At 73.3% G+C, this 223,208-nt stretch carries 210 protein-coding genes, 7 pseudogenes and 1 riboswitch (1 of these 218 running past the window's edge); of the genes and pseudogenes, 108 read left to right on the top strand and 109 right to left on the bottom strand.

Going from position 1 to position 223,208, the window contains the following annotated elements:
• Positions 1 to 1,302, top strand: partial view of an NlpC/P60 family protein gene (locus VKA29_RS10360; protein ID WP_324785028.1) — the 3' portion only. 300 nt of this gene lie to the left of the window's left edge; only the last 1,302 of its 1,602 coding nucleotides appear in the window; its start codon lies beyond the left edge, outside the window; the stop codon is at positions 1,300 to 1,302.
• 365 nt (positions 1,303 to 1,667) lie between these two features.
• Positions 1,668 to 2,441 (top strand): helix-turn-helix transcriptional regulator, encoded by a 774-nt coding sequence (locus VKA29_RS10355; protein WP_324785071.1) that lies wholly within the window; start codon positions 1,668 to 1,670, stop codon positions 2,439 to 2,441.
• A gap of 55 nt (positions 2,442 to 2,496) precedes the next feature.
• Here the strand turns inward: VKA29_RS10355 and VKA29_RS10350 are convergent, their stop codons facing one another.
• From VKA29_RS10350 to VKA29_RS10335, 4 genes are all read right to left on the bottom strand, one after another.
• Positions 2,497 to 3,672 (bottom strand): GDSL-type esterase/lipase family protein, encoded by a 1,176-nt coding sequence (locus VKA29_RS10350; protein ID WP_324785027.1) that lies wholly within the window; start codon positions 3,670 to 3,672, stop codon positions 2,497 to 2,499.
• Between the two features lie 58 nt (positions 3,673 to 3,730).
• Entirely contained in the window at positions 3,731 to 4,303 is a 573-nt protein-coding gene (locus tag VKA29_RS10345) for a TetR/AcrR family transcriptional regulator (protein ID WP_324785026.1), read from the bottom strand.
• Between the two features lie 188 nt (positions 4,304 to 4,491).
• On the bottom strand, positions 4,492 to 5,421 hold the full coding sequence (locus VKA29_RS10340; protein WP_324785025.1) for a carbohydrate kinase family protein: 930 nt from the start codon (positions 5,419 to 5,421) through the stop codon (positions 4,492 to 4,494).
• Complete coding sequence (locus VKA29_RS10335) at positions 5,418 to 6,104, bottom strand: class II aldolase/adducin family protein (RefSeq protein WP_324785024.1); 687 nt, start codon at positions 6,102 to 6,104, stop codon at positions 5,418 to 5,420. Before VKA29_RS10335 ends, VKA29_RS10340 begins: the two co-directional genes overlap by 4 nt.
• 59 nt (positions 6,105 to 6,163) lie before the next feature.
• Between VKA29_RS10335 and VKA29_RS10330 the strand changes: the two genes are divergently transcribed.
• Positions 6,164 to 6,820, top strand: coding sequence for a TetR family transcriptional regulator (locus VKA29_RS10330; protein WP_324785023.1), 657 nt, complete (start codon positions 6,164 to 6,166; stop codon positions 6,818 to 6,820).
• Between the two features lie 190 nt (positions 6,821 to 7,010).
• Positions 7,011 to 7,631, top strand: coding sequence for a helix-turn-helix domain-containing protein (locus VKA29_RS10325; protein WP_324785022.1), 621 nt, complete (start codon positions 7,011 to 7,013; stop codon positions 7,629 to 7,631).
• A gap of 44 nt (positions 7,632 to 7,675) precedes the next feature.
• Here the strand turns inward: VKA29_RS10325 and VKA29_RS10320 are convergent, their stop codons facing one another.
• From VKA29_RS10320 to VKA29_RS10300, 5 genes and pseudogenes are all read right to left on the bottom strand, one after another.
• The gene (locus tag VKA29_RS10320; protein ID WP_324785021.1) at positions 7,676 to 8,293 is read right to left on the bottom strand and encodes a DUF6629 family protein; all 618 of its coding nucleotides are present in this window, start codon (positions 8,291 to 8,293) and stop codon (positions 7,676 to 7,678) included.
• Between the two features lie 225 nt (positions 8,294 to 8,518).
• Positions 8,519 to 8,836, bottom strand: a pseudogene (locus tag VKA29_RS10315) (aldo/keto reductase); the annotation flags it as partial.
• A complete protein-coding gene (locus VKA29_RS10310) occupies positions 8,833 to 9,591 on the bottom strand; it encodes an SDR family oxidoreductase (protein ID WP_324785019.1) in 759 nt (252 codons plus the stop codon). The gene VKA29_RS10310 and the pseudogene VKA29_RS10315, both read right to left, overlap by 4 nt.
• The gene (locus VKA29_RS10305; protein WP_324785018.1) at positions 9,588 to 10,925 is read right to left on the bottom strand and encodes an enolase C-terminal domain-like protein; all 1,338 of its coding nucleotides are present in this window, start codon (positions 10,923 to 10,925) and stop codon (positions 9,588 to 9,590) included. The genes VKA29_RS10310 and VKA29_RS10305 overlap by 4 nt, the downstream gene beginning before the upstream one ends.
• Positions 10,926 to 11,416: 491 nt before the next feature.
• Positions 11,417 to 12,533 (bottom strand): annotated as a pseudogene (locus VKA29_RS10300) (carbohydrate-binding module family 20 domain-containing protein); the annotation flags it as partial.
• Between the two features lie 12 nt (positions 12,534 to 12,545).
• On the opposite strand from VKA29_RS10300, the gene VKA29_RS10295 reads away from it, so the two are divergent.
• Positions 12,546 to 12,755, top strand: a complete 210-nt coding sequence (locus tag VKA29_RS10295; protein WP_324785076.1) for a hypothetical protein — start codon at positions 12,546 to 12,548, stop codon at positions 12,753 to 12,755.
• Between the two features lie 274 nt (positions 12,756 to 13,029).
• Here VKA29_RS10295 and VKA29_RS10290 read toward each other — a convergent pair whose 3' ends face one another.
• Complete coding sequence (locus VKA29_RS10290) at positions 13,030 to 14,919, bottom strand: propionyl-CoA synthetase (RefSeq protein ID WP_324785017.1); 1,890 nt, start codon at positions 14,917 to 14,919, stop codon at positions 13,030 to 13,032.
• 95 nt (positions 14,920 to 15,014) lie between these two features.
• Complete coding sequence (locus VKA29_RS10285) at positions 15,015 to 15,437, bottom strand: YjbQ family protein (protein ID WP_324785016.1); 423 nt, start codon at positions 15,435 to 15,437, stop codon at positions 15,015 to 15,017.
• Between the two features lie 198 nt (positions 15,438 to 15,635).
• Here VKA29_RS10285 and VKA29_RS10280 point away from each other — a divergent pair, with 198 nt between their 5' ends.
• Positions 15,636 to 16,718, top strand: coding sequence for an NAD(P)-binding domain-containing protein (locus VKA29_RS10280; RefSeq protein WP_324785014.1), 1,083 nt, complete (start codon positions 15,636 to 15,638; stop codon positions 16,716 to 16,718).
• Between the two features lie 40 nt (positions 16,719 to 16,758).
• Here the strand turns inward: VKA29_RS10280 and mltG are convergent, their stop codons facing one another.
• On the bottom strand, positions 16,759 to 17,598 hold the full coding sequence (gene mltG, locus VKA29_RS10275; RefSeq protein WP_324785013.1) for an endolytic transglycosylase MltG: 840 nt from the start codon (positions 17,596 to 17,598) through the stop codon (positions 16,759 to 16,761).
• 43 nt (positions 17,599 to 17,641) lie between these two features.
• Positions 17,642 to 19,453, bottom strand: a complete 1,812-nt coding sequence (locus tag VKA29_RS10270; protein WP_324785012.1) for an ABC transporter ATP-binding protein — start codon at positions 19,451 to 19,453, stop codon at positions 17,642 to 17,644.
• 94 nt (positions 19,454 to 19,547) lie between these two features.
• On the opposite strand from VKA29_RS10270, the gene VKA29_RS10265 reads away from it, so the two are divergent.
• Entirely contained in the window at positions 19,548 to 20,003 is a 456-nt protein-coding gene (locus tag VKA29_RS10265; RefSeq protein WP_324785011.1) for a MarR family transcriptional regulator, read from the top strand.
• 231 nt (positions 20,004 to 20,234) lie between these two features.
• Here the strand turns inward: VKA29_RS10265 and VKA29_RS10260 are convergent, their stop codons facing one another.
• On the bottom strand, positions 20,235 to 20,975 hold the full coding sequence (locus VKA29_RS10260) for a L,D-transpeptidase family protein (RefSeq protein ID WP_324785010.1): 741 nt from the start codon (positions 20,973 to 20,975) through the stop codon (positions 20,235 to 20,237).
• 313 nt (positions 20,976 to 21,288) lie between these two features.
• On the opposite strand from VKA29_RS10260, the gene VKA29_RS10255 reads away from it, so the two are divergent.
• From VKA29_RS10255 to VKA29_RS10245, 3 genes are all read left to right on the top strand, one after another.
• A complete protein-coding gene (locus tag VKA29_RS10255) occupies positions 21,289 to 23,166 on the top strand; it encodes an ABC transporter ATP-binding protein (RefSeq protein WP_324785009.1) in 1,878 nt (625 codons plus the stop codon).
• The gene (locus tag VKA29_RS10250; RefSeq protein WP_324785008.1) at positions 23,163 to 24,944 is read left to right on the top strand and encodes an ABC transporter ATP-binding protein; all 1,782 of its coding nucleotides are present in this window, start codon (positions 23,163 to 23,165) and stop codon (positions 24,942 to 24,944) included. Before VKA29_RS10255 ends, VKA29_RS10250 begins: the two co-directional genes overlap by 4 nt.
• A gap of 267 nt (positions 24,945 to 25,211) precedes the next feature.
• Entirely contained in the window at positions 25,212 to 25,682 is a 471-nt protein-coding gene (locus tag VKA29_RS10245; protein ID WP_324785007.1) for a DUF5709 domain-containing protein, read from the top strand.
• Positions 25,683 to 25,786: 104 nt separating this feature from the next.
• Here VKA29_RS10245 and VKA29_RS10240 read toward each other — a convergent pair whose 3' ends face one another.
• Positions 25,787 to 26,581: a metal-dependent hydrolase gene (locus tag VKA29_RS10240; protein ID WP_324785006.1), complete on the bottom strand. Its 795-nt coding sequence runs from the start codon at positions 26,579 to 26,581 to the stop codon at positions 25,787 to 25,789.
• 145 nt (positions 26,582 to 26,726) lie between these two features.
• Here VKA29_RS10240 and VKA29_RS10235 point away from each other — a divergent pair, with 145 nt between their 5' ends.
• Both VKA29_RS10235 and VKA29_RS10230 read left to right on the top strand, forming a co-directional pair.
• Positions 26,727 to 29,240 carry a DEAD/DEAH box helicase gene (locus tag VKA29_RS10235; RefSeq protein ID WP_324785005.1) on the top strand — a complete coding sequence of 838 codons (2,514 nt, stop codon included), beginning with the start codon at positions 26,727 to 26,729 and terminating at the stop codon, positions 29,238 to 29,240.
• Positions 29,241 to 29,259: 19 nt separating this feature from the next.
• Complete coding sequence (locus VKA29_RS10230; protein ID WP_324785004.1) at positions 29,260 to 30,126, top strand: acyl-CoA thioesterase II; 867 nt, start codon at positions 29,260 to 29,262, stop codon at positions 30,124 to 30,126.
• Positions 30,127 to 30,308: 182 nt separating this feature from the next.
• On the opposite strand, the pseudogene VKA29_RS10225 reads toward VKA29_RS10230, so the two are convergent.
• From VKA29_RS10225 to VKA29_RS10215, 3 genes and pseudogenes are all read right to left on the bottom strand, one after another.
• Positions 30,309 to 30,701 (bottom strand): annotated as a pseudogene (locus tag VKA29_RS10225) (ATP-binding cassette domain-containing protein); the annotation flags it as partial.
• Positions 30,702 to 30,863: 162 nt separating this feature from the next.
• Positions 30,864 to 31,517, bottom strand: coding sequence for an ABC transporter substrate-binding protein (locus VKA29_RS10220; RefSeq protein ID WP_324785003.1), 654 nt, complete (start codon positions 31,515 to 31,517; stop codon positions 30,864 to 30,866).
• A gap of 173 nt (positions 31,518 to 31,690) precedes the next feature.
• The gene (locus tag VKA29_RS10215) at positions 31,691 to 32,104 is read right to left on the bottom strand and encodes a roadblock/LC7 domain-containing protein (protein ID WP_324785002.1); all 414 of its coding nucleotides are present in this window, start codon (positions 32,102 to 32,104) and stop codon (positions 31,691 to 31,693) included.
• A 93-nt stretch (positions 32,105 to 32,197) separates the two neighbouring features.
• On the opposite strand from VKA29_RS10215, the gene VKA29_RS10210 reads away from it, so the two are divergent.
• Together VKA29_RS10210 and VKA29_RS10205 are read left to right on the top strand one after the other, a co-directional pair.
• A complete protein-coding gene (locus tag VKA29_RS10210) occupies positions 32,198 to 32,626 on the top strand; it encodes a PPOX class F420-dependent oxidoreductase (protein ID WP_324785000.1) in 429 nt (142 codons plus the stop codon).
• A gap of 110 nt (positions 32,627 to 32,736) precedes the next feature.
• On the top strand, positions 32,737 to 33,336 hold the full coding sequence (locus tag VKA29_RS10205) for a class I SAM-dependent methyltransferase (protein ID WP_324784998.1): 600 nt from the start codon (positions 32,737 to 32,739) through the stop codon (positions 33,334 to 33,336).
• A 9-nt stretch (positions 33,337 to 33,345) separates the two neighbouring features.
• Here the strand turns inward: VKA29_RS10205 and VKA29_RS10200 are convergent, their stop codons facing one another.
• Positions 33,346 to 33,546, bottom strand: a complete 201-nt coding sequence (locus VKA29_RS10200) for a hypothetical protein (protein ID WP_324784997.1) — start codon at positions 33,544 to 33,546, stop codon at positions 33,346 to 33,348.
• Positions 33,543 to 34,439 carry an oxygenase MpaB family protein gene (locus tag VKA29_RS10195; RefSeq protein WP_324784995.1) on the bottom strand — a complete coding sequence of 299 codons (897 nt, stop codon included), beginning with the start codon at positions 34,437 to 34,439 and terminating at the stop codon, positions 33,543 to 33,545. Before VKA29_RS10195 ends, VKA29_RS10200 begins: the two co-directional genes overlap by 4 nt.
• Before the next feature lie 553 nt (positions 34,440 to 34,992).
• Here VKA29_RS10195 and VKA29_RS10190 point away from each other — a divergent pair.
• Positions 34,993 to 35,925, top strand: a complete 933-nt coding sequence (locus VKA29_RS10190) for a hypothetical protein (protein WP_324784994.1) — start codon at positions 34,993 to 34,995, stop codon at positions 35,923 to 35,925.
• Between the two features lie 201 nt (positions 35,926 to 36,126).
• Positions 36,127 to 37,521 carry a tannase/feruloyl esterase family alpha/beta hydrolase gene (locus VKA29_RS10185; RefSeq protein WP_324784993.1) on the top strand — a complete coding sequence of 465 codons (1,395 nt, stop codon included), beginning with the start codon at positions 36,127 to 36,129 and terminating at the stop codon, positions 37,519 to 37,521.
• 4 nt (positions 37,522 to 37,525) lie between these two features.
• Here VKA29_RS10185 and VKA29_RS10180 read toward each other — a convergent pair whose 3' ends face one another.
• The 3 genes from VKA29_RS10180 to xylA all read right to left on the bottom strand — a co-directional run bounded on the left by VKA29_RS10180 (position 37,526) and on the right by xylA (position 39,942).
• Entirely contained in the window at positions 37,526 to 37,708 is a 183-nt protein-coding gene (locus VKA29_RS10180; protein WP_324784992.1) for a hypothetical protein, read from the bottom strand.
• Between the two features lie 342 nt (positions 37,709 to 38,050).
• Positions 38,051 to 38,347 carry a hypothetical protein gene (locus VKA29_RS10175; RefSeq protein WP_324784991.1) on the bottom strand — a complete coding sequence of 99 codons (297 nt, stop codon included), beginning with the start codon at positions 38,345 to 38,347 and terminating at the stop codon, positions 38,051 to 38,053.
• A gap of 428 nt (positions 38,348 to 38,775) precedes the next feature.
• Positions 38,776 to 39,942, bottom strand: coding sequence for a xylose isomerase (xylA, locus tag VKA29_RS10170; RefSeq protein ID WP_324784990.1), 1,167 nt, complete (start codon positions 39,940 to 39,942; stop codon positions 38,776 to 38,778).
• A gap of 189 nt (positions 39,943 to 40,131) precedes the next feature.
• Here xylA and xylB point away from each other — a divergent pair, with 189 nt between their 5' ends.
• The 6 genes from xylB to VKA29_RS10140 all read left to right on the top strand — a co-directional run bounded on the left by xylB (position 40,132) and on the right by VKA29_RS10140 (position 49,241).
• A complete protein-coding gene (xylB, locus tag VKA29_RS10165) occupies positions 40,132 to 41,577 on the top strand; it encodes a xylulokinase (protein WP_324784989.1) in 1,446 nt (481 codons plus the stop codon).
• A gap of 12 nt (positions 41,578 to 41,589) precedes the next feature.
• On the top strand, positions 41,590 to 42,798 hold the full coding sequence (locus tag VKA29_RS10160) for an ROK family transcriptional regulator (RefSeq protein WP_324784988.1): 1,209 nt from the start codon (positions 41,590 to 41,592) through the stop codon (positions 42,796 to 42,798).
• 257 nt (positions 42,799 to 43,055) lie between these two features.
• Positions 43,056 to 43,655 carry an N-acetylmuramoyl-L-alanine amidase gene (locus VKA29_RS10155; RefSeq protein WP_324784987.1) on the top strand — a complete coding sequence of 200 codons (600 nt, stop codon included), beginning with the start codon at positions 43,056 to 43,058 and terminating at the stop codon, positions 43,653 to 43,655.
• A 106-nt stretch (positions 43,656 to 43,761) separates the two neighbouring features.
• Positions 43,762 to 45,099: a GAF domain-containing protein gene (locus VKA29_RS10150; RefSeq protein ID WP_324784986.1), complete on the top strand. Its 1,338-nt coding sequence runs from the start codon at positions 43,762 to 43,764 to the stop codon at positions 45,097 to 45,099.
• Positions 45,100 to 45,155: 56 nt separating this feature from the next.
• Complete coding sequence (locus VKA29_RS10145) at positions 45,156 to 46,679, top strand: aldehyde dehydrogenase family protein (RefSeq protein WP_324784985.1); 1,524 nt, start codon at positions 45,156 to 45,158, stop codon at positions 46,677 to 46,679.
• An 876-nt stretch (positions 46,680 to 47,555) separates the two neighbouring features.
• Positions 47,556 to 49,241, top strand: a complete 1,686-nt coding sequence (locus tag VKA29_RS10140; protein ID WP_324784984.1) for a ribonuclease J — start codon at positions 47,556 to 47,558, stop codon at positions 49,239 to 49,241.
• Between the two features lie 335 nt (positions 49,242 to 49,576).
• Here VKA29_RS10140 and VKA29_RS10135 read toward each other — a convergent pair whose 3' ends face one another.
• From VKA29_RS10135 to VKA29_RS10110, 6 genes are all read right to left on the bottom strand, one after another.
• Positions 49,577 to 49,963 (bottom strand): aldehyde dehydrogenase family protein, encoded by a 387-nt coding sequence (locus tag VKA29_RS10135; protein ID WP_324784983.1) that lies wholly within the window; start codon positions 49,961 to 49,963, stop codon positions 49,577 to 49,579.
• A gap of 81 nt (positions 49,964 to 50,044) precedes the next feature.
• The gene (locus VKA29_RS10130; protein WP_324784982.1) at positions 50,045 to 50,533 is read right to left on the bottom strand and encodes a GNAT family N-acetyltransferase; all 489 of its coding nucleotides are present in this window, start codon (positions 50,531 to 50,533) and stop codon (positions 50,045 to 50,047) included.
• A 585-nt stretch (positions 50,534 to 51,118) separates the two neighbouring features.
• Complete coding sequence (locus VKA29_RS10125) at positions 51,119 to 52,543, bottom strand: DEAD/DEAH box helicase (RefSeq protein ID WP_324784981.1); 1,425 nt, start codon at positions 52,541 to 52,543, stop codon at positions 51,119 to 51,121.
• Between the two features lie 648 nt (positions 52,544 to 53,191).
• A complete protein-coding gene (locus VKA29_RS10120) occupies positions 53,192 to 53,380 on the bottom strand; it encodes a hypothetical protein (protein ID WP_324784979.1) in 189 nt (62 codons plus the stop codon).
• 252 nt (positions 53,381 to 53,632) lie between these two features.
• A complete protein-coding gene (locus tag VKA29_RS10115; RefSeq protein WP_324784978.1) occupies positions 53,633 to 54,463 on the bottom strand; it encodes an oxidoreductase in 831 nt (276 codons plus the stop codon).
• On the bottom strand, positions 54,460 to 55,032 hold the full coding sequence (locus VKA29_RS10110; protein ID WP_324784977.1) for a helix-turn-helix domain-containing protein: 573 nt from the start codon (positions 55,030 to 55,032) through the stop codon (positions 54,460 to 54,462). The genes VKA29_RS10115 and VKA29_RS10110 overlap by 4 nt, the downstream gene beginning before the upstream one ends.
• A gap of 624 nt (positions 55,033 to 55,656) precedes the next feature.
• Between VKA29_RS10110 and VKA29_RS10105 the strand changes: the two genes are divergently transcribed.
• The 7 genes from VKA29_RS10105 to VKA29_RS10075 all read left to right on the top strand — a co-directional run bounded on the left by VKA29_RS10105 (position 55,657) and on the right by VKA29_RS10075 (position 65,423).
• Positions 55,657 to 57,021, top strand: coding sequence for an ABC transporter substrate-binding protein (locus VKA29_RS10105; RefSeq protein ID WP_420718467.1), 1,365 nt, complete (start codon positions 55,657 to 55,659; stop codon positions 57,019 to 57,021).
• A gap of 231 nt (positions 57,022 to 57,252) precedes the next feature.
• A complete protein-coding gene (locus tag VKA29_RS10100) occupies positions 57,253 to 58,200 on the top strand; it encodes a sugar ABC transporter permease (RefSeq protein ID WP_324784975.1) in 948 nt (315 codons plus the stop codon).
• Positions 58,197 to 59,108: a carbohydrate ABC transporter permease gene (locus tag VKA29_RS10095; protein WP_324784974.1), complete on the top strand. Its 912-nt coding sequence runs from the start codon at positions 58,197 to 58,199 to the stop codon at positions 59,106 to 59,108. Before VKA29_RS10100 ends, VKA29_RS10095 begins: the two co-directional genes overlap by 4 nt.
• Entirely contained in the window at positions 59,105 to 61,144 is a 2,040-nt protein-coding gene (locus VKA29_RS10090) for a beta-galactosidase (RefSeq protein ID WP_324784973.1), read from the top strand. The genes VKA29_RS10095 and VKA29_RS10090 overlap by 4 nt, the downstream gene beginning before the upstream one ends.
• Positions 61,145 to 61,148: 4 nt before the next feature.
• Entirely contained in the window at positions 61,149 to 61,958 is an 810-nt protein-coding gene (locus VKA29_RS10085; protein WP_324784972.1) for a DeoR/GlpR family DNA-binding transcription regulator, read from the top strand.
• Positions 61,955 to 64,210 (top strand): alpha-galactosidase, encoded by a 2,256-nt coding sequence (locus tag VKA29_RS10080; protein WP_324784971.1) that lies wholly within the window; start codon positions 61,955 to 61,957, stop codon positions 64,208 to 64,210. The genes VKA29_RS10085 and VKA29_RS10080 overlap by 4 nt, the downstream gene beginning before the upstream one ends.
• Positions 64,211 to 64,334: 124 nt before the next feature.
• Positions 64,335 to 65,423, top strand: coding sequence for a MerR family transcriptional regulator (locus tag VKA29_RS10075; RefSeq protein ID WP_324784970.1), 1,089 nt, complete (start codon positions 64,335 to 64,337; stop codon positions 65,421 to 65,423).
• Positions 65,424 to 65,477: 54 nt separating this feature from the next.
• On the opposite strand, the gene VKA29_RS10070 is transcribed toward VKA29_RS10075, so the two are convergent.
• Together VKA29_RS10070 and VKA29_RS10065 are read right to left on the bottom strand one after the other, a co-directional pair.
• Positions 65,478 to 65,816, bottom strand: coding sequence for a deoxyxylulose-5-phosphate synthase (locus tag VKA29_RS10070; RefSeq protein ID WP_324784969.1), 339 nt, complete (start codon positions 65,814 to 65,816; stop codon positions 65,478 to 65,480).
• 79 nt (positions 65,817 to 65,895) lie between these two features.
• On the bottom strand, positions 65,896 to 66,339 hold the full coding sequence (locus VKA29_RS10065) for an ATP-binding protein (protein WP_324784968.1): 444 nt from the start codon (positions 66,337 to 66,339) through the stop codon (positions 65,896 to 65,898).
• Positions 66,340 to 66,542: 203 nt separating this feature from the next.
• On the opposite strand from VKA29_RS10065, the gene VKA29_RS10060 reads away from it, so the two are divergent.
• From VKA29_RS10060 to VKA29_RS10050, 3 genes are all read left to right on the top strand, one after another.
• Positions 66,543 to 67,403, top strand: a complete 861-nt coding sequence (locus VKA29_RS10060; protein ID WP_324784967.1) for a Scr1 family TA system antitoxin-like transcriptional regulator — start codon at positions 66,543 to 66,545, stop codon at positions 67,401 to 67,403.
• Positions 67,400 to 67,606 (top strand): DUF397 domain-containing protein, encoded by a 207-nt coding sequence (locus VKA29_RS10055; RefSeq protein ID WP_324784966.1) that lies wholly within the window; start codon positions 67,400 to 67,402, stop codon positions 67,604 to 67,606. The genes VKA29_RS10060 and VKA29_RS10055 overlap by 4 nt, the downstream gene beginning before the upstream one ends.
• 116 nt (positions 67,607 to 67,722) lie before the next feature.
• Positions 67,723 to 68,943 (top strand): glycoside hydrolase family 3 N-terminal domain-containing protein, encoded by a 1,221-nt coding sequence (locus tag VKA29_RS10050; RefSeq protein ID WP_324784965.1) that lies wholly within the window; start codon positions 67,723 to 67,725, stop codon positions 68,941 to 68,943.
• Between the two features lie 50 nt (positions 68,944 to 68,993).
• Here the strand turns inward: VKA29_RS10050 and VKA29_RS10045 are convergent, their stop codons facing one another.
• From VKA29_RS10045 to VKA29_RS10035, 3 genes are all read right to left on the bottom strand, one after another.
• Positions 68,994 to 71,633, bottom strand: a complete 2,640-nt coding sequence (locus tag VKA29_RS10045; protein ID WP_324784964.1) for a multicopper oxidase domain-containing protein — start codon at positions 71,631 to 71,633, stop codon at positions 68,994 to 68,996.
• 95 nt (positions 71,634 to 71,728) lie between these two features.
• Positions 71,729 to 72,862: a hypothetical protein gene (locus VKA29_RS10040; protein WP_324784963.1), complete on the bottom strand. Its 1,134-nt coding sequence runs from the start codon at positions 72,860 to 72,862 to the stop codon at positions 71,729 to 71,731.
• Positions 72,859 to 73,689, bottom strand: coding sequence for a helix-turn-helix transcriptional regulator (locus tag VKA29_RS10035; RefSeq protein WP_324784962.1), 831 nt, complete (start codon positions 73,687 to 73,689; stop codon positions 72,859 to 72,861). Before VKA29_RS10035 ends, VKA29_RS10040 begins: the two co-directional genes overlap by 4 nt.
• 70 nt (positions 73,690 to 73,759) lie before the next feature.
• Between VKA29_RS10035 and VKA29_RS10030 the strand changes: the two genes are divergently transcribed.
• The 3 genes from VKA29_RS10030 to VKA29_RS10020 all read left to right on the top strand — a co-directional run bounded on the left by VKA29_RS10030 (position 73,760) and on the right by VKA29_RS10020 (position 76,291).
• Positions 73,760 to 74,563 (top strand): DUF2249 domain-containing protein, encoded by an 804-nt coding sequence (locus VKA29_RS10030; protein ID WP_324784961.1) that lies wholly within the window; start codon positions 73,760 to 73,762, stop codon positions 74,561 to 74,563.
• Positions 74,564 to 75,084: 521 nt separating this feature from the next.
• Positions 75,085 to 75,621: a hypothetical protein gene (locus tag VKA29_RS10025; RefSeq protein ID WP_324784960.1), complete on the top strand. Its 537-nt coding sequence runs from the start codon at positions 75,085 to 75,087 to the stop codon at positions 75,619 to 75,621.
• Positions 75,622 to 75,751: 130 nt separating this feature from the next.
• On the top strand, positions 75,752 to 76,291 hold the full coding sequence (locus tag VKA29_RS10020) for a hypothetical protein (RefSeq protein WP_324784959.1): 540 nt from the start codon (positions 75,752 to 75,754) through the stop codon (positions 76,289 to 76,291).
• A gap of 87 nt (positions 76,292 to 76,378) precedes the next feature.
• Here VKA29_RS10020 and VKA29_RS10015 read toward each other — a convergent pair whose 3' ends face one another.
• The 6 genes from VKA29_RS10015 to VKA29_RS09990 all read right to left on the bottom strand — a co-directional run bounded on the left by VKA29_RS10015 (position 76,379) and on the right by VKA29_RS09990 (position 84,354).
• Complete coding sequence (locus tag VKA29_RS10015) at positions 76,379 to 77,626, bottom strand: MFS transporter (RefSeq protein WP_324784958.1); 1,248 nt, start codon at positions 77,624 to 77,626, stop codon at positions 76,379 to 76,381.
• 430 nt (positions 77,627 to 78,056) lie between these two features.
• A complete protein-coding gene (locus VKA29_RS10010) occupies positions 78,057 to 78,623 on the bottom strand; it encodes a hemerythrin domain-containing protein (RefSeq protein ID WP_324784957.1) in 567 nt (188 codons plus the stop codon).
• 262 nt (positions 78,624 to 78,885) lie between these two features.
• Positions 78,886 to 79,380, bottom strand: a complete 495-nt coding sequence (locus VKA29_RS10005) for a DUF1360 domain-containing protein (RefSeq protein ID WP_324784956.1) — start codon at positions 79,378 to 79,380, stop codon at positions 78,886 to 78,888.
• An 85-nt stretch (positions 79,381 to 79,465) separates the two neighbouring features.
• Entirely contained in the window at positions 79,466 to 79,744 is a 279-nt protein-coding gene (locus VKA29_RS10000) for a metal-sensitive transcriptional regulator (RefSeq protein WP_324784955.1), read from the bottom strand.
• Positions 79,745 to 80,000: 256 nt separating this feature from the next.
• Positions 80,001 to 83,375 carry a pyruvate carboxylase gene (locus tag VKA29_RS09995; protein ID WP_324784954.1) on the bottom strand — a complete coding sequence of 1,125 codons (3,375 nt, stop codon included), beginning with the start codon at positions 83,373 to 83,375 and terminating at the stop codon, positions 80,001 to 80,003.
• A 130-nt stretch (positions 83,376 to 83,505) separates the two neighbouring features.
• Positions 83,506 to 84,354, bottom strand: coding sequence for a phosphodiester glycosidase family protein (locus tag VKA29_RS09990; protein WP_324784953.1), 849 nt, complete (start codon positions 84,352 to 84,354; stop codon positions 83,506 to 83,508).
• Positions 84,355 to 84,382: 28 nt separating this feature from the next.
• Between VKA29_RS09990 and VKA29_RS09985 the strand changes: the two are divergent.
• Together VKA29_RS09985 and VKA29_RS09980 are read left to right on the top strand one after the other, a co-directional pair.
• Positions 84,383 to 84,532, top strand: a pseudogene (locus tag VKA29_RS09985) (DUF779 domain-containing protein); the annotation flags it as partial.
• 75 nt (positions 84,533 to 84,607) lie between these two features.
• Complete coding sequence (locus VKA29_RS09980; RefSeq protein ID WP_324784952.1) at positions 84,608 to 85,855, top strand: phosphodiester glycosidase family protein; 1,248 nt, start codon at positions 84,608 to 84,610, stop codon at positions 85,853 to 85,855.
• 3 nt (positions 85,856 to 85,858) lie between these two features.
• Here the strand turns inward: VKA29_RS09980 and VKA29_RS09975 are convergent, their stop codons facing one another.
• From VKA29_RS09975 to VKA29_RS09950, 6 genes are all read right to left on the bottom strand, one after another.
• Positions 85,859 to 86,053 carry a hypothetical protein gene (locus tag VKA29_RS09975; protein ID WP_324784951.1) on the bottom strand — a complete coding sequence of 65 codons (195 nt, stop codon included), beginning with the start codon at positions 86,051 to 86,053 and terminating at the stop codon, positions 85,859 to 85,861.
• Between the two features lie 102 nt (positions 86,054 to 86,155).
• Positions 86,156 to 87,019 carry a phosphatidylinositol-specific phospholipase C/glycerophosphodiester phosphodiesterase family protein gene (locus tag VKA29_RS09970; protein WP_324784950.1) on the bottom strand — a complete coding sequence of 288 codons (864 nt, stop codon included), beginning with the start codon at positions 87,017 to 87,019 and terminating at the stop codon, positions 86,156 to 86,158.
• A 218-nt stretch (positions 87,020 to 87,237) separates the two neighbouring features.
• On the bottom strand, positions 87,238 to 88,311 hold the full coding sequence (locus VKA29_RS09965; protein WP_324784949.1) for an acyl-CoA dehydrogenase family protein: 1,074 nt from the start codon (positions 88,309 to 88,311) through the stop codon (positions 87,238 to 87,240).
• Entirely contained in the window at positions 88,308 to 89,489 is a 1,182-nt protein-coding gene (locus VKA29_RS09960) for an acyl-CoA dehydrogenase family protein (RefSeq protein WP_324784948.1), read from the bottom strand. The genes VKA29_RS09965 and VKA29_RS09960 overlap by 4 nt, the downstream gene beginning before the upstream one ends.
• The gene (locus tag VKA29_RS09955; protein ID WP_324784947.1) at positions 89,486 to 90,451 is read right to left on the bottom strand and encodes an NADPH:quinone oxidoreductase family protein; all 966 of its coding nucleotides are present in this window, start codon (positions 90,449 to 90,451) and stop codon (positions 89,486 to 89,488) included. Before VKA29_RS09955 ends, VKA29_RS09960 begins: the two co-directional genes overlap by 4 nt.
• A 123-nt stretch (positions 90,452 to 90,574) precedes the next feature.
• Complete coding sequence (locus VKA29_RS09950; protein WP_324784946.1) at positions 90,575 to 91,153, bottom strand: helix-turn-helix domain-containing protein; 579 nt, start codon at positions 91,151 to 91,153, stop codon at positions 90,575 to 90,577.
• Between the two features lie 79 nt (positions 91,154 to 91,232).
• Between VKA29_RS09950 and VKA29_RS09945 the strand changes: the two genes are divergently transcribed.
• The 5 genes from VKA29_RS09945 to VKA29_RS09925 all read left to right on the top strand — a co-directional run bounded on the left by VKA29_RS09945 (position 91,233) and on the right by VKA29_RS09925 (position 96,010).
• Complete coding sequence (locus VKA29_RS09945; RefSeq protein WP_324784945.1) at positions 91,233 to 92,258, top strand: NAD(P)/FAD-dependent oxidoreductase; 1,026 nt, start codon at positions 91,233 to 91,235, stop codon at positions 92,256 to 92,258.
• 29 nt (positions 92,259 to 92,287) lie between these two features.
• Positions 92,288 to 93,826, top strand: coding sequence for an ATP-dependent DNA ligase (locus tag VKA29_RS09940; RefSeq protein ID WP_324784944.1), 1,539 nt, complete (start codon positions 92,288 to 92,290; stop codon positions 93,824 to 93,826).
• Positions 93,823 to 94,290 (top strand): NUDIX domain-containing protein, encoded by a 468-nt coding sequence (locus VKA29_RS09935; protein ID WP_324784943.1) that lies wholly within the window; start codon positions 93,823 to 93,825, stop codon positions 94,288 to 94,290. Before VKA29_RS09940 ends, VKA29_RS09935 begins: the two co-directional genes overlap by 4 nt.
• Before the next feature lie 72 nt (positions 94,291 to 94,362).
• Positions 94,363 to 95,748: an NADP-dependent succinic semialdehyde dehydrogenase gene (locus VKA29_RS09930; protein ID WP_324784942.1), complete on the top strand. Its 1,386-nt coding sequence runs from the start codon at positions 94,363 to 94,365 to the stop codon at positions 95,746 to 95,748.
• Positions 95,749 to 95,773: 25 nt separating this feature from the next.
• On the top strand, positions 95,774 to 96,010 hold the full coding sequence (locus tag VKA29_RS09925; RefSeq protein WP_324784941.1) for a DUF6213 family protein: 237 nt from the start codon (positions 95,774 to 95,776) through the stop codon (positions 96,008 to 96,010).
• Positions 96,011 to 96,018: 8 nt separating this feature from the next.
• Here VKA29_RS09925 and VKA29_RS36945 read toward each other — a convergent pair whose 3' ends face one another.
• The 3 genes from VKA29_RS36945 to VKA29_RS09915 all read right to left on the bottom strand — a co-directional run bounded on the left by VKA29_RS36945 (position 96,019) and on the right by VKA29_RS09915 (position 98,691).
• Positions 96,019 to 96,294, bottom strand: coding sequence for a hypothetical protein (locus VKA29_RS36945; RefSeq protein WP_420718466.1), 276 nt, complete (start codon positions 96,292 to 96,294; stop codon positions 96,019 to 96,021).
• 146 nt (positions 96,295 to 96,440) lie between these two features.
• Positions 96,441 to 96,737, bottom strand: coding sequence for a hypothetical protein (locus VKA29_RS36940; protein ID WP_420718465.1), 297 nt, complete (start codon positions 96,735 to 96,737; stop codon positions 96,441 to 96,443).
• 727 nt (positions 96,738 to 97,464) lie between these two features.
• Complete coding sequence (locus VKA29_RS09915) at positions 97,465 to 98,691, bottom strand: acyl-CoA dehydrogenase family protein (RefSeq protein ID WP_324784940.1); 1,227 nt, start codon at positions 98,689 to 98,691, stop codon at positions 97,465 to 97,467.
• Positions 98,692 to 98,860: 169 nt separating this feature from the next.
• On the opposite strand from VKA29_RS09915, the gene VKA29_RS09910 reads away from it, so the two are divergent.
• Positions 98,861 to 99,505, top strand: coding sequence for a TetR family transcriptional regulator (locus VKA29_RS09910; RefSeq protein WP_324784939.1), 645 nt, complete (start codon positions 98,861 to 98,863; stop codon positions 99,503 to 99,505).
• A 69-nt stretch (positions 99,506 to 99,574) separates the two neighbouring features.
• Here the strand turns inward: VKA29_RS09910 and def are convergent, their stop codons facing one another.
• Positions 99,575 to 100,138 (bottom strand): peptide deformylase, encoded by a 564-nt coding sequence (def, locus tag VKA29_RS09905; RefSeq protein ID WP_324784938.1) that lies wholly within the window; start codon positions 100,136 to 100,138, stop codon positions 99,575 to 99,577.
• A gap of 112 nt (positions 100,139 to 100,250) precedes the next feature.
• On the opposite strand from def, the gene VKA29_RS09900 reads away from it, so the two are divergent.
• The 5 genes from VKA29_RS09900 (at position 100,251) to VKA29_RS09880 (ending at position 104,991) form a co-directional block, all read left to right on the top strand.
• A complete protein-coding gene (locus VKA29_RS09900; protein WP_324784937.1) occupies positions 100,251 to 101,489 on the top strand; it encodes a MurT ligase domain-containing protein in 1,239 nt (412 codons plus the stop codon).
• A 24-nt stretch (positions 101,490 to 101,513) separates the two neighbouring features.
• Positions 101,514 to 102,242: a type 1 glutamine amidotransferase gene (locus tag VKA29_RS09895; protein WP_324784936.1), complete on the top strand. Its 729-nt coding sequence runs from the start codon at positions 101,514 to 101,516 to the stop codon at positions 102,240 to 102,242.
• A 295-nt stretch (positions 102,243 to 102,537) separates the two neighbouring features.
• Positions 102,538 to 103,563, top strand: coding sequence for a 6-phosphofructokinase (locus tag VKA29_RS09890; RefSeq protein WP_324784935.1), 1,026 nt, complete (start codon positions 102,538 to 102,540; stop codon positions 103,561 to 103,563).
• A 103-nt stretch (positions 103,564 to 103,666) separates the two neighbouring features.
• The gene (locus VKA29_RS09885) at positions 103,667 to 104,617 is read left to right on the top strand and encodes a cytochrome c oxidase assembly protein (RefSeq protein ID WP_324784934.1); all 951 of its coding nucleotides are present in this window, start codon (positions 103,667 to 103,669) and stop codon (positions 104,615 to 104,617) included.
• A 203-nt stretch (positions 104,618 to 104,820) separates the two neighbouring features.
• Entirely contained in the window at positions 104,821 to 104,991 is a 171-nt protein-coding gene (locus VKA29_RS09880) for a hypothetical protein (protein ID WP_324784933.1), read from the top strand.
• A gap of 3 nt (positions 104,992 to 104,994) precedes the next feature.
• Here the strand turns inward: VKA29_RS09880 and VKA29_RS09875 are convergent, their stop codons facing one another.
• The 4 genes from VKA29_RS09875 to VKA29_RS09860 all read right to left on the bottom strand — a co-directional run bounded on the left by VKA29_RS09875 (position 104,995) and on the right by VKA29_RS09860 (position 109,204).
• Positions 104,995 to 106,209, bottom strand: coding sequence for a sensor histidine kinase (locus VKA29_RS09875; protein WP_324784932.1), 1,215 nt, complete (start codon positions 106,207 to 106,209; stop codon positions 104,995 to 104,997).
• A complete protein-coding gene (locus VKA29_RS09870; protein WP_324784931.1) occupies positions 106,206 to 107,918 on the bottom strand; it encodes a cation acetate symporter in 1,713 nt (570 codons plus the stop codon). The genes VKA29_RS09875 and VKA29_RS09870 overlap by 4 nt, the downstream gene beginning before the upstream one ends.
• 138 nt (positions 107,919 to 108,056) lie before the next feature.
• Positions 108,057 to 108,452: a hypothetical protein gene (locus VKA29_RS09865; protein WP_324784930.1), complete on the bottom strand. Its 396-nt coding sequence runs from the start codon at positions 108,450 to 108,452 to the stop codon at positions 108,057 to 108,059.
• A 2-nt stretch (positions 108,453 to 108,454) separates the two neighbouring features.
• Positions 108,455 to 109,204 carry a LytR/AlgR family response regulator transcription factor gene (locus VKA29_RS09860; RefSeq protein WP_324784929.1) on the bottom strand — a complete coding sequence of 250 codons (750 nt, stop codon included), beginning with the start codon at positions 109,202 to 109,204 and terminating at the stop codon, positions 108,455 to 108,457.
• A 77-nt stretch (positions 109,205 to 109,281) separates the two neighbouring features.
• On the opposite strand from VKA29_RS09860, the gene VKA29_RS09855 reads away from it, so the two are divergent.
• The 6 genes from VKA29_RS09855 (at position 109,282) to VKA29_RS09830 (ending at position 117,123) form a co-directional block, all read left to right on the top strand.
• Complete coding sequence (locus tag VKA29_RS09855; protein ID WP_324784928.1) at positions 109,282 to 109,767, top strand: Lrp/AsnC family transcriptional regulator; 486 nt, start codon at positions 109,282 to 109,284, stop codon at positions 109,765 to 109,767.
• A 244-nt stretch (positions 109,768 to 110,011) separates the two neighbouring features.
• On the top strand, positions 110,012 to 110,824 hold the full coding sequence (ddaH, locus tag VKA29_RS09850) for a dimethylargininase (protein WP_324784927.1): 813 nt from the start codon (positions 110,012 to 110,014) through the stop codon (positions 110,822 to 110,824).
• Positions 110,821 to 112,047 (top strand): ornithine--oxo-acid transaminase, encoded by a 1,227-nt coding sequence (rocD, locus tag VKA29_RS09845; protein ID WP_324784926.1) that lies wholly within the window; start codon positions 110,821 to 110,823, stop codon positions 112,045 to 112,047. Before ddaH ends, rocD begins: the two co-directional genes overlap by 4 nt.
• A 373-nt stretch (positions 112,048 to 112,420) precedes the next feature.
• Entirely contained in the window at positions 112,421 to 114,880 is a 2,460-nt protein-coding gene (locus tag VKA29_RS09840; protein WP_324784925.1) for a SpoIIE family protein phosphatase, read from the top strand.
• 56 nt (positions 114,881 to 114,936) lie between these two features.
• A complete protein-coding gene (locus tag VKA29_RS09835; RefSeq protein ID WP_324784924.1) occupies positions 114,937 to 116,163 on the top strand; it encodes a SpoIIE family protein phosphatase in 1,227 nt (408 codons plus the stop codon).
• 234 nt (positions 116,164 to 116,397) lie between these two features.
• A complete protein-coding gene (locus VKA29_RS09830) occupies positions 116,398 to 117,123 on the top strand; it encodes a lysophospholipid acyltransferase family protein (protein WP_324784923.1) in 726 nt (241 codons plus the stop codon).
• Between the two features lie 58 nt (positions 117,124 to 117,181).
• Here the strand turns inward: VKA29_RS09830 and VKA29_RS09825 are convergent, their stop codons facing one another.
• The 8 genes from VKA29_RS09825 to VKA29_RS09790 form a co-directional block, all read right to left on the bottom strand.
• Complete coding sequence (locus tag VKA29_RS09825; RefSeq protein WP_324784922.1) at positions 117,182 to 118,789, bottom strand: alpha/beta hydrolase; 1,608 nt, start codon at positions 118,787 to 118,789, stop codon at positions 117,182 to 117,184.
• Positions 118,790 to 119,278: 489 nt separating this feature from the next.
• A complete protein-coding gene (locus VKA29_RS09820) occupies positions 119,279 to 120,052 on the bottom strand; it encodes an urease accessory protein UreD (protein ID WP_324784921.1) in 774 nt (257 codons plus the stop codon).
• Positions 120,049 to 120,726, bottom strand: coding sequence for an urease accessory protein UreG (gene ureG / locus VKA29_RS09815; RefSeq protein ID WP_324784920.1), 678 nt, complete (start codon positions 120,724 to 120,726; stop codon positions 120,049 to 120,051). Before ureG ends, VKA29_RS09820 begins: the two co-directional genes overlap by 4 nt.
• Positions 120,727 to 120,788: 62 nt before the next feature.
• A complete protein-coding gene (locus VKA29_RS09810) occupies positions 120,789 to 121,463 on the bottom strand; it encodes an urease accessory protein UreF (protein WP_324784919.1) in 675 nt (224 codons plus the stop codon).
• The gene (locus tag VKA29_RS09805; RefSeq protein ID WP_324784918.1) at positions 121,463 to 123,184 is read right to left on the bottom strand and encodes an urease subunit alpha; all 1,722 of its coding nucleotides are present in this window, start codon (positions 123,182 to 123,184) and stop codon (positions 121,463 to 121,465) included. The genes VKA29_RS09810 and VKA29_RS09805 overlap by 1 nt, the downstream gene beginning before the upstream one ends.
• Positions 123,177 to 123,488, bottom strand: coding sequence for an urease subunit beta (locus VKA29_RS09800; protein ID WP_324784917.1), 312 nt, complete (start codon positions 123,486 to 123,488; stop codon positions 123,177 to 123,179). Before VKA29_RS09800 ends, VKA29_RS09805 begins: the two co-directional genes overlap by 8 nt.
• A gap of 11 nt (positions 123,489 to 123,499) precedes the next feature.
• Positions 123,500 to 123,802: an urease subunit gamma gene (locus tag VKA29_RS09795; protein ID WP_324784916.1), complete on the bottom strand. Its 303-nt coding sequence runs from the start codon at positions 123,800 to 123,802 to the stop codon at positions 123,500 to 123,502.
• Positions 123,803 to 123,974: 172 nt separating this feature from the next.
• The gene (locus tag VKA29_RS09790) at positions 123,975 to 124,253 is read right to left on the bottom strand and encodes a type II toxin-antitoxin system Phd/YefM family antitoxin (protein ID WP_324784915.1); all 279 of its coding nucleotides are present in this window, start codon (positions 124,251 to 124,253) and stop codon (positions 123,975 to 123,977) included.
• Between the two features lie 98 nt (positions 124,254 to 124,351).
• Between VKA29_RS09790 and VKA29_RS09785 the strand changes: the two genes are divergently transcribed.
• The 4 genes from VKA29_RS09785 (at position 124,352) to VKA29_RS09770 (ending at position 126,977) form a co-directional block, all read left to right on the top strand.
• Positions 124,352 to 124,987: an ATP-dependent Clp protease proteolytic subunit gene (locus VKA29_RS09785; protein ID WP_324784914.1), complete on the top strand. Its 636-nt coding sequence runs from the start codon at positions 124,352 to 124,354 to the stop codon at positions 124,985 to 124,987.
• Positions 124,988 to 124,994: 7 nt separating this feature from the next.
• The gene (locus VKA29_RS09780; protein WP_324784912.1) at positions 124,995 to 125,303 is read left to right on the top strand and encodes a hypothetical protein; all 309 of its coding nucleotides are present in this window, start codon (positions 124,995 to 124,997) and stop codon (positions 125,301 to 125,303) included.
• 334 nt (positions 125,304 to 125,637) lie between these two features.
• Positions 125,638 to 125,849: riboswitch (cyclic di-AMP (ydaO/yuaA leader) on the top strand.
• A gap of 3 nt (positions 125,850 to 125,852) precedes the next feature.
• Positions 125,853 to 126,326: a C40 family peptidase gene (locus tag VKA29_RS09775; protein ID WP_324784911.1), complete on the top strand. Its 474-nt coding sequence runs from the start codon at positions 125,853 to 125,855 to the stop codon at positions 126,324 to 126,326.
• Positions 126,327 to 126,407: 81 nt separating this feature from the next.
• Positions 126,408 to 126,977: a DUF6328 family protein gene (locus tag VKA29_RS09770; RefSeq protein ID WP_324784910.1), complete on the top strand. Its 570-nt coding sequence runs from the start codon at positions 126,408 to 126,410 to the stop codon at positions 126,975 to 126,977.
• Between the two features lie 111 nt (positions 126,978 to 127,088).
• Here VKA29_RS09770 and VKA29_RS09765 read toward each other — a convergent pair whose 3' ends face one another.
• Positions 127,089 to 127,547, bottom strand: a complete 459-nt coding sequence (locus VKA29_RS09765) for an ATP-binding protein (protein ID WP_324784909.1) — start codon at positions 127,545 to 127,547, stop codon at positions 127,089 to 127,091.
• A 214-nt stretch (positions 127,548 to 127,761) separates the two neighbouring features.
• Here VKA29_RS09765 and VKA29_RS09760 point away from each other — a divergent pair, with 214 nt between their 5' ends.
• Both VKA29_RS09760 and VKA29_RS09755 read left to right on the top strand, forming a co-directional pair.
• Entirely contained in the window at positions 127,762 to 128,622 is an 861-nt protein-coding gene (locus VKA29_RS09760) for a helix-turn-helix transcriptional regulator (protein ID WP_324784908.1), read from the top strand.
• Between the two features lie 9 nt (positions 128,623 to 128,631).
• A complete protein-coding gene (locus VKA29_RS09755) occupies positions 128,632 to 128,859 on the top strand; it encodes a DUF397 domain-containing protein (protein ID WP_324784907.1) in 228 nt (75 codons plus the stop codon).
• Positions 128,860 to 128,900: 41 nt separating this feature from the next.
• Here VKA29_RS09755 and VKA29_RS09750 read toward each other — a convergent pair whose 3' ends face one another.
• Positions 128,901 to 130,028 carry an 8-amino-7-oxononanoate synthase gene (locus VKA29_RS09750; protein WP_324784906.1) on the bottom strand — a complete coding sequence of 376 codons (1,128 nt, stop codon included), beginning with the start codon at positions 130,026 to 130,028 and terminating at the stop codon, positions 128,901 to 128,903.
• 147 nt (positions 130,029 to 130,175) lie between these two features.
• Between VKA29_RS09750 and bioB the strand changes: the two genes are divergently transcribed.
• The 12 genes from bioB to mug all read left to right on the top strand — a co-directional run bounded on the left by bioB (position 130,176) and on the right by mug (position 144,033).
• Positions 130,176 to 131,396 carry a biotin synthase BioB gene (gene bioB / locus VKA29_RS09745; RefSeq protein ID WP_324784905.1) on the top strand — a complete coding sequence of 407 codons (1,221 nt, stop codon included), beginning with the start codon at positions 130,176 to 130,178 and terminating at the stop codon, positions 131,394 to 131,396.
• Positions 131,389 to 132,669 carry an adenosylmethionine--8-amino-7-oxononanoate transaminase gene (locus VKA29_RS09740; RefSeq protein WP_324784904.1) on the top strand — a complete coding sequence of 427 codons (1,281 nt, stop codon included), beginning with the start codon at positions 131,389 to 131,391 and terminating at the stop codon, positions 132,667 to 132,669. The genes bioB and VKA29_RS09740 overlap by 8 nt, the downstream gene beginning before the upstream one ends.
• Before the next feature lies 1 nt (position 132,670).
• The gene (gene bioD, locus VKA29_RS09735) at positions 132,671 to 133,387 is read left to right on the top strand and encodes a dethiobiotin synthase (RefSeq protein ID WP_324784902.1); all 717 of its coding nucleotides are present in this window, start codon (positions 132,671 to 132,673) and stop codon (positions 133,385 to 133,387) included.
• A 303-nt stretch (positions 133,388 to 133,690) separates the two neighbouring features.
• Entirely contained in the window at positions 133,691 to 134,377 is a 687-nt protein-coding gene (locus VKA29_RS09730; RefSeq protein WP_324784901.1) for a class I SAM-dependent methyltransferase, read from the top strand.
• 213 nt (positions 134,378 to 134,590) lie between these two features.
• A complete protein-coding gene (locus tag VKA29_RS09725; protein ID WP_324784900.1) occupies positions 134,591 to 135,469 on the top strand; it encodes an ABC transporter ATP-binding protein in 879 nt (292 codons plus the stop codon).
• A 4-nt stretch (positions 135,470 to 135,473) separates the two neighbouring features.
• Entirely contained in the window at positions 135,474 to 138,041 is a 2,568-nt protein-coding gene (locus tag VKA29_RS09720) for an ABC transporter permease (protein ID WP_324784898.1), read from the top strand.
• A gap of 86 nt (positions 138,042 to 138,127) precedes the next feature.
• Entirely contained in the window at positions 138,128 to 138,553 is a 426-nt protein-coding gene (locus VKA29_RS09715; protein ID WP_324784897.1) for a GNAT family N-acetyltransferase, read from the top strand.
• Positions 138,554 to 138,751: 198 nt separating this feature from the next.
• Positions 138,752 to 140,086, top strand: coding sequence for a hemolysin family protein (locus VKA29_RS09710; protein WP_324784896.1), 1,335 nt, complete (start codon positions 138,752 to 138,754; stop codon positions 140,084 to 140,086).
• A complete protein-coding gene (locus tag VKA29_RS09705; RefSeq protein WP_324784895.1) occupies positions 140,083 to 141,096 on the top strand; it encodes a hemolysin family protein in 1,014 nt (337 codons plus the stop codon). The genes VKA29_RS09710 and VKA29_RS09705 overlap by 4 nt, the downstream gene beginning before the upstream one ends.
• Positions 141,097 to 141,154: 58 nt before the next feature.
• Positions 141,155 to 141,937 (top strand): SGNH/GDSL hydrolase family protein, encoded by a 783-nt coding sequence (locus VKA29_RS09700; RefSeq protein ID WP_324784894.1) that lies wholly within the window; start codon positions 141,155 to 141,157, stop codon positions 141,935 to 141,937.
• 108 nt (positions 141,938 to 142,045) lie between these two features.
• On the top strand, positions 142,046 to 143,488 hold the full coding sequence (purB, locus tag VKA29_RS09695) for an adenylosuccinate lyase (protein ID WP_324784893.1): 1,443 nt from the start codon (positions 142,046 to 142,048) through the stop codon (positions 143,486 to 143,488).
• Positions 143,489 to 143,532: 44 nt separating this feature from the next.
• Positions 143,533 to 144,033, top strand: a complete 501-nt coding sequence (mug, locus tag VKA29_RS09690; RefSeq protein WP_324785069.1) for a G/U mismatch-specific DNA glycosylase — start codon at positions 143,533 to 143,535, stop codon at positions 144,031 to 144,033.
• A gap of 7 nt (positions 144,034 to 144,040) precedes the next feature.
• On the opposite strand, the gene VKA29_RS09685 is transcribed toward mug, so the two are convergent.
• The 3 genes from VKA29_RS09685 to VKA29_RS09675 form a co-directional block, all read right to left on the bottom strand.
• Entirely contained in the window at positions 144,041 to 144,484 is a 444-nt protein-coding gene (locus tag VKA29_RS09685) for a hypothetical protein (RefSeq protein ID WP_324784892.1), read from the bottom strand.
• 177 nt (positions 144,485 to 144,661) lie between these two features.
• Positions 144,662 to 145,384 (bottom strand): ABC transporter permease subunit, encoded by a 723-nt coding sequence (locus VKA29_RS09680; RefSeq protein WP_324784891.1) that lies wholly within the window; start codon positions 145,382 to 145,384, stop codon positions 144,662 to 144,664.
• A gap of 2 nt (positions 145,385 to 145,386) precedes the next feature.
• The gene (locus VKA29_RS09675; RefSeq protein ID WP_324784890.1) at positions 145,387 to 146,331 is read right to left on the bottom strand and encodes an ABC transporter ATP-binding protein; all 945 of its coding nucleotides are present in this window, start codon (positions 146,329 to 146,331) and stop codon (positions 145,387 to 145,389) included.
• Positions 146,332 to 146,439: 108 nt separating this feature from the next.
• On the opposite strand from VKA29_RS09675, the gene VKA29_RS09670 reads away from it, so the two are divergent.
• The 3 genes from VKA29_RS09670 to VKA29_RS09660 all read left to right on the top strand — a co-directional run bounded on the left by VKA29_RS09670 (position 146,440) and on the right by VKA29_RS09660 (position 149,567).
• Positions 146,440 to 147,609 carry a sensor histidine kinase gene (locus tag VKA29_RS09670; protein WP_324784889.1) on the top strand — a complete coding sequence of 390 codons (1,170 nt, stop codon included), beginning with the start codon at positions 146,440 to 146,442 and terminating at the stop codon, positions 147,607 to 147,609.
• A 14-nt stretch (positions 147,610 to 147,623) separates the two neighbouring features.
• On the top strand, positions 147,624 to 148,286 hold the full coding sequence (locus VKA29_RS09665; protein ID WP_324784888.1) for a response regulator transcription factor: 663 nt from the start codon (positions 147,624 to 147,626) through the stop codon (positions 148,284 to 148,286).
• Between the two features lie 123 nt (positions 148,287 to 148,409).
• Positions 148,410 to 149,567, top strand: coding sequence for an ROK family transcriptional regulator (locus VKA29_RS09660; RefSeq protein ID WP_324784887.1), 1,158 nt, complete (start codon positions 148,410 to 148,412; stop codon positions 149,565 to 149,567).
• Positions 149,568 to 149,618: 51 nt separating this feature from the next.
• Here the strand turns inward: VKA29_RS09660 and VKA29_RS09655 are convergent, their stop codons facing one another.
• On the bottom strand, positions 149,619 to 150,380 hold the full coding sequence (locus tag VKA29_RS09655; RefSeq protein ID WP_324784886.1) for a GntR family transcriptional regulator: 762 nt from the start codon (positions 150,378 to 150,380) through the stop codon (positions 149,619 to 149,621).
• Positions 150,381 to 150,564: 184 nt separating this feature from the next.
• Positions 150,565 to 151,503 carry an RNA polymerase sigma-70 factor gene (locus tag VKA29_RS09650; RefSeq protein WP_324785068.1) on the bottom strand — a complete coding sequence of 313 codons (939 nt, stop codon included), beginning with the start codon at positions 151,501 to 151,503 and terminating at the stop codon, positions 150,565 to 150,567.
• 279 nt (positions 151,504 to 151,782) lie between these two features.
• On the opposite strand from VKA29_RS09650, the gene VKA29_RS09645 reads away from it, so the two are divergent.
• The 5 genes and pseudogenes from VKA29_RS09645 (at position 151,783) to VKA29_RS09620 (ending at position 160,554) form a co-directional block, all read left to right on the top strand.
• A complete protein-coding gene (locus VKA29_RS09645; protein ID WP_324785067.1) occupies positions 151,783 to 152,613 on the top strand; it encodes an alpha/beta fold hydrolase in 831 nt (276 codons plus the stop codon).
• Between the two features lie 601 nt (positions 152,614 to 153,214).
• The gene (locus VKA29_RS09635; RefSeq protein WP_324784885.1) at positions 153,215 to 154,801 is read left to right on the top strand and encodes an alkaline phosphatase D family protein; all 1,587 of its coding nucleotides are present in this window, start codon (positions 153,215 to 153,217) and stop codon (positions 154,799 to 154,801) included.
• Between the two features lie 141 nt (positions 154,802 to 154,942).
• On the top strand, positions 154,943 to 156,331 hold the full coding sequence (locus tag VKA29_RS09630; protein ID WP_324784884.1) for an SWIM zinc finger domain-containing protein: 1,389 nt from the start codon (positions 154,943 to 154,945) through the stop codon (positions 156,329 to 156,331).
• Positions 156,328 to 158,984 (top strand): annotated as a pseudogene (locus tag VKA29_RS09625) (DUF6493 family protein). Before VKA29_RS09630 ends, VKA29_RS09625 begins: the two are co-directional and overlap by 4 nt.
• Positions 158,985 to 159,120: 136 nt before the next feature.
• Entirely contained in the window at positions 159,121 to 160,554 is a 1,434-nt protein-coding gene (locus VKA29_RS09620) for a GNAT family N-acetyltransferase (RefSeq protein WP_324784883.1), read from the top strand.
• Positions 160,555 to 160,683: 129 nt separating this feature from the next.
• Here the strand turns inward: VKA29_RS09620 and VKA29_RS09615 are convergent, their stop codons facing one another.
• Positions 160,684 to 161,919, bottom strand: a complete 1,236-nt coding sequence (locus VKA29_RS09615) for a trans-sulfuration enzyme family protein (RefSeq protein WP_324784882.1) — start codon at positions 161,917 to 161,919, stop codon at positions 160,684 to 160,686.
• A gap of 60 nt (positions 161,920 to 161,979) precedes the next feature.
• On the opposite strand from VKA29_RS09615, the gene VKA29_RS09610 reads away from it, so the two are divergent.
• Together VKA29_RS09610 and VKA29_RS09605 are read left to right on the top strand one after the other, a co-directional pair.
• Positions 161,980 to 162,471 (top strand): Lrp/AsnC family transcriptional regulator, encoded by a 492-nt coding sequence (locus VKA29_RS09610; protein WP_324784881.1) that lies wholly within the window; start codon positions 161,980 to 161,982, stop codon positions 162,469 to 162,471.
• Between the two features lie 33 nt (positions 162,472 to 162,504).
• Positions 162,505 to 164,193, top strand: coding sequence for a DUF885 domain-containing protein (locus VKA29_RS09605; protein WP_324784880.1), 1,689 nt, complete (start codon positions 162,505 to 162,507; stop codon positions 164,191 to 164,193).
• A gap of 252 nt (positions 164,194 to 164,445) precedes the next feature.
• Here VKA29_RS09605 and VKA29_RS09600 read toward each other — a convergent pair whose 3' ends face one another.
• Complete coding sequence (locus VKA29_RS09600; protein ID WP_324784879.1) at positions 164,446 to 164,955, bottom strand: immunity 21 family protein; 510 nt, start codon at positions 164,953 to 164,955, stop codon at positions 164,446 to 164,448.
• A 124-nt stretch (positions 164,956 to 165,079) separates the two neighbouring features.
• On the bottom strand, positions 165,080 to 165,583 hold the full coding sequence (locus VKA29_RS09595; RefSeq protein ID WP_324784878.1) for a rhodanese-like domain-containing protein: 504 nt from the start codon (positions 165,581 to 165,583) through the stop codon (positions 165,080 to 165,082).
• A gap of 94 nt (positions 165,584 to 165,677) precedes the next feature.
• On the opposite strand from VKA29_RS09595, the gene VKA29_RS09590 reads away from it, so the two are divergent.
• Entirely contained in the window at positions 165,678 to 166,124 is a 447-nt protein-coding gene (locus VKA29_RS09590; RefSeq protein WP_324784876.1) for an Lrp/AsnC family transcriptional regulator, read from the top strand.
• On the opposite strand, the gene VKA29_RS09585 is transcribed toward VKA29_RS09590, so the two are convergent.
• The 3 genes from VKA29_RS09585 to VKA29_RS09575 all read right to left on the bottom strand — a co-directional run bounded on the left by VKA29_RS09585 (position 166,118) and on the right by VKA29_RS09575 (position 171,167).
• Positions 166,118 to 169,273 (bottom strand): SMC family ATPase, encoded by a 3,156-nt coding sequence (locus VKA29_RS09585; protein ID WP_324784875.1) that lies wholly within the window; start codon positions 169,271 to 169,273, stop codon positions 166,118 to 166,120. The genes VKA29_RS09590 and VKA29_RS09585 overlap by 7 nt on opposite strands.
• Positions 169,270 to 170,433 (bottom strand): exonuclease SbcCD subunit D, encoded by a 1,164-nt coding sequence (locus VKA29_RS09580; RefSeq protein WP_324784874.1) that lies wholly within the window; start codon positions 170,431 to 170,433, stop codon positions 169,270 to 169,272. Before VKA29_RS09580 ends, VKA29_RS09585 begins: the two co-directional genes overlap by 4 nt.
• A 107-nt stretch (positions 170,434 to 170,540) precedes the next feature.
• Complete coding sequence (locus tag VKA29_RS09575) at positions 170,541 to 171,167, bottom strand: YigZ family protein (protein WP_324784873.1); 627 nt, start codon at positions 171,165 to 171,167, stop codon at positions 170,541 to 170,543.
• A gap of 311 nt (positions 171,168 to 171,478) precedes the next feature.
• Between VKA29_RS09575 and VKA29_RS09570 the strand changes: the two genes are divergently transcribed.
• The gene (locus VKA29_RS09570; RefSeq protein WP_324784872.1) at positions 171,479 to 171,769 is read left to right on the top strand and encodes a hypothetical protein; all 291 of its coding nucleotides are present in this window, start codon (positions 171,479 to 171,481) and stop codon (positions 171,767 to 171,769) included.
• Between the two features lie 133 nt (positions 171,770 to 171,902).
• On the opposite strand, the gene VKA29_RS09565 is transcribed toward VKA29_RS09570, so the two are convergent.
• Both VKA29_RS09565 and VKA29_RS09560 read right to left on the bottom strand, forming a co-directional pair.
• Complete coding sequence (locus tag VKA29_RS09565) at positions 171,903 to 172,496, bottom strand: histidine phosphatase family protein (protein WP_324784871.1); 594 nt, start codon at positions 172,494 to 172,496, stop codon at positions 171,903 to 171,905.
• Complete coding sequence (locus VKA29_RS09560) at positions 172,493 to 173,227, bottom strand: hypothetical protein (RefSeq protein WP_324784870.1); 735 nt, start codon at positions 173,225 to 173,227, stop codon at positions 172,493 to 172,495. The genes VKA29_RS09565 and VKA29_RS09560 overlap by 4 nt, the downstream gene beginning before the upstream one ends.
• A 230-nt stretch (positions 173,228 to 173,457) precedes the next feature.
• Between VKA29_RS09560 and VKA29_RS09555 the strand changes: the two genes are divergently transcribed.
• Entirely contained in the window at positions 173,458 to 173,865 is a 408-nt protein-coding gene (locus VKA29_RS09555; RefSeq protein ID WP_324784868.1) for a CoA-binding protein, read from the top strand.
• 119 nt (positions 173,866 to 173,984) lie between these two features.
• Here the strand turns inward: VKA29_RS09555 and VKA29_RS09550 are convergent, their stop codons facing one another.
• Positions 173,985 to 174,542 carry a YbaK/EbsC family protein gene (locus VKA29_RS09550; RefSeq protein ID WP_324784866.1) on the bottom strand — a complete coding sequence of 186 codons (558 nt, stop codon included), beginning with the start codon at positions 174,540 to 174,542 and terminating at the stop codon, positions 173,985 to 173,987.
• A 31-nt stretch (positions 174,543 to 174,573) separates the two neighbouring features.
• The gene (locus VKA29_RS09545; RefSeq protein WP_324784865.1) at positions 174,574 to 175,146 is read right to left on the bottom strand and encodes an XRE family transcriptional regulator; all 573 of its coding nucleotides are present in this window, start codon (positions 175,144 to 175,146) and stop codon (positions 174,574 to 174,576) included.
• A gap of 131 nt (positions 175,147 to 175,277) precedes the next feature.
• Here VKA29_RS09545 and VKA29_RS09540 point away from each other — a divergent pair, with 131 nt between their 5' ends.
• A complete protein-coding gene (locus VKA29_RS09540) occupies positions 175,278 to 176,132 on the top strand; it encodes a DMT family transporter (RefSeq protein WP_324784864.1) in 855 nt (284 codons plus the stop codon).
• A 9-nt stretch (positions 176,133 to 176,141) separates the two neighbouring features.
• On the opposite strand, the gene VKA29_RS09535 is transcribed toward VKA29_RS09540, so the two are convergent.
• Positions 176,142 to 176,906 carry an acyltransferase gene (locus VKA29_RS09535; RefSeq protein WP_324784863.1) on the bottom strand — a complete coding sequence of 255 codons (765 nt, stop codon included), beginning with the start codon at positions 176,904 to 176,906 and terminating at the stop codon, positions 176,142 to 176,144.
• Positions 176,907 to 177,014: 108 nt separating this feature from the next.
• Between VKA29_RS09535 and VKA29_RS09530 the strand changes: the two genes are divergently transcribed.
• Positions 177,015 to 177,548, top strand: coding sequence for a gamma carbonic anhydrase family protein (locus VKA29_RS09530; protein WP_324784860.1), 534 nt, complete (start codon positions 177,015 to 177,017; stop codon positions 177,546 to 177,548).
• Positions 177,549 to 177,606: 58 nt separating this feature from the next.
• On the opposite strand, the gene VKA29_RS09525 is transcribed toward VKA29_RS09530, so the two are convergent.
• Together VKA29_RS09525 and VKA29_RS09520 are read right to left on the bottom strand one after the other, a co-directional pair.
• A complete protein-coding gene (locus VKA29_RS09525; protein ID WP_324784858.1) occupies positions 177,607 to 178,257 on the bottom strand; it encodes a DedA family protein in 651 nt (216 codons plus the stop codon).
• 464 nt (positions 178,258 to 178,721) lie between these two features.
• Positions 178,722 to 179,159 (bottom strand): DUF4442 domain-containing protein, encoded by a 438-nt coding sequence (locus VKA29_RS09520; protein WP_324785066.1) that lies wholly within the window; start codon positions 179,157 to 179,159, stop codon positions 178,722 to 178,724.
• Between the two features lie 164 nt (positions 179,160 to 179,323).
• On the opposite strand from VKA29_RS09520, the gene VKA29_RS09515 reads away from it, so the two are divergent.
• Positions 179,324 to 180,334 carry a hypothetical protein gene (locus tag VKA29_RS09515; protein WP_324784857.1) on the top strand — a complete coding sequence of 337 codons (1,011 nt, stop codon included), beginning with the start codon at positions 179,324 to 179,326 and terminating at the stop codon, positions 180,332 to 180,334.
• A 26-nt stretch (positions 180,335 to 180,360) separates the two neighbouring features.
• Here VKA29_RS09515 and VKA29_RS09510 read toward each other — a convergent pair whose 3' ends face one another.
• A complete protein-coding gene (locus VKA29_RS09510) occupies positions 180,361 to 181,206 on the bottom strand; it encodes a fused MFS/spermidine synthase (RefSeq protein WP_324784855.1) in 846 nt (281 codons plus the stop codon).
• Between the two features lie 94 nt (positions 181,207 to 181,300).
• Entirely contained in the window at positions 181,301 to 182,482 is a 1,182-nt protein-coding gene (gene tuf, locus VKA29_RS09505; RefSeq protein WP_324784853.1) for an elongation factor Tu, read from the bottom strand.
• A gap of 356 nt (positions 182,483 to 182,838) precedes the next feature.
• Here tuf and VKA29_RS09500 point away from each other — a divergent pair, with 356 nt between their 5' ends.
• Positions 182,839 to 183,612 (top strand): TVP38/TMEM64 family protein, encoded by a 774-nt coding sequence (locus VKA29_RS09500; RefSeq protein WP_324784851.1) that lies wholly within the window; start codon positions 182,839 to 182,841, stop codon positions 183,610 to 183,612.
• 130 nt (positions 183,613 to 183,742) lie between these two features.
• Here the strand turns inward: VKA29_RS09500 and VKA29_RS09495 are convergent, their stop codons facing one another.
• Entirely contained in the window at positions 183,743 to 184,912 is a 1,170-nt protein-coding gene (locus tag VKA29_RS09495; protein WP_324784850.1) for a thiolase family protein, read from the bottom strand.
• A 169-nt stretch (positions 184,913 to 185,081) separates the two neighbouring features.
• Between VKA29_RS09495 and VKA29_RS09490 the strand changes: the two genes are divergently transcribed.
• Complete coding sequence (locus VKA29_RS09490; protein WP_324784849.1) at positions 185,082 to 185,552, top strand: helix-turn-helix domain-containing protein; 471 nt, start codon at positions 185,082 to 185,084, stop codon at positions 185,550 to 185,552.
• A 20-nt stretch (positions 185,553 to 185,572) separates the two neighbouring features.
• On the opposite strand, the pseudogene VKA29_RS09485 reads toward VKA29_RS09490, so the two are convergent.
• Positions 185,573 to 185,740 (bottom strand): annotated as a pseudogene (locus VKA29_RS09485) (DUF6807 family protein); the annotation flags it as partial.
• A 272-nt stretch (positions 185,741 to 186,012) separates the two neighbouring features.
• Here VKA29_RS09485 and VKA29_RS09480 point away from each other — a divergent pair.
• The 3 genes from VKA29_RS09480 to VKA29_RS09470 all read left to right on the top strand — a co-directional run bounded on the left by VKA29_RS09480 (position 186,013) and on the right by VKA29_RS09470 (position 187,976).
• Positions 186,013 to 186,888 (top strand): undecaprenyl-diphosphate phosphatase, encoded by an 876-nt coding sequence (locus VKA29_RS09480; protein ID WP_324784848.1) that lies wholly within the window; start codon positions 186,013 to 186,015, stop codon positions 186,886 to 186,888.
• A 270-nt stretch (positions 186,889 to 187,158) separates the two neighbouring features.
• The gene (locus VKA29_RS09475) at positions 187,159 to 187,338 is read left to right on the top strand and encodes a hypothetical protein (RefSeq protein WP_324784847.1); all 180 of its coding nucleotides are present in this window, start codon (positions 187,159 to 187,161) and stop codon (positions 187,336 to 187,338) included.
• A 38-nt stretch (positions 187,339 to 187,376) separates the two neighbouring features.
• Complete coding sequence (locus VKA29_RS09470; protein WP_324784846.1) at positions 187,377 to 187,976, top strand: chloramphenicol phosphotransferase CPT family protein; 600 nt, start codon at positions 187,377 to 187,379, stop codon at positions 187,974 to 187,976.
• Here VKA29_RS09470 and VKA29_RS09465 read toward each other — a convergent pair.
• Positions 187,970 to 188,197 carry a hypothetical protein gene (locus VKA29_RS09465; RefSeq protein WP_324784845.1) on the bottom strand — a complete coding sequence of 76 codons (228 nt, stop codon included), beginning with the start codon at positions 188,195 to 188,197 and terminating at the stop codon, positions 187,970 to 187,972. The genes VKA29_RS09470 and VKA29_RS09465 overlap by 7 nt on opposite strands.
• A gap of 152 nt (positions 188,198 to 188,349) precedes the next feature.
• On the opposite strand from VKA29_RS09465, the gene VKA29_RS09460 reads away from it, so the two are divergent.
• Positions 188,350 to 188,838, top strand: a complete 489-nt coding sequence (locus tag VKA29_RS09460; protein ID WP_324784844.1) for a nuclear transport factor 2 family protein — start codon at positions 188,350 to 188,352, stop codon at positions 188,836 to 188,838.
• 71 nt (positions 188,839 to 188,909) lie between these two features.
• Positions 188,910 to 190,490: an apolipoprotein N-acyltransferase gene (lnt, locus tag VKA29_RS09455; RefSeq protein ID WP_324784843.1), complete on the top strand. Its 1,581-nt coding sequence runs from the start codon at positions 188,910 to 188,912 to the stop codon at positions 190,488 to 190,490.
• On the opposite strand, the gene VKA29_RS09450 is transcribed toward lnt, so the two are convergent.
• Positions 190,414 to 191,319, bottom strand: a complete 906-nt coding sequence (locus VKA29_RS09450; RefSeq protein WP_324784842.1) for a Gfo/Idh/MocA family oxidoreductase — start codon at positions 191,317 to 191,319, stop codon at positions 190,414 to 190,416. The two genes, lnt and VKA29_RS09450, sit on opposite strands and share 77 nt — an antisense overlap.
• A 142-nt stretch (positions 191,320 to 191,461) precedes the next feature.
• Between VKA29_RS09450 and VKA29_RS09445 the strand changes: the two genes are divergently transcribed.
• Entirely contained in the window at positions 191,462 to 191,983 is a 522-nt protein-coding gene (locus VKA29_RS09445) for a DinB family protein (RefSeq protein ID WP_324784840.1), read from the top strand.
• A 546-nt stretch (positions 191,984 to 192,529) separates the two neighbouring features.
• On the opposite strand, the gene VKA29_RS09440 is transcribed toward VKA29_RS09445, so the two are convergent.
• The 7 genes from VKA29_RS09440 to VKA29_RS09410 form a co-directional block, all read right to left on the bottom strand.
• On the bottom strand, positions 192,530 to 193,024 hold the full coding sequence (locus VKA29_RS09440; protein ID WP_324784839.1) for a hypothetical protein: 495 nt from the start codon (positions 193,022 to 193,024) through the stop codon (positions 192,530 to 192,532).
• A gap of 254 nt (positions 193,025 to 193,278) precedes the next feature.
• Positions 193,279 to 193,962, bottom strand: coding sequence for a uracil-DNA glycosylase (ung, locus tag VKA29_RS09435; protein WP_324784838.1), 684 nt, complete (start codon positions 193,960 to 193,962; stop codon positions 193,279 to 193,281).
• Positions 193,963 to 194,052: 90 nt separating this feature from the next.
• The gene (locus VKA29_RS09430; RefSeq protein ID WP_324784837.1) at positions 194,053 to 195,636 is read right to left on the bottom strand and encodes an ABC transporter substrate-binding protein; all 1,584 of its coding nucleotides are present in this window, start codon (positions 195,634 to 195,636) and stop codon (positions 194,053 to 194,055) included.
• Positions 195,637 to 195,826: 190 nt separating this feature from the next.
• On the bottom strand, positions 195,827 to 196,582 hold the full coding sequence (locus VKA29_RS09425; protein WP_324784836.1) for an SDR family oxidoreductase: 756 nt from the start codon (positions 196,580 to 196,582) through the stop codon (positions 195,827 to 195,829).
• A gap of 12 nt (positions 196,583 to 196,594) precedes the next feature.
• Positions 196,595 to 197,356: a 3-oxoacyl-ACP reductase FabG gene (fabG, locus tag VKA29_RS09420; RefSeq protein WP_324784835.1), complete on the bottom strand. Its 762-nt coding sequence runs from the start codon at positions 197,354 to 197,356 to the stop codon at positions 196,595 to 196,597.
• 126 nt (positions 197,357 to 197,482) lie between these two features.
• A complete protein-coding gene (locus tag VKA29_RS09415) occupies positions 197,483 to 197,932 on the bottom strand; it encodes a DUF3037 domain-containing protein (RefSeq protein ID WP_324784834.1) in 450 nt (149 codons plus the stop codon).
• Entirely contained in the window at positions 197,929 to 198,693 is a 765-nt protein-coding gene (locus VKA29_RS09410; RefSeq protein WP_324784833.1) for a HipA family kinase, read from the bottom strand. The genes VKA29_RS09415 and VKA29_RS09410 overlap by 4 nt, the downstream gene beginning before the upstream one ends.
• A 120-nt stretch (positions 198,694 to 198,813) precedes the next feature.
• On the opposite strand from VKA29_RS09410, the gene VKA29_RS09405 reads away from it, so the two are divergent.
• Complete coding sequence (locus VKA29_RS09405) at positions 198,814 to 199,308, top strand: Rieske (2Fe-2S) protein (protein WP_324784832.1); 495 nt, start codon at positions 198,814 to 198,816, stop codon at positions 199,306 to 199,308.
• Here VKA29_RS09405 and VKA29_RS09400 read toward each other — a convergent pair.
• A complete protein-coding gene (locus VKA29_RS09400; RefSeq protein ID WP_324784831.1) occupies positions 199,295 to 199,951 on the bottom strand; it encodes an isochorismatase family protein in 657 nt (218 codons plus the stop codon). The two genes, VKA29_RS09405 and VKA29_RS09400, sit on opposite strands and share 14 nt — an antisense overlap.
• Before the next feature lie 143 nt (positions 199,952 to 200,094).
• Between VKA29_RS09400 and VKA29_RS09395 the strand changes: the two genes are divergently transcribed.
• Positions 200,095 to 200,562: a pyridoxamine 5'-phosphate oxidase family protein gene (locus VKA29_RS09395; protein WP_324784830.1), complete on the top strand. Its 468-nt coding sequence runs from the start codon at positions 200,095 to 200,097 to the stop codon at positions 200,560 to 200,562.
• A gap of 39 nt (positions 200,563 to 200,601) precedes the next feature.
• Here the strand turns inward: VKA29_RS09395 and VKA29_RS09390 are convergent, their stop codons facing one another.
• A complete protein-coding gene (locus tag VKA29_RS09390; protein ID WP_324784829.1) occupies positions 200,602 to 201,504 on the bottom strand; it encodes a LysR family transcriptional regulator in 903 nt (300 codons plus the stop codon).
• Between the two features lie 74 nt (positions 201,505 to 201,578).
• Here VKA29_RS09390 and VKA29_RS09385 point away from each other — a divergent pair, with 74 nt between their 5' ends.
• Positions 201,579 to 202,583: a DMT family transporter gene (locus tag VKA29_RS09385; protein WP_324784827.1), complete on the top strand. Its 1,005-nt coding sequence runs from the start codon at positions 201,579 to 201,581 to the stop codon at positions 202,581 to 202,583.
• A gap of 23 nt (positions 202,584 to 202,606) precedes the next feature.
• Here the strand turns inward: VKA29_RS09385 and VKA29_RS09380 are convergent, their stop codons facing one another.
• Entirely contained in the window at positions 202,607 to 203,938 is a 1,332-nt protein-coding gene (locus VKA29_RS09380) for an aminotransferase class I/II-fold pyridoxal phosphate-dependent enzyme (RefSeq protein ID WP_324784826.1), read from the bottom strand.
• A gap of 68 nt (positions 203,939 to 204,006) precedes the next feature.
• On the opposite strand from VKA29_RS09380, the gene VKA29_RS09375 reads away from it, so the two are divergent.
• Positions 204,007 to 204,690, top strand: coding sequence for a pyridoxamine 5'-phosphate oxidase family protein (locus VKA29_RS09375; protein WP_324784825.1), 684 nt, complete (start codon positions 204,007 to 204,009; stop codon positions 204,688 to 204,690).
• Positions 204,690 to 205,346 (top strand): FMN-binding negative transcriptional regulator, encoded by a 657-nt coding sequence (locus VKA29_RS09370; protein ID WP_324784824.1) that lies wholly within the window; start codon positions 204,690 to 204,692, stop codon positions 205,344 to 205,346. The genes VKA29_RS09375 and VKA29_RS09370 overlap by 1 nt, the downstream gene beginning before the upstream one ends.
• Positions 205,347 to 205,356: 10 nt before the next feature.
• Here VKA29_RS09370 and VKA29_RS09365 read toward each other — a convergent pair whose 3' ends face one another.
• The 3 genes from VKA29_RS09365 to VKA29_RS09355 all read right to left on the bottom strand — a co-directional run bounded on the left by VKA29_RS09365 (position 205,357) and on the right by VKA29_RS09355 (position 208,065).
• Complete coding sequence (locus VKA29_RS09365; protein ID WP_324784823.1) at positions 205,357 to 206,286, bottom strand: DMT family transporter; 930 nt, start codon at positions 206,284 to 206,286, stop codon at positions 205,357 to 205,359.
• A 182-nt stretch (positions 206,287 to 206,468) separates the two neighbouring features.
• On the bottom strand, positions 206,469 to 207,473 hold the full coding sequence (locus tag VKA29_RS09360) for an EamA family transporter (protein ID WP_324784822.1): 1,005 nt from the start codon (positions 207,471 to 207,473) through the stop codon (positions 206,469 to 206,471).
• Between the two features lie 46 nt (positions 207,474 to 207,519).
• Complete coding sequence (locus tag VKA29_RS09355) at positions 207,520 to 208,065, bottom strand: Clp protease N-terminal domain-containing protein (RefSeq protein WP_324784821.1); 546 nt, start codon at positions 208,063 to 208,065, stop codon at positions 207,520 to 207,522.
• Between the two features lie 214 nt (positions 208,066 to 208,279).
• On the opposite strand from VKA29_RS09355, the gene VKA29_RS09350 reads away from it, so the two are divergent.
• Entirely contained in the window at positions 208,280 to 208,708 is a 429-nt protein-coding gene (locus VKA29_RS09350; RefSeq protein WP_324784820.1) for an SRPBCC family protein, read from the top strand.
• Positions 208,709 to 208,795: 87 nt separating this feature from the next.
• On the opposite strand, the gene VKA29_RS09345 is transcribed toward VKA29_RS09350, so the two are convergent.
• Both VKA29_RS09345 and VKA29_RS09340 read right to left on the bottom strand, forming a co-directional pair.
• Positions 208,796 to 209,428 (bottom strand): PadR family transcriptional regulator, encoded by a 633-nt coding sequence (locus VKA29_RS09345; RefSeq protein ID WP_324784818.1) that lies wholly within the window; start codon positions 209,426 to 209,428, stop codon positions 208,796 to 208,798.
• A gap of 196 nt (positions 209,429 to 209,624) precedes the next feature.
• Positions 209,625 to 210,065, bottom strand: coding sequence for a GNAT family N-acetyltransferase (locus VKA29_RS09340; protein WP_324784816.1), 441 nt, complete (start codon positions 210,063 to 210,065; stop codon positions 209,625 to 209,627).
• An 89-nt stretch (positions 210,066 to 210,154) separates the two neighbouring features.
• On the opposite strand from VKA29_RS09340, the gene VKA29_RS09335 reads away from it, so the two are divergent.
• The 4 genes and pseudogenes from VKA29_RS09335 (at position 210,155) to VKA29_RS09320 (ending at position 213,479) form a co-directional block, all read left to right on the top strand.
• Positions 210,155 to 210,454, top strand: a complete 300-nt coding sequence (locus tag VKA29_RS09335; protein WP_324784815.1) for a metalloregulator ArsR/SmtB family transcription factor — start codon at positions 210,155 to 210,157, stop codon at positions 210,452 to 210,454.
• Positions 210,451 to 210,837: pseudogene (locus tag VKA29_RS09330) on the top strand (VOC family protein); the annotation flags it as partial. The gene VKA29_RS09335 and the pseudogene VKA29_RS09330, both read left to right, overlap by 4 nt.
• A 157-nt stretch (positions 210,838 to 210,994) precedes the next feature.
• Positions 210,995 to 212,440 carry an argininosuccinate synthase gene (gene argG / locus VKA29_RS09325; RefSeq protein ID WP_324784814.1) on the top strand — a complete coding sequence of 482 codons (1,446 nt, stop codon included), beginning with the start codon at positions 210,995 to 210,997 and terminating at the stop codon, positions 212,438 to 212,440.
• Between the two features lie 220 nt (positions 212,441 to 212,660).
• Positions 212,661 to 213,479, top strand: a complete 819-nt coding sequence (locus tag VKA29_RS09320) for a PhzF family phenazine biosynthesis protein (RefSeq protein WP_324784813.1) — start codon at positions 212,661 to 212,663, stop codon at positions 213,477 to 213,479.
• Here VKA29_RS09320 and VKA29_RS09315 read toward each other — a convergent pair.
• Both VKA29_RS09315 and VKA29_RS09310 read right to left on the bottom strand, forming a co-directional pair.
• The gene (locus VKA29_RS09315; protein ID WP_324784812.1) at positions 213,469 to 214,281 is read right to left on the bottom strand and encodes a CPBP family intramembrane glutamic endopeptidase; all 813 of its coding nucleotides are present in this window, start codon (positions 214,279 to 214,281) and stop codon (positions 213,469 to 213,471) included. The two genes, VKA29_RS09320 and VKA29_RS09315, sit on opposite strands and share 11 nt — an antisense overlap.
• A 220-nt stretch (positions 214,282 to 214,501) precedes the next feature.
• Positions 214,502 to 216,019 (bottom strand): glutamate--cysteine ligase, encoded by a 1,518-nt coding sequence (locus VKA29_RS09310; protein ID WP_324784811.1) that lies wholly within the window; start codon positions 216,017 to 216,019, stop codon positions 214,502 to 214,504.
• 546 nt (positions 216,020 to 216,565) lie between these two features.
• Here VKA29_RS09310 and VKA29_RS09305 point away from each other — a divergent pair.
• Positions 216,566 to 217,147, top strand: coding sequence for a hypothetical protein (locus VKA29_RS09305; protein WP_324784810.1), 582 nt, complete (start codon positions 216,566 to 216,568; stop codon positions 217,145 to 217,147).
• Positions 217,148 to 217,566: 419 nt separating this feature from the next.
• Positions 217,567 to 217,755, top strand: a complete 189-nt coding sequence (locus VKA29_RS09300; RefSeq protein WP_324784809.1) for a DUF5999 family protein — start codon at positions 217,567 to 217,569, stop codon at positions 217,753 to 217,755.
• A gap of 593 nt (positions 217,756 to 218,348) precedes the next feature.
• On the opposite strand, the gene VKA29_RS09285 is transcribed toward VKA29_RS09300, so the two are convergent.
• The 4 genes from VKA29_RS09285 to VKA29_RS09270 are packed head-to-tail and all read right to left on the bottom strand — an operon-like array spanning position 218,349 to position 222,579.
• Positions 218,349 to 219,398 (bottom strand): endo-1,4-beta-xylanase, encoded by a 1,050-nt coding sequence (locus tag VKA29_RS09285; protein WP_324784808.1) that lies wholly within the window; start codon positions 219,396 to 219,398, stop codon positions 218,349 to 218,351.
• 56 nt (positions 219,399 to 219,454) lie between these two features.
• Positions 219,455 to 220,219, bottom strand: coding sequence for a carbohydrate ABC transporter permease (locus VKA29_RS09280; protein WP_324785065.1), 765 nt, complete (start codon positions 220,217 to 220,219; stop codon positions 219,455 to 219,457).
• A 59-nt stretch (positions 220,220 to 220,278) separates the two neighbouring features.
• A complete protein-coding gene (locus VKA29_RS09275) occupies positions 220,279 to 221,277 on the bottom strand; it encodes a sugar ABC transporter permease (protein ID WP_324784807.1) in 999 nt (332 codons plus the stop codon).
• Between the two features lie 6 nt (positions 221,278 to 221,283).
• Positions 221,284 to 222,579, bottom strand: coding sequence for an extracellular solute-binding protein (locus VKA29_RS09270; RefSeq protein WP_324785064.1), 1,296 nt, complete (start codon positions 222,577 to 222,579; stop codon positions 221,284 to 221,286).
• Between the last annotated feature and the right edge of the window lie 629 nt (positions 222,580 to 223,208).

Raw genomic sequence — 223,208 nt, 5'->3', positions numbered from 1 at the left:
CTGGGGCCGACGGTGCCGGCCGCGCTGCCGGCCGGCCGGGCACCGGCCCGCCCGGCGCAGTCGAGGCCCGCTCGACCGGCGGAGGCCGCCCTGGAACGCGGGCGTGAGCAGCGGCCCGTCCCGGAACTCCCGGCCGGACCGGCCTCCCGGCCGGCGGCGGAACTGACCGCGGGGCCCGCGGCCGGACGGGAGGCCGCTCCGCCCGTGCCCGAGCCCCGGGCACAGACCGCCCCCGCCCTGCCCGTGGCCCTGCCCTCGACGGGCGGCGCGCAACAGGACTGGCCTGCCCCGCAACAGAACTGGCCGGACCCGACGGCGACCGGACCACTGGGGATCGCGCCGGACCCAACGCCGACCGGACCGCTCCAGACCTGGGCCGACACCACGGCGACCGCACCACTCCAGACCTGGGCCGACACCACGGCGACCGCACCACTCCAGACCTGGGCCGACACCACGGCGCCCGGACCGCAGCAGAGCTGGGCCGGCGTCCTGGCGACCGGCACGCAGCAGAGCCGGCTGGGCGCCACTCCGGCAGGCGCGCAGCGGACCATGGCCGGCACCACGACAACCGGCATGCAGCAGAGTCGGCCGACCACCGCGTCGGCCGCGGCACCGCACGCCGTGGCAGGTGCGGAAGTCGCGGCGGCCGCGGCACCGCACGCCGGGACGGGCGCCGCGTCGGCCGGGGTCAGGCAGGCCGGGCTGGGCGTGGCCAAGGAGCGGAACCGGCGCAAGCTCGCCGCCGCCCGCGAGTCGCTGGCCCGGTACGCGGTCCCGCAGGCCGCGCCCGTCGCGGCGATCACGGCCGAACCCGCCGCGGCCCCGTGGACCGACCCGGCGCAGCAGGCCCGCCGCGCGGAGGAGGAGTGGCGGCTGCTGCAGCCGAGCGTCCTGGACACGGGTGTCCTGCCCGTCCCCGCCACCCCGGACGCCGGTCCTGTCACGAAGGCCGAGCGGGCGGTCGCCTTCGCCCGCGCGCAGATCGGCAGGCCGTGCCTGTGGGGAGCGGCCGGCCCGGGGTCGTACGACGACGCCGGACTCATCCAGGCCGCGTGGAAGGCCGCCGGGGTGGCCCTGCCGCGTACCGCGTCCGAGCAGGCGAACGCGGGCACGGTGGTCCCGCTCGCCGAGGCCCGGCCCGGTGACCTGGTCTTCTTCTACGATCACTTCACCCACGTCGGCCTCTGCACCGGCGGCGGCACGATGATCCACGCGCCGGGTCCGGGCACCTACGTGCGCGAGGAATCGGTCTTCTACGCAGGGGAGTCGGCGATCCGCATCGCCGTGCGCCCGGCGTAGCGCCCTCCCGCGCCGTGCGGGCCGCCGGTCCCCCGTGCCGGCGGCCCGCGCGGGATCCGCGCGGCCGCGCGCGGACGGCGATCGCCCACGCCGCGGCCATGTCCGCGAGGCGTGATGACACGTTCCGGACGTCGCCCACCGGCCGTCGGATCCGGGGGCGGAGGCCGGGCCCCCTCCTGCCCGGCCTCCCCCACCGTGGCCGCCGCAGCGCCGATGTGCTGGAGTTCATCCGAGAACGTCGCTGTTGCTCGGTTGAAGTCTGAGCAATGCTTGACGACGCCGGTATGGGTACAACTGCGTACGCGGCGGACGAGCGGAGAGGGAACGTGGCACAGGGGCTGGGCGAGGCCAGGGCCTACGAGCGCATGCTGTCGGTGGCGGTCGCCGCGCTGCACGAGCGGCAGCCGGAACGGCTGTGGCCGTTGCTGACGGCCGCGCTGCCCGGCCTGTGCGGCGGCGAGACCCTGGTCTACAAGCTGGACGACTGGAGCGAGCGCGCGGGCACGGTCGGCACGTCGCCCGGGGTCGCCGCCGAGTTCGACCGGCTCGGCGAGGAGGACATGGGCATCCTGCGGGCGGGGTTCCCGTTCGCGCACCACTACGCGAGCGGTCCGGACCGGTCACCGCTCACCGCCCGCCGCGCGGCCGGCCGCGCCTGGTCGTCGAGCCGGACCGCGCGTCTCATCGACGACGTCATGGACATGGACCACGTCCTGGCGATCCCGCTGCCCGGAACGTCGAACCCGATCACCGGTTGCATGGTCTACCGCTCCGGCACGGACTTCACCGACGACCACCTGCGCATCGCCGGTCAGATGCAGCCGCTGCTGTCGGCCGTCGAGCAGCAGCGGCAGCTGCTGGAACACTGGCAGCGGTCGGCCCGTCCGGGCGGCGCCGCGGGCTCCGCCCAGGAGGCGGCGGAGTCCTGTGCCCTGACGCCCCGCGAGACGACCGTCCTGCTGCTGCTCGCGGACGCCCTGACCGCCGCCGCGATCGGCCGACGGCTCGGCATCTCGGACCGGACGGTGCACAAGCACGTGGAGAACATCTACCGCAAGCTCGGCACCCGCGACCGCATCAGCACGGTGTTGCGCGCGCAGCGGCTCGGCCTGATCCCGGCGCCGTCGCTGCCCCGCTAGGGCGGCTGCCGCGGAAGGCCGCCCCGGCTGCCGGGCGGCGGGCGGGCGGGCGGGTTCAGGCGTCGGGGGTGCCGAAGGGGCCGTCGGCGGTGAAGGCCAGGGCGGCGAAGCGTTCGCCGATCAGGCGGTGGGTGGCGGCGTCCGGGTGGAGCTGGTCGGGCAGCGGGAGTTCGGCCGCGTCGGCCTCGCCGTAGAGTGCGCGGCCGTCGAGGTGGTGCAGGTGGGGGTCCTCCGCCGTCCGCTGTGCGACGATCCTGGCCAGTTCCTCGCGGATGACGTTCAGGGTCAGCTTCCCGCTCGCGCGCTCCGCCGGGTCGCCCATGGCGACGAACCGCAGCCGGCCGTCGGCGAGGTCGGGCGCGGCGGGACCGGGGGTGTCCTCGTGCATGGGGCACAGGATCGGCGAGACGACCAGCAGCGGGGTGGTGGGGTGTCCCTCCCGGACGGTGTCGAGGAAGCCGTGGACGGCCGGGGCGAAGGCACGCAGGCGCATCAGGTCGAGGTTGACCAGGTTGATCCCCAGCTTGACGCTGATCAGGTCGGCGGGGGTGTCGCGCATGGCGCGGGCGGTGAAGGGGTCGAGCACGGCGCTGCCGCCCAGGCCCAGGTTGACCAGTTCCACACCGGCCAGCCGGGCGGCGTGCGCGGGCCAGATGCCGGTGGGACCGGCGGCGTCGGAGCCGTGGCTGATCGAGCTGCCGTGGTGCAGCCACACCCGACGGCCGCGGTCCGGTACGGGTTCGGCGGGCGCGTCGGTGCGCAGGGCGACGAGTTCGGTGGTCTCGTTGTGCGGCAGCCAGATCTCGACGTCCTTTTCGTGACCGGGCAGGCCGGTGAAGGCCAGGGTGGCCGGCGTCCCGGGCCGGTGCTCGGTGGTGCCGGTCACCATGTCGACGGTGAGGGTGTTGCCGCCCGTCGACTCGGCGCGGCCGGCCGGTCGGCCGTCGACGAGCAGTTCGTACACGCCGTCGGGGCGGGGCGGGGCGCCCACGTAGACGCGTTTGGTGCGCAGGACGTCGAGCTCGACGGCGGTGGCCCGGGTGCGGAAGGCCAGCCGGACGCCGGAGGGCTGGGACTCGGCCATGGCGAGCTGGGCGTCGGTGTTCTGGGCGCGGGCCCGGGCGGGCAGCCGGTGGGGCAGCAGGCCGTGCTCGGTGCGCTCCAGGTCGAGGGCGCCGCGCAGGAGGTCCGCCGTGATGGGCGTGGTGGTCCAGTTGTCAGTGGTGTGCATCGCCATTGCCTCAGCCTGTGGGTCGCGTCGGGAAAGGGGTGCCTGGTCCTGACCCGGGTCAGGTGGCGGGCGGCCAGTCGCGCAGCACGGTGTCGAGGGCGTCCAGGATCCGGGTCCAGGTCTCCTGGGTGTCGGGGGCGCTGTGGCTGAACCCGCCGCCCAGTTCGAGGCTGACGTAGCCGTGGAAGACGCTGCCCAGGAGCCGGACCGCGTGGGTCTGGTCCGGTTCGGCGAGGTCGTAGCCGCGCAGGACGGCCCGCGTCATCTGCGCGTGCCGCACGCCCGCGCTCGCGGCCGCCGTCGACGGGTCGAGCCTGAGCTGGGCCGCCGCGTAGCGGCCCGGGTGTTCCCGGGCGTAGTCGCGGTAGACGTCGGCGAGTGCCGTCAGGGCGTCCTTGCCGGCCCGTCCGGCGAGCGCGTCGGACGCGCGGTCGGCCATCTCCTCCAGCGCGAGCAGGGCGATCCGGGTCCGGAGGTCCTGGGAGTTGCGCACGTGCGAGTACAGGCTGGCGACCTTGACGTCGAACCGGCGGGCGAGCGCCGAGACGGTCACCTGGTCGAACCCGGCCTCGTCGGCCAGTTCGGCACCGGCCTGCGTCAGACGTTCCGCGGACAGCCCCGCGCGGGCCATGGGCATCCCTTCGGTCGACGGCAGCCTGCCTAATATTTTTAGGCAGGCTAGCACCTCCTTTAGGGAAGTCGGCGGTGCGCGGTGAGGGACGGCGGACGCGCCGCCTCCCACCCCGCTTCTGCCCTCGCGGCGTCGGCTCACGCCCGGAGTCGGCTCACGCCCGGAGTCGGCTCACGCGCGGGATCGGCTCACGCGCGGCGCTCATGGGTGGCGGCGAACTCGTCGGCGGCGGCCAGGTCGAAGTCGCCGTGATCGCTGCCGAGTCCCTGCGCGACGAGGGCCGCGGCGGCGCTGCCGAGGACGGCGGCCTCGCTCAGGGGGCGCCCCAGGCTCACCCCGCGCAGGTAGCCCGCCGAGAACGCGTCACCGCAGCCGGTGGTGTCGACGACGTCGATGTCGAAGGCCGGCACGGGCCGCGTGCCCCGCGCCGTCACCAGCAGCGCGCCGTCCGCGCCGCACGTCACCGCGACGGCGCCCGCGCCCGCGTCGAGGAACTTCCTCGCGCCGGTCACGACGTCGGTCTCCCCGCTGAAGCCGAGGACCTGGTCGTCGTTGGGCAGCAGGTGGTCGACGTACGGCAGCACCGCCTCGATCTGGTCGAAGGTGCCGAGTTCGCCGGGCGCGAGGAGGTCGACGGAGGTGACCACGCCGTGCTCCTTGGCGTGCGCCAGAACGCGCGCGGCGACGTCGGCGCCGATCAGCTCGGGTCCGCCCAGGTGGAGGTGGCCGGCTCCGGCGACCGCGTCCCAGGGCACGTCGTCGAGGCCGTAGGTGATGTTGGCGCCGAGGAGGTGCAGGGAGGGGCGGTCGCCGTTGGGGCGGATGGGCAGCACGCTCGCGGAGGTGGAGGTGCCGGCGCGGCGGACCAGGAGGCCGGTGTCCACGCCGGCCCGCTCCAGCAACAGCGACAGCAGGTCGCCGGTGGGATCGGCGCCGATCGCCCCGGCCGTGCGCACCGAGGCGCCCAGCTTGGCGAGGGTGAGCGCGGTCCCGGCGGCCGTCCCGGCGGCGGTCAGCCTGATGTCCTCGACGAGGGTCGCGCCCTGCCCCCGGGGTATCTCCTCCACCGGCCGCACCAGCACGTCCAGTACGTGCACGCCCATCGTGACGACGTTCATCGCTGTCCCTCCTGCGCCGGCGGTACGGGGTGGGTGGTGCCGTAGTCACGGGCGAGCGCGGCCTCGATCACCGCGAGCTGCTGACCTTCGTCGAGGACGCGGGGCCGGCCGAGCGCGGCCGCGCGCTGGTAGACCCCGCACGCCCACTCCAGCAGCAGGGCGTGCTCGACCGCCTTGTCGAGGCTCGGCGCGTGGGTGAGCGCGCCGTGGTTGGCCATGAGGGCGGCGCTGCGGCCCTCCAGGGCGGCGACCACGCACGCGGCCAGCTCCGGGGTGCCGAAGGTGGCGTACGGCGCGACCCGCACGGTGCCGCCGAGGGCGAGCAACTGATAATGGAAACAGGGCAGTTCGTCGAGGACGCAGGACAGGGCGGTGGCCATCGGGGCGTGGGTGTGGACGACCGCACCGGCGCCGTAGCACCGGTAGACACCGAGGTGCAGGTCCAGCTCCGAGGTCGGCTCCAGGGGCCCGGCCACGATCCTGCCGTCCAGGTCGACCACGGTCACCTGGTCCGGGGTGAGGTCGGCCAGCACCGCTCCGGTCGCGCTGACCGCGACCCGCTCCCCCACCCTTACGCTGACATTCCCGGCCGTGCCGATGAGCAGACCTTCGGCCCCGAGGCGGCGGCAGGCGCCCGCCACGGCGGCCCGCTCCCGGTCGGGGGCCGCGCTTGAGTCGGTCATGGGCGCGACCGTAGCCTAAACCTGAAACAAAGTCATGTTCACGTTCGGAGGTTGTTCTCGTGGGAGAGCCGACCGCGGGTCTCGACGGACTCGAGGGGGGCGCTCCGCTGCGCCGCAGACCCCAACAGGCGCGCAGCAGGGCGCGGTTGGCCCGGGTTCTGCAGGCCGCGGAGCGTGTCCTGGTCGAGGAGGGCGTCGAGGCGCTCACCACGACCCGGGTGGCCGCGGAGGCGAAGGTGTCCATCGGGTCGCTGTACCAGTACCTGCCCGACCGTGACGCGATCATCGACGCCCTCGCGGCCGGGTACTTCACCAAGCTGGAGTCGGTCATGGACGGCTTCGCCGAGTCCGCGGCCGCGCAGCGGTGGGAGGACCCGGTGGGGGTGCTGGTGGACGCCTTCGCCGCGCTCTACCGCTCGGAGCACGGGTTCCGGGCGCTGTGGTTCGGCAGCGGCCTGACCGAGCGGACCCGGGCGGCGGACCGCGAGCACAAACGCCGCATGGCCGACGGGCTCCGCCGGGTGCTGCTCGCGCTGGGCGTCGCCGACGGCGAGTCCCTCGCCCGCGCCTGCCACGCCGCGGTGCTCGCCGCCGACGCGCTCTCCCAGGAGGCCTTCCGCCGGGACGCCGAGGGCGACGCGGGCATCCTGGAGGAGGCGAAGGTCATGCTGCGGGGGTACCTCGCCGCGATCGTCGAGCGCGACCGGGGCCGGTAGGACGGCGGCCGGCGGCCGCCCGCCGCACCCCGGAAGCCTTTACGGCACGGCAACGAACCGTTCGATGCGTACGGAGAACGGTCGCGCCGCCAGGTCTCTTGTCCCCCGGGCTAGGATCTGGGTATGACGCACCGACCGGTCCCCTCACGCCCCGCCGTACCGTCCCCGTCCGGGCGGGGGGTGGCCTGAGATGGCCGGTCTGCGTGAGGCCCAGAAGCAGATGACGCGGAAGCTCCTGCTGAGCACGGCGCTGGAGCTGTTCCGTACGAAGGGGTACGCGGCCACCACGGTCGACGACATCGCGGCCGCGGCGGGCACCACACGGGTGACGTTCTACGCGTACTTCCCGTCCCGCAGTGACCTGATGCGGGCGCTGATCGGCGAGCTGAACGAGCTGCTGGAACGCATCGCCTCCCCCACCCACGGCTCCACCGCGCGCGATCTGGTCGCGGTCGTCGCCGACGGCAGCCGTCAGGCGATCACCCGGTGGCTGCTCGACATCTCCAGCCGCTGGGACACGGCCCGCCCCTACCTCAACGCCGCGTTCGAGGCGGCCGCCGCCGACCCGGAGCTGCGCGGGCTGGTGGACGCGTGGATCGAGGAGGCCATCGGCGACGTCGAGGACGGCCTCGACCAGGCCGGGCGCTTCACTCCGGAGAGCCGCCACACGCGGGGCGTCCTCGCGATCGCCCAGCTCGACCACGCGGCACGCAACTGGACGCGGGAGCGCTGGGGCACGGAGCGCGAGCAGCTGATCGAGGTGCTCGCCGAAAGCTGGGTCGGGCTGCTGGGCAGCGGCAGCGAGGGCTGACGGGCACCCGCCGGGTCCTGGCCGCCGCGTCGGCGGACCGCCGGTCAGCGCGCCGGCCGCGGCCCGCCCGCCCATCCCCACAGGACCACCGAGCACAGCGCCGCGAACGCGCACCAGGTCGAGACGAACTCCAGTCGCCACAGCGCCCAGCAGACGGCCGCACCGGCGCCCGCGAGGACGCCGAGGACGCGCAGGCGGCGGTCGCCGGACAGCAGCAGCGCGCCCACGGTCGCCACGAGATACCCCGCGACGAGCAGCTGCGGGTGCGGCAGGCCGAGGGCGTAGCCGACGGTGTGGCCGCGGATCTCGGCCCGGACCGGACGGGTGGCGAGGGCGTACGCCAGGACAGCGGCGGTCACGGCACCGGTCACGGCCGGGAGGATCAGCCGGCGCTTGGCCCGGCGCGGCGCGGCGCACAGCACACCGGCCGGCACCCACACCGCCAGCAGGGGCAGGGCGATCACCGCCCAGGCCACGGTGGCGGGGCCGGTGCCCCCGCCCGCGTGCCAGACCGCCGCCTCGACGAGCTGGTGGGCGCCGAGCAGCAGCGGCAGCGCGGCCAGCGGCAGGTCGCGGGCCCGGTGCGAGCGCGCCGCCGAGGCCACCCCCACGGCGGCGATCCCGGTCCCCGCCACGAGGTCGGCCGTCGCACTCCAGCACATCGCTCCACCCAGGGTCGGACCGTCACGGGCTCTGGCCCCGCATCATGCCCCGTGGGGCGGCCGAGACGGCATGTTTCCGGCCGGACCGCCCGCCGGGACCGCCGCCCCTTGTCCGCCCCGGACCCGAGCGGTCACCGCTGCGAGAACGGGCTCGGCCGCGCCGGCTGATCCGCCGGCGCGGCGTCGCTGTGAGGCGTGGGGTGGTGCGGGGGCTCACGCCCAGGGGTGGGTCGCCGGCACCGCGAAGCCGTTCGCCAGGTCGTCGCCGCCGTCGTCGGGCACCAGCAGGCGTCCGACCTTGGTGGAGACGGTGCAGTCCGCCCGGGGCCGGCCGCGCAGGGCGGCGCCCAGGCGGCGTTCGGACAGGCCGAGCCCGTAGTGGGGTGCGGTGTCGAAGGCCCGGACGCCGGCGTCCCAGGCGGCCTCCGGGGTCGCGGCGGCCGCCTCGTCGGTGGCGGGGCGGTAGAGGTTTCCGATGCCGGCGGCCCCGAACGCCAGCTCGGTCACCCGGACTCCGGATCCGCCCAGCGCCGTCGTCCTCACGAGCCGGCCGCCGGACGCAGCCGGAGACCCTGCATCCCGCCGTCCACCGCGAGGGCCGTGCCGGTGACGGACGCGGCGGCGGGGCTCGCCAGGTAGACGACGGCCGCCGCCACCTCCTCCGCGGTGACCAGGCGTCCCATGGGCTGGCGCGCGTTCAGGGCGGCGCGCTCGGCCTCGGGGTCGTCGGCGACGTCGAGCAGCCGCCCGATCCAGGGGGTGTCGGCGGTGCCGGGGTTGACGCAGTTGACGCGGATGCCCTCGCGGACGTGGTCCGCGGCCATGGCCAGGGTGAGTGCGAGGACCGCGCCCTTGCTGGCGGAGTACAGGGCGCGCTGCGGCAGTCCGGCGGTGGCCGCGATGGAACAGGTGTTGACGATCGCCGCGTTCGACGAGCGCCGCAGGTGCGGCAGGGCGGCCCGGCTGGTGCGCACCATGCCGAGGACGTTCACGTCCAGGACGCGGTGCCACTGCTCGTCGGGGTTGTCCTCGACCGTGCCCTGCGCGCCGATCCCGGCGTTGTTGACGACGATGTCCAGGCCGCCGAGCCGCCCGGCCGCGTCGGCGACGGCGCCGCGCACCGCGGCGTCGTCGGCGACGTCGGCCTTCAGGGCGAGCAACGGCGCGGGCACGCCGGAGGGGTCCAGGTCGAGCACGGCGACCGAGGCGCCCTGGCCGGCGAGCATCCGGGCGGTGGCGAGACCGATGCCGGAGGCGCCGCCCGTGACGATCGCCTTCAGGCCTGTCAGACCCGTCATGCGCGCTCCTCCTGCTCGGCGAGGTCGGCGGCCCAGAACGTGCCGTCCGGGTAACGGTATGCGGTGATGGATCCGGGGCGCATGGTGGCCGAGAAACCAGGGGCGAGCGGGGCGGTGTAATGCCCTTCGCGCATGACGACCGGCGCGGTGAAGTGCTCGTGGAGGTGGTCGACGTACTCGATGGCCCGGTGCTCGGTGGTGCCGGTCAGCGCCAGGTAGTCGAACATGGACAGGTGCTGCACGAGTTCGCACAGGCCCACCCCGCCGGCGTGCGGGCAGACCGGGACCCCGAACTTCGCGGCGAGCAGCAGGACGGCCAGGTTCTCGTTGACACCGCCGACCCGCGCCGCGTCGATCTGGAGCACGTCGACGGCCCCGGCCTGCAGCAACTGCTTGAAGACGATGCGGTTCTGCACGTGCTCGCCGGTGGCGACCCTGACCGGCGCGACCGCCGCCCGGATCGTGGCGTGTCCGAGGACGTCGTCGGGGCTGGTGGGCTCCTCGATCCAGTACGGATCGAACCCGGCGAGCGCGGTGGTCCATTCGACCGCCTCGGCGACGTTCCAGCGCTGGTTCGCGTCGATCGCGATGCGTACGCCGTCGCCGACGGCGGCCCGGGCGGTGCGCAGGCGCCTGATGTCGTCGGCCAGATCGGCGCCGACCTTCAGCTTGATCTGGGTGAAGCCGTCGGCGACCGCCTGCTTGGCCAGCCGGGTGAGCTTCTCGTCCGGGTAGCCGAGCCAGCCCGGTGACGTGGTGTAGCCCGGGTAGCCGCGTTCCAGCAGGACGGATTCCCGGTCCGCCAGTCCGGTGCGGCCCTCGCGCAGCAGGGCGAGGGCCTCTTCGGGGGTGAGGGCGTCGGCGATGTAGCGGAAGTCGACCTGCGAGACCAGCCATTCCGGATCGGCGTGGGCCAGCAGACGCCACAACGGCTGTCCGGCCCGTTTGGCGGCGAGGTCCCAGGCGGCGTTGACGACAGCCCCGATCGCCATGTGCATCACGCCCTTCTCGGGTCCCAGCCACCGCAGTTGGCTGTCCCCGATCAGGTCCCGGCTCAGTGTCCCGGGGTCGGCGCACAGTTCGTCCACCGAACGGCCGACGAGATGGGGACGGAGGGCCGCGATCGCGGCGACCTGCACGTCGTTGCCGCGTCCGATGGTGAAGGTGAAGCCGTGCCCTTCGAGGCCGTCGCCGGCGTCGGTGCGCAGGACCACGTACGCGACCGAGTAGTCGGGGTCCGGGTTCACCGCGTCGGAGCCGTCCAGCTCCCGGGAGGTGGGGAAACGGACGTCGTAGGTGTCGACCGCGGTGATCCGGGCGGAGGTTGCGGTCACATAGGTGCCTTTCGCGCAGGCGTGATGGGCTCACGGGCTGGGGTCCAGAGCGCGCTTGAACGCCTCATCCTGAATTCATCGGAGGAATGACAGCAACATGACTGTAGACGCACTACGGCCGCCTGGCAACGGACCCCTCGGGTGCACGCGCCCTGCGAGCCCGGCCGGGGCATAGTGACGGCTCGTCATAGCTGTTACCCCCAAGGGCGTTGCTCGCTCGGAAGCCCCGGCGTGGACGAACCCCGCCCACCGGCCGGAAATCATCGCGACGCTCCCCTTGCCGGCATCCGCAAGACCGCCGTAACACCCTGGACACCCCGAGATACATCGGAGGAATCAATGCGCCGTCCGCGACGGCGGGCTCGGCAGGCACGCTCCTGTCACTGGCGGACGACGCTGGCGAGACCACGGGGCGGTCCGGTGCGGGTGCCGGGGCGGTCCGGTGCGGGTGCCGGGGCGGTCCGGCGCGGGCGTGCCGGGCGGAGCGGCGGTCAGCTTCGCCAGGTGTCGTTCAGCGTGATTACGCAGCCGGACGGGACCGTGGCCGTGCGGTTGGAGCCGCTCCCCCAGGTGACCGCGCCGTTCGCGTCCTTGCGGATGTACTTGTACTCGAAGGACGTTCCCGCGGGCATCGACACGTCGAGCTTCCAGACGGGGTAGCCCGCCGGGTCCATGCTTGAGGGCGCTGGAGGTGTTCCAGTTGCCGAGCGCCGAGGTGTTGCCGACGACGTAGACGTTCTCGCCCCACTGGGTGGTGGCGTCGACGTTGAAGGAGGCGCCGGCGGTGGGGGCCGGGTCGGGCGGGGTGGTGGTGTCGCAGTTCTTCGCCCCCACGTGCAGCGCGAGCGCGGTGTTGGCGCCCAGCGCCGCGGTGAACTGCCCGGAGGAGTCGACCGTCACCCCCTTGCCGCTCTGCACGTCGCAGTAGCTGCCTGCGGGCAGGGAGGTCTGGAAGGTACGGCTCAGCGTGGCGCCCTCGTGGTTGATGGCGACGTACGCCTCGTCGCCGCGGCCGAAGGCGATCTGGTTGCCGTTGTCCCACCAGTCGGTCACCGCCGTCCCGGCGGCCGTGTTGCGGAACTTGACCATGCTCGCGATCTCGCGCCAGGCGTGCTGGCACTTCCAGCCGTAGGTGTAGCAGGCGTTCACCTGGCCGTTGTTCGGCCCGCCGGCGTCGGTGTCGCTGAACTCGTAGCCGGAGTGCACGTCGGGGCGAGCCGTGGGGCCAGGCCAGCATGAACACGTGGGCGAGGGTGTAGTTGGCGCCGTCCTTGTAGGTGAGGGTGCCGCCGTTGCGTTCGGTGTCGTGGTTGGCGACGAAGACGGACGCCTTGCCGCTGGGGACGTAGCCCCAGGCCTCGCCGAAGTTCTTCAGCTCGGCGAGCTTCTCGTTGTCGAAGACCCGCTTGAGGTCGTAGGCGTAGTGGAACTCCTGGACGTCGCCGGTGTTGTAGTACTCGGACGGCTGGACCGCCTCGCCGGACGCGCCGATGGTCTCCTGCTTCCAGTACACGCCCGGGTTGTCAGACGGGACTTGATGTCGGCGAGGTCGTCCTCGGCGATGTGCTTGGCGGCGTCGATGCGGAAGCCGTCGACACCGCGGGAGAGCCCCCCACCGGGATGCCCGGAGTCACCTTCCTGGACGGCCTGGAGTTCCGCGGCAAGCGGGTGCTCGTCGCCGGCGCCGGCGACTCCGGCGCCGACATCGCCTGCGACGAACTGCGCGGGAGCGGGGTCGCACCGCCCTGGCCCAGGACGCGACGCATGTGCTCGTGCCGCGCTCCCGCCCGGCACCGCGCCCGTCCGCGGCGGGACCCGGCGCCGCGGTGACCGTGCGTCCTCCTTGGGGGCGACGCCCTGCTCACCGCCTACGACCGGTCGGGGCTGCCCGCCGCGGCGCCGCCGGACACGGCGCCGCGGACGGAGCGGACGGAGCGGACGGAGCGAGCGGAGCGGGCGGATCCGGCCGTCCTCTCGGCCCCTCCGGCACTGGACTCACCGCGGGTCGGGCGCCTCACCCGTGACGGAGAGACGCTGACGGGGCCCTCGACGCGGGACGCACGGCTGTCGAACGCCTTCTGGCGTGACAGCCGCGGCGTCCCGCTCAGCCCGGCTGGTCGGTGCGGCGCAGGACCGGGCGGAGCGTCTCGATGACGCTCGGGTCGTCCACCGTGGAGGGGATGGGTTCCTCCTGTCCGTCGGCGATGCCCCGCATCGTCTTGCGCAGGATCTTGCCCGAGCGCGTCTTGGGCAGCGCGGGCACGACGGCGACGTCCTTGAGGGAGGCGACGGCGCCGATCCGCTCGCGCACCAGCTGGACGAGTTCGGCCTCGACCTCCTCGGCGTCCCGCTCGCTGCCCGCCTTCAGCACGACGAAGCCGCGCGGCACCTGTCCCTTGAGGGCGTCGGCGACGCCGATGACGCAGCACTCGGCGACGTCGGGGTGGGAGGCCAGGGCCTCCTCCATGCTGCCGGTGGACAGCCGGTGCCCGGCGACGTTGATGACGTCGTCGGTGCGGCCCATGACGAAGACGTAGCCGTCCTCGTCGATGTGGCCGCTGTCGCCGGTGAGGTAGTAGCCGTCGAAGGCGGAGAGGTAGGAGGCGACGTAGCGCGCGTCGTCGTTCCAGAGGGTGGGCAGGGCGCCGGGCGGCAGGGGCAGCTTCACGACGATCGCGCCGTCGGTGCCCGCCGGGAGCGGCTGCCCCGAGGGCCCGACGACCCGGACGTCCCAGCCCGGCAGCGGGAAGGTGGGCGAGCCGGGTTTGACGGGGGCCGCCTCGATGCCGACCGGGTTGGCGACGATGGGCCAGCCGGTCTCCGTCTGCCACCAGTTGTCGATCACCGGGATGTCCAGCAGTTCGCTCGCCCAGCGGTAGGTCTCGGGGTCGAGGCGCTCACCGGCGAGGAACAGGTAGCGCAGGTGGGAGAGGTCGTACTGGGCGGCGAGGGCGCCCTCCGGGTCCTGCTTGCGGATGGCACGGAAGGCGGTCGGCGCCGTGAACATGGACTTGACGCGGTACTCGGCGGCCACCCGCCAGAACTGGCCGGCGTCCGGCGTGCCGACCGGCTTGCCCTCGTACAGGATCGTGGTGGCGCCCGCCAGCAGCGGCCCGTAGACGATGTACGAGTGCCCGACCACCCAGCCCACGTCGGAGGCGGTGAACATGGTCTCGCCCGGTCCCACGTCGTACACGGCGTCCATCGACCAGCGCAGCGCGACGGTGTAGCCGCCGCAGTCGCGGACGACTCCCTTGGGCTTCCCGGTCGTTCCGGAGGTGTAGAGGATGTAGAGGGGATCCGTCGCGGCCACCGGGACGCAGCCGGCCGGCTCGGCGCCTGCGACCGCCTCGTTCCAGTCGAGATCGTCCGGCCCCAGCTCGGCCTCCGCCTGCGGGCGTTGCAGGACGACGCACTTCTCCGGCTTGTGGGCGGCGAGTTCGATCGCCCGGTCCAGCAGCGGCTTGTAGGGAATGACGCGCTTGCCCTCGATGCCGCAGGAGGCGGAGACGACCACCTTGGGGGTGGCGTCGTCGATGCGGACCGCCAGCTCGGGCGGGGCGAAACCGCCGAAGACGACCGAGTGGACGGCGCCGATGCGGGCGCAGGCCAGCATCGCCACGGCCGCCTCGGGGACCATCGGCATGTAGATCACCACCCGGTCGCCGTGTCCCACGCCGAGCCGGGTGAGCGCTCCGGCGAAGGCCGCCACCTCGTCCCGCAGAGCGGCGTAGGTGTAGGTGCGGCGGGTGCCGGTGACCGGGGAGTCGTGGACGAGCGCGGGCTGCTCGCCCCGGCCGGCCTCGACGTGCCGGTCGAGCGCGTTGAAGCAGACGTTCAGCCGCCCGTCCGGGAACCAGCGGTGGAAGGGGGCGCCCGTGGAGTCCAGGGCCCGCGACGGCGCCACCTCCCAGTCGACGCCCTGCGCCGCCTTCAGCCAGAAGGTCTCCGGGGCTTCGAGGCTGGCGCGGAAGACATCTTCGTACGTTCCCATCGCGCTCTCCTTGGCCGGACTCGTATGGGTCACCTACATGATCTCGCGGTCGGCCGGTGTTCGGGAGGCCGGGTCGCCGGCGGGGGCCGGATTCTTCACGCGAGGAAACTCAGGCGCACCTTTCGATGAGTATTGTCCCTGTTCGTGTCGACCAGGCACACCGATTGCCAGGTGCCCAGTTCCAGTCGGCCGCCCAGCACCGGCAGCGTCGCGTGCGGCGGCACGAACGCCGGCAGGACGTGGTCGCGGCCGTGGCCCGGGCTGCCGTGCCGGTGCTGCCACCGGTCGTCGGCGGGCAGCAGGGTGTGCAGGGCGGCGAGGAGGTCGTCGTCGCTGCCGGCCCCCGTCTCGATGATCGCGATGCCGGCGGTCGCGTGGGGGACGAAGACGTTCAGCAGGCCGTCGCGGCCGGCCGCCGCCTCCCGCAGGAAGGCCTCGCAGTCGCGCGTGAGGTCCACGACCCGCTCGTGGGAGCCGGAGGCCACGTTCAGGACTCGGGTGGTGAAGGCATCTGACATGCCCCCATCCTGACCCATGCTCCGGGTCCTCCACCTGTCCGGCCGTCGCCACCTGCCCGGCCGCTTCCACCTGTCCGGCCGTCGCCACCTGTCCGGCCGCTTCCACCTGTCCGGCCGCTTCCGCCTGTCCGGCCGCCACGGGCGCCGGGTGACGGGAAGACCCGTGACCTCCGCACGGTTGGTGGAAACGTGAACGACATGCGCGAGGTCGAGGTCGAGGTCGAGGTCGTCGTCGTCGGCGCCGGTCAGGCCGGTCTGTCCGGCGCCTACCACCTGCGTCGTACCGGTTTCGAGCCGGAGCGCGACTTCGTGGTGCTGGACCACTCCCCCGGTCCGGGCGGCGCCTGGCGGTTCCGGTGGCCGTCGCTGACGTACGGCAAGGTGCACGGCATGCACTCGCTGCCGGGGATGGAGCTGACGGACGCCGATCCGGCGCGGCCGTCCTCCGAGGTGATCGCCGAGTACTTCGCCGCGTACGAGCGCGCCTTCGGCCTGCCGGTGCGGCGGCCGGTCGACGTGCGGGCCGTGCGGGAGGGCGCGGGCGGACGGCTGCTCGTCGAGACCTCGGCCGGCGTCTGGTCGACGCGGGCGCTGATCAACGCGACCGGCACCTGGGAGCGGCCCTTCTGGCCGCGTTACCCCGGTCAGGAGACGTTCGCGGGACGCCAGTTGCACACCGCCCAGTACCCCGGGCCCGAGGAGTTCTCGGGGCAGCGGGTGGTCGTGGTGGGCGGCGGCGCGTCCGGCACCCAGCATCTGATGGAGATCGCCCCGTACGCGGCCGCCACCACCTGGGTGACCCGCCGGCCGCCGGTCTTCCGCGAGGGGCCGTTCACCGAGGACGTGGGCCGGGCGGCCGTCGCGCTCGTGGCGGAGCGGGTCCGGCAGGGGCTGCCGCCGCGGAGCGTGGTGTCGGTGACCGGACTGGCCCTGAACGACGCGGTCCGGCAGGCTATCGCGGACGGGGTGCTCGACCGGCAGCCGATGTTCGACCGGATCGCACCGGACGGGGTGGAGTGGAAGGACGGGCGGCACGTCGCCGCCGACGTCATCCTGTGGGCCACCGGGTTCCGGGCGGCGATCGACCATCTGGCGCCACTGCGGCTGCGTGAGCCGGGCGGCGGCATCCGGATGGAGGGGACGCGCGCGGCCGCCGATCCCCGCGTCCACCTGGTCGGCTACGGTCCGTCGGCCAGCACCGTCGGCGCCAACCGGGCCGGCCGGGCCGCCGTCCGTGACATCAGGCGCCTGCTCGCCGGGGAACCGGCCGCGGCCGCTTGACGCCCCGCGGGCGACGCTGTCGAGGCAGGCGGCCTCCCGGTCATCGCGTCGGCTTTCCGCCGGGGCGGCGGGCGTCGGACTCGGCGACGTTGCGCCGGTGCTCGGCGTAGCTGGCGGTGAAGCGGGTGTCGCCCGGCTTGACGGTGACGAAGTACAGCCAGTCGCCGGGCGTCGGGCTGATCGCCGCGCGCATGGCGTCCACCCCCGGGTTGTCGATGGGTGTGGGCGGCAGGCCCATGCGCTGGTACGAGTTGTAGGGGCTGTCGATCCGGGTGTCGTTCTGGGTCGTCCGCTCCTTCGCGCGATTGAGCGCGTAGTTGACGGTGGAGTCCATCTGCAGCGGCATGCCGCGCTCCAGCCGGTTGAAGATGACCCGCGCCACCTTGCCCATGTCGGCCTTGGTGGCGGCCTCGGCCTGGACGAGGCTGGCGATGGTGACCGCCTGGTAGACGTTCATCGCGTTGCGCTGCGCGCCGGCGGCGATCGGGGCGCCGTTGAACTTCCTCCCGGCGTTCTCGGTCATGGCCGACAGCAGGGACTCCGGAGTCACCTTCTCGGGCAGTGGATACGTCGCCGGGAAGAGATATCCCTCGGGGTTGCCCCGGGCGTCGTCCGGCAGCTTCAGGTTCGCCTTCGGGAGCGACTTCCGCGTGCTGCCCGGGGGCAGGGCGAGGGCCTTGTCGATGGCCGTGTAGATCTGGCTCGCCCGCCAGCCCTCCGGGATCACCAGCGAGGTGGGCCGGGTGTCGCCGTTCCCCTCCCGGGTCAGCAGCGGCACCGCCACGGCGGTGCCGGCCACGACGGCTCCGGTCGCGATGAGGACGAGCCGGCCCCGGCGCGTCAGTCGGATCGTGTTCCGAGGCGGAGTGTTCGTCTGCATGCGGGCACGTTAACCCGCATATCACCACAAACCCAGCATATTTTCAGCTTGTCGGCTCCAGTTGGGCATCCCGGCGTACGAGGGCGGCGTACCGCCCGTCCTGCGCCAGCAGTTCCTCGTGCGTGCCCCGTTCGGCCACGTGCCCGGAGTCGAGGACCACGATCTGGTCCGCGCCGCGGATCGTGGACAGGCGGTGCGCGATGGTGATCGTGGTGCGGTCGGCCGACAGTGCGTCGATGGCATCCTGGACGGCGTGCTCGGTACGGGTGTCCAGGGCACTGGTGGCCTCGTCCAGGATCAGCACCGGCGGGTCGCGCAGGATGGTGCGGGCGATGGCCAGGCGCTGCTTCTCGCCGCCGGAGAAGCGGTGGCCACGCTCGCCGACGACCGTGTCGTAGCCGTCGGGCAGCGACGCGATGTGCTCGTGGATCTGCGCCGCCTCGGCCGCCGCCCGCAGTTCCTCGTCGGTGGCGTCCGGCTTGGCGAAGCGGAGGTTGTCGGCGACCGAGGCGTGGAAGAGGTACGTCTCCTGCGAGACGACGCCGACCGCGCGGGCGAGGGTGTCGAAGTCGAGGTCGCGGACGTCGACCCCGTCGAGGGTGACCCGCCCGCCCGTCACGTCGTACAGGCGCGGCACCAGGTAGCCCAGCGTCGACTTGCCGGCCCCGGTCGGGCCGACGACCGCGAGGCTGCTGCCCGCGGGGACGGCGATGTCGATGCCGTCGAGGATCGGGGCGCTCGCGCCGTCGTGGCCGTCGTAGCGAAACTCGACGCCTTCGAAGCGGACCTCGCCCTTGATCCGGTCGAGACGGACGGGGTCCTCCCGCTCGGTGATGTCGATCGGCAGGTCGAGGTACTCGAAGATGCGCTGGAACAGCGCGAGGGAGGTCTGGATCTGCACGCCGGTCGACAGCAGGCCGACCGTCGGGCGGAACAGGCCCTGCTGGAGCGAGACGAAGGCGACGATCGTGCCGATCGACACCTCGGGTCCGCCGAGCCGCAGGGCCATCCCCGCGGTCCAGTAGATGACGGCCGGCATGGCGGCCATGACGATGGTGATCACGGCCATGCGCCAGCGGCCGGCCATGTTCGCCCGCACCTCCAGGTCGACCAGGCGCTCGGACTCGTCGGAGAAGGTCCGGGTGAGGGAGTCGGAGCGGCCCATGGTGCGGCCCAGCAGGATGCCGCTGACGGAGAGCGACTCGGTGACCGTGGCCGCCATCGCCGCCATCTGCTTCTGGCGCTGGGTGGTGATCCTCTTGCGTTCGTTGCCGACGCGGCGGCTGATCCACACGAAGACCGGCAGCAGCAGGAGGGAGACGACGGTCAGCCGCCAGTCGAGGGCGACCATCGCGACGATCGTGGCGACCACGCTGGTCAGGTTGGAGACCAGGGAGGTGGCGGTGGAGGTGACGGTGGCCTGCATGCCCCCGATGTCGTTGGCGATGCGGGACTGCACCTCGCCGGTACGCGTGCGCGTGAAGAACGCGAGCGACATGCGCTGCAGACGGCCGTAGACGGCGGTGCGCAGGTCGTGCATGACGCGCTGGCCGACGGTCGTGGAGATCAGGGTCTGCAGCACGCCGAAGACGCTGGTGAGGACGGCGCTGACGATCATGCCGAGGGCGAGCAGGCTGAGCAGCCCGGTGCGGCCCTCGGGGATGGCGACGTCGAGGATCGCCTTCAGCAGGAAGGGGGTCGCGACCGAGACCAGGGACGCGGCGCCGACCAGCAGGCCGACGACGGTGAGGCGCCCGCGGTAGGGGCGGAAGAGTCGCAGGATGCGGCGGACCTGCCGGGGCTGCTCATCGGCGTCGGCCGGCGGTGTCCAGCGGGGTTCGTGGTCGGGATGCATGGGCTCCTACGGGGAGTGAGAGAACGAGAACGAACGGAGCTTAGCTCATTGTTACCTATACTCACAATGAACCTGGTCCTGTTATTGTTCCCGTATGACGACCCCCGATCCGGACAGCCTGCTCGCCGAGCAGCTGCTGCGGTTCACGCGCCGCGTGCACCGCATCCAGAAGCGCCACATCGAGCAGCGCGGCCTGGGCGTCACCCCGGCCCAGTCACGGCTGCTGCGCACCCTGGCGCACTTCGGCTCGCCGCCCCGCATGGCCGACCTCGCCGAGCGCCTGGAGGTGGTCCCGCGCGCGGTGACGACGCTGGTGGACGGGCTGGAGGCGAGCGGCAAGGTGCGCCGGGTGCCGGATCCGGCCAACCGCCGGGTGATCCGGATCGAACTCACGGACGACGGGCGCAAGGCGCTGCGGGAGTTGCGCGGCGCCCGCAGGTCGGCCGCCGAGGAGATCCTCGCGCCGCTCACCGGCGAGCAGCGCGAGGTGCTCGGCGACCTGCTGGACACGCTGGTGGAGGGGGCGCCCGAGCGGGGCGGCGCCTGCTGAGCGCGGGCCGCGGTCACCGCGCGGGAGGGCCCGCCCGGCTGCCGCGCGAGCCGGCGGCCGTTACGCCGCTCCGTCGCGAGCACTGCCGATCGTCCCGCCGGCCGTCGCCGTGCCGCCTTCCGTCATGCCGCCCGTGGCCGTGCCGCCTGTCGCCGTGCCGCCCGTCGTCCTGCCGCCCGCGTCCCGCGCCCGTCGTCCTGCCGGGCCGTGCCGGGCCGGGCACGACGGCGTTCAGCCCTTCAGGTGGGCCCTGTCCCCCATCACCACCACCGGGCGGCTGTCCGGGTCGAGCGTGCGCAGCAGGTACTCCATCGCCGGTTTCGACAGGCTGACGCAGGCCGACGTGCCGCTGCCGTGGTCCATGTGCAGCCAGATGCCCCCGCCCTTCTCCCGGCCCTCCGGTCGTGCCGGGTCGTCGGGCGGCCTGCCCTCGACGCGGTTGTAGTCGATGGCGATGACGTAGTCGAAGTCGTGCCAGTGCGACCTGGCCCACCAGCGGGGGGCCGCGAAGGCGGCGGAGCGCGTGTAGGGCAGCCTCGATCCGGGGTCCGGGAGGACACCGCCCGCGTCGGTGAGCGTGAACACGCCCACGGGGCTGCGGTTGTCGCCCTCGTGATGGTCGGTGGTCCAGCCCTTCTTGCCGTTGTGCGCGGGCCAGCCGCGGACGCGCTGCCAGGAGGTGCCGTGCCTCGTGTACAGAACGGCGGTGGAGTCGGCGGAGTCCCGGCCTTCGCCGTAGACGGCCAGGACCTGGCGGGATCCGGCGGGGATCGCGCGCAGCAGGCGGTCGCCGATGCCCGGAACGCGGGTGCGGTCGGGGGCGGGGCGGCCGGCGGACCGGGAGTCCGCGCCGCCGTCCCCTCCGGCGTGGTGTGCGCCCGCGCATCCGGACAGGGCGGTCAGGGGGGCCAGGAGGCCGACGAGGGCCGCTGTGGTGACGATCGCGTGCCGGACACCGCTGCCGCTGTGCATCGGCCCATGGTCGCACCATCGGTTGCGGCGAACCGGACACGACAGCCGGTTCTGAGCGGTGGCGTCGAAAACCGTTTGCCTGCGACCGCTTCGTGACGCGAGCCTTTCACGGTTTGCTGCCACACCGCACGGTTCCTCCCTGCTCCCTTCCCGGCCCTCCCCGCCTCCCCTTCCCGCCCCTCCCCGCCTCCCCTTCCCGCCCCTTCCCGCCTCCCCTTCCCGCCCCTCCCCGCCTCCCCTTCCCGCCCCTTCCCGCCCCTTCACGACCCGAGCCTCAGGGTCCCTGACACGAGCTTCCGGGACGTCATCCGTCATGCAGATCCAAGACCTTCCGTACTCCGACCCCGGCATACCGGACGCGCGCTCCGGGCCGCGATTCCTGTGGTGGCTGGCCCGGAACCAACTCGGTGGCCAGTTCGCGTCGTTCGCCTGGGGACTGCTGCATTTCGCCTCGGTCTCCGCGCTGCCGTTCTGCGTGGGCATCGCCGTCCAGGCCGTCGTCGACCGCTCCGGCGGCCGACTGGCCCTCGCGGGCGGGCTGTTGGCACTCGTCTGCGCCGGCAACGCGGTCGGCGACATATTCCTGCACCGGACCGCGGTCACCAACTGGATCACGGCGGCCGCCCGCGTGCAGCAACTGCTCGCCCGCAAGGCGGCCCTGCTGGGCTCGGCGCTGACCCGGCGCGTCGCGGCCGGTGAGGTCGTCGCCGTCTCCACGGGCGACGTCGAGAAGATCGGCTGGTTCGTCGAGGCCGTCTCCCGGTTCACCGCGGCGGCGGTCACGGTGGTGCTGGTCTGCGTCGCCCTCGTCGTCTACCAGCCGGCGCTCGGTGTCGTCGTCGCCGTGGGGCTGCCGGTGCCGGCGGTGGCGGTGCTCCCGCTGCTGCCGCGGGCGACCCGGCGCGCCGACCTGCAGCGCGAGAAGGCGGGCCGGGCCACCGAACTGGCCTCGGACACCGTCGCCGGGCTGCGCGTGCTGCGCGGCATCGGCGGTGAGGAGTTGTTCCTCGACCGCTACCGCCGTGCCTCCCAGGAGGTGCGGCGGGCCGCGGTGCGCAGCGCCCGCATGTGGTCGCTGATCTCGGCGATCCAGGTACTGCTGCCGGGGCTGCTGCTCGTCGCGGTCGTCTGGTACGGCATCCGTCTGGCCCGCGAGGGCCGGGTCACCGTGGGCGAACTGGTCACCGTCTACAGCTCGGTGATGGTCCTGACCTACTCGCTGCGCCACTTCGAGGAGATCGCGATGGCCTACTCCTTCTCGCGGCCCTCGGCCAGGCGGGCGGCGCACGTGCTGTCGCTGGAGCGGGCCACGGACACCGCGGGCTCGGGCGCCGCCGGCCTCCCCGCCGGGGAGCTGTACGACCCGGAGACCGGTCTGCTCGCGCCCGCCGGTCTGCTGACCGCCGTGGTGTGCGGCGACCCGGACGCGGCGGGGCGGCTGGCCGAACGGCTGGGCGGGCACCCCGCACATGCCGCCGAGAAGGGCACGTCGGTGCTGCTGGGCGGGGTGCCGCTGGACGATCTGCCGCTCGACACGGCCCGGACGGCCGTCCTGGTCCAGGACAAGGACCCCGTCCTGCTGTCGGGCTCGCTGCGTGAGCTGTTCGACGTCCCCGCCTCCGGTGACGTGTCGGCTGCCGAGGCGCTGACGGCCGCGCAGTGCGCGGACGTACTGGCGTCGCTCACGCAGGGGTCGCTCGACGCCGCGGACCCGATGGACGCCCGCATCACCGAGCGCGGCCGGTCGCTCTCCGGCGGCCAGCGCCAACGACTCGCACTGGCCCGGTCCCTGGTCGCGGACCCGGAGGTGCTCGTCCTGGACGAGCCGACCTCCGCCGTCGACTCGCACACGGAGGCGCGGATCGCGCAGGGCGTACGGGATCTGCGGGCAGGCCGCACGACGGTGGTGTTCACCTCGTCGCCACTGCTGCTGGATCGTGCGGACCGGGTCGTGCTGGTGCACGAGGGCGAGGTCGCGGCGGTCGGCCGGCACCGGGAACTCGTCCGCACCGAGCCCCGGTACGGGGCTGTGGTGTCCCGCGCGACGGCCTCCGGAGCAGTCCCACGGGACGTGGACGCCCGTACCGCCCCGCGGGGACCGGGCACAGGCGCTGACGCCCTGCGGACACCGGACGGCAACGACGACGACGCGCTGCGGGTCGTCCTGGAAGAGATCGAGGAGTCGGCATGATCGGCGTGGCGCCACCGGCGTACGACCCGGCGGCCCCGACGACGGCGAGCACCCTGCCGGTCGGCGCCGCCGCGACCGTGCGCGCCTACGTGGCCGAACTGTTCCGGCGCCATCGCCGGGCCTTCCTCCTGCTCGTCACCGTCAACACGGTGGCCGTCGGCGCCTCGATGGTGGGCCCCTGGCTGCTGGGCGGCCTGGTGCGGCGCGTGTCGGACGGAGCGCGGGAACTCCATCTGGAGCTCACCGTCGGGCTGTTCCTGCTCGCGCTGGCCGTGCAGGCCGTGTTCGTGCGGCAGGTGCGGCTGCGTGGCGCGATGCTCGGCGAGCGGATGCTGGCCGACCTGCGCGAGGACTTTCTGGTGCGGTCGGTCGCCCTGCCGCCGGGCGTCCTGGAACGAGCCGGGACGGGCGACCTGCTGTCCCGGATCACCACCGACATCGACCGGCTGGCCAACGCCATGCGCGAGGCCGTGCCCCAGCTGTCCATCAGCGTGGTGTGGGTCACGCTGCTGCTGGGCGGGCTGGTCGTCACCGCTCCGCCGCTGGCCCCCGTCGTCCTGCTGGCGCTGCCGCTGCTGATCACCGGCTGCCGCTGGTACTTCCGGCGGGCGCCGGCCGCCTACCGGTCGGAGGCCGCCGGGTACGCGGCCGTCGCCGCCGCGCTCGCCGAGACCGTGGACGCCGGGCGCACCGTCGAGGCCCACCGGCTCGGCCCGCGCCGCACCGCGCTGTCGGAACGGCGGATCAAGGAGTGGACGGCCTGGGAGCGCTACACGCTCTGGCTGCGGTCGGTGCTGTTCCCGGTCATCAGCGTCACCCACGTGACGGTGCTCTCCTCGGTCCTGATCATCGGCGGTGTGTTCGTCCTGCGCGGCTGGATCGACGTCGGGCAGCTGACCACCGGCGCGCTGATCGCGCAGATGCTCATCGACCCCGTGGGACTGATCCTGCGCTGGTACGACGAACTACAGGTGGCGCAGGTGTCCCTGGCCCGCCTGGTCGGCGTGCGGGACATCGAGCCGGAGGCCGGTGACGCCTCGGTGGCCCCCGACGGGCGGGACGTGCACGCCGACCGGGTCCGCTTCGGTTACCTGGAGGGCGTGGACGTCCTGCGCGAGGTGTCCCTCCAGGTGGCCCCCGGCACCAGGCTGGCGCTGGTCGGCCCGTCCGGCGCCGGCAAGTCCACCCTGGGCAGGCTGCTCGCGGGCCTCTACGCGCCGGGGAGCGGCCGGGTCCTGCTCGGCGGCGCCGAACTGGCCCGGATGCCCGCCGAGCGGGTGCGTTCGCACGTGGCCCTCGTCAACCAGGAGCACCACGTCTTCGTGGGTTCCCTGCGCGACAACCTGCTGCTGGCCCGCACCGACGCCACGGACGCGGAGCTGTGGGCGGCGCTCGGCGCGGTCGACGCCGACGGCTGGGCCCGCGCCTTCGACGAGGGGCTGGACACCGAGGTCGGCTCGGGAGGGCTCGCGCTCACTCCCGCCCAGGCCCAGCAGATCGCGCTGGCCCGGCTGGTGCTCGCCGACCCGCACACGCTGGTCCTGGACGAGGCGACCTCGCTCCTCGACCCGCGGGCGGCCCGGCACCTGGAACGGTCGCTGGCCCGGGTCCTCGACGGCCGCACCGTGGTCGCCATCGCCCACCGCCTGCACACCGCCCACGACGCCGACGTCATCGCCGTCGTCGAGAACGGCCGCATCAGTGAGCTGGGCAGTCACGACGAACTGGTCGCGGCGGACGGCGCCTACGCGGCGCTGTGGAGGTCGTGGCACGGGTGACCGCAGGCGGGTGCCGGGAGCGGTGACCGGGGTGCCGTACGGCGCGGTGGGTGAGCACCGCCGGCCCACCGGGCTCCCGATCGCCCCGGCACACGCGCCGTGGCGTTGCGCAGCCCCGAACCGGGGTGGAAGGCTGGACTTGGCACCGGCTCGGGGAGCGCCCCGGGGAGCGTCGGTTCCTCCGCGTGCGCGGTCTGTGCCCCGCGTCCCGGCGGCCCGGCCGCCGACCGCGGTGAGAAGGGCCCGTCCCCAGCACCTGGAGGTACCGTGACCAGCGCCGAAGGATGGGGAGACGACGTCTACCAGCCAGACGCGTCCGAGATCCGGGAGGACTCGGGTGTGCTGGATGCGGAGGACACCCTGGACAACGACGGGGTGGACGACCCCCTCGACCGGGGCTGGTCCCCGCCGGAGCGGCCATGGGCCGTGAACCACGTCGGGGTGACCGCGGCGGAACGCCGGGAGGGTGAGACGCTGGACCAGCGGCTCGCCGAGGAACTGCCCGACCCCGCGCCGCCCGACGGCGACGGGATCGGCGACTGCGACGGCACCGACGGGGAACCCCTGGACAAGGAGGTCGGCGCCGTCCGTTCCGGCCGGCTGGTGGCCCCCGACGAAGGGGCGCACGAGGACGAGGAGAGCGCGCTGATCGCCACCGACGTGGGCATCGACGGCGCGGCGGCGTCCGCCGAGGAGGCCGCCATGCACATCGTCGACGAGGACGGCCTGTCCGGTTGACCGCCACGCTCCCCGCCTGTCCGGTTGACCGCCACGTAGCCGCCGCGCCGCGTCGCGCGCGCGGACGGCCCGCGCGGGTGCCCGGCTCCGCCCGCCCGCCCGGCTCAGATGAAGTTCAGCGCCGCCGCGCAGCCCACCCCGCCGAGCAGCATGAACACCGGCATCAGCACCTTCAGCTCGATCCAGCTGCCCGCCCGGAACCGCATGGCCTTCGGCGGGCCGATCGGATACCAGCGCTTGCGGCCCACCGGGATCGGCCACAGGATCGGGCAGCCGGACACCGTCAGCGCGTCCCCGATGTCGTGGACCAGCGCCCCCAGCACGATCGGCAGTCCCAGCCACAGATACGCCTGGCCGGGCTCGGTGAACAGCCAGCTCGCCCCGTTCCCCGGCTTGTCCAGGATCCCGGCGAGGATCCACGCGGTGGCCGCGGCCAGCAGCCAGACCAGGACGTCGCTGCTGGAGCCGCGGGCCGCCCGCCACAGCAGCCCCTCGATCGCCAGCACCAGGTGGACGAAGAGGATGGCCAGCACCGCCCAGCGGCCGCCGGTGATCGCGATGCCCGAGGCGCCCGCACCGGTCAGCGCAGCCCACAGCCAGGTGTGCGTGAGCGTGCGGTGGCCGCCCGAGCGGCGCGGGTCGCCCTGCTTCCTCGTCGCCTTGTAGACGGCGTAGGAGAGCTTGTCGACTATCTCGCACAGCCACCGCGACAGCGGCCCGAAGGCACGCGAGATGGTGGCCGCCTTGTGGTCGAGGTCCGGAGCGAGCGCGGCTCCGGCGCAGATCAGGGCGCCGGTCAGCAGGACGGGCCAGGGCATGGCGTGCCCGGCCGCGGCGGCGGCCGCACCGACGCCGAGCCAGGCGGCGGCCCCCGACAGTGAGTGTGCTGGTCCCATCATCGCCGCTGCCCGCCCCATTCGTCCTGTGCCGCTGTCCAGTTGACCCGGTGCGCTGACGCTCCGTCGGCGACACAGCGTAGCGGCCGTGATCTTCATCAGGGCATCCGATTCCCCTCCGGGGCAGAAGGCCAGGCAAGATGGGTGCGTGACCCTCATCGACCAGCTGCCGCCGACCGCCGACCCCGACGCCCTGTACGAAGCCTTCGAGGCGTGGGCCCAGGAGCGCGGTCTCACGCTCTACCCCCACCAGGAGGAGGCGCTGATCGAGGCGGTCTCCGGCGCCAATGTGATCGTGTCGACGCCCACCGGCTCCGGCAAGAGCATGATCGCGGCGGGGGCGCACTTCGCCGCGCTGGCCCGGGACGAGGTCACCTTCTACACCGCTCCGATCAAGGCGCTCGTGTCGGAGAAGTTCTTCGAGCTGTGCAAGCTGTTCGGCACCGAGAACGTCGGCATGCTGACCGGTGACGCCTCCGTCAACGCCGACGCCCCCGTGATCTGCTGCACCGCGGAGGTGCTCGCGTCGATCGCGCTGCGCGACGGCAAGGACGCGGACGTCGGCCAGGTCGTCATGGACGAGTTCCATTTCTACGCCGAGCCCGACCGCGGCTGGGCCTGGCAGATCCCCCTGCTGGAGCTGCCGCAGGCGCAGTTCATCCTGATGTCCGCCACGCTCGGCGACGTCTCGATGTTCGAGAAGGACCTCACCCGGCGCACCGGCCGGCCGACGTCGGTGGTCCGCTCGGCGACCCGGCCCGTGCCGTTGTCGTACGCGTACCGGTTCACCCCGCTCACCGAGACGCTGACCGAGCTGCTGGAGACCAGGCAGGCGCCGGTCTACATCGTCCACTTCACCCAGGCGCAGGCCGTCGAGCGGGCGCAGGCGCTGATGAGCATCAACATGTGCTCGCGCGAGGAGAAGGACCAGATCGCCGATCTGATCGGCAACTTCCGCTTCACCACCAAGTTCGGCCGCAACCTCTCCCGTTACGTCCGGCACGGCATCGGCGTCCACCACGCCGGCATGCTGCCCAAGTACCGCCGTCTGGTGGAGAAGCTCGCGCAGGCCGGGCTGCTGAAGGTGATCTGCGGTACGGACACCCTCGGCGTGGGCGTCAACGTACCCATCCGCACCGTGCTGTTCACCGCGCTCACCAAGTACGACGGCAACCGCGTCCGCACCCTGCGGGCCCGTGAGTTCCACCAGATCGCGGGCCGCGCCGGACGGGCGGGCTTCGACACGGCGGGCTTCGTCGTCGCGCAGGCGCCCGAGCACGTCATCGAGAACGAGAAGGCGCTCGCCAAGGCCGGCGACGATCCGAAGAAGCGCCGGAAGGTCGTCCGCAAGAAGGCGCCCGAGGGTTTCGTGGGGTGGACGGAGAACACCTTCGACAAGCTCATCGACTCCGATCCGGAGCCGCTGACGTCCCGGTTCCGGGTCACGCACACGATGCTGCTGTCGGTGATCGCCCGTCCGGGCAACGCCTTCGAGGCGATGCGGCATCTGCTGGAGGACAATCACGAGCCGCGCAAGCAGCAGCTGCGGCACATCCGGCGGGCGATCGCGATCTACCGCTCGCTGCTCGACGGCGGCATCGTGGAGAAGCTGGACGAGCCGGACGCCGAGGGGCGCATCGTGCGCCTCACCGTCGACCTGCAGCAGGACTTCGCGCTCAACCAGCCGCTGTCCACCTTCGCGCTCGCCGCGTTCGAGCTGCTGGACCCGGAGTCGCCTTCGTACGCCCTGGACATGGTCTCGGTCGTCGAATCGACGCTGGACGACCCCCGGCAGATCCTGGCCGCCCAGCAGAACAAGGCGCGCGGCGAGGCGGTGGCCGCGATGAAGGCCGACGGCGTCGAGTACGAGGAGCGCATGGAGCGCCTCCAGGACATCACCTACCCGAAGCCCCTGGAGGAGCTGCTCTTCCACGCCTACAACACCTACCGCAAGAGCCACCCCTGGGTGGGCGATCACCCGCTGTCGCCGAAGTCGGTCGTCCGCGACATGTACGAACGGGCGCTTTCCTTCACCGAGTTGGTGTCCCTCTACGAGCTGGCCCGCACCGAGGGCATCGTGCTGCGCTACCTCGCCGGCGCCTACAAGGCACTGGACCACACCATCCCGGACGACCTGAAGTCCGAGGATCTCCAGGACCTGATCGAGTGGCTCGGCGAGACGGTCCGCCAGGTCGACTCCAGCCTGCTGGACGAGTGGGAGCAGCTCGCCAATCCGGAGGAGATGACGGCGGAGGAGGCCCAGGAGAAGGCCGACGAGGTCAAGCCGGTCACCACCAACGCGCGTGCCTTCCGGGTGCTGGTCCGCAACGCCCTGTTCCGCCGGGTGGAACTCGCGGCCCTGGACCAGGTCGAGGAACTGGGCGAGATGGACGCCGAGGCCGGCTGGGACGCCGACGCCTGGGGCGAGGCGATGGACAAGTACTGGGACGAGTACGAGGAGCTCGGCACCGGCCCCGACGCCCGGGGTCCCAAGCTGCTGGTCATCCAGGAGGAACCGGACAACCGCCTGTGGCGCGTCCGGCAGATCTTCGACGACCCGAACGGCGACCACGACTGGGGCATCAGCGCGGAGATCGACCTCACGGCCTCCGACGCGGAGGGCCGCGCGGTGGTCCGCGTCACCGACGTCGGCCAGCTGTGAACCAAGGAGACTCCCCCGCATGACGAACCCGGCCGACAGACTGGTCGACCTCCTCGACCTGGAGCAGATCCAGGTCGACATCTTCCGTGGCCGCAGTCCCCAGGAGTCCCTGCAGCGGGTCTTCGGCGGCCAGGTGGCGGGCCAGGCGCTGGTCGCCGCGGGCCGCACCACGGACGGCGACCGTCCGGTGCACTCGCTGCACGCGTACTTCCTGCGCCCGGGCCGGCCGGGGGTGCCGATCGTCTACCAGGTCGAGCGGATCCGGGACGGCAGGTCGTTCACGACCCGCCGGGTCACCGCCGTGCAGCAGGGCCGCACGATCTTCGTTCTCACCGCCTCCTTCCACCGGCCGGAGGAAGGTCCGTTCGAGCACCAGTTGCCGCCGGCCCGGAAGGTCCCCGATCCGGAGTCCCTGCCGACCGTCATGGAAGAGGTCCGGGCGCATCTGGGCGCGCTGCCGGAGCAGTTGGAGCGGATGGCGCGCCGGCAGCCCTTCGACATCCGTTACGCCGACCGGCTGCGCTGGAGCGCTGAGGAGGTCAAGGGCGCCGAGCCGCGCAGTGCCGTGTGGATGCGCGCGGTCGGACCGCTGGGCGACGACCCGCTCGTGCACACCTGCGCGCTGACCTACGCCAGCGACATGACCCTGCTGGACGCCGTCCGCCTCCCGGTCGAACCCCTGTGGGGTCGGCGCAACTTCGACATGGCGTCGCTGGACCACGCCATGTGGTTCCACCGGCCGTTCCGCGCGGACGAGTGGTTCCTGTACGACCAGGAGTCACCGATCGCGACAGGCGGACGCGGCCTGGCCCGCGGGCGCATCTACGACGTGGAGGGGCGGCTGCTGGTGTCCGTGGTGCAGGAAGGGCTCTTCAGGGCGCTGTAGCCCTCGTGGACGGCTGCGTGCCGTGCGCCCGCTTCGTGCGCCCGCGCCGGGTGGTGCCGTGATGCGCCACCTGACCCACCTGACCCACGTGGCCGCGGGGCGGCGGGGCGGCACCACGGGGCCGTGAACGACAGCCGGCACCACGTGACCGTGGCCGACGGGCCGGACCACGGGGCGGTCGCTCATTTCGGCCCTCCCGGCGGAGCGCCTCGCACCGCCCGTCCCACCTCCGTGCGCAGCGCCACGAAACCGGGAGAGCTGCGCGTGGTGATCTGGTCCCGCTCGCCCGGCAGGGCGACCGGCAGGTCCCGCACGACACGGGAGCCGGGGCCGGGGCCGGGGCCGGGGCCGGGAGAGAGGACCACGCCACGGTCTCCCACGTACACGCTCTCGTCGATGTCGTGGGTGACGAACACGATGGTCGTGTCGTCGGCGCGGTGGACCTCGAGCAGCAGGTCCTCCAGATCCTCGCGGGTGCCGGCGTCCAGCGAGCCGAACGGCTCGTCCATGAGCAGCAGCGAGGGCCGGCAGACGAGGGCACGGGCGATGGCGACGCGCTGCTGCATGCCGCCAGCAGGAACTCCTGACGTCCTGTCATTTCACCAGCAGGGGTGCCGGTTCGATGTCCTTGCTCAGCAGTCCCTGGGTGCGCATGAGCCGGATGAGCCGGCGCAGGACGGACGGATCGGCGGTCCGTGGATAGGTCGGCAGATGGATCGACTTGGCCTGGTCCGCGGTCAGAAGTCGGCCGTGGTGACGTATCCGCTGGCGGGCAGGCCCCTCGCCGGTCCCGAACCGCCGTCGAGCAGCACCCTCGCGCCCATTTCGCCCTGGACGGCCGTGCCGAACGGCTCGACCGCGTGCACGGCGTCCGCCCGGCCCCTCTGCAGAGCGGGGCCCATCTGCGGGAACAGGATCTGCCGGTAGACGGGCCGCCCGGCGCGCCGGGCGTCGAGGATCGCGTTCAGGGTCAGGGACTGGATGTTGTTCAGCACGGCGACGGCGACCTTCTTGCCGGCGAGGTCCGCGGGCGACTTCAGGGCGGAGCCCTCGGGCACGAGGATGTCCATCATGTGCGGGGAGATGCGCACGCCCTCGGCGAGGATGCGCAGGTCCAGGGTGCCCTTCTCGTGCGCCTGGAAGTAGGTGACGTAGTTCGCGCTCGCGATGACGTCCACCTGGCCCTTGAGCAGCGCGGGCAGCGCCTGGATGCTCTGCTGCACGGGCTGGATGCGCACGTCCAGGCCCGCTTCGGCGAACAGCCCGCGGTCCCGGGCCAGATAGAGTGCGGCGGAGTCGGTGAGCGGCAGTGCCGCCACGGTCACCCGCGGTCGGCCGCCACCGGAGTGCGGTGTGCCGCCGCTGTCACAGCCCACCAGGATCAGCGCCACGGTGGCGACAAGCGCGGCGAGGCGTTTGGTTCCCGAACGTGATCGATGTAAAGGCATGTCGGCACGACTACCCTCAATTCTGTCATGATCGCTACAGATATGGGGGTGGTTTCCGGGCCTTCGCATACGTCGGACACCTGGGAACACCCTCGTGCCCTTGTGGAGTCCTCCGGTCAGATGTCCTCGGGCGAGTTCCGCCCCGGCTGCCGGGCCTCCACGCCGAGGTGCTCGCCGACCCGGTTGACGAGGAGGGTCATCTCGTAGGCTATCTGGCCGATGTCGGCGTCCGCGGCGCTGAGTACGCACAGGCAGCTTCCCGTGCCGGCCGCGGTGACGAACAGCACCGCGTCGTCGAACTCGACCATCGTCTGGCGGACTCTGCCCGCGCCGAAGTGCCGTCCCGAGCCCTTGGCCAGGCTGTGCAGTCCGGACGAGACGGCCGCGAGATGCTCGGCGTCCTCGCGTCGCAGCCCGGTGCTGGCTCCCGTCACCAGCCCGTCGTTGGACAGGACCAAGGCGTGCCGTACCTGATCGACGCGCTCGGTCAGATCGTCCAGGAGCCAGCCAAGTCCCTGGTTCTGCACCATGTTTCGGTCTCCCCGTGTGACGACTCCCCCCGGCCGGAGGATCTGCTCGCCAGCCTTCCCCACGTCCGGTCGCCGGGCAAGGAGGATGGGGGCATGGCACAGAAGATGACCGATGAGGAATGGCGGGCGTTCGTCTCGGACGGCACCCGCACCGGCAAACTCTCGACCGTACGGGCCGATGGGAGCCCGCACGTGGCGCCGATCTGGTTCCTGCTGGACGGCGACGAACTGGTCTTCAACACCGGCAAGGAGACCGTCAAGGGGCGCAATCTGGCCCGTGACGGGCGAGTCGCGCTGTGCGTGGACGACGACCGGCCGCCCTTCCACTTCGTCGTGCTGAACGGCCGCGCCCGGCTGTCGGAGGACCTCGACGAGGTGCGGCTGTGGGCCACCCGCATCGCGGCCCGGTACATGGGTGAGGAGCGGGCCGGGGAGTACGGCGCCCGCAACGGCGTTCCCGGCGAACTCCTCGTCCGCGTCACCGTCGACAAGGTGGTGGCGGTGCGGGATCTGGCCGACTGAGTTCCGGCCCGGCCGACGGCCGCCGGTGAGCAGCCGGGAGGACGCCTGCCGCCCCGCTGCCGAGCGTGTGCGCAGCGGCGGCGGACCGCGGGTGCGGGATCATGCGCGGCATGAGCGACGATCACACGCACGTCCAGGAGTTCTTCACCGCCCGCGCCGCCGACTGGGACAGCCGTTTCCCGGACGACGGCCCGGCCTATGCGGCCGCGGTGGCCGCCCTCGAACTGCCCGAGGGGTGCCGCGTGCTGGACGCGGGCTGCGGCACGGGGCGCGCCCTGCCGCCGCTGCGGGCGGCCGTGGGCCCATCGGGGGTGGTGGTGGGGGCCGACCTGACCCCGGCCATGCTGCAGGCCGCCGTACGGGCCGGACGTGACCGGGACGGGCGGTTGCTGCTGGCCGACGTCACCGCGCTGCCGTTGCGGTCCGAGTCGCTGGACGCGGTGTTCGCGGCCGGCCTGATCGCGCACCTGCCCGACCCGGCGCGGAACCTGCGGGAGCTGTTCCGGGTATTGCGGCCCGGCGGCACGCTGGCGCTGTTCCACCCGATCGGCAGAGCGGCGCTCGCCGCGCGCCAGGGCCGCCGGCTCACCCCGGACGACTTGCGCGCGGAGGACAATCTCCGTCCCCTGCTGGCCGGTTCCGGCTTCCGCCTGACCTCGTACGTCGACGAGGACGCCCGCTTCCTGGCGCTGGCGGCACGCGAAGGATGACCCCGGTGCTCAGCGGCGGGCGGCGACCGCCGCCGCGAAGGCGCCGGGGTTGTCGAACCTGACGTCCTGCCCCGCGCCCGGCCTGAGGGGCGCGAGCACGACGGCCACGGCGCCGCCCCTGTCGGGCTCGATCACCTCGGCGCCGGTGGCCTCCGCCGCGTCCAGGGCGGCGGAGGCCGACGTGGTCCTCGCTGGTGCGACCGGAGTCACTCGGCGGCCGATGAGTCCAGGTGCCGCACGGGGCACCCGCGCACGCCGGGGACCGGGCGGGTGCCCAGTTCGTCCAGGCGGTAGCCGTTCGGGTAGCCCTTGACCTCCCGGTTCTGGCGCGCGTGGTGCGGTGCTCGGCGCGGCGGCAGCAGGCGCACCAGGCGGCCACGCGCGCGAACCGCGCGCCGCACCAGCGCGCGGGTGACCGGATGCGGGGCCGGGTAGCGGAAGGCGCGCAGCAGCGACTCGTCGAGCAGAGCCAGCGTCGAGGCGCGCAGCACGGGCGCCAGCGGGCGCGGGTACCAGGAGGCCATCAGGTCGAGCGTGGCGTCGGAGACCCGCCGCGCGCCCTCGTCCCAGTCGAAGTGCGCCTCCTCGTAGGCGTCCAGGCAGGTCTCGAACTCCTCGTAGGACCCCGGAATGTCCTTGATGCCCATGTGGCGGCCCAGGGTGTTGTAGTGGACGCTCGCCGCGACGGTCTCGTGGCGCGAGAACCTGCGCCAGCCGTAGGCGTCGATCCACCGCTTGGGCATGACGACGAACGTGGACAGCACGTACCGCATGTCGTCGTTGCTGATGTCGTAGCTGCGGTGCATCTGGTTGATGCGGCGGATCGCGGTGCGGCCCTCCCCGCTGCCGAATCCGTGCTCGACGACGGCGTCGAGGAGCAGGCTGGTGTCGTCGTAGCGCTTCTGCGCCCGATCCGTGAGTTCGGCCGTCTCGGCGAGGAGCCGGCCGATGCTGGGGACCGCGTACGTGCGGTAGAGGGCCAGTTCGAGGGAGCGGGTGAAGTCCCACGGGAACTCGTACGCCGAACTGAGCCGGTAGATCTCGGACGCGTCTTCGTACGGGTCCATCCGCCGGATCTGCTCCAGCCGCTCGAACCGCTTCACCGCGCGCTCCTTCTTCCGCCGCCGGGACTCCAACTCTACGGTGCGGCAAGGGACGTGGACGATCCGAGGGGACGGCGCCGGGGCAGAAGGCGGTCGGCGTGTTCGGCGGGTGCGCGGCTCCGGGGCCGGGTTCCCCGGCCGCGGCTCCGGGGCCGGGTTTCCCGGCCTGGTCCGCGCGGGTGCGAACGCCGCCCGGCCAAACGTACACACAATCTCCTCGAAGCCGCCGCCGGGTGTGCCGCGGCCCGCGCGGAGGACGACCGGGCCCCTGCGGCGGGCGGCCGGCAGCCTGTCTCCGCAAGCGCTGTCCTTCCGGGTCAGCGAGCCGACGGGCCGGGCCACCGGCTCGCTCGCGCGGGAGCGCGAGGAGTCGCCGGGCGCCGTCGCCCGGGCGTTCCCGGGGCCCCGGCGGCCCGTCGTATGGGTCGACGAGTGGTCGATTCGCCCCCGTCCAGCCGGAAAACTGCAGCTCCGGGTGGCCGGGGAGTCGTGACAAGCGCCTTCCGCTCGGATTAGGGTGCGCGCCGTTGGACGAACCGATGGGGAGGCTGGGATGGCCGGGACGGACGAGGACGCCGTCGCCGCCGCGGACGACGCGCTCTATGTGCTCACGGCGGTGCTGCTGACGCCGGCGAAGTTCCCGAGCGTGCTGGGCGACGACTACCCGGAGGCCTGTGCGGCGCTCGGCCTTGCGCCGCTGGCCGACGGATACGGTCTGGTGCTCGGCCAGGACGGCGCGGGCGCCCGCTGGACCGTCGTCGTCGACGACGTCTCCCTGGTCGCCGTCGCCATCGCGTCCTGGGACTGCGGCATGGAGTACGACCTGTCGCCCGACGAGCGCTCGGTCGTCGCCGCCCTGCCCGGCTGGCCGCTCGCGGTCGCCGTCGCGGCCCCCGGCGTGCCCGACCCGCACGATCCGGACCCGGAGGTCGCCGAGCGGGCTCCGCTGTCGCCGCCGGACACCTCCACGTGGGGACCGGCCCAGCGCCGGCTCGGGGCCGACGAGATCGCGCTGCAGTGGGCGCTGTGGCGGGAGCAGATCGACGACTCCGAGTTCCCGTCGGCGCCGGACGCCTCGAAGCCCTCCGAGGGCTCGAAGCCCTCTGGAGACGCGGACCCCTCCGAGGGCTCGGAGTCCTCCGGAGGCGAGGAGTCCTCCGAGGGGGCCGGCGGGGCGGCGGGTGCGGCGCGGGTGAGGAAGGCGGAGGGGAGCGCGGGCTCCAGCAGGATCCGGCGCGTCCTCGCGGAGGCACGCGCGTACCTGGACACGCCCCCGCCGCTGGGCCGCGTCCGGTCGTCCTTCGCCCCGGGCGACGCGCGGACCCTGCGCGCCGACGGTCCCGGCTGGTCGCTCGTCGCCAGGACCGACGACATCGCGTTCGTGCTGCTCGACGAGGAGCCGGGTGAGGTGCTGCCGGTGGGCAGGGGGCCGGAACTGCCGGGTCTGCTGGAGGCACTCGACAAGATGGCAGTCCGTCCCAGCTGAACCCCCGCGCCGGTCCGCGGACGCACCCCCGACCCTCACTTTCACCCCTCACTTCCACCCCTGTCTTCGATCCCCATGTGACGAGGCCGTTCCATGTGGCCCCAGCCCATGGATGCCGCCTACGCCTGACAGCACCATGAGGCAGCCCCCGGCGCCCTGTTCCCACCGGTCGCCTTTCCTTCCACCTGCCTGGAGGCTGCCATGCGTCCGTCCCGTCATGTCCCGTCCGTCGTCGCCGCGCTCGCGGCGGCGACCCTCACCTGGCCGCTCTCCGCCTCGGCCGCGGGAGCCGACGACGTGGGGCACTGCGCACGGCAGGCGCGGGTCGACGTGCCGGGTGCGGCCTTCCAGCAGAGCACCTGTCTGCCCGACCTGACGACGGCCGGGCTCGCCGGCACGCAGTACACCGACATGGCCGACCAGGCCGGGCTGACGGCCAAGGCGACCCCCAAGCCCTCGGGGGTGCCCGGGGTGCAGATCGACGGCTACTTCCCGGACTCCTCGCACTTCAACGCCACTCACGGCTGGCGCCACGACGCCCAGTTCGTCATCAGACTGCCGGACCACTGGAACGGCGGTCTGGTGGTCACCGGCGCGCCCGGCACGCGCAAGCAGTACGCGACCGACACCGCGATCTCCGACCTGGTCCTCGCCCAGGGGTACGCGTACGCGGCGACCGACAAGGGCAACAACGGGGTCGACTTCTACCGCGACGGCACCCGGCCCGGTGACGCGGTCGCCGAGTGGAACGCGCGGACCACCCAGCTCACCCGGGCCGCCAAGCGTGCCGTGGCCCAGCGGTACGGCCACGCCCCGCGCCGTACGTACATGACCGGCATGTCCAACGGCGGCTACCTCACCCGCTGGCAGCTGGAGAACCACCCGGAGCTGTACGACGGCGGCGTGGACTGGGAGGGCGCCCTGTGGACCGAGGACGGTCCCAGCCTGCTCACCTCACTGCCGGCCGCCGTGGCGCGCACGCTGGGAGCGGCCCGGGACGAGGACCTCTACGCGGTGGGATTCGCGCGCGGCTCCGAGTTCCTGTGGCCGTACCACGAGAAGGCCTACTGGGGGCTCACGCAGAAGATCTACCGTGCGGAGTTCGACCCGGGCTACGACCCCGCATGCCCCGGCCCCTCGGCCGGGACCACCACGGAGCAGATCCTGGCGCCGTGCGCCTCCGACACGGCGTACGACTTCGTGTCGCGGCCCGCGTCCGTCCATCGCGCCGTGGCACGGGTTTCGCTGACCGGGCGCATCGGCAAGCCGCTGATCACGCTGCACGGCGACCTGGACGCGCTGCTGCCCGCGGCCGCCGACTCCGACGTGTACGCGCGCATGGTCGACGGGAACGGACGCGGCCTCCTGCACCGCTACTACACGATCCAGGGCGGCACGCACGTCGACGGCCTGTACGACACCTACCCGGACCGGTTGCGGCCGATCCTGCCCTGCTACCGGTCGGCCTTCGACGCGCTGGTGTCGTGGGTGGAACGAGGTACGGAGCCGCCCGCGGACCACACCGTGGCCAGGCCCGCGGACGGCGACGTGGTCGGCTCCTGCGCCCTGTCCGACCGGGCCGCTTCCGCGCGTTAGCGCCTCAGCGGCCGACCTCCTTGCGGGTGACGCGGCGCAGCCGCCGCCGCTGCGAGGGGTCCAGGGCGAGGTAGGCGGCGGCCGGGACTCCCAGGACTATCAGAAGCGCGGCCCACCAGGGCAGCCAGATCAGCAGGATCAGCCCTGCCGCCACGCCTCCTGCGGCGATCTTCGCGTTCTTCGACATGTGCGTCGCCTCCTTCGCGGCCACTGCCGCTCTCTGTCGTAAAAACGGGTCCGCGCTTCCCGCGGTTCCGCATCGCGACCCTGATACGTCCCTGAGTCACGACCCCGACGCATCCCTGAGACCCGGAAGACGCCCCGCTCCGCCGGTGACGGCGACGTGCTCGGGTGCCCGACGCCCCGAGTTCACCGGACGGTCGGAGCGCTCTGGTCACCGGGCGATGTCGCCGCCGCGGGCGTCCCGGTGCCCGGCAAGGAGCTCGTCGACGACGGCTTCGGGATGACGGACGGCGCGGGCGCGTTCGACGGGCGACGTGCCTCACGCGCGCGGCGCCCCCACGGGCGGCTACGGAAGTTCCCCGCCCGCCGGGGAGGGGATCAGCGACTCCAGTTCGCTCGGGATGCCGCTCGGCAGCCCGCTCGGCAGCCGGGACGGCAGCGCGGTGGGCAGCCGCGACGGCAGCCCGCTGGGCAGCTCGCTCGGCAGTCCCGACGGGACGTTCAGGGACGGCGAGGGCGTGCGGCCGCCGCTCGCGCCGTCCCCGGCGGGCTTCCCGCCAGGCGAGTCGCCGCTGCCCGAGGAGACCGACAGCAGCACGACCACGGCGACGGCCACCGCCGCCACGAGGCCGACGAGCAGCACGAAGACCGGCCTCGGGCGCCGCCCCGGCCCGGAGGGCGCGGGCGGGCCGAAGGGAGCTGACGGACCGGACGGCGTAGGTGGGCCGGGCGAACCGGACGGCGTAGGTGGGCCGGGCGAACCGGACGGCGTAGGTGGGCCGGGCGGACCGGACGGCGTGGGCGGGCCGGGCGGCTGAGGCGGTACGGGCGGGATGGCCATGCCGACCAGCGTCGCCCGCGTCCGACGACGAGACGGCCCCCGCGCGGAAGCCGGTACGGCCCCATGCCATGGACGGCACGATTCCGCGGCATTGTCCGCGCGGCGGGCGGGCACGACGCGTGCCCGTGCGCGCACCGGTGATCCCGGGTACGCGGCGTCTGTGCCCGTGCGCATCGGCGGTCGAGCACGCGCGTGCCCGCTCGGGGCGCGCACGCCCGCGTGCGGGTGCTTCAGCCGCGCGCCCCCAGCAGGTGGTCCATCGCCAGCTGGTCGAGCTGCTCGAAGGCCATGCCGCGCGCGGCGGCCGCCTCCACGTCGAACTCCTCGAAGGCGCCGCGGTCCGCGAGCAGCGCCTGCAGCCCGTCCGCCGCGGTCGGCTGCGCGAGCTGGTCCAGGCGCGACGCGCGCAGCGCCTCCTGCACCTCCGGGTCGGCCCGGAAGGCGGCCGAACGCTCCTTGAGGATGAGGTAGTTGCGCATGCAGCCCGCGGCCGATGCCCACACGCCGTCGAAGTCCTCGGTCCGCGGCGGCTTGAAGTCGAAGTGGCGGGGACCGTCGTAACCGGCGCTCTCCAGGAGGTCGACGAGCCAGAAGGCGGCGCGCAGGTCGCCGGCGCCGAAGCGGAGGTCCTGGTCGTACTTGATGCCGGACTGACCGTTGAGGTCGATGTGGAAGAGCTTTCCGGCCCACAGCGCCTGGGCGATGCCGTGCGGGAAGTTCAGCCCGGCCATCTGCTCGTGGCCGACCTCGGGGTTGACGCCGTACAGCTCCGGCCGCTCCAGGCGCTCGATGAACGCGAGGGCGTGGCCGACGGTGGGCAGCAGGATGTCGCCGCGCGGCTCGTTGGGCTTGGGCTCGATGGCGAAGCGCAGGTCGTAGCCCTGGGACGTGACGTACTCGCCGAGGAGGTCGAAGGCCTCCTTCATGCGGTCCAGGGCGACGCGCACGTCCTTGGCGCCACCGGACTCGGCGCCCTCGCGGCCGCCCCAGGCGACGTACGTCTTCGCGCCCAGCTCGACCGCGAGGTCGATGTTGCGGATGGTCTTGCGCAGCGCGTAGCGGCGCACGTCACGGTCGTTGGCGGTGAACGAGCCGTCCTTGAAGACGGGGTGCGTGAAGAGGTTCGTGGTGGCCATCGGCACGGTCATGCCGGTCGTGTCGAGAGCCTGGCGGAAGCGCTTGATGTGCGACTCGCGCTCGGTGTCGGAGGACCCGAAGGGGATCAGGTCGTCGTCGTGGAAGGTGACGCCGTAGGCGCCGAGCTCGGCCAGGCGCTGCACCGTCTCGACGGGGTCGAGGGCACGCCGCGTGGCGTCGCCGAACGGGTCCCTTCCCTGCCAGCCGACGGTCCACAGGCCGAAGGTGAACCTGTCCTCGGGGGTGGGCCGGTAGTTCATGCCGCGGCTCCTTGCTCGCTTGCGACTATTTCGTCATGGCGGTTTACAAATTAGTATGCGGACGCATCCCTGGGAAGGGACACGGGGTACCCGAAGAGGTGATGTCTGGGTGATCACCACCCGGACGCCCTCCAAACAGCGGGTCGGAGCAGCAGGTCAGAGCCGCGGAGCCGCGGAAAGAGGGAGAGCATGCCAGCAGCCGAGGGTCCGCTCGTGGTCGGCGTGGACTCGTCCACCCAGTCCACCAAGGCGCTCGTCGTCGACGCGGCCACCGGGCAGGTCGTCGCGAGCGGCCAGGCACCGCACACCGTGTCCTCGGGCGCCGGCCGCGAGAGCGACCCGCGTCAGTGGTGGGACGCGCTGTGCGAGGCCCTGCGCCGGTGCGGCGACGCGGCGCACGAGGCCGCCGCGGTGTCGATCGGCGGGCAGCAGCACGGCCTGGTCACGCTGGACGACCGGGGTGAGCCGGTCCGCCCGGCCCTGCTGTGGAACGACGTGCGCTCCGCGCCGCAGGCCCGCCGGCTCGTGGAGGAGCTGGGCGGGCCGAAGGCCTGGGCCGAGCGCACGGGGAGCGTGCCCGGTGCCTCCTTCACCGTGACGAAGTGGGCCTGGCTCGCCGAGCACGAACCGGAGGCGGTCCGGGCGACCAGGGCGGTCCGCCTGCCGCACGACTACCTGACCGAACGCCTCACCGGGCAGGGCACGACCGACCGCGGCGACGCGTCCGGGACCGGCTGGTGGGCTTCGGGGACGGAGTCGTACGACGAGGAGACCCTCGCGCACGTGGGGCTCGATCCCGCGCTGCTGCCCCGTGTGGTGCGGCCCGGCGAGGTGGCGGGCACCGTGCGCGACAGCCACGATCTGCCGTTCGCCAAGGGCACCCTGGTCGCCCCCGGCACCGGCGACAACGCCGCCGCCGCGCTCGGCCTCGGACTGCGTCCCGGCACGCCGGTCATGAGTCTCGGCACCTCCGGCACGGTGTACGCGGTGTCGGCGAACCGGCCCGCCGACCAGACGGGCACCGTGGCGGGCTTCGCCGACGCCCGGGGCGACTGGCTGCCGCTGGCCTGCACGCTGAACTGCACGCTCGCCGTCGACCGGATCGCGTCCCTGCTGGGCCTGGACCGCGAGGCCGTGGAGCCCTCCGCCGGCGTCACCCTCCTGCCCTACCTGGACGGCGAGCGCACCCCGAACCGGCCGAACGCCTCCGGCCTGCTGCACGGGCTGCGCCACGACACGACCGCCGGCCAGCTCCTGCAGGCCGCCTACGACGGCGCGGTGCACGCCCTGCTCGGGGCGCTCGACCTGGTCCTCGACGAGGACGCGGACCGCTCGGCCCCGCTGCTGCTGATCGGCGGGGGCGCCCGGGGTGCGGCCTGGCAGCGGACGGTACGCCGCCTCTCGGGTCGCCCGGTCCAGGTCCCCGAGGCCAAGGAGCTGGTGGCGCTGGGCGCCGCCGCCCAGGCGGCGGGCCTGCTGACCGGCGAGGACCCGGCCGCCGTCGCCCGGCGCTGGAACACGGCCGCGGGCCCCGTGCTCGACGCAGTGGAGCGGGACGAGACGACGCTGGCCAGGATCTCCGGGGTACTCTCCGACGCGGCCCCGCTGCTGGAGCGGGGCACCGGCGCTCACTGAGGACACGGAGGCATGAACGCACCCCTGCACGAGGCCCGCCCGGCCGGACCGGGGCGGGCGCTGCCCGACACCCAGCAGGGCATGCGCCGCCGCAACCTCGCCCGGGTGATGCACACCGTCAGCGCCGAGGGCCCGCTCTCCCGTGCCGCCGTCGCCTCGCGCATCGGGCTGACCCGGGCGGCCGTGTCCACCCTCGTGGACGAGCTGATACGCACCGGCCTGCTGGAGGAGCTGGGCCCCGAGCGGCCCGGCCGGGTGGGCCGGCCCGGTTCGGCACTGGCCGTCAGCGGACGCGGCCCGGCCGGGATCGGCGCCGAGGTCGGCGTCGACCACCTGGCGGTCTGCGCGGTCGACCTGCGCGGTCGGGTACGGTCCCGGGCCGTGCGCCACGGCGCGAACCGCGGCCGCGCCCCCGAGCCGGTGATCGCGGAGCTCACCGGTCTGGTGCGCCGGGTGGCCGCCGAGGCGGAGCGGGAGGGCCTGTGGCCGGCCGGGCTCGCGGTGGCCGTGCCGGGTCTGGTGGCCCGCGACGCCCGGACCGTCGTCCGCGCCCCGAACCTCGAGTGGCACGACACCGACCTCGGGCCCCTGTTGCCGGCCGACATCCCGCTGACGGTCGACAACGAGGCCAACTTCGGCGCCCTGGCGGAACTCTGGCTGGGCGAGGGCACTCCGCGCGATTTCCTGCACGTGTCGGCGGAGATCGGCATCGGTGCCGCGGTCGTCGTGGCCGGGGGGCTGCTGCGCGGAACGCGCGGCTTCGCGGGCGAGCTGGGCCATGTACCGGTGCGTCCGGAGGGACCCGCCTGCCCGTGCGGCGGGCGCGGGTGCCTGGAGCAGTACGCCGGCGAGGAGGCGGTGCTGCGCGCGGCCGGGCTGGAGCCGGGCGAGGACCGGGTGGGGCTGCTGGCGCACCGGGCCGCGGAGGGCGACGAGGCCGTACGGCGCGCGCTGCGCGACGCCGGCACGGCGCTCGGCATAGCCCTGACCGGCGCGGTCAATCTGCTCGACCCCGAGAGCGTGGTCCTGGGCGGCGCGCTGGCCGCGCTGGCCCCCTGGCTGCTGCCGTCCCTGGAGGCGGAGCTGGCCCGCCGGACCGCGGGACCGGCCTGCCCGGTGTCGGTGTCACGGCTGGGCCCGGAGGGACCGCTGCTCGGCGCCGCGCACTCGGTGGTACGGGCCGTACTGGACGACCCGGCGTCCGTGGCCGCACGGGCCTGATTCCCCGCGCACCGCCCCTTGTGACGTGCCGTCGGCCACTCGCGCGGGTGACCGAGATATCCACAATTGCGCCGTTGTCCACCGAACCAGGCATCATCCTTCTGCCCAACCGGTGTGCGCCGTACCGTGATGCACGCGAGCCGCATCCGACGGCGGACCGCGCGCATCTCAACCAGTGCACGGCAAGAGACGTCAAGAGACGACAAGAGACGACAAGAGACGACAAGGGACGACAAGGGACCGAGAGGCAGGACTCCATGGAAAGCACCAGACCTGACGGCACCAGGCGGCGGTTCCTCAAGGGCGCCGCGCTGGCCGCCGTCCCGTACGCGTTACTCCCCGGCACGCGGGCCGGGGCCGCCCCCCAGGCCGTCGACTACCCGCCCGCCGAATGGCAGCCGGCGAGCACCTCCAACTACACGGTGTCGAACCGGCCGGCCGATCACCCCCTCGACTACGTCGTCATCCACGTCACACAGACGACCTACGCCGACGCCCTGGCCATCTTCCAGAACCCGGACAAGAAGGTGTCCGCCCACTACGTGGTGCGCTCGGCCGACGGGCAGGTGGCCCAGTGCGTCCGCGAGGCCGACATCGCCTGGCACGCGGGGAACTGGGACTACAACACACGCAGCATCGGCATCGAGCACGAGGGCTGGGTCGACCAGCCCGCCTGGTTCACCGACGCCCTGTACGAGCGGTCGGCCGCGCTCACCGCCGCGATCTGCACCAAGTACGGCATTCCCAAGGACCGGGCACACATCATCGGGCACTACGAGGTACCGGGGACGGACCACACGGACCCGGGCCCGAACTGGGACTGGACACGGTACATAAGACTCGTCAATTTCGCCTGATGTCCAGGGGCGGCACCACGTTCGGGTGACGGCGGTCGAAAAGGTTGTCCCCGCGAAGGCCGGGCGTGACGATGTCCCCAGCCGCATCGCATCCGGGGAGGCCGAGTTGACCGAGCCGTGGGTGGCCCTGGAGCCGGGGGCCGACCCCGCCGAGCGCGCACGGATACTGCGCCGCGCGCATGAGACGTTCACCGAGGCGGGTACCGTGCCGAGACCGGTGCGGCCGGTGGTCGCCGAGTCATGGCGGCGTTCGGCGCGCGCCGGGGTGGGGCCCGACGGCACGGCGAGCGTGGAACTCGAGGACGGGGACCTCGGCGCCTACCGTGCCGAGCATCCGCTGGCGCGGGTGATGCCGCTGTTCAGGGAGCTGGTGGGGACGTTCGCCGCGGACGGCGAGCATCTGCTCGCGGTGTGCGACGCGCACGGCAGGCTGCTCTGGGTCGAGGGCCACCCGACGACGCGGCGGAGGGCGGGGCGGATGAACTTCGTGCCGGGCGCCCGCTGGTCGGAGACGGCGATGGGGACGAACGCACCGGGTACGGCGGTCGCGGTGGACCGGCCGGTCCAGGTCTTCGCGGCCGAGCACTTCATCCGGCGGGTCCAGCCCTGGACGTGCGCCGCGGCTCCGGTGCACGACCCGCGTACCGGCCGGGTGCTCGGCGCGGTGGACGTCACCGGCGGGGACGGACTCGCGCATCCGCACAGCCTGGCGTTCGTGCAGGCGGTCGCGCGGGCCGCCGAGTCACAGCTGGCGCTGCTCGATCCGCCGCGGCCGGCCGTCGGCCCGCCCGAGCTGACCGTGCTGGGCCGCGACGAGGCGCAGTTGCTCACGGACGGGCGCCGGATCAGGCTGAGCCGCCGGCACAGCGAGATACTGGTCCTGCTCTCCCGCCACCCGGAGGGGCTCACCGGTGACGAGTTGCTGTGCGCGCTGTACGAGGACGAGTCGGTGACGCCGGTGACGCTGCGGGCCGAACTGGCGCGGCTGCGCAGGATCCTCGGCCCGGGGCTGCTGGCCTCGCGGCCGTACCGGCTCACCGTGCCCGTCGAGTCCGACGTCGGCGTCGTCGAGCGGCGGCTGCGGACCGGCGCGGTCACTTCGGCCGCGGCGGCCTACACCGGGCCGTTGCTGCCCGGCTCCCGGGCCCCGGCGGTCGTACGTCTCAGGCACCGCGTGGCGGACGAGCTGCGGACGGCGCTGATCGCCCGCCGCGATCCCGACCTGCTCGCCGACTGGGCACACGCGCCGTGGGGCGAGGAGGACCTCGACGTCTGGCGGTCGCTCGCCGCGGTGCGGCCGTCACCGGCGGTCCGCTCCCGCCTCGCGGCGCTGGAGGCGGAGCTGGCGCTGCCGGCGGGCGGGCTCCGGACGCCGCGGGGCGGACGCCGGGCGGCGGTCATCGGGCCCGACGCGGCAACGTGGTTGCAACGTGCGCGTCCCTAGCCTCCGGACGGACGCTGCCCAACGGCGGGCGGCGCTGTCGAAGGAGGCACTCCGGCATGACCCGTTACGCGGCGCCCGGTACCGAGGGCGCGATCGTCTCCTACCAGGCGCGTTACGACCACTTCATCGGGGGCGAGTACGTGCCGCCGGTGCGCGGGCAGTACTTCGAGAACCCGTCACCGGTGAACGGGCAGCCGTTCACCGAGATAGCGCGCGGTACGGCGGAGGACGTGGAGCGGGCGCTCGACGCGGCGCACGCGGCCGCCCCGGGCTGGGGCCGCACGTCGGTCACCGAACGCTCGGACATCCTGCTGAAGATCGCCGACCGGATGGAGGCCTACCTCGAACCGCTGGCGGTCGCCGAGAGCTGGGAGAACGGCAAGCCGGTGCGGGAGACGCTGGCGGCCGACATTCCGCTGGCCATCGACCACTTCCGCTATTTCGCGGGGGCGCTCCGCGCGCAGGAGGGTTCGCTCGGCGAGGTCGACGACGACACGGTGGCGTACCACTTCCACGAGCCGCTCGGGGTGGTCGCGCAGATCATCCCGTGGAACTTCCCGATCCTGATGGCCACGTGGAAGCTCGCCCCGGCGCTGGCCGCGGGCAACGCGGTGGTGCTGAAGCCGGCCGAGCAGACCCCGGCGTCCATCCACTACTGGCTCAGCCTGGTCTCCGACCTGCTCCCGCCGGGCGTCATCAACATCGTCAACGGCTTCGGCGTGGAGGCGGGCAAGCCGCTGGCGTCCAGTCCCCGGGTGGCGAAGGTGGCGTTCACCGGCGAGACCACCACCGGCCGGCTGATCATGCAGTACGCCTCGGAGAACATCACCCCGGTCACCCTGGAACTCGGCGGCAAGTCCCCGAACATCTTCTTCGAGGACGTCTGGTCGGCGGACGACGACTTCCGCGACAAGGCTCTCGAGGGCTTCACGATGTTCGCCCTCAACCAGGGCGAGGTGTGCACCTGTCCCTCGCGCGCCCTGGTGCAGCGGGGCCACTACGCGGAGTTCATGGAGGCGGCGGTCGCGCGGACCCGGCAGATCACGACCGGCCATCCCCTCGACACGGACACGATGATCGGCGCGCAGGCGTCCAACGACCAGCTGGAGAAGATCCTCTCCTACCTGGACATCGGCCGCCAGGAGGGCGCCAAGGTCCTCACCGGCGGTGAACGGATCGAGCACGAGGGCGAGTTGAAGGGCGGCTTCTACGTCCAGCCGACCATCTTCGAGGGCGACAACCGCATGCGGATCTTCCAGGAGGAGATCTTCGGCCCGGTCGTCTCGGTGACCTCCTTCGACGACTTCGACGACGCCATCAAGATCGCCAACGACACGCTGTACGGTCTCGGTGCGGGCGTGTGGACGCGGGACATCAACACCGCCTACCGTGCGGGCCGCGCGATCCAGGCGGGCCGCGTCTGGACGAACTGCTACCACGCCTACCCGGCGCACGCGGCGTTCGGCGGCTACAAGGGATCGGGCATCGGCCGCGAGACGCACAAGATGATGCTGGAGCACTACCAGCAGACGAAGAACGTTCTTTGCTCCTACAGCCCCAAGAAACTCGGGTTCTTCTAGAGCCTGAATTCGGTTGCCTGGAGGCGTCGTTGCGCTCCAGGCAACCCGAAATAACGGCTGCAATCTGTGATCGACTGGAGCCTTCGCGCTACTGTCTCACACCCAAGGGAATCTCTCCCGGACCAGTCGTGGACCAAACTGCGCCGAACGACATCACCCCACAAGCCGCCCGTTCATGAGCGCCGCGAGTCCATGAGAACGCCTCCTGGCACCGCATCAGATCGAATGCCGGGCGTGCGTCCCATCACTCGCGCACCGACTGTCGCAGTCGGCTCTCAGCGGGTGACGTGTTTCTTCTGTTTGATCACGGGCGGGGGCTTCGCGTATCGCTGCGGCTGCGCCGCCCGCAGTCCCACGCCACCCGGACCTCGTGCGGGGCTGCTCCTCGCGGTCACGGACGTCACCTTCGACTTCCCGGGACCGGCTCGAGACCACGGCCGAGCCACCCCGCCCGACCTCGTCGTCGAGTTCATGGGGCACCACATCGGGTTCCGGCATGGCTGACGGGGGCGGCGAGTGCTTCGGGAACACCGCCAACGGTCCGGCCGGCGAGAGAAGCTGCCTCGGGGCGCTCTCGGCCCACTTGCTCCTGAGCGCCGAGGCACCCGTGTCTCGACCGCTTCGAGTGGACCAGTGCCGAGGCCCACCGGGAGGTGGCGAACGCCGGAAAACACGACAGGGTGCACGAGATCTTCTCCGGCACCGGGCGAAAGGTTCGGCCACGGAAGATGGTACGGCTTTCACCCCTGCCTGTTCCGGACGCCGACGTGATCCGGTCGTGCCGAGTCACCCGGTGCGGGTATCCCGCTCCGTCGGGAAAGGGAGATCGCACAGGCAATGGATCACCCCGCCCCGCTGTCCGGGTACCGTCAGGGTATGAGTCATCCGCACCCCGAGCTGAAAGCCGCCCCACCCCTTCCCGAAGGAGGGCTGCGGGTCATCGCCCTGGGCGGCCTGGGTGAGATCGGCCGCAACATGACCGTCTTCGAGCACGCGGGCAAGCTGCTCATCGTCGACTGCGGCGTACTGTTCCCCGAGGAGACCCAGCCCGGCGTGGACGTGATCCTGCCGGACTTCACCTCGATCCGGGACCGCCTGGACGACATCGTGGCCGTGGTCCTCACCCACGGCCACGAGGACCACATCGGCGGCGTGCCGTACCTGCTGCGCGAGCGGTCCGACATTCCCGTCGTCGGCTCCAAGCTGACGCTGGCGTTCCTGGAGGCCAAGCTCAAGGAACACGGCATCCGGCCGCGCACGGTGCGGGTGCGGGAGGGCGACCGGCGTGGTTTCGGGCCCTTCGACTGCGAGTTCGTGGCGGTCAACCACTCCATCCCCGACAGCCTCGCCGTCGCGATCCGCACCCGGGCCGGGATGGTGCTGCACACCGGCGACTTCAAGATGGACCAGTTCCCCCTCGACGACCGCATCACCGATCTGCGCGCCTTCGCCCGCCTCGGCGAGGAGGGCGTGGACCTGTTCCTCACCGACTCCACCAACGCCGAAGTACCGGGCTTCACCACCTCCGAGCGTGAGCTGAATCCGGCGATCGAACAGGTGATGCGCACCGCGCCGCGCCGGGTCATCGTCTCCAGCTTCGCCAGCCACGTGCACCGCATCCAGCAGGTCCTGGACGCCGCCCACCAGCACGGCCGCAAGGTCGCCTTCGTCGGACGGTCGATGGTCCGCAACATGGGCATCGCCCGTGACCTGGGCTATCTGAAGGTCCCCTCCGGTCTGGTCGTGAGCACGAAGGAGCTGGAGAAGCTCCCGGACCACAAGATCACTCTGGTGTGCACCGGCTCCCAGGGCGAACCGATGGCCGCGCTGTCACGGATGGCCAACCGCGACCACATGATCCGCATCGGCAAGGACGACACCGTCCTGCTCGCCAGCTCCCTCATCCCCGGCAACGAGAACGCCATCTACCGGGTGATCAACGGACTCACCCGGTGGGGCGCCCACGTGGTCCACAAGGGCAACGCCAAGGTGCACGTCTCCGGGCACGCCAGCGCCGGCGAACTCGTCTACTGCTACAACATCGTCAAACCCCGCAACGTCATGCCCGTGCACGGCGAATGGCGCCACCTGCGGGCCAACGCCGACCTCGCCATCCGTACCGGTGTCGACCCCGGACGGGTCGTCATCGCCGAGGACGGCGTCGTCGTCGACCTCGTCGACGGACGCGCCTCCATCACCGGCAAGGTCCCCGCCGGCAACGTCTACGTGGACGGCATGGAAGTCGGCGGCGCCACCGAAGCGTCCCTCAAGGACCGCCTCACCCTCGCCGCCGAAGGCGTGGTCACGGTGGTGGCGATCGTCGACGCAGACACCGGAGCCCTCGCCGAGGCCCCCGACTTCCTGGCCCGCGGCTTCGTCCACGACGACGCCACCTTCGAGCCGGTCATCCCCGTCATCGAGAAGACCCTGGCCACCGCGGCCGAGGAAGGCGTCGGGGACGCGCGCCAACTCGAACAACTCCTCGCCCGCGCCGTCGCGAACTGGGCGTTCCGCACCCACCGCCGCAAGCCCCTCATCATCCCCGTCATCATCGACGCCTGAACCACAGCCCGGCAGCACGGTCCCGGTTCCGGCCGCGGCCTCGCCGGCACCGACGCCGGGCACGGGAGTAAGCAGCCACCCCAGCAGGCCGGGGTGGCAACCCACTCCACATGATGCGTCACCAGAAGGGTGTCGGCCTGCGCGAACCGTGGAAAAGAGCAGCTCAGCACCACTTTCTCGGCTCGCCGCGCAGCGTGCGGGCGCACAGAGCCTCAAACGAGCGTCACGGCCGAGCGGCCCGCGCCTACTGCTCAGGTAAGAATCGGCCGTGACAGCCGGCTCGCGGCGCAGGCTCGCTTACCGCGCGCACCACTTCTGCGGCCGCCACAAGGGATTCACCCCCCCCCAGCGATCGAGTCGCAGCGACGTCGAGAATTCGCGGAGTGCACGCGGCATCGCGCCGACCTCCAAGCTCGGGGAAATAGATGTCGGTGACGGCGCGCCACTGCGGGACAGCGGCAAGGCCCGTGGGGAAGCGGAAGTCCGTAGTCCGATCCGTTGGCGATCTCGACGGCCTCGTTCTCTGAGGAGAACGCGGTGACTGTGACCACCGGGCCGAAGATTTCCTCGGTCGCGGTGCGCGTGTTGCGGGTTTTCGGCCACCTGAGCGGGAGAGGCTGGTGGACGAGCTCAACGCTCTGGGAGTGCCGGAGGCAAGGAAGTGGCCGGGGGCGGCCGTTGGCGCAAGCGATCAACCCGCCAGGCCAGAGGCGACGGCACACACGGAGCCGCGGCGTCCAGCGGCTCCTGCATGCCGACCACCGTGCAGGCGAGGCCGGTGCCCCGCGGGCCGGCACACCGCGTCATTCCGAAGGAATGCGAAACTCGAATTCGGGACGGTCCCACGGCACGGCGGGCGGGTTCGCGAACGCGGTCCCGGTCCGCACCGCACCGACGCGGTGGTAGAAGTCCTCGGCGGGAAGATGCGACACGACCTTGAGACGGTCGAGCCCGGCGGCACGGGCCTCGGACTGCATGTGCGCCACAAGCATCCGTCCAATACCCCGTCCTTGCACTTCGTCGGCGACGAACAGCAGGTCGAGCTCCGGTGGAGCGAGGACGAGCGAGTAGAACCCGAGGACCCGGCCTCCATGCTCGTCGCCGCCGACGGCCACGAAGGCGCGGTGTTCCTCGATGTAATCAGGACCGACCCGGTAGCCCGCGACTGCGGCTGCGTACTTACCCTCGTAGGCACCTGAGCCACGCACGAGCCGCGTGAGCCGTTTGGCATCCCGCGCGACGGCCCTCCGTATCGTGATCGGCTGACTGATCGGAAAAGGGCGTGAACTCATCGGGAGAGTATTTCGCACCGGGGAATGCCTTCGTACGGCGGGTCGGCTGCTCGGGCAGGCGTTCCTGCACCGCTCCCGGGAACCGCTCGCCCAGGCCCCGATCGGCCACGTCACTGCCGCCGAATCGGCCGCCCGCAAGCAGCCGCTGGAGGCCCGAACCGGTGCGGAGGAGCTGGAGAACGGTGTGGTCGACGGCTGCTCTCCCTGGGCCTGCCGTGGCGAAGCCGAGCCGGTACAGGAGAATTCCGAACCGGCCTCATGAGGCGGATCACCCTCGACCTGTTCGCCGGCCCCAGCGGCTGGAGCCACGCCCTCACCCGTCCCCGGGGTCCGGGACATCGGCCTGGAGCGGGACAGCTGGGCCTGCAGGACCATTCCCATGCCGCCCGTGCCCAGTTCTCGCTCGACGGTGTAGGCACCGATCCGCCGTGGCAGGTCCGCGCCGTTCTCCATCGCCTGCACGCCTCCTCTGTGCACGGTCACCCGTACGTGACGCCGTCCGATGCACCCCGGCCGATCTCCGGTCCCGCGTATCCGTCCAGCAGCGTGGACGAAGACACCGCCCGGCAGTCCGGGAAGCCGGTCTCAGCCGCCGCGCCGCACCCGGGCCGCCTTGCGGGCCTCCGCGAGCTTGCGGGCCTCGCTGCTCTTGCGGGACGACGACCTGCCACCGGAACCGCTCTTCGCGTCCTTGGTGCTGCCCAGGCCGCCGAACGGGACGTTGTGGTTCTTGGGGCGCGGTACGGCCGGCCCGTCGTCGAGAGGCTTTCCGGAGGGGGCCTTGGCGCCGGTGATCCGGCTCAGCTCCGCCTCGCCGGACCGCACTTTGGTGACCTTGGGGGCGACGTCGGCGTCCGCCATGACCTGGCTCGTCTCGCGGCGCTGCCCCGGCAGGACGAGTGTCACGACGGTGCCGGAGCGGCCGGCCCGGGCCGTGCGGCCCGCGCGGTGCAGATAGTCCTTCGGGTCGGTGGCCGGGTCGACGTTGACCACGAGGTCGAGGTCGTCGACGTGCAGGCCGCGTGCGGCGACGTTCGTCGCTACCAGCGCGGTGATCTGCCCGTTCTTGAACTGGGCCAGGGTCCGGGTGCGCTGCGGCTGGGACTTCCCGCTGTGCAGGGCGGCGGCGGCCACGCCGCTGGCCCGCAGATGCCGCGTGAGCTGGTCGACGCCGTGCTTGGTGTCCAGGAACAGCAGGACGCGGCCGTCCCGAGCGGCGATCTCCGTGGTCACGGCGTACCGGTCCGGGCCGTGCACGACGAAGGCGTGGTGCTCGATCGCGCAGACGGCGCTGGACGAAGGATCCACCGAGTGGACGGCGGGGTCGCGCAGGTAGCGCTGCACCAGCCGGTCGACGTCGCCGTCGAGCGTGGCGGAGAACAGCATCCGCTGCCCGTCGGGACGTACCTGGTCCAGGATCCCGGTGACCTGCGGCAGGAACCCCATGTCACACATCTGGTCGGCCTCGTCCAGGACCGTGATGCGCACCCGTCCCAGTCGGCAGCCCTTGCGCTCGACGAGGTCGTGCAGCCGACCGGGCGTGGCGACGACGATCTCGGCACCATCCCGCAGCACGGCGGCCTGCCGTCCGATGGACACGCCGCCCACCACGGTCGCGAGCCGCAGCCGCAGCGCCTCGGCGTACGGGGTGAGCGCCTCACCGACCTGCTGCGCCAGTTCCCTGGTGGGCACCAGAACGAGCGCCAGCGGCTCTTTCGGCTGCGCGCGCTGCCCGGCCGTCCGGGCGAGCATCCCCAGGCCGAAGGCGAGCGTCTTGCCGGATCCTGTGCGGCCCCGGCCCAGGACGTCCCGTCCCGCGAGCGCGTTCGGCAGCGCCGCCGCCTGGATAGGAAAGGGCACAGTCACACCCTGCTCATCGAGCGCCCGCAGCACCTCGGCCGGCAACCCCGACTGGGCGAAGGACGCCGCGTTGGGCACTGCCGAAGTGGCGCCCGACGCCTCGGACACATCGTCCTGCCGCCGGGCATCGGCACGTGCTGATTCGCTCACAGAGAGCCTTCCTCCGAAGGGACCGTACCGAGGAAGGCGCGGCAGGGACGCGGCCGCCGACCAGAGACACCCAACGGAGCACCGACACAGCGACACAGCAAAAGCGCAATGCTAGCACGGGGCACGCCGTCCGGGCCTCCCTAGCCGCACCGCTCAGCCGAGGAACGACAGCCGGACCCGCCTGTGCGGAGCCATGTGGTGCCCCAGGGACACTCCCATCGACGCCCAGTGCGGCCCCCGCCACCACGATCCGGACCAGGAGCGGACCAACTTCGCTTCTCCTTCGGCGATTTCCCTCATTCCCTCAGGTCAGCGGCGGATTGGGCCGTGTACCGCCAGCAGACGAAGAACCTCCTGGTGTCGTACTCGCCGAAGAGGCTGGGCTTCTTCTAGACGCGTACGGAACGGCGCCTGACCCGGGGTTGCCTCCCGTCAGGCGCCTTTCCCGCAGCCCGACCTCGACGAGCCCGACCTCGACGAGCCCGACTTCGACGAGCCCGGCCCGCGCGCCGCGATCTTCGACCGCGGCCGCCTTGCCGTCACTGGCCGAACTCCGGCTGCGCGACAGGCCCTCGGCCCGGCCTTTCCGCCCGTACAGGGTGACCTGGCGGCGGCCGCCGACCGACCGTGGGGGTCGAGCGGCCGGTGTCAGGGCCGGTAGGTGCGGAAGAAGTCGAACGCCGCCGTGGCTCCGGACCCGCCCATCGAGACCAGGCCGATCCTCAGGTCACTGCCCGCAGGGAGCGTCCAGGTGCCGCCGGCGATCCAGTGGTGCCCGTCCCTGCTGGTGAGCGCCTGCAGACGGTGTTCACCGGAGACGGCGGTGGAGCGCCTCATCCGGGGGTGTCCCGCTCGGGCCTGAAGGGCTGAACCGGCTCGCCTGGCACGGGCCGCGGGCGGCACCTGCCAGGCGGACGGGCGGGCAGGCAGGCGGGCGGGCAGGCGGGTCAGGGCATGCACGACGTCATCGCCCACCACGTGACGCCTGACGCCTGACGCCGCCGAATATGCGCGCCGGTGTGCCGGAGCTCCGGCCCGGCGCATCCCGCGCGGCGCTCCCGGGCGGGAGGCGAGCGGAGCCGGGCGCGGTCAGGCGTTGAACTGGAGGCGCAGGTAGGCGTCGAAGGCCCGCGCCCCGAGCAGTCGGCGGGTGTGGACCAGGGCGACGGCGGCCGGTGTGACCAGGTAGCGGGTCCGGGGACGCTTCGCCGTCACAGCCCGCTCGACGGCGGCGGCCACCGCTTGCGGTCCCGCGGTGAGCAGCCTGGAGCGGTACGACTGGGCCATCTGCCGGTCGGCGGCCCTGTTGAGCGCGGCATAGGCGCCGCCGTCGGGTTCGGACTCGGCGAGTGTGCCGGAGGCCGTCTCCTCGAAGCCGGTGCGGATCAGGCCGGGCTCGATCAGACTGACCTTGACGCCGAAGGGAGCCGCTTCGAAGCGCAGGGCGTCGCTCAGCGCCTCCACGGCGTACTTGCTGGCGTGGTAGTAGCCTCCGACCGGGAAGACGATCCGTCCGCCCATGGACCCGATGTTCACGACGCGGCCGTGCCCGGCGGCGCGCATGCCCGGCAGGACGAGTTGGGTGAGCCGGGCGAGTCCGAAGACGTTGGTCTCGAACTGGCGGCGCACCGCGTCGAGAGCGGTCTCCTCGATCGTGCCGTACTGGCCGTATCCGGCGTTGTTGACCAGGGCGCCGACCGAGCCGTGCCGTTCTTCGACGGCGCGCACGGCGGCAGCCATCGATTCCTCGTCGGTCACGTCGAGGGCGAGGGTCCCGATGCCCTGCGCGGCCAGTTCGGCGAGTGCGGCCGGGCGGCGTGCCGTGGCGTAGACGGTGAGTTCCTCGCGGCGCGCGAGGCGCTGTGCGGTGGCGCGGCCGATGCCCGATGAGGCTCCGGTGATCAGGACAGCGGTGGTCATGGTGTGGTCTCCCGGTCTGCGGTCAGGCCGGCGATCATGAGTTCGACGCCTCGACGGAGGAGGCCGAAAGCGGTTTGCGGGTCGGTGGTGTCCGCCTCCAGTCCGCGGGTGAGCGCCAGGAGGAGTTCGGCGGTCTCCGCGGAATCCGGGCCGAGGCCGGAATGCCGGAGTGCGTCGCGCAGCAGGCCGCGCATCGTCTCGTCGTAGTGCGCGAGGAGTTCGCCGGACAGCCGGGCGTCCACCGCGAGCAGTTCCGCGGCGTGTGCCGGGCTGTCGTGCCAGACCCGCATCACCATCTCCAGCTTCGGCCGCAACGCTCCCAGGATCCGGGGGGCCGGCTCGCCGCCCTGCGCGAGGGCCTGGCGGGTGGCCTCCAGGGCATCGTCGAGCATGCGTTCCACGAGCCGGTGGAAGGCGTCCTCCTTGTTGCGGACGTGCTGGTAGACGGCCGGCCGGGACATCCCGGCGGCTCGGGCGATGTCGTCCATGGTGGTGCGGCGGACGCCGTGCCGGGTGAAGCAGGTGTAGGCCGCGTCGAGGACGGCCTCGACACGCTCATCTTTGGACATGCTGACAATCTATGCGTGGAATGTCAGATCGTCAAAGGCCCGGCCCGCGAAGCGCACGCGACCCCGCGAGAGCGTCCACTTTCGGTGTTACCGGCGTCACACCGAACGATCCACGCCGGAGGTCGTCGGCCGCCGCTCGCGGGCATCCCGACACCCGTCGGCCCGCGAGCGGCGGCCGACGACGCGTATGCGCCCGCATATTCCGTTTCCGGCTCCGGACGTCGACCGAGGCCCGTCCGGCCCTCCACGCGACGAAGCCCGCCCGGCTTCTCGTTCAGCCTGTCGAACAGCAGCGTTGAGGCATCACCGCGAACGGCGCACCGTCAGGCACCGGAACCTGTCGAACGGCTGGACAGACACCGCCGACCACCCCGTCGGTTCGCGTCTGCACATTCCCTGAATCGCTTCCGGACAGCGTTCGGCAATCCCGTCCCGTGATCGGCAAAGCCAATCCCCCCAGGCAGGGAGCAACGCCCGAGGCGCCCTCTCACCCGATAACGGTTCATGTTTGATTCCGTTATCCAGCGATCGAGTGTGTTGACTTTACGAGGAGGTAACAGTCAATGTGTCCGCACCCCGCCACTCCGGGAACGTAGCGGAGCGGCACGCACTCGAGGAGACGCCATGTCACTGCGGACCCATCGCCCTGCGCTTCGCCGCGCCCTGGTGGCACTTACCGCACTCCCCCTGCTCGCCACCGCGGCGTGCGGCGGCTCCGGCACCAAGGACAGTGCGTCGGGCGAGCAGGCCAAGTGCGAGAAGAGCGAGGGCAAGGTCAAGCTCACGTACTGGTCCTGGATCCCCGGCGTGGACAAGGCGGTGGCCGAGTGGAACCGCCAGAACCCCGACATCCAGGTGACCGTCAAGTCGGTCCCGAACGGCAACGCCGGCACGTACCAGAACATGTCGAACGCCCTGAAGGCCGGCAAGGCCCCCGACCTCGGGCAGATCGAGTACGACTCGCTGGCGAGCTTCCGCCTCCAGGACGGCCTCACCGACATCGCCTCGTGCGCGGGCGTCAAGCAGGCCAAGGGCGACTTCGTCGACTGGACCTGGTCCCAGGTGACCTTCGGCGCCGACGGCAAGGACGGCGTCTGGGCCGTGCCGCAGGACACCGGCCCGATGGCGCTCTTCTACCGCAAGGACCTTTTCGAGAAGTACGGCATATCGGTCCCGAAGACCTGGCAGGAGTACTACGAGGCGGCCAGGAAGCTGAAGAAGGCCGACCCGAAGGCGTACATGACGCACTTCTCGCAGACGGACCCGAACTGGTTCAGCGGTCTGCTGTGGCAGAAGGGCGCGAACATGTTCGGCCAGGACGGCGACAAGTGGAAGGTCGACGTCGACAACGCGGCCGCCGGCGAGGTGGCGGACTACTGGCAGAAGATGATCGACGAGAAGCTGGTCGCGACCGACCTGCAGGGCTTCTCCCCGGCGCTCTACAAGGCGTGGAACAACGGCGAGGTGGCGACCTGGGTCAGCGCCGCCTGGGGCTACAGCACCATCCGTGACAACGCCAAGGCGACCGCCGGCAAGTGGGGCGTGGCTCCGATGCCGCAGTGGTCCGCGGGCGAGAACAAGGCCGGTAACTGGGGCGGCTCGACGACGGCGGTCCTCGGCGACAGCAAGCACCCCTACGAGGCCGCGAAGTTCGCGCTGTGGCTGAACACCGACCCGAAGGCGCTGGAGATCCTCAACCGTGAGGGCGGTCTCTACCCCGCGGCCACCGCGGGCCTCGATCTGGCGGCGCTGAAGAAGCCGGTGGACTTCTACGGCGGCCAGAAGATCTTCGACGTCTTCGCGGACGCCGCCAAGAACGTCACCACGGACTGGACCTTCGGCCCGACGATGACGGACACCTACCGCTTCATGGGCGACGGCATCGCCGGAGCGCTGGGCGGCCAGGGCACGCTCAAGGACGCGCTGAAGACGACCGGGACCAAGACGGTGGACTCCCTGGAGAAGCAGTCCCTCGAGGTCGCCAAGTAGGTGGCACCGGCCGGCGGGGCGGGTGCCCCGTACCGCCGGCCCGCCGGCCGGTCCCGGCCGCCGGCCCGACCGCCGGCCTGATCGGCGGGTCCCGCCCGCCGGGTCGCGCCCGCCGGGGTCCCGCCCGCCGGGGTCCCGCCCGCCGGGTCCCGATCGCCGGGGTCCCGATCGGCGGGCCCCGATCGCCGGCCCGTTCCCGCTCGCCAGCACAGTCCAGGAAGAGACCACGACATGACCGCCGACCCCATAGCGGCGACCGCCCCGCCGCCGGCGCAGACCGCCCCCGCCAGCGTCCCCGCCCGCCGCAGACGGAACTGGGCGCCCGTCTTCTTTCTCCTGCCGTTCTTCGTGCCGTTCGTCCTGTTCACCCTGGTGCCGGTCGGCTACGCCTTCTACCAGAGCCTGCTCAAGACCGAGCGGACCGGCGGCACCTTCGGCCACAAGACGACCGTGTTCGCGGGCCTCGACCAGTACAAGGAAGTGCTCGGCGACTCCGAGTTCCTCGGCAGCGTCGTCCGGGTGCTGGTCTTCGGGCTGGTGCAGATCCCGGTGATGCTGCTGCTGGCGCTGGTGCTCGCGCTGCTGCTGGACTCGACGGTGGCCCGCCTCAAGCGCTTCTTCCGGATCACCTACTTCGTGCCGTACGGCATCCCCGGCGTGGTGGCGGCGCTCATGTGGGCCTTCCTCTACGACCCGCGGCTGTCGCCCGTCGTGGACCTGCTCGACAAGGCGGGCTCCGCGCCGGACTTCCTCGGCTCGTCGATGATGCTGTGGTCCATCGGCAACATCGTGACCTGGACGTACACCGGGTACAACATGCTGATCATCTACGCCGCCCTGCAGGCCATCCCGTCCGACATCTACGAGGCGGCCCGGATGGACGGCGCGAGCGAGGCGAAGATCGCCTGGCGGATCAAGGTGCCGATCCTGCGTCCGGCGCTCATCCTGACGGGCGTCTTCTCCATCATCGGGACGCTGCAGCTGTTCACCGAACCGCAGGTGCTGCGTTCCATCTCCACCAGCGTCACCAGCACCTACACACCCAACCTGGCGGCCTACTCGCTCGCCTCGTCGAACAACTACAGCGAGGCCGCGGCCATGTCGGTGACGCTGGCGCTGGCCACGTTCGTCCTGTCGTTCGGATTCCTCAAGCTCACGGGGCGAAAGGCCGAGTCATGAGCCTCCTCACCGACACCGCGGGCGCGCACGCGCCCCGTAAGACCTCCGAGACCGCACCGCGCGGCCCCCGGGAGAGCCGCCTCTCGGTGATCGCGGCCACCGGCTTCCTGGCCGTCGTCGCCGTCTACATGCTGCTGCCGGTGTTCTGGCTGATCGTTTCCGCGACCAAGAGCCAGGGCGACCTGGTCGACTCGTTCGGGCTGTGGTTCTCCGACTTCCACCTGTTCGACAACCTGCGGGCGCTGTTCGCCAAGCAGGACGGGGTGTACCTGCCCTGGCTCCTCAACAGCCTCCTCTACGCGGGGGCCGGCGCGGCCGTCGGCACGCTGCTGTCCGCGATGGCCGGCTACGCCCTGGCCAAGTACCGCTTCCGGGGACGGGAGTTGCTGTTCAACGTCGTGCTCGGCGGTGTCCTGGTCCCCGCCACGGCGCTGGCGCTGCCGCTGTTCCTGCTGTTCGCCGAGGTGGACGCCACCGACACCTTCTGGTCGGTCTTCCTGCCCAGCATCGTCAGCCCGTTCGGCGTCTACCTCTCCCGCATCTTCGCGGCGGCGTCCGTGCCCGACGAGTTGCTGGAGGCGGCCCGGATCGACGGTTCCGGAGAGCTGCGGACGTTCTTCACCATGTCGCTGCGGCTGATGTCACCCGCCATGGTCACGATCTTCCTCTTCCAGTTCGTGGTCATCTGGAACAACTTCCTGCTGCCGCTGGTGATGCTCCAGAACGACCGTCTCTACCCGGTCACCCTCGGCCTGTTCACCTGGCAGTCCCAGGTCAGCCGCGACCCCTCGCTGCAGATCCTCAGCCTCACCGGGTCGCTCGTCTCGGTCGTCCCGATCGTCATCGCCTTCCTGGTGCTCCAGCGGTACTGGAAGGCGGGCCTCGCGGCGGGAGCGGTGAAGTCGTGACCGACGCACTCAGGCAACTGTCCGACCGGCTCGGCGGCATCGCCTACGGCGGCGACTACAACCCGGAGCAGTGGCCGCGCGAGGTGTGGGACGAGGACGTACGTCTCATGCGGGAGGCCGGCGTCAACCTCGTCACCGTCGGTGTCTTCTCCTGGGCCTTCCTGGAGCCGCGCCCCGGGCGGTACGAGTTCGGCCTGCTCGACGAGGTGCTGGACCTGCTGCACGCGAACGGCATCGCCGCCGACCTGGCGACGGCCACCGCGTCCCCGCCGCCGTGGTTCTCGCTGCGGCACCCCGAGGCGCTGCCGGTGACCGCGGACGGTGTCCGGCTCACGCACGGCTCGCGGCAGACGTTCTGCCCGAGCAGTCCCGCGTACGCGGACGCGGCCGGCCGGCTCGTCGAACGGCTCGTGGAGCGGTACCGCGACCATCCCGCGCTCGCGCTGTGGCACCTGCACAACGAGTGGGGCAACCACAACGCGCACTGCTACTGCGACAGCAGCGCCGAGGCCTTCCGGGACTGGCTGCGGGAGCGGTACGGCGACCTCGACGGCCTGAACCGGGCCTGGGGGACGGCGTTCTGGAGCCAGCGCTACGGCGACTGGGCGGAGATCATGCCGCCGCGCGCCACCGCCGCGGTGCCGAATCCGACCCAGCAGCTCGACTTCTGGCGGTTCTCCTCGGACGCGCTGCTGAGGCTGCACCGGCGCGAGGCGGAGATCGTGCGCCGCCTCTCCCCCGGCGTGCCGCTCACCACCAACCTCCTGGTCACGCTGGAGAAGAAGGTCGACGGCTTCTCGTTCGCCGGTGAGTGCGACTTCGTCTCCGTGGACCAGTACCTCACGGCCGCGGACCCCGAAGCGCACATCGGGCTGTCGCTCGACGCCGACCTGGCGCGCGGCATGGGCGGCGGCGCTCCGTGGCTGCTGATGGAGCACTCCACCTCCGCGGTGAACTGGCAGCCGCGCAACGTGGCGAAGACCCCGGGGCAGATGCGGCGCAACAGTCTCGCGCACGTGGCGCGCGGCGCGGACGGTGTCCTGTACTTCCAGTGGCGCCAGTCGCGGGCCGGCGCCGAGAAGTGGCATTCGGCGATGCTTCCGCACGGCGGCACCGACACCAAGGTCTGGCGCGAGGTCACCGCTCTCGGGCGCGACCTGCGGGCCCTCGCCGAGGTGCGCGGCAGCCGCGTCGTGTCGGACGTGGCCCTGCTCTTCGACTGGAACGCCTGGTGGGCGCTGGAGACGGACGCCACTCCCTCGCGTGACGTGCGCTACCTGGACCTGGTGCGCGCCTGGTACGAGGCGCTGTGGTCGCTGGGTGTCACCTGCGACCTGGTGCATCCCGCGAGCGACCTGAGCGGCCACCGGCTGGTGCTGGTGCCCGGCCTGTGCCTGACGTCCGACGCGGACGCGTCGTCGCTGGACGCCTTCGTACGGGGCGGCGGGCACGCGGCCGTCGGCTTCTTCAGCGGTGTGGTGGACGAGAACGACCACGTGCGGCCCGGCGGCCACCCGGGGGCGTACCGGGACATGCTGGGTGTCCGCGTCGACGAGTTCTTCCCGCTGCGCGAGGCGGAGACCGTCCGGCTCTCCGACGGCTCGGGGGCCACGGTGTGGAGTGAGCTCGTGGAGCCGCGCGGTGCCGAGACGATCGTGTCCTTCGCCTCGGACCCGGCGTGCGGCGGCCCCGTCGCGGGCCACCCCGCGGTCACCCGCAACTCCCACGGCGCGGGCGTGTCCTGGTACGTGGCGACGCGGCCGGACGCGGACGCCCTGCGCGGGCTGCTGGCCCGGGTCTGCCGGGAGGCCGGTGTCACGGCCGCGGCCGGGGTTGCGGCCGGGGTGGAGGCGGTGCGCAGGCGCGGGCCGGAGGCCACCTACCTCTTCCTGATCAACCACACCCCCCGCGACGTGCCCGTCCCGGCGAGCGGCGTCGACCTGCTGACCGGCGCCGTCGCCGACGGCAGGACCGTGGTCCGCGCGGGCGACGTCGTGGTGATCCGGGAAGACGGCACGCCCTCGTCGGAACGGTGAGGGCATGCTCGCGAGGCAACGGCAGGAGCGGATCGCCGAACTCGTCCGGGAGCACGGCTCGATCCGGGTCGGCGCGCTGACCGAGCGGTTCGGCGTGTCCCACATGACGATCCGGCGCGATCTGGAGTCCCTGGCGCGCCGGGGCCATCTCGACAAGGTCCACGGAGGCGCGGTCACACCGGAGCACGGCAGTACCGCGGAACCCGCGTTCGGGGAGAAGCGGTCCCGCGAGGTCACCGCCAAGGAGGCCATCGCGGCCGAGGCCGCCCGGCTGGTGGCGCCGGGCTCCGCGGTCGCGCTGACCGCGGGGACCACCACGTGGACCCTGGCCCGGCACCTGCTCGACATCCCGGACATCACCGTGGTCACCAACAGCCTCCGGGCCGCGCAGACCCTGGAGGCCCACCGGCGGCACAAGCAGACGGTCGTCCTCACCGGTGGCGTCCGCACCCCCTCCGACGCCCTGGTGGGGCCGGTCGCGGTCGCCGCGCTGGCCTCGCTCCGGGTCGACGTGCTGTTCATGGGGGTCCACGGCATGGACGCCCGGACCGGCTTCAGCACGCCCAATCCCGAGGAGGCGGAGACGAACCGGGCGATGTGCCGCTCGGCGCGCCGGGTCGTGGTGCTCGCCGACCACACCAAATGGGACACGCCCGGCCTGGCGGCCATCGCCGGGCTGGGCGCGGCCGACCTGCTCATCACCGACTCGGGCATCGGCGCGCAGGCCCGAGAATCACTGGAGGCCGGCGTCGGTCGGCTGACCGTCGTCGAGCCGGACCCGCCCGCCCGACCGACCGAAAGCGTACGCACGTGACCACCGAGCACCTCATCCACTTCCGAGCCGGCGGCACGAGCCTCGTCCTCGACTGTTCGGGCCCCCGGCTGCCCCGGATCCTGCACTGGGGCGCCGACCTGGGCGATCTGGGCGACCAGGTCGGCCACGACGACCCGGGCGGCCACGACGGCCCGGGCGCCGATGCGGCCGGCGGCTCGGGCGCCGATGCGGCCGGCGGCTCGGGCGCCGATGCGGCCGGCGGCTCGGGCGTCCTCGCCTCGCTCGCCAGGGCGAGCCGCACCGAGCTGGGCACCAGCGTGCCCGACGTGCCGGTCCCCGTGAGCGTGCTGCCCGAGCAGTCGGCGGGCTGGCTGGGCACTCCGGGGCTGTCCGGCCACCGCGAGGGCTCCGACTTCTCCAGCGCCTTCACCGTCCGCGAGGTGCGCGTCCCGGCCCCCCGCACTCTGACGGTCGAGGCCGTGGACGACCAGGCCCGGCTCGCCCTGCGATGGGAGCTGGAGCTGACCGGGTCCGGTCTGGTGCGCCAGCGCGCGGAGCTCACCAACGAAGGCGCGGCCCCCTACACGGTGGACGCGCTGCAACTCACGCTCCCGGTCCCGGCGCACGCCACCGAGGTCCTCGACCTGACCGGCCGTCACCTGCGGGAACGTTCCCCGCAGCGGCACGAGTTCACACTCGGCACGCACCTGCGGGAGAACCGCCGCGGGCGCACCGGCGTCGATGCCACGCTGCTGCACGCGGTGGGTGAGCGGGGCTTCGGCTTCCGCGGCGGTGAGGTGTGGGCTCTGCACGTCGCATGGAGCGGCAACCACCGCACCTTCGCCGAGCGCACGAACTCCGGGGTCTCCCTCCTCGGCGGCGGTGAGCTGCTGCTGCCGGGCGAGATGCGCCTGCGGCCCGGTGCCACGTACACGACGCCGTGGCTGCTGGGCTCGTACGGCCGGGGCCTGGACGACATGGCGGCGCGCTTCCACACCTACCTGCGGCAGCGCCCCCACCACCCGGCCACGCCGCGGCCGGTCACGCTCAACACCTGGGAGGCCGTGTACTTCCGGCAGGACCTGGACACCCTCACCGCCCTGGCGGACGCGGCGGCCGAGGTCGGAGCCGAGCGGTTCGTGCTGGACGACGGCTGGTTCCGCGGGCGCCGCGACGACCGGGCCGGGCTCGGCGACTGGTACGTGGACCCCGAGGTCTGGCCGCACGGGCTGCACCCGCTCGTCGAGCACGTCCGCTCCCTCGGGCTCCAGTTCGGCCTCTGGGTCGAGCCGGAGATGATCAACCCGGACTCGGACCTGGCCAGGGCGCACCCGGAGTGGATCCTGTCCGCCGCCGGGCGCATGCCCCCCGAGGCCCGGCACCAGCAGGTGCTGGACCTGGGCCGGCCGGAGGCGTACGCGTACCTGCTCGAACGCCTGGACGCCCTGGTCGGCGAGTACGCCATCGACTATCTCAAGTGGGACCACAACCGCGACCTCGTCGACGCGGGCAGCGGACCGTACGGTGTCGGCGGGGTGCACGCCCAGACCACCGCGGTGTACGCGCTGATGGACGAGGTGCGCCGACGGCACCCCGGGCTGGAGATCGAGTCCTGCTCGTCGGGCGGCGCCCGGGTGGACCTCGGCATCCTCGAACGCAGCGACCGGGTGTGGACGAGCGACTGCATCGACGCCCTGGAGCGGCAGCAGATCCAGCTCTGGACGGGGATGCTGCTGCCGCCCGAGTTGATGGGCGCGCATGTCGGCGCCCCCTCGTCGCACACCACGGGCCGCACGCAGGGTCTCGACTTCCGCGCCGGCACCGCGCTCTTCGGCCACCTGGGCATCGAGTGGGACCTGACCGGGGCGACGCCCGGGGAACGCCGCCGGCTGGCCGAGTGGATCGAGACCCACAAGCGGCTCCGGCCGCTGCTGCACGGCGGCACGGTCGTCCACGGCGACCACCACGACCCCGCCGTGCTCGTGCACGGCGTCGTGGCCCCCGACCGGTCCCGTGCCGTGTACGCGGTGGTGCAGAAGGCCACCAGCGTGCAGGTGCCGACGGGCCGCGTGCGCCTGCCCGGTCTGGCGGAGGACGCGCTCTACACCGTCGCCCCGCTGCCGCCCGGGGACGCGGTCCGGGGCCCGGTCACCAGCCCGCTGCCCTGGTGGACGCCGACGGGTGTCGAGCTGCCGGGCCGGGTCCTGTCCGTGCTCGGCGTCCAGGCGCCGACCCTCCACCCGGAGAGCCTCGCGCTGATCGAGGTCCGGCGGACCACGCCCGGGGCCTGACGTACCCGCGCGGGGGAGAGGGGGGCCGGGACGCCTCGCCGTCTCCCCCGCGCCGGAGCAGCAGCGAGCCCGGGTTGACCCTCGACCTTGTCGAGGGCTCAGGGTTCGGGGTGTGGAGAGCGAGATGCGCAGCATCGGGGAGATGGCCCGGGACAGCGGACTGAGCGTGAGCGCGCTGCGGTTCTACGACCGGGCCGGCGTGCTGGTCCCCGCACGGGTGGACCCGGTCAGCGGCTACCGCTGGTACGCGCCGGGGCAACTGGAGGAGGCCCGGCTGCTGGCCCGGCTGCGCCGGGCCGGCATGCCCCTGGCGGACATCCGGCTGGTACTGGCCGGCTGGTCCAGCGCGGACACCGACCTGGTGCGCGGGCTCCTGCAGGCGCACCTGCGCCGGCTGGAACAGGGTCTGGCCGACGCCCGCGGCGAGTTCTCCACACTCCGAGCCCAACTCGACCACAGGGAGAACCCCATGACGTCGTCGCCCGGCACCACCACCGTCCGCCTGACCGTCCCCGCGCCGGAACTGGCCGCCGCACTGGACGCGGTCCGTTTCGCGGCCGGTTCGGACCCGGATCTGCCGATGCTCGCCGGTGTCCTGTTCGACGTCGAGGGCGGGGCACTGAGCCTGGTGGCCACCGACCGCTACCGGATGGCCGTCGCGCGGGCCGCCGCCACCGGGTACGACGGACCCCGCGTGCAGGCCGTCGTACCGCTGCCCCTCGTCGACGCGATGCGGGCGCTGGTGCGGGGTGAGGAGCCGGTTCGGCTCGCTGTGGACGGTGACCGGGTGTCGCTGGAGTCGGGCGACCGTCGGGCGGCCGGCCAGTGCCTCGACCACGACTTCCCCGACTACCGTCGCCTGGTGCGCCTGCCGGAAGGCCGCCGGGCCCTCGTCGACACGGCGGCCTTCCGCGAGGCCCTGCGCACCGGCCCGGTCCGCCCGAGTGGGCCGCGCGACCGGGACGGCGAGCCGTCGTACGACGTCAGCGTGGTCAGGGTGGCGGACGACGGCGAGGTGACGGTGTGCCAGGACGGTGACGACAGCGAGGACAACGTCGGCGTCAACCGGGACTTCATGCTGGACGCCCTCGCCTCCGGAGCCCGCGAGAAGCTCCTGCTGGAGTTCAGCGCCCCCACGGCGCCGATCGCCGTCCGCCGCCCCGACGACGCGCACACCTTCTCGATCCTGATGCCGGTCCGGCTGGAGGAGTGACCCGCGGGAGCCCGGCCGGTGCCGGCCAGGGCCGGGGACACCGCCGCGTCGGGGTCAGGGCACCTCGTGCCGTACGAGGGCCGTCGCCAAGGGCTCGCCGCTGCGGCGGGCGTACGTCATCCGCTCGCGGACCTCGGCCAAGGTGCGGGGACGGTAACCGGGTCCGCCGCAGCAGCTCTTGTGGAAGCGGATGCCCGCGTGCAGCAGCACGGACAGCGTCCGCCAGGCGGCGGTGTCCCGGCGGCGGGGTGCGGCGAAGGCGGAGCCCACGTGGATCAGCGGCCGCGCGCAGCGGGGGCAGATCCGCTGCCCGTCCCTGCCCTCGGGGTCGTAGGGCTGCTTGTACGCGGCCCGGCAGGGCAGGCAGACGTACGAGGTCTTCGCGTGGGCCATGCCGGAAGGGTAGACGCGGCCCGGGCGGAACTCGACGGGATTTCGGGGCCGTCCGTTTCGAGGGGTGGCTGCGAGTGCGTCAGGAACCCTCGGTGCGGCACGACACCTCCGCCCAGACGGTCTTGGTGTACGCGTCGTCGACCGTGCAGCCCCAGCGGTCCGCGTAGGACCGGACGAGGAGCAGTCCGCGGCCCGAAGCCCCGTCGGGGGGCTTCGGCGTCACGGGCGGCGGCAGGCGTTCGGGGCGGGTGTCCGTCACCTCGATACGGAGGCAGTGCGGCAGGGCGAGCAGCGTCAGGCGGAAGTCGCGGCCGGGGAGGCTGCCGTGGCGGATCGCGTTCGCCGCGAGTTCGGCGGTGACGAGGGCGACGGTTCGGGCGGGGTCGGAGTCGTACGGCAGGCCCGTCCACTCGGTGAACTGCTGGACGGCGAGTTGGCGGGCGAGGCGGGCTCCGCGCCTCGTGCTGCTGAAGCGCAGGGTCAGGTGGGTCCGTGTCCCGCCGGTGAGCTGATGTTGTGTCACGAGATCAGGGTGAGCGGGTGAGTACTGCGCTGACCAGGTACGACGACCGTACGGCCGCGATGTCGTACGGCGTGTGCGGCAGGTGATCGCTTTGGCTGTACGGGTGTTGTACGGGTGGCGCTCGTGTCCCTTCTGTTCCCGGTCCGGTTGAGCATGGCCCGGTGGCGTGCGGGGTGCGGTTCGGGACGGAAGGGCGTGAGCGTGTGAAGGCAGTACGGGACGGGCGGAGCGGCCGGGCGCCGAAGGCCAGGGAGGAAGCGCCGGACCTGCCGGGGGTGTGGTCGGCGTACGGCGTGCTCCTGCAGTATCTGCGCAAGCGGACCGGGTTGAACCAGCAGCAGCTCGGGGACGCCATCGGCTACTCCCTGGAGCAGGTCGCCTCGGTCGAACAGGGACGACGGCCGGCGAAGGCGGCGTTCACCGCGGCGGCGGAACGGGCGCTGGGGGCGGGCGGGGTTCTGCTGGCCCTCCAGGACGAGGTGGACCGGGCGAAGTTGCCGCGCTTCTTCCGCAACGTCGCCCTGCTGGAGGCAGATGCACTCAGCAGGTTCTCGTACGACCCCCTGCTCGTACCTGGGCTCTTGCAGACGGAGGCTTACGCGCAGGCACTGCTCGAAGCGCACTTCCCGCCGCTGGACGAGGAGGTCATCGAACAGCGCGTGGCAGCCCGTCTGGCCCGGCAGGCCCTGCTGGCCCGTAAGAACCCGCCTGCGGTCTTCGTGTTCATCGTGGAGGAAGACGCCTTCCGACGAGTGGTGGGCGGTACGGCAGTCATGCGTGTGCAGTTGGAAACCGTGCTGGCATGCTCACGGATGCGCAACGTCGAGCTCCAGGTCATGCCGACCTCCCGAGGGGCCCACAGCGGGCTCAACGGGCCCATGGTGTTGCTGGAGTCGAAGGACCGCAGGCGGTACGTCTACGTCGAGGCTCAGGACGTGGTGACCGTCAGGTCCGGTGAGGATGAGGTCAGCGAGTTCTGGTTGCGGTATGGGATGCTGCGCACGCAGGCCCTCAACACCGAGGAGTCCTCTCGTCTCATCGAGCGCATGGCAGGGGAGCTATGAGCACCGACCAGCACACTGCTCAGACCGCAGGACTGGAGTGGTTCAAGAGCAGCTACAGCGGGACGAGCGGCGGCGACTGCGTCGAGGTGGCCGCTGACCTGGACGTTGTGTATGTGCGGGACTCCAAGGCCCCGGGTGGCAGGCCGGTGTTGCGGATCGCCCGTGCGGAGTGGGCCGCGTTCGTCACGCTCGCGGTGAAGTAGAGCGCCTGTCACCAGGGCCGGGACCGGGTCGACTCGACACTCCGGCGGTGCGGCGTACCGTGTGAAGGACAGCCGACAGGGCTGCCGTGTGCCTTCGCGAGACAGGAGCGCCTTTCATGCGACGTCTTCGCCGATCCGGAGCGGGCCGTTCGGCGGCCCTGCACGCAGGTGTCCCGCTCGTCAGCATGATGCTCGCCGCGACCGTCTGCGGCGTACCCGCCGCCCGTGCGCGGGCCGTGCACCCGGTGGCCGGGTCGGCGACATCCGCTCCGGCCGCCGCTGTGGCCTCCTGCGCGGACACTGTGTACAGCGGCATGACCCAGGCGCAGCGCATCGGGCAGTTGTTCATGGGCGGGGTGTCCGCGAGCAGCCCCAGCGCCACCGACCTGGGTACGCTCCGTGACCAGCACGTGGGCTCGGTCATGCTGACCGGGCGCAGCAGCGCCGGCGTCACGGCCACGCGCGACGTGGTGGACGGCATCCGCGGGCAGGCGGACACGGTCTCCGGCAGGCGGGTGGGTCTCCTGGTCGCCACCGACCAGGAGGGCGGCCAGGTGCAGGTGCTGAGCGGCCCCGGCTTCTCCACCATGCCGAACGCGCTGACCCAGGGCGGCTGGTCGACGTCCACGCTGCGCAGCCGGGCCGCGGGCTGGGCGGGCGAGCTCAGGTCGGCCGGGGTGGACCTCAACCTGGCCCCCGTCGCGGACGTGGTACCGGCCGACCTCGGCACGCGCAACCAGCCCATCGGGCGCTACTACCGCGAGTACGGCCACACACCCGACGTCGTCGCCTCACACAGCAAGGCGTTCGCGGTCGGGTCCGAGCGGGCTGGTGTGATGACCACGCTCAAGCACTTCCCCGGGCTGGGCCGGGTCATCGGCAACACCGACACCACCGCGAACGTCGTCGACTCGGTGACGACCACGACCAGTTCCTACCTCACGCCCTTCAGGTCCGGGATCCAGGCCGGTTCGCCGTTCGTGATGGTCTCCCTGGCCACGTACAGCAAGATCGACTCCCACCACATCGCGGCGTTCTCCCCCACCGTCGTCCGCAAGCTGCTGCGCACCCAGCTCGGCTTCAAGGGCGTCGTCATCTCCGACGACCTCGGACAGGCCGTCGCCGTCCGGTCCTACACGCCGGCCCAGCGCGCGACCGGCTTCCTCGCGGCGGGCGGCGACCTGATCCTCACCGTGAAGCCGTCCATCGTGCCCGCGATGGCGCAGGCGGTCGGCTCCCGCATGCAGACCGACGCCGCGTTCCGCTCCGGCGTCGCCGACAGCGTGCACCGCGTCCTCGCCGCGAAGGCCGCCGCCGGGCTGCTCGACTGCGGCTGAGCAGCCGCACTGCGCCCGCCTCCCTCGTCGGCCCCGGCTTGTCAGGCGCGTCACCGGGCCGTGACCCTGAATACCCCGCGGGCTCCCCGCTCGGCGTCGCTCATGAAGTGCGAGACGAACGGGTAGTCGCCCGCCTGCGGGAAGGAGAGCTCGACGAACCCTCCCGATCCCGGGGCCAGATCGAGGATCTGCGCACCTCCGTGTCCGGGGTCGTCCGGGCGGAGCCGGTAGGCGCCCTCCTGGTAGACGGTGTCGAACTGGCCGCCGACGACGTGGAAGGCGCCGGCCCGGTCGGGTCCCGCGTCCAGCACCCACACCCGGACCCGCTCGCCGACGCGAGCGGTCAGCCGGTCGCGGGTGTACTGGTTGGCGTAGCCGTTGAAGACGACGGCGTCGGGCCGCCCGGCCGACAGTTTCTCCGGGTCGGCCGTCCCGCCCTGGGCGCCGAGGTACAGCTCCGACTGGACGATCGCGTACTCCCGGTCGACGTGCGGAAGGTCCGGGGGATCGATGACGACGGCCCCGTACATGCCGTTGGCGATGTGCAGCGACATGGGCATCGTGGAGCAGTGGTACATCCACATCCCGCTGCGGGTGGCGGTGAACCGGTACGTCAGCGACCGGCCGGGCTGGATGGTGCGCATCGGCCGGTCGGGGGCCAGGGCTCCGGCGTGGAAGTCCACCGAGTGGCCGGTGGTCCCCCGGTTCACCAGCGTGATCTCGAAGGTGTCGCCGACGCGGCCGCGCAGGACGGGGCCGGGGGCGGTCCCGTCGAAGGTCCACAGCCGCTGCCGGACGCCGGGCGCCACCTCCCGTACGACGTCCCGCACGGTGAGGGTCTCGCGGTGCACCGTGTGCCCGGCACCGCCCGGGGCGGGAAGCAGCCGGGCGTCGCGGCCGGTGAAACCGGCGGGCGGTTCGGCCATGGGGTCGAACGCCTTCGCGGCGGAGTCCCGTGCCGCCCCGCTGCCGGAGTCCGCCGGGCCGCCGCCTCCCCGCGCCATGGAGTGGGCGGGGGCGGACGTGGGCGCCGTACCGGTGGCGTGGACGGTGAGGACCATGCCCATCTGCCGGTGTCCCACCACGGAGCACCACCCCTCCAGGTCGTGTCCCACGGTGCCCGCGTCGAGGGTGGCCCGCTCCCCCGGTGCGATCCGTCCGGTACGGGCACCCGTGTCCAGCACCAGGTCATGCCGGTCGGTGCCCAGGTTGTGCAGCTTGATCACCAGCCGGTCGCCCCTCGGCACCCGGACGCTGTCCGGGGTGAAACGCATTCCGCGGACGGTGACCGCCACGGTGGTGGTGCGGCCGGTGGGCATCACCGTCCGCCCGTCCTCGGTGGCCGCCGCGGCGGAGCCGGCCGCGGCGGAGGGCAGGGACCGTACGTCCACCGCGCCGCCGGCGGCGACGGCCAGCACCACGACGGCGGCACCGGCGGCCACCCCGCCCAGCACCCGGTGCGGCCGCCGCGGCTCCGCCGCCGGTGCGGTACGGACGCCACGGGCCCCGGACGTCGTGCTCCGGCCCCGCGCACGGTGGCACAGGACGGCCCTGACCAGCAGCGCCAGGAACGCCACCAGCACGCCCAGCAGCACCACCGAGCAGGCCACCCGCACCGTGCCGGGCACCGGCAGCACGCACAGCAGCAGTGCCGCGTTGGCGGCGGTCAGCCTGGCGGCGCCGCCACGCTCCAGCTCCGCCGTGGTGGCCCGTACGGCAGCGGGCCCGCCGCCGAGCACCACCGGCACCAGGAAGCTCAGCGCGCCCAGCAGCACCTGCGCCATCCACCCGGCGGCCAGCGGGGCGGTCAGGGCCGAGGTCCGCTCCGCCGCCGCGGGCCAGGACGGCGACGTCAGCAGCGTCAGCGCCAGTGCCGCCAGCGTGCCGAGCAGCCAGGCGCCGCCCGCGGCCACCGACCAGGTGGCGAAGGTGGACGGCGTCTTCGCCCGTGCCTCGCGGACCCAGGGGACGCCAGCGACGACCAGCCCGCCCGCGAAGACGGCGACACCGGCGGCGGCCGCGGGCGGCGGCAGCACGAGTACCGCGGCGACGGCCGCGCCCAGCCCGCCGAGCAGGACGGGCAGGGCCCGGCGGGCCGCCCGCTCGGCACCGTCCGCCACACGGGTGCGCAGCATCGTCGGCCAGAGGGTGACCAGTGTTCCGGCCACCGTGAGGCCGAGCCAGCCGAAGAGGTTGATGACCTTGTGCGCCGTCAGCAGGCGGGCGGCGAGATCGTCGGAGAGACCGCCGCGCGCCATGATCACGCCCAGCGCGGCGCCCACCGGCAGCAGGGCGGCGGCCGCGACGTAGTAGCGCACGGTCATCGCGAAGCGACCGGGCAGGGCCCGGCGCGCCAGGCCGGCCAGCCGGACTGCGTGCACCGTGACGGCGGCGCCGACGGCGGTGCCGCCCGCGAGCACCGCGGGCCAGGAACCGGTGGCCATGCCGGCCATCACGGCGACGGCTCCGGCGTTGAGGACCGCCAGCCGGAACGCCGCCGGGGCCCCGCGGTCGGACTCGGGCAGCCGCAGCACTGAGGCGGCGAAGTGTCCCGACCAGATCACGACGGCGTTGCTCACCGCCCCGAGCAGCAGCAGATGGACGAGCAGCCAGCGGGCCTGCGGCACGAACGGGTGCGCCGACGCGGCGACCGCGAACAGCAGCAGCCACACCGCGACCACGGCGTTCACCCTCAGGTGCCAGGCGGCTCGCGGCGTGCGCCCCGCCGGCCCGGAGCCGTGCGGGTCCGCGGACGAAGGCCCCGGCGCGAGGGAGGGCCGCCCGGTCACCGGGTCGTCTCCGGGAGCCGCGGCCGGGGGCGTCGCGCCGCGCCGTCGGTCACGGACAGCGTCGCCGCCGTCGCCACGAACAGCAGCACGGCGACGATGTCGAGCACCCCGCCCGTCCGCCAGGCCAGGGTGGAGTCCCGCAGGTCTCCGACCAGGACGCGCAGCGCCAGCGAGAGGTGCAGCAGCCAGGCGGGTACGGCGAGCACGGGGTGGTACGGCAGCGGGCGGCGCAGCACGGCGGGCAGGATCACCGGGGCGTGGGCCATGATCATCGAGATGACGAAGCCCAGGAAGACGCAGTGCACCACCGCGTCGTAGCGGCTGCCGTCGGTGATCGGGCCGTCCAGCAGCCACAGCGCGCCCGCCAGCGCCAGCCAGGCGTACCCGGCCAGCAGACAGGCGGCCGAGAAGCGGGGCAGGCCCGTGGCGCGGAGCGTGCGGCGGGCGACGTCGTGCGCGGTGAGCCAGGCGACCAGGGCGAGCAGCGCGGCGGCCAGCAGCAGGGTGCCGGGCGCGGGCCACAGCAGGGTGGCGACGGTGCCGGTCAGCACGGCGCCCACGCAGGCCAGGAATGCCTGTTCGGTGCGGGGGGCGAGGAGGGCGACCCGGGCCAGTTCCAGCCGCTCGCCCGCGATGGTCAGGACCAGGAAGGCGGCGAGCCAGGGCAGCAGACGGGGCACGTCCAGTCCGCCCAGCCACAGCAGTGCCGCGCCGAGTCCGGCGAGCGCGCCGGCCGCCTGGGCCAGCAGGGCGGGGCCCGGCTGCCGGCGCCAGAAGCGGAGGTACAGCACGCAGAGCACCGCGGTGCCGAGGACCAGCAGCGATTTTCCGACGCGCAGGTCGGCCGGGGTGAGCAGCAGCAGGCCGCCCGCACCCAGGAAGAGCGGGGAGAGATGTCCCCAGCGACGTCCCAGGGCGACGGCGCGTTCCAGCGCCACCAGCGTGCCGGCGAAGCCGAGGACCATCAGCATTCCGTGCACCCGGGGCAGCCGGTCGGCACGTACCGGGGCGGGGAGCCCGAGCAGCAGCAGCGCGGCGTCGAGCCCGGCCAGCAGCGCGATACCGGCGGGCACCAGCAGCACCGCCCGCCCCGCGCCGGTCCGCCGGGCGGGTCCCGCGGCGGCCGTCACGGGAGCCTCCGGTCGGGCCCCTGGTCGGGCCTCTGGTCCGGCCTCTGTTCCGGCCCCTGTTCCGGCCCCTGTTCCGGCTTCCGGTCCTGGTCCCGCGACCCGGCGGGGACGAAACTCAGCCGGCAGGCACCGGGCTCGGCGAAGGGGCGCAGGGAGACCTCGTCCGGGGCGCCGCCGAGAGCGGCGTAGCCCGCCCGGACCAGCCCGGCGTGGACGCCGCAGATCACGCCGGGGTGCTCGCGGGCGATCTCGATGAAGGGGCAGTGCGGCAGCCGCACCCGCAACTCCCCCCGTCCGTCGCCCGCGCTCTCGGTCTCGCCCCCACCCCCGCCCGCGCTCCCGCCCTCGCCCTCGGTCTCCGGGGCGAAGCCGATCTCGTCGAGCAGGGCGATGATCCGTCCGCGTGCCTGGGCGGTGTTCCCGGGCGGTTCCTGGCCGGCGACCAGGGCGCGGCCCCACTCCTCCCCCGCGGCGCGGGCCTCCGCCTCCGGGTCGGCGCTGGACCTGGCGATCTGCCCGGCGAGCACGGCGGCCAGTCCGGCGTACTCCCGCACGGCGGACTGCTGCGGCGGCCGGGAGAGGTAACGCCAGGCGGGTCGCCCGCGCCCGGCGGCCGCCCCGCGCTCGCGGACCGCGAGGCCGCTGTCCACCAGCGCGTCCAGGTGCTCCCGGACGGTGTTGACGTGCAGACCGCACTCCTCGGCGAGCGCGGCAGCCGTGACCGGCCGCGGCCGGCCGCGCAGGTGCTGGAGGACGGCGTGGCGCTGCCGGGAGACGGGCGGCCGGTCACCGCCCCCGGGGAAAGGAGCCTTAATTTCCACGGACATGTCCGTAGTATATTCGAAGTGCAGTCCCGCACCCGGCCATCCGGCCGCCACCCACCGCTGGAGACTCAGCATGAGCACTGTCACGTTCGCGTCGGACCCCCAGGACGCCCAGGCCGTCGAAGCCGTCGAAGCGCACCACGCCCGGCTGGCGGGCGAGCTGGGCGGACGGGTCACCCTGCTGATCGACGCCGTGGACCGCGATCCCGCCTCGGCGGAGGACATCCGCGCCGGTCTCGTCACCTTCTGCGAGCGTGAACTCGTCCCGCACGCCCTTGCCGAGGAGTCCGCCCTCTACCCCGCCGCACACGGCACCGTGGAGGCCCGGCTGCTGATCGACGGCATGCTCGCCGAGCACCGCAGGATCGCGGAACTGGTGGACGCGCTGCGCACCGCGCCGTCCCCGGCCCGCGCGGCGAGCGACGCCCGCGCGCTCCAGGTGCTGTTCGAGGAGCACCTGAGCAAGGAGAACGAACTCGTCCTGCCGTTGATCGCGGCCTCTCCCGACATCTCCCTGGCTGAGCTGCTCGGCGGGATGCACGAACTGCTGGGCGGCCACGCCCACCTCGAGAGCGAGGCCGAGAGCGAGGCCGAGGGCGAGAAGTCCGGTGGCTGCGGCGGCGGTTGCGGCTGCGGCGGCTCGGACGAGGCCGACGTGCCCGAACTGGATGCCCGCGCCGTCCCGCACGCGCTGCGCCACGCCACCGTCTTCGGCGCCCTCGACGCCGTCGCCCCGGGGCGGGCCATGGTGCTCGTCGCCCCGCACGACCCGCTGCCGCTGCTGCGCCAGGTCGAGGCCCGCGACCCCGGCGTCTTCCGGGTGGAGTACGTGGAGCGCGGCCCGGAGACCTGGCGCCTGCTGTTCACCCGCCGCTGACAGCACACTCGTCCGGTTCGGCGGCTTCCGGGAGGAGACCGGGCCGCTCCGGTCGAACGCCAACGACCGGCTGATCCTGGGCCAGAGCCGATCCCCGGCAGGAACCGACGACGACGTCGCCGCCGTGCCGACATCCGTGGCCTCCGCCCCGGTGCCGGCCCGGCCGCTCCCCGCCGCGCGGGTCGTGGACGCGAGCGGGCGCGGCCACCTCGTCCGGCCACGGCCGGCGCTGGTCGGCCCGGTGACGGGCGGTCCTGCGGCGGCGGGCGCGATCGTCCTCGCCGGCGCCTCGCCCGCTGTCCTCGACGGGGATCTCGGGTTCAGTGCCCCGGGGCGTCGAAGGCGTCGCGCCGTCCGGTCGCCTCCTTCTGGTCGTACCGCGCCGCCATTCATTCGCGTTTTCGGACGCCACGCCCTGATCGACTGAGCGATTGAGCTGTACGGCCGCTGCGAACGGGTACTCGACGGCTGCCGTCGCCGGCCGCGCGGGCGGGCGGCGAGGCGATCGAAGGACCGAGATGATGAACCGGCTGCTCCCCGTCACCGGCCACCAGGGCTCGTCGCCGGGTGGCGTCTCGCCTCTCCTGGGCATCTACCTCAACGACCACCTGGCGGCCGCCACCGCCGGCGCCGGGCGGGCCCGGCACATGGTGCGGTCGTACCGCGGTTCGGCCCTCGCCGGCGCGCTGGAGCCGCTGGCCGCCGACCTCGCCGAGGACCGGGCAGCCCTGCTGGACATCATGCGGCGGCTCGGCATCCCGGTACGGCAGTACAAGGTGTACGCCGGGCGGGCGGCCGAGCGGGCGGGCCGGTTCAAGGCCAACGGCCGCCTCGTACGCCGTTCTCCGCTGACCCCGCTGGTGGAGGTGGAGGCGCTGCGGCTGGGGGTCGAGGGCAAGGTGGCCGCGTGGCGGGCGCTGCGCGAACTCGCCGACGGCGGTGAGGAGCGGCTGGACGCGGACCTCCTCGACGGCCTGCTGGAACGGGCCCGCCGCCAGCGGGACGCGCTGGAGGAACTGCGCCGCCGACAGGTCGTCACGGCCTTCCGGGAGCAGTGAGGACCCTTCACGGCGGGTGTGGCCGAGCCCACGCCGGTGGGGGCGGCTCGGGCATGTCCCGGGGCGGGTGCCGAGAGCTACCGTTTCAGCAGACCCCCGTTCCCCCCGGAAGCAGTTCGGACGGCCCGCTGTGCTCGCAGACCTCTCCCCCGTCATCGCCGCGACCACCCAATGGCTGATCCGCGCGTATCCGGCGTCCGGCGGGGCGCTGGCCTCCGCCCTGTGCGAGGTGCAGGCTCGTCAGGCGGTCACCGTGGCGGCGTGGCTGCGCTATCCGACGACGATGGACGCCGCGCTGCTCGGCATGACGGGCCCGGGCGGCTCGGCCCGGCTCGACTGGGTCATCGGTTCGGACGTCGGCCAGGACGCGCGGGACGCCGAGGACGTTCAGGACTCGGCCTGGCGCAGCTGGGTGGACGAGGTGGTGGCGAGCTGGGCGGCCTGCCTGCTCACCGATCCGGCGCTCGCCGCGTCGGCGGTGGCCGGGCTGGCCGACGGCGAGCACGCGGCGGGCGTGCCGGTGGAGTTCCGGCGCCTGGTCCGGCCGGACGACCGCGACCGCCGGGCGGCGGCGCTGCTGCGCCACCCCGACCTGCTCGGCCCCGTGGCGGGCCTCCACCGCGCTCCGCTCCTGGACCGGCTCGGGCCGGACCAGGCACTCATCGCCTGAGACGGGCCGGACGGGCCAGACGGGCCGGAGCCCGCCGCCCGGGGACGGGCGGCTGGCGGCTGGCGGCGGGCGGCGGGCGGCGGGCGGTCAGGCCGCCGTGCGCAGCGCCTCCCGGGCCGCCCGGTCGGCCGCCTCCGGCGCCGGCGGCACCGACCGCAGGGCGCGGCGGGACCGGGCCAGCAGGCCCGCGCCGATCGTGCCGGCGACGAGCAGGCCACCGGTCACCAGGGCTCCGCGCGGTCCCGCGAGTTCCATCAGCAGGCCCAGGACGGGCGGGCCGCCGAGGCTCCACACCGTGCCGACGCTGCTCCACACGCCGAGGACGCGACCGCGCAGGTGGGCGGGCGGGTCGGTCTGCAGGACGGCCGTCCCCGCGGTGTCCGAGACGGACTCCACCACGGCCATGGGCAGGACGAGCACCAACAGCACGGCCAGCGACGGCGACAGTCCCGCCACCAGTTGCAGCAGCCCGCCCGCCGCGGCCAGGGCGCCCACCAGGCGGACCGAGGGCCGCCGCAGCCGGGCGCCGAGGACCGCGCCGAGGATGCCACCGACGGCGAGGACGGTGGAGACGGTGCCGAACGCTCCCGCGCCGCCCGCGAGCGGGCCGGTGACGAGGACGGCCAGGGTCAGCCCGTAGTTGCGGCCGAAGACCGCGCTGACGCCGGTGATCCCGGCGAGGGCGACCAGGCGGGGCCGTCGGACGAAGAAGCGCAGTCCCTCCCGGACGGTCAGATCGGCTCCGGAGGCGGTCCGCGGTGCGTGCGTGCCGCCGCCGGGAACCGCTCCGGACGCCGGACGCAGGAACGGCACGACCGCGGCCACGAACAGGAACGACAGCCCGTTGGCCGTGTAGGCGGCGGCCGTGCCCAGGAAGCCGACGGTGACGCCGGCCAGGGCGGCTCCGAGCAGCCGGCCGGCGCTGTGCACCAGGGCGCCGACGCCGATGGCGGAGGGCACGTCCTCGACCGGGACCAGGTCGTTGCCCAGCAGGGCGCAGGCCGGTCCGTCGACCGTGGCGATGGTGCCGGTGACGGCGGCCAGCACCAGCAGGGACGTCATGTCGAGCCGGTCCAGCGCGACGAGCAGGGCGGTCGCCAGGGCGACGGCGCCGAGCAGGGCCTGGCTGACACCGACCGTCAGACGGCGCGGCCAGCGGTCGACCGCGGCGCCGCCCAGCAGGCTGACGAAGAGGGCGGGGGCGGCCTGCACGGACATGGACAGTCCGGTGGCGGCGGCGGACCCGGTGATCTGCAGGACGAGCAGGTTCTGCACGGTGAGCTGCATCCAGGTGCCGACGTTCGACACCAGGTTGGCCACGGACCACCAGCGCATGCTCCGGTGTCTCAGGGACCGCCACGGCGAGCGGGACGACCGGCCGGCCGGAGCCGGGGGGCCGGCCGGGGCAGGGGAGGGTGCGGGGGGAACGGTAGACACAGTGCGGTACCCGATGGGCGTGAGTCGGACGTCAGAAAGGTCGGCGGAACCGAGGGACGCCGGCTGCGCTGCGCGGCCACTCCACCTGATCGGTTACGGCGCGCTGCCATGGTGGCAGACGGGACCGGCGAGTCCTCCGCGGCCGGCCGTACCGCCCGTGCCGCCCGGGACCCAACTCTTCGGGGCCCGTACCTGATTGGCGTGGGGAGTGGGGTTCCTCACAGACTCTCGGCAATATCGGGCAAAATTGACGATAACCGACAATAAGGGGCCCGGGTCCGCCGTGTCGGCGGACCCGGGCCCCGGGGTCGGTGCGTGGGGTCGGGGGTCAGTCGCCCGTCCTGCCGCGGCCGGTGAGCGCGTCGCGCAGCCGGTCGACCAGTCCGGCGCCCGGCGCCAGGAGCTTGTTGGCCGGCGGCTTGTCCGGAGCGGACGGGTGGGGACGGGTCGGGGCCGTCTTCTTCGCCTGCCGGACCTTGTCGCCGATCTCGTCCAGTGCTTCGGCGGGGCACGAGGCCCGCAGCCGGGGGAAGAGGTTCCGCTCCTCGTCCGCGACGTGCTCGCGGATCTCGGTCATCAGCATCCCGATGAGCCGGTCGAACTCGGCGTCGCCCGGCTCGCGGCTCTCCAGGTCCTTCATGATCTGCTCGGCCCGGGCGTGGTCCTGCAGTTCCCGGTCGGCCAGCGCGTCGCCGCCTTCGACGTGCTTGCGGACGGCGGGGTAGAGATAGGCTTCCTCCGCCACCGAGTGCCGGACCAGCTCCATCGTGGCCTGCTCGGCGTAGGTCTTGCGGTCCTTCGCACCGGGCGGCAGCGCCTCGATGCGGCCGAAGATCTCCTCGACCTCGCGATGATCGGTCATCAGCTCGTCGATGACGTTCCCACCATGACCCATGTCCACCACCTCCTGCTCCTGCCTGCGCGCGGCGGGTCCGGCCGGACCCGCCTCGGCCCCGGGTGCCCCGCGTCGGCACGGCCACACCGGCTGACGGGCGGCGCGGCCCCGGTTCACCCGACCGGCCCCGGTCCCACCGGACGGGCGACGGTCGCCGCCCCTCCGGCCCGCATGCCACCCGCGCCGACCGCCGCCGTCGCCGTCGCCGTCGCCGTCGCCCCCACGCCTACCGCCGCCGTCACCCCCACGCCGACCGCCGCCGTCACTCCCGCGCGGTCCGCTGGGTCCACGTCCAGGCGTACTGCAGCCAGTCCGACAGGGTGACCGCGCCGAGGCCGGCGCAGAGCAGGCGTGTGGCGCGGGGCGCGGCGGTGTAGCCGCAGACCAGGGCGCCGGCCAGCCAGACGGAGGTGCAGAAGGGGCACGACACCAGGTCGCCGACGGCGCGGCGCACGCCGCCTCCGCGCGGTTCGTCCATGACCTCGGGGCCTTCACCCTCCCCCGTGCGGCGGGTGAACGGCGCCCGCACGAAGCTGGTGATCTTGTCGTTGGACAGCAGCCTGGACGCCTTGTACGTCGCCGCTCCCAGCAGGGCCACATCCCACGGGGGCACCCGCTGCGGCAGTCGAACGCCGCGGCGCCGCGCCACCGCGGTGAACGCCGCGAGGCCCGTCGCGAAGGCGCCGCTGAGCACGGCGTAACCCGCCAGCGGCTCGTCGGACTCGTCGTCGTAGCGTCGCACGGCGTCCGTCGTCATGGGGCCTCCCTGGAACACTGCCCGTCCGGTGCCGGCCCCGGGTTCCCCCCTGCGACAACGGCCACACCTGCGCCGGAGGCGTGGGTCAGGCCAGGGACAGGAAGAGCTTCTCCAGGCGGGCGCGCATCTGGACGGAGTCGCGCACCTCGGGGTCCTCGCTGGTCATGCACTGTTCCAGCCCGGTCGCGATGATCGAGAACCCGGCCCGGTCCAGGGCCCGGGAGACCGCCGCGAGCTGGGTGACCACGTCCTCGCAGTCCCGCCCCTCCTCGATCATCCGGATGACGCCGGCGAGCTGGCCCTGGGCGCGCCGCAGCCGGTTGAGCGCCGACTTCAGCTCGTCGGCCGACATGTCGAGTTGCACACTTCCTCCTCGTATATACCCCCGCGGGTATCTTAACCCGCTGACGGCAACACGCTCCGGAGGCATTCTGTTCCCGTGACGGGCCTGTTCCCGTGACGGCCTGTTCCCGTGACGGGCCTGTTCCCGTGACGGGCCTGTTCCCGTGACGGGCCTGTTCCCGTGACGGGCCTGTTCCCGTGACGGCGGCGACAGCGGCCGGGCGGCCTGACGCCGCCCGGACCGATTGTCACCCGCCCGCCGATCACGGCGTACGGGATCAGGCCAGCTCGACGAGCAGGTCACCGCCCTCCACCTGCTGGATGCGGTTGATGGCCAGCCGGGCGACCGTGCCGGCCTTGGGCGCGGTGATCGCGGCCTCCATCTTCATCGCCTCGATGGTGGCGACGGTCGCCCCGGCCGCCACCTCGTCGCCCTCGGCGACCGCGAGGGTGACCACACCGGCGAACGGAGCGGCGACGTGGCCGGGGTTGCCGCGGTCGGCCTTCTCCGTCACCGGCACGTCGGAGGCCGCCGCCTGGTCGCGGACCTGGATGGGCCGCAGCTGGCCGTTGAGCGTGGACATCACCGTGCGCATGCCGCGCTCGTCGGCCTCGCCGACCGCCTCCAGCTCGATGAGGAGCCGCACACCGGGCTCGAGGTCGACGGCGTACTCCTTGCCCGGGCGGAGCCCGTAGAAGAAGTCCTTGCTGTCGAGGACGCTGGTGTCGCCGAAGGCCTGCCGGTGGGTCTCGAAGTCGCGGGTGGGGCCGGGGAACAGCAGCCGGTTGAGCGTGGCGCGCCGGTCCTTGGCCAGGCCCGTGCGGTCGTCCGCCGTCAGCTCCCGCACCGGCCTGGCCTCGGCGCGGCCCTGCAGCGCCTTGCTGCGGAAGGGCTCCGGCCAGCCGCCGGGCGGGGTGCCCAGCTCGCCGCGCAGGAAGCCGATCACGGAGTCGGGGATGTCGAACCGGTTCGGCTCCGCCTCGAAGTCCTCCGGTGTCACGTCCGCGCCGACGAGGTGCAGGGCGAGGTCGCCGACCACCTTGGACGACGGGGTGACCTTGACCAGATGGCCGAGGATGCGGTCGGCGGCGGCGTACATCGCCTCGATCTCCTCGAAGCGGTCGCCGAGGCCGAGCGCGACGGCCTGGGTGCGCAGGTTGGAGAGCTGGCCGCCGGGGATCTCGTGGTGGTAGACGCGCCCGGTCGGGGAGGCGAGGCCCGCCTCGAACGGGGCGTAGATCCTGCGGACGCTCTCCCAGTACGGCTCCAGGTCGCCGACGGCCTGCAGGTCGAGCCCGGTGGGACGCTCGGAGTGGTCGGTCGCGGCGACGATCGCCGACAGCGAGGGCTGCGAGGTGGTGCCCGCCATGGACGCCACCGCCCCGTCGACCGCGTCGGCGCCGGCCTGGACCGCGGCGAGGTAGGTGGCGAGCTGGCCGCCCGCGGTGTCGTGGGTGTGCAGGTGCACCGGCAGGTCGAACTCGCGGCGCAGCGCGGAGACGAGCTTCGCGGCGGCCGGCGCGCGCAGCAGGCCCGCCATGTCCTTCACCGCCAGGACGTGGGCGCCCGCCTCGACGATCTGCTCGGCCAGGCGCAGGTAGTAGTCGAGGGTGTACAGGCGCTCGTTCGGGTCGGACAGGTCGGAGGTGTAGCAGAGGGCGACCTCCGCGACCGCCGTGCCGGTGGCCCGTACGGCGTCGATGGCGGGGCGCATCTGGCCGACGTCGTTGAGCGCGTCGAAGATCCGGAAGATGTCGATGCCGGTGGCGGCCGCCTCCTCGACGAAGGCGTCCGTCACCTCGGTCGGGTACGGGGTGTAGCCGACGGTGTTGCGCCCGCGCAGCAGCATCTGCAGGCAGATGTTGGGCACGGCCTCGCGCAGCGCGGCCAGCCGCTCCCACGGGTCCTCGGCGAGGAAGCGCAGGGCGACGTCGTAGGTGGCGCCGCCCCAGCACTCCAGGGACAGCAGCTCGGGCAGGGTCCGCGCGACGACGGGCGCGACAGCGAGCAGGTCCTTGGTGCGCACCCGGGTGGCGAGCAGCGACTGGTGGGCGTCGCGGAAGGTGGTGTCGGTGATGCCGATGGTCGGCGACTCGCGCAGCCGGCGGGCGAAGCCCTCGGGGCCCAGCTCGACGAGCCGCTGCCGGGAGCCCGCGGGCGGCTCGCCGGCGGGGAGCGGGGGCAGCTTGGTGACCGGGTCGATCAGGTCGGGCCGCTCGCCGTGCGGCCGGTTCACGGTGACGTCGGCGAGGTAGGTGAGCAGCTTGGTGCCGCGGTCGGCCGAGGAGCGCGCGGTCAGCAGGTGCGGGCGCTCCTCGATGAACGCCGTCGTCACCCGGCCGGCCTGGAAGTCCGGGTCGTCGAGGACCGCCTGCAGGAACGGGACGTTGGTGGCCACGCCCCGGATGCGGAACTCGGCCACCGCGCGCCGGGCCCGGCCGATCGCGGCCCGGAAGTCGCGTCCCCGGCAGGTGAGCTTGACCAGCATCGAGTCGAAGTGGGCGCTGATCTCGGTGCCGGCGTGCGTGGTGCCGCCGTCCAGCCGGATGCCGGAGCCGCCTGGCGAGCGGTAGGCGCTGATCCGGCCGGTGTCCGGGCGGAAGCCGTTGGCGGGGTCCTCGGTGGTGATACGGCACTGCAGGGCCGCGCCGTGCAGCTTCACCGTGTCCTGGGAGAGCCCGAGGTCGGCGAGCGTCTCGCCGGAGGCGATGCGCAGCTGGGCCTGGACCAGGTCGACGTCGGTGACCTCCTCGGTGACCGTGTGCTCGACCTGGATGCGCGGGTTCATCTCGATGAAGACGTGGTTGCCGTCGCGGTCGAGCAGGAACTCCACGGTGCCCGCGTTGCGGTAGCCGATCTCGCGGGCGAAACGGACCGCGTCGGCGCAGATGCGGTCGCGCAGTTCCGGGTCCAGGTTGGGCGCGGGCGCCAGCTCGATCACCTTCTGGTGCCGGCGCTGGAGCGAGCAGTCGCGCTCGAAGAGGTGGATGACGTCGCCCTCGCCGTCGGCGAGGATCTGCACCTCGATGTGGCGGGGGTCGACGACGGCCTTCTCCAGGAAGACGGTGGGGTCGCCGAACGCGGACGCCGCCTCCCGGGACGCGGCCTCGATCGACTCGCGCAGCTGGGCGGGCTCCGCCACCCGCCGCATGCCGCGGCCGCCGCCGCCCGCGACCGCCTTGACGAAGACGGGGAAGCCGATCTCCTCGGCGGCGCGGACCAGTTCGTCCACGTCCGTGGAGGGTGCGGAGGAGCCGAGCACGGGGACGCCGGCCGCGCGGGCGGCGGCCACCGCCCGCGCCTTGTTGCCGGTCAGTTCGAGGGTGCCGGCGCTGGGGCCGACGAAGGTGATGCCGGCCTCCTCGCAGGCGCGCGCCAGCTCGGGGTTCTCGGACAGGAACCCGTACCCCGGGTACACCGCGTCCGCTCCCGCCCGCCGCGCGGCGCGGACGATCTCCTCGACGGAGAGGTAGGCCCGCACCGGGTGCCCGGGCTGGCCGATCTCGTAGGCCTCGTCGGCCTTGAGCCGGTGCAGCGAGTTGCGGTCCTCGTGCGGGAAGACGGCGACGGTCCGGGCTCCCAGCTCGTAACCGGCCCGGAATGCCCTGATCGCGATCTCACCGCGGTTGGCGACCAGTACCTTGCGGAACATCGCCGCTCCCTTCAGCCTGCCGATGACTGCACCATCGTCGCGGGGGCACCGTCGGCATGCCATGTGAGCCAGGTCACTTTCCGGCCGCGCGGGGCCGTCCGCCGCCCGCCCGGCCGCCCAGGGCCGCCGCTCAGCCGCCGCGGTAGGGGCGGTCCAGGAAGACGAGGGCGTCGCCGACGGCCCGCTCGGCCGTCCCGCTCGGCCGGTTGACCAGCTGTCCGCGGACCGACATCGCGGTGGAGCCGCCGCCGTCGAGGTTGACCGCGTCCCGCAGGCCCAGCGCCCGGGCCACGGCCGCGGTCTCGTCCATCGTGGTGCCGACGCTGGTGGTCATGCGGCCGTCGACGGTGGCGAGCACGATCCTGCCGTCCTTCGTCGTGCCGGCGATCGTGCGGGGGTTGCGGGCGAAGAAGCCGCCGGTGCCCGCCGGGACGACGACACGGCCGTCCCGGGTCAGGCGGTAACGGCCGTTCACACCGAACAGGCCCGACCGCAGGGGCAGTTCCTCGCCCTTCTCGTCGGTCAGCACGGACCTGGTCCGCAGGCATCCGCCGTCCGCCACCCGCAGCAGGGCCGCCGTGTCCTGACCGGTCGCCTGCAGCGAGGTCTGGCCGGACATCAGCTCCGTGCCCCGCCGCGCCGACGTGCGCAGCACACAGCCGCGCCGGTCGAGGACCACCTCCACGCCGGCTCCGGACGGGGTGGCGGCGGCGAACTCGGGGGTGAACTCGACGACGTCGCCGGGGACGGCGCACCGCGTCGGGTCGTCGAGACCGGCGCAGGCGGCCGGCACGACCGGCGGGTGGTCGAGGTACTCCAGCGGCAGTTCGGCGCCGGTGCTCCGGTTGCGCACGCTGCCGCTCCAGCCCAGGTGGCCCATGAGGACCCTGCCGCTGCGGGCGTCCACGACGAAGTCCGCCTCGGCCGGGTCGCCGGCCGGCTCGCTGAGCAGACGTCCGCCGTACAGCCCGAGCCCCACCGGGTCGCCGGGGTACTGCCGGTTCGCCGTGACGTTCTGGATGTCGCGCGGTCAGTACGAGGTGTGGAGCCACACCCGGCTGATCGTGGACGTCGTCGAGGGACGGGGCAGCGGATTCTCGCTGGAAGCACCCGAGGGGGTGCGTTTTCTCACCCGTTCACGCGTAGTCGACGCCTGACCGCTCCCGCGGGCCGTCGCCGTCTGCTGCACTTCACCGGAAGTGCTGAACGGCGAGATCTCGAGGGGGGCAGGGGTGACGTCACGTCAGAGGCGTTGCGCGGCACACGGATCCGGAAGAGCGGTACTGGCGTTCCTCACGGCGCTCGGCGCGCTGGCCGGGGCCGCCCTGACGGGGGCGCCGCAGGCCGGCGCCGCGCGGCGCGCCACGGTGATCGCGCCGGGCGTCACCTACGAGAAGGTGGACCTCCAGGGCGCCAAGGGCCCCACCCGCGCCCATGTGCTGACCGTGGACCTGAGCGACGAGCACGTGCGGGTCGGCCTGTTGTATCCGCGGGCGGTGGCCGCGCGCGCCTCGGTGTCCGCGCTGGCGGACGCCCAGGGCGCCGTCGCGGGCGTCAACGGCGACTTCTTCGACATCACCGAGTCCCAGCACCCGGGCGTCGAGGCGACGGGCGCGAGCGTCGGACCGGCGATCGCGGACGGGCGCGCGCTGAAGGCGGCGGTGCCGGACGGGCAGCGCTTCGGCCCGGCACTGCCGCCGGGGACCACCACGCGGGACGTGTTCGGCGTGGACGCCGACCGCAGGGCCCGCCTCGACCGCCTGTCGCTGGACGGTTCGGTCCGCACGCCCGCGGGAAGTCTGCCGCTCGGCGGGCTCAACCAGTACGCGCTGCCGGTGGAGTCGATCGGGGCCTTCACCTCCGACTGGGGCAGCGCCTCCCGGGTGCGCGCCACGTGCGGCACGGACACCGACCGGGCGGCGCCGTGCAGCACGGACACCTACGAGGTGACGGTCCGTCACGGGCGGGTGGCGGAGACGTCGGACGCACCGGGCGGGGGCGCCATCGCCGCCGGGACCACGGTGCTCGTCGGCCGGGAGGCGGGCGCGCAGCGGCTGCGGAAGCTCTCCGAGGGCGAGGCGGTGACGGTGTCGCACCGGCTGATGGCGTCCGTGTCCCGGACGCCCTACCGGTTCGCGATCGGCGGCTACCCGGTCCTGAAGGACGGACGGCCTCTGCCGGGTCTCGACGCCACGGCCTCGGCGGTGCGCACCGCCGTCGGCGCCGCGGACGGCGGACGTCGTCTGCTGCTGTTCGCGCTGGACGGCTCCCCGGAGTACCGCACCGGCCTGACGGTCGCCGAAGTGGCGCGTGCGATGCGGGCGTTGGGATCGGATGACGCCTTCAGCCTGGACGGCGGCGGATCGACGACCCTGGTCGCCCGCGCGCCGGGCGCATCCTCCGTGACGGTGCGCAACCATCCGTCCGGCGGCGCGGAGCGCCCGGTCCCGAACGGCATCGGGGTGTTCGGCACGCCCTGAGCCTCACGGCCGAAGACTGCCGACGATGTCCGCCGTCGCGGTGAAGCCGCTGTGGATGGTGGGCGCGATGCTGGAGCTCGCCAGGTAGAAGCCGAGCAGCCCGCACACCAGGGCGTGCGAGAACTTCAGTCCGCCGCTGCGCAGGAAGATCACCGCCAGGATCAGGAGCAGCAGCACCACCGAGATGGAAATGGCCATCGTCAACCTCCTCCGCCACGCCCGTTTCGCGGCGTTCGGCCGCAAGTGTGGCGCAGCGGAGGGGCGCTCCGGGCGGCTGACCTGTCCCCCGAACGTGTGGTTCTACGCCGCTTCGTGGGCGTCCAGGAACGACTCCAGGCCGGCCAGGTCGTCCGTGTTGAGGTAGTCGACGCCTGCGGCGAGCAGTTCCGCCCACAGCGCGTCGCGGGCCGGTCCGGGCAGGTCCGGCGTGGCCCAGAACCGTACCTTCTGGCCGCGGGCGTGGGCCTGCTGGACGATGCCGGCCAGCCGGGCCCGCTCGGCGTCGGGGAAGGCGCCCACGCCGAGCCAGCTGAAGTTACGGGTCCAGTTGTCGCTGATCAGCGGGATGAAGGAGGCGGGCGCGGAACTGCCGAGGTCGCTGAGCCGGCCGTCGTAGAAGGCGCGGCGCACGGTCTGCGCCGCCATGGGGACGCGGGCCGCGCGGTCGCCGGAGACGACGGCGGTGACCGGTCCGGGCCGGACGCGGCCGTGGGCGCAGGCGGTGAACAGGTGCGGGTGGCGCCGGAGGTGGCGGTCGAGTTCGAGGTAGGTCGACGAGCCCTCGGTCTTGATGTCGATGAGCAGTTGCAGCGGCCGGTGGTGACCTGGGTGGACGGAACCGTGGTTGGCCCTGACCCGGGCGGCCAGCGGGGCGAGGTAGAGGGATTCGAGGGTGCGGGCGGGGTCGAGGTCGACCGGGTCGTGGGCGACGAGGAGTTGGTCGCCCACCAGGTGGACGTCGGCCTCGACGCTGCCGAAGCGGTGGTCGAGGGCGTCGAGGAGGGGGCGCGGGTGCTCGTAGTCGTTGTGGGCGTGGGCGCGCCACAACGGGCGTGGTCCGCGCCGCCGTTCGCCGGCGAGCGCGTCTGTCGCGGGCAGGGCGACGGTGCCCGCGAGGGCGGCGCCGAAGGTGGTGAGGGCTCCGCGACGGGTGGTGAGGGCCATCTCTGCCTCCCTTTGAAGGCCGGGGGAACCTCAAGGAGTATGCGGTGCCCGAGCGGGCAACGGGCCTGCCGTGCGGAGGAGTTGGTCGGAGTGCCGCCGTGTGTTCACCGTCGCCCCGGCGTCCGGGCGGGGCGCCACGGCGCGCGAGAGAGCCTGCCCCGGTGTCCGGGCGCGCGAAAGAGCTCGCCCTGGTCCGGGCGGGCTCTTTCCGTGGGGTCTCAGGGGGCTTGCAGGTCGACCGGTCCGGCGAGCGAGGCGCGGTGGGCGCCCGCCGTGCCGTAGGCGATCGAGTCGGCCTTGGCCCGCTTGAGGTACAGGTGGACCGGGTGCTCCCAGGTCATGCCGATGCCGCCGTGCAACTGCAGCGCCTCCTCGGCGGCGTGGACGGCGACGGGCGCCGCGTACGCCTGCGCGACGGCGACCGCGATGTCGGCGTCCTCGCCGGCGGTGAGCGCGTCGGCCGCGTTGCGGGCGGCGGCGCGCAGGCCGACGACCTCCAGCCACAGCTGGGCGAGCCGGTGCTTGAGCGCCTGGAAGCCGCCGACCGGCCGGTTGAACTGCTTGCGCTCCTTCAGGTAGCGCACGGTCTCGGTCAGCGTCCGGTCGGCGAGGCCCAGTTGCTCGGAGGCGAGCAGCCCGGCGCCGGCCCGCAGGGCACGGCGGACGGCCGGCGCCGCGTCGCCCAGCCGGCGGCCCGGGGCCGCTTCGAGGGCGACGGTGGCCAGCGGCCGGGTGAGGTCGAAGGACACCTGCGGGGTGACCGTGGCGTGGGAGGCGGAGACCGCGTACAGGCCGCCGTCGTCCGCGGGCACCAGCAGCACGTCGGCGACGGCGGCGTCGGCGATGCCGGTCAGCTCGCCGTGCAGCGCGCCGCCGTCGACGCGCACGGTCGGGAAGGCCGCGCCCGGCGCGATGTGCAGCCCGACGGCGAGAGCGCCGATCGTCGTGGCCGACGCCAGTTCGGTGAGCAGGTCGTCGGCGCCGCAGGCCAGCAGCGCCTCGGTGGCCACGACGGCGCTCGTCAGGTACGGCACCGGCGCGACCGCCCGCCCCAGTTCCTCCAGCACGACGGCCGCCTCCCGGTGGGTGGCACCCTGGCCGTCCAGTTCCTCGGGCACCAGCAGACCGGCGAGGCCCATGCCGTCGGTGAGCGCCTTCCACAGCCGGATGTCGTGCGGGGCGTCCGACTCGGTGCGCGCGATGACGCCCGCCGCGTCGCAGTGGTCCGCGAGCAGGTCGCGGACGGCGGCGCGCAGCGCCTCTTCCTCCTCCGAGTACAGCAGGTCGGTCATCGGGCCAGGTCCTTCCAGGCGACGTCCTTGTCGGTGCGCGGCTCGGCGGGCAGGCCCAGGACGCGCTCGGCGACGATGTTCAGCAGGATCTCGCTGGTCCCGCCCTCGATGCTGTTGCCCTTCGACCGCAGGTAGCGGTATCCGGCGTCGCGGCCGGTGAAGTCCACCAGTTCCGGCCGGCGCATCGTCCAGTCGTCGTACAACAGGCCCTCTTCGCCGCGGAGTTCGACCTCCAGGCCGCTGATCTCCTGGTTGAGGCGGGCGAACGCGAGCTTCATGCCGGCGCCTTCGGGGCCGGGCTGGCCGACGGCGAGCTGCTGGCGCAGGCGTTCGCCGGTGAGGCGGGCCACCTCGGCCTCCACCCAGAGCTTCAGCAGGCGCTGGTGCAGGTCGTGGGTGCGCAGCTCCGGGCGTTCCCGCCAGGTCTTCGAGACCGGGCCGATCATGCCGCCCTCGCGGGGCAGCCGCATGCCCCCGATGGCGACGCGTTCGTTGTTGAGCGTGGTCTGCGCGACCCGCCAGCCGTCGCCGACCTCGCCGAGCCGGCGGGAGTCGGGGATGCGCACGCCGGTGAGGAAGACCTCGTTGAACTCGGCCTCGCCGGTGATCTGGCGCAGCGGGCGGACCTCGACGCCGGGGTCGGTCATGTCGCAGACGAAGTAGGTGATGCCCTGGTGCTTGGGCAGGTCCGGGTCGGTGCGGGCGATCAGGATGGCCCAGCGGGCGAGGTGGGCGCTGGACGTCCACACCTTCTGCCCGTCGACCACCCAGGTGTCGCCCTCACGGACGGCGCGGGTGCCCAGCGCGGCCAGGTCGGACCCGGCGCCGGGCTCGCTGAAGAGCTGGCACCAGACCTCCTCGCCGGTCCACAGGGGCCGCAGGTAGCGCCGCTTCTGCTCCTCGGTGCCGTACTTCAGGACGGTCGGCGCGGCCATGCCGAGTCCGATGCCGATCCGGCGGGGGTCGTTGTCGGGGGCGCCGGCGGCCTCCAGCTCGGCGTCCACGACGGCCTGGAGGGAGCGGGGCTCGCCGAGACCACCGAGGCCCTCGGGGTAGTGCACCCACGCGAGACCGGCGTCAAAGCGGGCCCGCAGGAAGTCCAGGCGGCCGGTGGTCGCGGGCGGGTGGGCGGCCAGCAGGTCCCGCGTACGGCGGCGCAGTTCCTCGACGTCGGTCATGCCGTCTCCTCCAGGGTCACGACGACGCGGCCGGTGGCCAGGCCGTCCGCCACCTTCTGCACGGCGCCCGCCGCCCCGCCCAGCGGCACCCGCTCGCTGACCAGCGGCCTGATGGCGCCCCGGGCGGCCAGCTCGGTGAGCTGCTCGTGGCAGTGCCGGACCAGCTCGGGGTTCTTGGTGTTGTACAGGCCCCAGTGCAGGCCGAGGATCGAGTAGTTCTTCACCAGGGCGTGGTTGAGCGCCGGGCTGGGGATGGTCCCGCTGGCGAAGCCGACGACCACGATCCGTCCCTCGAAGGCGACGACCTTCGCGGACTGCGCGTAAGCGGCGCCGCCGACGGGGTCGTAGATCACGTCGGCGCCCCGCCCGCCGGTGGCCTCCTTGACCGCGGCGACGACGTCCTCGGCGCGCCGGTCGACGACGAGGTCGCAGCCCAGCTCGCGGGCGACGGCGGCCTTCCCGGCGCCGCCCACCACACCGATGACCCGGGCGCCCGCCGCCTTCCCGAGCTGGACGGCCGCGCTGCCGACGCCTCCGGCCGCGGCGTGCACCAGCAGTGTCTCGCCGGCCTGGAGACCGGCCCGGCGGTGCAACCCGAACCAGCCCGTCTGGTAGCCGATGTGCAGGGCGGCGGCCTCGGCGTCGTCCAGGGAGCCGGGCGCGGGCAGGAGGGCGGCGGCGTCCGCGACGGCGTACTCGGCGAGGCCGCCGTAGGGCAGCGCCGGGTTGGCGATCACGCGGCTCCCGTCCTCGGTCTCGCCGCAGATCTCCACGCCCGGCGTGAAGGGCAGCGGCGGACGGACCTGGTACTGGCCCCGGCACAGCAGGGCGTCCGGGAAGTTGATGTTCGCGGCGCGCACCTTCAGCAGGACCTGGCCGTCGCCCGGCGTGGGCGTCGGGACCTCCGCCAGCCGCATCACCTCGCTCGGCTCGCCGTTCTCGTGCACTTGCCATGCCTGCATGCCGCGCCTCCACGGGACTGCTTCGTCGGACCGGGGTCGCCCCCGGGATCGACCGGGGCCGACGGCATACTAAGCGGTCGCTTGCCCATCGGGGAACAGTCGCCGCGCAACCGGTCCGCGTCGTCACCGCCGCCTGGGCCGCGCCCGGACGTGCATCCGCTCGCCCTGTGGGCCGAACAGGCTCAGGAACTCCACCGGCCCCTCCCCCGTCGACCCGAACCAGTGCGGCGTCCGGGTGTCGAACTCGGCCGCCTCGCCCGCCGTCAGCACCACGTCGTGCTCGCCCAGCACCAGCCGCAGCCGGCCGGACAGCACATACAGCCACTCGTAGCCCTCGTGACTGCGCGGCTCGGGCGCCTCCTGCCGCTGCGGTTCGAGCACCTTGTACGCCTGGAGGCCGCCCGGCCTGCTGCTCAGCGGCCAGTGCGTGCGCCCGCCCCGCACGACCGGCTTCGACCGCACCCGCGGATCGCCGGCCGGCGGGGCGCCGACCAGCTCGTCCAGGGGCACCTGGTGGGCGCGCGCGAGCGGCAGCAGCAGTTCCAGGCTGGGCTTGCGCAGCCCGGACTCCAGCCGCGACAGCGTGCTCACCGAGATGCCGGTCGCCGCCGACAGCGCGGCGAGGGTCGCGCCCCGTTCCTTGCGGATCCGCCTGAGCCGCGGGCCGACCTCCGCGAGGATCCCGTCCGTGTCGTCACTCATGGCGGCCATTGCAGTTTCGGCAAACAGGTTTGTCAACCCGGCAGCAGTCGGGGGAGCTTCTGCGTGGAGGTGGTCACCGATGACCCGGAACACGGCCCAGAAGCCCCAGCAGGCGGCGAAGACGGAGAACCCCGAGAAGCCCGAGAAACCCGAGACCGGCGAGAACCGCAAGAACCGCGAGAACGCCGAGAAGTACGACGTGGTCGTCGTCGGAGGCGGCGCGGCCGGGCTGTCCGCCGCCCTGGTCCTCGGCCGGGCCCGCCGCAGCACCCTGGTCGTGGACGCGGGCGAGCCGCGCAACGCGCCGGCCGCGCACATGCAGGGCTATCTGTCCCGGGACGGCATGCCCCCGGCGGAGTTCCTGGCCGTCGGCCGCGAGGAGATCGCGCGCTACGGCGTCGAACTGGTGCGGGACCGGGCGGTCGATGTCGCGCCGGGCTTCACCGTGTCCCTGCGGAGCGGCCGTACCGTGCGCGCCCGCCGCCTGATCGTCGCCACCGGCCTCGTGGACGAACCGCCCGCCGTTCCCGGCGTCGCCGAGCGGTTCGGCCGGGACGTGCTGCACTGCCCGTACTGCCACGGCTGGGAGGTCCGCGACCGGGCCTTCGGCGTCCTCGCGACGACGCCGGCGAGCGTGCACCAGGCGCTGCTGGTGACCCGGTGGTCGAAGGACGTGACCTTCTTCCCGCACACGGTGACCGAGTCGGCGGTGTCGGACCACGACCTGCGCCTGCTGTCCGCGGCCGGTGTGCGGACGGTGCCCGGCGAGGTCGCCGGGCTGGTGGTCGACGACGACCGGCTCACCGGCGTGCGGCTGGCGGACGGCACCACGCACAGCCTGGAGGTCCTGTTCACCGCGCCCCGCGCCGTCCCGCGCACGGATCTGCTGCGCCGGCTGGGCGCCGAGCTGCACGAGACGCCGTTCGGCGCCTACCCGGTGGTCGACGAGACGGGACTGACGACCGTGCCCGGCGTGTGGGCGGCCGGCAACGTGCGGGGCTTCGCCGAGCAGGTCGTGAACGCGGCGGCCGGCGGCTACCGCGCGGCCGCCACGCTCAACGGGGAGCTGCTGATGAGCGACCTGGACAGCGCGGTGCAGGTGTAGCGGGGCCGCCCGCGGTGCACCATGACTGCATGCTGCTCGCCCGGCTGGCCCACGTGTCCCGGGAGGTCGCCGCCACCTCGGCGCGGTCCCGGAAGCAAGCCCTGCTCGCCGAGCTGTTCCGGGAGGCGGAGGCGGACGACGTGCCGGTGGTCATCCCCTACCTGGCGGGACGGCTGCCGCAGGGGCGGCTCGGCATCGGCTGGAAGGTACTGGGCCGTCCCGTCCCCCCGGCGGCCGAGCCGTCCCTGACGGTGCGCGGGGTCGACGCCCGCCTGACCGAGCTGGGCAAGGTCTCGGGCGCCGGCGCGCAGTCCGAACGGACCCGGCTGGTCGGGGAGTTGATGAGCGCGGCCACCGAGGACGAGCAGCGGTTCCTGATCGGCCTGATCACCGGCGAGGTGCGGCAGGGCGCCCTGGACGCCGTCGCGGTCGAAGGGCTGGCGCAGGCCACCGGGGCGCCGCCCGCGGACGTGCGCCGGGCGGTGATGCTGGCGGGCTCGCTGCAGGCGGTGGCGCAGGCCCTGCTCGGGGAGGGTCCGGCGGCACTGGAGCGGTTCCGGCTCACCGTCGGCCGGCCGGTCCTGCCGATGCTGGCGCACAGCGCCTCGTCGGTGGCCGAGGCGGTCGGCAAGCTGGGTGCCGTAGCCGTGGAGGAGAAGCTGGACGGCATCCGGGTGCAGGTGCACCGCGACGGCGACGCCGTGCGGATCTACACCCGCACCCTCGACGACATCACCGCCCGGCTGCCCGAGGTGGCCGGTGCGGCGCTGCGGCTGCGGGGCGAGCGCTTCGTCCTGGACGGCGAGGTCATCGCCTTCGACGCGGGCGGCCGGCCGCGCCCCTTCCAGGAGATCGCCGGCCGCGTCGGCTCCAGCGTGGACGTGGCCACGGCCGCCGGGACGGTCCCGGTCAGCCCCGTCTTCTTCGACCTGCTGTCGGTGGCCGACCGCGACCTGCTCGACCTGCCGTTCACCGAGCGGCACGCGGAGCTGGCGCGGCTGGTGCCCGCGCCGATGCGGGTGCGCCGCACGGTGGTCTCCGGCCCCGGTGACGCCGCCGAGGCGGAGCGGTTCCTCGCCGACACGCTGGCGCGCGGCCACGAGGGTGTGGTGGTCAAGGCCCTCGACGCCGCCTACAGCGCTGGCCGGCGCGGCGCGTCCTGGCTGAAGGTCAAGCCCGTGCACACGCTCGACCTGGTGGTCCTGGCCGCCGAGTGGGGCCACGGCCGCCGCACGGGCAAGCTGTCCAACCTCCACCTGGGGGCCCGCGACGCCGACGGCTCCTTCGTCATGCTCGGCAAGACCTTCAAGGGCATGACCGACGCGATGCTCGCCTGGCAGACCGGGCGCCTGCGGGAACTGGCCGTCGAGGAGAAGGGGTGGGGAGTGACCGTACGCCCCGAACTCGTCGTCGAGATCGCCTACGACGGCCTGCAGCGGTCCACGCGCTACCCGGCCGGGGTCACGCTCCGCTTCGCCCGCGTGCTGCGCTACCGCGAGGACAAGCGCCCCGAGGAGGCCGACACCGTCGGGACCCTGCTCGCCGCCCATCCGCAAGTGCGCCCGTGACGGCCCGGCACAGCGCGGGCCTGCTGCTGTACCGGCGCACCGGCGAGGGCCTGGAGGTGCTGCTCGGTCACATGGGCGGCCCGTTCTTCGCCCGGCGCGACGCCGGCGCGTGGACCGTGCCGAAGGGCGAGTACGAGCCCGGCGAGGAGCCCGCGCGGGAGGCCGCCCGCCGCGAGTTCCAGGAGGAGCTGGGACTGCCGCCGCCCGACGGGGAGGCCGTCCCGCTCGGCGAGGTCCGGCAGTCCGGCGGCAAGGTCGTCACGGCCTGGGCGGTCGAGGCCGACCTCGATCCGGCCACGGTCGTCCCGGGCACCTTCCGCATGGAGTGGCCACCGAGGTCGGGCCGCCTGGAGGAGTTCCCGGAGCTGGACCGCGTGGCCTGGTTCGCCCTGGCGCGGGCCCGCGAGGTGATCGTCCGGGCGCAGACGGCGTTTCTCGACCGGCTGGCCGAGCACTCGGCCTGACGGTCCCACGCGTTGCGCCGCCCCGCGCCGCGCGGGAAGGTCGAAGCAGGTCCGCTCAGGAGGAGGTCGGTCATGCCCATCGCGACGGTGAACCCGGCGAACGGCGAGACGGTCAAGACGTACGAGGCCATGGACGAGGAGGAGGTCGAGCGGCGGCTCCAGCTCGCCGAGGCCACCTTCCGCACCTACCGTACGACCGGCTTCGCGGACCGCGCGCGCCTGATGAACCGGGCCGCCGAACTGCTGGACCAGGAGCAGCGGGACATCGCACGGGTGATGACCACCGAGATGGGCAAGCCGGTCGCACAGGCCCGCGCCGAGGCCGCCAAGTGCGCCAGGGCGATGCGCTGGTACGCCGAGCGTGCCGAGGCGCTGCTCGCCGACGAGGAGCCGGACGAGTCCGACGTGCACGACTCCGGCGCCTCCCGCGCCCGGGTGCGCTACCGGCCGCTGGGCCCCGTCCTCGCGGTGATGCCGTGGAACTTCCCGCTGTGGCAGGTGGTGCGGTTCGCCGCGCCCGCGCTGATGGCCGGCAACGTGGGGCTGCTCAAACACGCCTCGAACGTCCCGCAGACCGCGCTGTACCTGGAGGACCTCTTCCACCGGGCCGGCTTCGAGGTGGGCTGCTTCCAGACCCTGCTGATCGGCTCCGCCCAGGTCGACGACGTGCTGCGGGACGAGCGCGTCAAGGCGGCCACGCTGACCGGCAGCGAGCCCGCGGGCCGCGCGGTCGCCTCCACCGCCGGGGAGATGATCAAGAAGACGGTGCTGGAACTGGGCGGCAGCGACCCGTTCGTGGTGATGCCGTCCGCCGACGTCGACCGGGCCGCGCGGGTCGCGGTGACCGCGCGGGTGCAGAACAACGGGCAGTCCTGCATCGCCGCCAAGCGGTTCATCGTGCACACCGACGTCTACGACGCCTTCGCCGAGCGGTTCGTCGCGGGCATGGAGTCGCTGAAGGTCGGCGACCCGATGGACGAGGACACCGAGATCGGGCCGCTGGCCAGCGAGCGGGGGCGCGCCGACCTGGAGGAACTGGTCGACGACGCCCGGCGCGGCGGGGCGAGCGTGCTGTGCGGCGGTGAACGGCCGGCCCGGCCCGGCTGGTACTACCCGCCGACCGTGCTGGCCGACGTCACCCGGGAGATGCGGATCCACCGGGAGGAGGCCTTCGGTCCGGTGGCCACGCTGTACCGGGCGGGCGACCTGGACGAGGCCCTGCTGATCGCCAACGACTCCCCGTTCGGGCTGAGTTCGAGCGTCTGGACGCGGGACGACGCCGAGGCCGACCGGTTCGCCCGGGACCTGGAGGCGGGCGGTGTGTTCTTCAACGGGATGACCGCCTCCCACCCGGCCTTCCCCTTCGGCGGGGTCAAGCGGTCCGGGTTCGGGCGTGAGCTGTCCGGGCACGGAATACGCGAGTTCTGCAACATCACCACGGTTTGGCACGGTGCGTGAGCGCCGCGCGGCTACCATCCCGTCTGTGAACCGCGAAGTGACCCTGCCTCTGATCGTCGACGACCGCGGTACCTTGCAGGTGGCCGCGGCCGACGTAAGCAAGTTGTTGCGGACCGTGGGCGGGCGGTGGCTGCATCTGGTGGAGGCCGGGGAGGGCGGACTCGACGAGGACACGGTGGCCGCGCTGACGATCGAACTCGCCAAGCTCGCCGACCGCATCGACGTGGCGTGCATCGCGCACAGCAGCGGCCGGACCGGGTGAGCGGCCGGTCAGGCCGTCCGCGTCAGCGCTGACCAGAACATCGCCTCGTAGTCCTGGAGCAGGCGGCCGTAGGTGTACGCGCGGGAATGGTCGAGGGTGCCCTCGTCCGGGGCCGCCCGGACCGCCTCCGTCGCTCCGCGCCCCAGCTCCGGAGCGGGCCGGGCGAGGAAGCCGAAGGACGCGCGGGCCTCGTCCGTGAAGTCGTAGTGGCGGCGCAGGGAGGCGGCGATCCGCGCGCAACAGCCGCCCCAGGCGGAGAAGTTGGCGGTGAGCGCGAGGACCACGTCGGCCGGTGCGGCGTTGAGCGCCAGCCGGGCGACGGCAGGCCGGATACGCCTGGCAGCCCGGCAGCGGCCGGTACTCGCGGGCGCGGGTCCCGTCGACGCCGCAGGCCCGCGCGAACGCCGCCGGCCGCTGCTGCGCCGGCGCCTCATCCTTCGGCGAGCGTCGTGAAGAACGCGGCCGTCTCCGGCCGGTCCACCGCGCGCCGCGCCAGATGCAGGAAGGCCCGGCGGTCCGCGGGGATCACCCAGCCCTGTTCCAGGGCGAGCGCCGCGAGCGTCTCGCGCGGGGCGGCTCCCCGCTCGATGAGCGGGACGAGGGGGTTGGCCCGGGGGTCCGGGGCGAGCTGCGCGATGGTCGTCTCCAGCAGTTCCGTGGCCGTCCGCCGCTTCGCGTCCTGAGTGGGTCCGGGCGCGGAGTCCCGGCGGCTCCGCCTCGACGCCAAGCGTCCCGGACCCGGAGCCGACCCGCGAGGCGCAGTCGGCCGAACAGCGCCGCCCGGCCCCGGCGTCCGATGTCGCGGGAACCGGCCGCCGGACGGCCGGTCGACACCGGCGACCGCGCCACCGTCGGCACGGTGCCCCCGCCGCCCGCCGCCCGCCGCCCGCCGCCACGAGCGACACCGGCCCCGCCGGTGCCGCCACGGGCCCCGGCGCACCCGCCACCGGAGCCACCAGGCCCCCCGCGACCGGCCCCGGAGGCACCCATAGCCGCGGAGGGCTTCGGCCGCCGCTTCGGCGCGTCTCCGCTCGGGAACCGTCCGGCAGAAGCACCAGGACCTGCTCACCCAGCTCGCCGTGGCACTCGCGCGCCTGGCCGGGGAACGCGTCGACCACCGTTTCAAGGGCCTCCCGCCGGTGCCGCCCGACCGCGACCACCGCCACCGGGAGGCGTGGCCCCCGGGCCCCTGCCACCAGGAGCGACCGAACCCGCCGGAGCCGCTGCCGCCCCCGGCACACCCGCCACCGGACCGCCAGACACACCCCGGACGCCACCCCGGACGCCACGACCACAACCGCCACCACCACCAGGAAGCGCGGCCCACCGGGCCCCCGCCACCAGGAGCGACGGAACCCGCCGGAGCCGCTGCGGGCCCGGCGGGTTCGGTCATCGTCGAGCCGTCAAACGCCCCCGGGCGGGGTGGAGGGTGCCGCCGGACCGGGTGCGCCGCGCTAGCGGATCGGCATCCCCGACAGGGTGCGGGCGATCACCAGGCGCTGGATCTCGCTCGTGCCTTCGAAGATGGTGTAGATCGCGGCGTCGCGGTGCATCCGCTCCACCGGGTACTCCCGGGTGTAGCCGTTGCCGCCGAGGATCTGGATCGCCTGGGCGGTGACCTTCTTGGCGGTCTCGCTCGCGAACAGCTTCGACATGGAGCCCTCGGCGGCCGTGAACGGCTTGCCGTTGATCGCCATCCAGGAGGCGCGCCAGACGAGCAGGCGGGCGGCGTCGATCTGGGTGCGCATGTCCGCGAGCTGGAAGGCGACGCCCTGGTTGTCGATGATCGGGCGGCCGAACTGCTGACGGGTCTTGGCGTAGTCGAGAGCGACCTCGTAGGCGGCGCGCGCGGTGCCGACCGCCATCGCGCCGACCGCCGGGCGGGAGGCCTCGAAGGTGGCCATGGCCGCGTTCTTGACGCGCTCGCCGCCCGACTTCGCCCGCTCGCGGGCGCGGGCCAGCCGCTCGTCCAGCTTCTCCTTGCCGCCCAGGAGGCAGGAGCCGGGGACCCGGACGTCCTCCAGCACGACCTCGGCGGTGTGCGAGGCGCGGATGCCGTGCTTCTTGAACTTCTGCCCCTGCGACAGTCCCGGGGTGTTCGGCGGGACGATGAAGGAGGCGTGGCCCTTGGAGCCCAGCTCGGGGTCGACGACCGCGACGACGACGTGGACGTTGGCGATGCCGCCGTTGGTCGCCCAGGTCTTCGTGCCGTTGATCACCCACTCGTCCTTGGCTTCGTCGTAGACGGCGCGCGTGCGCATGGAGGCCACGTCGGAGCCGGCGTCGGGCTCGGAGGAGCAGAAGGCGGCGACCTTGACGTCGTTGACGTCGCCGTACATCTGCGGGATCCAGGTGCCGATCTGTTCCTCGGTCCCGTTGGCGAGGACGCCCACCGCGGCGAGGCCGGTGCCGACGATCGACAGGGCTATGCCGGCGTCGCCCCAGAACAGCTCCTCCATCGCCATCGGGATGCCGAGGCCGGTGGCGTCGAAGTACTGCTGGGCGTAGAAGTCCAGGGAGTAGATGCCGACCTTCGCGGCCTCCTGGATGACCGGCCAGGGAGTCTCCTCACGCTCGTCCCATTCGGCGGCCGCGGGCCGGATGACGTCGGCGGCGAAGCCGTGCAGCCAGTCGCGGACCTCCTTCTGTTCGTCGTTGAGCTCCATGGTGAACTCGGCCATGTCCCCTCCAGCGGCGGTGCAATGTGTTACTAGCGGTAACAGGAGTCTGTTACCGGTCGGTAGGAAAAGTCAACTCCCGACGACCGGTCGGCAGCCCGTTCGATGCGGAGGGCGGCTCGGGTGTTAGTTTGCGCTGGCGTCACCGAATCAGCACGGGTGGGGAGAGCTCATGGACACCACGCAGCGGACCGATCAGCAGCGGTCCGCCGACCGCCGCCGGCGCGAGTTGCTGGAGGCCGCCGACCGAGTGGTGCTGCGCGACGGGCCGCAGGCCTCGATGAACGCCATCGCGGCGGAGGCCGGCATCACCAAGCCGATCCTGTACCGGCACTTCGGTGACAAGGGCGGACTTTACGCGGCGTTGGCCAAACGGCACACGGACGCCCTGCTCGCCTCGCTGCGCGCCGCGCTGGACGCCCCGGCGGACCGCAGGGAACGCGTGGAGGCCACCCTGGACACGTACCTCGCGGCGATCGAGGCCCGGCCGCAGGTCTACCGCTTCCTGATGCATCCCGCGGAGGGCGGCCATCCCGGCGACCCCGGCTTCGACGTGGGCAAGCACTCCGCGCCGCTGCTGCGCAGGATGGGCGAGGAACTGGCGCAGGTCATCGAGGAACGGCTGGACCTCGGACCGGGCACCCAGCAGCTGGCACGGGTGTGGGGACACGGGATCGTCGGGATGATGCACGCGGCGGGCGACTGGTGGCTCGGCGAACGGCCCTGCTCGCGCGCGGAGTTGGTGCGGAGCCTGGCCGACCTGCTGTGGGGCAGGCTGGCGGCGGCCGGCGACCGGGTGGGCGGTCCCGGCTTCTAGGACCCGGATTCTCGGCCCCGGCTTCTCGGCCCCGGCTTCTCGGCCCCGGCTTCTCGGCCCCGGCCCCGGTCACTCCCCGTCCGACGCGGCGCGGCCCCGGTTCCAGGACGCCTTCGCCACCTGCCTGCGCAGCCTGCGGCCGCGCCACCCCGTGAGGTGATCCGCGTACACCCGGCCCCGGAGGTGGTCGCACTCGTGCTGCAGGCACCGCGCGAAGAACCCGGTCCCGTGCACGGTGACGGGCTCCCCGGTCATCGTGAAGCCCTCGACCACCGCATGGTCGTGGCGGGGTGTGCCGGCCTCCAGTCCGGGCAGGGACAGGCAGCCCTCCGGCCCCCGCACGACCACCCCGTCGGCCTCCACCAGCCGGGGGTTGACCACGTGTCCGAGGTGCCGCACGTCCTCGTCGTCCGGGCAGTCGTAGACGAACACCCGCACCGGCTCCCCCACCTGGTTCGCCGCCAGCCCCACGCCGCGCGCCGCGTACATCGTCGCGAACAAGTCCTCCACCAGGGCCGCAAGTTCGTCGCCGAAGTCGGTGACCTCCGCGCAGGGCGCGTGCAGCACCGGGTCGCCGAACAGGGTGAGGGGCCGGACGCGTCCGCGTGTGCCCGGAATGGAGCCGTTTCGCATGGCCGCAAGGGTACGGCGATTCGGGAGTGCGAATGGTTCTCGAATAGGCTGACCACCACCACGTTGCCGTCAGGCAGAGGCGCGGCGCGTACGCAAGGAGGATCGAGAACTGATGGCAGGCAACTCGGACCCGCTCACGCCGCGGGCCAAGATCGCCGTCACCGCCGGCAAGGCGGTCGCGGCGGCATCGCGCGCCGCAGGGCGCGGCAGCGGTTCGGTGATCGGCGGCCGGGTGGCGCTCAAGCTCGACCCCGACCTCCTCGCCCGGCTGGCCCAGAACCTCGACGTCGTACTGGTCTCGGCCACCAACGGCAAGACCACGACCACGAGGCTCATCGCCGAGGCGCTGCGGGCGGCGGGCCCGGTCGTCTCCAACGCGCTCGGCGCCAACATGCCCGCCGGCATCACCTCGGCGCTGGCCGGCGGCTCGGACGCGCGCTACGGCGTCATCGAGGTCGACGAGAAGTACCTCGCGGGCGTGGCCCGGGACACCGCCCCCAAGTGCATCGCCCTGCTCAACCTCTCCCGCGACCAGCTCGACCGCGCCGCGGAGACCCGCATGCTCGCCGAGAACTGGCGTGAGGGGCTCGCCGGGTCCAAGGCCGTGATCGTCGCCAACGCCGACGACCCGCTGGTCGTGTGGGCCGCGTCGTCCTCCCCCAACGTGGTCTGGGTCGCCGCCGGGCAGATGTGGAAGGACGACGCCTGGTCCTGCCCGTCCTGCGGCGGCGTGATGCAGCGGCCCGGCGACGACTGGTTCTGCGGCGAGTGCGGCTTCCGGCGGCCCACGCCGAGCTGGGCGCTGTCCGGCGACCACGTCCTCGACCCGCACGGTTCGGCCTGGCCGATCCACCTGCAGCTGCCGGGCCGCGCCAACAAGGCCAACGCCGCCTCCTCCGCGGCCGTCGCCGCCGTCTTCGGGGTGCCGCCGCAGGTGGCGCTGGAGCGGATGTACCAGGTGCAGGCGGTGGCCGGGCGCTACGACGTCGTCCAGTTCCAGGGCCGCGACCTCAGGCTGCTGCTGGCGAAGAACCCGGCCGGCTGGCTGGAGACGTTCAGCCTGATCGATCCGCCGCCCACCCCGGTGATCCTCTCGGTGAACGCGCGCGGCGCCGACGGCACCGACACCTCCTGGCTGTGGGACGTCGACTACACGCGCCTGACCGGCCACCCGATCTGCGTCATCGGTGACCGGAAGCTGGACCTCGCGGTGCGTCTGGAGGTCGCCGACCAGCAGTTCCAGGTGTGCGACAACCTCGACCAGGCGGTGCAGGCATGCCCGCCGGGCAGGATCGAGGTCATCGCCAACTACACCGCCTTCCAGGACCTGCGCCGCCGCGTCGGCAACTGAGCACGAGACGTCAGGGGACTTTTTGTGAGCGACAACCAGCTGCGGATCGTCTGGATCTACCCGGACCTGCTCAGCACGTACGGCGACCAGGGCAACGTGCTGGTCGTGGAGCGCCGGGCCCGGCAGCGCGGCCTCGACGTGGCCCGGCTCGACGTGCGCAGCGACCAGCCGATCCCGACCTCCGGGGACATCTACCTGATCGGCGGGGGCGAGGACCGTCCGCAGCGGCTCGCGGCCGAGCGGCTGCGCCGCGACGGCGGTCTGCACCGGGCCGTCGGCAACGGCGCGATCGTCTTCTCGGTGTGCGCCGGCTACCAGATCCTCGGCCACGAGTTCATCAACGACCTCGGCCAGCGCGAGCCCGGACTCGGTCTGCTGGACGTGGTGTCCGTGCGCGGCGAGGGCGCGCGGTGCGTGGGCGACGTGCTCGCCGACATCGACCCGCGCCTGGGCCTGCCCCCGCTGACCGGCTTCGAGAACCACCAGGGCGTGACGCATCTGGGCCCGACCGCCCGCCCCTTGGCGAAGACGCGCCTGGGCAACGGCAACGGCACGGGTGACGGCACGGAGGGCGCGTACAACGAGACGGTGTTCGGCACGTACATGCACGGCCCGGTGCTCGCACGCAACCCGCTGATCGCGGACCTGCTGCTGAAGCTGGCGCTCGACGTGAACGCGCTGCCGCCGGCGGACGACCGGTGGTACGAGGCACTCCGCAACGAGCGCATCGCGGCTGCGCAGCAGCCTGCGTGAGTGGGTTGCGCAGCAGCCTGCGTGAGTGCGTTGCGCAGCAGCCTGCGTGAGTGCGTTGCGCAGCAGCCTGCGTGAGTGGGCTGCTGCGCAGCAGAGCTCTCCGTCACCAGCCCGTTCGAGGGCGCGTACGCACAGGTGAGCGGGCCCGTCTGATAGTCCGAACGCACAGGTGAGCGGGGCCGTCCAGCAGGCGGACGCACGGTGCGGCCCCGCCCCCGAATGCCGCTAGGGTGGCGGGGATCGAGCCGGACGACGTGGTCCGGCCCCGGCCCACGTTGAGAAGGTTTTTCGGGCTATGCGCATTGGTGTCCTCACGTCCGGCGGCGACTGCCCCGGCCTGAACGCCGTCATCCGGTCCGTCGTGCACCGCGCCGTCGTCGACCACGGCGACGAGGTCATCGGCTTCCGGGACGGCTGGAAGGGCCTCCTGGAGTGCGACTACCTCAAGCTCGACCTCGACGCGGTGAGCGGCATCCTGGCTCGCGGCGGCACGATCCTCGGCTCCTCCCGGGTCCAGCCCTCGCACCTGCGCGACGGCGTCGAGCGGGCCAGGGGCCACGTCGAGGAACTCGGTCTGGACGCGATCATCCCGATCGGCGGCGAGGGCACGCTGAAGGCGGCCCGTCTGATGTCGGACGGCGGACTGCCCGTGGTGGGCGTGCCGAAGACCATCGACAACGACATCGCTGTCACCGACGTCACCTTCGGCTTCGACACGGCCGTCGGCGTGGCGACGGAGGCGCTGGACCGGCTGAAGACCACCGCGGAGTCCCACCAGCGGGTGCTCGTCGTGGAGGTCATGGGCCGTCACACCGGCTGGATCGCGCTGCACTCCGGCATGGCGGCCGGCGCGCACGCCGTCGTCGTCCCCGAGCGGCCCTTCGACATCGAGGAGCTGGCCGCGCGGGTGGGCGAACGGTTCGACCAGGGCAAGCGGTTCGCCATCGTCGTCGCCGCGGAGGGCGCCAAGCCGCGCCCGGGCACCATGGACTTCGACGAGGGCGGCACGGACGTCTACGGCCACGAGCGCTTCGCCGGCATCGCCCGCCAGCTGTCCGTGGAGCTGGAGGAGCGGCTCGGCAAGGAGGCCCGGCCGGTGATCCTCGGGCACGTGCAGCGCGGCGGCACGCCGACGGCGTACGACCGCGTGCTGGCCACCCGCTTCGGGTGGCATGCCGTGGAGGCGGTGCACCGCGGGCAGTTCGGCATGATGACGGCGTTGCGCGGCACCGACATCGTGATGGTGTCGCTGGCGGAGGCGGTGGAGACGCTGAAGACGGTTCCCACCGAGCGCTACGACGAGGCGGAGTGCGTGCTCTGACTCCGCGGAGCGTTGTCCCGCCCCCGGTCGCAGCCGTGACCGGGGGCGGTTCTAGTCTGGTGCGGACAGAATCGCACAACCCCCACGAATCAGGAGCCGGCCGATGGATCACAGCGGTCACGGCACGACCATGGACCTGCCGCCCTTCACCCTTGGACGGGGGCTGGAGTGGTCCGCGGATCCCTTCTTCCTCGTCGCCTGCCTGCTCGGGCTGGCGCTGTACGGATGGGGGGTCGTGCGGCTGGTCCGGCGCGGTGACAAGTGGCCGGTGGGGCGGACGGTGTCGTTCGTCACCGGCGTGCTGACGATCATGCTCGTGATGTGCACCGCGCTGAACGACTACGGGATGGTCATGTTCAGCGTGCACATGGTGCAGCACATGGTGATCAGCATGCTCTCGCCGATCCTGATCCTGCTCGGCGCCCCCATGACGCTCGCGCTGCGCGCGCTGCCGACGGCCGGCCGGGGCCGCAAGGGGCCCCGCGAGCTGCTGCTGATGCTGCTGCACAGCCACTACATGCGGTTCATCACGCACCCCCTGTTCACCATCCCGATGTTCATCGCGAGCCTGTACGCGCTGTACTTCACCCCGCTGTTCGACTTCCTGATGGGCTCCAAGACCGGGCACATCGCGATGATGGTGCACTTCCTCGCCGTCGGCATCGTGTTCTTCTGGCCGATCATGGGCGTCGACCCCGGACCGAACCGGCCCGGCTACCTGATCCGGATGCTGGAGCTGTTCGCCGGCATGCCGTTCCACGCCTTCTTCGGGATCGCGCTGATGATGGCGTCCACGACCATGGTGGAGACGTTCCAGAACCCGCCGGCCTCCCTCGGCATCGACGCGCTGTCCGACCAGAGCGCGGCCGGCGGCATCGCCTGGGCGTTCAGTGAGGTCCCGTCCGTGCTGGTGCTGCTGGCCCTGCTGTTCCAGTGGTACGGCTCCGAGCAGCGGCAGGCCAAGCGCAAGGACCGGGCCGCCGACCGTGACGGGGACAAGGAGCTCGAGGCGTACAACGCCTACCTGGCGTCGCTGGACGCGCAACGGCGCTGACGGTCCGCGTCCCGGGGCGCTTGAGCCCCGGAGCGGTGAGTTCGGAGCGGTGAGCCCGGAGCGGTGGGTTCGGAGCGGTGAGTTCGCTGCCCGAAAAGCGCGCTCGGGCGCGTGCGCCGGGGCGCGCTTTTCGCACAGGGGCGCCGTCCGGGGGTGGAACCGGGGCACCATGGAGGGAAGCGGACCATGAGGAGGGTGTCGCGATGCCCGGTTCCCCGGACGGTTCCACGAAGACGATGGGGGTGGTCACCGTCGGCGGGCTCGTCGCGGTGACGGCCTACACGGTGGCGCTCGGCAGCAACGGCTGGCTGTGGTTCGGCTGGGTCGTGTTGGGCCTGATCACTCTCGGCATGGTCGTCACCCGCGGCACCTGAGCCTCACTCCCGGGCGAGCCGCCCGGCCGAGTGCACGCCCGGCTGGTACTTGGGCAGCCGGGCGGTGATCTTCATGCCCGCGCCCGGCGCGGTCTCGATGACGAGTCCGTGGTCGTCGCCGTAGACCTGCCGGAGCCGGTCGTCGACGTTGGACAGGCCGATGCCGCCGGACGGGCTGACCTCGCCGGCGAGGATGCGGCGCAGCAGTTCGGGGTCCATGCCCGCGCCGTCGTCCTCGATCACCACCAGCGCCTCGGCGCCGGCGTCCTGCGCGGTGATCTGGATGTGGCACTTGCCGGTGGACGCCGTCTTGCCCTCCAGGCCGTGCTTGACGGCGTTCTCGACGAGCGGCTGCAGGCACAGGAAGGGCAGGGTGACCGGCAGCACCTCGGGCGCGATCTGCAGGGTGACGGAGAGGCGTTCGCCGAAGCGGGCCCGGACCAGTGCCAGGTAGTGGTCGATGGCGTGGAGTTCGTCGGCGAGGGTGGTGAAGTCGCCGTGCCGACGGAACGAGTAGCGGGTGAAGTCGGCGAACTCCAGCAGCAGCTCGCGGGCGCGCTCGGGGTCGGTGCGGACGAACGAGGCGATCACCGCGAGCGAGTTGAAGATGAAGTGCGGGGAGATCTGGGCGCGCAGCGCCTTGATCTCGGCCTCGATGAGCCGGGTGCGCGACTGGTCGAGGTCGGCGAGTTCGAGCTGGACGGAGACCCAGCGGGCGACCTCGCCGGCCGCGCGCACCAGCACCGCGGACTCGCGGGGCGCGCAGGCGACGAGCGTGCCGTGGACGCGGTCGTCGACCGTGAGCGGGGCGACGACGGCCCAGCGCACCGGGCAGTCGGGCGCGTCGCAGGTCAGCGGGAAGGCCTCGCCGCGGCCGGTCTCCAGGGGGCCGGCGAGCCGTTCCATGATCTCGGTACGGTGATGGGCGCCGACGCCGTCCCAGACCAGGACCTCCTTCTCGTCCGTCAGGCACAGCGCGTCCGTGCCGAGCAGCGAGCGCAGTCGGCGGGCCGACCTGCGCGCGGTCTCCTCCGTCAGGCCCGCCCGCAGCGGGGGCGCGGCGAGGGACGCGGTGTGCAGGGTCTCGAAGGTGGCGTGCTCGACGGGCGTGCCGAGCTCGCCGAGGTTCCGCGGGCTCGCGGTGCGCCGCCCGAGCCAGAACCCGGCCGCGAGCAGCGGCAGCGCGGCCACGCACAGGCCGGCGAGGAAACCGCTCACGCCTTCGCCTCCGTCCTCAGCTCCTCCGGCAGGTGGAACCGCGCCAGGATCGCCTGTGTGCCCGGCGGCACCCGCCCCGGGGTGGCCAGGGACACCAGCACCATGGTCAGGAAGCCGAACGGCACCGACCACAGCGCGGGCCAGGCGAGCAGGGCGTGCAGCGGTCCCGAGCCCGGGAAGCCCGCCATGGTCGCGGTCACGGCCAGGAACGCCGAGCCGCCTCCGACGATCATCCCGGCGGCCGCGCCCGGCGGGGTCAGCCGCCGCCACCAGATGCCTAGGACGAGCAGCGGGCAGAAGGAGGACGCCGACACGGCGAACGCGAGCCCGACCGCGTCCGCGACCGGCAGCCCGCCCACGATGACGCTCGCGGCGAGCGGTACGGCCATGGCGAGCACCGTCCCGAGCCGGAAGTGCCGCACGCCGCGTGAGGGCAGCACGTCCTGGGTGAGCACGCCCGCGACGGCCATGGTCAGCCCGGACGCCGTGGACAGGAACGCCGCGAACGCCCCGCCCGCGACCAGCGCCCCGAGCAGGTCGCCGCCCAGGCCGCCGATCATGCGGTCGGGCAGCAGCAGCACGGCGGCGTCCGCGTTCCCGGTGATCGTCAGCTCGGGGGCGTAGAGGCGGCCGAGTGCGCCGTAGACCGGGGGCAGGAGGTAGAAGGCGCCGGTCAGGCCGAGCACGGCCACGGTGGTGCGGCGGGCGGCGACGCCGTGCGGGCTGGTGTAGAAGCGGACGACGACGTGCGGCAGTCCCATGGTGCCGAGGAACGTGGCGAGGATCAGCCCGTACGTGGCGTACAGCGGGCGTTCCTCGCGGCTCGCGGCCAGCGAGGTGGACATGCCGCCGTCGCTGCCGCGGGCGGCGGCCGGGACCCGGGCGCCCTCGGCGAAGGTCAGCCGGGTGCCCTGGGCGATGCGGTGCGTGCCGGCGGGCAGCCGCACCGGGCGGCCGTCGTGCGGGCGGCCGTCGACGGTGCCGCTCACGGTGACGGTCAGCGGCCGGTCCAGCTTCAGGTCGAGGGCGGTGTCGACGGTGACCGCGCGCTGCTCGCGGAAGGACGGCGGTTCCCCGAAGACGTGCCGGGGCGCCCCGTCGCCCTGCCAGGCGAGGACCAGGAAGAGGGCGGGGACGAGCAGTGCGGTGAGCTTCAGCCAGTACTGGAAGGCCTGCACGAAGGTGATGCTGCGCATGCCGCCGGCGGCGACGGTGGCGACCACCACGACGGCGACGATGATCCCGCCGAGCGGGTCGGGCGCGCCGGTCAGCACCGCCAGGGTCAGCCCGGCGCCCTGGAGCTGCGGCAGCAGGTAGAGCCAGCCGGCGCCGACGACGAAGGCGCCCGCGAGCCGCCGCACGGTCTGCGAGGCGAGGCGGGCCTCGGCGAAGTCGGGCAGCGTGTAGGCGCCGGAGCGGCGCAGCGGGGCGGCGACGAAGAGCAGCAGCACGAGGTACCCGGCCGTGTAGCCGACCGGGTACCAGAGCATGTCCGGTCCCTGCACCAGCACGAGGCCGGCGATGCCGAGGAAGGAGGCGGCGGAGAGGTACTCGCCGCTGATGGCGGCCGCGTTGAGGCGGGGGCCGACGGTCCGGGAGGCGACGTAGAAGTCGGACGTGGTGCGGGAGATGCGCAGGCCGAAGGCGCCGACGAGGACCGTCGCCACGACGACGAGGGCGACGGCGGGGACGGCGTAGCTGGAGTTCATCGGCGGTTCTTCATCGGTCGCTCGGTCCCGTCGTTCGGTCGGTGCGGTCGTTCGGTCGGTGGCCTCGTTCGCTCGCCGGCGTCGGACGCTCGGGCCCGTCGGCCGTTCGGTGTGGTCCGTCCGGGCGGCCGCTGCGCTTCACCGGTCCTCGACCAGTCGTACGAGATCCCGTTCGTTGCGTTCGGCGCGGCGGACGTACCAGCGGGCCAGCAGGACCAGCGGGGCGTACAGGCAGAAGCCGAGGACGGCCCACTCGAGGCGGTGGGCGTAGGGCATGGCGGAGAACACCAGCGGCAGCGGTCCGACGAGCAGCACGAGCACCGCGAAGACGCCGAGGGCGGCCCGCAACTGGGTGCGCATCAGCGAGCGGACGTAGGTATGGCCCAGGGTGGTCTGCTCGTCGATCTCGGTACGCGGCCGGTAGTAGCCGGAGGCGTTCGGGTACCGGCCCCGTGAGCGGAGCCGGGCGTGGGGAAGAACGCGCCGGTGCGGGCCGGTGACGACGACGCGGCGCTCGGCGGGGTCCTGCGGCACGGTCAGGTCCTCCTCATCAGCAGGTCCCGCAGTTCGCGCGCGTGGCGGCGGCTGACCTGCAGTTCCTCGCCGCCGACCACGACGCTCACGGTGCCCGCGTCCAGCCGGAGCTCGCCTATGTGGCGCAGCGCGACCAGGTGGCGGCGGTGGATGCGGACGAAGCCGCGGGAGCGCCAGCGTTCCTCCAGGGCGGACAGCGGGATGCGGAGGAGGTGGCTGCCCTTGTCGGTGTGCAGGCGGGCGTAGTCGCCCTGGGCCTCGACGTGGGTGATGTCGTCGACGGCGACGAACCGGGTGACGCCGCCGAGCTCCACCGGCAGCTGGTCGGGGTCGGGCTCGTGCACGGGGATGCGCGGGGCGGCGTTGCCGATCTCGGCGGCCCGGCGCACCGCCTCGGCGAGGCGCTCCTTGCGGACGGGCTTGAGCACGTAGTCGACGGCCTTGAGGTCGAAGGCCTGGACGGCGAAGTCCTCGTGGGCGGTGACGAACACGACGAGCGGCGGCTCGGCGAAGCCGCTCAGCAGCCGGGCGAGGTCGAGTCCGTCGAGGCCCGGCATGTGGATGTCGAGGAAGACGACGTCGATGGCCTCGGCCCCGCCCGGCCCCGACTCCAGGGCCCGGTTGATGCGGCGCAGCGCCTCGGTCGCGTCGCCGGCGCCCTCCGCGCTGCTGATGCGGGGGTCGGCGTTGAGCAGATAGAGCAGCTCCTCCAGCGAGGGGCGTTCGTCGTCGACGGCGAGGGCGCGCAGCATGAACCCGGAGTGTAGGAGCAATCCGCGCGCCTGGACATGTGCCGGGAGCTGCCGTTCGCGCTGGGTACAGTGCCGCCATGAACAGCAGGCCCGCCCCGTTCGACGAACTCGACCGGAAGATCGTCACCGCGTTGATGGCGAACGCCAGGACCAGCTTCGCCGAGATCGGGGCGGCCATCGGCCTGTCGTCGACGGCGGTGAAACGGCGCGTGGACCGGCTGCGGGACACCGGGGTGATCACCGGGTTCACGGCCACGGTGCGGCCGTCGGCGCTGGGCTGGCGCACGGAGGCGTACGTCGAGGTGTACTGCGAGGGCGCCGCCCCGCCCCGGCGGCTGGCGGAGGTGGTCCGCAACCATCCGGAGATCACGGCCGCGATGACGGTGACCGGCGGCGCGGACGCGTTGCTGCACGTGCGGGCGCGGGACGTCGAGCACTTCGAGGAGGTGCTGGAGCGGATCCGCCGGGAGCCGTTCATCCGCAAGACGATCAGCGTGATGGTGCTGTCGCACCTGCTGCCGGAGAGCCCCGAGGCGGGTGCCAGTCAGCCCGCGCCCGAATGAGCGCCGCCGGCCGAGTGCTCCTCGGCGGGTGCCCGCGGACGAGTACTCCCGGACCGGTGCTCCCGGACCAGAGCTCCCGGCGAGCGGCAGTACCGGAAGTATGCGCAGCAGGCGTGCGTAATGCGTGGAAAGAACGCAGCATTCCTGCGCTGACGCGCAATATCCTTTTCTTGTCGGTCGTATCGGTCGCTTCCTACCGTGGTGTCAACCCAGCCCACACCCCAGGAAGCGGAGGAACCCCTCTGTGCCCGACTCCCGTGTGCCGCGCCGGCGGCGCTTCCTCGTCTGTGAACCCAGACACTTCGCCGTGCAGTACGCGATCAACCCCTGGATGCGGCCCGACGCACCCGTCGACGCCGACCTGGCCCAGGAACAGTGGCAGGCGCTGATCCGCGCATACCGCCACCACGGTCACACCGTCGACGTCCTGGAGCCGGCCCCCGGCCTGCCCGACATGGTCTTCGCCGCGAACTCGGCGGTCGTCGTCGACGGCCGCGTCTTCGGCTCCCTCTTCCACGCGCCCGAAAGGCGCCCTGAGTCCACGCACTACGACACGTGGTTCAAGTCGGCCGGCTTCGACGTCCACCGGCCCGATTCCGTCTGCGAGGGCGAGGGCGACCTCGTCTGGACGGGCCGCTACGTCCTGGCCGGCACCGGATTCCGCACCACCCGCGAGGCCCACCGCGAGGTGCAGGAGTTCTTCGGCCACCCGGTGATCAGCCTGACACTGGTGGACCCGCGCTTCTACCACCTGGACACCGCGCTGTTCGTCCTCGACGACGACAACATCGCGTACTACCCGGAGGCGTTCTCGGCCGGCAGCCGCGAGGTGCTCGCGCGGCTGTACCCGGACGCGGTGCTCGCCACCCGTGAGGACGCGCTGGCGTTCGGTCTCAACTCCGTGTCCGACGGCCGCCACGTCTTCATCGCGCCCCAGGCGGAGGCCCTCGCCTCCACCCTGGCCGACCGCGGCTACCTCCCCGTCCCCGTCGACCTGTCGGAGTTCCGCAAGGCAGGCGGCGGCATCAAGTGCTGCACTCAGGAGATCCGCTCATGACCGCTCCCGCCACCACGCGCACGTCCGCCGACCTCATCCGCGCCGAGGAGCCGGTCCTGGCCCACAACTACCACCCGCTCCCGGTGGTTGTCGCCCGGGCCGAGGGCACCTGGGTGGAGGACGTGGAGGGCCGCCGCTACCTGGACATGCTGGCCGGCTACTCCGCCCTCAACTTCGGCCACCGGCACCCGCTGCTGGTCGAGGCCGCACACCGCCAGCTGGACCGTCTCACCCTCACCTCGCGCGCCTTCCACAACGACCGCCTGGCCGAGTTCGCCGAGCGCCTGGCGGCGCTGACGGGCCAGGAGATGGTGCTGCCGATGAACACGGGCGCCGAGGCCGTGGAGTCCGGCATCAAGGTGGCCCGCAAGTGGGCGTACGAGGTCAAGGGCGTCCCCGCCGACCGGGCGACGATCGTGGTCGCGGCGGAGAACTTCCACGGCCGCACGACGACGATCGTCAGCTTCTCGACCGACGAGACGGCGCGCAAGGGCTTCGGCCCCTTCACCCCCGGCTTCCGCATCGTTCCCTACAACGACCTCGCGGCCCTGGAGGCGGCGGTCGACGAGACGACGGCCGCGGTGCTGCTGGAGCCCATCCAGGGCGAGGCCGGCGTGATCGTCCCGGACGACGGCTACCTGGCCGGCGTACGGGAGGTGACCCGCCGCGCGGGCTGCCTGTTCATCGCCGACGAGATCCAGTCGGGCCTGGGCCGCACCGGCCGCACCCTCGCCGTGGAGCACGAGTCGGTCGTCCCCGACATGCTGCTGCTGGGCAAGGCGCTGGGCGGCGGCATCGTGCCGGTGTCCGCCGTTCTCGCCCGGCGGGACGTACTCGGCGTGCTGGGGCCGGGCGAGCACGGCTCGACGTTCGGCGGCAACCCGCTGGCCGCGGCCGTCGGCACGGCGGTGGTCGAGCTGCTGGAGACGGGCGAGTACCAGCGCCGGGCGGCCGAGCTGGGCGTCGTCCTGCGGGACGGTCTGGAGGCCCTCGTCGGCAAGGGCGTCACCGGCTTCCGCGCTCGGGGCCTGTGGGCGGGCGTCGACATCGACCCGTCGATCGGCACCGGCCGGGAGATCGGCGAGCGGCTGCTGCGCGAGGGGATCCTCGTCAAGGACACCCACGGCTCCACGATCCGGCTGGCGCCGCCGCTGACGATCACCGCCGAGGAGCTGGAGTCGGCCCTCGGAACGCTGGAGAAGGTGCTGACGCAGGGGGCCTGAACCGGCCGAGCCCGGCCGCGGCGTGCGCCCCGCACGCCGCGGCCGGGCCTTCCCGCCTCTCCCGCCTCTCCCGCGCCTCCCCCGCCTCCCGCGTTTCCCGCCTCTCCCGCGCCTCCCCCGCCTCCCGCCTCTCCTGCGCCTCCCGCGCCTCCCGCGCCTCCCCGCCTCCTGCGCCTCCCCGCTCGTCCTCCCGCGTCTCCCGCGCCGCCCCGCTCGTCCTCCTGCGCCTTCGTCTTCCGCCCTTCGGCTTCCGCTTTCGGCTTCCGCCTTCGGCTTCCGCTTTCGGCTCCTGTCGGGAGGGCTCCTGTGAGCCGGAAGGGCGAAGATTGAGACAGGTGGTGGTAGACCACTCACGACGACGGAGAGGTCGGCCGTGGGCACTCACGAGGAGCGGAGCGTCGCTCGGCAGCGGTTCGACGTGGCTGATGCCGTGCCCTTCCTGTTGGACGCTCAGGGCGTGGTGACGAGCTGGACCAGGGGGGCCCAGCAGCTGCTGGGGTACCACGCCTCCGAGGTGGTCGGCAGAGACGTCAGGGGACTGCTGGCCCCCCGGGACGCCGCCAGGGTGCCGGAACTGATCGAGCGCTGCCGCGAGGACGGCGGCTGGATGGGCCTGCTGACCGCCCGGCGCGGGGACGGGCAGCCGGTGAAGGTCATGGTCCGCATCACCCCGGCCGTCGAGTCGGGCGGTTTCGCGCGCTGGCTGGTCCTGCTGTCCGACATGGCCGGGGCGCCCGGCTGGGACATGAGCCGCACGGTCCTGGAGCAGGTGGTCACCAGCTCGCCGGTCGGCATGGCGATCGTGGACGGCGATCTGCGCTGCGTGTGGTCGAACGCCGCCCTGAGGCAGTTCGGCGGCGGCCCGGCCGAGGGCCGACTGGGGCAGCGGCTCGCGGAGATCCAGCCCGGTCTGGACTTCACGGGTATCGAGGCGCAGATGCTGCACGTCCTCAGGACCGGCGAGCCGGTGATCGGCTACGAGCACGTGGGCAGGATCCGCTCCGCACCGCACCGCGAGACCGCGCACATGATGTCGTTCAGCAGGCTCGAGGACGACCACGGCCACCCGATGGGCGTCTACTACACGGTCATCGACATCACCGACCGGTACCGCGCGCGGCAGCGGGTGGCCCTGCTCGACCGGGCCGGCGAGCAGATCGGCCGGACGCTGGACGTCGTGCGGACCGCGCAGGAACTGGCCGACGTGGCCGTGCCGGCCTTCGCCGACCTCGTCTGCGTGGACCTGCTGGAGTCGGTGCTGCGGGGTGCGGAGCCGGCGTCCGGGCCGCTGGACGACACCGAGCCGGTGGCGCTGCGCCGGGCCGGCCAACGGTCGGTGGACGGCGGCTCCGCGGCGGCCGTCGTGGAGATCGGCGGGATGGCGGCCTACCTGCCGGGTTCGCCCCCGATCCGCTGTCTGGTCACGGGCAAGTCCTATCGCGAGGAGCGGCTCGACCCGCTGGCCAGGGAGTGGGTGGCGGACGTGCCGGGCCGGGGGGAGACGACCTTCCTGGACTCCGGACTGCACAGCGTGGTGATCGTGCCGCTGCGCGCGCGGGGCGTCACCCTCGGCGTCACCGCCTTCTTCCGGCGCGGCCGCCAGGAGCCGTTCGACGAGGACGACCTGAGCCTCGCCGAGGACCTGGTGTCGCGGGCGGCCGTCTGCGTGGACAACGCCCGCCGCTACACCCGTGAGCGCGACGCCGCGCTGGTGCTGCAGCGCAGCCTGCTGCCGCGCCGGCTGCCCGAGCAGGGTGCGGTGGAGGCTGCCGCCTGCTACCGGCCGGCCGACGAGCTGACCGGGCTCGGCGGCGACTGGTACGACCTCGTCCCGCTGTCCGGCGCGCGGGTCGCCCTCGTCGTCGGCGAGGTGCCCGGTCACGGCATCGACGCGGCGGCGGCCATGGGCCGGCTCCGCACCGCCGTCCGCACGCTCGCGGCACTGGACCTGCCGCCGGAGGAAGTGCTCGGGCACCTCGACGACCTGGTCGCCCGCGCGGCCCACGAGGAGGGCCTGGAACCGGACGTGCCGGGTGTCGAGAGGTTCCGCTCCGTGGGCAGCGGCTGCGTGTACGTGGTCTACGACCCCGTCGACGGACAGTGCTCGATGGCCGCCGCGGGCCACCCGGCGCCCGCCGTGATCCTGCCCGACGGCACGGTCAGCTTCGTCGACCTGCCGGTGGGTCCGCCGCTCGGCACCGGCGGACCGCCCTTCGAGGCGGTCGAGCTGGCTCTCGCGGAGGGCAGCACCATCGCGCTGCACACCGACGGACTCCTGGCCCACGGGGAGGACTGGGCCGTCGACGCCGACCGCGGCCGGCTGCGCCGGGCCCTGGAGAGGGACGCGCCCTCGCTCGAACTGCGCTGCTGCGCGGTGGTCGACGCGCTCGTTCCGGCCCGCCCGCACGACGACGTAGCCCTGCTGATGGCCCGCACCAGGCTGCTGGGCGCCGACCAGGTCGCGGACTGGGACCTGCCCCCCGACCCGGCCGTGGTCTCCCAGGCCCGCAGGGAGGCCACCCGGCAGCTGACCGACTGGGGCCTGGAAGAGCTGGTCCTCACCACCGAACTCGTGGTCAGCGAGCTGGTCACCAACGCCCTCCGGCACGCCTCCGGACCCATCCGCCTGCGTCTGATCCGTGACAGCGCCCTGATCTGCGAGGTGTCCGACGGCGGCGCCACCGCTCCGCATCTGCGCCATCCGCGCACCACGGACGAGGGCGGGCGCGGTCTGCTGCTGGTCTCCCAGTTCTCGCAGCGGTGGGGGACCCGCTTCTTCGCGGACGGCAAGGTCATCTGGGCCGAGCAGTCCCTGGCAGAGCCACCGGAGTGACACATGACCGACATACCATGTGACAACATGATGATCCCGGTGGTGAGGCGGGAGCCATGAGCGAGGCGATCGACTACGCGGCGGTGTTCCAGACGCTGCCCGGCATGGTGGCCCTGCTCACCCCGGACCTCGTCTACGCGGACGTCAACGACGAGTACGTGACCCTGTCCGGTCGCAGGCGCGAGGACCTGGTGGGCTGCTACCTCTTCGACGTCTTCCCCGACAACCCCAACGACTCCTCGGCCTCCGGCACGCGCAACCTGGCGGCCTCGCTGCGGCGGGTGGTGGCCACCGGCGAACGCGACGCCATGGCCCTGCAGCGCTACGACGTGGAGAACCCGGAGCGGCCCGGGGAGTGGCAGGAGCGGTACTGGAGCACGGTCAACGCGCCGGTGCTCGACGCGGACGGCAAGGTGGTGCTGCTGGTGCACCGCGTCGAGGAGGTCACCGAGCTGATCAGGGCCCGCGGCGGCCCCAGCGGCAGCCGCGCCCGCGTCCTCGAGGCCGAGCTGTATTCGCGCGCCCGCGAACTGCAGGCGGTCAACGAACGCCTCCGCCAGGCCCACGAACACGAACGCGAGGTGGCGCTGGCGCTGCAGGAGGCGATGCTGCCCGCGTGCCGCCAGGTGCGTCACCTCCCGGCGGCGGTGCGCTACCGGCCCGCGATCGGCGCGCTCCACGTGTGCGGGGACTGGTACGACCTCGTGGACCTGGTCGGCGGCAACCGCATCGGCGTCTCCGTGGGCGACGTGGTCGGGCACGGTCTGTCGGCCGCGGGTGTCATGGGCCAGCTGCGCAGCGCGCTCAGCGCCGCCTCCCGCGTCGCGGACGGACCGGCGCAGGCCCTGAACGTGCTCGGGCGGTACGCGCACGTGGTGGACGGCGCCGAATCGGCCACCGTCGTCACGACGTTCATCGACCTGGACGCGCGCACCATCACCTACAGCAGCGCCGGTCACCCGCCGCCCGTGCTGCTGCACGCCGACGGACGCGTGGAGTTCCTCGACCGGGCCACCGACCCGCCGCTGGACGCGTGCCCCGTCCCGCTCCCCAGACCGCAGGCCGCCACCGGCTATGCCTCGGGCGCCACGCTCGTGCTGTACACCGACGGCCTGATCGAACGCCGGGGCGAGGACATCGACATCGGTCTGGCGCGGCTCGCCGACTCCCTGGGCAGCCACCGCACGGACGACCCCGAGACCCTCGCCGACGCCGTGCTGCTGGAACTGCTGCCGCCAGGGGGCGCGACCGACGACACCGCGCTCGTCATCGTGCGCCTGTGACGGCCCGTGCCGGCCTGACCGGCCGCGCCGACCTGACCGGCCGTGCCGACCTGACGGGCCGTGCCGACCTGACGGGCCGTGCTGAACTGACGGGCCGTCGGGGAACCCGGGTGGGGACCGAACGGCCCAATTCCGGCAGGTTGTGCCCGCGCTTAGACTGGCAACCCCACGACACGCCGGTTGACCTGCTGAAACGCGGCAGTCCACCGATCCGCCGGAGTGAGGAGTGACCTCTTGTTCTACTACCTGCTCAAGTACGTGTTGCTGGGACCGCTGCTGAGACTGCTCTTCCGGCCCCGGATCGAAGGCCTCGAAAACGTCCCGGACTCGGGCCCGGCGATCATCGCGGGCAATCATCTGTCCTTCTCGGACCACTTCCTGATGCCCGCGATCATCAAGCGCCGCATCACCTTCCTCGCGAAGAAGGAGTACTTCACGGGTTCCGGCGTCAAGGGACGCCTCACCGCCGCCTTCTTCCGCAGCGCCGGGCAGATCCCGGTCGACCGCACGGGCAAGGACGCCGGCCAGGCCGCGATCCGCGAGGGACTTGGGGTGCTGCGCAGGGGCGAACTGCTCGGCATCTACCCGGAGGGCACCCGCTCGCACGACGGACGCCTGTACAAGGGCAAGGTCGGTGTCGCCGTGATGGCTCTGAAGGCCCAGGTCCCGGTGATCCCGTGCGCGATGATCGGCACCTTCGAGGCACAGCCGCCGGGACAGGTCGTGCCCGACTTCCGGTCCGTCACGATCCGCTTCGGCAAGCCCCTCGACTTCTCGCGCTACGCCGGCATGGAGAAGGAGAAGGCGATCCTGCGGGCCGTCACCGACGAGATCATGTACGCGATCCTGTCGCTGTCCGAGCAGGAGTACGTCGACGAGTACGCGGCCGTCGCCAAGGCCCAGCAGGCCGCCCCGAACGGCGAGAAGGAACGCAGGTTCCCCCGGATGCCGCTCGGCTGAAGAACGGGGAAAGGGGCGGCCGGACACCGGCCGCCCCTTCATGCCGTACGGCCGCCGGTCACGGCTTGGGCGTGGCGTGCGGGGTGCACGTCACGTCCGCCGCGTCCAGCTTGCCGTTCAGGAGGTAGTCGTCCACCCGCTGGTTGATGCAGGGGTTGACCAGACCGGTGACGCCGTGGGAGCCCGCGTCCTTCTCGGTGATCAGGCGGGAGCCCTTGAAGCGGTTGTGCAGTTCGACGGCGCCCTCGTACGGGGTGGCGGCGTCACGCGTGGACTGCACGATCAGCACCTGCGGCAGGCCCTTGTGCGTCTTGACCTCGACCGGCGTCTGCTGCTTGACCGGCCAGGTGGCGCACGGCAGGTTCATCCAGGCGTTGGCCCAGGTCATGAACGGGTAGTTCTTGTTGAGCTCGGTGTTGTCCCGGTCCCACTTCTTCCAGCTGGTGGGCCACTTGGCGTCGGTGCACTCCACGGCCGTGTAGACGGCGTTGCCGTTCTCCGAGGAGATGTTGCCCGCGGTGTCCGTGAGGTCGGGTGCGGCCGCGTCGACGAGCGCCTGGGTGTCGCCGGCGACGTACTTGCTGAACACCGTCGCGATGGGTATCCAGGTCGAGTCGTAGTACGGCGCGCTCTGGAAGAAGGAGATCAGCTCGGCCGGGCCGACGACCCCGCCGATGGGGTTCTTCTTGGCGGTGGCGCGCAGCTGGAGCCACTTGTCCTGCACGGCGTCGCGGGTGGTGCCGAGGTGGAAGGTGGCGTCGTTGGCGGCGACCCAGTCCTCCCAGTCCTTCCAGCGGCCCTCGAAGGCGACGTCCTGGTCCAGGTTGGCCTGGTACCAGATCTTGTCCCGCGAGGGGTTGACCACGCTGTCCACGATCATGCGGCGCAGGTGGCCGGGGAACATCGTGCCGTAGACGGCGCCGATGTACGTGCCGTAGGAGACGCCGAGGTAGTTGAGCTTCTTCTCACCGAGGGCGGCGCGGATGACGTCCAGGTCGCGCACCGTGTTCGGCGTGGTCATGTGCGGCAGCATCTCGCCGCTGCGCTCGTAGCAGCCCTCGGCGTACTCGCGGGCCAGCTTGCGCTGGGCCAGCTTGTCGGCCTCGGTGTCGGGCACCGGGTCCGCCTTGGGCGCCTTCACGAACTCCTGCGGATCCATGCAGGAGATGGGCGCGGAGTGGCCGACGCCGCGCGGGTCGAAGCCCACGAAGTCGTACGCCTTGGCCGCGTTGGCCCACACGGCGCTCTTGGTGACGACCCGGCGCGGGAAGCGCAGACCCGAGCCGCCGGGACCACCAGGGTTGTAGACGAGCGCGCCCTGGCGCTCCTGCGCGGTCCCGGTGTTGCCGATGCGGTCGACGGCGAGCTTGATCTGCTTGCCGTACGGCTTGGCGTAGTCGAGCGGCACGGTGACCCAGCCGCACTGGATCGGCTTCTCCAGCCCCCAGTCCCCGGGGCAGTCCTGCCAGTCGATCCCGGCCTTCGCGGCCCGCTCCGCCGCGATCGCGGCTCCGCGCGCCTCGCGGTCCTGGCCGTGCCGGGCGCCCGCGCTCGCGCTCGCGCTCGCCGAGGGCGCGGCGACGGCGCCGGCGATCAGCGTCGCCGTGACCAGCACTCCGGCCGAGCCGAGCGCCGCCACACGCCTCTTCGGTCTGATGTCCCTCAAGTGGGGCCTCCCCCTGCGTGGTTGCGGTTGACAGGGGGATCCTTCCGGCTGCGAACCGGCTGAGAACAGAGTTTGTTGACCTTCTTTGCCAATCCGATAAACGGGTAAACGAATCCCGCTGAGCGGAGACGGGGCGCTCCGCTGGGTGGGCGGCGTCGTGCCGTGAGTCGGCTGCGGCGCCGTCGTGGCTGGTCGCGCAGTTCCCCGCGCCCCTTCAGGACGCTGCCCGACCGCAGGCTGCCTTCCCCGGCCGGCGCCGGCGCACCGCCGGATGCCCCACGCGACGCCGCGAAACGGCCACGGCCCCGTCGTGGCTGGTCGCGCAGTTCCCCGCGCCCCTTCAGGGCGCTGCCCGACCGCAGGCTGCCTTCACCCGGCCCGCGCCGGCGCACCGCCGGATGCCCCACGCGACGCCGCGAAACGGCCACGGCCCCGTCGCGCCCGAACGCACAGTCCCCCGCGCCCCTTCAGGCGCTGCCCGACCGCGGCTCAGGCGAGAGCGGCCAACGCCTCGTCCAGGACGCGCCGCAGGCGCAGGGCGTCCGCGGCCACCGCGGTCACCAGCGCGGCGGGGCCGGCCAGCGGCATCAGCGCGGCGCCGTCGCCGAGCATCCGGGCGCGCACCGGTCGGGTCGCGAACTCGGGCCGTACGAGCAGCAGTTGGCCGACGGCCCGGTGACCGCCGAGCACGGCCGGCCCGTCCCATCCGGCCGGCGCTCCGGGTCCGCAGCCGAGTTCCTGGTCGAGAACCGTCCGCTGTCCGATCCGTACGGTGAGACGGCTGGTCAGCCGCCCCGGTTCCTCCCCCACCCGGCCGAGCACCTGTTCCTCGCGCAGCACGAGCCGCGCCGCCGCACCCAGTTCGGCCCGCGTGGTGACGCGCAGATCGCTGCCCCGCGCGGAGATCAACTGCTTGGGCAGCCAGTGCAGTTCGCCGCCGTCGGCGACGGTGAGCCGGACGTCGTAGCGGGCCTCGCCGCCCGACTGTCCGGGCAGCGCGATGGTCGCGGCGGCCGACCCGACCCGCAGCCGGGCCCCTTCCCGCACGCCGGCCCGCACGGTGAAGCGGTCTCCGCCGAGCGGGCCGCTCATCGCGCCGACCAGCATCACCCGCGCCTCGGCGCCGCTCCCCCGGGTGCGCCGCAGCGCGAGCGGTCCCTCGCTCTCCAGCACGGGCAGCGCGGTGCCGCCGCGTCCGTCGGCCCGCGCGAGCAGCCGCGCGGTGGCGCGCACCCCGGTTCCCGCGACGCCGGTCGCGGTCATGCGGTCCACGCCGTCAGCCGCGCCCGCACCCAGTCCGCGACGTCGCGCACGCCTGTCTCGCTCCTGAGCGACTGCAGCACGACGGGCAGTTCGCCGCGCTGCTCCGCGGCGTCGGCGGCCATCCGCCCGAGGTCGGAGCCGACGTACGGCGCGAGGTCGGTCTTGTTGACGACGAGCAGGTCGGCGGTGGTGACGCCGGGGCCGCCCTTGCGCGGGATGTCGTCCCCGCCGGCCACGTCGATCACGAAGATCTGGGCGTCCACCAGCCCCCTGGAGAAGGTCGCGGTGAGGTTGTCCCCGCCGGACTCGACGAGGACGAGATCGAGCGGCCCGGCCTCGTCCTCCAGGTCCTCCACCGCCTCCAGGTTGGCGGAGATGTCGTCGCGGATCGCGGTGTGCGGGCAGGCCCCGGTCTCCACGGCGGTGATCCGCTCGGGCGGCAGCACGGCCTCGCGGAGCAGGAACTCGGCGTCCTCGCGCGTGTAGATGTCGTTGGTGACGACGGCGAGGGAGAACTCGTCTCGCAGCGCCCGGCACAGGGCGGCGACGGTGGCGGTCTTCCCCGAGCCGACGGGCCCGCCCAGACCGATCCGCAGCGCCCGGGGGGAGCCGTCGGGGCGCCGGGCGTCGGCGCTGACGGCGGAGGGGCCGTCGTGGGAGTGGTCGAGGTGCATCGGACGGCTCCATGGGTCGTCGTCGGGCAGGGAAGTGAGCGTGAGCGGAGGGGGCGGGGAACTCACGAGGCGAACAGCCGCACGCCCCGGGCCGCGTGTGCCTCCGCGCCGATCTCCAGCAGCGGGGCCGACGCCGCGGGCAGCGCGTCGACGCCCTCGCGGGCGACCCGCCGCGCCGCCTCGACCGCCCGGTCCGCGACGCGGTCCAGCTCCGGCGCCAGCCGCGCCAGCACCGCCGTCGCGTCGAAGGGGTCGAGGGCGAGCAGCCGCACGGTGGCGCTCGCCGGCCCGCTCACGCTCTCGTACGCCGCGCAGTGCGCCGCGTCCTGCGGCGAGAGGCCCGCCGCCCGTGCCGCGAGCCCGAGCACCACGGGCTGGTGCGCCCCCTTGGGGAACTCCCGTGCCAGGGCGTCCAGTTCGCCGGAGGGCCAGGTCGCCCGGGCGGCCCGGGTCAGCTGCCGCCCCAGCTTGCGCGCGGCCAGCCGCAACGCCGGCGAGGGCGTCCGCGCGTCGGCGGCGGCGTCCAGCGCCGACGGGTCCACGCCGAGCACCGCCGCCGCGGCCGTCGCCGCCGCGACCAGGCCCGACGTGTGCAGCCGCCCCCGGCAGAAGTCCTCCAGACCGGCCGCCGACGTGATCCGCCCGGCCTGCACGGCCGCCTCCGCCCCGCCGGAGTGTGCGTGCCCTCCGGCGGGAAAGCGGCCGTCGGCCAGGACGAGAAGTGCCGCCCGGGACATCAGAAGAGGAAGTAACGCTGGGCCATGGGCAGTTCGGCGGCCGGCGTGGCTTCGACGAGTTCGCCGTCGATGTGCACGGCGAAGCTGTCGGGGTCGACCCGCACCTCGGGCCGCGCGTCGTTCTCGCGCATGTCGGCCTTGGTCACCCCGCGCGTGGAGTCGATGGCGGTGAACCGCTTGCCGAGCCCGAGCCGTTCCGGCAGCCCGTCCTCGATCGCGAGCGGGGCGACGAAGTTCAGCGAGTTGGCGGCCGGCGCCCGGCCGATCGCCCCGTACATCGGCCGCGGCAGGACCGGCTGCGGCGTCGGGATGGAGGCGTTGGCGTCGCCCATCTGCGCGTAGGCGATCTGGCCGCCCTTGAGGACGAGGTGCGGCTTCACGCCGAAGAACGCCGGCTCCCACAGCACCAGGTCGGCGAGCTTGCCGGTCTCCACGGACCCGATCTCCCGGGCCAGGCCCTGCGCGAGGGCCGGGTTGATCGTGTACTTGGCGACGTACCGGCGCACCCGCCGGTTGTCCGCCCGCCCGTCACCGGGCAGCGGGCCCCTGCGCCGCTTCATCACGTGCGCCGTCTGCCAGGTCCGCAGGACCACCTCGCCGACGCGGCCCATGGCCTGGGAGTCGGAGGAGATGATCGAGATGGCGCCGAGGTCGTGCAGGACGTCCTCCGCGCCGATGGTGGACGGCCGGATCCGGGACTCGGCGAAGGCCAGGTCCTCCGGCACCGCCGGATTGAGGTGGTGGCACACCATCAGCATGTCGAGGTGCTCCTCGGCGGTGTTGACGGTGAACGGCCGCGTCGGGTTGGTGGAGCTGGGCAGCACGTTCGGCCGGGAGACGACGGTCATGATGTCCGGGGCGTGCCCGCCGCCCGCGCCCTCGGTGTGGTACGCGTGGATGCCCCGCCCGGCGATCGCCGCGAGGGTGTCGCCCACGAAGCCGGCCTCGTTGAGCGTGTCGGTGTGGATGGCGACCTGGATGCCGGTCCGGTCGGCGACGGTCAGCGAGGCGTCGATGACGGCCGGGGTGGACCCCCAGTCCTCGTGCAGCTTCAGGCCCAGCGCGCCGCCGCGGATCTGGGACAGCATGGCCTCCTGGGAGACGGTGTTGCCCTTGCCGAGGAAGCCGATGTTCAGCGGGTGGGCCTCCATCGCCTCCAGCATCCGGGCCAGGTGCCAGGGGCCGGGGGTGACGGTGGTGGCCTTGGAGCCCTCGGCCGGTCCGGTGCCGCCGCCGACCAGGGTGGTGATGCCCGCGGACAGCGCCTCGTCGGCGATCTGCGGGCAGATGAAGTGGACGTGCGCGTCGATCGCACCGGCCGTCAGGATGCGCCCGTTGCCCGCGATGACCTCGGTCTCCGGGCCGATCACCAGGTCCGGGTGGACCCCGTCCATGGTGTCGGGGTTGCCCGCCTTGCCGATCCCGGTGATACGGCCGTCGCGGATGCCGATGTCGGCCTTGACGACGCCCCAGTGGTCGACGACGACGGCGCCCGTGATGACGGTGTCGGGGGCGCCGTCCGCGCGCGTGGCACGCGACTGGCCCATGGACTCGCGGATGACCTTGCCGCCGCCGAAGACGGCCTCGTCGCCGGCGAGACCGGGGCCGCCGCTGCGGTCCTCCTCGACCTCGATCAGCAGGTCGGTGTCGGCGAGCCGGACGCGGTCGCCGGTCGTCGGACCGAACAGGTCTGCGTACGCGGCGCGCGAGATCTCAGGCATCGAGGGCACCTCCGGTCTCCCCGCGCAGCCCCGGCACGACGCGGGCGCCGGCGAGCGGGACGAGTTCGACGTCGACGGGGATGCCGGGCTCGAAGCGCACGGCGGTGCCCGCGGCGACGTTCAGCCGCTTGCCCCGGGCCGCGGCGCGGTCGAACTCCAGGCCGGGGTTGGCCTCGGCGAAGTGGTAGTGGGAGCCGACCTGGACGGGCCGGTCGGCGGCGTTGAGGACGGTCAGCCGGGTGACCTCGCGGCCCTCGTTGCAGACGATCGGGCCGTCGGCGAACAGGATCTCTCCGGGGATCATCGACGCCCCTCTCAGATGATCGGGTCGTGGACGGTGACGAGCTTGGTGCCGTCCGGGAAGGTCGCCTCGACCTGGACGTCGTGAATCATCTCCGGCACGCCGTCCATGACGTCGTCCCGGGTCAGCAGCGTGCGCCCGGAGGCCATCAGCTCGGCGACGGTGCGGCCGTCGCGTGCGCCTTCGAGGATGTGCGAGGTGATCAGGGCGACCGCCTCGGGGTGGTTGAGTCTGAGCCCGCGCGCCCGGCGCTTCTCGGCCACGTCGGCCGCCACGTGGATCAGCAGCCTCTCCTGCTCGTGCGGCGTCAGTTGCACGTAACCACCTCACAGTCCTCGCTCCGGACCGTGCGGGGCCCGGTTGCCGCGGCCACGGGGGCAAAGTCCCTGGTGGCGTGGGAGGGCAGGCTAATCGGGCCGGGTTTCCGACACGTTAACCAAGCCGTGACCCTCCTGGTCGCGGCCCCGGGGGTCTACCCGGGCGCGGGGTCTACGACGCGTCCGGCCTCCGGTGCTCCGCCGCGATGCCGAACCTCCGGGGTTCTCGGGGCGCGGAGGCGACCTCGCGGACCGTGGAGACCGCGCTGATCACCTGGTCGTCCGCCGGCTGGTCGAGCGCGTCGAGCCGTTCCAGGTCGGCGGCGGAGACGAGGGGGACGAGGGGCTTGCCGTGGCGCGTCACGACGACGCGCTCACCGCCGTACACCACCCGGTTGATCAGGTCGGCGAGCTCAGCCCTGGCTTGCGTCACCGGAATCTCGTAGGCCATGTCTCCATCATAACGTCATGTACGTCCTGTACATTTTTTGCAGAGACAGCTCCGGGGGGAAGCTCCGGGGACAGCTCTGTCGCGAGGAGGGGTATGCCATGACCCGACCGTCCGCCCGCCACGTCCTGCCCGAGTTCACCGAACGGACCTCGTCCGGGCCCGGGTCGACGGATCCGTACGCGAAGCTGCTGGAGGAGCGGATCCTCTTCCTCGGCACGCCCCTCGACGACACCGCGGCGAACGATCTGACGAGCCGGTTCATGTACCTCGAGCACAAGGACCCCGGCCAGGACATCGCGCTGTACATCAACTCGCCGGGCGGCTCGTTCAGCGCCATGACGGTGCTCTACGACACGATGCGGTACCTCTCCTGCGACGTGCGGACGACGTGCCTGGGGCAGGCCGCCGCCACGGCCGCGGTGCTGCTGGCCGCCGGGACTCCGGGCAAGCGCTCCGCACTGCCGGGCGCGCGGGTGGTGATCCGCCGGCCCGCGCTCGCCGAGCCGGTGCGGGGCCAGGCGAGTGATCTGGCGGTGCGGGCGGAGGAACTGACGCGCAATCGCCGTCTCGTGGAGGAGATGCCGGCCCGGGCCACCGGACACAGCCGGGAGAAGATCGGCGCCGACATCGAGCGGGACCGGGTCTTCGACGCCCGACAGGCGGTGGACTACGGCCTGGTGGACCGGATCGTCCCCGGCCGCCGGGCCTCCTTCGTCCCGCCCGCCGGGAGGTGAGCGGCCGGTGATCCCTCCCGAACTCCCGCCGCTGCCCGCGCTGACCCGCGCCGAGGGCGAGCTGATCGACCGTTACCTCGACGTGGTCGACCTGCTCGGCCGCATCAATCCGGCCCACCACGGCGACACCTACCGCGGGCTGCGGGCCGCGCAGGCACTGGTGGCCCGGGCGGCCGAACTGCGTGACGCCCTCGCCCTGATGCACCAACGGGGCGAGACCGAACTGCACGCCCCCACCCTGGCGCGGGCCCTGCGGGTGCTGGACGGCGAGCGGCGCACCGCCCGGGTCACCGTGCCTCCGCAGCCCGGCACTTGAGGCATCCGCCGGGCCCGGGCGGCGGTCGCCCGGCGCGGTGTCCGGACCGGCGCCGAAACGGACCAAACGGCGTACCGCCTTCCGGACTAGACACACCTCCTCTTTTTTGACCGGTCGAGTTGCGCAACCGGCCCGACCGGAAGGCGGAATGAGGCATTTCTTCGCTGGTCCGGGCCGCTTCGCAGGTGATGACGCGCGTCCGAACACAGGGCTGCCCACCCGAACGGGTGAGTGGTGAGTAACAACACAAATCCCCGTTTCCGTTGGGCTTTTCGGACATCCGTGAGCCAAGATCCGTGTCTGACGACAAGCCCCCGCCGCCGCGGCGGGGCGATCCGGGCGGACGCCGAGTCCTGCCGCCGCCCGGATGACCGGTCGACAGGAGTGGATCGGCAGGAGTGGAGGACCCGAGCACGACGGGTCGCCGGAACGGTCACGCCATGACCGGGCCGAGCAGCCCTTGGGGTGAAGCCGCGCGAGCGGCCGGGCAACTTCGCCAGCCCGAATCCGACAGGTCATCCTTCACAGGCGGCTGACGAAGGGTTGCGCATGACTGCGCTCAATCGTGTCCCGTCGCTGATCGTCCGGGCCGGCACGGCCTCGGCCCTCACCATCGCCGCGGTGGGCGGCTCGGTCGTGGTCCCGGGCTTCAGCTCCGACGCGGCCGCCGCGACGCCCGCGACGAAAGCACTTCAGATCGCGGCTTCCAAGAAGGGTTCGCCCTACCGGTGGGGCGCCACCGGTCCGCACCGGTTCGACTGCTCCGGGCTCACGCTGTACTCGTTCAAGAAGGCGGGCAAGAGCCTGCCGCGTACCGCGGCCCAGCAGTACAACAAGACCCGCCACATCTCCGCCAAGAGCCGCAAGGCCGGAGACCTCGTGTTCTTCCATTCGGGTTCGTACGTCTACCACGTCGGCATCTATGCCGGAAAGGGGAAGATCTGGCACGCCCCGAAGACCGGGGACGTGGTGAGACTGCAGAAGATCTGGACGAAGAGCGTCTGGTACGGCCGGGTCAGCTGATCCTTGCGTGCGGTGGCGGCGCCCTGACACGCCGCCACCCCACGAGGCGTGACACGGCCCTGGGCGGTTACCCGTTCAACCATGGCCGACCACGTCCCCTGCACCGCACGCAACGAGACCCCGCTGGAACGCGCCGACCGCAATTTCGGCGAACTGCTCCAGGAACTGCGCGTCACCCAGACCGGGGTGCAGATCCTCTTCGCCTTCCTGCTGACCCTGGCCTTCACCCCGCGCTTCCCGTCCCTCGACCCGGTGCAGCGGGCCACCTACGTCACCACACTGCTGCTCGCGGTCCTCGCCGCCGCCCTGTTCACCGCGCCGGCCGCGCTGCACCGCTCGCTGTTCCAGCGGGGCGCCAAACCGCGCGTCGTCCAGGTGTCCTCACGGCTCGCCACCACCGGCATGGGTGTGCTGGTGCTGGCGTTCACCGGGTCGGTGCTGCTCGTGGTGGACGTGACGACGGGCCGGGCGGGCGGGGTGGCCGCGGGCGCGGCGACCCTGTGCGTGTGCCTCGGCCTGTGGTGGCTGCTGCCCCGCCTGGTGCGGCGGGCGGGCCTGTCCGCCGAGCAGCAGGCCGCGCCCGTCGTCAGGCAGCCGGGACCGCCGCGCGACGCGGCCGTCCACCGCGAGCCGCCGGTACGGCGCCGCTGAGCCCCTCTGCCGAGGCCGGTGACGCCGCCGAGCCCCTCGCCCGAGGCCGGTACGGCGCCGCCCCACGCCCGAGGCGAACACGGCGCCGCTGTCCTCCTCGCACAGGCACCGTTACGACTCCTGCTGGCCGGCCGCCGGCACCGGCCGCGCCGGCACCTTCCACGGCAGTTCGATGGAGACGGTCTTGCCGCCCTCCCGGGTGGGGCGCACGCACAGCCTGCCGCCGCACTCGGCGGTCAGCCAGCGGATGATCACCAGGCCGCGGCCGTTGTCCTGCTGGACGGCGGCGGGCAGCCGCTTCGGGAACCGGGGGTGGCTGTCGGTGACACCGATGCGCAGTTGTTCGTCGCGGTCGAGTTCGAGTCCGACGGTGAAGGTGGGCGACTGCCCGAGGGTGTGCTGGACGGCGTTGGTGGCGAGCTCGGAGACGATCAGCCGGACGGTGTCGGCCACCTCCGTGTGCGGCGCCAGGCCCCACTCCACGAGGGTGTCGATCGCGTAGGTGCGGGCCGCGCAGACCGAGGCGGGATCGCTCGGCAGGGTGACGGATGCTTCCAGATGGTCTGCCATGGCGACGTCGTCCCTTTCCCACGGGACCGCTGGTCCGACACGGAGCGGATGGTTCGAGTACGGTCCCGGACTGGTGCTTGGCCGTCAGACTGCCATCACCGCACCGGCCACGGCTGGCGATCCACCGAGATATGCATATATCTGTCGCTCAAAGCGGTGAACTCTGCCACGAGAGACCGTATCGGGGCGCCTCATGAGGAGTAAGGAGGGACCCATGCAGCACGGTCCCGCGGTGCGCCGCAGGAAGCTGGGCGCCGAACTGCGCGCGCTGCGCGCCGAGGCGAGGCTCACCAGCGGTGAGGCGGCGCGGCTGGTGGGCTGGCACCAGTCGAAGATCAGTCGTATCGAGACGGGCACCAGCGGGGTGAAACCGGCCGATGTGCGGTTGCTCCTGGACGCCTACGGGGTGTCCGATCCGCGGCTGCGCGATCTGATGCTGGTGCTGGCGGGCTCGGACGAGAACACCGGCCGGCACCACTGGTGGCACGCCTATCGCGGCATCCTGCCGCCGGACTACAGCGACTTCATCAGCCTGGAGTCCCAGGCCGACGCGATGCGCACCCTGGAGACGTCGGTGGTGCCGGGGCTGCTGCAGACGCCCGAGTACGCGCGGGCGGTGACCCGGGCCGCGACCCGCGGGCTGGACGACGCGGGGCTCGACGCGCTGGTCGAGGTGCGCCTGGCCCGGCAGAAGGTGCTGCGGGCCGACCCGCCCCTGGAGTTCAGCGCGGTGCTGGACGAGGCGGTGCTGCGCCGGGAGATCGGCGGGCCCGAGGTCATGGCGCGGCAGCTCGAACGGCTGGTCGAGGCGGCGCGCCTGCCGCAAGTGCGGCTGCAGATCCTGCCGTTCGGCGCCGGAGCGCACGTCGGCGTCACCGGATCTTTCGTTATTTTCTCATTTTCGAGCACTCCTGATCTGGATGTGGTCGTTCTCGACCACCTGACGAGTAGCCTCCACTTGGAACGGAAAGAAGACCTCCAGGCCTATGCGGAGGCCTTCAACTCCCTTCAGATCCAAGCCCTTTCGCCCGAGGACACATTGGATTACCTCGCCGGCACAGTCGTCGGCGGGTAAGGAGGCACCATGTCAGCACTGCCTCGGAACGTCCCCTTCAGCACCGTTCCGCACGGCGTGCGGTGGCTGCGCAGCAGCTACAGCACCGGCGCGAACAACTGCGTGGAGACGGCGGCGCCGCGGTCCGGCCCGTGGGCCGGTCTGCTCGCCGTCCGAGATTCCAAGGAACCGGCCGGGCCCGCGCTGCTCTTCTCGCCGGGGAGCTGGGCAGGCTTCACGGCCGCGTTGAAGCGCTGATCAGATCCGCCTCGTGCGGAGCCCGGCCGTGTCACGCCGACTCATGGTCGAGTCCCGCCGATCACGCGCACCGCGTGTTCGATCTGCGCCTCGGAGAGGTCCGCGCGGGCGGTCAGCCTGAGCCGGGAGACGCCGTCGGGCACGGAAGGAGGACGGAAACAGCCCACGGCCAGCCCTGCCGCCCGGCAGTCGGCCGCCCACCGCACGGCCCCCTCCGGGGACGGCGCGCGCACGGAGACGACCGCGGCGTCCGGCCGTACCGCCTGCAGGCCTTCGGCCGTCAGACGCGCGTGCAGGTCGGCCGCCACCGCGCGGGCCCGCGCCGCCCGCTGCGGCTCGCGGCCGAGCAGCCGCACGGCCGCCAGGGCGGCGCCCGCGGACGCGGGGGCCAGCCCCGTGTCGAAGATGAAGGTCCGGGCCGCGTTCACCAGGTGGTCGATCACCCGGGCGGGACCCAGGACGGCGCCGCCCTGGCTGCCGAGCGACTTGGACAGCGTGACCGTGACCACGACGTCGTCGGCGCCCGCGAGCCCCACCGCGTGCGGCGCCCCGCGGCCGCCGTCGCCGAGGACGCCCAGCCCGTGGGCGTCGTCGACGACCAGCCCGGCGCCGTGCTCCCGGCAGGCCGCCGCGAGCCCGGCCAGCGGCGCCGCGTCCCCGTCGACCGAGAAGACCGTGTCGGACACGACGACGGCCGCGCCCCGGTGCGTGCCCAGCGCCTTGCGCACCGCCTCCGGATCGGCGTGCCCGACGACCTGGGTGGTGCCCCGGGCCAGCCGGCAGCCGTCGATCAGCGACGCGTGGTTGCCCGCGTCGGAGACGATCAGCGAGCCGTGCGGCGCGAGCGCGGTGACGGCGGCGAGGTTGGCCGCGTAGCCGGAGGAGAAGACGAGCGCCGCCTCGAAGCCGCAGAAGGCGGCCAGCTCGCGCTCCAGCTCGGCGTGCAGTTCGGTGGTGCCGGTGACCAGCCGGGACCCGGTCGCGCCACCGCCCCAGACCCGCGCGGCCCGCGCCGCGCCCTCGGCGACCTCGGGGTGACGGGCCAGGCCCAGGTAGTCGTTGCTCGCCAGGTCGAGCAGCGGCGAATCGGCCGGACGGGGGCGCAGGGTCCGCACGAGTCCGGCACGCCGGCGCAGTTCCGCCTGCTCGTCGATCCAGCCGAACGCCATGGCTCCTCCGGGGCATTTGTAGGCAGTGGACAGACCCTAGCCGGACGTGCCCCGGCCCATGATGTGGCGATACCCACACATCGAAGTGTCTCCGTTGTTCAAACTCTCCTTGGCCCCGGGCGGCCTCGTAGGACAGGATCGGCTCTCATGGACCTGCTGAACACGCTGGTGGACAAGGGGCTTCGGCGCGAACTGCCGACCCGCGAGGAAGCTCTGGCCGTCCTCGCCGCTTCCGACGACGACCTGCTCGATGTGGTGGCCGCGGCCGGCAAGGTGCGCCGGCACTGGTTCGGCCGACGGGTCAAACTCAACTACCTGGTCAACCTCAAGTCCGGACTGTGTCCGGAGGACTGTTCCTACTGCTCCCAGCGGCTCGGCTCCAAGGCCGACATCCTGAAGTACACCTGGCTCAAACCCGACGAGGCCTCCCAGGCCGCCGCGGCCGGTCTGGCGGGCGGCGCCAAGCGGGTCTGCCTGGTGGCGAGCGGGCGCGGGCCGACCGACCGCGACGTGGACCGTGTCTCGGACACCATCAAGGCGATCAAGGAGCAGAACGAGGACGTCGAGGTGTGCGCGTGCCTCGGCCTGCTCTCCGACGGCCAGGCGGAGCGGCTGCGGGAGGCCGGCGCGGACGCCTACAACCACAACCTCAACACGTCCGAGGGGACGTACGGGGAGATCACGACCACGCACACCTACGCCGACCGCGTGGACACCGTGCACAAGGCGCACGCGGCCGGCCTGTCGGCCTGCTCGGGCCTGATCGCGGGCATGGGCGAGACCGACGAGGACCTGGTGGACGTGGTCTTCTCGCTGCGCGAGCTGGACCCGGACTCGGTGCCGGTCAACTTCCTCATCCCGTTCGAGGGCACCCCGCTGGCCAAGGAGTGGAACCTCACCCCGCAGCGCTGCCTGCGCATCCTGGCGATGGTCCGGTTCGTGTGCCCGGACGTCGAGGTCCGCATCGCGGGCGGCCGCGAGGTGCACCTGCGCACGATGCAGCCCCTCGCCCTGCACCTGGCCAACTCGATCTTCCTCGGGGACTACCTGACCAGCGAGGGCCAGGCGGGCAAGGCCGACCTGGAGATGATCGCCGACGCCGGGTTCGAGGTGGAGGGCAGCGAGCAGGTGACCCTGCCGGAGCACCGGGCGGCGGCGGCCGGCGGAGGGTGCGGGTCGCACGAAGGCGCGGGATGCGGGTCGCACGAGGGCGCCGAGGGCGCCGGGTGCGGGTCGCACGAGGGCGGAGGTGTCTGCGGTACGGCCGCGACGGCCGCCCCGGCCGCGCCGACGGCCGCCGAACCGCGCACCGACCTGGTCGCGGTACGCCGTCGCGGCGCCGGAACGGACCTCGCGCCCAATGCCTGACCTGCCCGTCGCCGAACTGCTGGAACTCGACCGGCGCCACGTGTGGCATCCGTACGGTCCGATGCCCGGCCGCGCCGAACCGCTCGTCGTCGGGTCGGCGGACGGGGTGCGGCTGCGCATGGCCGACGGCTCGGGCGAGCTGGTCGACGGCATGTCGTCCTGGTGGTCGGCGATCCACGGCTACAACCACCCGGTGCTGAACGAGGCCGCCCGCGAGCAGCTCGGCCGGATGAGCCACGTGATGTTCGGCGGGCTCACCCACGAGCCCGCCGTACGCCTGGCGAAGCTGCTCGTCGACATCTCGCCGGACGGCCTGGAGCACGTCTTCCTCGCCGACTCCGGCTCGGTGTCGGTGGAGGTGGCGGTCAAGATGTGCCTGCAGTACTGGCGCTCGCTGGGCCGCCCCGGCAAGCGGCGGCTGCTGACCTGGCGCGGCGGCTACCACGGCGACACCTGGCAGCCGATGTCGGTGTGCGACCCCGAGGGCGGGATGCACGAGCTGTGGACCGGGGTGCTGCCCCGGCAGGTGTTCGTGGACGCGCCTCCGGCGGACTGGGACGAGGCGTACGCCGAGCGGCTGCGCTCGGCGATCGGGGAGCACGCGGACGAACTGGCCGCGGTGATCGTCGAGCCGGTGGTGCAGGGCGCGGGCGGGATGCGGTTCCACTCCCCCGGCTACCTTCGGGTGCTGCGCGAGGCGTGCGACGCGCACGACGTGCTGCTGGTGTTCGACGAGATCGCCACCGGGTTCGGGCGCACGGGGGCGCTGTTCGCGGCGGAGCACGCGGCGGTGACGCCGGACGTGATGTGCGTGGGCAAGGCGCTGACCGGCGGCTATCTGACGATGGCGGCCACCTTGTGCACCTCCCGGGTGGCCGACGGGATCTCGCGGGGCGAGGTGCCGGTGCTCGCCCACGGCCCGACCTTCATGGGCAACCCGCTCGCCGCGGCCGTCGCCTGCGCCTCGGTCGAGCTGCTGCTCGGCCAGGACTGGCGGGCGGAGGTCCGGCGGATCGAGGCGGGGCTGCGCGAGGGGCTGGCGCCGGCCGCGGAGCTTCCGGGCGTGAAGGACGTACGGGTCCTCGGCGCCATCGGGGTCGTCCAGCTCGACCACGGGGTGGACATGACGGCCGCCACGGCCGCCGCCGTACGGGAAGGCGTGTGGCTGCGGCCGTTCCGCGACCTGGTCTACACGATGCCGCCGTACGTCACGGGCGACGCGGACGTGGCACGGATCACGCGTGCGGTGTGCGCCGCCGCACGGGAGGGATGACATGCCGGTACTGGTGATCACGGGCACGGGCACGGAGGTCGGCAAGACGGTCACCACGGCCGCGGTCGCCGCCGCCGCGCTGGCCGCCGGCCGGTCGGTGGCGGTGCTGAAGGCCGCGCAGACGGGGGTACGGCCCGACGAGCGCGGCGACGCCGACGAGGTGGCCCGGCTCGCGGGCGCCGTGACGGCTGCCGAACTGGCCCGCTATCCGGAGCCGTTGGCCCCGGCGACGGCCGCCCGGCGGGCGGGGCTGGCGCCGGTCCGCCCGTACCAGGTGGCCGAGGCCGCGCAGAAGCTGGCGGCCGAGCACGATCTGGTGCTCGTCGAGGGTGCGGGCGGGCTGCTCGTCCGGTTCGACGAGACGGGCGGCACCCTGGCGGACGCGGCCGCCCTGCTGGGGGCGCCGGTGCTGGTGGTCGCGCCGGCCGGGCTCGGCACGCTCAACGCGACCGAACTGACGGCCCGCGAACTGCGTTGCCGTCAAGTGGAGTTGCTGGGCGTGGTGATCGGCAGCTGGCCCGCTGCGCCCGACCTGGCGATGCGGTGCAACCTCACCGACCTGCCGGAGGTCGCCGGCGCCCCGCTCCTGGGCGCCCTGCCGGCCGGGGCGGGGGCGCTGTCCCCCGCCGCCTTCCGCGCCGCGGCGCCCGGTTGGCTGGCCCCGCGCCTGGCCGGTACCTGGGAGGCGCAGGCGTTCCGGACGCGCGAGGCCGCCTGAGCGCTCCGCCGGCCGTGCCGCGCGGTGCCGCGTCGTGCCGCGTCGTGCCGCGTCGTGCCGCGTCGTGCCGCCGGGGACCGCCGGGGACCGCCGGGGACCGCCGGTCGGCTGCGGTGCCGTCGTGGCCGGTCGCGCGGTTCCCCGCGTCCTGTCGGGGCGCTGACCCGCCGCAGCGGTGCGCGGGCGAGCCCCGGCGGGGGTGCGGGCGAGCCCCGGCGGGGGTGCGCGGGCCTGGTTCGGCGGGGGTGCGGGGGCCTGGTTCGTGGGCAGAATCGCGGTAAGAACTCGAACGGGGAGGTCCTCATGCCGCTTCGGCCGTCCGGCTCCGCGAAGGTGGCCCGGGATCCCGTGCACCACCCGCTGTTCGCCCGTTGCTACGCCCGGGTCAGTGTGCGGGCCGAGACGCGGATGGGCATGGCCGGCGTCCGGGACCGGCTGCTGACCGGACTGGCCGGGCGGGTCATCGAGATCGGCGCGGGCAACGGGCTGAACTTCGCCCGCTACCCGAACACCGTCTCGGAGGTCGTGGCGATCGAACCGGAGCGGCTGCTGCGGCGGCTGGCCGTCGAGGCGGCCCTGCGCGCCGAGGTGCCCGTGGACGTGGTGCCGGGCACGGCCGAGGCGCTGCCGGTCAAGAGCGAGGCCTACGACGCGGCGGTGATCTCGCTGGTGCTGTGCAGTGTGCGGGACGTCACACGGGCCCTCGGCGAGGTGCGGCGGGTGCTCCGGCCGGGCGGGGTCGTCCGGTTCTTCGAGCACGGCCGGGGCGGCGGGCGGCTCATGGTCCTGACCCAGCGCACGCTGGACCGGACCCTGTGGCCGGCGCTGAGCGGCGGCTGCCACCTGGCCCGGGACCCGGTCGCCGCCCTGCGCGACGCCGGGTTCGAACTCGGCCCCTACCGGCGGGTGATGATGCCCGAGAACGGGCCGGTGCTGCCCAGCTCCTACTGCGTGCTGGGCACCGCGTGGCGGCCGGAGGGCACCGGGTAGTCACGGTCCGCTCAGGCGCGCCGTCCACGCGGAGGCGGCCCCGCACGTCGAGCACGAGCCGATGCCGCCGGGCCGCGGCATGCCTCCCCGGCCCCGGCCTGTGCGGCCTGTGCCGGAGATCAGCCGGGACCTTCGGCGGGTACCGGACGCCGAACGGACCGCACTAGGCTCGGCGCCGACCGGGGGAATCGACACGTCCAGAGGGAGACGGCCTTGTCCACACCTGCTGCGCGGCCCGCACCGGGTCATGCCTCGGCCGACGGGGTCGCGGCCCGCGCCCGCGGTCTGACCAAGGCGTACGGCTCGGGCGAGACGACCGTACTCGCCCTGGACTCGGTGGACGTGGACATCGCGCGCGGCCGGTTCACCGCGGTCATGGGGCCGTCCGGATCCGGCAAGTCGACGCTGATGCACTGCCTGGCGGGGCTCGACTCGGTCTCGGCCGGGCAGGTCTGGCTCGGCGACACCGAGATAACGGGGCTGCGGGAACGTGAGCTGACCCGGCTGCGGCGGGACCGGATCGGGTTCATGTTCCAGTCGTTCAACCTCATTCCGACGCTGACCGCGGCCGAGAACATCACCCTGCCCATGGACATCGCGGGCCGCAGGCCCGACCAGGAGTGGCTGGACCAGGTCGTCGACACCCTGGGGCTGCGGGACCGGCTGGGGCACCGGCCCGCGCAGCTGTCGGGGGGTCAGCAGCAGCGGGTGGCCTGCGCGCGGGCGCTGGTCTCCCGGCCCGAGCTGATCTTCGCGGACGAGCCGACCGGCAACCTCGACTCGCGGGCCGGCCTGGAGGTGCTCGCCTTCCTGCGCCAGGCCGTCGACGATCTCGGCCAGACGGTCGTCATGGTCACCCACGACCCGGGGGCCGCCGCCCGCTCGGACCTGGTGCTCTTCCTCGCCGACGGACGGATCGTCGACGAGATGGAGCGGCCGACGGCGGAGGCGGTGCTGGAGCGGATGAAGCGGTTCGACGTGATCCGCGGCCAGGTCGGCGAGGACCCGCCCGCCACCGGCGAGAGCGCGTCCGCCACCGGCCAGGACACGACCGCCGCCGGCCGGGGCGCGTCCGCCGTCGAGGAGGGCTGACACCGTGATCAAGGCGACGCTCAGGAGCTTCCTGGCGCACAAGGGCCGGCTGATGCTGTCCGCGCTGGCCGTCCTGCTGTCCGTGGCGTTCGTCGCGGGCAGCCTGATCTTCTCCGACACCGTCACCCGTACCTTCGACCGGCTGTTCGCCTCCACCTCCGCCGACGTGACGGTCCAGCCCAGGAAGGACCTCGACTCCCGGGTGCCGACGGGAGCGGTCCGGACCGTGCCGGCCGCGCTCGCGGACCGCGTGGCGAAGGTCGCCGGGGTCGCGTCCGCGCACGCGGACGTGAGCGTCGAGAACGTCACGGTCGTCGACAGCCGGAACCGGTCGGTCGGCTCGACCAGCGGCGCGCCCACCATGGCCACCGACTGGTTCGTCACCGACCGCAGCCCCCTGAAGCTGACCTCCGGGCGCGCCCCGCGGGGCCCCGGCGAGGCGCTCCTGGACGCCGACACCGCCGACAAGAAGCACGTGCGGATCGGGGACACCCTGACGGTGCTCGCCCAGCCGGGCTCCTTCAAGGTCCGGGTCGTCGGCATCGCGACCTTCACCACCACCAACCCGGGCGCGGCCCTGGTCTTCCTCGACCCGGACACCGCGGCGGCCCGGCTGCTCGGTTCGGCGGACAAGGCGACCAGCATCTCGGTGGACGCGGCGCGGGGCGTGAGCGACGCGCGACTCAAGGACCGGATCGTCGCCGCGGTCGGCGCCGGGGCCTACGACGTCCAGACCGCGGAGGAGGAGGCCAAGTCGGCCACCGAGAGCCTCGGCGGGTTCCTCGACGTCATCAAGTACGTGATGCTCGGCTTCGCCGGCATCGCGGTCCTGGTCGGCGTCTTCCTGATCGTCAACACCTTCTCCATGCTGATCGCCCAGCGCACCCGGGAACTCGGCCTGCTCAGGGCCCTCGGCGCCGACCGGCGGCAGGTGCGGCGGTCCGTGCTGACCGAGGCGGCCCTGCTCGGCCTGGTCGGCTCGACGCTGGGCCTGGCGGCCGGCATCGGGCTCGCCGCCGGACTGATCAAGCTCATGGGCGCGTTCGGGATGAACCTGAAGGCGACGGAGATGGTCGTCGGCTGGGGCACGCCGGTGGCGGCGTACGTCGTCGGCGTCGGCGTCACCTTCCTGGCGGCGTATCTACCGGCCCGGCGCGCGGCGGCGGTCTCCCCGATGGCCGCGCTGGCGGACGCCGAGACCGCCGGCACGGGACGGCCGCTGCGCACCCGCGCGGTGGCCGGCGCGTCCGTCGGGGCGATCGGGGCGGCCGCGCTCGCCGGCTGCGCCGCGGCGTCGCGGACGGCCACCGCCGCCTCCCTGCTGGGCCTCGGTGTGGTGCTGACCCTGATCGCGACCGTGATCGCCGGACCGCTGCTGGTGCGGCCCGTGATCCGGGTCCTCGGCGGCGCCTTCCCCGCCCTGTTCGGCTCGATCGGCCGCATGAGCCAGCGCAACGCCCTGCGCAACCCCCGGCGCACCGGGGCCACCGCGGCGGCCCTGATGGTGGGTCTCGCCCTGGTCGGCGGCATGTCGGTGGCGAGCGCCTCCATGTCGAAGTCCTTCGACCAGCAGATCGACAAGACGCTCGGCGCCGACTTCGTGATCATGAACGGCAACTATCTGCCGTTCCCGCAGGAGGTCACCGACAAGGTGCGCGGCACCCGGGGCGTCGGACTCGTCGTACGGCAGCGGTTCGCGCCGCTTGCCGTGCGGCTGCCGGACGGCAAGCGGGTGGAGACGACCGCCACGGGCTACGACGACCGCCTCGACGACGTCGCGCACGTGCCCTACGCGGCCGGCGGCTCGGCGGCGGCGCTGGCCGACGGCAGCATCGGGATGGACGCCGGCTTCGCCGGCAAGCACCGCGTCCGGGTCGGCAGCACGATCCCCGTCGAGTTCCCGGCCGGGCGGAGGACCGAGTTGCGGGTCGGCGCCCTCACCGACCAGGAGTCCTCCGACGGGTTCGGGATGCAGGGCGGCCTGGTCCTCGGCATCGCGACGGTCGAGAAGTACCTGCCGGACGGCCAGGACTCGGCGCTGTACGTCAACGCGGCCTCCGGCACGAGCCCCGACCGGCTGCGCCAGGCGCTGGAGCGGACGCTCGACCCGTACCCGCAGGTGCAGGTCCGCGACCAGGCCGACTACAAGAAGCTGGTGCACGACCAGATCGCCGTGCTGCTCTACCTCGTCTACGCGCTGCTCGGGCTCGCGATCGTCATCGCGGTGCTCGGTGTGGTCAACACCCTCGCCCTGTCGGTCGTCGAGCGCACCCGGGAGATCGGGCTGCTGCGCGCGATCGGACTGGCCCGGCGGCAGTTGCGCCGGATGATCCGGCTGGAGTCCGTGGTGATCGCGGTGTTCGGCGCGGTGCTGGGGCTGGCGCTGGGGCTGGTGTGGGGCGTGTGCACGCAGCAGGTGCTGGCGCTGCAGGGGATGAAGGCGCTCGCGATCCCGTGGGGCACCATCGTCGCGGTCGTCGTCGGCTCGGCGGTCGTCGGCATCGTGGCGGCGCTGCTGCCCGCGTTGCGCGCCTCCCGCATGAACGTGCTGGCGGCCATCGCGCACGAGTGACGGAACACCGGCGGATCCCCCGCTCCGCCGGTGTCCGGATGCCGGAATTCCGGGCCGGGGCCGTCGGGGGATGGTGGGATCGGCGCATGACCGATCTGTGCGTGCGGGCCGCGACGGCGGCCGACCTCGACACCGTGCTGGCCTTCTGGAAGACGGCCGCCGAAGGCACCAGCATCAGCGACGACCGGGACGGCGTGGAGCGGCTGGTGGCCCGCGACCGCGGGGCGCTGATCCTGGCCGAACAGGACGGTGAACTCGTCGGCACGGTGATCGCCGGCTTCGACGGCTGGCGCTGCCACCTCTACCGGCTCGCGGTGCACCCCGGGCGGCGGCGCCGGGGAATCGGTTCGGCACTGCTCGCCGCCGCCGAGGAGCGCTTCGTACGGCTCGGCGGGCGGCGCGGCGACGCGATGGTGCTCACGGACAACGAGCGGGCCCACCACGCGTGGCGGGCGGCCGGTTACGCGCCCGAGGAGCGTTGGCGGCGCTGGGTGAAGCCACTCGCCGGCTGACGCGGGCGGCCGCCGCAGGCCTCCCCACCGAAGCCTTTTGCCCATCCTTTACCCTTGAGGGACCCTTCGGTCCGCCGCCCGCGGACCACCCGTTCTCCATGAAAGGTGTGAGCGTCCGCCCATGGGCGAGCCCCCCAGTAGTCGCCGCAGCAGAGCGACCCTCCCCGCCCTGTCCGACCATGGGACGGAGGTGACCCGATGACGGAAGTGCTCCTGCTGCTGGTGGCGGTCCTGCTCTCGCTCGCCTGCGGCGCCTTCGTCGCCGCCGAGTTCTCGCTCACCACGGTCGAGCGCGGCGAACTGGAGCGGGCGGCCGAGCGCGGCGAGCGCGGCGCGGCGGGCGCTCTGAAGGCCGTACGGAACCTCACGTTCCAGCTGTCCGGCGCGCAGCTCGGCATCACCGTCACCAACCTGGTGGTCGGCATGCTCGCCGAGCCGTCGATCGCCGCGCTGATCGCCGGTCCGCTGGAGGCGCTGGGCATCCCGCGTTCGGCGGCCGGCTCCGTGGCGCTGGTGCTCGGCACCGCCCTGTCGACGGTGTTCCTGATGGTCGTCGGCGAACTGGTGCCCAAGAACTGGGCGATCTCCTCGCCGCTGGCCGTGGCCAAACGGGTCGGCAACGCGCAGCGCTGGTTCAGCGCGGCCTTCCGCCCCTTCATCTCGCACCTGAACAACATGGCGAACCGGGTGGTGCGCCGCCTGGGCGTGGAGCCGACCGAGGAGCTGGCCGCCGCCCGCGGACCGCAGGAGCTCGCGGCGCTCGCCCGGCACTCCGCGAAGGAGGGCGCGCTGGAGGCCGACACCGCCGAACTGTTCGTGCGCACCCTGAACCTCGCCGACCTCACCGCGGAGAACGTGATGACGCCCCGCGTGCAGGTCGTCGCCCTCGACGCCCAGGCGACCTGCGAGGACGTGGCGAACGCGACCCGGGCGACGGGCCTGTCCCGGTTCCCGGTCTACCGCGGCAGCCTCGACTCGGTCGTGGGCACGGCGCACATCAAGGACGTGCTGGCGGTGCCCGCCGAGCGCCGGGCACGCGTGCCCGTCTCGGAGCTGATGCGCGAGCCGCTGCTGGTGCCGGAGACCCTCACCGTCGACCGGCTCCTCGACCGGCTGTCCGGCAGACGCACGATGGCCGTGGTCATCGACGAGTACGGCGGCACCGCGGGCGTGGCCACGCTGGAGGACATCGTCGAGGAGGTCGTCGGCGAGGTGCGGGACGAGCACGACCCGCACGAGACGCCCGACCTGGCCCCGGCGGGCAGCGACGACGACGGCCGGGCGCTGTACTCGGCCGACGGCTCGGCCCGCGTGGACCAGCTGGCGCGCGTCGGCCTCAAGGCGCCCGAGGGGCCGTACGAGACGCTGGCCGGTCTCGTGGCGACGGAGCTGGGCCGCATCCCGGCCGTCGGTGACCGCGTGGAGGTCACCGGGTGGAACCTGGACGTGACGGACGCGTCCGGGCACCGGGCCGCGCGGGTGCTGCTGCACGCGCCGCTCGACGACGAGCGCGAGCAGGAGGACGAGCGATGACCGCCGTACAGCTGCTGATCGGCCTGGCGACCCTGGTCGTCAACGCCTTCTTCGTCGGCGCCGAGTTCGCGCTGATCTCGGTACGGCGCTCGCAGATCGAGCCGTACGCCGAGGAGGGCGACCGGCGGGCGCGGAGCGTGCTGTGGGGTCTGCGGCACGTGTCGGCGCTGCTGGCCGCCGCCCAGCTCGGCATCACCCTGTGCACGCTGGTCCTGGGCGTGGTCGCGGAACCGGCGATCGCGCACCTGCTGGAGCCGGTGTTCCACGCGTCGGGCGTGCCGGCGGGCGCCGGGCACGCGGTGTCCTTCGTCATCGCGCTGGCCCTGGCGACGTATCTGCACATGCTGCTCGGCGAGATGGTGCCGAAGAACATCGCGCTCGCCGAGCCGGTGCGCAGCGCGCTGCTGCTCGGCCCGCCGCTGGTCACGCTGTCCCGGGCGCTGCGCCCGGTGATCTTCACGGTGAACGCCTTCGCCAACGCCCTGCTGAAGCTGTTGCGGGTCGAGGCGAAGAACGAGGTCACCGCGACGTTCTCGGACTCCGAGCTGGCCCAGATCGTCAAGGACGCCGGTGAGGCGGGCCTGATCGACGAGCGCGCCCGGGAGCGGCTGCACGACGCGCTGGAACTGGGCAGCCGCCCGGTGCGCGACGTCGTCCTCCCGCTGGAACGCGTCGTCTACGCGCGCGTGGGCGTGACCCCCGAGGAACTGGAGCGGCTGTCCGCGCAGTCGGGCTTCTCGCGTTTCCCGGTGGTGGACGACTCCCGCCGGATCGTCGGCTACCTGCACGTGAAGGACGCCCTCGACGCCTCCCCGCACGAGGTGCCGTTCCAGGTGGGCGACATGCGGCCGATCGCGCGGGTGCGGGAGGGCACGCCGCTGGACGACGTGCTCACCGCGATGCGGGGCAGCCGTACGCACCTGGCCGCGGTGCTCGGCGCGGACGGCCGGCTGTCCGGCCTGGTGACCATGGAGGACGTGCTGCGGCAGCTGTTCGGGCAGCCGGCGTGAGCGGCCGCCGGGACCGACCGACCGGCGGGTATGGAGCCGGGATACCATCGCTGTCGCCATGCAGACGAACCCCACCTATTCCAGCCTGGTCGCCGTGGGCGATTCCTTCACCGAGGGCATGTCGGACCTGCTCCCGGACGGCTCCTACCGGGGCTGGGCCGATCTCCTGGCCGCCCGGATGGCCGCGCGCGCACCCGGCTTCCGATACGCCAACCTGGCGGTGCGCGGCAAGCTGATCGGACAGATCGTCGACGAGCAGGTCCCGGTGGCGGCGGCCATGCGGGCGGACGTGGTCACGCTGGTGGGCGGGCTCAACGACGCCCTGCGGCCGAAGTGCGACATGGGGCGGGTGCGGGACCTGCTGACCGAGGCCGTGGAACGGCTGGCCCCGTCCTGCGAGCGGCTGGTGCTGATGCGCAGCCCCGGGCGGCAGGGGCCGGTCCTCGAACGGTTCCGGCCGCGCATGGAGCAGCTGTTCGCCTGCGTCGACGAACTGGCGGCGCGGCACGGCGCGCTGGTCGTCGACCTGTACGGCGCCCCCTCGCTCGCCGACCCCCGGCTGTGGGACGTCGACCGGCTGCACCTGACGCCCGAGGGACACCGCCGGGTCGCGGAGGCGGTGTGGCAGACGCTCGGCCACGCGGCCGAGGACCCCGAGTGGCACACGCCCGTCCCGGCGACGCCTCCGCCGGGCTGGGGCGCCCGGCGGATCGCGGACGTCCGGTTCGCCCGCCACCACCTCCTGCCGTGGATCGGCCGCCGCCTGACCGGCCGCTCCTCGGGCGACGGCCGCGCGCCCAAGCGCCCCGAACTGCTGCCGTACGAAGGTCCGCTGCTGTAGCCGGGGCCGGTGGGTTGCGCTGCGGCGGCGGGTGACGGGCGTCTCGTAGGTTCCGCCGAACAACCCCGCGGCGCTGGCCTGCACGAATCGCCAGTAGAATCTGGACACGTGACTTCCGCTCCCGCCAAGCCCCGCATCCCCAACGTCCTCGCCGGACGCTACGCCTCCGCCGAGCTCGCCACGCTCTGGTCCCCCGAGCAGAAGGTGAAGCTGGAGCGGCAGCTCTGGCTCGCCGTGCTGCGGGCCCAGAAGGACCTCGGGATCGAGGTGCCGGACGCGGCGATCGCCGACTACGAGCGCGTGCTGGACACCGTCGACCTGGCCTCCGTCGCCGAGCGCGAGAAGGTCACGCGGCACGACGTGAAGGCCCGCATCGAGGAGTTCAACGACCTCGCCGGGCACGAGCACGTGCACAAGGGCATGACCTCCCGCGACCTCACCGAGAACGTCGAGCAGCTCCAGATCCGGCTGTCCCTTGAGCTGATGCGCGACCGTACGGTGGCCGTCCTGGCCCGCCTGGGCAAGCTGGCCGGCGAGTACGGCGAACTGGTCATGGCCGGGCGCTCGCACAACGTCGCCGCGCAGGCCACCACCCTCGGCAAGCGTTTCGCGACCGCCGCCGACGAGCTGCTCGTGGCCTACGGCCGGGTGGAGGAGCTGCTGGCCCGCTACCCGCTGCGCGGCATCAAGGGCCCGGTCGGCACCGCGCAGGACATGCTGGACCTGCTCGGCGGCGACGCGGCGAAGCTCGCCGAGCTGGAGCAGCGGATCGCCGGTCACCTCGGCTTCTCGCAGGCGTTCACCTCGGTCGGCCAGGTCTACCCGCGCTCGCTGGACTACGAGGTCGTCACCGCGCTGGTGCAGCTGGCCGCCGCCCCGTCGTCGCTGGCGAAGACGATCCGGCTGATGGCCGGGCACGAGCTGGTCACCGAGGGCTTCAAGCCGGGCCAGGTCGGCTCCTCGGCGATGCCGCACAAGATGAACACCCGCTCCTGCGAGCGCGTGAACGGCCTCATGGTGATCCTGCGCGGCTACGCCTCCATGACCGGCGAACTGGCCGGCGACCAGTGGAACGAGGGCGACGTGTCCTGCTCGGTGGTGCGCCGGGTCGCGCTGCCGGACGCGTTCTTCGCCCTCGACGGCCTGCTGGAGACGTTCCTGACAGTGCTCGACGAGTTCGGCGCCTTCCCCGCCGTCGTCGCCCGTGAGCTGGACCGCTACCTGCCGTTCCTGGCCACCACCAAGGTGCTGATGGGCGCGGTGCGCGCGGGCGTCGGCCGGGAGGTCGCGCACGAGGCCATCAAGGAGAACGCCGTCGCCTCCGCGCTGGCGATGCGGGAGCAGGGCGCCGAGCGCAACGAACTGCTCGACAAGCTCGCCGCCGACGAGCGCATCCCGCTGGACCGCGCGCAGCTCGACGCGCTGATGGCCGACAAGCTGTCCTTCACCGGCGCCGCCGCCGGCCAGGTCGCCGCGGTCGTCGGCCGCGTGGAGGAGATCGTCAAGCAGCGTCCGGAGGCCGCGGGCTACACGCCGGGAGCGATCCTCTGACCCGGTTCACCCCGGCACAGCTCGAGGCCGCCCGCGACCGCGTCATACCGGACGTGGTCGCGGACGGCCTCAAGGTGCTGTTCTGCGGCATCAACCCCGGCCTGATGTCGGCGGCCACGGGGCATCACTTCGCCCGCCCCGGCAACCGCTTCTGGCCGGTGCTGCACCTGTCGGGTTTCACTCCCCGGCTGCTGGAGCCGTCGGAGCAGCGGGAGTTGCTGTCGTACGGGCTCGGCATCACGAACGTGGTGGCGCGGGCGACCGCGCGGGCCGACGAACTGGACGCGGAGGAGTACCGCGAGGGCGGGCGGCGGCTGGCGCTGAAGGTGGCCCGTCACAAGCCCCGCTGGCTGGCGGTGGTCGGCGTCACCGCGTACCGGGCGGCGTTCGACGACCGCAGGGCCGGGGTGGGCCCGCAGGAGCGGCTGATCGGCGAGTCACGCGTGTGGGTGCTGCCCAATCCGAGCGGCCTGAACGCGCACTGGACTGCGCAGACGATGGCGCAGGAGTTCGCCCGGCTGCGGGTGGCGGCGGAGGGCTCCTGACCGGTCGTCACGGCGGTTCGGCCGGCGTGACGACCGCGAGCAGCTGGAACGGCAGCTCCTTGTCCCACTGGGACACGCCGAGGGCGAGCCATCGGCCCGTGCCGGGGACCTTCCACAGGTGTATGTCCGGCACGTGGGCGCTCAGCGTGGCCCAGGGTTCGGCCGGGTCCTGCCCGTCCTGGGACCGCAGGAAGGTGCTCGCCAGGCTCACCGCGTGCGGCGGTCCCCAGCGCTCGGTCAGCCGCTCGGTCAGACCGTCCCGGTCGGCTTCGTACTGGGTCCGCGTCTCCTCCCACCGGGTCCCGTCGTCCTCCCAGAAGTCGTCGCTGGTCAGTAACTCGGCCATGAGGTAGCCGGGTCCCCCGCTGCCCGCTTCGATCCTGCCGTGCGCCGCGGGGAAGTCCCGTACGCACAGCAGGTCGATCGTGGCGAGGCACCGCGCGATGTCCATGGCGTCCAGTAAACCCTCCGCCACTGACAATTGGCGGGGCGTCAAGCGCGCCCACCGTCAAGCAGGGCCCGGGGAAGGGTCGTCCCGCCGACTCGTCCGTCCCGCCCGCTCGTCCGTCCCGCCGACTCGTCCGTCCCGCCGGCTCGTCCGTCTCGGCGGCTCAGGCGCCACCGCCGCTCAGGCGTCACGGCCGCTCAGGCGCCACGCTCCGGCCAGCAGCGCGGCCGACGTCCACAGCGCGGTCACCGCCATTCCGCTCCACGGCCCCAGCGCCCCGTCCCACGTCTCGTGCAGCACCACCTGGCCCGCCTTGTCCGGCAGGACGTCCGCCACCGAGCCGGAGACGTCCCCGACCACGAACGAGACGACGAGCAGGAACGGGATCAGGACGCTCAAGGTGGCGACGCCGCTGCGCAGCAGGGCGGTCAGGCCGGCTGCGAGCAGGGCCATCAACGTCAGGTAGACCGCGCAGCCGACGACACCGCGCGCCTCCTCGGTCCAGGTCAGCCCGTCCGCCTCCGTCCCGAGCACCGCCCTGCCCACGGCCAGGCTCGCCCCCGCCGTGACCAGCCCCACGACCAGCACGGGTGCGGCGATCGCCACCGCCTTGGCCGCGAACCACCGGCCGCGCCGCGGCACCGCGGCCAGTGTGGTGCGCAGGGCTCCGCCCCGGAACTCGCCGGCCACCGCCGTCGCGCCGAAGGCGATCGCCGCGATCTGGCCGAAGCTGACGCCGAAGAACACCGAGAACAGCGCGTCGGTGTCCGCCGCGTCGCTGTCGGCGGCCGCGAGAGCGGAGAACGCCACGGTGGCGAGCGGGATCGCGCACAGGGCGCCGACCAGCGACCGCAGGGTGCGGATCTTGAGCCACTCCGAGTGGAGCACGGGCGTGAATTCCACGGTCAGGCCTCCTGCGTCCGCGCGGCCGACCGGCCGGTCCGGGGTGCGGTGAACTCGGCTTCGGAGCCGGTCAGATCGAGGTAGGCCTCCTCCAGGGTGGCCTCCTCGGCGGCGAGTTCCAGGATCGGGACACCCGCGGCGGACGTCAGGCGTCCGATGTCCTCCACCCGTGCGTGCTCCACCGTCCAGTGCCCGTCGTCCTGCTCGACGACGTCGTGACCGTGCCGTGCGAGGACGTCTTTCAGCGCCGTGGCGTCGGTGGTGCGGATCCGCACCCGGGGCCGCACACGTGCGCGGATGAGGTCCCGGAGCGGGGTGTCGGCCAGCAGGCGGCCCCGCCCGAGGACGACGAGGTGGTCGGCGAAGGACGCGGTCTCGTTCATCAGGTGGCTGGAGACCAGCACCGTGCGCCCCTCCGCCGCGAGCCGGCGCAGCAGCGCGCGCATCCAGACGATGCCCTCGGGGTCGAGCCCGTTGGACGGCTCGTCGAGCAGGACGACCCCGGGGTCGCCGAGCAGGGCGGCGGCGATGCCCAGCCGCTGGCGCATGCCCAGGGAGTACGTGCGCACCCGGCGCCGCGCGACCGCCGCGAGGCCGGTCTCCTCCAGCACCTCCTCGACCCGGCGGTCCGGGATGCGGTTGCTCGCGGCCAGTACCCGCAGGTGGTCGCGGCCGGTCCGGGAGCCGTGCGCGGCCTGCGCCTCGAGGAGGGCGCCGACGTGCCGCAGCGGTTCGCGCAGCGCCGGGTAGGGGCGGCCGCCGACGGTCGCCGTCCCGGAGGTGGGCCGGCCGAGGCCGAGCACGAGCCGCATGGTGGTCGACTTCCCGGCGCCGTTGGGGCCGAGGAAACCGGTGACCCGGCCGGGGCGGACGCTGAAGGTGAGGTCGTCCACGGCCGTCCGGGCACCGTACTTCTTGGTGAGGTTCCGCACGTCGATGCTGGTCATGACGGCAGCGTGACGGCCCGGGCGCACCGCCCGCCTCCCCCGGCGGTGGAGTCCGCCTCCCCCGCGCGGGGGAGGCCGGTTGTCGGTGCGGGCTGCCACGATGACGTGATGGACCGCATGCTGCGCCCGTTCGGCCGGGCGGTGACGTACACGCGATGGCTGCATCTGTTCATGGCCGTCGTGTGGCCGGCCATGTGGTGGTACGTCTTCGACCGGCCGGGCGCCTGGTTCACCGCGGCCGCGCTGCTCGCCTGCGCGGGAGCGGTCCCCGCGCTGCGGACCGTGGAGGGGTTGCAGGCCAGGCTGCTGCTGCTCGGCCAGCGGCACGACAGCGGACACGTGGACATCGTCACCGCGCCGTCCCGGACCTGGGGGGACCGCGGGCGGACCGTGCTGTGGCTGGAGACCCGGCTGCTGGTGGGCTGCCTCGTCGCCTTCCTCACCGTCCAGCTGCCGATGCTCGCCGTCGACCTGGTGCGCACGGCGGGCGGAGGCGGGCCGGACGGGGCCACGTTCCTGCGTGTGCCGGGCCACCACTGGTGGTACGCGCTGCTGGCGCCGCTGCCGCTGGTCCTGCTGGCCGCGGTCGTGACCGGCTCCGGAAGCCTGGTCACCGCCGTCGCCCGCCGCCTGCTGGGCCCCTCCCCCGCCGAACGCGTCGCGGCCCTGGAGGAGCGCACCGAGCGGCTGCTGGAACGCACGCGCATCGCCCGCGAGTTGCACGACTCCATCGGTCACGCCCTGACGGTCGCCGTCGTCCAGGCGGGTGCCGCGCGCGCGTCCGGCGACCCGGCGTTCACCGGCCGGGCCCTGGAGGCCATCGAGGAGACGGGCCGGGCCGCCCTGGAGGACCTGGAAAGGGTGCTCGGCGTCCTGCGCGAGTCCGAACGCCCGGTGAGCGCCCGTCCCACGCTCTCGGACGCCGGCCAGCTGCTGGAGTCGGCCCGCGCCTCGGGCGCGAAGGTCGACGCGGAGCTGTCGGGTCCGCTGGAGCGGGTGCCCGGACCGCTCTCCCGCGAGGGCTACCGCATCCTGCAGGAGTCCCTCACCAACGTGCTGCGGCACGCGGGCGCCGTCCCCGTGCGCGTGCGGATCGACGTCACCGACGGCGTCCTCGCCCTGGAGGTCCGCAACGCGCTGACCGCCGGTCTGCCCGGCCCCGGCCGCGGCAGCGGGCTGCGCGGCGTACGCGAACGCGCGGCCCTGCTCGGCGGCCGGGCGTGGACCGGCCCCGACGAGGGCGACTGGCAGGTGCGCGTGGAGCTGCCGCTGGGCTGATCTACGCTGGCCGGATGCCGGTCACCGTTCTCCTCGTCGACGACGAACCGCTCGTACGCGCCGGTCTGCGGGCCGTGCTGGAGGCGCAGCCGGACATCGAGGTCGTCGGGGAGGCCGCCGACGGGGCGGCGGTGATCCCGCTGGTGCGGCGACTGCGCCCGGACGTGGTCGCCATGGACGTGCGGATGCCGCTCCTGGACGGCATCGAGGCCACGCGCGCGGTGCTGCGGACCGTCGACGCGCCGCCGAAGATCCTGGTGGTGACGACGTTCGAGAAAGACGAGTACGTCTACGAGGCGCTGCGGGCCGGGGCCGACGGGTTCCTGCTGAAGCGGGCCCGGCCGGCCGAGATCGTGCACGCGGTGCGGCTGGTCGCCGCGGGCGAGTCGCTGCTGTTCCCGGCGTCGGTGCGGCGGCTGGCCGCGGACCACGGCGACCCGGGCGGCAACCGGGCGGCCCGGTCCGTGCTGGACCGGGCCGGGCTGACCGGGCGGGAGGCCGAGGTGCTGCGGCTGATGACCCGTGGCCTGTCGAACGCGGAGATCGCCGCCCGGCTGGTCGTCGGGACGGAGACGGTGAAGTCGCACGTGAGCGCCGTGCTGGCGAAGCTGGGGGCGCGGGACCGCACTCAGGCCGTCATCGTCGCGTACGAGTCTGGGTTCGTGGCGCCGGGCTGATCCGGGCCGTGCGGGCGGGCCCGGCGCCCGGATCGCCCGGTCGCCCGCGGGGGCGCGCCTCGCCGGGGCCCGCCGTGCCGAGTACCATCCGCCCAACACGCGCACGAGCTGGGAGGACGGACGTTGGGGCAGCTGACCGGCGGGGATCCCTCGCTGCTGCGGAGGATCAACTCCGCGGTGGTGCTGCACGCGCTGCGTGCCGCGGACTGCGCGACGCTGACGGAGATCACCCGGGTGACCGGACTGTCCCGGCCCACGGTGGAGGGCGTGGTCGAGGGGCTCGTCGAGGCGGGGTACGTCGTCGAGAAGGCCGCCGACGAGGGGGTGGCCCGGCGTCAGGGGCGGCCCGCGCGCAGGTACCGGTTCCGGGCCGAGGCGGGTCATCTGCTGGGGCTGGAGATCGGTCCGCACCGCGTGGCCGCGCTGCTGGCCGACCTGGACGGCCGGGTGATCGGGGCGCAGGCGAAGGACGTCGAGGAGACCGCGCCGGCCGACGAGCGCCTGGAGCGGCTGCGCACGGCGGTCGCCGAGCTGCTGCGCCGGGCCGGTGTGCCGCGCGATTCGCTGCGGGCGGTGGGGGTCGCGACGCCCGGGATCGTCGAGGCCGGCGGGATCGTACGGCTGGGCACGGCGCTGCCCGGGTGGACGGGGCTGCGGCTGGGCGAGCGGCTGAGCCGTTCCTTCAAGTGCCCGGTGCTGGTGGAGAACGACGCGAACGCGGCGGCCGTCGCCGAGCACTGGAAGGGCGCCGCCACCGAGTCCGACGACGTGGTGTTCGTGCTGGCGGGGCTGAGCCCGGGGGCGGGTTCGCTGATCGGCGGCCGGCTGCACCGGGGGTACGGCGGCGCGGCCGGGGAGATCGGCGCGCTGCACCTGCTCGGCCGGGAGGCGACCCCGGAGACCCTGCTGTCCACCACGGACGAGCCGCTGCACCCGCTCGACGAGCAGGCGGTCGCCGGGGTGTTCGCGCGGGCCCGCGAGGGTGACCAGCGGGCCCGCGCGGCCGTCGACCGGTTCATCCAGCGGCTCGTGCACGACGTGGCCGCGCTCGTCCTGGCCCTCGACCCGGAACTCGTCGTCGTCGGCGGCTGGGCGGCCGGCCTGGACGGTGTACTGGAGCCGCTGCGCGGCGAGTTGGCGCGCTACTGCCTGCGCCCGCCGAAGGTGACCCTGTCCCTGCTGGGCGAGGCGGCGGTGGCGATGGGCGCGCTGCGGCTCGCCCTCGACCACGTGGAGGAGCAGTTGTTCGCGGTGGGGGGCACGGTGACCGCCCGGCGCTGAACCGCGTCGCCCCCCTGGCGGATTGCGGGGTGCGACGCGGCTGAGGGGTCTTCAGGAGGCCTCTCGCTCCGGGCTCTGGTGGATCTCCACACCGCCGGAGTCGCCGAAGGTCAGCCGGCAGGTGTCCGCGCGATAGGTGGCGACGGACAGCGCCGCGGTGCGGCCACCGGAGAGGAACCGGGTGGTGACGACGAGGACGGGCGCCCCCGGCAGCCGGTCCAGTTCCTTGGCGTCCTCCGCCCGGGCGGAGCCGAGCTCCACCGAGCTGTCGCGGCCCTCCAGCTCCAGCCGGTGCAGTTCGCGCAGCACGGCCCGCGCGCGTGCGGGTCCGGACGGGGCGTCTATGGCGGACAGGTCGGGCACCGACGCGGCCGGGATGTGGAGCAGCTCCGCCGCGACGGACTGCCCGTGCGAGACGCGCGTACGCCGCAGGGTGTGCACGGGCTCGTCGGGCGCGGTGCCCAGCGCGGCGGCGACGGCCGCGGGCGGGACCGCCGGCACGCAGTCGACGGCCTGCCAGACGTCGCCGGGGGCGCCGGGCCAGGCGTGCTGCCCGGTGCCGACGGCCACGCCCACGCGCGGCGGCGCGACGGTCGTCCCCACGCCGCGGCGGCGCTGCAGCCGGCCTTCCAGTTCGAGCTGTTCGAGGGCCTGCCGGAGCGTGGCGCGGGCGACGCCGAAGCGGGCGGCCAGGTCGCGCTCGTTGGGCAGGATCTCCCCCACCGAGAACTCGGAGTCCAGTGCCTCGGTCAGCACGGTCTTGAGGTGCCAGTACTTCGGTTCCGGCACTGTTTCCAGCTGCGTGGTCCCCACCCTGTCCTCCGCATCCGCCGTGGCCCCCCGCGGCGTTTAAGCGCCCTTGTTTATTAAAGGTTGTTGCACTTGTCTGCGACCATAGGACGGCCCCCACCCTTGGTCAAGACCAATCCTCCGCCGCTCGGGTGACGCCGAGAGCCCCCGTCGGGGAACGGGGGCTCTCGGGGTGATGTCGCTCCGGCTACCGCCCGACGGTGTCCAGCGCCCGCAGCTTGTCGGGGTTGCGGATGACGTACACCGCCTGGACGCGGCCGTCGAGGACGTCGATCTGGAACACGCTGTCGGGCCTGCCCGCGGACAGCAGCAGGACGGCGGGGCCGCCGTTGACCTCCAGGAAGCGGTAGGACAGGTCGGGGACGCCCTTGCGCGCCACGCCGACGAGGAAGCGGCCCACGTGGTCGGCCGTCTCCAGCACGCGCAGCGGGGCTTTGGACTTGCCGCCGCTGTCGCCGACGAGCCGCACGTCCGGCGCGAGCAGCGACATGAGTCCCGCCAGGTCGCCCTCGGCCGCGGCGGCCAGGAAGCGTTCGGTGAGCTCGCGGCGCTCGGCGGGATCGACCTGGTAGCGCGGCCGCCGCTCGTCGACGTGCCTGCGGGCCCGTCCGGCGAGTTGCCGCACCGCCGCCTCACCGCGGTCGAGCACGGCCGCGATCTCCGCGTACGGGTAGGCGAAGGCCTCTCTGAGGACGAACACCGCGCGTTCCAGCGGCGACAGGGATTCCAGGACGACGAGGAGGGCCAGCGAGACGGAGTCGGCGAGCACGGCCCGCTCGGCGGCGTCGGGCACGGTGTCCCCGAAGGCGGTGACGTACGGTTCCGGCAGCCACGGCCCGACGTACGTCTCGCCCCGCGCCTTGACCTGGCGCAGCCGGTCGATGGCGAGGCGGGTGGTGACGCGCACCAGGTAGCCGCGGGGTTCCCGCACCTCGCCGCGGTCGGCGCGGGACCAGCGCAGCCATGCCTCCTGGACCACGTCCTCCGCGTCGGTCACCCGTCCGAGCATGCGGTAGGCGACCCCCAGGAGGACCGGGCGGTGCTCTTCGAAGACATCGGTGTCGTTGTCGTTGTCGGTGTCGTTGTCGTTGTCGGTTTCGGTGTCGGTCGCGGTCTCGGTCGTCACCGGTCCATCCCATGCGACACATCGGGCCGTGTCCAGAAGAAATCGCGTGGCGTGAGCAGAATGACCACGCAGCGGCCGGACCGTCGACCGGGCCGTCACCGCCCCGGGGGCTACCCGTCGGTAGTAATTGCTGACAAGCTGTCTCACGGCGTCCGCCGACACGACCCGGACGACAGGGCCCGGGCATCCGGGCCCGGACAACAGCCCCGGGCGACAAGCCCGGACAGCACGACGCAGCCAGCACGGCCAGACAGCGAGTCCCACACGAGGAGCAGCCCCATGTCCGCCACCGTCTCCTTGAAGGTCCCCTCCCCGCGCGGCCCGCAGCCCGTCACCGTCGCCTACACGCGCGTGGGCAGCGGTGAACCGCTGCTCCTGCTGCACGGCATCGGCCACCACCGGCAGGCCTGGGACCCGGTGGTGGACATCCTCGCGGCCGAGCGGGACGTGATCGCCGTCGACCTGCCCGGTTTCGGCGCGTCGCCGGGCCTGCCGGACGGCCTCGCCTACGATCTGCCCACGACGACGTCGGTGTTCGCCGCGCTCTGCGAGGCGCTGGAGCTGGACCGGCCGCATGTGGCGGGCAACTCGCTGGGCGGTCTGCTCGCGCTGGAACTGGGCCGGGAACGGCTCGTACGGTCCGTCACCGCCCTGTCTCCGGCCGGGTTCTGGTCGGAGGCCGAGCGGCGGTACGCCTTCGCGGTGCTGCTCACGATGCGGCGGATCTCGCAGCGGCTGCCCCTGCCGCTGGTCGAGCGCCTGTCGCGCTCGGCGGCCGGCCGGACGATGCTCACCAGCACCATCTACGCCCGTCCGGCCCGGCGGCCGGCCGAGGCCGTGGTCGCCGAGACGCTCGCGTTGGCCCGGGCCACCGGATTCGACGCCACCCTCCTGGCGGGCGCCGCCGTCCGGTTCGCCGACGACGTGCCGGGACTGCCCGTCACCGTCGCGTGGGGTACCCGGGACATGCTGCTGCCGCGCCGTCAGGGGGTGCGCGCGAAGCAGATCATCCCCCGGGCCCGGCTGGTGCGGCTGCCCGGTTGCGGGCACTGCCCGATGAACGACGACCCGGCGCTGGTCGCCCGCGTCATCCTCGACGGCAGCCGCTGAGCCCCGCCGCCGCGTGAAGCGCGCCGGCGCGGTGCAGGCGGCGGCGACGGGAATCAGCCCGGGGAATGGGGACCGGGGACCGGGGACCGGGGACCGGGGAACGGAGAACGGAGAACGGGGCACAGCGTGGCGCGCTCGGCGCCGAGGCGCTGCCCGCCCATATGCACCGGCACATGAACCCGACGACGGTGGCGACCGCGGCCTGCCACCGCGGCGCGCCGGTCTCGGCGGCGCCGGCCGGCGCAGCCACGCCGCGTGCCGTCGGTGACCAGGCCCGCCGCCGCGACCGCGGCCGCCGCGAGGCCGTACACCGTGGCGGACGACAGCCGGGGCCCCGGAGGCCACAGCACGAACACGGCGGGAACGGCCTCGCCCGCGAGCCCGGCCTCGCCCGCGAGCCCGGCCTCGCCCGCGAGTGCGCACACCGACCGGGCGACGCCGGCACCGCCCGTGCACCCCCAGCCCTGAACCGGGGAGCGGCCTGGGGCCGGTTCCCTTGCTCCCGCGGCCGGTTGTTCACCCGTGGTTTGCGTGTGTGCCGCGACGCCCCAGTAGTTGTGGCATCGCACACTGGCCGGATCTCGTCCCTGGAGGCGCATCCATGTCCCACCGTCCGTTCCCCGGCCGCCGCAGCGTCCTGCGCGGCTCCCTCGCCGCGTCGGCGGCCCTGACCCTGCCCACCGCCCTCGGCGCGGCCCCGGCGTTCGCCCTGTCCGGCCGACCCAGGGCGGGCTGGGGCGTGCAGGCGGGCGACGTGACCTCCGACTCGGGGCTGGTGTGGGTGCGCTCCGACCGCCCCGCCCGCATGATCGTCGAGACCTCCGCGACCGAGTCGTTCCGCAACCCGCACCGGTGGCATGGTCCGCTGCTCGGCGAGGGCACGGACTTCACCGGGAGCACCCGGCTGCGCGGGCTGCCGTCCGGCGAGCAGATCCACTACCGCGTGCTGCTGGCGGACCCGGACGACCCGCGCCGCACCGGCGAGCCGGTGACCGGCACCTTCCGCACGGTGCCGGCCCACCGCCGCAGCGGCGTGCGCTTCCTGTGGTCGGGCGACCTCGCCGGGCAGGGCTGGGGCATCAACCCCGACTTCGGCGGCTACACGATCTACCGCGCGATGGCCGCGCTCGACCCCGACTTCTTCATCTGCAGCGGCGACAACGTCTACGCCGACGGCCCCATCGCGCCGACGGCCACCCTGCCCGACGGCAGCACCTGGCGGAACGTCACCACCGAGGAGAAGTCGAAGGTCGCCGAGACGCTGGCGGAGTTCCGCGGCAACTTCCGCTACAACCTGCTCGACGACAACCTCAAGCGGTTCAACGCGCAGGTCCCGTCGGTCATCCAGTGGGACGACCACGAGGTCCGCAACAACTGGTACCCCGGCGAGGTGATCGCGACCACCGACACCCGGTACACGGAGAAGAGCGTGGACGTGCTCACGGCGCGGGCCCGGCGCGCGTTCAGCGAGTACTTCCCGCTGTCCACGCTGCGGCCGGGCGCCCGGGAGGGCCGCATGTACCGGGTCCTGCGGCAGGGGCCGCTGCTCGACGTGTTCGTGCTGGACATGCGGACGTACCGCAACGCCAACTCCCCCGACGACCAGACCGTGGACCCGCAGGGCATCCTGGGCGCCGAACAGCTGGAGTGGCTCAAGCGGGAGCTGTCGCGCTCGCGTGCCGTGTGGAAGGTGATCGCCGCAGACATGCCGCTCGGCCTGGTCGTGCCGGACACCACCGAGGGCAGGGCGAACATCGAGGCGGTCGCGCAGGGCGACCCGGGCGCGCCGCTGGGGCGGGAGCTGCAGATCGCCGAACTGCTGCGGTACATCAAGCACCGGCGGATCACCGGAACGGTGTGGCTGACGGCCGACGTGCACTACACCTCCGCCCAGCACTACCAGCCGTCGCGGGCGGCCTTCACCGACTTCGAGCCGTTCTGGGAGTTCGTCTCCGGTCCGCTGAACGCGGGCGCCTTCCCCGCCAACAAGCTCGACGGCACGTTCGGCCCGGAGCGGGTGTTCGTGAAGGCCCCGGCCACGGCGAACGTCTCCCCCGCGGGCGGCTACCAGTTCTTCGGCGAGGTCGACATCGACGGCGGCAGCGGGGAGCTGACGGTGCGGCTGCGCGAGCAGGACGGCACGGTGCTGTTCACGAAGGTGTTGCAGCCGGGCCTGGTCGGCCAGTGACTCCCTTACGCTCTGAGGCAGGGCCGCGCACCGGCGTCATCCCCCGGTGCGCGGCCCTGCCGCACATCGCGCGACGCGGCCTCCGACCCGGCGTCTTGGCAGGTCAGAACGATTGTCAGTGGTCGCCTCTACGGTCTTCCCATGACGCGATCTTTGCAGGCCGTGGCCTATCGCCGACCCTCCGTGCTGGAGTCGGCGCCGGATGGGCGGCGGCTGGGACTCGAGACCTCACGGGGTGCGACGCCGGCCGGCGCCACGGACCATCCGCGGTTCTTCGCCGGTTTCCTGACCTCTCCTCAGGTCGCCTCCGCGGGGCTGCTGGCGGTGGCGGACGTGGCGGCCGCCCGCTACTACCAGCCGCAGCTGCGGGCGTCGCTCGACCCGGTGGTGACGGGCAACGGCGACCGGCTGCGGTTCGAGTCCTTCTCGGGATGCGGCGGGGTCTACGCCCGCCTGGACGTCCTGGAGACCGGCCTCGACGGCGGCGAGGTGGGGCACGGCACGACCAACGTGGACGTCAACAACCCGCTGCGTGAGGCGCTCTCCCGGATCGGCACGGACGATCCGCTGCACCTGCGGGTCGGCCCGGAGGAGCTGGCCGTGACCACCCTGGACGGTCCGGTCGTGGAGAAGAAGGTGCCGCTGCCCGACCGCTGGCTGCGCGGCTTCGCGGAGGCCCAGGTGATCGCCGCCGGCTTCGACCTTCGGGCCGAGCTGACGGCCCCGGAGGCCGTCCGGTTCCTGCGCGCCCTGCCCCGCGGGGGAGGACGGGGCGCGTCGGCCGGCCCGCGCTGGGTGGTGCCCGCGGGCCGCGGGCTGCGGCCGACCACGCGGGCGGTGCCGGGCGCGGTGTGCCTGCCCGGACCGGAGCGGCTGGTGGCGCTCCAGCGGGTGCTGCGCCACGCCACCGCGCTGCGGGTGTACGGCGCCGCCGCGACCGCCGGCGCGTGGGAGGTCGTCCTGCCCGGCATGCGGCTCACGCTCACGCTGTCGCCGGACGCCGCACGCGGGTTCTCCGGGGAAGGCGGCGTCCTCGACGCGCTCGCCGGCGACGAGGCCGCCGAGGACGCGGAGCTGGTCTCGGTGCTCCTGGCGTGGGAGCCCCGTGTCGACGTCGCCGGCCTCGCCGCCGCGTCCGGCCTCACTCCCGAGCGGGTCCGGGCCGCCCTGGTCCGCCTGGGCACGTCGGGCCGCGTCGGGTACGACACCGCGGAGGCCGCCTACTTCCACCGCGAACTGCCCTACGAGGCCGAGCGGGTGGAGCGCCACAACCCCAGACTGCGCTCGGCCCGGACGCTGGTGGCCGCCGGGGCGGTCTCCCTCGACGGCGCGCTCGCCACGGTGACGGCGGAGGACGGGCACGTGCACCGGGTGCGCGACGAGGCGGGGGTGCTCAGCTGCACCTGCCTGTGGTGGGCGAAGTACCGGGGCGGGCGCGGGCCGTGCAAGCACGCGCTGGCGGTGCGGATGGTGCGGCGGGGCGCCGCGGCGGAGCGGGACGCGGTGCGGGCCGGCGGGGGTGTGCGATGAGTGCGCTGCTGGATGCGGTACGGGCGGGCCGGATGCCCGAGATGGTGGACCTGCTCGGCGAGATGACGGACGCCGAGCGGCGCGCTGTCTTCCCCGAGTTGAAGGCGCTGCGCAAGGAGCTGAGAAAGGCGCCGTGGAACGCGGCGTCCCGCCGCGCCCATCCGGCGCTGCACGCGGCCGGGGTGGCGTGCCAGACCGGTGCGGCGGCCGTGGCCGGCTGGATCGCCGCCGCGGACATGCGCTGGTCGCAGTCGGCGCCAGCCCTGCTGCTGCGCGTCCTCGGCGACCGCGACCCCGCCTGGCTCGCGGATCTCGCGCACCGGCTCGCGCAGCGCGCGGACTCCTCGATGGTGCCGTACGAGCTGATGGCGGGCCTGGTGCGGCTGTCGGGTTGTCCGGTGCCGACGACCGATGCCTATGTGCGTGGCTGGATGGTGCACATCTCCGGCACCTGGAAGAGCCGCGGGACGGTCGTCGGCCGGCTGCGTGCAGATCCCCATCTTCCCGAGCTGGTGGCCGCGATGTTCGAGACCGACGACATCGGCGGCCTGCTCGACTGGCTGGCCGGTGAGGGCCCGGACAGCTGGTTCGGTGCGCTGAACGAGCTCACCGCCTCCGGCGACCTCGACCGGAAGGTGGTCGTCGAAGCCTGCGTGGCACGTCTGCTGAGGGGCGGATCGGCCGCCGATCACCGGGCGTTCCTGAAGCTGCTGAGAGCTCTGGAGCTCACGGACGAGGAGGAGCGGGAGCGGACGGCCGACTGGCTGGCCCTCGCCTCGGACGCCGTCTCACCGGTGGCCGCGCACGCCCAGTCGGTACTGGCGTCCCGTGTGCTCGAGGGCGGACTGACAGACGGCAGCTCGCGGACCTGTCGGCGGCGGTGCTGTTCCGTACCGAGAAGAAGCTCGTGCGCGCGCAGCTCGTACTGCTCGGCAAGGTCCTCGCCAAGGACCCGTCCGCCGCCGCGGAGCTGCTGCCGGCCGCCGCCGAGGCCTTCGGCCACCCGGACCCCGAGGTGCAGGAGCGGGCCCTGAAGCTGGTGGAACGCCATCTGCCGAAGGCGGACTCCGCGAACTCCGCGGACGTACTGGCACAACTGGCTTCGGCTGCGGAACAGTTGATCCCCACGCTCCGCGTCCGGGCCGCCGGGGTGCTCGGCATCGACCCGGTGGCCCCCGATGCCGGGGTCCACGAGGAGGTGCTGCCTCCGGCGCCCCGGCCGCTCCGCCTGGAACCGGCACCGCGGTCGGCGGCGGAGCTCGCCGAGGAGGTGAGCGCACTGCTGGCCGCGGGCACGGACGTCGCGGGGTTCGAGCGCGCGCTGGACGGCCTGGTGCGGCATGCCCACGACCGTCGCGACGGCCTCCTGGAGGCGCTCGCCCCGGTGGCCGGCCGCCGCTGGTGGCATTCGGAGGACGTCCGCGCGGACACCCGCTTCGCCCGCACCCGCAGCCTCCTCGACCCGGCGCAGGCCGTCGACCTGCTGCTGGCGACCCTGCTGGGGCGTGTGGGCACCGGCACCCTCCTCGCGGCGGTCCAGCAGGGGACCACGGCCGACGGCTGCGCCCACGGCGCCCTGTGCCGGGCTTTCGGCGCACGGCTGTGGGAGGTGGCGTACCGGATCCGCACCGATCCGCTGCCGTTCCTGCTGTCGACGCCGACGTGGAGCACGGGCCTGCTGGAGCCGGACGAGCTCGTGGACCGGCTCGACGCCTACCGGCGCACCGGCGCGCGGCCCGCGGCGGCGGACTTCGCGCAGGCACTGCTGCGGGTTGGGCGGTCGGACCGGAAGGCGGCCGCGGCGGCGGCCGGGCGCGCTGCGGCTCTCGGTACGGCGGAGGGCGAGCGGCTCGCCCGGTGGCTGGCCTCGGACGGATCCGCCCTGCCGGCGTCCCGCAGGCGCGCCATCGGGCCGCGCCTCCTGGTCGACGCCGGCGAGCTGCCGGAGCTGCAGGAGGACCTGCCCGCCGAGTTCCGCCCCCTGGGCCGGCCGACCAGTGCCGTCGCCGGCCTCCGGTACTGCCACCACTGGAACAACGGCATACGCCCGCACTGGCTGGCCCTGCTCCCCGAGCGGCGCGAGCTGGTGGCGGTGCGGATGCTGCCGGAGCTGTCCGGCGCGGCCGTGGACGGCACCCGGGGCGTCACCGCCGTCCTGCCCCGGCTCGCCGAGTCCGGCGGCGAGGCGGGCGAGGCGGTGCACCTGTGCGTGGCGTACGGGCTCGGCGCGCGGCATCCGGAGGACCGGCTCGCGGCCGTGGACGCGCTGCTGACGCTGGCGGCGCGCGGGCAGCTCGACGCGGCCCGGCTGGGCGCGGACCTCGGGCAGTCGGCGGGGCACGGCGCGGTGAAGCCGCTGCGGCTGGCGGACGCGGCGCGCACCGCAGCCGCCACGGGGGCGAACGCCACGGTCTGGGAGGTGCTGCGGCACACCCTGCCGGCGTTGCTGGCAGGCCCGGCGGCCGACGGCGCGGGGACGGCGCCCCGGGGGCTCGCGGATCTGCTGGGCGTCGCGGCGGAGTGCGCCGAGCGGTCCGGGGCACGGGGGCATCTGCCGCACCTGGAACGGACGGCGCGGCGGTCCGGCTCGTCCCGGCTGGTGGCGCAGGCCCGTCGGCTGCACAGCGCGCTGACCGGAGAGAGCGCCGCGTGACCTGCCCTGTCGTCCGCACCGCGAGGCAATCGTAAAAAGATCAACAAAAAGGGCATAAGCACGCTTTACCGATCAGTCACAGAGCGTTCGCGATCACGCAACACCGTTCCTTCACAGTGAGTGCATGAGTCGAGAAATGTCGAATGTGACCCGTGCGAAGCACGGACGTCCCGTGCACCACTGGCGGCGGGACGTGGTGGAACTGGCCGCTCTCTTCACGGCGGTCGCGGTGGCGGACGCCGTGGCGAACCTGATCGGACACGGACCGGACGGCCCGGCCCTGCTGGTGATCTCGGCGCTGGCCCTGGCCGCGACGGCGGGGTTCCACACATGGTGGGCACGCCGCCACGGCCACGCACCGCCGACGAGTGATACCGAGGCCCGGCCGCTGCCGACAGGGCGGCGGACCGGGCAGGACGAACAGGGCCCGTCGGCCCCGGCGCCGCGGACCGCGCCCGGGCACAGCACGCTGTGGCGGATGCGGACGACGGTCAGGGACGAACCGGGCTCGCTGGCCGCGCTGTGCACCGCGCTGGCCGGTGAGCGGGTGGACATCCTGAGCCTGCAGACGCACCCGCTGGCCGACGGCACGGTGGACGAGTTCCTGCTGCGGGCTCCCGGCGAGCTGGCGGCGTCCGGGCTCACCCGGGTGGTGTCACTGGCCGGCGGCGCCGACACCTGGATCGAGCGGGCCGACGCCCACGACCTGGTGGACGCGCCGACCCGGGTGCTGGGCCTGGCCGCCCGTACCGCGCTGGACGCGGCGGAACTGCCGCTGGCGCTGCGGCAGTTGCTGGGCCGGTGCACCATCCGCCAGATGCCCGCTTCGCCGTTCGGCGGGGGCCGGGCGACGGAGGGGGTTCCGGTGGAGGGGGCGCTGGAGGACACCGTGATGCGGCTGCGGGCGCCGGAGGGCGGAGTGATCACCGTGGAACGGCCGTATCTGCCGTTCACCCCGACCGAGTTCGCCCGGGCGCGGGCACTGGTGGAGCTGGACGCCCGGCTGGGACCGCGGGTGCCGCGCGGCCAGGACGTGCTGACGCTGCCCGAGGGCAACGAGATCATCGTGCGCCGGGCCGACATCCGTGACATCGATGCCGCGAAGGCGATGCACGAGCGGTGCTCGGCGCGGACGCTCGGCATGCGGTACCACGGGCCGGTCGGCGACGCGGACCGTTACCTCAACCACCTGCTGAGCCCGCGTTACGGCCGCACGCTCGCCGTGCGGACGGCGTCCGGGCGAATGGTCGGCCTCGGCCATCTGCTGTGGGACGGCGACGAGACGGAGGTCGCGCTGCTGGTCGAGGACAGCTGGCAGCGGCGCGGCATCGGCGGTGAACTGCTGGGCCGCCTGGTGGCGATGGCGATCGAGGCGGGCTGCGAGAGCGTCTACGCGGTGACGCAGGCGTCCAACACCGGCATGGTCGCCGCCATGCGCGGCCTCGGCCTGCCCCTCGACTACCAGATCGAGGAGGGCACGCTGGTCATCACGGCCCGCCTGGACACGACCGTGATCGGCTCGGGCCTGCCGCACGAGGTGGCGGAGGGCCGGTCCGGCGGGCGCGGCTGAGGCACGGCACCGCACCACGGGGAACGGCCCGGCGGATTCCCGCCGGGCCGTTCCCCGTCCTGACGGAAGCCACGGGCGCCCCGTCACGGACGCTCACCCCGTCACGGACGCTCACCCCGTGACGGACGCTCACCCCGTGACGGACGCTCCGCTCAGCGTGCCCGTCTCCGAGGCGGGCGCCCGCTCACCCAGCGCCCGGTCCAGGTCGGCCCACAGGTCCTCGACGTCCTCCAGCCCGACCGACATCCGCAGCAGCCGGTCGCTCACCCCGGCGCCGCGCCGGTCGTCGGCGTCGACGATGCGGTGGCTGATGGACGCCGGATGCTGGATGAGGGTGTCGACGCTGCCCAGGCTGACCGCCGGAGTGATCAGGCGGACGCTCGCGATCACCTCGTGCGGGTCGCCGGCGACCTCGAAGGCGATCATCGCGCCGCCGATGCGCGGGTAGTGGACACGGGCGACGCGCGGGTCCGCGGCGAGGCGGCGGGCGAGTTCGGCGGCGTTCGCGGAGGCCGCGCGCACCCGCACCGGCAGCGTCGAGAGGCCGCGCAGCAGCAGGTATCCGGCGAGCGGATGCAGGACGCCGCCGGTGGCGAACCGCACCTGCCGCAGCCGTCCGGCGAACTCCTCGTCGCAGGCCACCACACCGGCCATCACGTCGCCGTGGCCGCCGAGGTACTTGGTGGCGCTGTGCAGCACCAGCCGCGCGCCCTGCTCGGCGGGCCGCTGCAGCACGGGCGTGGCGAAGGTGTTGTCCGCGAGCAGCGGGACCGAGCCGCAGGCGTGGGCGACGGCCCGCAGGTCGACCTCGGCGAGCGTCGGGTTGGCCGGGGACTCGACCATCACCAGTCCGGTGTCCGGGCGCAGCGCGTCCGCTATCCCGGCCGGGTCGGTCCAGGTGACCTCGGAGCCGAGCAGTCCGGCGGTGAGCAGGTGGTCGCTGCAGCCGTACAGCGGCCGGACGGCCACCACGTGCCGCAGGCCCAGGGAGGCCCGGACCAGCAGGACGGCGGTCAGCGCGGCCATGCCGCTGGCGAACGCGACCGACGCCTCGGTGCCCTCCAGCCGGGCCAGGGCGGTCTCGAAGCGGGCGACGGTCGGGTTGCCGAGCCGGCCGTAGACGGGCGGTCCGTCGAGTTCGGCGCCGGTGGCGGCGAAGGCGTCGATGCGGGCGGCCTCGCCCCGGCTGTCGTACGAGGGGTAGGTGGTCGACAGGTCGATGGGCGGGGCGTGCAGTCCCTGCCGGGCGAGGTCGTCGCGGCCGGCGTGGACGGCCTCGGTGGCCAGTGCTCTCGGTGCGGTGGCCGGAGCTCCGGGTGCGGTGCGTGCTTCGTCGTGCGGGGTGTCCGTGCGCGCAGAGTCCATGGGCGCAAGGGTGAACACCGGCCGGGTCCCGGGACCCGAACCCCGTGTTACGTTCGGCGCATGACCGAATCCGTCGCACTGGATCCGGTGGACCTCCACCTGCTGCGGCTGCTGCAGAACGACGCCCGGACCACCTACCGCGACCTCGCCGCGCAGGTCGGCGTCGCGCCGTCGACCTGCCTGGACCGGGTGACCCGGTTGCGCCGGGCGGGGGTGATCCTCGGACACCAGCTGCGGCTCGATCCGGCCAAGCTCGGCCGGGGTCTGGAGGCGCTGCTGTCGGTGCAGGTCCGGCCGCACCGGCGGGAGCTGGTGGGGCCGTTCGTGGACCGGATCCGGGCGCTGCCGGAGTCGCGGACCGTGTTCCATCTGACCGGACCCGACGACTACCTGGTGCACGTCGCCGTCGCGGACATGACGGACCTGCAACGGCTGGTCCTGGACGAGTTCACGGCCCGCCGTGAAGTGGCCCGGGTGGAGACCCGGTTGATCTTCCAGCAGTGGGACTGCGGGCCGTTGCTGCCGCCTACGCCGTCGGCTCAATCCCGGTGACGCGCGGCGGCCCCTCGTACGAGGATGGACCGCATGTCTCAGACCAACAGCCAGCTGCCCCGTCAGGTCGCCGACGCGTACGTCGACGAACTCATCGCCCTCGATCCGGTCATCGGCACCTACCTCGGCGTGAAGGAGAGCGCCGGCCGTCTGCCCGACCTCTCGCCCGCGGGGCAGGAGGCGCTGGCGCGGCTGAAGCGGGACACGCTCGCCCGGCTCGACGAGGCGGAGCGCAGGCCCGGCGGGGACAGCGACGTCGAGCGCCGCTGCGCGCGGCTGCTGCGCGAGCGGCTCACCGCCTCGCTCGCGATCGACGAGGCGGACGAGGGCCTGCGTGACGTCAGCAACCTCAGCTCGGCCGCCCACGGGGTGCGCCAGGCGTTCACCGTGACGCCCACCGCCACCGAGGAGGACTGGGCGGCGGTCGCCGAGCGGCTGCGCGCGGTACCAGCCGCCCTGGAGGGCTACCGGGAGTCGCTCGCGCTCGGTCTGGAGCGGAAGTTGTACGGCGGCCCGCGGGCGACCGGGACGTTCGTCGGGCAGCTCGGCGAGTGGGCCGACGCCGGGGACGGCCGGGGCTGGTTCGAGCACTTCGCGGACGCGGGGCCCGAGGCGCTGCGTGCCGACCTGGATGCGGCGGCCCGGGAGGCCACGCGGGGCGTGGTGGCCCTGCGCGAATGGATGCGGGACGTGTACGCGCCGGCGGTCGAGGGCGCACCGGACGTGGTGGGCCGCGAACGGTACGCGCGCTGGGTCCGTTACTTCAACGGCACGGACCTCGACCTCGACGAGGCGTACGCGTACGGCTGGTCCGAGTTCCACCGCATCCTCGGCGAGATGCGGACCGAGGCCGAGAAGGTCCTGCCCGGCGCCGCCACTCCGTGGGTGGCGCTGGCGCACCTGGACGAACACGGCACGCACATCGAGGGCGTCGACGAGGTGCGGCGCTGGCTGCAGGCGCTGATGGACGAGGCGATCGACAAGCTGGACGGCACCCACTTCGACCTGGCGGAGCGGGTCCGGCGGGTCGAGTCCCGGATCGCGCCGCCCGGCAGCGCGGCGGCGCCGTACTACACGGCCCCGTCGGACGACTTCTCGCGTCCGGGCTGCACCTGGCTGCCGACGATGGGGCAGACCCGGTTCCCCGTCTACGACCTGGTCTCCACCTGGTACCACGAGGGTGTGCCCGGCCACCACCTCCAGCTGGCGCAGTGGAAGCACGTGGCGGCCGACCTCTCCCGCTACCAGGCCAGCGTGGGCATGGTCAGCGCCAACGCCGAGGGCTGGGCGCTGTACGCGGAGCGGCTGATGGACGAGCTGGGCTTCCTCACCGACGCGGAGCGCCGGCTGGGCTACCTGGACGCGCAGATGATGCGGGCCGCGCGGGTCGTCATCGACATCGGCATGCACCTGGAGCTGACGATCCCCGACCACTCCCCCTTCCACCCCGGGGAGCGCTGGACGCCCGCGCTGGCGCAGGAGTTCTTCGGCGCGCACAGCAGCCGCCCGGCGGACTTCGTGGAGAGCGAGCTGACCCGCTACCTGTCCATGCCGGGGCAGGCGATCGGCTACAAGCTGGGCGAGCGCGCCTGGCTGCTGGGCCGGGAGAACGCGCGCGAGCGGCACGGTGACGCGTTCGACCTCAAGGCCTGGCACATGGCGGCGCTGTCGCAGGGCTCGCTGGGCCTGGACGACCTGGTGGACGAGTTGTCCGCCCTCTGACCACGCCCGCCCTCAGCTCACCCGGCCGGTGATCCGGTCCGCCTCGTCCGTGGCGAGCCACGCGGCGAGGCGGACCGGACGACGAGGCGAACCGGACGACGAGGCGAACCGGACGACGAGGCGAACCGGGCGAAAAGGCGAACCGGACGACGAGGCGAACCGGGCGAAAAGGCCGGCCGGGCGAAGAGGCGGACCGATCGTCCGGGGGGCCTGGCGGGGTGCGCGCCCGCGCACCGCAGGCGAAGTCCCGGGTCAGAGGCGGCGCAGTCGGACGAGGCCCAGCCAGGTCTCCGGGCCCGGCTGGACACTGGCCGCGCGCACCGCGTAGCGGCCCGGTTCCAGCGCGACGCGCAGTGCGTCCGTGCGCTCCGTCTCGGTTCCCGGCCAGGCCGAGTCGAACAGCAGGACCGGACCCGGCACGTCCCAGCGGACCTCGTCCTCCCAGTCGGCGGTGGCGAGGGCTTCGGGCACACCGGCGAGGAGTTCGTCCTCGCTGCCGGCGGCGCACCACCGTACGAAGGCGGCGTGCTGCGGCAGATAGGAGGTCGAGGCCGGTTCGTCGCCGAGCACCAGGGCGGCGCAGTCCCCGACCGGGAGCAGCCCCACGCTGCCGTCGACCTCGCAGGCCCGGTCGTAGTCGGAGGCGGTCTCGTCACCGTCGGCCCCCGCCCAGAACGGCAGCACCGTCTCCGGTACCGCGATGAGCGGGCCGCCGCCCGACTCCACCCACTCCAGCGCACCGGGATCCGCGTATCGCACCATGGCGCAGAACCTACACTCACGACGGCCCGGTGATCCCGGCATCCCCAGCGTTCCCCTGCGTCACTCCGGCCCCATGGGTCCCGCGGTCACCGCCGGCCGATGACGCCCCGCGCCGGGCGGACGGTCAGCAACCGCAGTCGTCGGCGCCGGCCGGTGCGGTCAGCGGGTCGGCGGGGCGGCGTTCTCGGCCCCGCCAGGTCTCGTACTCGAAGCCCTCGCGTGCCCAGTACTCGAAGCCGCCGAGCATCTCCTTGACCCGGTAGCCCAGTTCGGCGAGGGCGAGGGCCGCCCGGGTGGCGCCGTTGCAGCCGGGGCCCCAGCAGTACGTGACGACCGGCACGGACCTGTCGAGGAGTCGCTCGGCCTGTTCGGGGATGAGCGCGGTCGGCAGGTGGACCGCGCCCGGAACGTGCCCCTGGTCCCAGGACTCGGTGGAGCGGGAGTCCACGACGACGAACCCGGCGTCGCCGCCCGCGGCGAGCGCGGCGGCCACGTCGGAGGCGTCCGCGTGGAAGGCGAGGCTCGCGCGGAAGTGGGCGGCGGCCGCGGCGGGAGACGCCGGGGGGACGCGGAGGACCGGGTTGAGGGTGGCGGTGGCGGTGGCGGTGGCGGCTGAGGTGGTGGTCATGGGCAGAAAAGTACGGGCGCCGATCGGCGTCCTGAAGCAGTGATCCCCGGCGTTCCGCTTGATCGGCCGTGGATCTCCCTGCTATTGCTCACTCATGACCGTGCATTCCCCGGACGCCACCGACTGGCGCATCCTCGACGTCCTCCAGCGGGAGGGCCGGGCCAGTTTCGCCGAGCTGGCGCGGGCCGTCTCCATGTCCGCCAGCGCGGTGACCGAGCGGGTGCGGCGCCTGGAGGAGGCCGGGGTCATCCAGGGCTACGCGGCGGTGGTCGACCCGGAACGGCTCGGCCTGCCGATCCTGGCCTTCGTCCGGCTCCGGTACCCCACCGGCAACTACAAGCCCTTCCACGATCTCGTCGCCGTGACGCCGGAGATCCTGGAAGCGCACCACGTCACGGGCGACGACTGCTTCGTCATCAAGGTCGCCGCCCGCTCGATGCGCCACCTGGAGGAGGTGTCGGGCAAGATCGGCGCGCTGGGCTCGGTGACCACGAGCGTGGTGTACTCCTCGCCGCTGCCCCGCCGCCCGCTGGGTCACTGACCGCGCTGCCGCAGCACCGACCCGGATCTGCCCTTCACCACCTCCAGTTGGGCGTGGACACGGCGGCGCAGGTCGGCGACGTGGCTGACGATGCCGACACTGCGGTCGCGTTCGCGCAGGGAGTCCAGGACGTCGAGGACCTCGTCGAGGGTCTGGTCGTCGAGGCTGCCGAACCCCTCGTCGATGAAGAGGGTGTCGAGGCGGACGCCGCCCGCCTCGTCGGTGACGACGTCGGCGAGACCGAGCGCGAGGGCGAGCGAGGCGAAGAACGTCTCACCGCCCGACAGGGTCGCCGTGTCCCGCTCGCGCCCGGTCCAGGCGTCCACGACGTGCAGGCCGAGCCCGCTGCGGCCCCGCCCGGCCCGGTCGTCGGAGTGGACCAGTGTGTAACGGCCGGACGACATGCGCCGCAGCCGCACCGTCGCCGCGGCCGCCACCTGCTCAAGGCGCGCCGCCAGCACGTACGACTCCAGGCGCATCCTGCGCTCGTTCTCCGCCGAGGTGCCCGCGGTCAGGGCCGCCAGGCGGGCGACCCGGTCGTACTCGGCGCGCAGCGGGGCCAGCCGCCGTACGCTCGCGGCCGACCCGGCGGAGAGCCGGTCGAGTTCGGCGCAGCGGCGGGCGGCGGCGTCGCGCGCGGAGGCCGCCTCACGCAGGCGCTGGGCCGCGGCGGCCGCGGCCCGCTGTGCCGAGGCGACGTCCGCGGGCGGCCGCCCGGCGGCGGCCGCGGTGTCGTCCTCGGCGAGGACGGCGCGCACCGCGGCCTCCTCGGACTGCCGGGCGTCCAGGCGGTGTTGGAGCTCACGGTGGGCCGCGTCGTCGAGGAGGGCGGCCGCCGCGGCCTGCGGGGTGTCGAACCCGGCGCGGAACGCGGCGTCGGCGAGCCGGGCGTCCGCGGCCTTGAGCCGCTGGGCGGTCTCCTCGGCCGCGCGGGCGGCGTCGGCGGCCTCGGTGAGCAGCGCGACCTCGCGCTCCAGTTGGGCGGCGCGGGCGGCCACGCTGTCGGCGGCGCCCCGGGCCTGGGCCAGTTCCTCCTCCAGGGCGGCCCGTTCGCGGTCGAGCCGCTCGCGGTGGCCGACGCGGGCGGCGGCCCGTACGGCCGCTTCCTGGCGCACGGCGGTGCGCCGCTCGTGTTCGTGCTCGGCGCGCCGCAGTTCCTCGCTCGCGGTGTGCAGACCGGACGCGGCGTCGCGGGCCCGCGCGTAGCGCCGCTCCAGGTCCGCCACCTCGGCGGCGAGCCGGTCCGTCGCTGTGTCACCGGCTTCGGCACTCGCCGCGGCCAGCGCCTCCCGGACGAGGCCGAGCCGGCGCTCGTCCTCGGCGCGCTGCTCGTCGGCGCGCTGACAGGCGGCGAGGGCGCGCTCCTCCGCCTCCCGGCCGACGTGCCCGGCGACCTTGCGGGCCGGGGCGGGGTGCTCGGTGGCTCCGCAGACGGCGCAGGGCTCGCCGTCGGCGAGGTTCGCGGCCAGTTCGGCGGCGATGCCGCTCAGCCGCTGCTCCTTCAGGTCGAGCCAGTGGGCGCGGGCCTCGGCGGCGCGTTCCCGTGCGGCGAGGGCGCGGGCCCGGGCCGCTTCGGTGTCGCGGGCGAGCTGGTCGCGCTGCCGGGCGGCGCCGAGCCGCCGCTGGGCGGGCTCCCGCTGCACGGCCAGCTGCTCGGCCCGGGTGGCCGCCTCCTGGGCGGCCTCGATACGGCCGTGCAGGCCGGCGCGGGCGTCCTCCCAGCCGGCCAGCCAGGCGTCGGCCTCCTGGAGCACCTCGTCGTCGGCGCGCTCCTGCCGGTCCAGGCCGGCGCGCTCCGCCACGAGCTGGGCGAGCCGCCGCTCGGCACGCCGGGCCGACTCCAGGCCGCCCAGTTCCTCCGCGCTGCGGCGTGCGGCGGCGGCGAGACCCGCGGCGCCGGTGTCGGCGAGCGGGCCGGCCGCGGGCCCGTCGGCGCCCTCCGCCGGTCCGGCGGCCCGGGCGCCCGGCGTCCGCTCGGGGGCCGCCGCGCGCCCGGAGCCCTCCTCCCGCCCGGAGCCGTCCGTCCGGGCGCCGCTCGCCGCGCGCTCGTCGCCGTCCGCCGGCTGCCCGGTGACGGCGGCGCGCAGTCGGGCCCGCGCGCGTGCCTCCGCCCCGGCCGCCCGGCGGTGTTCGGCCTCGGCGGCCTCCCTGAGGTCCAGTGCGGGGGCCACCGCCTCCGCCTTGCGGGCGCGCTCCATGCGCTGCTGGGCCTGCCGGTGGGCGTCGGCGTGCTCCTGGAGCCGGGCGGCCCGCTCCCGCGCCTGGGTGAACCGGTCCTGCAGGCGCGCGAGTTCACGGGCCTCTCCCAGCGCGCGCTCGGCGGCGGCCTGCGCGGACTCCGCGGCCGTGAGGCGCGACCGGGCGACCGTCAGCTGCTCCCGGGCGGTGCTGCGGGCGACGGCCGCCGCGGTCAGGACCGCCGCCGCGAGGCCGGGGTCACCCGGCCGCAGCGCGGGCAGTTCCATGGCGTCGCCCGCGGCCTGCTGCATCCGGTGCGCGTCGGCCAGCAGCGCGGCGTCCCCGTCCCGCACCTGGGTCTCGGCGGCCCGCCGGCCCTCGGCGAGGCGCTTTTCGACCTCGGCGAAGCGGCGGGTGTCGAAGAGGCGGCCGAGCAGCTTGCCGCGCGCCTCGGCGTCCGCGCGCAGGAACCGCGCGAAGTCGCCCTGCGGCAACAGCACGACCTGGCAGAACTGCTCACGGCTCATGCCGAGCAGCTGGGTGATCTCCTCGCCGATCTCCTGGTGCGAGCGGCTGAGCTGCTTCCAGGCGCCGGCCGTCGCGTCGTACTCGCGCAGCCCGCTGTGGGCCTTGTCGAGCGTGGTGCCCGTGCCGCGCTTCTTGGCCCGCTCCCAGGGCGGTTGCCGGGTGATCTCCAACCGGCGTCCGGCGACGGTCAGTTCGAGGGTCACCTCGGTGCGTGTGCCGGGTGCGGCGTGGTCGCTGCGCAGGGTCAGGCCCTGGCCGCTGTGGCGGGCACCCGGCACGGCGCCGTAGAGCGCGTAGCACACGGCGTCGAGGACGGAGGTCTTCCCGGCGCCGGTCGGGCCGTGCAGCAGGAAGAGACCGGCCGCCGACAGCTCGTCGAAGTCGACGCTCTGCGACCCGCCGAACGGTCCGAAGGCGGTGACGTCCAGCCGGTGCAGCCTCACCGCGCCACCTCCCGCACGGCGTCGTCCGCGCGCACCGCGTCGAACGCCTCCCGCAGCACGGTCCGTTCGTGTTCGTCGGGTCCGGCGCCGCGCACATGGGCGACGAAGTCCTCGGCGATCTGCTGGTCGCTGCGGCCCGCGAGTCGCCTGGCATAGGACACGTCGGGGTCCTCCGGGGAGCGCTCGGGCTCGAAGACCAGGCTGAGGGTGTGCGGGAAGCGCTCGGTGAGCCGGGCCATCGGCTCGGCCGGGCGGACCGGGTCGGTGAGCGTCGCCTCGACCCACGCTTCCTGGTGCCGGGCGAGGGCCGGATCGGCGAGCAGGTCCTCCAGGCGGCCGCGGATCCGGGCCAGTGGCCGGGGCACCGGGCAGTCGACGCGCTCGGCATCCATGGAACCGTCGGCGCCCAGGTCGACGAGCCACATGGTCTTGCGGTGGCCGGCCTCCGAGAAGGAGTACGGCAGCGGGGAGCCGGAGTAGCGGACGCGGTCGGTGATGGTCTGACAGCCGTGCAGGTGTCCGAGCGCCGCGTAGTCGACGCCGTCGAAGACGCCGGCGGGGACGGCGGCCACCCCGCCGACGGTGATGTCCCGTTCACTGTCGCTGGCTTCGCCGCCGGTGACGAAGGCGTGCGCGAGGACGACGGACCGGGTGCCGGGCGGGCGTGTGGCGAGGTCGGCGCGGACCCGGTCCATGGCGGCGGCGAGCACCGCCTCGTGGCCCGCCTTCCGCACCCCGAACTCGTCCTTGACCAGCGCCGGCTCGAGGTACGGCAGCCCGTAGAAGGCGACGTCGCCGTGCGCGTCGGACAGCACCACGGGGGTGGCGCACGCGGACGGTTCGGTGCGCAGGTGGATGCCCGCGCGCCCGATGAGCCCGGCGCCGACGCCGAGGCGGCGGGCCGAGTCGTGGTTGCCGGAGATCATCACGGTGGGCACGCCGAGGGCGGCGAGCCGGTGCAGCGCGTCGTCGAACAGCTCCACGGCGGCGAGCGGCGGCACCGCACGGTCGTACACGTCTCCCGACACGACCACCGCGTCCACCCGGTGCTCGCGCACGGTGTCGACGAGGTGACCGATGAACCCGGCCTGGGCCCCGAGCATGCCGACCCGGTGGAACGCCCGGCCGAGATGCCAGTCGGAAGTGTGCAGCAGCCTCATGAGCCCCGAGACTAACGGCCGGGTCTGACATCACGGACGCCCACGGTCGAACCGTCCCGTCACGACCCGCCGCACATATGCCCGTTACGCACCTGTTGTCCGGGTTCTCAGGCGTCCCCGTACGCCTCCCCGCCCAGTTGGAACCCGGCCGTTCCGGCGGTCGCGTCGGCGAGCCAGGCGCGGAAGGCGTCCACGTCGGCGTCCGGCAGGCCGATCTCGATGGTGACCTCTTCGCCGTAGCGGACGTCACGCACCTCGCGTCCGGTCGCGTGCAGGTCGTTCTGGACCTTGCCGGCCCGCTGGTGGTCGACGGTCAGCGTGGCCAGCCGGAACCGTCGCCGGGTGATCGTGCCGAGCGTGTCCAGCGCCTCGCCGACCGCTCCGCCGTACGCCCTGATGAGACCGCCCGCGCCGAGCTTGACGCCGCCGAAGTAGCGGGTGACGACGGCGACGACGTACCGCATGTCGCGGCGCAGCAGCATCTGGAGCATGGGGACGCCCGCGGTGCCGCCCGGTTCGCCGTCGTCGCTCGCCTTCTGGACGGAGGCGTCCGCGCCGATGACGTAGGCCCAGCAGTTGTGGGTGGCGTCCGCGTGCTCCTTGCGCACGGACGCGATGAAGTCCTGGGCCTCCCGCTCGGTGGCCGCCGGGGCGAGGGCGCACAGGAAGCGTGAGCGGTTGACCTCGGTCTCGTGCACGCCCGCGCGGGCGACTGTGCGGTACTCGTCCTGCATCGGACCAGCCTAATCCGTGGCCGGCGGGGGTCCCGACGGCCACCGGACCGCGCCGACCGCCTCACCCGGCGTCGAGCCAGCACGCGATGTCCGCCCTGGCCCCACGGGCGCGTCCGGGACGATGCACCTGTCGGCCGGGGGACCACGACCGGCGGCGGAGTCCCGGCGCCCTCGGCGGCTCGTGTCCCGAACACCGGCGCGCGGCACGGACGCTCCCCCGCCGGGCCGCGCCGTGGAGCCGTGAACTCCCGCGTGAAGCAGGTCGATTGCCGATTTCAGCAGCATGCGCACGACTGATTATGATCTTGGTCATGACAGTGCAGAACTCTGAGAAGTCCGTTTCCCGCAAGCAGAGGCTCCAGGAGAAGCAGCGCCGGCAGTTGGCGGTGGTCGACACGGTGGACAAGGCCGAGGCCAAGGTCCGCAAGGCAGAGGTCGAGCTGGCCGTGGCTGTCGCCGAGGCGGTGCAGGTGTTCGGCGACGAGCGGTGCGCGTCCGAGGAGCTCGACATGCCGGTCGAGGCGATCCGGCGCTTCCTCGGCATGGCCAAGGACGAAGCGAACGGTGCCGACCATGTCTCCGGGGACGCTGCACCGGCCTGAGGTCGCGGCAGGTGCCGGGGGCAGCTTCCCCGCCGGGGCCGGTGTGCGACGGAACGTCCACCGGCGGACTTGTCGGCGGGCTGGGCGCCGGTGGAGGGCGACCGGAACGGCCACCGCCGTCACGGCACCAAGGCTAGCCCCGCTTCTTCCCGCCGTGCTTCTTTCCTCCGTGCTTCTTCCCGCCGTGCTTCTTCTCTCCCCTCGGCACGAGCACACCGGTCAGCAGCGCCACGCCCGGGGCGAGCGCCTGCCATTCGGTGCCGTGCCAGGCCAGCACGGCGATCGCGGACGTCGGGAACTTCGCCCGCACCCGCTCCAGCGTGCCGCCGAGTCCGTCCCCGGCGAGTTCCAGCACCAGTTCCTCGAGGCCGGGGTTGTGCCCGATCAGGAGCAGCGTTTCGACCTCGGGCGGGGTCTCGCGCACCGCTTCCAGCAGTTCGGGCACGTCGGCGGCGTACAGCCGCGGGTCGTGGCGCACGGGCGGCGGCGTGCCCCACTGCGCCGAGGCCAGCTCCCAGGTCCGGCGGGCGCGGACGGCGGTCGAGCACAGGGCGAGGTCGGGGAGGCAGTCGGCCGCGGCGAGGGCGCGGCCGACGGCCGGGGCGTCCCGGCGGCCGCGGGGCGCCAGCGGACGTTCGTGGTCGGGGACGCCGGCCGGCCAGGCGGACTTGGCGTGCCGCACGACGACCAGGCGGCGCAGCGGGCCCGCTCCGGCGCGCGCGATCACGCCGGGGATCCCAGGTCGCGGGTGAGGTCCAGGCCGAGCAGCCGGTCCGCGTAGGCGTACGTCTCGAAGCGGGCGCCGTCCGGCAGGCCGGGATCGTTCTCCACCCGGGTCAGGACCTCCAGCACGGCGGGCAGGTCCAGGTCGTCCTCCCAGGCGGCGCGCAGCCGGCCGCGTACCTCGTCGGGAACCGGCCGGGACGGCCGGCGCGCCCAGGCGGCGACCGCGCCGCGCCAGCGCGCGAGGGTGTCGCGGGCGTCGGTGAGGGCGGCCGCGTCGAGACGTGCGGGCGCGGTACGGCGCCGGGAGAGCAGAGCCAGGCGCAGCACCGACGGGTCGTCCGCGGTGGCCGGGGTGTCGCCGCCCGGGGCGTCGGCGGTCGCGGCGGCGACGGCGACCCGGACGCCGTCGGGCACCGGCCCGTCCTCCGCCGCCACGTGGATGACCCGGGCCCCGCCCGGGCCGGGGCCCGTTTCCGGGCCGTCCTCGAAGGGCCGGACGCCCAGCGCCGCCGCCGCGGCGCGCAGTTCCTCCCGTTCCCGTCGGCCGGCCAGCAGCGCCCACACCGGGGTGCCGCCGAGTTCCAGGGCTCGTACCAGCAGGTCGGCGACCAGCAGGACGCGCAGGGCGGTGGTGTCGTGACCCGGTGCGTGGGCCACGACACGGGTCAGTCCCCGCCGGGTCGGGGTGGCGTCGACGGGTTCGCCGGTCCGGGCGTCGGTGATGCGCAGCACGGGGTGAGCGTAGGCGGGCGGGCGGCCTGGCGCAGGCTACCGCCCGGTTTCGGCCTGGTCGCGGTGCGCGGCTCGTGGTCCGGGCGGCGCCGCGGGGCGGCGCCGTTCGGGTGAGCGGGACACGGGGCGGGCGGGGAATCCCCCGGCACCGGGCGGGCGGGGAATCCCCCGGCACCGGGCGCCGTTGTGCGACCGGACAGCTCTTTCCCGAGGCTACGAGGAGGCCGGCTGTGTACGGCGACGAGGCGACGGTTCGCAGGATTCTCACCGAGCTCGGCGACACCTGGGCGGTGGTGGGCCTCTCGTCGAACACGCGGCGCCCCGCGTACGGCGTCGCCCAGGTGCTGCAGCGCTTCGGCAAGCGCGTCGTGCCCGTCCACCCCAAGGCGGAGACGGTGCACGGCGAGCAGGGGTACGCCTCCCTCGCGGACATCCCGTTCGACGTGGACGTGGTCGACGTGTTCGTCAACAGCGACCTGGCGGGGGCGGTGGCCGACGAGGCGGTGGCCAAGGGCGTTCGCGCCGTGTGGTTCCAGCTGGGTGTCGTCGACCGGGCGGCCTACGACCGCACGCGCGCCGCGGGGCTGGACATGGTGATGGACCGGTGCCCCGCCATCGAGATCCCGCGCCTGGGCTGAGCGGCCCCGCCCCGATGCCCGGGGACCTCACCCTCCGCCCCGGCTCCGCTGCCGCGGAACGCCTTCCGGTTCTCGCAGCGGCCGCCGGAGCTGTACCACGCGACCGCCCTGGAGGGAGGTCAGGCCACCCCGAGCCCCTCGACCAGGACCGCGCCGGGCAGTTCGGCGAACGCCTTGCCCGGCACCAGCAGCTTGCCGCGCCGCCGCCCGCTGCCGACCAGCACGTACGGCAGGTCGGCGACGGCCGGGTCCACCAGCACCGGCCAGCCCTCGGGCAGCCCGAGCGGGGTGATGCCGCCGTACTCCATGCCGGTCTCGCCCGTGGCCGTGTCCATCGAGGCGAACGACGCCTTGCGGGCCCCGAGGCGGCGGCGTACCACGCCGTTGACGTCGACCCGGGTGGTGGACAGCACCACGCACGCGGCCAGGGCGGTTTCGCTGCCGCGCCGGCCCGCGACCACCACGCAGTTGGCCGACTGCCGGCGCAGTTCCCGGCCGTAGTGCTCCACGAAGACGGCGGTGTCGGCCCAGCGCGGGTCGGTGTCCACGTAGACGATCTGGTCGGCGGGGACGCTGCCGCTCCAGTGGCGTACGGCGTCGGCGACCGGGCGGATCAGGTCGCCGAGGGCGTCGGGGGCGGGGACGGCGTGGTCGAAGTGTCCGATGGGTGCGTCCATGGCGGCACGGTAACAGCGGGCCCCGGGCCGCTCAGCGCACCGGCGGGACGGAGACGGCCGTGATCATCTCCATCGGGACCCGGCCGGTGTTGCCGTAGACGTGCGGGACATTCGCCTCGAAGGAGGCGCTGGCGCCGGCCGGGACGCGGTGTTCGGCGCCGTCCACGGTGAGCGTCAGCTCGCCGGCCGTGACGTGCACGAGCTCGACCGTGCCGGCCGGGTGCGGGTCGGACGGGCTGCTCTCGCCCGGCATCAGACGCCAGTCCCACATCTCCAGCGGGCCGGGGGCCTCCGTGCCCGCGAGCAGCCGGTTGTAGCTGCCCGCGTCGGTGTGCCACAGCCGCACGGCCTGTTCGGCGGGGACGACCCGGACCTTGGGGCCCTGCTCGTAGTCGAGCAGGGTGGTGATGCTGACGCCCAGCGCGTCGCCGACCTTGACCACCGTGCCGATGCTCGGGTTGGTGCGCGCCTGCTCGATCTGGATGAGCATGCCGCGGCTGACCCCGGCGCGGGCGGCCAGTGCGTCGAGGGTGAAGCCGCGCTCGTTGCGCCAGCGCTTGACGTTGCGCGCCAGGGACTGGGTCAGCAGGTCGAGGTCCGACACATTCCGTCCAACTCGTCGAGGCCCATGAGAGCACCACACCCGAGGGCAATATCCTGGATGACAGAGTCCACTCCATTGGACTACGGTGGGGTGCACCCGATCGTGCACCGAACTGTACTGCGAGGCGAGCCGTGACAGCATTCTTCGCCCTGGCCACCAGCCTGCTGTGGGGCCTTGCCGACTTCGGCGGCGGGCTGCTGACCCGGCGCGCTCCGGTGCTCACGGTGGTCGTCGTCTCGCAGACGGTCGCGGCGGCCGTGCTCGGCGTGATCGTGGCGGCCACGGGCGGCTGGGGCGAGGCCGGGCCGCGGCTGTGGTTCGCCTTCGCGGCCGGACTGGTGGGGCCGGTCGCGATGATCTGCTTCTACAAGGCCCTCGCCCAGGGCCCGATGGGCGTCGTCTCCCCGCTGGCCACCCTGAGCGTGGCCGTCCCGGTCGGCGTGGGCCTGTGCCTCGGCGAGCGTCCGGGCCTGATCCAGGCCGCGGGCATCGCGGTCGCGGTCGCCGGTGTCGTGCTCGCGGGCGGGCCGCAGCGGGGCGTCCCCGTGCGGCGGCAGACCATCCTGCTCACGCTGGTCGCGGCGCTCGGCTTCGGCGCGGTGTTCGCGCTCATCGCGGAGGCGTCGACATCCGTCACCGGCCTCTTCCTCGCGCTCTTCGTGCAGCGTGTGGCCAACGTGGCCGTCGGCGGCGCCGCGCTGTACGTCTCCGTGCGGCGGGGCGGCGCGGCGCTGCCGCCGGAGGGTTTCCCGTGGGCCTCGCTCCCGGCGCTGGCCTTCGTGGGCCTGGCGGACGTCGCGGCGAACGGCACCTACGCGATCGCGGCCCGGTACGGCCCGGTCACCGTCGCCGCCGTGCTCGCCTCGCTCTACCCGGTGGTCACCGCACTGGCCGCGCGCGGCTTCCTCAGCGAACGGCTGCACCGGATCCAGGCGGCGGGCGCGGGCATGGCCCTGGTGGGCACCCTGCTGCTGGCGACCGGATGAGTCAGGACGTCAGGACTCCGCGTCCGACTGCGCCAGTCTCGCCGCCGCCTCCTCGTCCAGCTCCGACAGCGCCAGCAGCTGTTCCGGCGTGACCCCGTCGGGGATCGGCACCGGCGGGGGCGTCCTGAGCGGCGGCTGCCAGCCGTCCGCGGGAGTCCAGCGCCGCACCACCCGCGCGGGCGCCCCGGCGACCACCGCGTGGTCGGGCACCACACCCCGGACCACCGCGCCGGCGGCGACCACCACGTTCCGCCCGATCCGCGCGCCGGGCAGGATCACCGCGCCGGTGCCGATCCAGCAGCCCGTGCCGATCTCCACCGGCTCCATCCGGGGCCACTGCTTGCCGATGGGCTCGTGGGGGTCGTCGTAGGAGTGGTTCGTGGACGTCACGTACACGTACGGCCCGAAGTAGCAGTCGCTGCCGATGGTGACCATGGTGTCCGCGATGACGTGACTGCCGCGGCCCAGGACGACGCCGTCGCCGATGCGCAGGATCGGCTCGGGTCCGAGGTCGAGGTCGGGCATCAGGCCCGCGGTGAGGGTGACCTGTTCGCCGACGATGCAGTGGGCGCCCAGGTGGATCCAGGGTTCGCCGAAGACCGTGCCGAGCGGGAAGGCCAGCCTGGTGCCGGCCCCGATCGCCCCGAAGCGGAACCGTCCCGGGTGCTGCGCGGTGACCGAGCCGGTGCGCTGCGCCCAGGCCCAGCCCGCGTGGACGGCGCGCTGCGCGAGGCGGCGCCGCCATGATGAGAACGTGTTCTTGCGCATCGGCACGGGGTCACGGTACTCAGCGCGGCGGGCCTTCAAGAGGCCGAGGCCCTGTGATCTTCACCCCACCGGATGGCGTACGGTGCGGGGGCATCCGACGACGAGGAGAGGGCGATGACGCACAAGGCGTTGGTCACGGGCATCGGCGGCCGGGAACCGAAGATCGACCGGGAAGCGTTCGTGGCGCCCACCGCGTCGGTGATCGGCGACGTGACGCTGGAGGCCGGGGCGAGCCTCTGGTACGGCGCGGTCGCGCGCGGCGACGTCGAGCGGATCTCCGTCGGGGCGCGCAGCAACGTGCAGGACAACTGCACGCTCCACGCCGACCCGGGTTTCCCGGTCACCATCGGGGAGCGGGTGTCGGTCGGGCACAACGCCGTGGTGCACGGGGCGACCGTCGGCGACGACTGCCTGATCGGGATGGGCGCGACCGTGCTCAACGGCGCGGTGATCGGGGCGGGCTCCCTGGTGGCCGCGCAGGCGCTGGTGCCGCAGGGGATGCAGGTGCCGCCGGGTTCCCTCGTCGCCGGGGTGCCGGCGAAGGTCAGGCGCCCGCTGACCGAGGAGGAGCGGGCGGGCGTCACGCTCAACGGGACGCTGTACGCGGACCTGGCGGCGGCGCACCGCGAGGTCCACGAGAGGCCGTAGGCCCGTGGATCCTCGGCCGACGGCCCCGTGGATCCTCGGCCGACGGCCGCGTGGGCCCTCAGTCGACGGCCGGGACGGGTTCCTTCTCGGCCGGCTCGCTGTGCGTCGTCGCCTTCTTCGCCTTGCGCTTGAGGACGAGCATCGAGGTCAGGCCGATCAGCACCGCCGCGACCAGGCCCAGCCACGAGAAGCGCTTCAGCCAGGACTCCGCGACCACGCCCACGTAGTAGATGACGGCGGTCGTGCCGCCCGCCCAGAGGATGCCGCCGAGGACGTTGGCGATCAGGAACTTCCAGTACGGCATCCGCAGCACGCCCGCCAGCGGGCCGGCGAAGATGCGCAGCAGGGCGATGAAGCGGCCGAAGAAGACGGCCCACATGCCCCACTTCTCGAAGGACCTCTCCGCGGTGGCGACGTGCCCCTCGCCGAAGTGCCGGGGGAACTTCCGGCCGAGCCACGCCAGCAGGGGCCGCCCGCCCTTGCGGCCGATGGCGTAGCCGATGGAGTCACCGACGACGGCGCCGAGGCTGGCGCACGCGCCGAGGATCACCGGGTCGACGCCGGCGTGCTGGGAGGACAGCAGCGCCGCCGAGACCAGGATGATCTCGCCGGGCAGCGGGATGCCCAGACTCTCCAGACCGATGACCAGTCCCACCACGGCGTAGACGGCTGCCGCGGGCACCGTGTCGAGCCACTCCTGGACGTGCACCGCCGGTCCCTCCCGTTCGTGACTCTGTCCGTGCCGCCGCGTTTCCGCGGGGGCGCACGGGGCGTACCCGGGAAGCCTACCGGGTCGGTGCACGGCGGCGGCGTCCCGGCGGTCGCACCCGGTGCCCCACCGGGCTGCCGCCGGCTCCTTCCGGTGCTCCCGGGGGACGGCCGTGCGGTCCGGCCCGGACGCCGTGGTGAGCGGCCGTCAGGGAGACGACCGCCGACACCTCGGGCGCGGCACCACGGGCGCCCACAGAGCGCACAGCAGCCCAGGCGCACAGCACCGCGGGCGCGCAACAGGGCGGGCGGCACCGCAGGGCGCGCGGCCCGGCCGTCGCGCGACCGCCCCGCCGGAAGAGGGGCCCCGGCCGGAGTCCTGCCGGGGCCCGGGTGGCGGGCGGCGACGGGATCGGGCCCGGGTGGCGGGCGGCGACGGGATCGGGTCCCGGCGGCGAGCGGAGGTCAGCCGTTGGGGCGCAGCGTCCACAGCACCGTCATCTCACCGGTGACGGCGCCGTCCTGGCGCTGGATGGCGACGCTCACCGGGAATTCCGGGCGGGTGCCCGCGTCGAGTTCGGCGACGACGTCGGCGACGGGGCGGCCCAGGGTCGCGGTCGCCGTGACGGGACCGAGGGCGATCTTCTTGAACGCGATCTCGGCGTGCACCGGGAGCGGGACGGCCCGCGAGAGCTGGTCGCCGAACGCGGCCAGGACGACGGCGCCGCTGGCCGACTCGCCCAGCGTGAACATCGCGCCCGCGTGCGGCCCGCCGACGTGGTTGCGGTACTCGCTCTGGTCCGGGAGGGCCAGCACGGCCTTCTCCGGCGTGGTCTCGAGGTACTCCAGGTTCAGGGTGCGAACCATCGGCACCGTCGCGGCGAGCAACTCGCCGATCGACATCTGATCTGCGCTCATGCCCGAAGGTTACCCATGAGTAGCCTGCGCTGACCAGGCCCCTGCCGCCCCCGTCCGCGGGGTGCGCCCGGACCCGGGTCCCCGGTGCGTCACGGCTGACGAACCCGGGGTGCCGCACCGGGCCGCGGGCGGCACTAGGGTGAACGCCCATGTGGCCAGGACAGCAGCCGCCCGGGGGCGAGCAGAACCCGCACGCGCAGAACAACCCCTACCAGCAGCCGGGGTACCAGCAGCCGAATCCGTATCAGCAGCCCGGTTTCCAGCAGCCCAACCCCTATGCGCAGCAGCCGCAGTGGGGCGCGCCCACCTCGGTCGGCACTCCCCAGCCGCCGGGGGGCGGAGGCGGCCGGACGAAACTGGTCGCGATCGTGGCGGCCACGGCTGTGCTCCTGACGGCCGGCGTCACCGGATTCCTGGTGCTCGGCGGGAGCGAGGACGACACGGCGGACGGCGGCAAGGACAGGCGGACGACGAGCCCGTCGCCCACCACCGCCCCGAGCGAGTCCGCGACGGGCACGGACGACAACCCGCGCGGCGGCGAGACCGAGAAGGCGACGATCCCCGGCTGGAAGGTGGTCGTGAACCCCAAGTGGGGCACAGCCTTCGACGTGCCGGCCGACTGGGCGGTCGAGTCGCCCGGCACCTTCATCGGGTTCGAGGACGAGAAGAAGGGCGACGGCTCCGTCCTCATCGGCATGTCGGCGCCCGCCTATCTCAAGGAGAAGTGGTGCTCGTCCGACGCCGACAAGGACGGGCGCACCGACGACACGGCACTGGCGGCGGCCGGCACCAAGGGCCAGGACGGCGCCAAGAACACCTCCGACGTCGCACGCAACGACTCGGCCTGGTGGGTGTTCGGCGGCTACACCGACCAGTCGGACGCCGCCAAGAAGCTCCTCACCATCGGCAAGCCGGAGGACTACACGACGGCGTCGGGCGTCAAGGGGAGCGTGGCCACGACGTACTCGACGGGCGTCGCGAAGAAGGGCAAGTGCGACTCCGACGGCAAGGCGACCACGTTCGCCTTCAAGAACTCGGCGGGCGACTTCGTGTCCTGGACCTTCTACGGGGCCAAGGGCGTCAAGGACGAGGTGTCCGACGAGACGGTCAGGAAGATCCTCAGCACCGTGCGCCTGCACGGCGACCCGACGCAGGGGTGACGCCCTGACGGAGGGGTGAGGACAGGTCAGCCGATGCCGAACGCGCCGTCGGGGGGCTCGGGCGACGGTACGGCGTCCGGGTCCCGCACCGGCCGCGCGTCGCCGGTGAATTCCCGCACCCCGGCGCCGTGTTCGACGCGGGCGGGGAAGGCGTCGGCCGCCGTGAGCCGGATCAGGGCGGCCGTGTCGAGCGGGCGGTGCGCGGCGACGACCACCGCGTTGCCGAAGCGGCGGCCGCGCAGCACGGCCGGTTCGGCGATCAGCACCAGCTCTTCGAACTCGACCGCGCAGGTGGCGAGCTGGGAGCGCAGGAAGGCGAAGGGCGCGGAGTCGGCGAGGTTGGCGAGGTACACCCCGTCGGCGCGCAGCACCCGTGCGGCCTGCCGGATGTAGTCGACGGTGGTGAGGTGGGCCGGGATCCGGGAGCCGCCGAAGACGTCGGCGACCAGCACGTCGGCGCAGTCGTCGGGGGCGGCCTCCAGCCAGGCGCGGGCGTCGGCGGCGTGCAGCGCGACGCCCGCGCCCTCGGGCAGCGGCAGGTGTTCGGCGACCAGCTCCAGCAGACCGCGGTCCGCCTCGACGACGTCCTGCCGGGAGCCGGGCCGGGTCGCGGCCACGTAGCGGGGCAGGGTGAGCGCTCCGCCGCCGAGGTGGACCACGTCCAGCGGGCGGCCCGGCCCGGCGACGGTGTCGAGGACGTGCCCGAGCCGCCGGGCGTACTCGAACTCCAGGTGCTCCGGCTCGTCCAGGTCGACGTACGACTGCGGCGCCCCGTCGACCGTCAGCAGCCAGGCCCGCCTCCGGTCGACGTCGGGCATCAGCTTGGCGGTGCCGTGGTCGGTGGTCCGGGTCACGGGTATGGGTTCGCTCACCCGACCATTGTGCGGGCGGGTGAGGGCGGCGGGGACGCGGGGAGCCGTGCGGCCGACGCACCGGCCCGCGGTTCCCCGCGTCGACCGGCCGCCGTCAGCCGACGGCTGTCACGGTGCCCGCCCCCACGGTCCGTCCTCCCTCGCGGACGGCGAATCCGAGCCCCGGCTCCAGAGGCACCTCGCGCCCCAGTTCGACGGTCATGGTGACCGTCTCCCCGGGCCGCGCGAGGGCCGCCTCACCGAGGTCGACATCACCGACCACGTCCGCCGTCCGGATGTAGAACTGCGGCCGGTACCCCGTCGACATCGGCGTGCCGCGACCGCCCTCGCGCGCCGACAGCACGTGCACCTGTGCCGTGAAGCGCCGCCGGGGAAGCACGCTGCCCGGAGCGGCCACCACGTGCCCGCGCCGCACCGCGTCGCGTGGCACCCCGCGCAGCAGCAGCGCCACGTTGTCCCCCGCCTGCGCCTCCCGCATGGGCTTGCCGAAGGTCTCCAGGCCGGTGACGACCGTCTCCAGCCCGGCGCCGAGCACGTCGACCCGGTCGCCGACGCGCACGGTGCCGCGCTCCACCGCGCCGGTCACCACGGTGCCCCGGCCGGTGATGGTGAGCACGTTCTCGACGGGCAGCAGGAACGGTGCGTCCAGGTACCGCTCGGGCATCGGCACGTACGTGTCCACGGCGTCGAGCAGCGCCTCCACGGCCGCCGTCCACTTCGGGTCCCCTTCCAGGGCCTTCAGTCCGGAGACCCGGACGACCGGTACCGCGTCGCCGCCGTAGCCGTGCTCGGTGAGCAGGTCGCGGACCTCCAGCTCGACCAGGTCGGCGAGCACCGCGTCCTCGCCGTCGCCGACGGCGTCGGCCTTGTTCAGCGCGACGACGATGTGGTTCACGCCCACCTGCCGGGCGAGCAGGACGTGTTCGGCGGTCTGCGGCATGATCCCGTCGAGCGCGGAGACGACGAGGATCGCCCCGTCGAGCTGCGCGGCGCCGGTGACCATGTTCTTGACGTAGTCGGCGTGGCCCGGCATGTCCACGTGCGCGTAGTGCCGGGTGTCGGTCTCGTACTCGACGTGCGCGATGTTGATGGTGATGCCGCGGGCGGCCTCCTCCGGGGCGCGGTCGATGCGGTCGAACGGCACGAAGGTGCCGGTGCCGCGCTCGGCCAGCACCTTGGTGATGGCGGCGGTCAGGGTGGTCTTGCCGTGGTCGACGTGGCCCATCGTGCCGATGTTCAGGTGCGGTTTGGTGCGCACGTACGCCGTCTTGGGCATGGCGGTACCTCGAAGCCTCTCAGTGCTGCTGAGCGATGGCCCCGGCCGGTTCGGACACCGGCCGGGACGGGGACCCCGAGAACCTGCCGACCCTCCCCCTGCGGGGTCCGCCGGACGTTCCGGGGAGGGTCAGCTTCGTGCGCCGTCGACGGCGGCCGGCGGGAGGACGACGGCAGCCTTCGGCGCATCCGCGGCTGCGGACGCTGCGAGGGTGAAGGCGTGCCGGAACATGAGCCGATCATCGTCGACGCGCCGCCCGGCGTCGAACGGTTTTCCCGCGGCGGGAGGCACCGCGCCCGCCGCGCATGAGACGGACCATACGGCGATCACACGCGGGTGTCGGTTACTGTCACCGGATGCTCGATGCCACCACCCGCTCTGGGGGCACGGCCACGGCCTCTCCCCGGGCCGCCACCGCGGAACTCGCCGTCCCCCTCGCCCTGCCCGCGGTACCGGGACCGGCGACGCGCCGCACGCGCGTGCTGCTGTCGCCGTGGTCGCGGCTGTCCCTGCTGGTCGCCCTGCTCGCGGCGGCCGCGTCCTGCGTGCTGCTGTTCGAGCCGCAGAACGTGCTGACGCACGGCTGGCCGCCGCAGCTCGGCGGGGCCGCGGCGGCCGTGGTGTTCGCGGTGGCGTACGGGCTGTGCACGGTCGCGTTCGTGCCGCGGCCGCTGCTGAACCTCGCCGCGGGCGCGCTCTTCGGCTCCGGACTGGGCCTCGGCACGGCGCTGGCGGGCACCGTGCTCGGCGCCGGACTGGCCTTCGGCCTCGGCCGGGTGCTCGGGCAGGACGCGCTGCGCCCGTTGCTGCGCGGCCGGCTGCTGCTGGCGGCGGACGGGCAGCTGAGCCGGCACGGCTTCCGCTCGATGATGGCGGCGCGGCTGTTCCCGGGCGTGCCGTTCTGGGCCGCGAACTACTGCGCCGCCGTCTCCCGGATGGGCTGGTTCTCCTTCCTCCTCGCGACGGCGCTCGGCTCGGTCCCGAACACCGCCGCGTACGCCGTGGCCGGCGCCCGCGCCTCGGCGCCGACGTCCCCCGCCTTCCTGATCGCCATGGCGTGCATCGCCGCGCCCGCCCTGCTGGGCGCGACGGTGGCCTGGCGCAAGCGGCACCACCTGCGGCGCCGCTGAACGGCCGAGGCGGGCCGAGCGGAGCCCGCCGCGGTCGGGCGGCGCCCCACGGGGCGCGGGGAACCGCGCGACCCGCCACCACGGCGCCGCGGCCGTCCGGCGGCACGAAGCGGCACGCCCGGCGGAGCGGTCAGACCGCTTCCAGGATCATCGCGTTGGCGAGGCCGCCCGCCTCGCACATGGTCTGCAGGGCGTAGCGGGCGCCGCGTTCGCGCATCGCGTGCACGAGCGTGCTCGTCAGCCGGGTGCCGCTCGCGCCGAGCGGGTGCCCGAGGGCGATGGCGCCGCCGTGCACGTTGACCTTGCCGAGGTCGGCGCCGGTCTCCTGCTGCCAGGCCAGGACGACGCCGGCGAACGCCTCGTTGACCTCGAACAGGTCGATGTCGTCGAGGGTCAGGCCGGCCCTGCGCAGCACCTTCTCCGTGGCGGGCACGACACCGGTGAGCATCAGCAGCGGGTCGGAGCCGGTGACGGCGAAGCTGTGCAGACGGGCGAGCGGGCGCAGGCCGAGGCGGGCGGCGGTCTCGCCGGAGGTGACGAGCACCGCGGAGGCACCGTCGTTGACCGGGCTGGCGTTGCCCGCGGTGACGTTCCACTCGATCTGCGGGAAGCGCTCGGCGAAGGCGGGGTCGTAGTAGGCGGGCTTGAGACCGGCGAGGATCTCCGGGGTGCTGTCCGGGCGTACGCACTCGTCGCGGGCGACGCCGTCCAGCGGTGCGACCTCGGCGTCGAAGAGGCCCGCGCTCCAGGCCGCGGCGGCCTTCCGGTGCGAGGACACCGCGAAGGCGTCCATCTGCTCGCGCGTGATCGACCACTTGGCGGCGATGAGCTCGGCGCTGATGCCCTGCGGGACCAGCCCCTCCGGGTAGCGCCCGGCGACACCCGGGCCGAAGGGGTCCTTGCCGGGCGGCACGTTGGACCACATCGGCACGCGGCTCATCGACTCGACGCCGCAGGCGACGGCGATGTCGTACGCGCCGGAGATCACGCCCTGGGCGGCGAAGTGCACGGCCTGCTGGGAGGAGCCGCACTGGCGGTCCACCGTGGTCGCCGGGACCGACTCCGGCAGGCCCGCCGACAGGGCGGCGTAGCGGGTGGTGTTCATGGCCTGTTCGCCGACCTGGTCGACGGCGCCGCCGATCACGTCGTCGATCAGCGCCGGGTCGACGCCCGAGCGTTCGACCAGGGTGCGCAGGGTGTGGGCGAGGAGCTCCACGGGGTGGACGTGCGCGAGGGCGCCGTTGGGCTTGCCCTTGCCGATGGGGGTGCGTACGGCTTCGACGATGACTGCGTCACGCATGCTGCGGGCCTCCGTTCGGAGCGGTCACCTGGACGGTCACCTGTCCGGCTCGCTGTTCGGTTACCTGTGAGTAGGAAATCTGGACCCACCATAACCAGTAGAGTTGGAAAAACAAACCCTATAAGTTTGAAATCCGAACCCTCTTCGGTCCGCACTTAGACTGGAGGCCATGGCCGCCACCAAAGATCCGCGCCCCTGCTCCATCGCCGACGCCCTGGCGCTCGTCGGCGAGAAGTACTCCCTGCTGGTCCTGCGGGAGGTCTGCCTGGGCAACGGCCGGTTCGACCAACTGGTGCGCAACATCGGCGCCCCGCGCGACGTCCTGGCCACCCGGCTGCGCCGGCTCGTCGACGCCGGGATCCTCACCAAGCGCGTCTACAGCGAGCGGCCGCAGCGCTTCGAGTACGTGCCCACCCAGGCGGGGACCGACCTGGAGCCGGTGCTGATGACCCTCATGGCGTGGGGCGACCGCCACCTCCGCGGGGACGGCGACCGCCCCATGGTGCTGGAGCACGTATGCGGCGAGGAACTGGTCCCGGTCGTCACCTGCCGGTCCTGCGGCGAGACGGTCCGCCACGAGGACCTCACCGCCCACCCGCAGGCGCCCGGCTGGACGGTGGCGGGCCCGTCCGCCGCCTGAGCCGCGTCAGGCCCGCGCGGTCACCAGGGGTGCGCCGCCAGGTACCCGGCGATCTCCGCCCGCTCCCAGACGCCGTCGGCCACCACGATCCGGTAGCGGCGCGTGAGGGACTCGCCGGGAGGGAGTACCAGTTCGTCGCAGAAGGCCCACGACGGGGCGACGGCGGCGAACGGCTCGTTGCGGACCCCCGGCGTCGGGGCCGATGATCCGCCCGCCGCGGAAGGCACGCGGACCGGGCCGGCGCCGGCCCCCGCGCGAGTTCCCCTCCGCCCCGCGCCCGCCCCCCCCGAACGCCTGCCCGCTCCCCCGCACACCCGTCCGTTCGAGCCCCTGTGCGAGGGCTGTCACCCGGGGACGCTAGGCTGCCCTGGACACACGTGATCACCGCACCCGGGACGCCGTGTGTCCGAAACCTGCCCGAATTCCCTGGCCGCGATCAGCACTTGGACCCGCTTCCTCCATGTCTTGGTTTGAATCCCTCATCCTCGGACTCGTCCAGGGGCTGACCGAGTTCCTCCCCGTCTCCTCCAGCGCGCACCTGCGGCTGACCGCCGCCTTCTCCGGCTGGAAGGACCCGGGCGCCGCCTTCACCGCGATCACCCAGATCGGGACGGAGGCCGCCGTGCTCATCTACTTCCGCAAGGACATCGGGCGGATCATCTGGGCCTGGGCGCGCTCGCTCACCGACAAGGCGATGCGCGAGGACCACGACGCGCAGATGGGCTGGCTGGTGATCGTCGGCTCGATCCCGATCGGTGTGCTCGGCCTGCTGTTCAAGGACCAGATCGAGGGGCCGTTCCGCGATCTGCGGGTCACCGCCACGATGCTGATCGTCGTCGGCGTGGTGATCGGCATCGCCGACCGGATGGCGGCGCGCGACGAGAGCAGCGGACGGCACCGCGCGCCCAAGCAGCGCAAGACACTCGACGACCTGCGGGTGAAGGACGGCCTGATCTTCGGCATATGCCAGGCGATGGCGCTGATCCCGGGCGTCTCCCGCTCCGGCGCCACCATCAGCGGCGGCCTGTTCATGGGCTACCGGCGCGAGGCGGCGGCCCGCTACTCGTTCCTGCTCGCCATTCCGGCCGTGCTCGCCTCCGGCCTCTTCGAGCTCAAGGACGCGATGGAGAGCGACCACGTCTCCTGGGGTCCCACCCTCTTCGCCACGGTGATCGCCTTCGCCTCCGGGTACGCCGTGATCGCCTGGTTCATGAAGTTCATCTCGACCAAGAGCTTCATGCCGTTCGTCTGGTACCGCGTCGTCCTCGGCATCGTCATCATCGCCCTGGTGGCGGCGGGCGTGCTGAGCCCGCACGCGGCGGAGTCGGCCGGCTGACGGAGAACGGCGCGCCTCGGCCTCCGCGCGCCGTGGCGCACACCACCTCGCCACGGGCGTACGCCACCCCGTACCACCCACCCCGCCACACCCCCGCCCTCGCCACCCACGCGCCCCTGACCAGCGGCGTCACCCTCGGATGCGTCATGAACCAGCCGCTTCCGGACCGGCCGGATCCAAACGGCCGACCGAGAGTTCGTGACGAAATGCATACGGGATGCGTAGCCGCCCGGTAGCGCAGTGTCAGTTCTTGCCCCTAGGCTGGGGCGCATGTCCCCCGATTCCGTGGCCCCTGGTTCCGTGCGGCCTGCTGCCGAGGTGAACGAGCAGATCCGCGCCCTGTGGATGCGCGCGGGCGGCTCCCTGTCGGCCCAGGAGCGCGCGGAGTACGAGTTGCTGGTCGTCGAGTGGGCGGCCGCCATCCGGGCCGACGTCATCGAAGCGGCCTGAGGCCCGAGAAAGAAGATAAGGGGACCGGCAGACACCGCATGCGGCACCTCACCCACGTTCCGGACCGTCGCGGCGTCGTCGTCTTCCTGAACGGCACATCGAGCTCGGGCAAGTCGACCATCGCGGCCGAGCTGCTGCGGATCCTCGACGAGCCGTACTTCCACATGCCGGTCGACGCCTTCCATGCGATGCGCTCACCGGTCCCCGTACCGCCGGACGAGCTGGACATCGTCCTGCACCGCACCTGGCAGGGCTATCACCGGGCGGTCGCCGGGATGGCCGCCGCCGGCAACAACGTCGTCATGGACCATGTGCTGAGCGCCGAGTGGCGGCTGCGGGACTGCCTGTCGGTACTGGTGCCGCAGGACGTGGTTCTGGTCAAAGTGCACTGTCCGGCCGAGGAGTTGGAGCGCCGCGAACGCGCCCGCGGCGACCGGCCGCCCGGCCTCGCCGCACGCCAGATGCAGCAGGTGCACGCGCACGGCGTCCACGACGTGGAGTGCGACACGAGCCGCCTCACGCCCGGCGAGTGCGCCGCACGCATCAAGGAGTTCCTGACCGCCCGCCCCCGGCCCACCGCCTTCGAACGGCTCCTGGCCGATCCGCCCGGGCAGGACGCGAGCGACGGCGGTCAGTAGTCGTTGCCCCCGCCGCAGCTGTAACCGCCGTCCGAGTCACTGCCCGACGGCGCGCTGCCACCGCCTTCCGCCCAGCTCTCCATGGCCAGGAACATGACCGTCATTCCGCCGGTGACCGCGACGAACACCGCCAGCACCGCCCAGCCGCTGCTGATGACGCCGGCGTCGAGCAGCACACCGCAGAGGGTGACCCCCGCGGCCAATGCGCAGAACACAGCCATGTGATCCCCCTCGACGGCACGCGTCCCCGGCCCGCACCGGGCGAGCCGACTCTACCGCCCGCGCCCCGCGTCGGCACCGGGGTGACGCCGTCCCGCCACCGAATGTCGCCGTCCCGCTTGGCCCGGGGCCCGGTGTGCTCAACACTGAGGCGATGACGCAGCGTGTGGAGCTCGCAGCCGTACTGGACCGGGTGGCCGTGGACGAACTGGTCACCGACTACGCGGTGGCCGTGGACGACGGGGACTGGGCGGCGTACCGGAAGCTGTTCGCACCCGGCGGGCGGGCGGACTACCGCTCGGCCGGCGGTGTCGAGGGGGACGCGGGGAAGGTCGCCGAATGGCTCGCGGAGAGCATGCGGCTGTTCCCGGTGCGGCAGCATCTGATCGTCAACCGCCGGGTGCGCTTCGGGGTCCTGGAGCAGGACGCCGGCGACACGGCCCGGGTGCGGGCCGACTACGTCAACCCGATGCGGTTCACGGCGGACGGCGAGGGTTCCTCCGCACCCGACCTGGTGTGCGGCGGCCGGTACGACTTCGCCCTGCTGCGCACCTCCGACGGCTGGCGGCTGACCGAGGTGGTCGTTCGGGAGAAGTGGCGCCGCCTGCCCGCACGGCCCTCGGCTGCCGGGACCGCCGACTGAGCCGGATGTCCCCTGTCACAGATCACCGGCTGCACGCACACTGGAGTCGTCACTGGGTAGAGAGGCGCCATATGAAGATCTTCGGTCGATGGCAGACCTCCCCTTGGCGGACCTCCCCCTGGCGCCGTTCGGTGATCGCCGCGCTGGCCGGCGCGCTGCCGCTGTTCGCGTTCCCCGCCCCCTCGCTGTGGTGGTTCGCCTACGTGGCCCTGGTCCCGTGGATCGTGCTCGTCCGCTCCGCCCCGACCGGGCGGCGCGCGGCCTGGAACGGCTGGTGGGGCGGGTTCGGCTTCCTGGTGGCCGTGCACCACTGGCTGCTGCCGAGCCTGCACGTCTTCATCTTCCTGATCGCCCTGCTGCTGGGGGCCCTGTGGGCGCCCTGGGGCTGGCTGGTGCACCGGCTCCTGGGCGGGGCGCCCGGTCCGGCCCGGGCGTCGGCCGCCCTGCTGGTGCTGCCGGCGGGCTGGCTGATGGTCGAGCTGGTCCGCTCATGGCAGGGACTGGGCGGGCCGTGGGGCATGCTCGGCTCGAGTCAGTGGCAGGTGGCGCCGGCGCTGCGGCTGGCGTCGGTCGGCGGGGTGTGGCTGCTCAGCTACCTGGTGGTGGCCGTGAACGTCGCGGTCGCCGTGCTCGTGTCGGTCCGGGCGTCGCGGGTGCCCGCGGTGGCCGGTCTCCTCGCGACCGCCGTGGCGGCCTCCGCGGCCTGGGTGTGGTCGCCGCGCCCGCACACCGACGGCCGGGTCCGGATAGCCGTCGTCCAGCCCGGTGTCATGGAGGGCGCCGACCGGCGCTTCGCGCGCGAGGAAGCGCTCACCCGCCGGCTCGCCGGACAGGACGTCGACCTGGTCGTGTGGGGCGAGAGCAGCGTCGGATACGACCTCGCCGCCCGGCCCGACCTGACGCGCAGGATCACCGCGCTGGCCCGCGAGACCGGCGCCGACATCCTGGTCAACGTGGACGCCCGCCGCTCCGACAAGCCCGGCATCTACAAGAGCTCGGTGCTCGTCGGCCGGGACGGCCTCACCGGCCGGCGCTACGACAAGATGCGGCTGGTGCCGTTCGGCGAGTACATCCCCGCCCGTTCCCTGCTCGGCTGGGCGACCTCCGTGGGCAAGGCGGCGGGCGAGGACCGCAGGCGCGGCACCGAGCAGGTCGTGATGAACGTCGGGCACGGGCTGCGCGTCGGTCCGATGGTCTGCTTCGAGTCCGCGTTCCCCGACATGAGCCGCCACCTCGCCCGGGACGGCGCCGAGGTGCTCGTCGCGCAGTCGGCGACATCGACGTTCCAGCACAGCTGGGCCCCCGAGCAGCACGCCTCGCTGGCCGCGCTGCGCGCCGCGGAGACCGGCCGCCCGATGGTGCACGCCACCCTGACGGGCGTCTCCGCCGTCTACGGGCCGAGCGGGCAGCGTGTCGGCCCGTGGCTGGGCACCGACGCCCACACCACGCACGTGTACGACGTGCCGCTGGCGCACGGCGTCACCCCGTACGCCCGCCACGGGGACTGGGCGGTGCGCGGCGCGATCCTGGTGCTGGCCGTCTGGTGCGCCGCCGAGGGCCTGCGCGGCATCCGGCTCAGGCGCTCCGCTCCAGCACCGCGTGTACCACCCGCTCGCACAGTGCGTGAGTCTCCAGCGCATCACGGGCACTGAGCACCTTGCCGGCCCGCACCGCGTCGAGGAACGCGAGGACGGCCTGCTCGATGCCGCGCTGCCGGGCCACCGGCACCCAGTCGCCGCGCCGCCGCACGGTGGGCTGGCCCTTGTGGTCGATCACCTCGGCGAGGTTGAGCACCTGCCGCTTGGTGTCCTGCCCGGACACCTCGAGGATCTCCTCGGTCGAGCCGCTGAGCCGGTTCATCAGGCCGAGCGCGGTGAAACCGTCCCCGGCCAGCGTCAGCACGACGTGGTGCAGCAGCCCGTCCTCGACGCGGGCGCGCACGGCGATGTCGTCGACGGGGCCGGGCACCAGGAAGCGCAGCGTGTCCACGACGTGGATGAAGTCGTCGAGGATCATCGAGCGCGGCTCCTCCGGCAGCCCGACCCGGTTCTTCTGCATCAGGATCAGCTCGCGCGGGTGCTCGGCGCACTGCGCGTACGCGGGGGCGTAACGCCGGTTGAAGCCGACGGCGAGGCCGACGTTCCGCTCCTCGGCGAACTCCACCAGCCGCTCGGAGTCGGCCAGTTCGTAGGCGAGCGGCTTGTCGACGTACGTCGGCACGCCGGCCTGGAGCAGCCGGGTCACTATCTCGGGGTGAACGGCGGTCGGCGCGTGCACGAAGGCGGCGTCGAGGCCCTGGGCGAGCAGGCCGTCGAGGTCGCGGTGGCGCCGGCCGGGCGGCAGGTGCAGGCTGTCGCCGACCCGGTCGAGCGTGGCGGGCGTACGGGTCTGCACGTGCAGTTCCACGCCGGGCAGCACGCCGAGCACGGGCAGGTACGCCTTCTGCGCGATGTCGCCGAGTCCGATGCAACCGACCTTCACGGCCCTACCTCCCGCAGTTGCCGACGGTGCCTGCCGGAAGCATACGGGGGCCGCGGGCCGGGGTGTCCGGCGGAGTCCACGTCGCCTCCGCCGTGCCGAAAACCCCTGGTGACGTCGGCGGCGTTGGACGAGGATGCCGGTCATGACGACCGAGCGCAGGGAACCTGCGACCACCGCCGACGAACGCACCATGCTGGAGGGCTGGCTGGACTACCACCGGCAGACCCTCGCGTGGAAGTGCGAGGGCCTGAGCGACGCCCAGCTCAGAACCCCCGCGGCGGAGCCGTCCGCGCTGTCCCTGCTGGGGCTGGTCCGGCACATGGCCGAGGTGGAGCGGTCCTGGTACCGCAGGGTGCTGGCCGACGAGCCGGACGACGTCGCCGGCCCGCTGTACTACAGCGACGAGGACCCGGACGGCGATTTCCACGTCACGGACGCGGACACCTGGCAGGAGGCGTACGCCGTCTGGCAGGGCGAGATCGAGGCGGCCCGGCGCCATGCGGCCGGCTTCGGCCTGGACGAGGTGTCCAGGGGCCGGCACCGGCGCACCGGCGAGCGGTACAACCTGCGCTGGATCCACACCCACATGATCGAGGAGTATGCGCGGCACAACGGGCACGCCGACCTGATCCGCGAGCGCCTCGACGGCGCGACCGGCGACTGACGTCACCCGCGGCCCGCGCGGCCCCTCCGCAGGGGGGCGGAGATCACCCGTGCGGGGCATCCTGGGCCGGTCCGGCGTCCGCCGGCGCGCGGACTTCGACATCGTGGCGCGGGTGCATCGAACGACGACCACCGCAACCCTCCTGCTCACCGTGGCCGTCTCGGCTCTGGCCGGCTGTGTGACGGTCCAGCGCCCGCCCGCGTCCGGACCGCCCGTGGCACCCCGCCCGGAACCGCGGACCGTGCAGGCGCCGGCCCGGGAGGCACTGACGACGACCTCCCCGTCCCGGCCGGCCCGGGCACCGGAGCGGACCCGGCCGGCGGCGGGGCGGCCGGCGCCGACGGCCCCGGCGCCGGCCCGGCGACCGTCACAGCGGCGCCCGGCTCCCCGCGCCGAGCCTCGGCCGGCGCACCCCGCGCGTCCCCGCGTCGAGGCCCCGGCGGCGCCCGTCCCCGCTCCCGTGAAGAGCGCGGACGTGTGCGCCCTGGGGCGCAGGTACGGCGGCTGGCGTGCGGACAGCCCGGAGACCGCGATCTGCGAGCGGACCTACGGCCATTGAGCGGTGCCGCCCTCTTCCAGGCGCAGTTCCAGCCGGCTGATCGCCGCCCGGACGCCCTCTCCGTAGCCGTCGTCCGCCAGCGCCTCGGCGGCCCCGCGGGCCAGGCGCAGGTGGGTGCGGGCCGGCCCGCCGCGTCCGAGCCTGACGTAGTCGGCCGCGAGGTTGAGGTGCAGGGAGGGGTAGAGGGCTCGCACCGCGGGCGCGTCCGCGTGCCCGGCGAGGCGCTCGTGGTTGAGTTCCTCCGCGGCCGTCAGCGCCCGCAGGTCCCAGGCCAGCTCGTCCGCGGGATCGTCCTGGGCGTCGGCCATGTAGTGCGCGAGCGTGCAGCGGTGCAGCGGGTCGCCGTCCTCGCCGATCTCCGCCCACAGCCGCAGATAGCGGTGGCGGGCCTCCTCGCGGTCGCCCGCGTGGTGCAGCATGACGACCTGCCCGATCCGCGTCATCACGGCGTCCGGCACCGCCTGCTCCTGTCGCTCCGCCACCGTCTCCTCCGCGCGCGCTCGTGGCCGGTCCTCCGACGCCAGGGCCCAGGAGGACCCTAGTGCCTGCCCGGCGGATCGCGCCGGAATCGGCGGCGCGGCACGTCCTGCGCAGGCCCCGGCCGGGCATGGGGCTGGACCGCGCCGCGGCTCCCGGCGGGACCTTCCCACGGTGCCGGGCAGGACCCTCCCACGGCTCCCGGCGGGACCTTCCCACGGGTGCGGGCCGGTCCCGCCCGGAACCGGCCCGACGGCGGTCAGCCCAGGTCGGGGATCGTCCAGTCGATCGGGGCGTGACCCTGCCGCGCGACCGCCTCGTTGATCTGCGTGAACGGGCGGGAGCCGAAGAACTTCTTCGCCGACAGCGGCGAGGGGTGGGCGCCCTTGACGACGATGTGCCGGGTCTCGTCGATCAGCGGGAGCTTCTTCTGCGCGTAGTTGCCCCACAGCACGAAGACCGCCGGGTCGGGCCGGCCGGCCACCGCGCGGATGACCGCGTCGGTGAACTTCTCCCAGCCCCGGCCCTTGTGCGAGTTGGCCTCGCCGCCGCGGACCGTGAGCACCGCGTTGAGCAGCAGCACGCCCTGCTCGGCCCACGGCATCAGATAGCCGTTGTCCGGTATCGGCGTGCCCAGTTCCTGGTGCATCTCCTTGTAGATGTTGCGCAGCGACGGCGGGATCTTCACGCCGGGGCGCACCGAGAAGCACAGCCCGTGCCCCTGGCCCTCGCCGTGGTACGGGTCCTGGCCCAGGACGAGGACCTTCACCGCGTCGTACGGCGTCGCGTCGAGGGCGGCGAAGACCTCCTCCCGCGGAGGGTAGACGGGACCCTTCGCCCGCTCCTCCTCGACGAACTCCGTCAGCTCCTTGAAATAGGGCTGCTGCAGTTCGTCACCCAGGACGCCGCGCCAGGACTCGGGCAGCATGGCGATGTCGGTCACGTCAACTTCCTTACGGTGTGCGGTCGTTTCCAGGTCTCAGAACCTACAGGCGGCCACTGACAATCGGCCCGCCGACCGCACGGCCGGCTCCTACCAACTGGTCTTGCGGTACAGCGCCCACATCATCATGATCGTCGACGGGTCGAGTGCCCGCTCCGCGCCGGAGATGTCGTCGCTGGCGGCCACGTACTGGCGGCCCTGCCAGATGGGCAGCAGCCGGGCGTCGTTCACCAGGATCTGCTGGGCCCGCTCGAACTCCTTGACCACCTCGGCCCGGTTGCTCTCGCTGCGGGACTGCGGGAGCAGCTTGCTGGTGATCTCGGGCGCCGGGTAGGGCGTGCCGAGCGCGTTCTGGGCGCCGACGAAGGGCGCGATGAAGTTGTCGGGGTCGGGGAAGTCGGGGAACCAGCCGCGCCCGAACACCGGGTACTCGCCGTTCTGGTAGCCGGTCACGTACGTCTTCCAGGGCCGGCTCTCGAGGGTGACCGTGAACAGGCCCGAGTCGTCCAACTGCCGCTTGATCTCCTCGAACTCCAGCTTGGTGGAGGAGCCGTAGCGGTCGGTGGTGTACCAGAGGGTGAGCGGGACGCGCTGGGTGATGCCCGCCTCGGTGAGGATCTTCCGGGCCCTGGCGGGGCTGGGGCTGCCGTAGTCGTCGAAGAATCCGGTGGTGTGCCCGGTCAGGCCCTTGGGGACCATGGAGTACAGCGGTTCGACGGTGTCCTTGTAGACCTTGTGCGCGATCGCGCCGCGGTCGATGACCTGGGCGACGGCCTGGCGGACGGCGAGCTTGCCGGCCCAGGAGTCCTTCGGGTTGAACACCAGGTAGTTGATCTCGGTGCCCGCACCGTCGACGAGTTGGAGCGCGCCGTCGTTGTCGTGTCTTTGCAGGTTGACTATGTCGTCGGCGTTGAGGCCGCGGAAGGCGACGTCGAGATTGCCGGCCCTGAGCTCCCGGACCATCTCGGCGGAGTCCTGGAAGTAGCGGATGGTCACCGCGCTGTTCTTCCGGTCGGCGTAGCCCTTGTAGTTGCCGTTCTTGGCGAGTACGGCCTTCTGGCCGTCCTGGTAGGACCGCAGGGTGTACGGCCCCGAGCCGAAGACCTTGCCGTCCTTGCGCAGGGAGTCGGCGGGGTACTCCTCGGGGTCGACGATGGACATGGCGGGCGTGGCGAGCACGAACGGGAAGGTCGCGTCCGGCTTGTTGAGGTGGAAGACGACTTCCCTGTCGCCCAGCGCCTGGACGCGGTCGAGGCTGCCCAGCAGGCCCTCGGGGCCGCCGTTGACCTTGATGGTCCTGATCCGGTCGATCGAGTACTTGACCGCCTCGGCGTCCAGCGCGTGCCCGTCGGAGAACTTCAGCCCGTCCCGCAGCTGGCAGCTGTACGTCGTGTTCGAGCGGTCCGTGAAACGGCAGTTGTCGGCCGCGTCGGGCTGCGGGCTGGTCGCGCCGGTGGGGTAGCTGAGGAGCGTTTGGTAAATGTTGCGGAACAGTTCCCAGGAACTGTCCCAGGAGGCGGCGGGGTCCAGGGTGCTCGGGGCACTGGTCGTCCCGACGACGATGGGGCCCTTGTCGTCGGAGGAGCCCGACGAGAGGACGCCACACCCGGCCACCAGGGACGACATGGACGCGATGGCCGCCACCTTCCGCAGGCATCGGTTCCGGTTGAACACGCGCACGCTCCTCGATCTGCCATACCAAGGGACGGCAGACCATACCGCAGCCCCACGCCGGGTGAACCTGCCCGTCCGCGGCCTGCTTGATCAGCGTGCTTCTGACGACGTTGTCAGGGATCCGTGGTCTTTCCGCGCACCGCGACGGGCGCCGCATTCGTACGGCCGCGCCCGTCGCGGATACTTCGCGTCAGGCGACGCCGGCGTTCAGGAAGATGCCGCCGTCGACGACGAGCGTCTGACCGGTGACCCAGTCGGACTGCTCCGAGGTGAGGAACGCGGCCGCGCCGCCGATGTCGGAGGGCACGCCGAGCCGGCCGAGCGGGTAGGCGGCGGCCGCCTCCGCCTCCCGGCCCTCGTACAGGGCCTCCGCGAACTTGGTCTTCACGACGGCCGGGGCGATCGCGTTGACCCGCACCTTCGGCGCGAACTCGTGCGCCAGCTGCTGCGTCAGGTTGATCATCGCGGCCTTGCTGACGCCGTACGCGCCGATGAACGGCGAGGGTGCGAGGCCGGCGACGGAGGCGATGTTGACGATGGTGCCGCCGTTGTCCTTCTGCCAGGCGTGCCAGGTCTTCTGCGCGAAGCCGAGCGCCGAGATGACGTTGGTCTCGAACACCTTGCGCGCGACGCCGAGGTCGAGGTCGGCGATCGGGCCGAAGACCGGGTTGGTGCCGGCGTTGTTGACCAGGTGGTCGACGCGGCCGAAGGCCTCCATGGTGCGCGCGACGGCCTCGGCCTGGTGGTCGAGGTCGTGCGCCTTGCCCGCGACGCCGATGACCCGGTCGGCGCCGAGCTTGTCGACGGCCTCCTTCAGGGCCTCCTCGTTGCGTCCGGTGATGCACACCCGGTCGCCGCGCGCGACGAGCGCCTCGGCGATGCCGTAGCCGATGCCGCGGCTGGCGCCCGTGACGAGGGCGACCCTGCCGGAGAGTTCTGCAGTCATGTTCCCTCGTCCCTAGTCGAGCGGTCCGCCGGCGACGTACAGCACCTGGCCGGAGACGAAGCCGGCCGCCTCGCCCGTGAAGAAGGCGACGGCGTTGGCGATGTCGTCCGGCTCGCCGACCCGTGCCACCGGGATCTGCGTGGCGGCAGCGGCCTTGAAGTCCTCGAAGCCCATGCCGACGCGGTCGGCGGTGGCCTTGGTCATCTCGGTGGCGATGAAGCCGGGAGCGACCGCGTTGGCGGTGATGCCGAACTTGCCGAGCTCCTTGGCCAGGGTCTTGGTGAAGCCCTGCAGACCGGCCTTGGCGGCGGAGTAGTTGACCTGGCCGCGGTTGCCGAGCGCGGAGGACGACGACAGGTTGACGATGCGTCCGAACTGCGCGTCGACCATGTGCTTCTGGCACGCCCGGGACATCAGGAAGGCGCCGCGCAGGTGCACGTTCATGACGGTGTCCCAGTCCGAGACGCTCATCTTGAACAGCAGGTTGTCGCGCAGCACACCGGCGTTGTTGACGAGGATCGTCGGCGCGCCGAGCTCCTCGGCGATGCGCGCGACGGCCGCCTCGACCTGCGCCTCGTCGGAGACGTCGCAGCCGACGGCGATCGCCCTGCCGCCCGCCGCGGTGATCTTCTCCACGGTGTCCTTGCAGGCGGCCTCGTCGAGGTCGATCACGGCGACCGCGCGACCCTCGGCGGCCAGTCGTACGGCGGTGGCGGCCCCGATGCCGCGCGCTCCGCCGGTGACCACGGCGACCCGCTGCTCAGTGGTGGACATTGCTGCTTCTCCTCGCCCTTGAGAAAGTACGCCCGCTTGGTGAGCGACCGCTTAGTACCTTCGGCAGACGTGACGCTAGAAGCCCTGGCACCCGGTGTCAACGCCACACGAGGCGGGTGTGATCCATTACCTCACCAGCAGCTCCAGCAAGCGCTCCGCCTCCGCCGCCGGATCGGCGGTGAGCCCAGTGTGCACCGGTCCGGGCTGGACGACCGTGGAACGCGGCGCTATCAGCCAGCGGAAGCGCCGCCCGGCGTCGTCGCCGGCGGCCTGCCCCGCCTCGTCGCCGCCGCCGCACACGCGCTCCACCGCGCGCAGGGCCGCCCGGACGCCGGCCACGTCGGCGTCCGGGTCGAGCGCGAGCAGCCTCGCTTCGTCCAGGTGGGTGCGGGCGCCGACGTAGGAGCGGGCCCGGCAGTACACGAGCACCCCGGCGTTGATGCACTCGCCGCGCTCGACGCGGGGGACGACGCGCAGCAGGGCGTACTCGAACACGTCGCGGTCGCCGCCCTGCCCGGCCCGGGTGATGTGGCGCTCGGTCACGTGACCGGCCATGTGGATGTGGCGCTCGCTCACTTGCCCTCCTCGATGCCGGTCACGCGCTCGTGGACGACGGCGGCCCGGGCGAGCAGGGGCCGCGCGTAGGCCCGTCTGAGCGTGTCGGGGTCGGCGAAGCCGGGCTCGTCGGCCAGCCAGGCGTCCGGGATCTCCGCGGTCACCTCGGCCAGCAGGTCCTCGGTGACGCGGCGGGCCAGGTCGGCGGCGGCGCCCGCGACATCGGGGCGGAAGCGGGCGAGCGCGTGGTCGGAGGCGTCGTAGGGGCGGGCCGCGGAGGCGTCGGCGGCGGGCCAGTTGTGGTGCCAGATCATGGTGGCGCCGTGGTCGATGAGCCACAGCTCGCCGTGCCACATCAGCAGGTTGGGGTTGCGCCAGGAGCGGTCGACGTTGTTCACCAGCGCGTCGAACCAGACGATCCGCCCGGCCTCCTCGGCGCTCACGGCGAAGGCGAGCGGGTCGAACCCCAGGGCGCCGGAGAGGAAGTCCATGCCGAGGTTGGCGCCGCCGCTGGAGCGCAGCAGGTCCTGCACCTGCTGCTCGGGCTCGCCGAGCCCCAGCACCGGGTCGAGGGAGATCGTCACCAGGCGGGGCGTGCGCAGGCCCAGCCTGCGGGCGAGTTCACCGCAGACGACCTCGGCGACCAGCGTCTTGCGGCCCTGCCCGGCGCCGGTGAACTTCATGACGTAGGTCCCGAAGTCGTCCGCCTCGACGAGCCCCGGCAGCGAACCGCCCTCGCGCAACGGCGTGATGTAACGGGTCGCGCTGACTTCCTTGAGCATCGCCCCAGGTTACTGGCCGACGGCGAGGCGGCGGCCCCGGTCTCGGCGTCGGCTGAACAACCCGCACCCCTGGGCCGTACCCCTGTGCGGATCACGAAGCCGTGTGAAGGGAAGGTCAGCATGACCAGCGAACCGCTCCATCCCGTTCCGGCACCCGCCCGGCGTACCGTCGTGGCGGCGGTGGGCGCGGCGGGACTCGCCGTCGCGCTGACCGCGTGCGGGTCGGACGACGACGCGTCGAGCTCCTCGGGCTCCTCGGGCTCCTCGGGCTCCTCCGACGCCCGGGCCGGCGCGACCACCACCGGCGACGGCTCGGCGGCGGGCGGCGGAACCGTCCTGGCGAAGACCGCGGACATCCCCGAGGGCGGCGGGAAGATCTTCAAGGACCAGGGGGTGGTGGTCACCCAGCCCGCGGCCGGCACCTTCAAGGCGTTCTCGGCCAAGTGCACGCACCAGGGCTGCGCGGTGAGCGGCATCGCCGACGGCGTCATCGTCTGCCCGTGTCACAAGAGCGAGTTCTCGGTCGCCGACGGCAGTGTGAAGAAGGGGCCGGCGACCCGGGCGCTGCCCGCCGAGCAGATCACCGTCAGCGGGGACTCGATCACGCTGGGGTGATCCGGCGGCGCCGGGGCTCGCGGAAGCAGCCGAGCACCTCGTCCGTGGTGACGATCGTGGCGACCAGGGCGAGGGTGTGACGGATCATCGCGGGGGTGTAGTCGGAGGGCACCCCCGCGATGGCGTCGCGGGGCACCACGGCGGTGTAGCCGAGGTTGACCGCGTCGAAGACGGCGTTGGGGATCGCCACGTTGGCCGACACGCCGGTGACGACCAGCGTGCGGCAGCCGAGGTTGCGCAGCAGGGCGTCGACGCCGGTGCCCTGGATCGGGGACAGCCCGTGCAGCCGCCGTACGACGAAGTCCTCCTCGGTGACCTCGATCGGGGCGGCCACGCGGACCGCGGTGGTGCCGGACAGCTGCTGGACGGGGAGCCTCGCGGCGGCGCGGAAGAGGCGGGCGTTGCGGTTCGCGCCCCGGCCGTCGGGGCGGCGTTCGGCGATCGCGTGGACGACCTGGACACCGGCGGCGTGCGCGGCGGCCACCAGCCGGGCGACGTTGCCGAGGGCGCCGCCGGCGCGTGCCTCCCGGGCGAGTTCGGGCAGGGCGCTGTCGGAGCCGACGACGCCCTGCTGGCACTCCACGGTGAGCAGCACGGTGGTCGCCGGATCGAGGAGTTCGCCGATCTGTTCGTCGGACGGCACGGGTCCCCCTGAACACCGACGGGTGGGAGCGGGCGAGACTAGTCGGCATTGCGCACGGAGGGAAGACGGCTCATCCTCTTCTGACGTGATGTCAGAGGATCAACCGGGTTCCTCCGGCACGACGTGGGAGAAGAGGTGGCCGCATGACCGTCACGCAGCGCCGGGGCCGGAAGATCATGATGACGTCCGGGGAGCTGGACGAGTTCCTCACCACCCAGCGCACCTGCCGGGTCGCCACCGTCTCGGCGGACGGCGCTCCGCACGTGAGCACCCTGTGGTTCGCCTGGGACGGCACCTCGATGTGGCTGTACTCGGTGGTGCGCAGCAAGCGCTGGAGCGATCTGCGCCGTGATCCCCGCGTCGCGGTCGTGGTCGACACCGGCGAGGAGTACGACCAGCTGCGCGGCGTGGAGCTGTCCGGGTCCGTGGAGTTCGTGGGCGAGAGCCCGCGCACGGGCGAGCTGTGCGCCGAACTCGACGTGCCGGAGACGCTGTTCGCCCGCAAGAACTTCGGCATGGAGGAGATGCCGCACGACGGCCGGCACGCCTGGGTGCGGCTGACGCCCGCGAAGACCGTGTCCTGGGACTTCCGCAAGCTGGCGTCGCGGTAGCTCACGCCGCCGCCCGCCGTCCGCCCCGGCGCCGGTGGTTCACCGCGTCTTCGGCGCCGCGTCCTGCAGCGCCCGGACCGCCGCGCGGATCGACGGGCGGCGGTCGGCGTCCACGCGCCAGACGGCGTAGACGTACCGGTGCACGCGGTGCCGCACGGGTACGGCGCGCACACCGGCCGGCATCGGGTCCCGGCCGAGCCGGGGCGCCACGCAGACGCCCAGCCCGGCGGCGACCAGCGCGAGCTGGGTGTGGTGTTCCTCGGCGCAGTGGGCGATACGGGGTTCGATGCCCTTGGTGCGCAGCGTGTAGAGCAGCCACTCGTGGCAGAACTCGCCCTCGGGCCAGGCGACCCACTCGTCGTCCGCGAAGTCGTCCAGGTCGACCTCGTCCCGGCCGGCGAGCGGGTGGTCCTCGGTCATGGCGACCTCCACGGGGTCGTCGAGGATCGAGGCCTTGGCGAGTCCGTCGGGCATGGGCAGCGGCTTGTTGTACCAGTCGAGGACGACGGCCAGGTCGGCGTCGCCCCGGAGCACGGCCCGCACGCCTTCCTCCGGCGCCACCTCCCGCGAGCGCACCCGCAGCGCCGGGTGGTCGACGCGCAGCGCGGCGAGCGCGGCCGGGAACAGCCCCCGCAGGGCGGTGGGGAAGGCGGCCAGCCGCAGTTCGCCGACCACCTGGCCGCGCTGCGCCTCCAGGTCGGACTGGGCGAGCGCCACCTGCGACAGGATGCGCGCCGCGTGCTCGGCGAGCAGCCGGCCGGCGTCCGTGAGCCGGACGCCCCGGCCGTTCCTGGCCAGGAGCTGCTGGCCCACCTCCCGCTCCAGCTTGGCCATCTGCTGCGAGACCGCCGACGTCGTCACGTGCAGCCCCTCGGCCGCGCCGCTGACCGAGCCGTGCCGGGCGAGGGCGTCGAGGGTACGCAGGCGCTCCAGGTTCAACATGTAAGCGATGCTACGAGACACCTGGCGGCAAATCTCCATTGTGCTAAGACGTCGGCGGCGGCAGGGTGGCGGTCATGACCACCGTCACCACCGTCACCGCCGCCGGGCCGGCCGGCCGCCGCCGCGCCCTCGACTGGCGTCTGCGCTTCGGCGCCCTCTCCCTCATCTGGGGCTTCAGCTTCCTGCTCATCAAGGTCGGCACGGCGGCGTACGCGCCCTTCCAGGTGACGCTCGGGCGGCTGGTGTTCGGGACGGCGGTGCTGGCGGCGGCGATGGCGGCGAAGCGGGAGCGGCTGCCGCGGGGCGCGCGGACCTGGGGGCATCTGACGGTGGCCGCGTTCCTGCTCAACGCGCTGCCGTTCTCCCTGTTCGCGTACTCGGAGCTGACCATCCCGTCGACGCTGGCTGGCATCTGCAACGCCACCTCGCCGCTGTGGGGCATGGCCCTGTCCCTGGTCGCCCTCTCCGAGGACCGGCCGTCCCGGCTGCGGGTCGCGGGACTGGGCATCGGGTTCCTCGGCGTCCTGACGGTCCTCGGCGCCTGGCAGGGCTTCCACGGCCTGGACGCGACGGGCACGGCGATGGCGCTGCTGGCCTCGCTGAGCTACCCCGTCGGCTGGATCTACGTCCGCCGCACCCTGGCCGGCTCCGGTCACTCCAACCTGTCCCTGACCGGGGCCCAGTTGCTGCTCGCGACGCTGCAACTGGCCGTCGTCACACCGCTGTTCACGTCGTTCCCGGCCGCGCTCTCCCCCGTACCGCTGCTCGCGGTCGCCGCCCTCGGGGCGCTCGGCACCGGCGTGGCCGTGCTCGTCCAGTACGGCCTGGTCTCCGAGGTGGGGCCGACGACGGCCCAGATGGTCACCTACTTCATCCCGGTCATCGCCACGGCCGCCGGAGTGGCGGTCCTCGGCGAGTCGCTGAGCTGGTCGACCCCGGTCGGCGCCCTGATCGTGCTGGCGGGGGCGGCCCTGACGCAGGCCGGGCCGGGGCCCCGGAAGGCCGGGGCGGCGCCGGCCCGCTCCCCTCTCCGGCCGACGGAGCGGGCGGAGCGGGCGGAGCCGGCGGCCAGGTCCTGACGGTCCGCGGGGAGCGGGGCCGCTCACACGTACCCGCGCCCCGCGGCCGGGCTCACCGCGGCGGCGATCGCGGCGGCCAGATCGGCGGTCTCTCCCTGCGACAGGGTCGAGACGGTGATCCGGATGCCGGGTGGTGCGTCCATGCGGAAGCGGGCGCCCGGGGCCACCGCCCAGCCGGCGTGCAGCAGGCGGGCGACGGCGCCGGTCTCGTCCGGTACCGGGACCCAGACGTTCAGGCCGCTGCGCCCGTGGGCCCGCACACCGCGCTCCGCGAGGGCGCCGATCAGCAGGTCCCGCCGCCCGCGGTACGCCGCCACGACGGCCTGCCGGTCCGGCGAGTCGTCGGTCCACAGCCGCACCACGGCGCGCTGGACGAGGCGGCTGACCCAGCCGGGCCCGAGCCGGTGCCGGCCGGCGACCCGGTCGACGGTGACGGTGTCACCGGTGAGCACGGCGAGCCGCAGGTCGGGGCCGTACGCCTTGGCGACCGAACGCACGAAGGCCCAGGCGCGGGTGGCGCCGGCCAGCGGGTGCAGGGGCAGGTCCACGATGCCGTGGCCGTGGTCGTCCTCGATCAGCAGGACGTCGGGACGGTCGCGCAGCACCGCGCGCAGGGCACGCGCGCGGGTGGCGCTCACCGCGGCGCCGGTCGGGTTCTGCGCGCGGTCGGTGACGATCAGGGCGCGCGCCCCCGACTCCAGGACCCGCCGTACGTCGTCCGGCAGCGGTCCCTCGTCGTCGACGCCGACGGGCGCCGTGCGCAGCCCGAGCGCCGGGACGAGGTCGAGGAGGCTGCCCCATCCCGGATCCTCCACGGCGACGGTGTCCCCGGGCCTGAGGTGCGCCGCGAGCACCCGCTCGACGGCGTCGAGCGAGCCGGAGACGACGGCCAGGGGTCCGCCCGGCACCCCGTCGGCGTCCATCCCGGCCCGCGCCAGGCGCGCCAGCTCCGGCTCCACCAGGGCGTCGCCGTACAGCACCGGCTCCCGGTCGCCCTGTTCCGCCGCGGCCGCGAACGCCTTCGCCAGGGACGGCAGCAGCGCCGGATCCGGGTTGCCGTTCGCCACGTCCCGCACCCCTTCGGGCACGTCCACCCGGATGTGATCGCGTCCGGTGGTGGCCGGCTTGGACCGGACCCGGCTGCCCCGGCGCCCCGACGTCTCAATGACCCCGCGTTCCCGCAGGATGCGGTAGGCGGCCGCGACGGTGTTGGGGTTCACCGCCAGCCGCACCGCCAACTCCCGCATGGGCGGCAGCAGTCGGCCCGGCTCCAGCGCGCCGGAGCCCACCGCGCGTTCGACGCTCGCCGCGATGTCCGCCGCACGCCGGCCCTCGATCCGATATTCTCCTAGCACAAAGCAGATTATGCACTAGTGCAATATCGACCGCAACCGGATCACCCCGAGGACCGACGGAGACCGCCATGCAGGGCACCCATCACCCGACGCCGCCGCCCGCCGCCTACACCCCGACCGACCGCACCGTCCCCACCCGCTCCGCGGAGCGCGCGTCGTACGACAGGGAGCTGGTGCACGCGATACTCGACGAGGGCTACGTCTGCCACCTCGGCTTCGTGCGCGACGGCGCGCCGGTGGTGCTGCCCACCCTGTACGGCCGGGTCGGCGAGCGGCTCTACGTGCACGGCTCGACCGGTTCGCGCCCGCTGCGGATGACGGGACAGGCGGACGCGGGGCTGCCGGTGTGCCTGACGGTCACGCACGTGGACGCGCTGATCCTGGCCCGCTCCGCCTTCCACCACTCGGTCAACTACCGCTCCGTGGTGGTGCACGGCGTCGCCCACGACGTGACGGACCCGCAGGAGAAGCGGGCCGCCCTGGACGCGCTCGTCGACCACGTCGTACCGGGCCGGGCGGCCGACTCCCGGCCCGCGAACAGGAAGGAGCTGGCCGCCACCGCCGTGCTCCGCCTCGACCTGGACGAGGTCTCCGCCAAGGTCCGCACGGGCGGCGTGAACGACGAGCCCGAGGACCTGGCCCTCCCCCACTGGGCCGGCGTCGTCCCGCTGCGCAAGGGCTACGGGACCCCGGTCGCCGACGGCCTGCTGGCGCCCGGCACCGGCCTCCCGGACTACCTGGCGGTGCCGTGATGCTGGTCCACCCCTGGGACGCGCCCCGCGACGACACCGAATGGCGGCAGTGGCTCGCGGTGCACGACTTCGGGCAGCTCGCCGTCAACGGCCTGCCCGGCGAGCCGCCCCACGTCCAGCCCCTGCACTTCGTCTACGACTCCGGACGCGGCGAGCAGGGCGAGGTCGTCACGCACCTGGCCCGGCCCAACCCGCTGTGGCCCGCACTGGAGGCGGACCCGGAGGTACTGCTGAGCGTGGTCGACGACTACGTGTTCGTCCCCGGCCCCTGGCAGGCGGCGCCGGGCGGCCCCGCCGAACACGGCACCCCGACCAGCTTCTACGCCGCCGTCCAGCTCCGCTGCACGGCCCGGATCGTGGACGACCCGGCCGAGAAGGCCGGCCTGCTCAACCGCCAGGTCGGCCACTTCCAGCCGGAGGGCGGCTCCGCCCTCGCCGCGGTGGGCGAGGAGCCGTACGGCAGGATGCTCACGGGCATCCGGGGCCTGCGGCTGGAGGTGACCGGCGTCCGCGCGAAGTTCAAGTACGCCGGCCACCGGCCGCGGGAGGTGCAGGACCGGATCGTGGCGGGGCTCGCGGCCCGTGGCGGCCCCCGGGACGCGGCGGCCCGGGAGCACCAGCTGCGCAGGCGGGGGACGTGGCGGGCGGACCGCTGAGCCGCGCCCGTCAGGCGAGGGCCGGCGTCCTCGCCTCCGCCGCGGCCAGTCCGGTCACCGACCCGAGCATGAGCAGCGTGCCCACCAGGGTCGCCGCGGTGAGCCGTTCACCGAGCAGCGCGATCGCCAGGACCGCCGCGCTCACCGGCTCCAGCAGCATGATCACCGACACGGTGGCCGACCGGACGACGGCGGCGCCGGCGAAGTAGAGCGCGTAGGCGAGCGCCGTGGGAACGGCCGCGATGTAGATCAGCAGCCAGACCAGCCGGACGGGGTCGGGGGTGTGCGGAAGCAGCCCCTCGGCCAGGGCGAACGGCAGCAGGCACAGGCTGGTGACCGCGAACGCGCCCACCGACGTCTCGGCGGCGTCCGTCCCGCCGCCCCGGCCCCACCAGCGGGTCAGCAGGGTCATCACGGAGTATCCGGCCGCGGACACGAGCGCCAGCAGCACTCCCCACGGCCGTACGGTCGCGCCGCCGCTGCCGAGCACGAGCACGCCCAGCCCGGCCAGCGCCCCGGCGACGGCCGCCACACCGCCCCGTCCGAGCCGCTCGCCCAGGGTCAGCCGGGCGCCGAGCGCGATGAACACCGGCCCGGCACCCAGGGTGACGACGGTGGCCACCGCCAGGCCGGTCGCGGCCACGGCGGCGAAGTAGGCGGTCTGGAACACCGCGAGCCCGACGCCCGTGAGGCCGACCCGCACGGCCCTGCGGGCGAACGGCTCCCGGACGGCGGACCGGGCGCGCGGGCGCAGCCGGCGGGCGGCCAGCAGCAGGACGAGACCCAGCGCGCACCGCCAGAAGGAGAGGGTGACGGGGCCCATGTCACCGGTCCGGTAGACCAGCGAGGCGGCCGCGCCCGCGGTGCCCCAGGCGAAACCGGCGACGATCAGGTAGAGCAGGCCTCGCCCGACGGGCAGGCCGCGATCAGCGTTCGACACGAGTGTTCTCCGCAGAAGTGCGTGGGGAGGTCCCGGGTCAGCGGGACCGTGGACTGCTTCTGCGGGCAGCAGCGACCGGCCCGGCACCGTGCCGGGCGTGTCCGACCTGGGGCCCGCCTCAGGCGGCGGGAGGGGGCAGGACGAGCGCGTTCGCATGCATGAGCGACAGCATAGGGCCTGTCCTAGGCGGCGCCGCGGCGGGCCGGTACATCGACTTCGAGACCACCGCTCGCCACCGGCTCGGCGGATCCCCGGGCGGGTGCCGACGACTGGGCGATGAAGGCGCCCGCCAGGACGACCGCCCCGCCGACGATCTGCGGCGCGGAGAGGTGCTCGCCGAGCAGCACCCAGGCCAGGACGGTGGCGATGACCGCCTCCAGGCAGGCCACGACGCCCGCGACCTGCGGCGAGAGCCGGCGCACCGACAGTACCCCGGTGACGTAGGCGAGGACGGTGGCGACGAGCACGATCCAGGCCAGCAGCAGGCCGGCCGCGACGGGGGTGCCGTCCATGTCGGCGGTGCCGGCCAGCACCGACCAGTCCATGCCCCAGGGGCGGGCGACGACAGTGAGGACGGCGGCGCCGGCGAGCAGGCCGTAGGCGATGACACCGAGCGGATCGGGGGCGTCGTCGCCGGCATCGCTGCCCTGGTCCGACAGGACGAAGTAGCCGACCTGGCAGCAGGCGGCGCCGAGCGCGAGGACGAGGCCGAGGGCGTCGAAGCTCAGGCCCGACCAGACCTCGACCACGCAGGCGAGACCGCCGACCGCGAGGACCACCCCGAGCGCGGCGGCCCGCGTCACCGGCCGCCGCTGCACGAACCGCACCCAGCCGAGGACCAGGGCCGGCGCGAGGTACTCGACGAGCAGCGCGACCCCGACCGGGATGCGGGAGATCGCGGCGAAATAGCAGGCCTGGACCCCGGCCACGGCCAGCAGTCCGAACCCGGCCAGCAGCGCGGGGCGGCGACGCGGCAGCGCGCGGTGGCGTACCGCGACCGGAAGCATGACCAGGGCGGCGCCCGCCACCCGCAGCCACACCACGTGCAGCGGATCCAGCCCCGCCTCGATCAGCGGCTTCGCCGCGACTCCGGACCCGCCGAACGCCACCGCGGACGCCAGCGCTAGGCCGAGCCCGACGCCCCTGCCGCGGCTGCCCTGACTGCTCTCAGACATATGCACGGGCACATGATGACAGGGGACGACATGAGCGTCACCCTCGATGGCACCTGTCTCAGCGGCTGGACGATCCCGACTGCGCCGACAGCTCCTCGATCCGGGCGAGCACGGCCTCGGCCTCGACGCCGGCGCGGCCGAGCACCTCCACCGCGCGGGCCCGCGGCTCCGCCGCGATCGCCGCGAGCAGGTCGATGCCGTGGGCCGGTCCGGCGCCCCGGCCGGCGGCGCGCTCGCGGGCCTGTTCCATCGCCCGCGCGGCCAGCGGCGAGTACCCCTCCGCCTCCGGCGCCGGAGACGGCGCGCCGGAGTCCTCCACCGAGCCCTGCCAGCGCAGGCCGTAGCCGATGCTGCGCTGCACGAGGTAACCGAGCAGCCGCGCGAGCCCGGGCCCGTCGCCGAAGACGCCCCGCGCCTCGGGGTCCTGCTCGAGGAGCGAGTGCAGCAGGTGGGCGGTGTCTATCTGCTGGTCCCCGTCCCGCACGGCCCGCCGCCGGGCGCCGGAGACCACCGCCGCCAATTCGTCACTTGGTCCGGCATCGCCGTCGGCGCGAGGGCCGGGGCGCGGCTCGTCCGCCGACTGCCTGGGGATACGGGGTTGCACGTCTCCCACCCCATCAGCCCCGGCCCCTGCGGTCATCGCCGGGCGGAAGCATTTCCGCGTCCGACGGGGAGTGGACTCCATGACCCGAAATCTCCTCCTTGGGGATGAGATCAGGCCGCCGCACACCAGAATCTGACGGTTCATCAGTATTGAATGTTGCGGCCCGTGCGGCTACGTTCCGCGACACCACAGCCCGACACGAAGAGGTGGTCGCATGGCCGAGGTCAGCGCGGAGGCACGGATCGGGGCGCCCGCGGAGAAGGTGTGGGCGCGGCTGACGGACTGGTCCGCCCACGGCGAGTGGAACGCGACCCACACGAGCTTCCCCGGGGGCGGTCCGGCCGAACTCGCGGTCGGCGGGACGTTCCAGGAGAACATGAAGCTCATGGGGTTCCCGGCCGAGGTGGAGTGGACCGTCGAGGAGGTGGAGCCGGCCCGGGTGCTCGCCATCCGCGGCAAGGGCCCGATGGCCGTCAACCTCGCCACGCGCTACACGCTGACGCCAGACGGCGACGCCACGACGGTCCGGATCGCCGGGGAGTTCACGGGGGCCGCGGTGTCGCTGATGGCGGCCAGGCTCAAGGACTCGGCCACGACCGCGCTGAACGAGTCGCTGCGCAGGCTGGACGGACTGCTGACCTGAGGACCGGAGGACCCGAGGACCGTACCCGCGAGAAGGCGCCCCGCGGAGCGATCCGCGGGGCGCCCCGCACCCGGCGGCGAGCCGCCGTCAGTCCCCGTCGGCGAGGATCAGGTACAGCTTCTTGCGGGCTTCGTTGATGACGGTCAGCGCCTTCTCGCGCTGTTCCTTGCTGCCGGTCTTCCAGACCTGGCCGAAGGCCTCCATCAGGCCGAAACCGGCCTGCCGGATCTCGCCGAGCGCCTCCCAGTCGATGCCGCGGGAGGCCTCCTCCCAGGGCGCCTCGGGCCCCTCGTCGGCCGCCGCGCGGCCGGCCTCGGTGAGCGAGAACAGCTTCTTGCCGCCCTCGCTCTCACTGACGATCAGCCCCTCGTCCTCCAGCAGCTGGAGGGTCGGGTACACCGAGCCGGGGCTGGGCTTCCACGCCCCGCCGCTGCGCTCGGCGATCTCCTGGATCATCTCGTAACCGTGCATCGGACGGTCCTTCAGCAGGGCCAGGATCGACGCGCGCACGTCGCCGCGCCGCGCCCTGCCGCGCGGTCCGCCGCGCCCCCTGGGGCCGGGACCGAAGCCCGGGCCGAAACCCGGACCGCCGAAGCCGAACCCCGGTCCGGGGCCGCCGCCCGGCCCGAAGGGGCCGAAGGCACCGCGCAGTCCCTCGAAACCGCCCCGTCCCCGGGGGCCGGGTCCACCGTGCCCACGCTCGAATCCGTGACTGCGCATCGCACTCACTCCATTCCATCGTCGACCTGTCGCGATGACTCGACGATATATCGGAAACATTCGGACGACAAGACCCGTCAGCAGGGCATCGACCGAGACCTCCGAGCGTCGGCGCGCCCGCTCCCGCGGCCGAGGGCACCCCGCCCGAGCGGGCCGGGACTCCGAGCGTCAGCGCCGGGTCATGACACGGACCCCGCTACCTCTCGTCGAGCGGGAGCCGGAAGACCGTCGACCGCCTGCTCCGGAACCCGACGCGCTCGTAGAGCCGGTTCGCCGCCGCGCGGTCCGGCCGGGAGGTGAGATCCACCGTCCGCGCGCCCGCCTTCCGGGCGATCCGCACGGCCTCCTCGGTGAGCAGACCGGCAACTCCACGGCCTCGCGCCGCACCGTCGACGACCACGTCCTCGATGCGGGCCCGCAGTCCGGAAGGCAGGGGCGACAGCACCAGCGTCAGAGTCCCGACGATCGCCTCGGGAGTGCGGGCCACCAGCACGGTGTTGGCGTCGCAGCGCACCATCCGGTCGACCGCTTCCCGGTCGAGGGGCTTCGCCGTCGACGACAACTGCGGCAGGAGCCGGCCGAAGGCGTCGACGATTTCCTGACTCGCTTCCCTGACGACATCCACACGGAGGTGCATGGCGGGAGCCTATCCAGCGCCGGCCCGGAACACCGGGCGGCGCGTGTCCGTGCTTGATACGCAAGTGACTGCTTGCCTATTCTCGGGTCGTGGCCGACGTGTTCAAAGCCCTGGCCGATCCCACCCGCCGCACCATCCTCGACGAGCTCACGGAGAAGTCCGGACAGACCCTGTTCGAGATCTGCTCCCGGCTGACCATGAAGCACCGGCTCGGCATCTCACGCCAGGCGGTCTCCCAGCACCTCGCCGTACTGGAGGCCGCCGGACTCGTCGAGACCAGGCGGGAGGGCCGCTGCAAGTTCCACGACCTGAACACGGCCCCACTGCGGCAGATCACCGAGCGATGGCTCGCGCCCGACACGTCCGGACCGGAGGAGAGCACCCCATGAGAATCCATCTGACCAGCGTCTTCGTCGACGACCAGGACAAGGCCGAGCGCTTCTACACCGAGGTCCTCGGCTTCACGAAGAAGCACGACGTCCCACTGGGCGGCAAGCACCGGTGGCTGACCGTGGTCTCGCCCGACGAGCCGGACGGCACCGAACTCCTCCTCGAACCCGCCGAGCACCCGGCCGCCAGGACCTACCGGGACGCGCTCGTCGAGGACGGCATCCCGCTCGCCCAGTTCGCCGTCGACGACGTGACGGCGGAGTACCGGCGCCTGCGCGCCCTCGGCGTCCGCTTCACCCAGGAGCCCGTGGAGACGGGCCCCGTCACCACCGCCGTCCTCGACGACACCTGCGGCAACCTGATCCAGATCTCCACCCCCCCCGGTAGGCACTCGACCGCCTCACGCCCGCGGCTCGTCCGTTCGCGCGGCACGGTCACCGCCCGGTGCCGCCCGGCCGCCGCACCGCCCGCACCGCCCGCACGGGGCATGCACCAAACAGGGCTTTGCATAGCCATGCGGATTCATGCATACTCTTCCTATGTCCAAGGTCCTCACCTCCCTCCCCGCCGGCGAGCGCGTCGGCATCGCCTTCTCCGGCGGTCTCGACACCTCGGTCGCCGTCGCGTGGATGCGCGACAAGGGCGCCGTCCCGTGCACCTACACCGCCGACATCGGCCAGTACGACGAGCCCGACATCGCCTCGGTGCCGGGCCGCGCCAAGACCTACGGCGCCGAGGTCGCGCGTCTGGTCGACTGCCGCGCCGCGCTCGTCGAGGAGGGCCTGGCCGCGCTCGCCTGCGGGGCGTTCCACATCCGCTCGGGCGGGCGCGCCTACTTCAACACCACGCCGCTCGGCCGCGCCGTCACGGGCACCCTCCTGGTGCGCGCGATGCTCGAGGACGACGTGCAGATCTGGGGCGACGGGTCGACCTTCAAGGGCAACGACATCGAGCGGTTCTACCGCTACGGCCTGCTGGCCAACCCGCACCTGCGGATCTACAAGCCCTGGCTGGACGCGGACTTCGTGACCGAGCTCGGCGGCCGCAAGGAGATGTCCGAGTGGCTGATCGCGCACGGCCTGCCCTACCGGGACAGCACGGAGAAGGCGTACTCCACCGACGCCAACATCTGGGGCGCCACCCACGAGGCCAAGACGCTGGAGCACCTGGACACCAGCGTGGAGACCGTCGAGCCGATCATGGGTGTGCGGTTCTGGGACCCCGAGGTCGAGATCGCCACCGAGGACGTGACGATCGGCTTCGAACAGGGCCGCCCGGTGACGATCAACGGCAAGGAGTTCGCCTCCCCCGTCGACCTGGTGATGGAGGCCAACGCCATCGGCGGCCGGCACGGCCTGGGCATGTCGGACCAGATCGAGAACCGGATCATCGAGGCCAAGAGCCGCGGCATCTACGAGGCCCCCGGCATGGCGCTGCTGCACGCGGCCTACGAGCGCCTGGTCAACGCGATCCACAACGAGGACACCGTCGCCCAGTACCACACCGAGGGACGGCGTCTGGGCCGGCTGATGTACGAGGGCCGCTGGCTGGACCCGCAGGCGCTGATGGTGCGCGAGTCGCTGCAGCGCTGGGTCGGCGCGGCCGTCACCGGTGAGGTCACGCTGCGGCTGCGGCGGGGTGAGGACTACTCGATCCTCGACACCTCGGGCCCGGCGTTCAGCTACCACCCGGACAAGCTGTCCATGGAGCGCACCGAGGACTCGGCGTTCGGCCCGGTCGACCGGATCGGCCAGCTCACCATGCGCAACCTCGACATCGCCGACTCCCGCGCCAAGCTGGAGCAGTACGCCGGGATCGGGCTGATCGGCACCGCGCACCCCGCCGTCGGCGCCGCCCAGGCGGCCGCGACCGGCCTGATCGGCAGCATGCCGGAGGGCGGCGCCGAGGCCATCGCCTCCCGCGGCGAGGTCTCGGAGGACGAGGAACTGCTGGACCGCGCCGCCATGGAGTCCGGCACGGACTGACCGTCCAGGCCGGGACCCCTCCGGCGGGCCCCGGCCCCGACGCCCGTACGGCGTCGGGGCCGGGGCCCGCCGCTGTCCGCTCCGGGCGTCATGAACCCCAGCCGTCCGCTCCTGGCGTCGTGACCCCCGGCCGTCCGCTCCTGGCGTCGTACCCCGGCAAGGGCCAGGAAGCCGGAATTGGACGTGGTACGGGGGCCGGCGCCCGCCCTAGCGTCGTGGCATGCGGATACGAATCGTCGACGCCTTCACCGACCGGCCCTTCACCGGCAATCCCGCCGGGGTCCTGCTCCTCGACGCCGACGCCTTCCCGGCCGACGACTGGATGCGGCAGGTGGCCCGGGAGGTGAACCACGCCGAGACGGCGTTCGCGCACCGGTTGCCCGGGGGCGGGGAGGCGGACTGGGCGCTGCGCTGGTTCACTCCCGCGGCCGAGGTCGCCCTGTGCGGCCACGCCACGCTCGCGACGGCCCACGTGCTGAGCACCACCGGCGCCCACGAGGGCCCGGTGCGGTTCGCCACGCGCAGCGGCGTGCTCGTCACGACGCCCGGTGCGGACGGCTCGGTCACGCTGGACTTCCCCACGGCGCCGCTCACGCCCGTCGAGGTCCCCGACGGCGTCGCCGAGGCACTGGGCGCCGCACCGCGCGCCGCCTTCGACACCGGCCCGAACGTGGGCGACCTGCTGCTGGAACTCGCCGACGAGGGGACGGTCCGCGGCCTCGACCCGGATCACAGGGCCCTGGCCGCCCACTCCGAGCGCGGCATCATCGCCACCGCACCGGCCGCCGACCCGGCCGTCGGCCACGACTTCGTCTCGCGCTGCTTCTTCCCGAACGTCGGCATCGACGAGGACCCCGTCACCGGCAGCGCGCACACGGCCCTCGCCCCGTTCTGGTCCGAGCGCCTCGGCCGCTCCGTCCTGACCGGCCTGCAGGCCTCCTCCCGGCCCGGCCGCGTCCGCACCGAGCTGCGCGGCGAACGCACCCTGCTGACCGGCCGCGCGGTCACGGTCGTCGAGGGGACACTGCTCACGCCGTAGGCAGCCAGCCCACCTTTCCCGCCAGCAGCGCGTACCCGACGAACGCCCCGATGTCGAGCAGGGAGTGCGCCACCACCAGCGGCCCCACCCGGCCCCAGCGCCGGTACAGCAGGACGAAGACCACGCCCATCACCAGGTTCCCGACGAAGCCGCCGATGCCCTGGTAGAGGTGGTAGGAGCCGCGCAGCACGGCACTGCCCATCAGCGCGGCTCCGGGCGTCCAGCCCAGCCGTCCGAGCCGGCGCAGCAGATAGCCGACGACGATGACCTCTTCCAGGACGGCGTTCTGCACCGCCGACAGGACCAGCACGGGGTACTTCCACCACACGTCGGGCAGTGCCTCCGGCACCACCGTGAGGTTGAAGCCCAGCCCGCGGGCGGCCAGGTAGAAGGCGATGCCGGTGCTGCCGATCACCGCGGCGACCGCGGCCCCGCGCCCCAGGTCCGGCCAGGGCCGCGTGCGGTCGAAGCCGAGCGTGCGCAGGCTCCGCCCCTCCCGCATCAGGAAGTGCGCCACGAGCGCGACGGGCACCAGAGCGGTGGCGATCCCGAACAGCTGCCAGGCCAGATCCAGCCAGGGGCGCCCCGGCGCGGCCGAGGCGTTGAGCGTGGCCGCCTGGTCCTTCAGACCGCCTGGCCGGGTGACCGATCCGACAAAGCTGATCAGGGCGGAAACCCCGCTCGCGCCCAGTGAGAGCCCCAGGACGAGCAGCGTCTCGTCACGGAAGATCCGCCGCGAGGGACGCTCCTCGGGAGAGGAACCGGCCACCGCGCCCGCCTCTGCCTGCACACCTGCCTCCATCGACTGTTCCGGCCTCATGGCCACGCCGGCGGCACCGCCGGGGAGAGCGCCACCGTCAGCGCCACCGTCATGGGACGTCACAGCATGCACGATCAGTATGAGGCGGGCGGCCGCGGCCCCCGCCGACGCCGCGTGTGGTCGCCGTGGGTCGCGGACGCCGACGAGGAGGAGGCCGAGCGGGCCGTCGGAGGCGGGCGCCGGCCGGGAAGGCCCCGGCCCGTCAGCCCAGGGGCACGGGCTTGGGCAGGCCCACCGGCCAGGTGTGCACCGGGTCCCCCGCGTGCATCAGCTCGCAGTACCGCCGGGTGGTGGCCGCCAGCGCGGACTCCCGCGACAGCCCCGACTCCAGTGCCCGGTGGAAGGTGGCCGCCTGCCACGAGGCGCCGTTGACCCGGCGGCGGCACCGCTCCTCGATCACGCCGAGGTACAGGTCGCGGTCGGCTGGCTCGACGCCCCACGCGGTCAGGCCCGCCTCGGCGAGCGGCAGCAGTTCGTCGCGCACCAGGGTCACCGCGTCGACCTGGGCGGTACCGGCGTACCGGCCGCGCCGCGGCCATTCCAGGCGGGCGTCGATGCCGTGCCTGCAGGCGGCGTCGAAGTTGGCGGCGGCCGCCTCGAAGGGCAGCCGGGTCCACACCGGACGCGGCTCCTCGGCGAGGGCGCGGACGACGCCGTAGTAGAAGGCCGCGTTGGCGATGACATCGGTGATGGTGGGGCCCGCGGGCAGCACGCGGTTCTCCACCCGCAGGTGCGGGACGCCGTCGGCGATGCCGTAGACCGGGCGGTTCCAGCGGTAGATCGTGCCGTTGTGCAGGACGAGTTCGGCGAGTTTGGGGACCCCGCCCGCATCGACGACCTCCAGCGGCTCCTCCTCGTCGCAGATCGGCAGCAGCGCCGGGAAGAACCGCAGGTTCTCCTCGAAGAGGTCGTGGGCGGAGCTGATCCAGCGCTCGCCGAACCAGGTGCGCGGGCGCACGCCCTGGGCCTGCAGCTCCGGCGGGCGGGTGTCGGTGGACTGCTGGAACAGCGGGGGCCTGGACTCGCGCCACAGCTCGCGGCCGAACAGGAAGGGGGAGTTGGCGCCGATGGCGACCTGGGCGGCGGCGACGGCCTGGGCCGCGTTCCACACGTCGGCGAAACGGCCCGGGGTGACCTGGAGGTGCAGTTGCACGGAGGTGCAGGCGGCCTCCGGGGCTATGGACTTCGACGTGCACCTGAGGTGTTCCACGCCGTCGATGTCGAGGGCGAAGTCCTCGCCGCGGGCTGCCACGATCTGGTCGTTGAGCAGGGTGTAGCGGTCCACCGCGGAGAGGTTGGAGGAGACCAGGTCGTCCCGGTCGAGCGTCGGCAGAATACCGATCATCACGATTCCCGCATCCACCTCCCCCGCCTTCCTGTCGGCATATGCCAGTGACGTACGGAGTTCTTCGGCGAGCCGGTCGAATACCCGCCCGCCCAATCGGTGTGGGGCGATGTTGACTTCCAGGTTGAACATGGCGAGTTCTGTCTGGAAGTCCCGGCTCGCGATGCGCTCGAGTACTTGCGCATTCAGCATTTTCGGCATGCCGTCGGTGCCGACCAGATTCAATTCGATCTCAAGACCCATGAGGTTCTTCGGCCGATCGAAGCGCTCCTGAGCCAGCAACCGCTCGAGCCCCGTCAGGCACCGCCGTAGCTTGTCCCGGTAGTGCTGCCGATCGGACAGGTCGAACCCGCCTGCCACGACCTTCTCCCCCATCGAAGTGTCCCTCCTCGAATGGGCGGGCCGAAGATCGGCCGCCGGCGTCCTGGTTGGGATAATGCCCAGCCCAGCCGATCGATAACGTCCCCACGCGGGCTGGTGGCCCGCTACGCTGGAGGAAGTGACCCGCGGCACATTCGCCGGGCATGCGTCACAACGCAGTTGCGGACAGCTCACGAACTCGTGAAAAACGCCGACGAGAATTGGCCGACCACCTCCCGGAGATTCTCCGAGGTCACCGCTGCGGAGTCGACCGGGAATCGGGATGATTCCCGCGTAACGCCGACCGAATGCGTCCTTGCCGAGTACACCGCAAACGGCTAGCCGAAACACCGCCTGAACATACCTCGTATAAACTCCGCGAACAGGCAGAGGGTTGGCGCCCGCGGTCATGGAACCCGCCGTCGAGGCGACGTACGGCAGGCCTCACCCACACCCCTCGTTACCAGACCCCGGCCCCCGCCTCCCTGGCCTCGTGAGCAGACAGCGCCGTCCGCCCCCGCCTTCGCGTCACCGTGCCTGCCGAATGAGAGGCGACCCACCATGCCGCTGCATGTCCCCCCGGCTCCCACGCCCGCACTTCGCTCCGTCCTCACCGCGCTCGGTTCCCCCACCGCCGTCCGTGAGGCCCGCACCCCGTCCCTGCTGCGTCACCAGGGACCCGTCACCCCCGAGCTTCCGCTTCCCGTGCACGTGCTGGAGGCGATCACCGCCACGGGCGCCGCCACCCGGCTCGCCGGATGGCGGTTCCTGATCCGCTCCGGCGACCGCTCGGTGGCCGCCGCCGAGACCACGCTCACCGCCGACGGCTGGGCCTTCTCGCACTTCTTCGAAGGCCCCTACATCCCCTCCACCGAGCAGGCGCTGCGGCAGGCCGAGACCCTGACCCAGGCCTACCAGCCCCGCCTGCTGTCCGTGCCCGGCCTGTACATGCTCACCCTGTGGCTGCACGGCGACTGCGCCGCGGACGGCGCCACCGGCAACCCCGCCGCCACGGACATCCTGGTCCCGCTGGCCCCCGCCCCTCCCGGCATCGCGGCGCACCAGCCGCACCGGGTCGCCGATCTGCTGCCGACGCTGACCCGCCGGGTGACCCCGGCGCCCCTGCTGCGCCAGACCGCCTGAGCCCACCCGGCCCGACCACCCGCGTGCCCCGCCCCGGACCCCGGGGCGGGGCACGCCGCTCCCGCACTCCCCTCCCCTCCTCACCCCGCCACGCCACACCCCGCCACCTGTTCCGCTCGTGCGAGCCACGGGGTGCTCACACGTGCCCCCGGCCGGCTCCGACCGGTCCGGACTAGCCCCATCCGGCCATGCGAAACCACCCGAAGGGACAGTGCGGTCGCCCTGAACCGTCCCCGGAGGACGGTGCGTCCTGAACCTGTGAGAAGCGGTGCTGCGAAATACCTGCGGATCGACGTCCGTGGGGCAACACTGGGTTCCGACCGACTTGTCAACGGGGGGCGGCCATGGACGAGGCTTCACGGCGCGACACGGACACACCATCCATCTCGAACACCACGACAGAGCGAAAGATCCCACCAATGTGCCAGCACCAGCCACCGTGCCCCTCAGCAGACTCCGCCGACCGGGAATCCGCCCGACTCGTGGCGCACCACCCGGAGCAGGGATGGAGCCTGCTGTGCAACGGCGTCCTGCTCTTCGAGGACACCGGTGAGCTCCTGCCGGACGGTCAGATCATCGCCCCGCACCGCGTGATGACGGCCGCCTGATCCACGAGCGGGCGGTCCGCCGACCGCCCGCGGCTCCCAGGGGCCGGCTCGCGGACACCGGCCGCGAACCGGCCCTGACGCGTGCCCGGCAGCGCTCCCCGTCCGCTCCCGGACGTACCGGGGCGGGCAGCGGCGGAGGTGGGGACGGCAGCGCGCGAGTCCGACGCCGGGGAACGGGCCGAGGCCCGCGGCAGGGTCACGATCACGGAGATCCCCCGGCAGGCCGGGGTGTCGTTGCCGACCGTCTCCCGGTGGCCCACGGCCGCTCCCGCTCGCGGGCGTCGCCGGAGCGTTCGTGGATCGCCGAGACCACGGTGCCGGCCCCGGCCGCGTGCGTGGCCTCCGCCACGCCCCGGACGACCTTCACCGCCGACGGGGCCTGGACGTCCCCGCCATCGGCGCCGCCGACCGGGCGGGCGGCCTGGCGGCCACCGAGCACCCGCCGGCCCTCGGCCACCGCAGGATCGGCCTGATCGCCGGCCCGCCCCGGCTGCCCCCGCCACGCCGACCCGCCCGGCCCCGGCGGCGCGCCGGGATGCCTCGCCGCCACCCTGCAGCGGCGAGGCACCTCCCCCCGGCGCGGGTCCGTGCCGTCACCGTTCGCCGAACGCCTGCCTTATCGCGGCGTACGCCGGCTTGGGCCGGAACTCCTCGTCCCACGGCAGCGCGGCGCCCTCTCCCGGGAAGAACGCCGGGATCCACGAGTACTTGTCGGTCCAGTCCCACACCGTGATGCCCACGCACCGGCGCACCGCGAGGCAGGCCGCGGTCAGGTCCCGGTACCAGTCGGCCTGCTCGGCGAGCTTCTCCGCGTCCGCCGGCAGCGGCATGCGGACGTCGACCTCGGTGAGCGCGGTGTCCAGGCCGAGCCGGGAGAAGCGGCGCAGGTTGTCCTCCAGGGTGGCCGGATAGCCGTACTGGAGGGCGAGGTGGGCCTGCAGTCCGATGCCGTGCAGCGGGACGCCCTGGGCCCTGAGGTCCTGTGCCAGCCGGTAGTAGGCGTCCGACTTCGGGCCGACGGCCTCGATGTTGTAGTCGTTGAGGTAGAGCTTGGCGTGCGGGTCGGCCTGGTGGGCCCAGCGCAGCGCGTCGGCGATGTAGCCGGGGCCGAGGGTCTTGTACCAGAGGGTCTCGCGGTAGGTGCCGTCCTCGTTGAACGCCTCGTTCACGACGTCCCACGAGTAGACCTTGCCCCGGTAGTGCCGCACCTCCGTGAGGATGTGCCGCTTCAGGACCGCCCGCAGCTCGTCGGCCGTCCACTCGCGGTCGGTCAGCCAGCCCGGCAGCTGGTTGTGCCAGACCAGGGTGTGGGCCCGTAACCGCTGGTGGTCGCGGCGGGCGAGGTCCGCGATCTCGTCGCCGGCGGACCAGTCGAAGACGCCCGGCTCCGGTTCGCTGGCGTACCACTTCATGCCGTTGCCGGGGGTGATCATGTCGAACTCGCTGCCGAGGACCGCCGTGTACGCGGTGTCGGTGAGTTCGGGGTTGTCGGTGGCGCTGCCGAAGTAGCGTCCGTGCCGCTCGGCCAGGTCGGCGAGGGTGGACTGCGTGTCGTGTGCCTGGGCGGGCGACGCGGTGCCGGCGCCCGCGGCGACCAGGACGGCGGCCACGGCAACGACGAGTCTCAGGCGGTGCTTGCGCATGGTGCGACTCCTCACGGTCGGACGGTGTGGGTGAGCCGTACGTTCGCGGGCGCTCGTCATCCCTTCGTGGCGCCGGCGGTGAGGCCGCCGACGAGCTGACGCTCGGCGACCGAGTAGAAGGCGAGGGCCGGGACCATCGCCAGGACCAGGTAGGCGAAGACCCGGGCGTACTCGGCGGAGTACTCGCCCTGGAACTGCTGGACGCCGATGGGCAGCGTCCACCACTTGTTCTCGGTGAACACCAGCAGCGGCAGGAAGAAGTTGTTCCAGCTGGTGACGACCGCGAGCACGGAGACCGTGCCGAGCGCGGGCCGCGCCATCGGCAGCAGCACCCGCCAGAAGAACCCGAAGGGGGTGCAGCCGTCGAGGGTGGCCGCCTCCTCCAGCTCGCCGGGGATCTCCCGGAAGAACGCCCGCAGGATGATGATCGTCATCGGCAGCCCGAACGCGGCCTGCGGCAGGATCACGCCCAGCGGGTTGTCGAGCAGGTCCAGCGAGCGCAGCAGCAGGAACAGCGGCAGCGCGGCCACCGCGAAGGGGAACATCAGCCCCATGGTGAAGACGGTGAACAGCACCTCCCGCCCCCGGAAGGCGAACCGGGCGAAGGAGAAGGCGGCGAGCGCGGAGACCGCGACGACCAGGACGGTCGTGCCGACCGCGATCAGCGTGCTGTTGCCGACCAGGCGCCAGAAGTCGCCGGAGCGCAGGATGCCGGTGTAGTTGCCGGTCCGCCAGTGTTCGGGCAGTCCGAAGGGGTTGCGGGAGAGCTCGTCGGTGGACTTGAAGCCGGAGAGGGCGGCGTACATGAGGGGTACGGCCATCACCGCGCCGACCGCGACGAGGATCAGGTGCAGGGGCAGGGTGCGTGCGGTCTTGCGGCTCACTTGCCGGCTCCCCTCATCGTCGTGGTGGCCCCTTCGAGGTCGCGGCGGAGCACGAACCGCTGGTAGGAGAGGGCGAAGGCGAGGCAGATGCCGAACATGACCACGCTGACCGCGCTGGCGTAGCCGACCTGGTAGCGCTTGAAGCCGTACTGGAACATGGTCACGGCCATCGTCTCGGAGTGGTGGTCGGGCCCGCCCTGGGTGATCACCCAGACCAGGTCGAAGAGCTGGATCGCCCCGATGACGGAGAGGAACACGCTGATGCGCAGGGTGGGCGCGAGCAGCGGCAGGGTGACGTTGCGGAAGCGCTGCCAGGGCCCGGCGCCGTCGATCAGCGCCGCCTCGGTCAACTCGGCCGGGATGGACTGCAGTCCGGCCAGGTAGAGCATCATGTGGAAGCCGAAGTACTTCCACGTCATGACCAGGAACAGGGTGGCCATGACGTAGGACGGGTCGGCGAACCACTCGCCGCCCGGACCGTCCAGTCCGACGGCGCCGAGGACGTGGTCGGCGAGCCCGTCGCCCGGCGCGAAGACCATGCTGAACAGCACGCCGGTGATGGCCTCGGACAGTACGTACGGGGCGAAGAACAACATCCGGTAGACGGCCCGGCCACGCAGCCGCTGGTTGAGCAGCACCGCCATGGCGAGCGCGAACGGCAGTTGGAGCGCGAGCGACAGCACGACCAGGACCAGGCAGCGCCACAGGTCGCCCAGGAAGACGGGGTCGTCGAACAGCCGGGTGAAGTTGTCGCCGCCGATGTACTCGGACGGCATGCCGAAGCCGCCCCACCGGAAGAAGGCGGCGTAGAGGGCGAAGAGCATCGGCAGCAGCACCAGCGTGACGAACAGCACCAGCGCGGGCAGTTGGAAGCCGACCGCGGTGAGCCAGTTCAGCGCCCGCCGCCGGGCCCGCCCCCGGGCCGCGGCTCCGGCCGGGGGCGGGACGACGACACCGGGCCCCGTCCGCTTGTCCGGAAGGAAAGTGGAGGTCATCGCCGACTACTGCTCTTCCTTCGCGGTCTTGGTGATCGCCTGGGTGACCTGCGCGGGCGACTTGGACCCGGCGATGAGCGCGGCGACGCTGTCGTTGATCTCCTGGCCGACTGCGGGCGCGTAGGCCTGGTCGAGGTAGAGCTGGAAGCCGGTGGCGGCCTTCAACTGGGCATGCACGGACTTGGTGTTGGGGTCGGAGAGCCCCTTCTCGGCTCCGGGGACGACCGGCAGGGTGTTGGTCTTCTTGACCAGTTCGAGGTCCGTGGTCTCGGAGGCGAAGAACTTCAGGAAGTCGACGGCCGCCTGCGGGGCGCCCTTGCGCAGCGCGTGCCCGCCGCCCCCGCCGAACACCTCGGTGATGGCACCCTTTCCGCCCTCGACGGCCGGGAACGGGAAGAAGCCGAGGTCCGCGCCGAGGCCCTTGCCCGCGTCCGCCTCCACGACGGGGGCCCACTGGCCCATGAGTTCCATGGCGGCCTTGCCGTTGCCCACGGTGGCGGCCTGTCCGGTGGGCGTGGAGTAGGCGGCGCCGAGGAACCCCTTCTGGAACGGCTGCAGCGCGACGAGGTCCTTCAGGTGCTGTCCGGCCTGGACGAACCCGGCGCCGGTGAAGTCCTTGTCGTCGGCGGCCTTGCTCAGGGCGTCGAGGCCGGCGGTGCGCATCGCGAGGTACGCCCAGTAGTACATGCCGGGCCACTTCTCCTTGCCGGCGAGCGCGATGGGGGTGATCTTCTTCGCCTTGAGCCTGCTCACGGCTTCGAGGAACCCGCCCCAGGTGGTGGGGGGTTCGCTGATACCGGCCTTCGCGAACAGCGCCTTGTTGTACCAGAAGCCGATCATGCCTATGTCGAACGGGATGCCGTACACCTTGTCGTCGAGCAGATACGGCTGCTTCGCGACCGGCAGCAGTCCGTCGGCCCACGGCTTGGTCCGGTCGGTGAGGTCCTCGACGAGCCCGGCGTCGACCTGCTGCTGCAGCACGCCGCCGCCCCAGGTGTGGAAGATGTCCGGCAGCTTCCCGGAGGCGGTCAGCGCCGTCATCTTCGACTTGTAGGCGTCGTTCTCCAACTGCACGATCTTCAGCTTGACCTTGGGGTTCTGCGCCTCGAACTTCTTGGCGAGGCCGGCCCAGACGTTTTTCGTCGGCTGGGTGGTGGAGATGTTCCACCACTCGATGGTGGTCGTCCCCGACGACGACCCTCCGTCCGAGTCTCCGCCGCAACCACTCAGTGCCGTCATGCCGAGACCGGCCGCGGCGGAGGCCGCGAGGAAGCCGCGGCGGGACAGTGCCCGGTCGCCCATCATGCGCTCCTTGGGTACGGGACGGCGCATCCACGGCCGTCCACTGGATCGAAAGTTTCGAATAAGATCCAGAAAGATGCGTTGTTGCCGCACCCTAGAGACAGCCCCTGAACGGTGGCAACCCCTTGTGCACGGTGAATCTGCGGCCGACGCGTGCGGAACGCGGGGGCTTCGAGGCGCCTCCGGGCGGGCCGACAGTTTCCGAGGGCTTGCGGAAACGTCCGGCCGCGCGGTTCAGCCGTCGGCGAGGGGGGGCGCAGTCGAACCGGTCGTACGTCACGCTGCCCTCCGTGGCGGACCTGCCGATCACGCGGCCGGTGAAGCCGTCGGCCACCCGGATGGAGAGGTAGCGGCCGTCCGGCTCGGCGAGGGGTTCGCCGCCCTCGGCCGGGAGGACGACCGGGTCGGGCCCCGCACCGCGCCCGGAGACCGCGGCGCGGAACTCCGGGCCCAGGGTGACCGGGCCGGCGACACCGGACGGCGCGCGAGTTCCCGCCGGGCCGGCCCGATGCGCGCGACGACGCTCGCCCGCCCGCCGGCGGCCCCGAGGTCCTAGGAGTTGTCGTCAAATGTCACGCCCACATCAGCAGGGCTGCGAGGGTGACGGCTGCTTGGTAGGACTCGGCGGT

It is taken from the genome of Streptomyces sp. H51, assembly GCF_035656535.1.
Lineage (GTDB): Bacteria > Actinomycetota > Actinomycetes > Streptomycetales > Streptomycetaceae > Streptomyces.
The sequence above is the reverse complement of the archived record's forward strand: the minus strand, read 5'-3'. Positions and strand labels throughout refer to the sequence as shown.

Excerpts from the sequence above, each read along its gene's own strand:
- def (WP_324784938.1), bottom strand. The coding sequence starts at position 100,138 with ATGCGAAACGGCTCCATTCCGGGCACACGCGGACGCGTCCGGCCCCTC.
- xylA (WP_324784990.1), bottom strand. The coding sequence starts at position 39,942 with ATGAACTACCGGCCCACCCCCGAGGACAGGTTCACCTTCGGCCTGTGG.
- VKA29_RS10190 (WP_324784994.1), top strand. The coding sequence starts at position 34,993 with ATGGCCGGGACGGACGAGGACGCCGTCGCCGCCGCGGACGACGCGCTC.
- VKA29_RS09370 (WP_324784824.1), top strand. The coding sequence starts at position 204,690 with ATGCTGGTCCACCCCTGGGACGCGCCCCGCGACGACACCGAATGGCGG.
- VKA29_RS09345 (WP_324784818.1), bottom strand. The coding sequence starts at position 209,428 with ATGCGCAGTCACGGATTCGAGCGTGGGCACGGTGGACCCGGCCCCCGG.
- VKA29_RS09410 (WP_324784833.1), bottom strand. The coding sequence starts at position 198,693 with ATGCTCAAGGAAGTCAGCGCGACCCGTTACATCACGCCGTTGCGCGAG.
- VKA29_RS10115 (WP_324784978.1), bottom strand. The coding sequence starts at position 54,463 with ATGACCACCGCTGTCCTGATCACCGGAGCCTCATCGGGCATCGGCCGC.
- VKA29_RS10085 (WP_324784972.1), top strand. The coding sequence starts at position 61,149 with ATGCTCGCGAGGCAACGGCAGGAGCGGATCGCCGAACTCGTCCGGGAG.
- VKA29_RS09800 (WP_324784917.1), bottom strand. The coding sequence starts at position 123,488 with ATGATCCCCGGAGAGATCCTGTTCGCCGACGGCCCGATCGTCTGCAAC.
- VKA29_RS09270 (WP_324785064.1), bottom strand. The coding sequence starts at position 222,579 with ATGGGCGACCGGGCACTGTCCCGCCGCGGCTTCCTCGCGGCCTCCGCC.
- VKA29_RS10130 (WP_324784982.1), bottom strand. The coding sequence starts at position 50,533 with ATGAGTTCACGCCCTTTTCCGATCAGTCAGCCGATCACGATACGGAGG.
- VKA29_RS09615 (WP_324784882.1), bottom strand. The coding sequence starts at position 161,919 with ATGGACTCTGCGCGCACGGACACCCCGCACGACGAAGCACGCACCGCA.
- VKA29_RS09810 (WP_324784919.1), bottom strand. The coding sequence starts at position 121,463 with ATGTCCCGGGCGGCACTTCTCGTCCTGGCCGACGGCCGCTTTCCCGCC.
- VKA29_RS10005 (WP_324784956.1), bottom strand. The coding sequence starts at position 79,380 with ATGACGACGGACGCCGTGCGACGCTACGACGACGAGTCCGACGAGCCG.
- VKA29_RS09940 (WP_324784944.1), top strand. The coding sequence starts at position 92,288 with ATGCTGCTCGCCCGGCTGGCCCACGTGTCCCGGGAGGTCGCCGCCACC.
- VKA29_RS10290 (WP_324785017.1), bottom strand. The coding sequence starts at position 14,919 with ATGGGAACGTACGAAGATGTCTTCCGCGCCAGCCTCGAAGCCCCGGAG.
- VKA29_RS09995 (WP_324784954.1), bottom strand. The coding sequence starts at position 83,375 with ATGTTCCGCAAGGTACTGGTCGCCAACCGCGGTGAGATCGCGATCAGG.
- VKA29_RS09665 (WP_324784888.1), top strand. The coding sequence starts at position 147,624 with ATGCCGGTCACCGTTCTCCTCGTCGACGACGAACCGCTCGTACGCGCC.
- VKA29_RS10260 (WP_324785010.1), bottom strand. The coding sequence starts at position 20,975 with ATGCACAGCGGCAGCGGTGTCCGGCACGCGATCGTCACCACAGCGGCC.
- VKA29_RS10105 (WP_420718467.1), top strand. The coding sequence starts at position 55,657 with ATGTCACTGCGGACCCATCGCCCTGCGCTTCGCCGCGCCCTGGTGGCA.
- VKA29_RS09730 (WP_324784901.1), top strand. The coding sequence starts at position 133,691 with ATGCCGCTTCGGCCGTCCGGCTCCGCGAAGGTGGCCCGGGATCCCGTG.
- VKA29_RS09765 (WP_324784909.1), bottom strand. The coding sequence starts at position 127,547 with ATGGCAGACCATCTGGAAGCATCCGTCACCCTGCCGAGCGATCCCGCC.
- mltG (WP_324785013.1), bottom strand. The coding sequence starts at position 17,598 with ATGCAGACGAACACTCCGCCTCGGAACACGATCCGACTGACGCGCCGG.
- VKA29_RS10230 (WP_324785004.1), top strand. The coding sequence starts at position 29,260 with ATGACGAACCCGGCCGACAGACTGGTCGACCTCCTCGACCTGGAGCAG.
- VKA29_RS10160 (WP_324784988.1), top strand. The coding sequence starts at position 41,590 with ATGAACGCACCCCTGCACGAGGCCCGCCCGGCCGGACCGGGGCGGGCG.
- VKA29_RS09500 (WP_324784851.1), top strand. The coding sequence starts at position 182,839 with ATGCTCGATGCCACCACCCGCTCTGGGGGCACGGCCACGGCCTCTCCC.
- VKA29_RS10070 (WP_324784969.1), bottom strand. The coding sequence starts at position 65,816 with ATGGCCCACGCGAAGACCTCGTACGTCTGCCTGCCCTGCCGGGCCGCG.
- VKA29_RS10215 (WP_324785002.1), bottom strand. The coding sequence starts at position 32,104 with ATGGTGCAGAACCAGGGACTTGGCTGGCTCCTGGACGATCTGACCGAG.
- VKA29_RS10095 (WP_324784974.1), top strand. The coding sequence starts at position 58,197 with ATGAGCCTCCTCACCGACACCGCGGGCGCGCACGCGCCCCGTAAGACC.
- VKA29_RS09305 (WP_324784810.1), top strand. The coding sequence starts at position 216,566 with ATGCCGCTGCATGTCCCCCCGGCTCCCACGCCCGCACTTCGCTCCGTC.
- VKA29_RS09495 (WP_324784850.1), bottom strand. The coding sequence starts at position 184,912 with ATGCGTGACGCAGTCATCGTCGAAGCCGTACGCACCCCCATCGGCAAG.
- VKA29_RS09610 (WP_324784881.1), top strand. The coding sequence starts at position 161,980 with ATGACCGAATCCGTCGCACTGGATCCGGTGGACCTCCACCTGCTGCGG.
- VKA29_RS09285 (WP_324784808.1), bottom strand. The coding sequence starts at position 219,398 with ATGCGCAAGCACCGCCTGAGACTCGTCGTTGCCGTGGCCGCCGTCCTG.
- VKA29_RS09320 (WP_324784813.1), top strand. The coding sequence starts at position 212,661 with ATGCGGATACGAATCGTCGACGCCTTCACCGACCGGCCCTTCACCGGC.
- VKA29_RS09960 (WP_324784948.1), bottom strand. The coding sequence starts at position 89,489 with ATGACCGACGTCGAGGAACTGCGCCGCCGTACGCGGGACCTGCTGGCC.
- VKA29_RS09790 (WP_324784915.1), bottom strand. The coding sequence starts at position 124,253 with ATGGCCTACGAGATTCCGGTGACGCAAGCCAGGGCTGAGCTCGCCGAC.
- VKA29_RS09530 (WP_324784860.1), top strand. The coding sequence starts at position 177,015 with ATGACGCACAAGGCGTTGGTCACGGGCATCGGCGGCCGGGAACCGAAG.
- VKA29_RS10285 (WP_324785016.1), bottom strand. The coding sequence starts at position 15,437 with ATGTCAGATGCCTTCACCACCCGAGTCCTGAACGTGGCCTCCGGCTCC.
- VKA29_RS09775 (WP_324784911.1), top strand. The coding sequence starts at position 125,853 with ATGACTGCGCTCAATCGTGTCCCGTCGCTGATCGTCCGGGCCGGCACG.
- VKA29_RS09460 (WP_324784844.1), top strand. The coding sequence starts at position 188,350 with ATGACGCAGCGTGTGGAGCTCGCAGCCGTACTGGACCGGGTGGCCGTG.
- VKA29_RS09350 (WP_324784820.1), top strand. The coding sequence starts at position 208,280 with ATGGCCGAGGTCAGCGCGGAGGCACGGATCGGGGCGCCCGCGGAGAAG.
- argG (WP_324784814.1), top strand. The coding sequence starts at position 210,995 with ATGTCCAAGGTCCTCACCTCCCTCCCCGCCGGCGAGCGCGTCGGCATC.
- VKA29_RS09760 (WP_324784908.1), top strand. The coding sequence starts at position 127,762 with ATGCAGCACGGTCCCGCGGTGCGCCGCAGGAAGCTGGGCGCCGAACTG.
- lnt (WP_324784843.1), top strand. The coding sequence starts at position 188,910 with ATGAAGATCTTCGGTCGATGGCAGACCTCCCCTTGGCGGACCTCCCCC.
- VKA29_RS10250 (WP_324785008.1), top strand. The coding sequence starts at position 23,163 with ATGATCGGCGTGGCGCCACCGGCGTACGACCCGGCGGCCCCGACGACG.
- VKA29_RS10055 (WP_324784966.1), top strand. The coding sequence starts at position 67,400 with ATGAGCACCGACCAGCACACTGCTCAGACCGCAGGACTGGAGTGGTTC.
- VKA29_RS09275 (WP_324784807.1), bottom strand. The coding sequence starts at position 221,277 with ATGACCTCCACTTTCCTTCCGGACAAGCGGACGGGGCCCGGTGTCGTC.
- VKA29_RS09570 (WP_324784872.1), top strand. The coding sequence starts at position 171,479 with ATGACAGTGCAGAACTCTGAGAAGTCCGTTTCCCGCAAGCAGAGGCTC.
- bioD (WP_324784902.1), top strand. The coding sequence starts at position 132,671 with ATGCCGGTACTGGTGATCACGGGCACGGGCACGGAGGTCGGCAAGACG.
- VKA29_RS09930 (WP_324784942.1), top strand. The coding sequence starts at position 94,363 with ATGCCCATCGCGACGGTGAACCCGGCGAACGGCGAGACGGTCAAGACG.
- VKA29_RS10015 (WP_324784958.1), bottom strand. The coding sequence starts at position 77,626 with ATGCGCTGGTGGTCCGTGGCCAACCTGGTGTCGAACGTCGGCACCTGG.
- VKA29_RS09715 (WP_324784897.1), top strand. The coding sequence starts at position 138,128 with ATGACCGATCTGTGCGTGCGGGCCGCGACGGCGGCCGACCTCGACACC.
- VKA29_RS10270 (WP_324785012.1), bottom strand. The coding sequence starts at position 19,453 with ATGCATCCCGACCACGAACCCCGCTGGACACCGCCGGCCGACGCCGAT.
- VKA29_RS10320 (WP_324785021.1), bottom strand. The coding sequence starts at position 8,293 with ATGTGCTGGAGTGCGACGGCCGACCTCGTGGCGGGGACCGGGATCGCC.
- VKA29_RS09385 (WP_324784827.1), top strand. The coding sequence starts at position 201,579 with ATGACCACCGTCACCACCGTCACCGCCGCCGGGCCGGCCGGCCGCCGC.
- VKA29_RS09910 (WP_324784939.1), top strand. The coding sequence starts at position 98,861 with ATGGACACCACGCAGCGGACCGATCAGCAGCGGTCCGCCGACCGCCGC.
- VKA29_RS09860 (WP_324784929.1), bottom strand. The coding sequence starts at position 109,204 with ATGCTGCGCGCCCTCGCCGTCGACGACGAACGCCCCTCGCTGGAGGAG.
- VKA29_RS09970 (WP_324784950.1), bottom strand. The coding sequence starts at position 87,019 with ATGGCCCTCACCACCCGTCGCGGAGCCCTCACCACCTTCGGCGCCGCC.
- VKA29_RS09590 (WP_324784876.1), top strand. The coding sequence starts at position 165,678 with ATGACCGTGCATTCCCCGGACGCCACCGACTGGCGCATCCTCGACGTC.
- VKA29_RS09755 (WP_324784907.1), top strand. The coding sequence starts at position 128,632 with ATGTCAGCACTGCCTCGGAACGTCCCCTTCAGCACCGTTCCGCACGGC.
- VKA29_RS10350 (WP_324785027.1), bottom strand. The coding sequence starts at position 3,672 with ATGCACACCACTGACAACTGGACCACCACGCCCATCACGGCGGACCTC.
- VKA29_RS09965 (WP_324784949.1), bottom strand. The coding sequence starts at position 88,311 with ATGACCGACCTGCTGTACTCGGAGGAGGAAGAGGCGCTGCGCGCCGCC.
- VKA29_RS09870 (WP_324784931.1), bottom strand. The coding sequence starts at position 107,918 with ATGAACTCCAGCTACGCCGTCCCCGCCGTCGCCCTCGTCGTCGTGGCG.
- VKA29_RS09880 (WP_324784933.1), top strand. The coding sequence starts at position 104,821 with ATGCCCGGTTCCCCGGACGGTTCCACGAAGACGATGGGGGTGGTCACC.
- VKA29_RS09645 (WP_324785067.1), top strand. The coding sequence starts at position 151,783 with ATGTCCGCCACCGTCTCCTTGAAGGTCCCCTCCCCGCGCGGCCCGCAG.
- VKA29_RS10035 (WP_324784962.1), bottom strand. The coding sequence starts at position 73,689 with ATGTCCGTGGAAATTAAGGCTCCTTTCCCCGGGGGCGGTGACCGGCCG.
- VKA29_RS10140 (WP_324784984.1), top strand. The coding sequence starts at position 47,556 with ATGAGTCATCCGCACCCCGAGCTGAAAGCCGCCCCACCCCTTCCCGAA.
- VKA29_RS10155 (WP_324784987.1), top strand. The coding sequence starts at position 43,056 with ATGGAAAGCACCAGACCTGACGGCACCAGGCGGCGGTTCCTCAAGGGC.
- VKA29_RS09740 (WP_324784904.1), top strand. The coding sequence starts at position 131,389 with ATGCCTGACCTGCCCGTCGCCGAACTGCTGGAACTCGACCGGCGCCAC.
- fabG (WP_324784835.1), bottom strand. The coding sequence starts at position 197,356 with ATGTCCACCACTGAGCAGCGGGTCGCCGTGGTCACCGGCGGAGCGCGC.
- VKA29_RS09310 (WP_324784811.1), bottom strand. The coding sequence starts at position 216,019 with ATGGGGGAGAAGGTCGTGGCAGGCGGGTTCGACCTGTCCGATCGGCAG.
- VKA29_RS09835 (WP_324784924.1), top strand. The coding sequence starts at position 114,937 with ATGAGCGAGGCGATCGACTACGCGGCGGTGTTCCAGACGCTGCCCGGC.
- VKA29_RS09595 (WP_324784878.1), bottom strand. The coding sequence starts at position 165,583 with ATGACCACCACCTCAGCCGCCACCGCCACCGCCACCGCCACCCTCAAC.
- VKA29_RS09630 (WP_324784884.1), top strand. The coding sequence starts at position 154,943 with ATGACGCGATCTTTGCAGGCCGTGGCCTATCGCCGACCCTCCGTGCTG.
- VKA29_RS09490 (WP_324784849.1), top strand. The coding sequence starts at position 185,082 with ATGGCCGCCACCAAAGATCCGCGCCCCTGCTCCATCGCCGACGCCCTG.
- VKA29_RS09580 (WP_324784874.1), bottom strand. The coding sequence starts at position 170,433 with ATGAGGCTGCTGCACACTTCCGACTGGCATCTCGGCCGGGCGTTCCAC.
- VKA29_RS10265 (WP_324785011.1), top strand. The coding sequence starts at position 19,548 with ATGACGACCCCCGATCCGGACAGCCTGCTCGCCGAGCAGCTGCTGCGG.
- VKA29_RS09480 (WP_324784848.1), top strand. The coding sequence starts at position 186,013 with ATGTCTTGGTTTGAATCCCTCATCCTCGGACTCGTCCAGGGGCTGACC.
- VKA29_RS09900 (WP_324784937.1), top strand. The coding sequence starts at position 100,251 with ATGGCAGGCAACTCGGACCCGCTCACGCCGCGGGCCAAGATCGCCGTC.
- VKA29_RS10110 (WP_324784977.1), bottom strand. The coding sequence starts at position 55,032 with ATGTCCAAAGATGAGCGTGTCGAGGCCGTCCTCGACGCGGCCTACACC.
- VKA29_RS09390 (WP_324784829.1), bottom strand. The coding sequence starts at position 201,504 with ATGTTGAACCTGGAGCGCCTGCGTACCCTCGACGCCCTCGCCCGGCAC.
- VKA29_RS10340 (WP_324785025.1), bottom strand. The coding sequence starts at position 5,421 with ATGAACGTCGTCACGATGGGCGTGCACGTACTGGACGTGCTGGTGCGG.
- VKA29_RS10310 (WP_324785019.1), bottom strand. The coding sequence starts at position 9,591 with ATGACGGGTCTGACAGGCCTGAAGGCGATCGTCACGGGCGGCGCCTCC.
- ureG (WP_324784920.1), bottom strand. The coding sequence starts at position 120,726 with ATGCACCTCGACCACTCCCACGACGGCCCCTCCGCCGTCAGCGCCGAC.
- VKA29_RS10050 (WP_324784965.1), top strand. The coding sequence starts at position 67,723 with ATGCGACGTCTTCGCCGATCCGGAGCGGGCCGTTCGGCGGCCCTGCAC.
- VKA29_RS09670 (WP_324784889.1), top strand. The coding sequence starts at position 146,440 with ATGGACCGCATGCTGCGCCCGTTCGGCCGGGCGGTGACGTACACGCGA.
- VKA29_RS10185 (WP_324784993.1), top strand. The coding sequence starts at position 36,127 with ATGCGTCCGTCCCGTCATGTCCCGTCCGTCGTCGCCGCGCTCGCGGCG.
- VKA29_RS09705 (WP_324784895.1), top strand. The coding sequence starts at position 140,083 with ATGACCGCCGTACAGCTGCTGATCGGCCTGGCGACCCTGGTCGTCAAC.
- VKA29_RS09470 (WP_324784846.1), top strand. The coding sequence starts at position 187,377 with ATGCGGCACCTCACCCACGTTCCGGACCGTCGCGGCGTCGTCGTCTTC.
- VKA29_RS09425 (WP_324784836.1), bottom strand. The coding sequence starts at position 196,582 with ATGACTGCAGAACTCTCCGGCAGGGTCGCCCTCGTCACGGGCGCCAGC.
- VKA29_RS09700 (WP_324784894.1), top strand. The coding sequence starts at position 141,155 with ATGCAGACGAACCCCACCTATTCCAGCCTGGTCGCCGTGGGCGATTCC.
- VKA29_RS10355 (WP_324785071.1), top strand. The coding sequence starts at position 1,668 with ATGCTGTCGGTGGCGGTCGCCGCGCTGCACGAGCGGCAGCCGGAACGG.
- VKA29_RS10120 (WP_324784979.1), bottom strand. The coding sequence starts at position 53,380 with ATGAGGCGCTCCACCGCCGTCTCCGGTGAACACCGTCTGCAGGCGCTC.
- VKA29_RS09605 (WP_324784880.1), top strand. The coding sequence starts at position 162,505 with ATGTCTCAGACCAACAGCCAGCTGCCCCGTCAGGTCGCCGACGCGTAC.
- VKA29_RS10335 (WP_324785024.1), bottom strand. The coding sequence starts at position 6,104 with ATGACCGACTCAAGCGCGGCCCCCGACCGGGAGCGGGCCGCCGTGGCG.
- VKA29_RS09710 (WP_324784896.1), top strand. The coding sequence starts at position 138,752 with ATGACGGAAGTGCTCCTGCTGCTGGTGGCGGTCCTGCTCTCGCTCGCC.
- VKA29_RS10030 (WP_324784961.1), top strand. The coding sequence starts at position 73,760 with ATGAGCACTGTCACGTTCGCGTCGGACCCCCAGGACGCCCAGGCCGTC.
- VKA29_RS09955 (WP_324784947.1), bottom strand. The coding sequence starts at position 90,451 with ATGCAGGCATGGCAAGTGCACGAGAACGGCGAGCCGAGCGAGGTGATG.
- VKA29_RS09315 (WP_324784812.1), bottom strand. The coding sequence starts at position 214,281 with ATGGAGGCAGGTGTGCAGGCAGAGGCGGGCGCGGTGGCCGGTTCCTCT.
- VKA29_RS10145 (WP_324784985.1), top strand. The coding sequence starts at position 45,156 with ATGACCCGTTACGCGGCGCCCGGTACCGAGGGCGCGATCGTCTCCTAC.
- VKA29_RS09975 (WP_324784951.1), bottom strand. The coding sequence starts at position 86,053 with ATGGCCATTTCCATCTCGGTGGTGCTGCTGCTCCTGATCCTGGCGGTG.
- VKA29_RS09675 (WP_324784890.1), bottom strand. The coding sequence starts at position 146,331 with ATGACCAGCATCGACGTGCGGAACCTCACCAAGAAGTACGGTGCCCGG.
- VKA29_RS09855 (WP_324784928.1), top strand. The coding sequence starts at position 109,282 with ATGAACAGCAGGCCCGCCCCGTTCGACGAACTCGACCGGAAGATCGTC.
- VKA29_RS10180 (WP_324784992.1), bottom strand. The coding sequence starts at position 37,708 with ATGTCGAAGAACGCGAAGATCGCCGCAGGAGGCGTGGCGGCAGGGCTG.
- VKA29_RS10240 (WP_324785006.1), bottom strand. The coding sequence starts at position 26,581 with ATGATGGGACCAGCACACTCACTGTCGGGGGCCGCCGCCTGGCTCGGC.
- VKA29_RS09575 (WP_324784873.1), bottom strand. The coding sequence starts at position 171,167 with ATGCAGGACGAGTACCGCACAGTCGCCCGCGCGGGCGTGCACGAGACC.
- VKA29_RS10345 (WP_324785026.1), bottom strand. The coding sequence starts at position 4,303 with ATGGCCCGCGCGGGGCTGTCCGCGGAACGTCTGACGCAGGCCGGTGCC.
- VKA29_RS09620 (WP_324784883.1), top strand. The coding sequence starts at position 159,121 with ATGTCGAATGTGACCCGTGCGAAGCACGGACGTCCCGTGCACCACTGG.
- VKA29_RS09785 (WP_324784914.1), top strand. The coding sequence starts at position 124,352 with ATGACCCGACCGTCCGCCCGCCACGTCCTGCCCGAGTTCACCGAACGG.
- bioB (WP_324784905.1), top strand. The coding sequence starts at position 130,176 with ATGGACCTGCTGAACACGCTGGTGGACAAGGGGCTTCGGCGCGAACTG.
- VKA29_RS09395 (WP_324784830.1), top strand. The coding sequence starts at position 200,095 with ATGACCGTCACGCAGCGCCGGGGCCGGAAGATCATGATGACGTCCGGG.
- xylB (WP_324784989.1), top strand. The coding sequence starts at position 40,132 with ATGCCAGCAGCCGAGGGTCCGCTCGTGGTCGGCGTGGACTCGTCCACC.
- VKA29_RS09375 (WP_324784825.1), top strand. The coding sequence starts at position 204,007 with ATGCAGGGCACCCATCACCCGACGCCGCCGCCCGCCGCCTACACCCCG.
- VKA29_RS09750 (WP_324784906.1), bottom strand. The coding sequence starts at position 130,028 with ATGGCGTTCGGCTGGATCGACGAGCAGGCGGAACTGCGCCGGCGTGCC.
- VKA29_RS10205 (WP_324784998.1), top strand. The coding sequence starts at position 32,737 with ATGAGCGACGATCACACGCACGTCCAGGAGTTCTTCACCGCCCGCGCC.
- VKA29_RS09475 (WP_324784847.1), top strand. The coding sequence starts at position 187,159 with ATGTCCCCCGATTCCGTGGCCCCTGGTTCCGTGCGGCCTGCTGCCGAG.
- VKA29_RS09300 (WP_324784809.1), top strand. The coding sequence starts at position 217,567 with ATGTGCCAGCACCAGCCACCGTGCCCCTCAGCAGACTCCGCCGACCGG.
- tuf (WP_324784853.1), bottom strand. The coding sequence starts at position 182,482 with ATGCCCAAGACGGCGTACGTGCGCACCAAACCGCACCTGAACATCGGC.
- VKA29_RS10010 (WP_324784957.1), bottom strand. The coding sequence starts at position 78,623 with ATGGGTCATGGTGGGAACGTCATCGACGAGCTGATGACCGATCATCGC.
- VKA29_RS10255 (WP_324785009.1), top strand. The coding sequence starts at position 21,289 with ATGCAGATCCAAGACCTTCCGTACTCCGACCCCGGCATACCGGACGCG.
- VKA29_RS10075 (WP_324784970.1), top strand. The coding sequence starts at position 64,335 with ATGCGCAGCATCGGGGAGATGGCCCGGGACAGCGGACTGAGCGTGAGC.
- VKA29_RS09770 (WP_324784910.1), top strand. The coding sequence starts at position 126,408 with ATGGCCGACCACGTCCCCTGCACCGCACGCAACGAGACCCCGCTGGAA.
- VKA29_RS10025 (WP_324784960.1), top strand. The coding sequence starts at position 75,085 with ATGAACCGGCTGCTCCCCGTCACCGGCCACCAGGGCTCGTCGCCGGGT.
- VKA29_RS09550 (WP_324784866.1), bottom strand. The coding sequence starts at position 174,542 with ATGGACGCACCCATCGGACACTTCGACCACGCCGTCCCCGCCCCCGAC.
- VKA29_RS09445 (WP_324784840.1), top strand. The coding sequence starts at position 191,462 with ATGACGACCGAGCGCAGGGAACCTGCGACCACCGCCGACGAACGCACC.
- VKA29_RS09885 (WP_324784934.1), top strand. The coding sequence starts at position 103,667 with ATGGATCACAGCGGTCACGGCACGACCATGGACCTGCCGCCCTTCACC.
- VKA29_RS09685 (WP_324784892.1), bottom strand. The coding sequence starts at position 144,484 with ATGGACATCGCGCGGTGCCTCGCCACGATCGACCTGCTGTGCGTACGG.
- VKA29_RS10295 (WP_324785076.1), top strand. The coding sequence starts at position 12,546 with ATGCCCGGAGTCACCTTCCTGGACGGCCTGGAGTTCCGCGGCAAGCGG.
- VKA29_RS09635 (WP_324784885.1), top strand. The coding sequence starts at position 153,215 with ATGTCCCACCGTCCGTTCCCCGGCCGCCGCAGCGTCCTGCGCGGCTCC.
- VKA29_RS10280 (WP_324785014.1), top strand. The coding sequence starts at position 15,636 with ATGCGCGAGGTCGAGGTCGAGGTCGAGGTCGTCGTCGTCGGCGCCGGT.
- VKA29_RS09805 (WP_324784918.1), bottom strand. The coding sequence starts at position 123,184 with ATGCCTGAGATCTCGCGCGCCGCGTACGCAGACCTGTTCGGTCCGACG.
- VKA29_RS09600 (WP_324784879.1), bottom strand. The coding sequence starts at position 164,955 with ATGGTGCGATACGCGGATCCCGGTGCGCTGGAGTGGGTGGAGTCGGGC.
- rocD (WP_324784926.1), top strand. The coding sequence starts at position 110,821 with ATGACCGCTCCCGCCACCACGCGCACGTCCGCCGACCTCATCCGCGCC.
- VKA29_RS09340 (WP_324784816.1), bottom strand. The coding sequence starts at position 210,065 with ATGCACCTCCGTGTGGATGTCGTCAGGGAAGCGAGTCAGGAAATCGTC.
- VKA29_RS09280 (WP_324785065.1), bottom strand. The coding sequence starts at position 220,219 with ATGGCCGTACCCCTCATGTACGCCGCCCTCTCCGGCTTCAAGTCCACC.
- VKA29_RS10325 (WP_324785022.1), top strand. The coding sequence starts at position 7,011 with ATGGCCGGTCTGCGTGAGGCCCAGAAGCAGATGACGCGGAAGCTCCTG.
- VKA29_RS09515 (WP_324784857.1), top strand. The coding sequence starts at position 179,324 with ATGTGGCCAGGACAGCAGCCGCCCGGGGGCGAGCAGAACCCGCACGCG.
- VKA29_RS09945 (WP_324784945.1), top strand. The coding sequence starts at position 91,233 with ATGACCCGGAACACGGCCCAGAAGCCCCAGCAGGCGGCGAAGACGGAG.
- VKA29_RS09890 (WP_324784935.1), top strand. The coding sequence starts at position 102,538 with ATGCGCATTGGTGTCCTCACGTCCGGCGGCGACTGCCCCGGCCTGAAC.
- VKA29_RS09915 (WP_324784940.1), bottom strand. The coding sequence starts at position 98,691 with ATGGCCGAGTTCACCATGGAGCTCAACGACGAACAGAAGGAGGTCCGC.
- VKA29_RS10100 (WP_324784975.1), top strand. The coding sequence starts at position 57,253 with ATGACCGCCGACCCCATAGCGGCGACCGCCCCGCCGCCGGCGCAGACC.
- VKA29_RS09405 (WP_324784832.1), top strand. The coding sequence starts at position 198,814 with ATGACCAGCGAACCGCTCCATCCCGTTCCGGCACCCGCCCGGCGTACC.
- VKA29_RS10210 (WP_324785000.1), top strand. The coding sequence starts at position 32,198 with ATGGCACAGAAGATGACCGATGAGGAATGGCGGGCGTTCGTCTCGGAC.
- VKA29_RS09820 (WP_324784921.1), bottom strand. The coding sequence starts at position 120,052 with ATGACCGCGACCGGCGTCGCGGGAACCGGGGTGCGCGCCACCGCGCGG.
- VKA29_RS09950 (WP_324784946.1), bottom strand. The coding sequence starts at position 91,153 with ATGAGTGACGACACGGACGGGATCCTCGCGGAGGTCGGCCCGCGGCTC.
- VKA29_RS09465 (WP_324784845.1), bottom strand. The coding sequence starts at position 188,197 with ATGGCTGTGTTCTGCGCATTGGCCGCGGGGGTCACCCTCTGCGGTGTG.
- VKA29_RS09520 (WP_324785066.1), bottom strand. The coding sequence starts at position 179,159 with ATGTCGATCGGCGAGTTGCTCGCCGCGACGGTGCCGATGGTTCGCACC.